We start from the raw sequence: 230686 nt of genomic DNA on the forward strand, positions 1-230686 counted from the left end.
CGTTCAGGCGAGCACCACACCATGCCTTCTGCCCATTCAGCCAGGTCACGTAGCTCGGTTACTTTGGGATGCGATGTTTCTTCTGCATCCGCCAGGGGTAGCCCGCGCGGATTGAAAATACGCGTTTCAGCGCCCATTGCCTGCAACAGGCGTGCGGCCTCTTCCACGGCGAGCCGACTAAAGGAACGTTCACGCAGTGAGCCGTAAAGTAGCAGGAGTCGTGGAGGATGAGCAGCATCAGTCAAGGAATGCAGCGCCTCGGCAGTGGGTGGGTTGAAAAGAGCCTGATCAATATTGGGCAGATCATCAAGGGAAGAAGGGGTAACCATACTGAGCGCTATCCTCGGCTAGAATATCCATGGGAAATTATATCTGCATCATGTGGGTCACAGAACAACTGACAACAACAACCCCCCTAGCGGTCACTTGTTAACAGTCAGTGGGCAAGGGGCGCTGGTTAGGGCTTCAACCTTGCAGCATGCTCTCAATCTTGTGACGATCCGGCACGCTGCCGCTGTGGGCGAGTTTGCCGTCGATGGCGACTGCTGGCGTTGACATGACCTGATAACCCATGATGGCCGCAGGATCGGTCACTTTTGCCACGTCAGCTTCGACGCCAAGCTCTTGCGCGATGGCCTCAATCTGTTCGGCAGTGGTAGTGCATTTTTTGCAGCCTGTGCCTAAAACTTCGATCTTTTTCATCTTGATTCTCCTTGCGTGGATTTTGTTTAGAACCTGCCGCTGAAAAGCCAGGGGGTCAGCAGGTTGATCACCCAGCCAACGACCATGAAGTTGGCCAACAGGATGACAAAAATGATGGCGAGTAAGCGCCACTGCATGACTTGCTTGAGCATGATGAATTCCGGGAAACTGGCGGCGACCGTGCTCATGCAGAAAGCCAGGGTAGTGCCGACAGGGAGTCCTTTCATAATCAGGCTTTCCATGATGGGGATAACGCCAGTGGCATTGGAGTATAGCGGCAGGCCAGCCAGCACCGCCGCTGGCACATTCCACCACTGGCCGCTGCCAAGGTTGTCGGCAAACCAGCCGTCAGGCACAAAACCATGCAGTGCAGCGCCCAGGCCGACACCAATAATTACCCACTTCCAGATGCGTCCGACGATTTCCTTGAGTTCATCGCGAGCAAATTCATGGCGGTTTCTGAAGGTTAGCCGGGGCTGTTCCGGCAATGGCTGTTCGTCGGTGGGGGTTTCTGCCGCCTGCTGGTAGGCCTTGGCAGCGAAATCTTTTAGCCAGCGTTCGCCGCGCACAGCATCCAGCAGCATACCGCCGCCAATGCCCACTGCCATGCCGATGGCGATATACACCAGAGTGAACTCCCAGCCCAGCAGGCTCCACAGCATAATCACCGCGACTTCATTAATGATCGGCGAGGTGAACAGAAAGGCCATGGTAATACCCAGCGGGATGCCTGCGCTGGTAAAACCCAGAAACAATGGAATGCTGGAACAGGAGCAAAACGGTGTGATAGCGCCGAAGCCTGCTCCAAAACCATAGCCCGCCAGGCGGTTTTTCTGCTGGATGTAATGCCGCACACGCTCAAGATTCAGGGAGGCGCGGATCAGCGCAATGATGTAGATCATCAACACGAGAAGGGCAAAAATCTTGGTGGTGTCCTCGACGAAAAAATGCACCGATGTTCCCAACTTGCTGTTGGGGTCGAAACCGCCAAGATCGTAGACCAGCCAGTTGGCGAACCAGGTAAATACGTCCAGCATGGTAGTCAACCTCGTTGAGTGTCTATAGAAGAATGTCTATAGAGAAGACGCACCAGACAGGAAAAGGATACTTCTGCAAGGCTCATCAATTCTCATGCAGGGCACGATGGCAGCAGATACGCCCGTTGGCATCAAAGGTGATCTGGCACTGCTGGATCAAGCGCTCACGGAGGCGCTGGCGGGCACGCCGCAGGCGCGCCTTGGTGGCGGCTAACGTCAGGCCATGGCGACGGGCATAATCGGCCTGCTTTATGCCGTTAAGGTCACATTCGCTCAGAATGTGGGCATCGTCGGCCTCACAGTGGGGCAAGGCTTTGGCAATACAGGCCGCGAGGCTATCTACCGGCATGCCGGCGGCGGGTTCGTCGGCAATGTCAATATCATCAACATCGACCCAGGGTTTGCGGCGACGCTGTTCATCAATCCATTGACGTTTAGCGACGGTATAAAGCCAGGCTCTTGGCGTTGCCAGTTCACAAAACTCGGTTTTATGGGTGAGCGCTTGCATATAGACACGCTGGAGCAGCTCGTCGGCGGCATCCTTGTCACCGCAGTGTTTGACCAGAAAACGGTAGAGTTCCTGATGATGCGACTGCCATGCGGCTTCAATGCAGGAAGCTTTTTTGTGCATGTTAAGGTGGCCTCCGTCAGCGTGGCTCAAGGTGAGGAGATTATCCTTTCGCAGGTGCCGGAAAATGCTGGCGTGTCTTATTGGCAATCCGCACCAGCGCGAGCATCAGCGGGACTTCTACCAATACGCCGACCACGGTGGCCAGCGCCGCACCGGATTGAAGGCCAAACAGGGCAATGGCTGCCGCAACGGCCAGTTCGAAAAAGTTGCTGGCCCCAATCATGGCACCGGGTGCCGCGATGTTATGCGGCACCTGCCAGGCCTTGGCCCAGCCGTAAGCGATAAAGAAGATCAGGAAGGTTTGCAGAATCAGCGGGATGGCAATCAAGACAATATGCAGCGGGTTATTGAGGATCACTTCACCCTGAAAAGCAAACAGTAGTACCAGAGTAATAATCAGAGCGGCGGGCGTAATGGGCCCAACGCGTTTCATAAAGACGTTGTCGTACCATTCGCTGCCGTGTTTCTTGATCAGCGACTGGCGAGTGATATAGCCCGCTGTCAGCGGTATGACGATATACAAAAGCACCGAAAGGGCAACGGTGTTCCAGGGTACCTGAATATTCGAAATGCCCAGCAGAAAGACCACAATTGGCGCAAAGGCAAACAGCATGATGAGGTCATTCAGGGAGACCTGAACCAGAGTATAGGCCGCATCGCCGCGGGTCAGGTAACTCCACACAAAAACCATGGCCGTGCAGGGCGCAGCGCCTAATAAAATGGCACCGGCCAGGTACTGATTAGCCAGTTCAGGGGCAATAAAGGGGCTGAACACCACGGTGAAAAAGAACCAGGCAATGGCGAACATGCTGAAAGGCTTGATCAGCCAGTTCACGGTGGTGGTGATAATCAGCCCCTTGGGCTGGCGCCGAACGCCGAGGATGGCAGTGAAATCTATTTGCGCCATCATGGGGAAGATCATCGCCCAGATCAGTATCGCCACTGGAATGGATACCTGCGCATACTCAAAGCGCGACAGGGTTTCTGGCACAACAGGTGCCCATTGCCCCAGGGCAATGCCGGCGATAATCGCCAAGGCGACCCAGAGGGATAAAAAGCGTTCGAAGAGCCCCATGCCAGAAGACGTGCTGGGGGCGCTATTGTCTTTATCAGTGGTCATGACATTCCCTCGGTTTTGAGCAAAGTGCTAATCATCAGTACTATCATATACGTTATTGCGTATGTTTTTAATGATTGCCACAGAAATGTCATTTTGCCGGTGTAGCGTTAGCAATACATCAATCTGAAGAGTGTTACCGCTATGCCTAAAAGTCGCGTTCTGTTTTTGTGCAACGCTAACTCCGCTCGTTCCTTGATGGGTGAGGTGCTTCTGCGCTCCATGGCGGGTGATCGATTTGAGGCATTCAGTGCGGGTTCCGAGCCGGATCAGCCGCATGCCTTTACGCTGGAAGCGCTTGAAAAGCAGGGCTTGCCGGTGAATCATCTAAAGAGTAAGTCACTGGATCTGTTTGAAGGGGAACACTTTGATTGCGTGATTGTGCTTTGCGATAAAGCACGCCAGGCATGTCGTGAATTTGAAGGGAGAACAGATGAAATTCTGCACTGGGATATCCGCGACCCACGGTTGATCGGTAAGCCTGATGCCTATGAACAGGCGCTGTTGGAAATTCGTCGCCGTTTGCAGCTGTGGATTCCGCTGCACTCAAAATAAGTGTTTTACGCGCCTTGCTCTGATAAGGAGCAAGGCGCTAGGCCTCTAATCGATCAGCTCGATGGCAACCGCTGTGGCTTCGCCGCCGCCAATGCACAGGCTGGCAATGCCGCGTTTGCCCCCCTGGGTACGCAAGGCATGCATCAGGGTAACGATGATCCGCGAGCCGGTAGAGCCAATCGGATGGCCCTGGGCGCAAGCACCGCCATAAACGTTCACTTTCTCATGGGGCAGGCCCAGGTCATCCATCGCCATCAGGGTAACGACTGAAAAGGCTTCATTGATTTCAAACAGATCTACATCGTCAACCGTCCATTCGAGCTTGGCCATCAGCTTTTCAATGGCGCCGACCGGGGCAATGGTGAACTCACTGGGATGGCGCGAATTGGTGCTGTGCCCCAGCATGCGTGCGAGCGGTTGCAGGCCTCTCTGATCTGCCAGGCTCTGGCGCGTCATGATCAGCGCGGAAGCACCGTCCGAGATAGAGCTTGAGTTAGCGGCGGTCAGGGTGCCATCTTTGGCAAATGCCGGGCGCAATTCACGGATCTTGTCCAGCTTGGCCTGAAACGGCTGTTCATCGTGGGAAACCACGCTTTCGCCTTTGCGGCTTTTGACCGTGACAGGGGCCATTTCCGCGTCCAGATGGCCAGCATTGGTAGCCTCCATGGCGCGTTTAAGAGAGGCGATAGCAAAGTCATCCAGGCGCTCGCGAGTGTAACCGCGCTGAGTGGCAACTTCCTGAGCAAAAATACCCATCAGCTTGCCGGTTTCGGCATCTTCCAACCCATCCAGGAACATATGGTCCTTGAGTTCACCGTGGCCCAGACGATAACCGGCACGCGCCTTGGTCATCAGGTGGGGAGCGTTAGACATGGACTCCATGCCGCCCGCCAGAACAAAATCGCCGCTGCCGGCCTTGATAATATCGTGAGCCAGCATGGCCGCTTTCATACCTGAGCCGCACAGCTTGTTGATGGTGGTGGCACCGTTGGTGTCTGGAATGCCCGCCTGCCGCATGGCTTGCCGAGCCGGGCCTTGTTTGACGCCAGCGGGGAGTACGCAGCCCATGATGCCTTCATTGATATCGATGCCCTGAATGCCCGCACGCTCAACGGCAGCGCTGATGGCCACTGCCGCCAGCTCGGGAGCCTTCATGCTGGAAAGGCTGCCCATCATCCCGCCCATTGGCGTGCGTGTGGCGGAAAGAAATACAATATCGTCGCGTTGGCTCATAGGTTTCTCCTGCAATGCAGTGGCTGGTCATGATTGTTCTCATGAGTCGTTGACCCTGGGGCAGTGCTATGGTTTTCTTGACAGTAACCAAGCAAGCGCTAGTGTAAACACTATGAATGTAATGAATGCATCGCCCCGTCGCAAGGAGTTAACTCGCCTGGCTGCCCAGTTGTTCGTCCAGGAAGGCTTTGATCGCACAACGGTGCGTATGCTGGCCCAGGAAATGGGCATCAAGTCGGGAAGCCTCTTTCACCATTTCAAGGATAAACAGGAAATTCTGGCGGCGGTGATCGAAGAAGGAACGCAAAATGCTTTGGCAATCGCCAAGCGTGCTCTGGACGAAAGCCCGCCTTCTCCTGAGGCGCGCCTGCGGGCGATGGCCAGAGCGCATCTGGAAACACTGTTCACCGATCGCAACGCCCACGTGGTGGCATTGTTCGAATGGCGACGTCTGGATGATTCTGCCAAGGCGCACCTGAGCCATTTACGAGATGCCTATGAGGCCCTTTGGGTGCAGGTGATTGAAGAATCGCTGGCGGCCGGGCTGATCCATGGTGACCGCTTTCTGATTACACGATTTATACTGGGCGCTCTTAACTGGACAGTGCGCTGGTACGACCCTGCGGGCCCACGAACACCAGATGATTTAGCTGAAGAGCTGATTGCCATGATCATGCCAGCCCGTTAACTCCACCCACATTTTGACTATTGTCTAGTGATTCCCTCTTTGTGAAAGCTTGCGCTTCGCGCTTATTCCTTTTAGCTTGTGAGTTAGTTTCCGTTAACGTAAACGGATAATTCAGGTTGTTCTACGCTCACCATCATAATCACAACAGAAGAGAGCCATTATGACTGCAACTTCATTGCCAGCTTATCAGGACTATCTTGATGAATTTTCTGTTGATGACGTCATCAACCGTCTCGACGACCATCAGGACGGATGCTTCAACGCCTATGAGTCTTGCTGCGGCCAACATGTACGAGCAGGGCGCGGGGATGTATTAGCCCTGGTGCAGGAAGATATTCAGGGCAATACGAATAGGTTGACGTATACGGAACTTGATCAGGCCAGCGCCCGGCTTGCTGGTTGGTTTCAGTCGCAAGGGCTGGGTGCAGGTGACCGGATTGCCTGCATGTTGCCACGTACACCGGAGCTTTTGATTGCAGTGGTGGCTACCTGGCGTGTCGGGGCGGTGTATCAGCCCTTGTTTACGGCGTTTGGCCCCGATGCGGTAGATTACCGCTTGGGTCGTGCAGACACCAAGCTGGTGATCACCGATCATGCCAATCGCTACAAGTTTGATGGTCTGACCCAGTGCCCACCGGTGCTGGCGCATGGAGGGGCGACTAGCGAGCACTCTGATGATCTTGACTGGCAAGACGCTCTGGGGCATGCCGCGATGACCGACAAACCGCCGCGTTTGGGGGCTGATCAGCCGTTTCTGCAAATGTTTACCTCTGGCACTGTCGGTAAGCCCAAAGGGGTGGCTGTACCCCTGGCGGGGATGACCGCCTTTGCGCTCTATATGGAGCTCGCGATTGATCTGCGCGAAGACGATCGCTTCTGGAATATGGCGGACCCCGGCTGGGCCTATGGCCTTTATTACGCAATTGCGGGGCCACTTCTGTTAGGTGTTACCACGCATTTCTGCGAAGCCGGCTTTAGTGCTGAAGGCGCGCTAGCCTTCATGAAACGTCACCGAATTACCAACTTTGCCGCAGCGCCAACAGCTTACCGTCTGATGAAAGCTTCCAGCCTGTTTGATGATGCGCATAACACCCTCGACCTGCGTGCGGCCAGTTCGGCAGGTGAGCCGCTGAACACAGAAGTCGTTACCTGGGTCGAGAAATCATTAGGTTGCCCGGTGATGGATCACTATGGTCAAACTGAAACAGGCATGACCTGTAACAACCATCATGCCCTTGACCACCCGAAGCATGTCGGTGCCATGGGCGTCCCTATGCCGGGTTATCGACTGGCGATTCTGGATGCGGAATACAAGGAGCTGCCGGCTGGCCAGCCTGGCGTGCTGGCGGTTGATATCAAGAATTCACCGGCGCATTTCTTCCAGGGCTACACCTGGCAGGAAAAACATCCGTTTGCTGAAGGCTATTACCTGACCGGTGATGTAGTCATTCGTAATGAAGATGGTACTTTCCAGTTTGCCGGGCGCGATGATGACATCATTACCACGGCGGGCTACCGGGTGGGGCCTACTGATGTTGAAAACAGTGTGATGACGCATCCCGCTGTTGCTGAATCGGCAGCGGTGGGCCAGCCAGATGATATTCGCGGTGAGGTGATCAAATCCTATATTGTGCTGCGTGATGGCTATGAAGCCAGTGATAACCTGGCGGAAGAAATTCGCCACCAGGTGCGTGAGCGTCTCTCTACCCATGCTTTCCCGCGCGTGATTGAATTTGTTGATGAGCTGCCCAAGACGCCCAGTGGTAAGATTCAGCGTTTTAAACTACGTGCCCAGGCGGCGCAGGAAGCGGCGTCAGATAGCCACTGATGCACTGGTTCAAACGAGGATATGTAAATGCAGCTGACTGATAACACCTTTTTGATTACCGGTGCAGCATCAGGGCTTGGCGCCGCGTCTGCCCGGCGGATTGTCAATGCGGGCGGACGGGTCATTTTATGCGACCTGCAGGAAAGTGTCGCGCATCAGGCAAAGGAATTGGGCGAGACCGCTACCTTTTGCCTGGGGGATATTACCTCCGATACTGATATGCAGCAGGTCATTGATACCTGTGTGGCGCACAGTCAAGGGCGCGGTCTGGCAGGTGTGGTGCACTGTGCAGGCATTGTCAGTGTTGGCAAGCTGGTGGATCGCGAAGGTCATCCAGCCAGCCTGGAAGCCTATAGTAAAACCATCAATATCAACCTGGTGGGCACGTTTAACATCATGCGATTGGCGGCGGCGGCGATGGCAGCCAATACGCCGGGCGAAGACGGTGAGCGGGGCGTTATTATCAATACAGCCTCTGTTGCAGCCTTTGACGGTCAGGTTGGTCAATGTGCCTATAGTGCTTCCAAGGCAGGTGTTGCAGGTATGAGTTTACCCGCTGCCCGGGAGCTCTCGCGTCACGGTATTCGCGTCATGGCCATTGCACCCGGTGTTTTTGAAACGCCCATGATGAGTGATATTCCTGACGATGCCGTTAAAGCACTTTCAGCTGCTGTGCCATTTCCCAAACGCCTGGGCAAGCCGGAGGAGTTTGCACTGATGGTCGAGCAAATCATTATGAACACCATGCTCAATGGCGAGGTGATCCGTCTTGATGGCGGTATTCGCATGCAATAGTCAGCAGGCCCTGGATTTACAGCGGACATTTGGGAGCTGCTTCTGGAGGCTGAGGAATGAGATATAGAGGCAGTCATTTTTCCATAAAGTCCTTGCATCCTGTGCAGCGAAGCCTTAGAGTACGCATCCGCTGCCGGGGACGCACACTGTCACCTGCGGTGGATGAAGGTAAAACCTTCGGTTTGTCAATAAGTTAGCGAGTGGTGGTAATAAAGCACGCTGGCGACGCCGCTGAAATCAGTCGTTGACAAACACACAGGAAGCCGTAGAATATGTCTTCCTCGCTGAGGCAAGCCAATCAGGTCATCGACTGGCAAGGCAGTATCGCCGCCTCGCGAACAGCTCTTTAACAATTTGATCAGGTAATTCATGTGGGTGCTTGCCGATGAGGGTGATAAATCACCAACTATCAAGGCAAGCGGTCATGACAATGTAAATTGAAATGAATTCGTTTGACCCTTGAGCCAAGTTTGATGCGCTTCTGTTGCCCCAGGGTGACAGGTAAGCATCACAATGATTTTAAACTGAAGAGTTTGATCATGGCTCAGATTGAACGCTGGCGGCAGGCCTAACACATGCAAGTCGAGCGGTAACAGATCCAGCTTGCTGGATGCTGACGAGCGGCGGACGGGTGAGTAACGCATAGGAATTTACCCGATAGTGGGGGATAACCTGGGGAAACTCAGGCTAATACCGCATACGTCCTACGGGAGAAAGGGGGCCTTGGCTCCCGCTATCGGATGAGCCTATGCCGGATTAGCTGGTTGGTGAGGTAATGGCTCACCAAGGCGACGATCCGTAGCTGGTCTGAGAGGATGATCAGCCACATCGGGACTGAGACACGGCCCGAACTCCTACGGGAGGCAGCAGTGGGGAATATTGGACAATGGGGGCAACCCTGATCCAGCCATGCCGCGTGTGTGAAGAAGGCCCTCGGGTTGTAAAGCACTTTCAGCGAGGAAGAACGCCTGGCGGTTAATACCCGCCAGGAAAGACATCACTCGCAGAAGAAGCACCGGCTAACTCCGTGCCAGCAGCCGCGGTAATACGGAGGGTGCAAGCGTTAATCGGAATTACTGGGCGTAAAGCGCGCGTAGGTGGCTTGATAAGCCGGTTGTGAAAGCCCCGGGCTCAACCTGGGAACGGCATCCGGAACTGTCAGGCTAGAGTGCAGGAGAGGAAGGTAGAATTCCCGGTGTAGCGGTGAAATGCGTAGAGATCGGGAGGAATACCAGTGGCGAAGGCGGCCTTCTGGACTGACACTGACACTGAGGTGCGAAAGCGTGGGTAGCAAACAGGATTAGATACCCTGGTAGTCCACGCCGTAAACGATGTCGACCAGCCGTTGGGTGCCTAGCGCACTTTGTGGCGAAGTTAACGCGATAAGTCGACCGCCTGGGGAGTACGGCCGCAAGGTTAAAACTCAAATGAATTGACGGGGGCCCGCACAAGCGGTGGAGCATGTGGTTTAATTCGATGCAACGCGAAGAACCTTACCTACTCTTGACATCCTGCGAACTTGGTAGAGATACCTTGGTGCCTTCGGGAGCGCAGAGACAGGTGCTGCATGGCTGTCGTCAGCTCGTGTTGTGAAATGTTGGGTTAAGTCCCGTAACGAGCGCAACCCTTGTCCTTATTTGCCAGCACGTAATGGTGGGAACTCTAAGGAGACTGCCGGTGACAAACCGGAGGAAGGTGGGGACGACGTCAAGTCATCATGGCCCTTACGAGTAGGGCTACACACGTGCTACAATGGCCGGTACAAAGGGTTGCGAACTCGCGAGAGTCAGCGAATCCCTTAAAGCCGGTCTCAGTCCGGATCGGAGTCTGCAACTCGACTCCGTGAAGTCGGAATCGCTAGTAATCGTGCATCAGAATGGCACGGTGAATACGTTCCCGGGCCTTGTACACACCGCCCGTCACACCATGGGAGTGGACTGCACCAGAAGTGGTTAGCCTAACGCAAGAGGGCGATCACCACGGTGTGGTTCATGACTGGGGTGAAGTCGTAACAAGGTAGCCGTAGGGGAACCTGCGGCTGGATCACCTCCTTAAACGATGCATCATCCTCGCGGTAAGCGCTCACAATGAATTACCTGATCAGATCGTCGCTGCCCTTGCGCAGTGATAAATGAACCAGCAAGGTTCCTTTATCACTGCGTCTAGCAGTCGCTCTTTAACAAGATATAGCAAAGCTGATAAACCTTTTGAAGGTCAGCGATTCACAACGCCCCGCGTGGTGAGTCCCTGCCCGACGAAGGTGTACGTAATAGTGTTATGTGATACGTCTCAAGCGTATCCGGCACTCGTTATCATTGTGCGACCAGACTCCTTCGGGTTATAGGGTCAAGCAATGAAGCGCACACGGTGGATGCCTAGGCAGCCAGAGGCGATGAAAGACGTGGAAGCCTGCGATAAGGCTCGGCGAGGTGGCAAACAACCTGTGACCCGGGCATTTCTGAATGGGGAAACCCACTCACCAACAGGTGAGTATCTTGCGCTGAACACATAGGCGCAAGAGGCGAACCAGGGGAACTGAAACATCTAAGTACCCTGAGGAAAAGAAATCAACCGAGATTCCCCCAGTAGCGGCGAGCGAACGGGGAGCAGCCCTTAAGCATGTGACTGATTAGACGAAGGCGCTGGGAAGCGCGGCCATAGCGGGTGATAGCCCCATAGTCGAAAATCTGATCATGTGAAATCGAGTAGGTCGGGGCACGAGAAACCTTGACTGAAGACGGGGGGACCATCCTCCAAGGCTAAATACTCCTGGCTGACCGATAGTGAACCAGTACCGTGAGGGAAAGGCGAAAAGAACCCCGGAGAGGGGAGTGAAATAGACCCTGAAACCGTGTGCGTACAAGCAGTCGGAGCGGACATGTTCCGTGACGGCGTACCTTTTGTATAATGGGTCAGCGACTTATATTCCGTGGCAAGGTTAACCGATTAGGGGAGCCGTAGCGAAAGCGAGTCTTAACTGGGCGAAGCAGTCGCGGGATATAGACCCGAAACCGAGCGATCTATCCATGAGCAGGGTGAAGATTGAGTAACATCAATTGGAGGCCCGAACCAGGATCTGTTGAAAAAGATTTGGATGACTTGTGGATCGGAGTGAAAGGCTAATCAAGCTCGGAGATAGCTGGTTCTCCTCGAAAGCTATTTAGGTAGCGCCTCAGGCAGCACCACCGGGGGTAGAGCACTGTTTCGGCTAGGGGGTCATCCCGACTTACCAACCCGAGGCAAACTCCGAATACCGGTGAGTGACGCGTGGGAGACACACAGCGGGTGCTAACGTCCGTTGTGAAAAGGGAAACAACCCAGACCGTCAGCTAAGGTCCCGAAATCCTGATTAAGTGGGAAACGATGTGGGAAGGCTCAGACAGCTAGGAGGTTGGCTTAGAAGCAGCCATCCTTTAAAGAAAGCGTAATAGCTCACTAGTCGAGTCGGCCTGCGCGGAAGATGTAACGGGGCTAAATCAGGTACCGAAGCTACGGGTTCACACTTAGGTGTGAGCGGTAGAGGAGCGTCGTGTACGCCAATGAAGGTGAGTTGAGAAGCTTGCTGGAGGTATCACGAGTGCGAATGCTGACATGAGTAACGATAAAGGGTGTGAAAAACACCCTCGCCGGAAGACCAAGGGTTTCTGTTCGACGCTAATCGGAGCAGAGTGAGTCGGCCCCTAAGGCGAGGCCGAAAGGCGTAGTCGATGGGAAACGGGTCAATATTCCCGTACCGGACATGATTGCGATGGGGGGACGGAGAAGGCTAGGTGAGCCAGGCGTTGGTTGTCCTGGTGAAAGCATGTAGGCCGAGCGCTCAGGTAAATCCGGGTGCTCAACGCCGAGATGCGAAACGAACTGACCACGGTCAGGAAGTCATCGATGCCACGCTTCCAGGAAAAGCCTCTAAGCTTCAGATCATGTGCGACCGTACCCCAAACCGACACAGGTGGTCAGGGTGAGAATCCCCAGGCGCTTGAGAGAACTCGGGTGAAGGAACTAGGCAAAATGGTGCCGTAACTTCGGGAGAAGGCACGCCGGCCTAGGGTGACAGGACTTGCTCCTCGAGCCCGAACCGGTCGAAGATACCAGGTGGCTGCAACTGTTTAGTAAAAACACAGCACTCTGCCAAGTCGCAAGACGACGTATAGGGTGTGACGCCTGCCCGGTGCCGGAAGGTTAAGTGATGGTGTTATCCTCGGAGAAGCTCCTGATCGAAGCCCCGGTAAACGGCGGCCGTAACTATAACGGTCCTAAGGTAGCGAAATTCCTTGTCGGGTAAGTTCCGACCTGCACGAATGGCGTAATGATGGCCACGCTGTCTCCACCCGAGACTCAGTGAAATTGAAATCGCCGTGAAGATGCGGTGTACCCGCGGCTAGACGGAAAGACCCCGTGAACCTTTACTATAGCTTCACACTGGACGCTGATGTTGCCTGTGTAGGATAGCTGGGAGGCTTGGAACCCCGGACGCCAGTTCGGGGGGAGCCAACCTTGAAATACCAGCCTGGCATCATGGGCGTTCTCACTCAGGTCCGTTATCCGGATCGAGGACAGTGTGTGGTGGGTAGTTTGACTGGGGCGGTCTCCTCCCAAAGCGTAACGGAGGAGCACGAAGGTACCCTCAGCACGGTCGGACATCGTGCAATGAGTGCAAGAGCATAAGGGTGCTTGACTGCGAGACAGACACGTCGAGCAGGTGCGAAAGCAGGTTCTAGTGATCCGGTGGTTCTGTATGGAAGGGCCATCGCTCAACGGATAAAAGGTACTCCGGGGATAACAGGCTGATACCGCCCAAGAGTTCACATCGACGGCGGTGTTTGGCACCTCGATGTCGGCTCATCACATCCTGGGGCTGAAGTCGGTCCCAAGGGTATGGCTGTTCGCCATTTAAAGTGGTACGCGAGCTGGGTTTAGAACGTCGTGAGACAGTTCGGTCCCTATCTGCCGTGGGCGTAGGATGTTTGAGAAGGGCTGCTCCTAGTACGAGAGGACCGGAGTGGACGCACCTCTGGTGTTCCGGTTGTCACGCCAGTGGCATTGCCGGGTAGCTAAGTGCGGACGGGATAACCGCTGAAAGCATCTAAGCGGGAAGCCCCCTTCAAGATGAGACATCCCTGAGGCCTAGAGCCTCCTGAAGGGCCCAGCGAGACCAGCTGGTTGATAGGCACGGTGTGGAAGCGCTGCAAGGCGTTGAGCTAACGTGTACTAATGGCCCGTGAGGCTTGACCCTATAACACCCAAGGGGTCTGGTCGCAGTGATAACGACGCGCGAAAGCGCAGAGCTTGCAACAGCAGAACTTGCAACAGCAAGAAAGCGAAACGCAAGAAAGCCGGATACGAAGAGACGATCACAGACATTACGCAGTGGCCCCAAACGCCGCTGAATCAGCCTGCTATATCACCTGTTACGCCTGACGACCATAGCGAGTGGGAACCACCTGATCCCTTGCCGAACTCAGCAGTGAAACCGCTTAGCGCCGATGGTAGTGTGGGGCCTCCCCATGCGAGAGTAGGTCATCGTCAGGCACTTATTAAGAGAAACCCCGGACAGGTACCTGTTCGGGGTTTTTTGTGTTTACCATTCACGACTCACAATTCACTTTTAAAAGGTGACACAAGTGCCCCAGATTTTTCCGGCAACCTGGCTGGTTTATTGTCGACCTGGTTTTGAAAGGGATGCATTGGCAGAGTTGCTGCATCATGCCCAACGACATGGCGTTTGCTGTGAAGGTGAGCGTGGCGAAGGCTGGGCCAGTGTCACCCGCCTGGATAATGAGCCTATCAATGAGCTTCATCGTCTTGTTCATTTTGACTTGCTGATTTTTGCTCGCCAGACGCTGATAGCATTGCCGCTGCTGAACGTTGGGCGAGAAGACCGTCTGACCTCCTTGGTGGCTCAGGTGATCGCCGCAGGTTGGAGCTTTGAAGACATCTGGCATGAAACGCCAGATACCAATGAAGGTAAAGCGCTTGGCCGTTTGATTAAGGCATTGTCGCGGCCGTTGGAAAGTCTACTGAAAAAAAGAGGTGCCTTGCGACGTAAGGCGGGCGGGAGAAGGCTACACCTGTTATGGGTCAGCGGCTCTTCACTTCAGGTGGGTCTTTCATTTCCGGGTAATCGCAGTGATCTGCCTAACGGGATTCGCAGGTTGCGTGTGCCTTCCCGGGCGCCAAGTCGTTCGACATTAAAACTGGAAGAGGCCTGGCATGAGTTCATTCCTCGATCGCAGTGGGAAGACCGCCTGGAAGGGCATCTGACGGCGGCGGACCTGGGAGCGGCACCGGGTGGTTGGACGTGGCAGTTAGTTCAAAAGGGTATGTATGTCTACGCGATTGATAACGGGCCAATGGCGGCTGACCTGATGGCATCAGGGCAGGTTGAGCACCTGAAAGAAGATGGGTTTACCTGGGAGCCACCTTATCGTCTGGACTGGCTGGTCTGCGATATTGTTGATAAACCATCAAGGGTCATCGCCATGATGGAGCGCTGGCTGGCCGGGCGCTGGTGTAGGGAAGCAGTGTTCAATTTGAAATTACCGATGAAAAAGCGCTGGGAAGAAGTTACCAAGTGCCTGTCAGATCTAGACAACATTTTGCAGGCAGCCGGCGTGAAATACACGTTGCGCTGCCGTCACCTCTACCATGACAGGGAAGAGGTGACGGTGCATATCCGCATGCAATAGATTAGAAGCTGGGTTCATAGATGCGAATGGTTTCTTCCTCGGTAAGTAGAGGCAGAATGCGTTGCATCGCGTTGGATCGGGCTTCACTGGTATACCATTCTTTCCAGGCGCGCAAATCACGCCATTTGGTTATCATCAGGCGTCTGTCAGTGTGACCCATTTCAACCAGTGTCTCTCCGCCGACAAAACCTCTGGCGCCCAGTGAAACACGCATTGCTTCTCGCGCTGCTTGTTCATAATCTTCTTCCAAACCAGGCATAATACGTCGTTCAATGATAATTTTGATCATACCTTACATTTCCTGAATCGAGAATCTGAATGAGTGAAACTTTACCTGACTTTGATGAACAATTGGACACCCGTGGGCTATTTTGTCCAGAGCCGATCATGATGCTTCATAATAAGGTGGCTGAGTTACAGCCAGGGCAGGTAGTACAAGTCATTGCGACAGATCCGGCTACCACGCGTGACGTACCCAAGTTCTGTCAGTTTCTGAGCCACGAATTAGTGACTCAAGAAGCCGTTGACGATGAGTTTTATTACTATATACGGGTTTGTGATTAATTTCAGAGCAGGGGAAACGTGTATGAGGGAAGCAGGTTTTAATTGCTTCCCTTTGCTGCAAAAAACGCATTTCAATGCGCAGGTGGCACTACCATAAGCGCAAGACTTTCCAACGTATCCGGGTCTTCTTCAAGGATCTGGTTGGCGATATGGCGCTGAAAAAAGTACACCTTGGGATGACGCGAACGCGTACTGTACAGACAGGTATCTTTCAGCAGTATGGGTATCATTGTGGCTTTACTCTCATCAGCCACCAGGGCATCAGTGCTGCCATCGCTGTATAGGTTCCAGCCGTAGACAAGCTTCATCTGCCAGGGTTGATGATGAGCCTCCATACACAGGGCATGGGTGCCTTGGTGGTCCGGGATCTGCTGGATAAGGGTAAGTTCCCGGGAAGCTTCGTAATCAAAATACTCAGCGGACGCAGAGAGTTCATGCCACTTGTGGTCGGGAGGGTCAGAGAATATTTCATCTGTTTCTGGATCACGATAACCAATAAAACAGCCCTGTTCCCTGTCATTGAGCAGGTGACAAGGGGTCAGTTTTTCCATCCACGGAATCAGCCCCACCACCTGGCCATCTTCTCGTAGCCCCCAGGCAAGCACAGGCATGCTGTAATAACTGTCAGGGTCGGCATCAAGCTGGTAGACCATTTCCAGCCCATCAAGCTCCGGCGAGAGGCGTACCAGGGATTTTTGCGCTTCATGCCGCTGACGTGCGGTTTCCAGGTCGATAACCTGGGCAGAACGGGGTGACAAGGTGGCGCCCATGGTGTCCCTCCTGGTGCTGCGTGGTTTCGACGATGGCAAAGCAGAAAGTCATGCCTGCCGTACACTTCACCAATAGCACAGCTCAGGCCGAAGGTTAAGCCTGTTGGATGATTTTTTATAGCCGAGTATTCGTTCAGCGCTTTCTTACAGTTAGCCTGAGCAAGCAGTGAACTGGCTTCGAATAGCCTGGTGACGGTTCAAGGCGCTATTAAAAACATGCCATGGCGCCTCATCGTTTGTTAGCGAAAGCCAATTCTGTTGATAGTCTTGCCATGCTTCAGGCGGCTCGATGGGATGGCTGTCGACGAGTTGATTGATGGCTTCTAGCCAGGTATCCGCAACATTTTCCAGCTGTTGCACGTACGCCATGTCCCAATCAGGAAGGCACTCGGCATCGGCCTGTTCGAGCATCAGGCTGGCTTCATCAAGCCGCTGTGAGGCGAGCAGTAAAGCGCGCAGTATCTCTGCGCTGAGTGGACGCCCATTTAACTCCTTAAGGTGGTTTTCCAAACGGCTTGAGTCCTGTTCCCACTGGCGATCAAACTGATGCATTGTCATGCGCTGCAAATAATCCAGTGCTTCCAGCTCTGCACTGATATCTTCCAGCGTTGTGCTCTCAAGAGGCTGGCTCGCCCGGGAAAAGCTTTTTTGCCATTCTGATGACTCGAAAATGGCATTCCAACTGACATAGGGAAGCTGTGCCGTCTTGTTCAGGGTCATGTCGCGTAAGCGTTCTTGATCCTCTTCGGAGAGTTGCTCGGGCGTATCAGTGTTCCAGCAGTTGCTTAACTGTTGCCAGAGCTCGCGTTCGTATAACCATTGCTGGCTGGGCGGCGCAACCTTGCCCAGTTGGTTGTTACGTGCAGCAATAAGCGAGGTAATCTGGCATCCACGCAGTGCATAGATATTGAGCATGCCTTCGCGCATTTCTTTGATTTCGAAAACCAGATCCTGCGTTTCAGGGAATGAGGGAATATTGTCAGGTTGCGTGTTTTCAATTGACGCACTATTGACCGCATCACCCAGTTGTTGGTGATACTGCTGCCAGTAATCATTGTCACCATTGCCACAACCTTGTAATACTATCAAAGGGAATGCCCATAATGCGGCATTCAAAACATGACGTAATCCGGGTACACACTCGGAAACAAACGACATCGCAGCTACTCCGGTTGGCTAATCACATATAATCGCCAGGCTAATAATAGTGCGGCGGTACTAAGGCCTGCAATCAAACCGATCCAATAACCGTGCACCCCAAGCGCGGCAATCTCGCCAAAACCTTGACGACCCAACCAGTGGCCGCCGCCCAGGCCAACACTCCAATAGGACACAACGGTAATCAGCATGACGACCCGGGTATCTTTATAGCCGCGAAGAGCCCCTGCCAGGTTTGCCTGTAATGAATCAGACACCTGAAAAAAGACAGCCAGGGCCAGCAGAGACGCAGCAAGTGCCTGGACGTCCGGGTCCGGCGTATAAAGGGAGATGACCCAGCGACCTGTCAGCCAGAGAAGAGTACTGTTGATCGCCGCTGTTAGCAGACTGATGGCAATGCCGTTCCAGGCAACCTGACGGGCACGTTCCGGGCGTTGTTGACCCAGGGTATTGCCCACCCTCACGGTGAGCGCCATGCTTAGTGACATGGGAAGCATGAACAGTATGGAAGTGAAGCTCAGGGCGATCTGGTGAGCGGCTACCGTGATTTCACCCAGGCTGGCAATCAGCAGGGCGATCAGGGTGAACAGGGTGACTTCAACAAAAATTGCTACCCCGATGGGAACACCAACCACCAGCAGTTCCCGTATGCCACGCCATTGGGGCAGGGCGATTTGTTGCCAAAGGGATACGTCACGGTAGGCTCGGCCTCGTTGGGTGTAGAGCATCATGGCCAGTGCCATTGTCCACATTGAGATGGCGGTGGCGATACCACAGCCCAGCGCGCCCAGTGCAGGTAGCTGCTGCAAGGATATGGGCACCCGAGTGCCGAACAGCTCGACCAGGCCGCCGCCACCGTAAATCAGTAGATAGTTAGCCGGTATATTGACAGCTAGCCCTATCAGGCTGATCCACAGGGCAGGGCGAGTATGATTCATGCCATCAGAAAATGCGCGTAATGCCTGAAACAGGGCAATACCGGGCATTCCGAAAGCCACCGCTGACAGATAGGCGACTGAACTGCGGGCAACATGCTCAGGCACAGCCATGAGCTGAAAGATGGGTGTCACCATGAACCACAACAAGCCCGCTGAAACTGCGCCCAACAGAAGGGCAATCCATAATGCCTGATGCACGGCAGGTCTAATGCCTGCATGTCGTTTACCGCCCAGCATATGAGCGACAATCGGTGTTAACCCCATCAAGGTGCCGGTCATGAACAGCATCAATGGCATCCACAGGCTTGAACCGACGGAGACGGCAGCCAATGCCGTCGGACTTTGGCGTCCGGTCATCATAACGTCGACCACGCTCATGCCGGCCTGTGCCAGTTGAGCACCGCAAATCGGTAGTGCCAAGCGCACCAGCAATCGGGTCTCCGGCCAATAAAGGGTTCTGACTTGTTTGCTCAGGCTTTCCAAGGTGGACTTCCATGATGGAGGATGTTTTTGTTTAAAAGCATGATTCTAGCAGCTATTGCTGTCATCTGATCACACCACATGACGACCCATGGGGTCGGGCTTTATAATCATTATGTGCCATTTTTGGTTATCAATATTCAATCGGACAAAACCATGCATGACGAAACCCGCTGGACGCTTGACGATGTTATTACCCTGTTTGATGGTGTGTTTGCCGAGCGATATCGCACACGGCTGACGCCAGGGGGCGATGAACCTTTATATCAGCCGGCCAGCGGCGATGCTGACTACCATCAGGTGATTTTCGCCCATGGTTTCTATGCCAGCGCATTGCATGAAATCAGCCACTGGTGCATCGCCGGAGAGCGGCGAAGACAACTTGAGGATTACGGCTACTGGTACCTGCCCGATGGCCGTGATGCCCAGCAGCAAAATGCCTTCGAGGCTGCCGAGCTTGCTCCACAGGCACTTGAATCACTGTTCTGTGAGGCCAGCGAGCGCCCCTTTCATGTCAGCGTGGACAATCTTGGGGGCGAGGTAGATGTAGATCGCAAGAATTTTACTGACAAGGTGTTATCACGGGCGCAGCGCTATCGGGATGAAGGCTTGCCACGTCGTGCGGCGGCCTTTCAAGTGACCTTGCAGGATTATTATCAGAAGAAAACTACGCTGGATCAGGCATGCAGGGCCGGGCAGGCGTTGCTGGATCAATCAGTGTCATCACCGGTCAGTCGTTGATGTAATGCCAGCATGGCGCTGACTTCATCTTCAGGGCGCATGGGTTCAAGTCCCAGCTGATCAAATACTTGGCGTCGTTGATGCTGCCATTCTGCGCCATGCAGGTTCGGGTAGAGGCTTTCTGCAGGGGCAAGTTCAACGAAAGGATCAATGCCATAGGTGTCGAACAGGCGCGCCAGGGCGAGCTCATCTTCGCCGCTGCCACTGGTATAAAGCGTTTCGTTGAAATAGTCGGTTTCCAGCTCACGAATAACATCCAGCGGGCTGACGCCAAAGCTCTCCAGTTCCTCTGCGCTATATTCGTTGGTGACATGGTCGGATTCTGCAATCCAGCTGTCGTCTGGCTGGATCAGGGTGTGCTTGATACGCCCATCCGGCAGGGACCAGGCAACCGAAAGTGGCAAACCTTCCTCGTCGCCTGTTTCAATCGCAATAAAGCCGGGTAATTCACTCATCAGGGTTCCTTTCAGGTTAGGGGTGCTTTGCAGCGGCTGACTGTTTGACAAGCGAGGGCAATCGGAAAAAGCGCTGCGCTGTCGCGCTGCTGGCGGTCGCAAGACTGGCCTCACTGACACCATGCCAATGGGCAATTTCACGCACTATCCACGGCAGCAGTGCAGGTTCATGGCGGCGCCCCTTCAACTTGGCCGGTAAATTTCGCGGTAAAAGATAAGGGCAGTCGGTTTCTACCATAAGCCGATCAAGAGGAATATCCTTGATCAGTGGCTGCAGGTGTTGACCGCGTCGCTCGTCGCAAATCCAGCCGGTTAGCCCTATGTGCAAGTCTAGGTCCAGATAGCCGTATAGGGTATCTTTATCGGCAGTAAAGCAATGAACAACGGCATCGCTGATATCTCCGCGCCAGTGCTGCAGCATATCGCGCATGCGCGGGCCTGCATCGCGCTCATGCAAGAAAAGGGGCAAGCCACTGCTGGCGGCAAGGGTCAGCTGAGCTTCGAAGGCATGCTCCTGCTGCTGTGGAGTTGAGAAGTTGCGGTTGAAATCAAGCCCGCATTCGCCTACCGCCACAACGCCTGGGTGTTGGTGCAGTTCAGCGATCTGCCTGCCAAGGTCATCTGTCCACTGGCTGGCGTCGTGGGGATGTATGCCCGCAGTCGCAAAGATACCCGTGTATTGCTCGCTGAGATGAACCGCCTGGCGGGCATGAAGAAGATCCGTGCCGGTCACTATCAGGGTAGTTACATTGGCAGCCTGTGCCCGCTCAATAACCTCTGGAAGGTCACGCTGAAAGCTTTCATGGGTCAGGTTCGCGCCAATGTCCACCAGCGGCGCAGGTGATTGAAAGCGCAAAGTGTCGGGAAGTGGCGCATTGTCACGCAAAGTCGTCACGCAAGGCTCCTTGAGGCACATAGGCACAGCAAATTCTAAACAGGCATTCTACCTTGCCAGGGAAGCGGCCACGAGTCGTCTGTAAGGTAAACATTATCCAGCCTGCTTGGGTTACACTATAGAGATTATTTTATGCGTTTCATGATGATGGAGAACACTGAGTGACCTTGTTACGACTCGAACAGCTGCAACTCGCTTACGGCACCCAAGTATTGCTTGACCACGCTGACCTGACGGTCGAAAAGGGCGAACGGCTGGCGCTGGTCGGGCGCAACGGCACCGGTAAATCAACGTTGTTAAAGCTGGTGGCGGGCGACATCAAACCCGATGATGGCACCATCTGGCGCGCGCCTGGGCTGAAAATTGGTGTTCTGTCTCAGGAGTTGCCGGAGTCTTCCGGTATGACCATCTTTGATATGGTCGCCCAGGGGCTGCCTGAAGCCGGCGACTTGCTTTCCGAGTATCACCATCTGATCAACGACCCTGACCCTGACATGAACCGCATGGCGGTGTTGCAAACCCGGATCGAGGCGATTGATGGCTGGTCGTTTCATCAGCGTATTGATGTGGTGCTTACTCGTCTTGGGTTGCCCCCTGAAGCAGAAATGAGTGCACTTTCTGGCGGTTGGCGGCGGCGCGTTGCACTGGCACGGGCCCTGGTGGCCGAGCCTGACCTGCTGTTGCTGGACGAGCCTACCAACCATCTGGATCTCGACACCATTGCCTGGCTGGAAGAGCAGCTGCTGGCATTTAATGGCGCTGTGCTGCTGATTACCCACGACCGTGCCTTCCTGTCCAAGCTGGCTACCCATATTCTTGAACTGGATCGTGGCAAGCTGGGCCGCTACCCCGGAAAATACGCTGAGTATCAGGAGCGCAAACAGCACGAACTGGAAGTCGAAGCACGCGAACATGCGCTTTTTGATAAAAAGCTTGCCCAGGAGGAAGCCTGGATTCGTCAAGGTGTCAAGGCACGTCGAACCCGCAATGAAGGTCGTGTGCGCGAGCTGGAACAGATGCGCCTGGAGCGTAGCCAGCGTCGTGAGCGACAGGGCACAGCCAACCTGTCGGTGGATAGCGGCGAGCGCACCGGTAAGCGGGTCGTCAAGCTGAAAGGCGTGACGCAGCGTTTTGGTGATGAGGTCATCCTGCGCGATGTCAATCTGGAGGTCATGCGCGGTGACCGGATTGGTTTTCTGGGCCGTAACGGCGCCGGTAAGACAACCTTGCTGAAAGTCCTGCTGGGCGAGCTGACCCCCACAGAAGGCAGCGTACAGCTGGGGACCAACCTGCAGGTAGCTTATTTTGACCAGTTACGTGCCGGGTTGGAGCTGGACAAAACCGTTTATGATAATGTGGCTCAAGGTAGCGACCGCGTCAGCGTAGGGGGCAAGGATCGCCATGTCATGAGTTATCTGCAGGACTTCCTGTTTACGCCTGACCGAGTGCGTCAGCCCGTCAAGGCGCTATCCGGGGGTGAATCCAATCGTCTTCTGTTGGCCAAGCTGTTTACCCAGCCTGCCAATGTTCTGGTGCTTGATGAGCCGACCAACGACCTGGATATGGAAACCCTGGAGCTGCTTGAAGAGCTGCTACTGGATTTCGACGGTACCCTGTTACTGGTTTCTCACGATCGTACCTTCATGGATAATGTGGTCACCAGTATGTTGGCGTTTGAAGGCCAGGGCTGCGTGCGTGAGTATGTGGGTGGTTACAGCGACTGGATTCGTCAGGGGGGAAAACTGCCTCCGGCGCCCTGGGACGGTGCGGCTCGTCAACACACTGAGCCAACCAGCGCGCCAGTAAAGAAAGCCCCGGAAAAATCAACTGTTGAGCCTGCGCGTAAAGCCGTCAAGCTTTCCTATAAGTTACAGCGTGAACTGGATGGATTGCCCGCCGATATCGAGCGTCTTGAAGGAGAAGTGGAAGCCCTGGAGCAGGAAGTGGGGGATCCAGCGTTTTACCAGCAGGAGGCCAGTGTTGTTACCGCCAGGCTCAACGCGTTGGAAAACGTTCAACAGTCGCTTGAAACTGCCATGGAGCGCTGGATGGAGCTGGAAGCCATGGCGGCTGGCGATCAGTAACTAGTCAGCTCAGTAAGAACACCAAGGCACCTTCGTGGGTGCCTTGTCAGACTCGCCAGAATACGTTGAGAATGGGGTCACTCGGCGCTTTCTTCGCCTTTCTGGCCGACGCGAACAGCGAGCACATCGCATTGAGCGCCGTGCAGAACCCCGGTTGATGTAGAGCCAAGCAGCAGCGCGAAGCCATGACGACCATGGGAACCAACAACAATCAGATCCACGTCGTTTTCCTGTGCAAAACGATGAATTTCTGTATCTGGCATGCCCACCAGCACGTGTTGGTCTTCACTGGGAACATGCGTCTCGGCGATTTCTGCCAGACGCTTTTTGGCGTGGTCATCCAACTGGTCCTGAATGCTGGTGAGATCCATCGGAATATCACCACCATAGGCAAACCCCAGGGGTTCCAGAGTATGCATGATGGAGATCTTGGCGCCATTGTTACGCTCGGCAATCGCTACGGCGCGTTCAAGGACCTTATGGGAATCCTTGGTCAAATCAACCGCGACCAGAATATGATGATAGCTCATGAGTGCTCCTCAAATGTAGACAGTCAGTTGAGAAAAATAATGTGTGTACTCCCTACTTTAGGCGGCTATTTGTTAAGTAACAACGACCTGAATCATTATTTTGATGATCGGTCGGGTTGGTGGGCAAGTTACCCATGCCCTCATCCTTATACCCAGAGAGGCAAGTAATGGAATGGTTCCTGATCGTGATCGTAGTGATGTTTGTTATGGCACCGGTGATGTGGTTGAAGCCCAGCCCGCGTCAGCAGCGGCAGGCGTCGCTGCGCAGCAGTGTGCGCAAGCAAGGCGTTGAGGTGAAAATGGCGGTGCCGCCACTGCACTACGTCAAGCAGGTAATGCCGGGCTACCAATGGCGTTACCCACAACAAGCTCCCGGTCCTGACTTTCTGCTTGTTCGCGATAGCGATGCCAGTGACTCCCTGACGCCGTATCATGCAGGATGGCGTTGGCGAATAGCGCCGTTGCGCGCCTGGCCGGAACCGGCAGATAGCGTCCTCAAGGCCTTGCTTGAACGCTTGCCTCAGGATGCTCTGGTTCTGGAGTCCAGCGAATCATCACTGACTCTCTGGTGGTGGGAGTCGCAGAATGCCGAGCGCTTCTCGAGCTATATCGAAGACTTTGTCACACTACGTGATTGCCTGAAAGGTCACGCCGATCGTCCGAAAAAACAGCCCACTGCGGCTGTCCTGAATCAGGATACAGATGACGTTTCTGCTTCCTGATCCCGGGCCTGAATCGCCAGACCGTTGCTCTCGATATGCGCAAGCCAGTCCTCAAGTTGCTGTATTTGCTGGTCACTTAATCCTGCAAGCATTTCCTGACGCGCTTTTGATGCGATCGCATCTATCTCTTCAAGCAGGGGTAATGCTTCATCGGTCAGATAGATACGTTTGGCCCGCCGGTCATTGCCACAGGCCCGGCGTGTGATCAGTCCCTGGGATTCCAGCTGACTCAGAGTGCGTACCAGCGAGGGTGCTTCAACGCCGATATTGCGGGCAAGCTCACATTGAGTTTGTCCATTACCCATGCGCCATAGATGGTACAGGGTGACCCAGCGGGTCTGGGTAAGGCCCAGTGGCGCCAGGCGGCGATCAATGATCGAGCGCCACAAATGTGGGAGCCGGGCAATGCGAAAGCCAATAGTAGACGGCATAAATCAACCTGCAGAAGGTGGCTATGGTTAATACCCATGTTCACTAACAAGTGTCGATAGGCAATGAGTTGAATGCAAGTCCTGGTTTCAAGCGTCAACAGACCCTAAACAGACATCATTCAAGGCTTGACGTCTGAAATAATCTCGACCAAGCTAAGGCAATCAAACGGTCGTATGAATTTATTTCTGACACCAGTTCAACGGAGTAAGGCGGATGATCTATCAAGGTAATGCCATTTCGATGGTGCGCAGCGATGATGATATCGCAACCCTCACTTTTGACCTGCAGGGTGAATCTGTCAACACGCTTTCCAGTGCTGTTGTCAAGGAGCTGGGTGAGGCGGTTCAGGCCCTGAGTGCCGAGCATCGGCTGAATGGCCTGATTATCGCCAGCGGGAAAGAGGTATTTATTGTCGGTGCGGATATTACCGAGTTTCATCAGCTTTTTGATAAAGGCCAGGAATACCTGGTCGAGATGAACCTCAAGGTACATGAGATTTTTAATGCCATCGAAGATCTGCCTTTTCCGACGGTGACGGCCATCAATGGATTAGCCTTGGGGGGTGGCTGTGAAGTACTGCTGACCACCGATTTTCGCGTGATGAGCGAAAAAGCCAAGATCGGTCTGCCGGAGACCAAGCTGGGGATTATTCCCGGCTGGGGTGGCTGTGTGCGCCTGCCTCGTCTGATCGGTGCCGATAATGCCATTGAATGGATCGCCGGAGGAACGGAAAACCGGGCTGATGCCGCCTTGAAAGTCGGTGCCGTTGATGCGGTAGTGCCAGAGGATGATCTGCTGGCTGCAGCTGCGGATATTCTGCACCGCGCCAATGCCGGTGAACTGGATATAGAAGAGCGTCGTAGTGAAAAAAAATCAGCGCTGAAGCTCAACGCCATTGAACAGATGATGGTGTTTGAAACGGCCAAGGGTTATGTAGCAGGTAAGGCAGGGCCGCATTATCCGGCGCCGATTGAAGCCATCAAGGTGATCCAGAAAGGTGCCGGAGAAGCGCGGGAACGAGCTCAACACATTGAAGCCAACACCTTTGCGCGCATGGCCCTGACGGATGTGGCCTTTAATCTTGTTGGTCTGTTCATGAATGACCAGTTGGTCAAGAAGAAAGGCAGCGGCTACGAAAAGCAGTCTCAACCGGTTAAACAGACGGCCGTGCTGGGCGCCGGCATCATGGGGGGCGGTATTGCCTATCAAAGTGCTTCCAAGGGCACTCCCATCCTGATGAAGGATATCAAGGACGATGCCATTGAGCTGGGCCTGAAGGAAGCGCGCAAGCTGTTTGCCAAGCAGGTCGACCGCAACAAACTCAGCGTTGAGCAGATGGCCACCCGGCTTTCCAATATTCGCCCCACGCTGTCCTATGGTGATTTTGGCAACGTTGATCTGGTGGTCGAAGCCGTGGTTGAAAACCCCAAGGTGAAAGACGCTGTGCTGACCGAGGTAGAAGACAAGGTCAGCGACAGCACCATCCTGACCTCCAACACGTCAACGATCTCGATTAACCGCCTGGCGAAAAACCTTAAGCGCCCGGAAAATTTCTGCGGCATGCACTTTTTTAACCCGGTACACCGCATGCCGCTGGTGGAAGTCATCCGCGGTGAAAAGACCTCGGACGCCGCCGTTGCCGCGACCGTTGCCTATGCTCGTGCCATGGGCAAGACGCCGATTGTGGTCAACGATTGCCCAGGTTTTCTGGTCAACCGGGTGCTGTTCCCCTACTTTGGCGGCTTCAGCTTCCTGATGGAGCAGGGCGCTGATTTCAAACGAGTCGATAAGGTCATGGAAAAATTCGGCTGGCCGATGGGGCCTGCCTACCTGTTGGATGTGGTCGGGCTGGATACCGCCGTACATGCCAATGAAGTGATGGCCGAGGGGTTCCCGGATCGAATGGCGCGTGAGACGAAAACGGCCATTCAGGTGATGTTTGAAAATGACCGCCTGGGGCAGAAAAACGCCAAGGGTTTTTACGCTTATGAAGAAGACAAGAAAGGTAAACCCGTCAAGGTAAGCGATGAGCAGGCGCATTCGCTGGTAAGCAGCGTGGTCCAGGAAGCCAAGGAGTTTTCTGATGACGATATTATCGCCCGCATGATGGTGCCGCTATGCCTTGAAACGGTGCGCTGTCTGGAAGATGGCATTGTTGATTCTGCCGCAGAGGCGGATATGGCCCTGATCTATGGGATTGGTTTCCCGCCTTTCCGTGGGGGCGCGCTGCGCTATATCGATGCCATGGGTGTCGCCGAGTTTGTTGCCCAGGCGGATGCGTTGGCTGAAGAACTGGGCGCACTCTATGCCCCGACCCCGAAACTACGTGAAATGGCGCGTGATCATTCACGTTTTTATCCTGCTAGCGCCTGATCAACCACCGCACAAAGGAGACTGAAAATGAGTTTGAACCCGAGAGATATCGTGGTGGTTGATGCAACCCGTACCGCCATGGCCAAAGCCAAACAGGGTGCCTTCCGCCATGTCCGCGCTGAAAACCTGTCAGCCGCTGTTATGCAATCACTGTTTGACCGTAACCCCAACCTTGATCCGTCGGAAGTGGATGATGTGATCTGGGGGTGTGTCAACCAGACCCTGGAACAGGCCATGAACATCGCCCGCAACGCAGCGATCATGACCGGCATTCCCCGCTCTGTGCCTGCGCAGACGGTCAATCGGCTGTGTGGCTCCTCCATGAGCGCCCTGCATATTGCAGCGGCGAACATCAAGGCAGGCATGGGAGATTTCTTTATTATCGGCGGCGTTGAGCACATGGAACATGTGCCCATGACCCACGGCGTGGATGTTAACCCGGCCGCCAGCAAGCATGCGGCCAAAGCCGCCATGATGATGGGCCTGACGGCAGAACTGCTGGGCAAGATGCACGGCATCAGTCGCGAAGATCAGGACAAGTTTGGCGTGCGTTCCCATCAGCGCGCTCAGGCGGCGATGGAAAACGGCTACTTTGCTAACGAAATTGTCGGTGTGGAAGGGCATGATGCCAAGGGCTTCAAGGTGCTGGTGAAAAACGACGAAGTGATTCGCCCGGAAAGCACCCTGGAATCCATGGCGGCTCTGAAACCGGTGTTTGATCCGCGCAGCGGCACCGTCACCGCTGGCACCTCCTCGGCCCTTTCGGTCGGAGCCTCTGCCATGGCGGTAATGAGCAACGAGCGTGCCCAGGCGTTGGGCCTGACACCCATGGCCAGGGTGCTGTCAACCGGTGTAGCTGGTTGCGATGCGTCTATCATGGGCTATGGCCCGGTGCCTGCTTCCAAAAAGGCGCTGAAAGCGGCTGGGCTCAAAGCCGACGATATCGACAGCGTTGAGCTTAATGAAGCCTTCGCTGCGCAAGGCCTACCCGTATTGAAAGATCTTGGCTTCCTCGATGCCATGGATGAAAAGGTCAACCTGCACGGTGGCGCGATTGCCCTGGGGCACCCCTTGGGCTGTTCGGGCTCGCGTATCTGCACCACCTTGCTGAACGTGATGAATCAGCAGGACACGTCACTCGGCCTGGCCACCATGTGTATTGGTATGGGGCAGGGCGTCGCCACGGTGTTTGAACGCCTGAAATAAACGCGCCAGAGCGTTATGCTGGTGCTTTGAATGCAACTTCTGTAAGGCGGTATCTTGATAGGAGATGCCGCCTTGTTTGCGTCTGAAAGATGAAGTACCTGCTAATCAGGCTGTCTGCTCAAGCATATGCACGTAAATATGGCAATCGACGGCATAGCAAAGGCAAGCCGCTGCTTCAAGACCTGAGCGGTCCTGTATGGTGATTCTGCCCCGCTGATAGTCAATCAATCCGCAATTCTGAAGCGCTTTGGCAGCATGGGTAACGCCAGCACGCCGCACTCCCAGCATGCCGGAAAGAAACTCATGGGTGAGGTGCATTTGATTGCCACGGGTTCTGTCATGAGTCATCAGCAGCCAGCGCGCCAGACGCGCCTGTAATTCATGGAAGTGAGCACAGGCCGCTGATTGGGCAAGCTGGTTCATCAAGACGTCAAGATAACGTTTCATCAGTTGCTCAATCACCGGGCTTTTTGCCAAGTGTGCCTGAAAGCGTGCCGATGACATGCAAAGCGCCTGCCCGGCTCCTTGAACCAGCATCTGTAGCGAGCTTGTGTGAGAGCCGAGTATCAAGGAGACGCCCACCATGCCTTCATTACCGGCCATGGAAACTTCCAGGCGGTTACCGCCTTCCAGCGTGGCAATCAGGGAAATAAGGCAGTCAATGGGGAAAAAAGCATACGCGACTTTTTCACCTGGTTCCGTCAGTATTTCGCCAAAAGTCATCTCGACTATTTCGCAGTCAGCAAGAAAGGCGTTTTTTTCTTTATCGGGCAAGCTATCGAGTAGTTGATTGGAATTGAAAAGATAAGGGGTACCCATGTGCTTACTCCTGATGGGAACAATTGGCCATCGGCACATGGAAAACATCATGAAACCCCGATGTCAGCGATGAATAGAAAAAGAAACAATAACTATCAACGACATCAAAGAGGTTACCACTATATTTTTACTCCGTCGGTACGCTGGAATACATCTAGAACGTTATGTTGGGCGGCGATAACTCAACAGCCGTTCATATTCTTTTCTGACAACTGCATAGCACTCGCACACACGTGCCTCCAGGCCTGGCCTATCGAGAATGGTAATGCGTCCGCGATGATAGGAAATCAGCCCGGCTTTTTGCAGCTTGCCCGCTGATTCGGTGACCCCCTCACGGCGAACCCCCAGCATGTTGGCGATCAGCTCTTGAGTCATCAGCAGCTCGTTGGTTGGCAAGCGGTCAAGGCTTAATAGCAGCCAGCGGCACAGCTGCTGATCAAGGCTATGGTGGCGATTGCACACGGCTGTCTGTGCCATCTGGGTGAGCAGGGCCTGGGTATAACGTAGCAACAAGCCCTGCAAAGCTCCCGCCCGGTAGAACTCGTCTTTTAAAAGATGACCCTTCAGCCGATAAGCAGTGCCCGCACTTTGCACGATGGCTCGGCTGGGAGTGGTTTCGCCGCCCATAAACAGCGAAATACCGACAATTCCCTCGGCGCCGACGACGGCAATCTCGGTCGAATCACCATCTTCCATAACGCATAGCAAGGATACAATAGAATCTGTCGGGAAATAGACATGCTGCATCGGTTGACCGGACTCGACCAGCGAAGCGCCCAGTACCAGATCGACCTTTTCCAGGTCAGGTGCCAAGCGCTGGTACTCATCCAGCGGTAACGCCGCTAATAGGTCATTCTGGCGAGGGTCATCATGTAGCAGGATCATGCGTAGAGCCTCTATGTCAAATGATTAGGCGGTGAGCAGAAGTCATCTATAATCAATGTTACAGAAATTGAAAAGATTATTATGTACGCTAGCGTACATAATAATTTTCATCACATCATTATCAATTTTTTGGATGCGACCTGGAATTTAATTCAGATATGTTCGTCTAAATAAATGATGGCGAGATCTGAAAAAATAACAAATATTAGACAGAATGCCAATAATTGCTGTTTCAGTATTTGTTGTATAAATAGTTGATTATATTGTTTGACACTTGCGCCAGCTGCTTTACGCTTCCAGTCAGATTACCTGAAGAGTCATTCGATAATGAATAGATATCCCCTTATATTCTGCGTGAGACTATGAAGATTGCTGACTTGGTGCTTGAAAAGGATCCCTTCTTTACCCTTTCCCTTGATCTATTTGCCTGGGTGGATCGTACTGGAAACTTTCTGCAGCTTAACCCTGCTTTCAAGCGCTTTCTGGGTTACGAACTTGATGAGCTAAAAGGCCAATCCTTCACTTATCTGGTGATCACTGAGGACTGCTACCTGGTGGAAAACGCGCTCCAGTGCCTGGATGCAGAGTCGCCGGTGCAGGATCTGGTGGTTCGGGTTGAGGATTCATGGGGGCACATACACTGGATGGAGGTCAAAGCCGCGCTGTGTGCGCAAGCGCTGATTCATATGGTCGCCCGGGATATCACGCATCGCCGACGCCTGGGGCAGGAGGTTGACCGTCTGGCCGAGCGTCTTACCACCACGCTGGATAGCATTACGGATGGTTTTTTTACGCTGGATCACGAATGGCGCTTCACCTACCTGAATGCCGCTGCCCAGCACCTGTTGAAACATGAGTCGGGCGATCTAGACGGTGTCAGTTTATGGGATGTCTTTCCCGAGGGGCTAGGGACCGAGTTTGAATATAATTATCGTCGCGCTCTTGACGATAATATCAGCGTTTCTTTTGAGGCACGTTATCCAGATCTTGGGCTCTGGCTTGACATTAATGCCTACCCCTCCCGTGAAGGGCTGGCTGTGTATTTTCGTGATATCAGTGCACGCAAGGCTAACGAGCAGCAGCTTCACGTGCTGGAACGCAGCATCGCGGCGAGCATCAATGGGGTGGTGATTACTGATGCCACCCAGAGTGATCATCCGATTATCTATGTCAATCCGGAGTTCGAGCGGCTGACCGGTTATCAATATGAAGAAATACGCGGTCGCAACTGCCGCTTTCTACAGGGACCCGACACCGATCCTCAGGATGTTGCTAAAATACGCGCTGCTGTACTTAACGGACAGACAACCCAAGTCATATTGCGCAACTATCGCAAGGACGGCACTCCATTCTGGAACGAGCTGAACATTTCGCCCGTGGTAGATGACCAGGGGCAGATCACCCACTTTATCGGTGTGCAGCACGATATCACTATCCAGCGCCATAACGAACAGCGTTTGGCTTTTAACGCCACCCATGACCTCTTGACCGGGCTTGCCAATCGTACCCTACTGGAAGAGCAGTTGGCAGATGCGGTCAATAATACACGCGAGGAGCAGGTGTTGGGCGTGCTGTTTGTCGATCTTGATGGTTTTAAACCCATCAACGATACGCTTGGTCACTGGGTCGGTGACAAGCTGCTCAAGCAGGTCGCCGAACGTCTTTTGGCTGAAACCGAGGCTGACATTACCGTTGCCCGCTTTGGTGCCGATGAGTTTGTGGTGGTCATGCCGGCCTGTGTGGATCTGACGAGAGTGCAAACCAAGGCTGAAAGACTGCTTGCCATTATTGCGCAGCCTTACCGTATTGGTGACAACGAATTGCGCATTACGGCAAGCATTGGGGTCGCCATCAAGGAAGAACTTCTGGCGTCGCCAATGATACTGGTACAACAGGCAGACATGGCCATGTATCGTGCCAAGCATCAAGGCCATAACGCCGTTTATTGGTACCGAAAAGAACTCGGCCAGAAGGTTAGCGAAAGTGTTTCACTACGACGAGACCTGCAAAAAGCCATTGATAACGAACAGTTTGAGCTTTATTACCAACCTCAGGTTCACAGCCCAAGCGGGCGAGTGACCGGCTTTGAGGCGTTAATCCGCTGGCAGCATCCTGAACGTGGCCGCGTATCGCCCGTGGATTTTATCAGCTTAGCTGAAAGCACTGGCCAGATTATTCCCATCAGCGATTGGGTGTTGGCTACCGCCTGCCGTGATGGTAAAGCGCTTAACGCCCTTGGCCTGGGCGATTTCAGCATGGCGGTCAATATCTCACCCATGCAGTTTCAGCGTACCTACTTTGTGCGTGATCTTTTCCACGTGCTAAAGAAGAGTGGCCTGCCGCCGCGATTACTTGAACTTGAGTTGACCGAAGGGGTGTTGATGGAAAGTGCCGATTGGGCACTGGATACCTTGAAAGGTCTCAGAGGCGAGGGAATTCAGCTGGCAATTGATGATTTTGGAACTGGTTTTTCCAGTCTTAGCTATCTTAAGCATTTGCCCGTCAGCAAGATCAAGATAGACCGTGAATTTATCAAGGATATTACTAGCGACCATCGCGATGCTGCCATTGTTCGGGGAACTATTGACATGGCGAGGGCCCTTGGATTTGAAGTGTTGGCTGAAGGGGTCGAAACCCATGATCAGCTTGCTTATCTTTCCAACCAACGATGCACACACTATCAAGGCTTTTATTTCGCCAGACCCATGCCGCTGCTTCGCTTGAAAACCTTTCTTGAACGACATCATCGCGAGCGGGAAGCCTTTGAAATCTGAGTTGATGCACCGGCAAGAACGACGCGTTAGCACCTTGATCATGTGGTCAAGCCTTTGTGGGGACCTTCGCATCATTGTCCACAAAAAGACCATGACGCTAATGAGCGGTAGTGTGTTTCTGCCAGGTCAAGGAAAACGACTCGGGCATCGTTCAGGTCAAACTGCCAGGGCATACTGATCTGAAAACAGTCACGGAGGCGATTAATGAAGGGGCAATCTACAAATTTCTGACCAAACCCTGGGATGACAGCGAGTTGCGCCAGGTGGTCAGGAAAACCTTTCAGCAATCAGCCTTGCAGGCGCTCTCCTGAAGGTGTCATACCCAATATTGCAGTGATGCAAGCGGAGAGCCTAGAGCATCGAGTACTGTTGATCACATCAATCACCTGGTTTATGCAGTTTGGGCTTGCTCGGCTTAAGTTGCCGCCAAGCATTGGGACCAATTTGTGTGATCCCAGGGCTTAAGGCGACTGCGTAAAAAGCCAGACCGGCAAAAGCAAGCAGGATTTGAACGCTAAGCGAACCCTGGAGGGTCAGCATTAAAAGCAGCACGATTGTTCCAATCGTTATCGCAAAAATAGATTTCATAATATGGTGGGAATTAACCTGTGTTGAACTTGCCCGTGGCCATGTCATTCAAGCTAAGAGTTTCAATAGGTTACGGTGTATAATAAGATATTGCTGATAGGTTGAATGACAATGCTTGATCCAGCTGTAAAGTCCAGCTGGGAAAGTTGTCTGTATGCAAGATATTTCAATCGATATAGGCAGCATTTACATTCATGTAATTTAATTGAAGCTGGGCCTTTTTATGCCAGAATTTCAAAACATCAGCATCAAGTGCAGGTGATAGAGGCTTTTTGAGTGCGCTGGTTTTCAGGTAGGCAGTTTTCATGGAGATTACTCTTTAAAAGGATGTATAACTACGCTTTTAGCGCATAGCGCAACATCCTTGTTTAGGCATTTCCCTTGCCACGCTCAACCTGAGTATGACGCTTATAATGTTCAGTCACCGTGCGCTAGCGAACGCAGGGCTGAAAAGAACAATTAATGTGATTTATAGCTGCTTGCGTGCGTTAGCGCACAGATCAAGCACCGCCTGTGGCCTGTACTGGGTGTAGATGCCGCAAGGGAGGGAGGGAACAAGCTTTACATGGAATGTTGCATCGTACGTCGCAAGGACTGCGACGTCATCAATGCGAACCTATCAAAGCAACGCCATCAAGGCTATTCGCTAACGTGGCAGTATCAGACCTGGCCAGACGCTCTCATGAAAACATTTTGTATTGTATTTAATTCGATATGAAATACTATTAAGCCATGAAGGATATGGCAATCACGGAGACGTTTCATGCCTCGCCCCGGTATCACTTATGAACAGGTGGCCCAAGCGGCCAAAAAATTAGTCGAGCAAGGCACTAACCCCACCATACAGCGCATCAGAGACGACTTGGGAACTGGAAGTCCAAATACCATTCATCGTCACCTGCGCGACTGGAAAGCCACTCAGGCGCCTGCAGAACGTAAAGCCATCCAGCTACCTGACGCCCTGATCTGCGCAATAGCCGATGAAATAGAGCGCCAGGTATCAATAGTGCGTGCTGACATGGAAATGCAGGCCCAGGAGTCACAACATACTGCTGATACGCTGGCAGAAATAGGCGAAGAACTTGAATCTCAGACAGAGCTGTTACTTTCTCAGGTGAATCGTTTGGAAGGCGAGCGTGATGATGTTGTGAATGAGCGTGACACCTTGCGTGCAGAGTTCGAGCGCTTACGTAAGGCGCTGGACGAAGAGCGCGAGGACGCTGAAAAAATGCGTCAGGCCTTAACTCAAGCGCAAGCGCGTCTCAAGCTGTTTAGCGAACAGCGCGATGAATATTATCAATCCAGCATGGAAGCCCAGCGCAAACTTCAGGTAACCGAGCGCCTGCAGCGTTCCACTGAGCGTGCCAAGGCGGCTGCTGAAGCCAAACAGGCAGCAGCAGAGCACAATGCGAGCGATCAGCGCGAAGCCCTGAAAGCAGAGCGACAAGCCCGCAAGCAAGATGCCGATGCCGTGCGTAAGGATATCGCCCAGATGCGCAATGAATGGAAAGAGCGTTTGACGGTTCTGGAGCAAAGCGTTCACAGCGCTGAGCAGCGCGCCGTCGCCGCTGAACGGGCACGTTCCAAAGTGGAGATACAGTTAAAGGCGCTCAAGAGTCAGGATGGTGTCAGGCCGCCAGGTAAACGGCGTTTGAGCAAGGACGGTTAGAGACTGCCCCCTTGTTGCCACTGTTCGAAGCGTTCATGTAAATGGTCTCGCACCCGTGCGTACCAGCCAACATCTTTGGTGATGGACGTCTGGCTGTTGTAGGGATGCGTAGGTATGTGTGGGCGAATGTCAAAGCCATCAGGGTGTTTATGAAGCAGAGCCGAGGCAGAGTGGCGGGCAGGGCCATAGGCAATGCGTTCCGCTACCGCTGCAAGCCGTTGGGTGCGGGTGGCAAAGCGAATAAATTGCCGGGCGGCCGCCTGATTGTTGGCTGAGGTGGGAATGGCCCAGGTCTGATGTTCCTGTATCTGACTGTCCCAGATAATCTGAATCGGGCTGCCCTCGGCAATGGCGGCAAAAAAACGTCCATTATAGCCAGATGCCATGACCACCTCGCCGCTTTCCAGCAGTTCTACAGGTTCGCTCCCTGCCTGCCACCACAAGGTGTGTGGCCTGAGCGCATCAAGGCGCTCAAATACCAATGTCATGCCCCGCGGCGTGCTCAACAGTGGGTAAAGGGATTCGCGGGGGACATCAAACGAACGTAAGGCCCACTCAATATTGCCGTCGGGGATGTCCTGGAGGGCACGTTTGCCAGGAAAATCCTGCAGATTGAACAGGTCATGAACGCGAGAGGGAATAAAGCCTTTGAACGCCCGAGTATCGTAGGCAATCACGGTGGCATACAGAAGATGGGTCAGCGCACACTCATTGAATGCGCTGTCAATAAAGTCCCGCCTGGCGGGAGTGCCATCGGCGCCGTCAGGCAGGTCGTCAAACGTCAGACGCAGAAGCTGCCCTTGTTGGCATGCAGTCATGGCAGCGTTTTTGGTCATATCGATCAGATCGGGCGGCGTTGATTCAAGAATTTCCAGTCCACCGCTATACGGCACTGTTTCTACTTGAATGCCGGTAGCGGCCGTAAAGGGTTCAAACAATACTTCCTCAAGCACTGCCTGATAGGCGCCACCCCATGAAGCGACCACCAGAGGTGCTGGCTGGTGAACCGGAGAAGCAGCTGCCAGCACAGGCAAACAGGTTGAAACACATACCAGCCAAATATTAACCAGGCGCATATTCCTCCCGACGCATATCAGCCAGAATATCCAGGTAGGCGCGAATCACATCCGATTCAGCAACAGCTCCAATCAGACGATGCTGCCTGTCGACAACCGGTACCCGCTCGCCCACAAATTCACGCAGGGCCTGCATGCTTTCCCATAGAGGGGTATCGCTATACAGGCATAGGTCGTCCGGTGGGGTGTATTGGCGGGCTTCATCCTGCGGCGCTGCGCTGATCAGCGCATGCAGGTGCACGGTGCCAAGGTAGCGGCCAGCGGCGTCTACCAGATAGGCTTCTGCCGCCTGCGCCTGGCTCATTGCCAGCATGGCGTCACTGACGCTGGCGCGGGGGCTGAGTTGCAGACAGTGCGGGTTGATCAGTGCTTGCAGCGTATGGGCTGTCAATAGCGCTTTACTGCGCCCGCCGGAAAGGTCTATGCCGCGCTGGTGGAGCTGACGATCAAATAGAGAGCGCCCAAACAGCCGTGATGTGGTCAGGCTGGCGAGTGCCACGCTGCTCAATGCGGCAATGGTCAAGGGGTAATGGCCGGTCATCTCGAATACGATAACCACTGTGGTCATGGGGGCGCCAATTACCGGTGCAGTTACCGCTACCATGCCGCAGACGGCATACACCACCACGGCTGAACTGGTGGCTCCGCTAAAGGTGGCGACCAGGCTGCCGAACAAGGCCCCGAACAGGCTGCCGATCAGCAGGGCGGGGCTGAATACGCCGCCAGCAAAGCCCATGCCGAGGCACCAGGCGGTGGCCAGTATTTTCAGAATCAGCAATATTGCCAGTTCCCAGCGGCTGAAAGCTTCATCAATCAACGCAAAGCGCAGATTTTCACCACCCGCGCCGAGGATTTCAGGAAACCATAGCGCCACAACTCCCAGCGCTGCGCCAGCAAAAGCCGGCTGGGTGATGGCTGGGATTGGCACGGCGCTGGCGCAGCGCCCAACCCAGAGGATGGATTGCATATAAGCCACGGCCACCAGCGCGCTGGCCATGCCAAGTAACAGAAAAAGCCCGAATTCCCAGAAGTGGAGTATTTCGGCAGATTCGATCTGCAAAAGAGGCGGTTGGGGCAGAATGGTATTGGCAGCCACATAGCCAACAATCGAAGCAACGGCGATAGGGGCCAGGGCGCGCAGCGAAAAATGGCGCAGGATAACTTCCTGAGCAAACAGGATGCCGGCAATCGGGGCATGGAAAATGCTCGAGATAGCGGCGGCAACGCCGCAGGAAACCGCGACATTGCCCATGGAAATGTCCATGCGGAAAAGCCGTGACCATAGTGAGCCCAGCAAGCCACCAAGATGCACCAACGGGCCATATTGGCCTACTGAGGCGCCACTACCCAGAGAGAGCAGGCTGGCAATGCCCGATAAAAGCCCCGTCCGTGCAGCGGGCTCCCCCTGGCGGGTCTGTACGGTGGCAATGATATCCGGCGGGCCGTGAAAGCGTTGGCCTTCAATAAAATGCCGGATAATACCTACGGCTAACCCTCCTGAAGCGGGCACCATCACGGTGGCTATCAACAGCAGCCATTCGCTACTTGCCATCAATCGGCTGCGTGGTGAGATCAATAGACTATCGTTCATCCACGTGATGCCGGCCACAAAGAAGTTGGCAATAACCGCCGCAGACAAGCCAATCAGGATACCCAGCCCGGCGATATAGCTGGTTCGCAGCAGGGTGTTCAGCGTTGCCTTCATCCGCATTCCCGGACGCTTTTTTGAGAAGTTATTTTTGTTTGCATTACTATAAGTGTAGTCAGAATATCCTTGTGTCTGAATGATTAAATAACAACCTAGCTTAATATCTGGAGAAATCGCAGACGATGAAAACGCTTGGCCTTTTGGGTGGCATGAGCTGGGAATCTACCCAGACCTATTATCGACTGCTTAATCAGCAGGTTGCACAGCGACTGGGCGGCCTGCATTCGGCAAAGGTAATTCTTGATAGCCTGGATTTTGCCGACGTTGAAGTGTTGCAGCGGGAAGAGCAGTGGGAGGCGTTGGCTGATCTGTTGGTCAAGCATGCCCTAAGGGTTGAAGCCGCTGGCGCTGACGGCCTGATAATTGCCACCAACACCATGCACCGTGTTGCGTCACAGGTAGAAGCCGCGCTGTCCATTCCGCTTTTGCATATTGCCGATGCCACGGCACAGGCGTTGCGGGAGGATGGCGTTCAAACCGTTGGGCTTTTAGGCACCCGATTTACCATGGAACAGGCATTTTACCGCGAGCGCCTGGAAACCCAGGGGATTACCGTGCTGGTGCCGAATGATACTCAGCGTGAGGAGGTTCACCAGATTATTTATCAGGAACTGTGCCGGGGTGTGCTGGATAAGAACTCCCGCGCGGCGTATCTGGACGTTGTGGAAGATCTGCATCGACGTGGTGCGACCGGGGTCATACTGGGCTGTACGGAAATCGGTTTATTGATCAAACAGCATGACACCACTGTTGCACTGTATGACACCACCTTGTTGCATGCGAAGAGAGGTGTTGAGTGGGCATTAGCATGAAAAAGTCAGAAGCTTAGAAAAAATAGTCAGATTAAGTGTCATTATCGGCGTCGGCGGGCTCTTGCCACGCCGACGTTTAGTATTTTGCCCGTTAACGCTTTACAGGCGCTCAAAAATGGTTGCAATTCCCTGGCCGCCGCCAATACACATGGTGACCAGCGCATAGCGTCCACCGGTACGCTCAAGCTCATGGAGTGCTTTGGTGGCGATAAAGGCCCCGGAACAACCCACCGGGTGGCCCAATGCGATGGCACCGCCATTCGGATTGGTTTTCTGCATGTCCAGCCCCAGGCCCTTGGCGACGGCCAGTGCCTGGGCGGCAAAAGCTTCATTGGATTCAATCACATCCATATCGTCAAGTGACAAACCAGCTTTCTCCAGCGCCAGACGCGAGGCGGGGATGGGCCCTTCACCCATGATCTCATTCGGCACCCCGGCCACCGCGTAAGACACCACGCGGGCAATCGGCTTGTGTCCGGCACTGTCGGCCGCCTCTGCAGAAGCCAGCACCATAAAGGCGGCGCCATCGTTAATGCCCGAGGCATTACCGGCTGTGACGGTGCCGTCTTTCTTGAAGGCCGGGCGCATTTTACCCAGGCTTTCCATACTGGTGCCCGGCTTGACGTGCTCATCGGTATCGACAACGACGGTGCCCTTACGGGTCTCAAAAGTGATCGGGACGATCTGAGACTTGAAGCGTCCTTCCTCGATGGCGCGCGCTGCACGGGCATGGGATTCCACTGCAAAGGCGTCCTGTTCCTCGCGGCTGATATCCCACTTTTCGGCCAGATTCTCAGCGGTTATGCCCATGTGCCCAACCCCGAAAGGATCATTCAGGGTGGCCACCATCATGTCGACCATGCTGGTATCGCCCATTCGTGCACCCGAGCGCATGGCAGGTGACAGGTAACCGCCCCGCGACATCACTTCAACGCCGCCCCCAACGCCATAATCACAATCACCCAGCATGATGTTCTGGGCAGTGGTCACAATGGCCTGCAAACCAGAGCTGCACAGGCGGTTCACCGCCATGGCGACGGAATCCATCGGCAACCCGGCCTGAATGGAGGCAACGCGTGCGACATAGGCGAAACGCGCATCCGTGGGGATGCAGTTGCCCACGGTAACGTAGTTGATCAAGGCGGCATCCACCTGGGAGCGGTTGACCGCCTCTTTCATGACCTGGCCCGCCAGTTCATGGGGTTCTATGGAGCTTAATCCGCCACCAAAGGCGCCAATGGCAGAACGTACGGCACTTAATACGACGACTTCTCGACTCATTACGGGCGATCCTATTGTTGTCTGTTGTTGTCTACTACTGAGAAACTTACAAATATGTAACAAACTCAATTATCAGGGTAGCACATGGCCGTGTTTTCACATGATCAAAATGGTCTTGGATGCGTGGTTCCGCGCTTTAGCGGGCCAGTTGGCTCATCGCCGCATCCAGGCCCTCCAACGTCATCGGGTACATGCGGTCGTCAATCAGTTCACGAATCAACTGGGTCGAGTAGGTCATTTCCCAGGCGTGTGGTGGCATGGGGTTGAGCCACGCCAGGCGAGGGAATGCAGCGGTCAAACGCTTTAACCAGATGCCACCGGCCTCATCGTTGAAGTGTTCGACGCTGCCACCCGGGTGAGTGATTTCATAGGGCGACATCGCAGCGTCGCCGACCACCACGACCTGATAGTCATCCCCGTAGGTATGCAAAACGTCCATGGTCGGAAGTCGTTCACTGCCACGGCGGCGATTGTTTTGCCAGACGCCTTCATACAGGCAGTTATGAAAATAATAGTGCTCAAGATGTTTGAACTCCGAGCGCGCGGCGGAAAACAGCTCCTCGCAGACGCGGATATGGTCATCCATGGAACCGCCGACATCGAGAAACAGCAGAATCTTGACAGCGTTGTGGCGTTGCGGGCGCATCTGGATATTCAGCAGGCCCGCATCCCGGGCGGTTTCACGGATGGTTCTGTCGATATCAAACTCTTCAAGCGCCCCTTGACGGGCAAACTTGCGCAAGCGGCGCAGTGCCATCTTGATATTGCGAGTACCCAGTTCTAGAGAATCATCATAATCGCGAAAGCGGCGCTCATCCCACACCTTGACGGCGTGTCGGTGGCGGGAGCCCTCCTGGCCGATACGGATACCTTCCGGGTTGTAGCCATAGGCGCCAAACGGACTGGTGCCGCCGGTACCAATCCATTTGTTGCCGCCCGCATGGCGCTCTTTCTGCTCTTCAAGACGTTTTTTGAAGGTGTCGATCAACTGTTCGAGCCCGCCCAGGGATTCGATCCTGGCCTTTTCTTCATCACTGAGCTGTTTTTTGAACTCACGGCGCAGCCATTCATCGGGGATCAGGGCGTCAATGGCGGCATTCATATCCTCAATGCCCTTGAACCAGGCCGCAAAGGCGCGATCAAAACGGTCGAAATGACGCTCATCCTTGACCATGACGGTGCGTGCCACCTGATAGAAAGCTTCCATATCGGCAAACACCACGCCACGTTCGACGACAGCATGTAAGTCCAGCAGCTCGCGCAGCGACACCGGCACGCCAGCACGTTTCAGCGTTTCAAACAGGCCGATAAACATGGCTTAGCGCCCCGTGTTCTTCTGGCGACGCAGCATGAAGGCCAGCCGTTCAAGCAGTTGCGTATCCTGCTCGTTCTTGACCAGCGCACCTGCCATCGGCGGTAGGGCCTTGACCGGGTCGCGGTGATAAAGGGCTTCCTGGGCCAGCTCGTCGGCCATCAGCAGTTTCAGCCAATCCACCAGTTCGGAGGTCGAAGGTTTTTTCTTGAGCCCGGGTGCGCCGCGTAAATCAAAGAACACTTCCAGCGCTTCGCTGACCAGACGGGGTGCAATATCGGGGAAGTGAACGTCGACAATCGCCTGCATGGTCTCGCGGTCGGGGAATTCGATGTAATGGAAAAAGCAGCGGCGCAAAAAGGCATCCGGCAGCTCTTTTTCGTTATTCGAGGTGATCACGATGATCGGACGCTGCTCGGCACGAATGGTTTCACCGGTCTCATAGACGTGAAACTCCATACGGTCGAGCTCTTGCAGCAGGTCGTTGGGGAACTCGATGTCCGCCTTGTCGATTTCATCAATCAGCAACACCACGCGCTCACCGGCGCTGAAGGCTTCCCACAGCTTGCCGGGCTTGATGTAGTTGCCGACATTTTCCACCCCTTCCACCCCAAGCTGCGAATCGCGCAGGCGGCTGACGGCGTCATATTCATAAAGCCCCTGGGCCGCCTTGGTGCTGGACTTGATATGCCAGGTGATCAGGCGTGTACCCAAGGATCCGGCCAACTCCTCGGCCAGCAGGGTCTTACCGGTGCCTGGCTCACCCTTGATCAAAAGCGGCCGCTCCAGCACAACGGCAGCATTGACGGCTTGCTTGAGGGCATCGGTAGCAATGTAGGAGGACGTGGATTCAAACGCCATGACGGTTCCTTAACAAGTGAGAACTGAATTCAAGCAAGTGTACGTGCTGCGGTTGAGGATGTCTTGGCGGAAGCCCTGCACTGTCATGTGGCAACGCAGCAAATTTGTGCGCTACCACAGTGCGTATTGCAGTGCGTCAACACCCAGTGGCTAGCTTGAAGAAATAGATTTTATTTTTTAAATATATGAAAATAAGAAGATAATTATTTTTTGGCACGTAAGTCGCAATAGGCAAGATACAAGGCGGAAAAGTTGCCGCCTACATCGCTGCCACGCAACATACAGCGTCATTTCAGACTAACCTGTATGGCTCTGGCAACGATACACCGAGTGAGCTGGCGTGCTCCACCTGGTCCCCTTCGGGGGGCCTTTTTTATGTGCGCCTTTTATGCTTCATGGGCAGTATGAGGAAGGATCAGGGCGTCAGATTCTCGTAGCCGTTTTCTGTAATCACAATATTGTCTTCAATGCGAATACCGCCGCAGGGCGTAAGTTGCTCGACCAGAATCCAGTTGATGGGCAGTGATTGTTGACGCAAGGGCGCCAGCAGCATGGGAATGAAGTAAAGCCCCGGCTCGATGGTGATGACCATGCCCACTTCCAGTTCACGGGTCAGGCGCAGGGCCGGGTGTTCAGACGGTGCGGGAGCCGGCCCGCCGGCCGGGGTGCGTAACCCGGCCACATCGTGAACCTGAATGCCCAGCAGATGCCCCAAGCCGTGAGGGCAGAAGGCGCGGGTGACGCCTTCACTGACCGCTGATTCGGCGCTGCCACGATACAGATCGTGGTGAATAAGAATGTCCGCCAGCGCCTGATGCATTTCTTCCTGGAGGGCAGTGAATTGTTGGCCGGGCCTGGCTTTTGCAATCAGCTGGTCCTTCAGGCCATGCAGGGCGTCAATCAGGGCTTCAAACAGCGCAGGGGCATCCGGGCCCAGATGGGTGCGGGTGATATCGGCACTGTAACCGCGATAGCGACTCCCTGCATCCACCAGCAGGCTGAACCGCTGATGGGTCGTCTGGGCGTTGTAGTGTTGGTAATGCAGAATGCCGGCATGATCATTCATGCCCACGATACTGGCATAAGGCAGCTGGGATTCACGCTGACGGCTGGCCGCCAGATAAGCGAGCTGGATATCCAGCTCGCTGGCTGCCCCGGCAAAGGCTGTATGGGCTGCCTGGTGACCGGCCATGGCCAGTCGGTTGGCTTCACGGATGCAGCTGATTTCGTAGTTGCTCTTGATCACCCTCAGCTCATCCAGGGCCAGCAGCAGGGTGGGCGGGTTGGCATCCCCCTCTGGCACTGCTAAGCCAGCATGTTCAAGCGCTGCCGCGTCGCCGATCCAGGCGCTGTTCTGGCTCAGCTGAGGTGCCTGAATGTCGTTGCACAACACCACCTCAAACTCACCGACCCAGCGTTCCTCCGGCAGGGTTGTGGGCTGATGCCAGAAATCAGCCGGTGCGTGCAGGTGGAGGGTGGGCCTTGCTTCCGGGTGAATCACCAGCCAGCTGTGCGCGGCATCCACCAGCGGCACCCAGTGCACGAAATGGCCGTAGGCCTTGAAACTGGCCAGCTGGTCATCCGCGTAGTGCGCACTGGGGTGTCCGCTATAGATGGCAATGGCATCCAGGTTGAACTGGCTCATCAATGAGCGGTAGGCCACCAGGAGTTGATGGATATGAGCTTCTTGTTGGCGCTGCAGTGCTTCTGTGGACATGGCTATCCTGATCCCGGTGTTTTCAGAGTCGACCTTCTTCAACGGCGTGACAGGCCACCTGAGTGCCGCCGGTACTGGCAATCAACCCAGGTATTTCACGCTGGCAGCGTTCAAACGCATGCGGGCAGCGCGGGTGGAAAGCACAGCCGGAAGGCGGATGCACCGGGTTAGGCACTTCGCCTTCAATCATGCTGCGCTGTTTGCCTGAACCATCCAGCGAGGGAACCGCATCCAGCAGCATACGGGAATAAGGGTGGCGCGGCTGGCTGAAAAGCTGGTCCGCCGGGGCGATCTCGGCAATGCGCCCAAGGTACATGACGGCAATACGGTCGGCCATATGCTTGACCACCGCCATATCGTGGCTGATAAACAGATAGGTCAGCCCGTATTCCTGCTGCAAGTCCTTCATCAGGTTGAGAATCTGCGCCTGTACTGACACATCAAGCGCCGAGGTGGGCTCATCGCAGACCATGAATTCCGGTTCGTTGGCCAGGGCTCGGGCAATCGAGATCCGTTGGCGCTGCCCGCCGGAGAATTCGTGGGGGTAGCGGTAGCCGTCTGCCGCTGACATGCCGACCTGTTCCAGCAACTCACCCACGCGGCGATGGCGGTCAGCGGAAGACATTTGCGGGCGAAACAGGCGCAGGGGTTCGCCGATGATGGTATTAACCCGCCACAAAGGGTTCAGACTGGCAAACGGGTCCTGGAAGATCATCTGGAAGCGCTGACGGATCGCTGCGACCTGCTTGCCACTTTTTCCTGCCAGCTGGCTGATATCCTGGCCGTCAAAGGTGATCTGCCCACGGGTCAATCCATAAAGCCCGACAATAAGGCGGGCAACGGTAGACTTACCACAGCCTGACTCACCCACAAGGGCCAGGGTTTCTCCGCGCCTGATCGAAAAACTGACACCATCAACGGCTTTCAGGGTCTGCCTGTCTGCCCGTTCAATCAGGCGGTTCAGCCAGGGTCTGGAAACATCGAAATGGCGGGCCAGATCGTCAACTGCCAGCAGAATGTCATCGCTTGAATGCGGCAGTGGGGCTTGAGATTGGGTCACGATGATGTCTCCTGAAGGGGGCGTCTTGCCACCGGGTTGACAGGGTCATGTAGCCAGCAGGCGGCTTGCCCCTGTGAAGTTGCCAGCAAAGACGGGCGCTCCTGGCGGCAACGATCAGCGGCATGCGGGCATCGGGGGTTGAAGGCACAGCCTGAGGGAATGGCCGCCAGGCGTGGCATGGCTCCCTCAATCTGATAAAGCCGTTCACGCCGTGCGCCCAGGCCGGGAATGGACGCCATCAGGCCTTCCGTGTAGGGGTGTTGCGGGCGTCGGATGACATCGTCAACCGGGCCGATCTCGATCAGGCGACCGGCATACATGACCGCGACCCGATTGGCGGTTTCCGCGATGACCCCCATGTCATGGGTGACCAGCATGACAGCAGCACCACGTTCGGCGCAGACCTTCTTGAGCAAAGCAAGGATCTGGGCCTGAACCGATACGTCTAGCGCCGTGGTCGGCTCATCGGCAATGATCAGTTCCGGCTCTGCTGCCAGCGCCAAGGCAATCACCACACGTTGGCGCATTCCCCCCGAAAACTGGTGTGGGTAGCTGTCCAGGCGGGTTTCGGGGGCGGGGATGCCCACTTCACGAAGCAGATCCAGTGCCTTTGCTCTGGCCTTTTTTTCGTTAAGTGGCAGGTGAGCGCGGATGGTTTCCACCAGTTGATCGCCGATCGAAAACAGCGGATTCAGGCTGGTCAACGGATCCTGGAAAATCATCCCGATACGCCTGCCGCGCAGGAGGACGAAATCTTCTTCGCTAAGATTGTCTATCCGCTCACCGGAAAGGCGGATTTCCCCAGCGGCGATATGGCCAGGAGGCTCCAGCAGTTGAATGACCGCATTGCCGGTCATGGATTTACCCGCCCCTGACTCGCCCACAACGCCGAGAATTTCACCCGGGGCAATATCAAAGGAAATATCGTCAAGGGCCACCAGGGTGCCGTGGCGATTGGGAAATTCCACCCTCAGGTTGCGTACGCTGAGAACGGCCGTAGTGTCTTCACGCTGTGAGGCCGTGTCTGGCCGTTCAGCGGAGTTTTGGGTTAAGGACATCACGTAACCAGTCTCCCAGCAGATTAACGGAAAGTGCCAGTATCAACAGGGCGACACCGGGGAAAAACAGGATCCACCACTCGCCTGAGAACATGTAATCCTGGCCCACCCGAATAAGGGTGCCCAGGCTGGGCTGGGTGGCCGGCATGCCCACGCCCAGAAATGACAGGGTGGCTTCAGCAATAATGGCAAGCGCCAGGCCAATGGTGCCGATCACCAGTACGGGACGCATGACGTTGGGGAGAATATGCTGGAAAAGGATCTTGATGTCCGGCAGGCCAATGACGCGGGCGGCCTGAACGTATTCCTTACTCTTTTCCACCATGGTAGCGCCACGCACGGCGCGGGCATATTGCACCCAGTCAGACAGCCCTATGGCAATGATCAGCACGATGATGGCCACTTCGGCATGCATGGAGCCGGGCATGAAGCCGCGAATGACGCCAAAAATAAGCAGTGCCAGCAGAATGGAGGGAAATGTCAGCTGAACATCGGCAATCCGCATGATGATCGCATCGCGCCAACCGCCGCGGAAACCGGCTACCAGGCCAAGTGCCGTGCCCAGTGCCAATGCGAAAAACACCGCAGCAAAACCGACCAGTAGCGATATGCGTGAACCATACAGGATGGCAGAAAATACATCCCGACCCTGGCTATCACTGCCCAGTAAATAAAAATTACCGGTGAAATCCGAGGTGGTAAGCGGAGGTGTAAAAGCGTCAATCAGCTCCAGTTGACCGGGGTCAAAGGGGTTCTGGGGGGCGATCCAGGGGGCAAAAAGGGCACCCATGAACATCAGCAGCGTCATCAAGGTAGCCATGATGACAACAGGCTGCTGTTTCCAGGAATGCACAATGTCGCTGTCGAGAAAGCCTTGCCATTTGCTTGGCTTGGGCGATGCCATGACATCATCCTTGTTGTGCTGTGTGGCTGGCTGGCTCATTTGCCACCTCCCTGTACGCGAAGGCGCGGATCAACGGCGTAATAAAGCAGATCGACCACCAGATTGATCACCACAAAGACCAGGGCAATCATCATCAGATAGGCTGCCATCACGGGAATATCGACAAAGCGTACGGCGGTGATAAACAGCGCGCCGACCCCGGGCCACTGGAAGACCGTTTCAGTAATGATCGCAAAGGCGATAATGGTGCCCAGCTGCAAACCGATAATGGTAATCACCGGAACCATAGTGTTCTTGAGGGCATGACGCAGGTTGACGACCCGTCTGGACAGCCCGCGTGCCCGGGCAAACTTGATGTAGTCAGTGCGTAAGACTTCAAGCATTTCCGCGCGTACCAGGCGCATGATCAGGGTCAATTGAAAAAGTCCCAGGGTGATGGCAGGTAATATGATCGACCTCAGGCCACTGGTCGTCAGCAACCCTGTGTCCCACCAGCTGGTAAGCTCGACTACCTGGCCGCGCCCGAAGGCCGGTAGCCAGCCCAGTTCGACGGCAAACAGATAGATCAGCAGGATACCGATCAGGAAAGTTGGCAGCGATACACCGATCAGCGATGCTGTCATGATAAAACGTGAAAGCCAGTTACCGCGCTGAATGGCGGTATAGATGCCCAGCACTATACCCATGACCACGGCAAAAATGGCCGATACGATGGCCAGCTCCAGGGTGGCAGGCAGGCGTTCCAGAATCAGCTCGGAAACGGGGCGGGCGGAACGGTATGAAATGCCGAACTCAAACTGGACGGCGCTGACCATGAACTGCCAGAACTGAACGAGAATGGTCTGGTCCAGCCCCAGCTGGGTGCGCAGGGCCGCTCTGTCGGCATCAGTGGCTTCCTGACCGAGCATGTTGAGTACTGGGTCGCCTACATAGTGAAACAGTGAGAACGCGATCAAGGCGACCACCAGCATCACAAAAGCCGCCTGCATAAGGCGTTGAATAAAGAAGGCAAGCATGGGATCTCCATGTCAAGACGCCTCAACCGCGGGTAGCGGCTGAGACGTCGCACTGACGATGCTTATTGGTTGAAACGCAGGTATTTGAAGTGCGGGGTATTTTCACTCTGTACCTTGAAATCGATATCATCTCGCATCGACCAGGTCAGCATCTGATGGTGGATCGGAATATAGACAATGTCGTCATGCACGATCTGGCGGGCTTCCTCGATCATGGCGTTACGGGTTTCTTCATCGGTCTCGCTTGCCATGGCCACGGTCAACTCGTCGATGCGTTCATTCGAGTAGCCGGTGAAATTCCAGGTGCCCAGATCAGATTCCTTGGAGTGGTACAGATAGTTGAATACGTACTCGATATCCATGGTGGGAACTCCCCAGCCGAGCATATAGAAGTCGTATTCACCGTTTGCCAGTTCGGCAAAATGCAGGGAGCGTGTCTGGGCATCAAGGTCTACCGAGATACCGATACGCGCCAGCATGCTGACAACTGCCTGACAGATCTGCTCATCGTTCATGTAGCGGTCGTTGGGGCACTGCAGGGTCACACTGAAACCGTCGCCATAGCCTGCTTCGGCCATCAGCGCCTGGGCACGCTCGGTGTCAGCCGGCACCACTTCGTCAAGCTCGCTGGAATAGCCGTTGACAAAAGGCGGGACGATAATACCGGCAGGTTCAGAGTTGCCGCGCATGACTGCCCGCTGGATAGTCGTTGCATCAACGGCAATGTTGATCGCCTCGCGCACCCTGAGATCTGCAAAAGGATTGTCATCGGTATCAGCCGTGCTCAGCTCCATCGAGCCTAAATCCATCCCCAGGAAAATGGTACGGTTTTCCGCGCCCTGTTCATTACGAATGCCTTCGGCATTTGCCAGGCGTTCAATATCCTGTACAGGGGTTTCCTGGAGCAGATCAACCTCACCGGATAGCAGGGCCGCAACCCGGGTGGCGGCGGATTCAATCGGGGTGAAAATCAGCTCAGACACTTCCATGGGGTACTCATCAATGCCCCAGTAATCATCGTTACGCACCATGACGGTTCGTGTGTCCGGCTCACGGCTCTCAACCCGGAAAGGCCCTGTGCCGTTGGCATTACGCACCGCATGGGTTTCTTCCCCGGCGGCATAGTTCTGCGGGGTTTCCACATCATGCTCTTCCGCCCAGGCCTTGCTCATTATGAACAGATTGGTGAGGTTGTTGGGCAGCAAAGGGTTCGGGTCATGGGTTTCAACATGCACGGTGTAGTCGTCTTCAGCGCGCACTTCCTTGATGGAGGTCAGCAGGCCACGCATGTCGGCGTATTCGTGACGCGCGCGATCAAGGGAAAACACCACATCTTCCGAGGTCAGTGCTTGGCCTTCATGAAAGGTGACGCCTTCGCGGATTTCAAACACCCAGACGCTGGGATCGTCAGGATGAATATACCAGTCGGTGGCCAGGCCCGGCTGATAGTTGATATCCATGTCCTGATAGATCAGCGTATCAAATATCTGATGGTTCAGAGCATGTGTAGGGCCTTCATTCTGAGAATGAGGGTCAAGCGTCAGGCCATCAGATGAACGTGTCCAGCGCAGCGTTTCGGCGCTGGCACTGGTCGCCAGCATGGTGGCCGCCACGGCGCTTGCGATTAGTGTTTTGCGAAGCATTTTGTTGTTCCTTTGCAAGTGTTGAATATCAGACGTTCATCACCTTTCTGTTCCAGAAGATAAATGAAATAACACACGCTAACGATTGCCAAGTCTGATTTACCGACACATTATCTCATTGCCGGGCATTGTCCAATTTGGTATTTAACGTTTTGGCAATTTTCCCTAACGGTCGTTTGAACCAAATCGTTGCTGCAGGTAGGCGTTGATATCATCGGATTCATACAGCCACTCCACCGTGCCGTTATCCTTCTGGATCTGCAGGCAGGGTACCTTGACCTTGCCACCCCCCTCTAGCAGATCCTGCTTGTGCTGAGGATCAAGCTGCGAGTCACGTACCTCAACGTTCAGCCCCAGGCGCGCCATCTGCTTGCGTACCTTGATGCAGAAAGGGCAGGTGCGAAACTGATAGAGCGCCAACTGCTCACAGGCCTTGTCCACTTCGGCCTGGGCTTCAGGGCTGCGCTCAACGGATTTCGGGGTCGACAGTTTTTCAGCCACGATCATGAAAGGGGCCAGCAGAATACGCAGAGTACGAAAAAAATAGCGCAAGACGATACGCATGATTTAACTCCAGGGTTGGTGTTCGGGGGATACATGATCAGGGGTGAATAAATGCACCAGACGCATCCTGCATCAATCCTTGCGTGTTGTCACATTCATGCGCCTAATCCAGGTGAGCCTGGCCTGCTTCCATGCTAGGCTGAGTGCTGTTACATGGTTGCCTTACAGGTATTGGCAGACGTTACTTTTTTGGCTACACAACCAGTCATTCGTGCAATCACCATCCGGTTATCTTACCAGAGCCATCATCAGAGGAAACAAGGCGCGATGCATCTGCATATTATAGGGATTTGCGGGACTTTCATGGGTAGCCTGGCGCTGCTGGCGCGAGAGCTCGGCTACACAGTGAGTGGATCGGATGCCAATGTGTACCCGCCCATGAGTACACAGCTGGAAACTGCAGGAATTGCATTAAAGCAGGGCTACAGTGCAGAGAACCTGCCACTTGCGCCTGATGTCGTGGTGGTAGGCAACGCACTTTCACGCGGCAATGCCGAGGTGGAGGCTCTGCTGGACAGCGGATTGCCCTATACATCAGGCGCCCAGTGGCTGGCTGAGCACGTGCTGCAGGGGCGTCAGGTGATTGGCGTGGCGGGTACCCACGGCAAGACCACAACTGCCAGCCTGCTGGCCTGGCTGCTTGAAAGCAGTGGACTCAAGCCCGGCTTTTTGATCGGTGGCGTTCCGCGTAACTTTGGCGTTTCCGCTCGACTGGGTGAACCTGATGCGCCTTTTGTGGTGGAAGCGGACGAGTACGATACGGCGTTTTTCGACAAGCGCTCCAAGTTTGTCCATTATCGTCCGCACATTGCTTTGCTGAATAATCTTGAATTTGATCATGCTGATATTTTTCCTGATCTGGGTGCGATTGAGCGGCAGTTTCATCATCTGGTAAGAACTGTGCCAGCTAAGGGAATGCTTCTGGTAGCCGATGACCAGCCCGCCCTGCAGCGCGTTCTGGAGCAGGGAGCCTGGACGCCGGTGGAGCATTTCGGCGCTCGAGCGGATAGTGACTGGCAACTGGTGCTGGAGCGTGACGATGCCAGCCGTTTTCAGGTAATCCATCGTACTCCACAGGGAGAAGAAGACAGCGTGGTGGACTGGTCCCTGAATGGTGACTACAACGCGCGCAATGCGTTGGGAGCCCTGGCAGCGGCCCATGCCTGCGGCGCTGACCTGGCGCGCAGTTGTGCCGCACTGTCGCGTTTTGAAAGCCCTAAACGTCGTCAGGAGGTGCGTGGTGAGGTCAATGGCATTCAGGTGATTGACGATTTCGCCCATCACCCGACGGCCATTGCGGCAACGCTTGGCGGGCTGCGTGCGGCGACTCCTAAAGGCCGGCTTCTTGCCGTGATTGAACCGCGTTCAAATACGATGAGGCTGGGCGCTTTGAAAACGCGGTTAAATGACAGCGTTGCTGATGCAGACCACATCTTCTGGTATCAACCGGCCGGTATTGACTGGTCCATGCAGGCATTGATTGAACCCCAGGGTGAGCGGGCGAGCCTTTGCGATCAGATGGATGAACTGGTTAAGGCGGTGGTGTCTGAGGCAGCCCCACTGGACCGCGTCGTGGTGATGTCCAACGGTGGTTTTAACGGTATTCATGAACGCTTGCTGGAAGCCTTGAAGGTCCGTTGGTTAACCTGAAACCGTCACAGCGCAAATTCCATTGCTTACTGGAGAATTTTCTTGAATCAGGCAACAACATTTAAACCGCCGGTAACGGTGGCGCTGACCGGTGCGTCGGGTGCCCAGTATGGTCTGCGGCTGATTGACGTGCTTGCCGCAGCTGGACACGAAGTCTGGGTGATGATTTCCAAGGCGGCACATATGGTGATTGCTACCGAAACGGAGATTTCATTACCGGCTCAACCCCAGCGTCTGGCAGCGGCACTGGTCGAACGCAGCGGTGCCCAGACGGGTCAGATTCGTTGTTTTGGCCGTGAGGACTGGATGGCACCGGTGGCATCAGGGTCGGGTTCGCCATCGGCTATGGTAATCTGCCCTTGCTCAACGGGAACGCTCTCCTCGGTGGCTACCGGGGCCAGCAATAATCTGATTGAGCGGGCCGCGGATGTGGCGATCAAGGAGCGCCGCACATTGGTCATGGTGCCACGCGAATCGCCGTTTTCCCCGATCCACCTGGAGCATATGCTGACCCTGAGCCGCATGGGTGTGGTGATACTGCCGGCTGCCCCCGGCTTTTATCATCAGCCAAGCTGTATTGAGGACCTGATTGACTTTATCGTTGCGCGGATTCTTAACCAGCTGCAGATCAGCCATAATCTGATGCCACGCTGGGGTGAAGCGTCGTCCTGACCGCCTGCAGTCCATTCGCTATTGACGCAAGGAAATCCACTCATGCTCTCATGGGCAACGTTGTCTGTGTTTGTGCCGACCTTTCTGTTTGTCTCGTTAACGCCAGGCATGTGTATGACCCTTGCCATGGTGCTGGGGATGACTCAGGGAGTGAGACGAACCTTATGGATGATGGCAGGAGAACTGCTGGGCGTTGGCCTGGTGGCGATGGCGGCGGGCGCTGGAGTGGCGGCGCTGATGCTCAAACACCCTGAGATGTTTACCGTATTTAAATGGTTGGGTGGCGCTTACCTGGGCTATCTGGGGTTGATGATGTGGCGCTCTCGTGGGCGTATGGCGATCCCCACCGAGCTGGAGGCTGGCCCGGGAGCAGGCCGACTCCAGCTAGCCCTTCAGGGGTTCTTGACGGCGGTGGCGAATCCCAAGGGGTGGGCCTTTTTCATGGTCCTGCTGCCTCCTTTTCTGGATAGTAGCCGCTCCCTGGTAGCTCAATTAAGTGTCTTGATCAGCGTCATACTAACCATTGAACTTGCCAGTATGCTGGTCTACGCCACCGGCGGTAAAACCCTGCGCAGAATGCTGGGTCAGAGTGGCAATGTGCGCTTGATGAACCGTATTGCGGGCACCTTGATGGTGGGCGTAGGACTATGGCTTGCCCTAGGCTGACCCTCAGACAACAGGCAACCAGGCCATGCGTGCTATCAGCATTACGCCAGAGGCAAGAATAAGCCACTGCCAGGGCAGCCAGACGTCAGCATGCGAACGCTGCTGCCAACTGAGTCTTATCAGCGCGCATACCATCAGACCCAGCAAGGCGCCGCCAACCAGGTCTGTGAACCAATGAACGCCCAGCACCAGATCTGCCAGGGCTATAGGTAATACCGTTGCTATGGCTGCCCAATAAACCCACACCCGCTGGGCGCGTTCTAGCCTGGCGGCAACAAACCCCGCTGTCAGTCCCACCACCACTACAACGCTGGATATATGGGCGCTGGGGTAAGCCATTGAATCCGCCAGTTGCTGTGTACCAAGCGGCCGCTCACGCCCAATCAATACCGTGCCCAGGCTATTGAGTAGCCCAATGCCCGACAGGGCAATCAGCCAGTGGCCAAGCAATGCCCAGTAACCCTGGGTCAGTATCCAGATACCCCAAGGCGCCAGTAGGGCGCATAAGCCATATGGATCGCTGATGCTTGCCAAGGTAGATGATAGATGCATCAGAATATCGTTGCGCAGCCAGTCGAAAAGTTGCTGTATCGACGCATCCAGCGGGGTTGAGGCTTGCTGACCCATGACCCAAAGCGTGCAGGCGGATAGCCCTCCGACGCTTAATACCAGCAGCAACAGGGTGGCAACCGGCACATCGCCATGCTGGCTCATGGCCAGCCAGGGGCGCCTAAGCAGCGGAAGGCGTTTTACGGCAAGTAATGACCAGCGATACACCGTCCCTTGTCGGCTTGTCTGCAGGCGACCCCAAGAGAAAAGTACGGCAAGCAGAACAATGCAGGCTGCCAGAGTGACGAGCGCTATTTCCAGCCCAGCAGGCAAGGCAAGGCGTTGTTGCCAGGTTTGGCCCAGCCAGTAACCAGGCAGCGTATAGGCAGGTGCCCACAGCAGTGCAGAACCAATATTGGCGCCCAGAAATGTGACGGGAGACATGCGCATCATGCCTGCCACCAGAGGGATAATGGGCCTGACGGGGCCGATGAAGCGGCCAATAAAAACAGAATAGGCGCCATAGCGGTCAAAAAACCGCTGGCCACGTATTACCCAGCCTGAGTATTGGGAAAGCGGCCATCGCCTTAACACACGGCCGTTTTCCCAGTAACCGAGCCTGAAACTGAGCAGGTCCCCGCTGATGGCACCCAAAAAGGCAGCTGCCAACATCCATGAAACGGCAATTTCCTGGTGGCCTGCCAGAGAGCTTGCAGCGGTAATCAGTACAACACCGGGTACCAATAGGCCAACCAGGGCCAGGGACTCCAGCAGTGCAATAATACCGATCAATAACAACAGCATGAAAGGTGTTGGATTTAACTGCTGTAGAAAATCCATGTCTGGATAGCTCCTCAACCATAGCGGTGGAGGATGATAACGTTAACATCGGTAAAAAAGGAGAGTTACTGCGTCTGACTTATGCGCTTGTCTGGAGCAGTGAATGGGCAGGGGCATGGCTGCTTTCTTCAAGTCGCTGTACAAACAGGTGGAAAAGCTCCTGGCGTCTGGGCTGGTAAGCGACAATATCGGTAACCAGTTGGCCTGTTTCAACCAGTACACAGCGGGAAAGGCTGCGTTTTAAACGCTCCCGCACCAACAAGGCACCACTTTCTGAGGTGTCAGGCAGCACCAGCCAGAACGTCGCCTGGCTGGCACGTCCCAGCAGATCATGGTCGCGGCAGCTTGCCATTACCTCATCACACAAGTTTTCCAGCAAAGCAAGCTGGGCTTGACGTCCAAACTGCTCTCCTGCCATATCAAACTGCGGAAGATGTATCACCAATACGGCCAGGCGCTTACCGAGAACGCTGGACCTTTGGTGTTCATCGCGTAGGCGATCTTTTAGAGCATCACGCTGGTAAGCGTTACACTCACTGTCATTAGGGTCTGTGGCATACAGCAATGCTTGACGGCGCAGATGCTCCCAGCGCGGTAATGCAAGTAACAGCAGCAGTGTGATAATACTTTTCCAGATTTCCTCATCACCCGATTGTGCCAGTAGCCACCACCAGGCTGGCAGCACGAGTATATTCAGTCCTAGTGCTGGAATAAGCGGCAAGAGAATCATTGATGCCGCAATGGGAAGCCCGAACCATAGAGGTGAAGTGCTGCCAGACGTTTCCAGGACCGCTTGGCTGACCATCAGATAAAGACAGCACAGCAATATAAGGCGAGGTAGGTAGGCATTGACCCCTCGACCGACATGCATTAGAAGGGCCGATAGCGCCAGTAGTGTTGAGAAGGCCGACGTGAAAAAAAAGGCATGATGATCAATTAAATATAGCCATGTAGTATATGTCATCAGCAATAGCAGGCTGGTAACGTAGGCAATCGTCATCAAGCGACGCGAGATATCAGTGTCAATCACAAAGACTCCAGCATGTATAAAGCTCGCTTATCCATAAGGAGCTTATTCAGATTAAGCTGTTTAACGTCCAGGTCTGATACCGCAATCGAATGAGAAACACGTGAGTCAGGCACTGTCTGAACCAGGTGCTGGCGTCTTTCAATGCCTTCACTGACACTGCGAGACAGGGTTATTGCCGCGATGCTCCTGCTGTCAAGACGATAGACATTTTCAAAAGGGTAGATTAGCTGACAAAGTTGATGTGCGGTCTGCCAGAGCTGATGGCGCTTGACCCGAAAAATAATCAGCTCAGCGTGAATGCCTTCACGCTCACAGCGTGTCTGTTCGCGAAGCAAGTCACGTGAAAACTGCTCACTGGACCAGATATTCATTCCAGGTATCAGGCGGGCACGCTGGCGAATGGTGCTGTTTATGATATTTAATTGATGGGCATGGGCGATCGACAATATGCACATCATCAATAGTGCCGCAAACATTAACCATTGGTCTGGGAAAGCCAGGTAGGGCGAGAGTAAAAACAGGCTGGTGGCGGCCAGTAATGCGTTCAGCATGACTACCCAGCTGCTTTGTGGCAGCATGAAGATGGAAACCCATACCCAGATCAACATGCTGTTGTTTTCAGGGGTTGTCGCCAGCAGGGCGGCTACCAATATACCGGGAATTAACTGCCAGGGAATGTTTGTGGTTCGCCTGTGAGTGAAGTCAAGCAGCAGAGCCGTAAAGAATAGCCAACCGATGGCCACCCAGACGACCAGCAATGAATCAAGGGTATACGCAGGCGTCAGAAGTGCCAGGCTGACAGCCGCAGCCAGCAGGTTTGCGCGCAAAATGTTGACTTTGTATTTGTTTTGCATGGGGCCTAGATATTCATGCATGAGATGACTACGCACCTTAGCAAACAAAATCGGTTAACGTCAGGCTTACGTTACATTGGAGGTTGGCGCCACGACTGGGTAGTTCGTCATTGTTACACATCAATATATCTGGTTCGCTTTATAAGTATTTTTACGTCGTTGCGTGCTAAGGCGGATAGTCACAGGGTGTTCCTGCGATAGAAGAGATTGGATTAGAACGTTTCAAATAGTTAATAGCGGAGAAAATATGAAGGATACGACCCTCAGCCCGGCAACTACGTCAGCTACAGGCGGGGACATAAACGCATATATGCAGGCGATTGGCGCCGCTGCGCGTGATGCCGCCAGTAAAACGCGTCAGGCTGATACGCTGAAGAAAAATAATGCGTTGCTGGCAATGGCCCAGCACCTTGAAAGTAACCGGCGTCTTGTTCTTGAAGCTAATGCTGAGGATCTGCGACGTGGCCAGCAAAACGGTCTGGACACTGCCTTGCTCGATCGTCTGGCGCTCAACGATGCGCGTGTCGACGCCATGATAGAAGGCTTGCACCAGGTGGCTGCACTGCCTGATCCCGTTGGGGAAATCGACGGTCTACGTGCGCGGCCCAGTGGTATTCAGGTAGGCAAGATGCGTGTCCCGCTGGGTGTGATCGGAATCATTTATGAGTCGCGTCCCAATGTCACTCTGGAAGCGGCCAGTCTGTGCCTTAAGTCAGGTAACGCCTGTATCTTGCGCGGCGGTTCGGAAGCCAGTGCATCTAACGCTGCCCTGAATAAGTGTATTCAGGCGGGTCTGCGAGATGCCGATTTACCTTCTGGTAGCGTGCAGGTTGTCGCCACCACTGATCGTGAAGCGGTTGGCGAGTTGATCAGTATGCCTGAATTTGTCGATGTGATTATTCCGCGTGGCGGCAAGTCATTGATAGACCGAATCTCTCGGGAAGCACGTGTGCCTGTTATCAAGCATCTGGATGGCATTTGCCATGTTTATATCGATGCCAGTGCTGATCTTGAAAAAGCACTGTCAATCGCTGTTAACGCTAAAACCCATCGCTACGGCACCTGCAACACCATGGAAACCTTGCTGCTGGATGCGCTGATTGCGGACGCCTTGCTACCCCATCTGGCCAGTGCCTATGGTGAGCATCAGGTTGAACTGCGCGGTTGTGAACTGACTTGCAAGCTTTTGCCCGACGTTTTGGCAGCATGCGAAGATGACTGGTCAACCGAGTACCTGGCGCCTGTACTGTCTATCAGGGTCGTGGACGGCATTGACGAGGCGATTAACCACATCGAACGTTTTGGCTCTCATCACACGGATGCCATCGTGACGGAAAACTATCACCTTGCGCGCCATTTCATGGCCAGTGTGGATTCAAGTTCGGTAATCGTGAATGCGTCCACGCGATTTGCTGATGGCTTTGAATATGGTCTGGGTGCGGAAATCGGTATTTCCACCGACAAGCTTCATGTGCGTGGGCCGGTAGGGCTTGAAGGCCTGACAACCCAGAAATATATAGTGCTGGGCGATGGTCAGGTGCGTCAATGAGTGAGACGGCGCTTCGGGTGGGAATGTTTGGCGGTACCTTTGATCCTGTTCATCTGGGGCATTTGCGTAGCGCCGTTGAAGTGTCGGAGTGTTTGCAACTCGACAAGCTGCATATGATTCCTGCCCCCCGGCCCCCTTTACGTGGCCACCCGCAGGTGTCGGCGCGAGACAGGCTGGCGCTGTTGGAAGCTGGCATAAAAGACACGCCTGGTCTGATTGCCGATGGCCGTGAGCTACGCAGGCAAGGCCCTTCCTATTCGACCTTGACGCTAGCAGAACTGCGCGAGGAATACGGTGAGGCCGCGCGCCTTGTTATGCTGCTGGGGCAAGATGCGTTCTTGCGCCTGGCAGATTGGCACCAGCCAGAGCAACTGTTTGCGCTTGCGCATGTGGTGGTCGTTGCCCGACCTGGTTACCAATCCGACCGTCCAGCGCCACTCAAGGAACTGATTGGCGAACGTGAAGTCGATAGTGTGTCGTCATTGATGGCTGAACCCAAAGGCAAGCTTCTGACCCAGACATTACCGACATCGATGGCTATTTCGGCCACTTTGATACGTCAGCGTCTTGCTGATCACCGAAGCGTTCGTTATCTGCTGCCTGAAACCGTTGAACAACAGATTCATGCCCGGCAGCTATATACGTTTTAAATTGTGTGACGGGTTTCAATAAGCGCTGGCAGTCATAAGAATAGCCGTTACAATGGCCTTTGTGTGTTCCTGATTAAATAGTTTTATCATCGCGACCAAAGGGGTTGGCAACTAGACGTCATGCAAATCGAAACACTGAAAACACTCGCTGTCGATGCACTTGAAGAACTGAAAGCCCGTGATATTACTTACCTGGACGTAGCGCCACTGACGGATGTAACGGATCTGATGATCATCGCCAGCGGTACATCTTCCCGTCATGTATCGGCCCTGGCGCAAAACCTGGTAGAAAAAGCCAAGGAACAAGGCCTGCAGCCACGGGGTGTTGAAGGGGGAACCAATGCCGACTGGGTGCTGGTTGATCTTGGCGATGTTGTCATTCATGTCATGTTGCCTGAAGCGCGTGCCTTGTATGACCTGGAACGTCTGTGGGCAGATCTGCCGGCTGATAGTGCGCTGGCTCATGATATGTTGCGTGAACGTATGGATGAACAGGTCACCGACTCATGAAACTACGCATGCTGGCGGTAGGCAGCAAGATGCCAGCCTGGGTAGATGAAGGAGTCGAAACGTATCGTAAACGTTTACCACGGGATTTCAGCCTGGTCATTGAAGAAATTGCCCTGGGCCAGCGAGGTAAAAATACCGATGTTAGCAAGGCTCGTCTGCAGGAAGCTGAGCGTATCAATGCCAAGCTCAAAGGTGACGAATACCTGGTCGCGCTGGAAGTAAAAGGTAACGCCTGGTCAACGCCGCAACTGGCCAGTGAAGCTGACCAGTGGCGAATGCTGGGTAAGGATGTCGTACTTCTGGTGGGTGGCCCCGACGGACTTGACCCGGCATTGTCAGCCAGGGCGGATGTTACCTGGTCGCTTTCACCTCTTACTCTCCCTCATCCGCTGGTTCGCATCATGCTCGCTGAACAACTTTACCGTGCCTGGACGCTACTTGTTGGCCACCCTTATCATCGTTAAATACTTAATCATTAAATACAACAGTCAGTGGCGTTAAGGAAATGGCGTTTGGATAAAGCTCCATTGTTGATCGCCGCTGCCGGTTAAGTGAGAAACTGGTTGCCTAATGCCGCAGCGCCCCGAGACATTGAAAAATAGTGAGACTGAGCTACAGATTTTCCGGGTACGCGCCTTCCTTGCTATCTTGGTGGTCACCTTGCTGACAGGGCTCTTGATGGGCCGTCTGGGCTATCTTCAGGTTGTCCAGCATGATCTCTACACCACCCGATCAGAAAATAACCGCGTGCGCGTTGAGCCGCTGCCACCCACCCGTGGGCTGATATTTGACCGCAATGGTGAAATGCTGGCTGAAAACCGTCCTACCTATAACCTCACCCTTGTGCGTGAACGCGTCGATGACCTGGATGAAACGCTGAACTTTCTGATTGAGCTGCTGGCCCTGCCGGATGAAGAGATTGAGGCATTCAAGCAGCGCTCGCGCCAGCGTCAGCGACCTTATCAGCCAGCGCTATTGATGAGTGATCTGACCGAGACCCAAATTGCCAGGCTTTCAGTCAATCGCCACCGTTTGCCGGGGGTCGAAGTTGAAGCTCAGCTGTTGCGCTATTATCCCGACGCCGACATCATGGCTCATGCGCTGGGTTATGTTGGGCGCATCAATGCTGACGAACTTAAATCCCTTGACCCTGGTAGCTATGCAGGCACGCACTTTATCGGCAAGACCGGGGTGGAGCGCTTTTACGAAACTGAACTGCATGGTGAAGCGGGCTTACGCAAAGTGGAAACCAATGCTCGAGGGCGCGTCTTGCGTGAGCTAGGTAAGAACGACCCTGTTCCTGGAAAAAACCTGACGCTGACGATTGATAAAGAGCTACAGATGTTGGCTTATGAACTGCTGGACGGTCGACGAGGCGCTATCGTGGCGATTGAACCGGCCAGCGGCGATATTCTGGCGATGGTGTCTGTGCCGGGGTTTGACAGCAATCAGTTTGTCACCGGCATCAGCGTCGAGAACTACCGTGGTCTTCAGCAGGATCTGGATTTGCCGCTATTTAACCGCGCCATTCGCGGGCATTATCCGCCTGGTTCGACCATCAAGCCTTTTCTTGCCCTGGCCGGGTTGCGTGAAGAAGTGCGTACCCCCAGCACGACCATTAACGACCCGGGCTATTATCAATTACCCAACGATTCTCGACGCTACCGTAACTGGCTGCGCTGGGGGCACGGGCGGGTTGATCTTGAGCGCTCGATTGCGGTCTCGAACAATACCTACTATTACTCGCTGGCCCATGAACTGGGTATTGACCGCTTGCATGAGCAGATGAGCGCCTTCGGGTTTGGTCAGCGTATTGCTCATGATGTGCAGAGTGAAAGTGCTGCCTTGATGCCTTCCCGTGAGTGGAAGCAGGCACGCTACAACCAGCCCTGGTACCCGGGCGAAACCCTCTCGGTTGGTATAGGACAAGGCTATTGGCAGATCACCCCACTACAGCTTGCTGCCGCAACAGCAACCCTGGCCAATCGCGGTAAATGGGTCAAGCCACACCTGGCGCGCAAAATTGGCGATACACCCTTGCCTGATAAGCTGCCGGAGACGCCCGCTGATATTGCGCTAAGTAATGATGGCTGGTGGGACGATGTCTTTCAGGGTATGGAAAAGGTGATGACAGGCGAAGAAGGGACAGCACGTCATACGGGCGAGGGGCTTGACTATCGTATGGGGGGGAAATCTGGCACGGCTCAGGTGTTCTCGCTCGGCCAGGATCAGCGTTATGACGCTGAAGAACTGGAAGAGCGCTTACGTGACCATGCTTTGTTCATGGCTTTTGCCCCCTTGGAAAATCCCCAGATTGCCGTGTCGGTAATTGTCGAAAATGCGGGCGGTGGCAGCACCCACGCCGCTCATCTCGCCCGTGCCATGACCGATGCCTGGCTGCTGGAAGATGAGACGCCTGATGTTGAGGAAGTACGCGAAACTCTGGAACAGGATGATGCCAACCTTGATGGATAAAGGATACTGACCCATGCCTTGGCAACAGCTGACACGTTCTATGCGAGGTTATCCCGTCAGGCCGCCCGACAGTGGCATCGCGCGGCGCAAAAGCGTCTGGGAGAAAATCCATATTGATCCGGTACTCGTTGGGTTGTTGCTGGTATTGATGATCTCCGGTCTGGTGGTGCTTTATAGCGCCTCCGGACAACGTATTGATGTTGTTTATGCCCAGAGTATCCGTTTTGTGGTGGCGCTGGTCGGGATGCTGGTGATTGCCCAGTTTTCACCAACGACCTTTTTACGCTGGGCGCCTGCAGCCTATCTGGTGGGGGTAATGATGCTGCTGGCCGTGGAGTTTTTCGGTGATATGGGGATGGGCGCGCAGCGGTGGCTGGTGATTCCCGGAGTGATACGCTTTCAACCCTCAGAAATGATGAAACTGGCGGTTCCCCTGATGGTGGCTACCTATCTGAACCGATGTCAGTTGCCTCCCCGGCTGCGAGACATTGTGGTCTGCGCTATCATTATTGGTATCCCGGTAGTATTGATTGCCACCCAGCCGGATCTGGGGACCTCCTTGTTGGTTGCCAGTGCTGCCGTGATTGTGGTTCTTCTGGCAGGGCTTTCCTGGCGCTTGATTGCTTTCGCTGCGGCCTTGCTTGCGTCGGCCCTACCTTTTTTGTGGATGAACCTGCATGATTATCAACGTCAGCGGGTATTGACCTTTCTGAATCCGGACTTCGACCCTTTAGGATCAGGCTGGAATATCATCCAGTCGACGACCGCAATTGGCAGCGGTGGCGTTTGGGGTAAAGGCTGGTTACAGGGGACCCAGTCTCAGCTTGAGTTTCTGCCAGAGCGTCACACGGACTTCATCATTGCCGTGTTGGGGGAAGAGTTTGGCCTGGTAGGGATGCTGCTGACCCTGATGCTGTACTTTCTGATTGTCTCCCGTGGCCTATGGCTGGCGGGAGCTTCCCAGGATACTTTCGGGCGCCTGGTAGCAGGCAGTATCATTCTGACCTTTTTTATCTATGTCTTTGTTAATGTTGGTATGGTCAGCGGCCTTCTTCCAGTAGTGGGAGTACCTTTGCCGCTGGTCAGTTATGGCGGCACATCCAGCGTTACCCTGCTGGCGGGGTTTGGTATCTTGATGTCCATTCATGCGCATCGCAGGCTTCTGCCGCGTTAATGCATACAACGATAATCCATAAGGAGTCTTATTGATGACAAAGGCAAGGGAGGGCTTTCGGTGTTTCTGTATACTGATGTACCTGATGGCAGGAGGGGGGGTATCCAGTGCAGCAGTCAGTGCATCCGAGGTAGCGAGTTTTCATCCTGACGATCATCCTGATACTGCTGCTCTCGTGGCGGAGCTGTCAGCAGAGGGTCTGCCCCAGCATTGGCTACATGATGTTCTGGCAAGAACGTCCTACCGTCAAGAGGTGCTGGATGCCATGGATGGTGCCGCCGAACGCCGCCTGGTATGGCACGAGTATCGCAATATATTCCTGAAAGAAGAGCGTATCGAACAGGGCGCTGATTTTATGCGCCTGCACTTGCCAACCCTGGAGCGTGCCTCTCAGCAATTCGGGGTGCCTGCAGAAATCATTACCGCCATTATTGGTGTGGAAACCTACTACGGTCGCTTCAAAGGCAAGCACCCGGTACTTGATTCGCTTGCTACACTGGGTTTTCACCACCCGACACGTGGCGCTTTCTTTCGTGGTGAATTGGCCGCCATGCTTGAAATCGCCTTTGAACAAGGGGTTGATCCGACCGAGTTGAGAGGTTCCTATGCCGGTGCGATGGGATACCCTCAATTCATACCTACCAGTTATCAGGCCTATGCGATTGATTTCGACAAGGATGGTATCCGGGATCTGTGGAACAACCCGGTTGATGCCATTGGCAGTGTTGCCAATTACTTTGCAGAACACAACTGGAAAGCAGGAGAGCCGATCTATCAACAGGCAGAGGGCCCGCAAAGCCCACCTGACACCATTGAGTTCAACCAGTCCAGTACGCCGACATTGACGCTGAACGATGTAATGGAGGTGGGTATAACGCCGCAAGGTCAGGGGGCTGAAGCCTTCATGTCCGATCCTGAACGACGGGTGGTTCCTCTGTATCTGCATATAAGCGATGTTGAACAGGATTATCGCCTGGGTGGCTTTAATTTCTACGTCATTATGCGCTATAACCATAGCCATCTTTATGCCATGGCGGTGACCGAATTGGCACAGGCCATTGCGGAAAAGGCAGCAGTGAAGGATGCCGGCATTCTGAAGGCGATAAATGGGGACGACATGGTAAGCGAAAGGGATGTCCAATGATCAAGCAAGTTACCCGTGTTGGCTGTCAGGCGAATCTTCCAACCTGGTTAGTGCCTGGGTCTCTGACCTTTGCCCTGATAATGACCGGTTGTGCCAGTCAGGAGCCGGCGTCAGCACCGGCGGAACCAGCCGAACTCACCAGCGATGGGCGCTATGCCATCAGTGCGGATGCCTATCCGCTTGACCCGCCGGATGTGTCTCAGGTGCCGAATGCTGAACCGAGAGTAGAGCCGCTTTCCCGCGCTGGCAATCGTTCAACCTATGAAGTGTGGGGCAAGGTCTATCAGGTGTTACCCGATGCCAGTGGTTACGTGCAGGAAGGGACAGCGTCCTGGTATGGCGAAAAATTTCATGGCTATGCCACGTCCAACGGTGAAATCTACGACATGTACAAGATGTCGGCAGCCCACCGCTCGCTGCCTCTACCCACTTTTGCCAGGGTCACCAGCCTGGATAGCGGCAACTCTGTGATTGTTCGCATCAATGACAGAGGGCCTTTTCACAGTGAACGTGAAATTGACCTTTCCTATGCAGCCGCCTACCAGTTGGGCTTTATCGAGGCGGGGACAGGACGGGTAAGAGTCGAGGCAATTGACCCTCAGGACCTGTCAGGCAAGGCTGCAGTCAACTCAGCCCAGACCCCGGAAAACGATATTAGCCGCACCCGTGATGATTCAGAATATCTGCAAGTGGCCGCCCTGAGTGATCACAGCAGGGCTATACAGCTGAAGCGCCAGTTGGAAAATCGTCTTGACCAGAGCGTCAGGATAAGTGATGAAGACGGCGTCTATCGTGTTCAGGTAGGCCCGGTACGTCATGAGCGCGAAGCGCTGGCGCTGCGTGAAATACTACGTCAGGCGGGCTATCCACAGGTATTTATCGTAAAGTAAATAAAAGTATACAGTACCCTCTTCTGCCTCTGGTGAGGCCTATGATTTTAATGAGACATTTCTGGTTATGAAGATGATTTCAACGCTGTTTAAAAAGGTACCACTACCGGATCTATCAGGCCTGGGCCACAGGTTTTCGCGCTCACTGAGACTAAGACGTGCATGTTTTGGTGTTGGCGCAGGCGTGATGACCACAGTAATGGCAGTAACCGCCGGAGCCCAGGCGCTTCCTCAGCCCCAGACGATCATTCCTTCACCGCCCCAGTTGGCTGCCAAGTCCTGGATTCTGATGGACGCCAACAGCGGCCACGTACTGGCTGCTCACAAGCCTGACGAGCAGCTGCCCCCCGCCAGCCTGACAAAGCTGATGACGGCCTATCTGGTTGAGCGGGAACTGGATCGCGGAACCATCATGCCCGATGATATGGTCAACATCAGCGAAAAGGCCTGGCGTACCGGTGGCTCCAAGATGTTTATTGAGGTGGGTACCCAGGTGTCGGTAGATGATCTGTTGCGCGGCATCATCATTGTCTCGGGTAACGATGCCAGTGTGGCCATGGCAGAACACCTGGCCGGAGGAGAAGTGCCGTTCGCAGACCTGATGAACCAGCATGCCAGCCGCCTGGGTATGTATAACACCAATTTTGAAAACCCGACTGGGCTTCCGGGTGAAAATCATTATTCAACTGCCCGGGATATGGCGTTGCTCGCACAGTACATTATCAACGACTATCCGGAACACTATGCCATTTATTCTCAGCGAGCCTTTTCATTTGGAGGCATTGATCAGCCTAACCGTAATCGGCTGCTGTGGCGTGATCCGACAGTGGATGGCCTGAAAACCGGTTGGACCTCTGATGCAGGTTATGGGCTGGTAGCCTCAGCGGAACGTGATGGCATGCGCCTGGTGTCGGTGGTGATGGGCACTGACTCCGAGGAAGCCAGGGCTCAGGAAACCCAGAAACTCCTCAGCTACGGTTATCGGTTTTACGAAACAGTGCCTGTTTATGAGCAGGATGAAGTGCTGGTTTCGCCCCGTATTTGGGGAGGAAACACTAATGAGGTCAGTGCGGGGGTCGGTGATGAAGTCTATGTTACCCTGCCACGTAATCGGAACGAGGAATTACGTGCCCGGCTGAACTTGAATCGTGATTTGATGGCCCCGATATCAGAAGGCGATCAGGTCGGACAATTAGAGATTGTGCTTGGCGAAGAAGTGGTTGGGGCGCATGACCTTAAAGCCCTTGAAGATGTTGAAGAGGGTGGTTTTTTCAAGCGCCTTCTGGATCAGGTACGGCGTTTCTTTAGCGGTATGATCAGCAAGTTTCTGGGTTAGCCACTCGTCGTTCTCTATTGAGTCTATGTCAATGTAAAATTTCCTGATGGCTAAGCGGCCCGGCGTCTCCAGGCCGCTTCTGTTACGGAAACCTTGGATGTCCCAATGAAATCAAGCGGTAAGAAAGTCTTTCAAGATATGCGTCAGCCGGTATCCAATGATCCATCAGCGGTAAAAATTACCTTTCCTTGTGATTACCCTATCAAGGTAGTGGGTGATGCGGCTGACGATTTTGCAGCAGCCGTGTGTCAGGTGGTGGTCATGCATTCGCCAGAATTTGATCCCAATACGGTGGTGGTGGTGAATAGTCGCAACGGTCGTTTTCAATCCGTGCGACTGACCATTCAGGCCACCAGCGAAGAGCAGCTCAAGCGGTTATTTATTGATCTCAAGGCAACCGGTCGTGTGCATATGGTGCTGTGATGGATAGAGTTCCCATTGAGTTACACTATTGGGGAGTGTATCCCTATCAGGCCGTATGGGAAGCCATGCGTTCATTAACCGATACCCGTGGCGCTGAAACGCCTGATCAGTTCTGGCTGGTAGAGCATGAGCCTGTTTTCACCCAGGGACGCGCAGGTAAGCCAGAACATCTTTTGATGCCGGGAAATATTCCGGTGGTACATACCGATCGAGGCGGGCAGGTGACCTACCATGGCCCCGGACAGGTTGTGCTTTATCCGCTACTGGATGTCCGCAGGGCAGGGCTGGGTGTGAGAGATCTGGTGAGCGCAATTGAAAATGCTGTGATTGATGTTCTGGAAGGTTATGGGGTCAATGCCAGAGCCAGGCCGGATGCGCCAGGCGTCTATGTGACGACTGCGACGGGTGAGGCCAAGATTGCCTCATTGGGTCTGCGTATTCGTAGGGGAGGAAGCTTTCACGGCGTCGCACTGAATGTAAATGCTGACCTGTCACCGTTTGAACGGATAAATCCTTGTGGCTATGCAGGCATGCAGATGATCAACCTGGCGGATCTGTTGACCTGTCCGGTCAATAGTCATCATGTGGGCAGGCAGTTGGCCGAGGCGCTGGCAGGACGGCTTCAGCGTTCATTGACGCTAGGGCCTGTTGACGTTTCATCACGAACCGCGTTGCTGTGCCAAAGAGCGTCAGGCAAGGCGCGACACGACGGCAATGGTGGTGCCCTTACCGAGTGACGCAACGCAGGATGGCGTTCTTTGGCGCGCAACCCGAAGGGACAGGGTCCTTTTGGCACAGCCCTGCGTTGTTCGTCGCTGATTGAGAGCTACCCAACCACGCTCCTCACGCCTTGTTCTGCATCAAAAGGGCCTCTGTCGCGGCCGTGATGAAACGTCAACAGGCCCTAAAGCCGTCACACGTCAGCTAGCCAACGTTTAAAGCCGGAATAAGATTGCTGTCTTCTTCCGTCTGCCCGGGCACTTCAGCAGGTGATGCCAGACCAAGGTTATTTTTCTCGAAGACACGATCAGCGCGATAACTGGAACGGACAAGCGGGCCGGAGGGCACTTCCATAAAGCCTTTTTCAAGCCCAAGCTGGCGAAGCTCTTCAAACTCTTCGGGTGTCACGTAACGCTCAACCGGCAAGTGGTTCTTGGTGGGGCGCAAGTACTGGCCAAGCGTCACGATATCGACGCCAATGTCACGCAGGTCATCAAAGGTCTTGAGGATTTCATCCTTGGTTTCCCCTAATCCGAGCATAAGACTGGTCTTGGTAATGATATCAGGGCGATAGCGTTTGGCGTGAGATAAGACATCCAGCGTCTTACGATAGCCAGCACGAGGATCGCGAACCCTCCGGGTCAGACGCTCAACGGTTTCAACGTTCTGTGCAAATACCTGCAACCCAGAATCAACCACCTGCTCGATGGCCTTGGGCGCTGCGTCAAAATCCGGTGTCAATGCTTCCACGACTACATCAGGCGTGTGATGCTTGATGGCCTGTATACAGGCTGCGTAATGGGAGGCACCGCCATCGTCCAGGTCATCTCTGTCCACCGAGGTAAGCACTACATAACGAAGTCCCATCAGTTCAACCGACCTGGCCGTATTCTCTGGCTCATCATTATCCAGCCAGCCTTTTGGATTACCTGTGTCAACGGCACAGAAGCGGCATGCCCGAGTACACACGGACCCCATCAGCATGATGGTTGCCGTGCCGTTGCTCCAGCATTCGCCCATATTGGGGCAATGCGATTCAGCGCATACAGTGCTTAATCCATGCGACTTGACGTTTTTCTTGACGGCTTCAAAGCGCTCGCCGCCTGGCATCCTGGCTCGTAACCAGGCAGGCTTGCGTTCAGGCAGGTTAGACGGCGCCTCTGATGGTTGCTTGCTTTGTTTGATGCCGTCCTTGATAACGGCCATGCCATGTTCGTTACGAAATTTTTCGCCGCTTGAAATACGCTGCGAGGGATGATTGCTCATAATAAAGCGCCTCTGCTATGGCGAGAGCGGTAAAATCTGGACGCGTTAACCGCTCAGGAATATGGGTCAATGTCGACAGAAGTCTATAATGCTTAATGTAACATATTTGGCAGAAAGCAGGATATCGCTACGTCATTGTAAGGTAGCGTGATAAGCGATGATGAACAACAGGCGCGGAACTGCCCTGACAGCATGCTGTTTATACGTCTGGCACCTTGTTTTCGTGGCCGAAACAGCGTTAAAAGTGAATTATCACACCATTGACACCAATAAAGTAGCATTCTTCATCGACGTCGAAGGCTGTGTAGATTACACTATATTGCGTTGCAGCATAAAATGATTCAGGGCCTTGGCACTCATGCTGGCCCAAGGGAGAATCCATGAACTTTCTCGCCAACCCTTTTATGCCATCAGCGCCAACTGGCAATGATGGCCCTATCGCTGACTTTCCGCTTAATGCTGGAACCCAGGCGATGATGACACTGTGTGATCCCTTTGGTTTTGGCCGCGCTGCGTTTGACTACTGGCGTGATAGCGTGGAACGCAGCATCCTCTACTGGGATGTGATGCGCCAACGGGGTAATCAATACCTTGAGCACATGAAGCAAACCAAGCCTAGCGTGCTGGGTTTCAAAACCGAAGTTGTCATGGATGGCCGCGAGCTTGCGCATCCTACCAACTACGAATTATTGCGCGTTTTGCCACCGGAAGGCGTTGAGATTGACGAGCTCAAGCGCCCCTTTGTGGTCGTCGATCCGCGCGCCGGACATGGCCCTGGCATTGGCGGTTTCAAGCCTGATAGCGAGCTGGGGGTCGCCATGCGCGCCGGGCACCCTTGTTATTTTATCGGTTTTCTGCCTTTCCCGGAGCCCGAGCAGACGGTTGAAGACGTTGTCGAAGCAGAAATTGCCTTTGTGCGCCACATCAGTTCCTTGCACCCGGATACCTGTGAAAAGCCGATGGTGGTCGGTAACTGTCAGGCGGGCTGGCAGATCATGATGGCAGCTGCGCTCGAACCTGACGTGTTTGGCCCCATCCTGATAGCGGGTGCACCGCTTTCCTATTGGGCAGGTGAGCGAGGCAAGGCACCCATGCGCTATACCGGTGGGATTACCGGTGGTAGCTGGATCACTGCCTTGACCAGTGACATTGGAAATGGGCTGTTTGACGGTGCCTGGCTGGTGCAGAACTTTGAGCGTCTGAATCCAGCCAATACTTATTGGAAAAAGCAGTATCACCTGTTTGACAACATTGACAAGGAAGCCGAACGCTACCTGGAATTTGAACGCTGGTGGGGCGGTCATGTGGTTTTGGGTGGCGAAGAAATCCAGTACATTGTAGATAATCTGTTTGTCGGGAACCGCCTGTCGACCGCTCAACTGGTTACCCGTGATGGGCGTCGCGTTGATTTACGCAATGTACGTTCACCGGTCGTGGTGTTCTGTTCGCGCGGTGATGACATTACGCCTCCGCCTCAGGCGCTTGGATGGATTCGTGATCTGTATGAAGGCGAGGAAGATATCATCGCCAATGATCAGACCATTGTCTATTGTCTGCACGACACCACAGGGCATCTGGGTATCTTTGTATCTGGCAGTGTCTCCCGTAAGGAACACTCCGAGTTCACGGCCAACATGGATTACATTGATGTAATGCCGCCGGGACTCTATGAAACCAAGATAAGTCGCGCCTCTGACAGATCGGATGCTGAGCTGATCGAGCGCGACTACCTGCTTGAATTCGAGGCGCGCAATTTTGACGAGCTTGATCAGGAAGTCAAGCCTGTTGCTGAAGACGACCGCCGTTTCGCCACTGTTGCGCGCATATCGGAAATTAATCTGGGTATTTACCGCTTAGCGGTTCAACCCTGGATTCGAGCGGTTAACACACCGGAAATGGCACGCTGGATTCGCCGTATGCATCCTATCCGCCTGGGTTACCGTTTAATGTCTGATCGAAATCCTCTAACGGTGCCCTTGCCTGTTATGGCTGATGCGGTGCGCGCTAATCGTCATCAGGTAGGCCAGGATAATCTGTACAAATCGGTCGAAGGTATTGTGTCCGAACAGATCGTCTCAACCCTGAACGCCGTGCGTGATCTGCGTGACAGCTCACTGGAACGGATTTTTCTTGACGTTTATGGCCAGCCCCTTCTGCAGGCTGCTGTGGGGCTTTACGGTGATGCCCATGTTCACCGTCGTCGTCCTGGCGCTGAACCTGAGCACCGTCGCTTTATTCAGCAACGTCGTGAAGAATTGCGTGAACGCATTGCCCATGGTGGCGAACATGAAGCGGTAATGCGCGCGGTTATTTACGTATTGGGTGGGTCGCCGGCGACCGATGAACGTAACTTCAAACGTTTGCGGGCGTCACGTGCCGAACTCGAGCCTGCCAGTTCGCTGGATGAGTTCAAAAAGCTGGTGCGTGAGCAATTCTTCATTCTCAAGCTGGACCGTGAGGAAGCCCTCGCTACTCTGCCACAATTACTGGCGGGGCAGACCAATGCCCAGATAGATGGTCATATTGATCACCTTGACCACGTATTGGCAGCCAGTGGCGATCTGTCGGAACATTCAGCGCAGCGTTTTGAGCAGGTCAAGGCGTTATTTGATCAGGCACGTCCAGAAACGCTGGTTGAAGTGCCGACCGAGTCAACACCGGTTAAACCCGCGCCTATGGTAGAAGAAAAGGTAGAGCAATTGCCTGCTTCGCCTGTGGCGGACAACGCTGACGCAACGTCGGCTGCCACGCCGGAGCCAAAAGAAACTGAACCCACTGAAGAAACACAGGCCAAGAAAGCTCCGGCGAGTAATAAAACCACTCCTCGGAGGCAATCGCGCAAGCGCTGATTGAGTGTCTACGCCAACGCCCCGACTGAATGCTCGGGGCGTTTTTGTATGCATGAAATTTTCCGGAGGTTGCCGTTTCGAGTCTGGCAGTCTAGTGTCTAGCTGAAGTTGTCAGGCAAGCATACGCTGGTTTAACGTTGTTCAAGGCTGGCGCTTCTGCATGGCCTGGGGTAGGGTAAGCGCATTTTTCAGGCGTGCAGCAGTCAATCAGTTTACGCACGTTTTTGCATTCATCCGCCGCCTCACATCAGCCGGCACAATATTTAAGTGGAGCACTATGGGCAAGTCACTGGTCATCGTCGAGTCGCCAGCCAAGGCGAAGACGATCAACAAGTATCTCGGCAACGATTTTATCGTGAAGTCGAGCGTGGGTCATATTCGTGACCTGCCGACCAGCGGCTCGGGCAAAACGGCCTCTGACCCCAAGGAACGTGCCCGTCAGGCGGCGCTAACGCGTAAAATGTCGCCCGAAGAGAAGGCCGTTTATAAAAAGCACAAAGCGCATGATCAACTGATCCGTCGCATGGGAATAGACCCTGATAACGGTTGGCAGGCCCATTACGAAATCCTGCCAGGCAAGGAAAAAGTGGTTGCCGAGCTAAAAAAACTGGCTGAGAAAGCCGATGCGGTATATCTGGCCACGGATTTGGACCGCGAAGGCGAAGCGATAGCCTGGCACCTGCGAGAAACCATCGGTGGTGCTAATGAGCGCTACAAGCGCGTGGTCTTTAACGAGATTACCAAGAATGCGATTCAGGATGCATTCAAGGCCCCTGGCACACTTAATATTCCCAGGGTGGAGGCACAGCAAGCCAGGCGCTTTCTGGATCGAGTGGTCGGTTTCATGCTGTCGCCGTTGCTATGGGCCAAGATCGCGCGAGGGTTATCGGCGGGTCGGGTGCAATCGGTGGCCGTGCGCCTGATTGTTGAGCGCGAACGCGAGATTCGCGCCTTTGTGCCAGAAGAGTTCTGGGACGTGCATGCGGATCTGGTGTCGCCAGACGGTGAGGCGATACGGTTTGAGTTGGCACGGTATAAGGGAAAAGCATTTCGGCCTGCCAGCGAAGCGCAAACCATGGATCAGATTGCCGCCCTGCGTCATACTCAACTGGCGATCACCTCGCGGGAGGACAAGCCGACCCGTTCAAAGCCTAACGCCCCTTTCATAACCTCGACGCTCCAGCAGGCAGCGAGTAGTCGTCTTGGTTTTTCGGTCAAGAAAACCATGACAATGGCCCAGCGCCTCTATGAGGCAGGCTACATTACCTATATGCGTACCGATTCAACCAATCTTTCCAAGGATGCGGTTGAAAGTGCGCGTGCCTATATTGGTGATGTTTATGGCGCGCAATATCTTCCAGAAGCGCCCATTCGCTACTCCAGCAAGGAAAGCGCCCAGGAAGCTCACGAGGCCATTCGTCCTTCCAGCGTAGAGCGTAAAGCCACGGAGCTAGCCAGCATGGAAAGGGATGCCGAGCGACTGTATGAGCTGATCTGGCGGCAATTCGTGGCTTGCCAGATGACACCTGCCGAATACCTTTCCACCACCCTGAACGTTGAGGTTGACGGCTATGAGCTACGTGCCAAGGGGCGCGTGCTTAAGTTTGATGGTTACACCCGGGTGATGAAACCAGCGGGTAAAAACGAAGACCAGCAGTTGCCGGACTTGGCAAAAGGCACCCTGATGCAGTTGGATAAGCTCGACCCTCAGCAGCACTTCACCAAGCCGACAGCGCGATATTCTGAAGCGGCACTAGTGAAAGAGCTGGAGAAACAGGGAATCGGTCGACCGTCCACCTATGCGTCGATTATTTCAACGATTCAGGATCGCGGTTATGTCAAGCTTGAAAATCGTCGTTTTTATGCCGAGAAGCTTGGCGATATTGTGACCGAGCGGCTTAAGGAGTCTTTCCCCGACCTGATGGATTTCTCATTTACGGCGCGTATGGAAGACAGCCTTGATGAGGTAGCTGAAGGTGAGCGCAATTGGCGTGCCTTGCTGGATGCCTTCTATCACGAATTTCGTGATGAACTGGCAAAAGCCGAAAGCGAAGACGGTATGCGTCCCAACCAGCCGGTGCCAACGGATATCGACTGCCCGAGCTGCGGACGCAAGATGCAGATTCGTACCGCATCGACTGGCGTCTTTCTGGGTTGCAGTGGTTATAATCTGCCTCCCAAGGAGCGTTGCAAGACCACCATCGACCTTATCCCGGGAGAGGAAGCGGTGGCCGCTGATGCCGGAGACGAAGCTGAAGCTGATGCATTGCGAGCTAAACGCCGCTGTCCCAAGTGTGGCACGGCTATGGATAATTACCTGATAGATGAAACCCGCAAGCTACATATCTGCGGTGAGAGCCCTGATTGCGATGGCTATGAAGTGGAAACTGGCAAATTCAAGATAAAAGGCTATGAAGGGCCTGTTATTGAATGTGATAAGTGCGGCAGTGAGATGCAGCTCAAGTCGGGCCGGTTTGGCAAGTATTTTGGTTGTACCAATAGCGAGTGTAAGAATACCCGCAAGTTACTGAAAAGCGGCGAAGTAGCACCACCGAAGATGGATCCGATCGAGATGCCGGAATTGGCCTGCCAGAAAGTAGAGGATCATTACGTGCTGCGGGATGGTGCCAGTGGTCTGTTCCTGGCGGCCAGTAAGTTCCCGAAAAATCGCGAAACCCGTCCGCCTCTGGTCAAGGAGCTGAAAGCTCATGCAGACGAGCTTCCAGAGAAATATCATTTTATTCTCAAGGCACCGACTGAAGACCCGGAGGGACGTCCCGCACAGATTCGTTTCTCACGTAAGAACAAGGAGCAATATGTGATGACCGATGAAGACGGTAAAGCCACAGGGTGGAAAGCGACGTTTGCTAATGGTCAATGGCAGGTTGAGGACAAGCGTAAATGACCCCGAAATCGCGCACTAATCAGCTTTTCTATCATGCCCAGCTGATGGGAGACATGCCTGCTGGCGATGACGAACATACGACGGCCCGCAAGATGGCCATCGAGGAGAGCGCCCTGGCGCTTCTGGAACTGGCCCTGGAGTCGATGCTCAAGGAGCTTACCGAGCATGCGCGCCTGGACACTCACCGCTGGCAAACACTACTGGCTGTCGATGGGCCTGATGTGGCAGAACTTCAACGGTTAAGGGACATTGCCGCTGACGGCGAGTCGTGGCTCGGTTGGCTGGTATTTCAGCTGGAAAGGCTGCATAGCGATCAGGGGGCTGCCCGTCGACCGGTCGCCAACCCTGGAATGATAGCGCTTGGTAGTGAAACCGAATTTGCTGATCAACTACTGCAGTGCATTCAATCGGCTAAAGCCGAGATGGCAGAATTGCGTGAAACCAGTCAGGAATGGTAGCCGTCAACAAGAATGATCAAGGTGAAAGGGTGAGCTGCCAGGTATCCACTAAAAAAGCATGCCGTCAGCGGGTAAACCTTGTTAACTTGTAATTTGTACAGATGACGTAAACCATTGACCACAAGTGGATGAGGAGACAATGATGCGCTATCACCAGGTAAAGGATCTGGTTGTCTGGGCGGCTGACTTTCATCAACGCATGGCTCAACAGTTTGAAGAGGCAGTGCGCAAGTCGGAATCAGAGCGCTCCCGTATGGTTCTGGATTATCTTGCCGGGCGTGAAAGACGAATGGCTCGGGGGCTTGAAAGCGTATTCGACGATGGTTCTGATCATACCGATGTGCTGGAAACCTGGTTCGATGACCCCACTGATTTTCCGCAGCCTCCGGTGCTTGTCCAGATGGTTGAACAAGCGGTCGCCCATGACGATATTGATGCGGCCATGAAAACGGCCCTGAACGCAAATGATACGCTCAAAGCAATGTACGAGTACCGAGCAGAAAAAGCGGTTATCGAACCTGAACAGGCATTCTTTGTTTCTCTGGCCGAAGGGCATGAGAGTGAAGCGCGCCAGATTGTCACTCACCTTGAAGAATTTTCTGACCTTTGAGCATACGGCGACAAGGTTAGTGTTTTGAGACATGTCCAATGCCCATCAATCGTCGTCAGTTTCTTGTTTATGCGCTGTCTCTTCCTGCATCATCTTCGATGGCGAACATGCCCGCTCAAGAAGAGCCGGACCTGATTGCCACACTCATATCACGTGCTCATGTGCCGCGTTTCACTGACGAAGTCTGGGTATTGGTTGATGATCAGGAAGCTACATTAAGCGTTTATCAGGGCAGCAAGCGATTGGCGCATTATGCGCCAGTATCCCTGGGTCGATCTGGAGCAGAAACTCAAAGGGTACGAGGCAGTAATGTAACACCCAAGGGCGAGTTTCGTATCAACCGGTTTAATTATGAAAGCCGTTGGCATATTTTTGTTGGCATCGATTACCCCACACCTGCACATGCGCGAATGGCCTTGAGAACTGGCGTTTACACCGATCAGGACTATGAGGAATATTTTGCATATTACCGTCAGCACGGCTCCCCACCGCAGGACACAGTGCTGGGTGGTGCCATTGGCATTCATGGCCTTGGAGGCGCAGATCCTGATATCCATGAACAATTTCACTGGACTCAAGGGTGTGTGGCATTAACAAACGCTCAGATTGAGCGTTTTAGCCAGTTAATCGATATTGGCACTCGCGTCGTTATCCGTTAGGCTGAATCTGCCAAAATAAGTATTTATTTTAGAAAAGCGGCTATAGACAAATGTTGTGGACTATAATACAACAACTTCTGTCGATTGTGCCCAAGCGCACATGTCGCTGAAATGAACCTGCATCGCAGGTAGGTAGTGTTCGTCAGCATTAGCTGCAACGCTATCTTGCCTTTAACGTAGCACCAAGGAAGACTCAAGGAGAACTATATGACTCTGAAGACTACTCTCAAGCTGTCTGTCGCCGCAGCTTCTCTGGCCGTTCTGGCAGGTTGTGCTTCTACCAGCGCTCTGGAAGAAGTTCGCATGACGGCAGAATCTGCACAGGCAGACGCTGCAGAAGCGCGCAGCATGGCTTCTCAGGCAATGAATACTGCCAATCAGGCACAGCGTGACGCGCAAGCGGCCATGCAGATGTCTGAACAGAACCGCGAAGAAATGAATCGCATGTTTGAGCGCTCCATGCAAAAGTAAGATATTTTCATTACTCACCTGAAAGCCTGCTTTCAGGTAAATAGTTCTAAAACCATGATCACCTGGCGGTAATGAAACCTTTGGTTCTTGTGTTTCAGGCCTGTCGGTAGTTCTAACAGGCTCTTATCAACCAGCGTGAATTAAAAAGCCCTGCTTCGGCAGGGCTTTTTATTTTCAGGCATCAGGTGATGGACTGAACGTATTACTCAATTCGATTTCATCTAGCAGTCCTTTGTTCAATTGCTCAGATCCAGATCCAGATCCAGATCCAGATCCGGTTTCAGGCTCAGGCTCAGCAGGCAGTTGTGGGCCATACACCGCAATCATCTGTGCGTTAGGTTGCTCGATGACTTTCTTGATCTGAGCATAATCGACGCTGATGTCATCGGGCGCTTTTTCTGCCACACGCCTAAGTGCTTCAAGCAAGGGTTCGAAGTTGCCCATGTTTTCTTCGAGCTGCGGAAAGGATTGCACGAAGAGGGTGCCGTCTCCAGCCCAGCCTGCTTTGAAGGGAATATCGACCAGGTTCACTTTGGTGCCGCTTGGCAGGCGCTCATACATCGACTCAATATCTTCAGGGTACATGCGGATGCAGCCTCGGCTGACGCGCATGCCCACACCGTCGGGGCGGTTGGTGCCGTGAATCAGATAGCTCGGCATGTCTAACAGAATGGCATGCTCCCCCAGCGGGTTTTGTGGCCCCGGCGGCACGATTTCGGGCGGGGGGTCGCCGCGCTCGGCGGCTTCCCGCCGCATGGAGGCTGGCGGTGCCCATGCAGGGTTTTCCACCTTGATGGTGGTGCGGGTGACGCCAACCGGGGTTGCAAACTCCTCGCGGCCTACGCTGACAGGGTAGGTTTCGACAATCTCCTGATTATCGTCCGGATAATAATAAAGGCGCAGTTCTGAGAGGTTGATCACAACGCCTTCACGCGGAACGGGGGGAAGAATGTACTGGGCAGGGATAACCACCTCGGTGCCTTTTCCAGGCACCCAAAGACTGACATCCGGGTTAGCCATGCGGATTTCTTCATAACCAATATTATGGCGGCGTGCAATATCAATCAGCGTCTCGGCGTGATCGCTAACCGTGATGGAATAGTGTTTGCCAATAATGTCGCCTTCTTCAGGCATAATGAATTGACCGCGAGGCAGCTCATTGGGGAGAGCGTTATGCGACCTCGCCAACTGGTCAGAAATGCCAACAGCGGGCGCTGCCTCCCTGGTCGTTTGAGCAAGACTCGGGGTGGAGACCCAAGCAGCGGCCACCAGTAAGACGGCAGGCAAGCTGACGGTGAACAGCTTTTTCGACCGAAGCATTGGGTGAGTGGTCATGCAGTATCCCTCAGGTTTTTTTAGGTTCTGTTTGTGCCATCGGTACATAAATGCTAGAACGCGCACAGTTAGACTTCCATAAGAATCAGGCTGGGCAACCGGGTATTTCGGTACAGTTTGTAGCGTAACATCAAGCGACGGCTACTTTCTGATTCAGCTGGTCAAGCAGGGTTTCCAGTTGTTTGAAACGTGCATCGACGGATGCCATCGGCAGTTCAAAGCGCAATGTGTCTGAGCCCTCGAGGCGAAACTGCTGGGATGAGCGCTGGATCAGGTTGACCAGCGTCATGGGGTCCACAGGCGTCTCGCTTTCGAAAATGACCCTGCCGCGTGCTTCACCGGCTTCCAGTCTTTCAATGCCCAGTTGTTCCGCCCGCTGACGTAACCGGGTCTGACGAATCAGGTTCTTTAACGGCGCTGGCAGCAATCCGAAACGATCTATCAATTCGACCTGTAATTCCTTGAGCTGTTCACTGTTTTGGGTATTGGCGATTCGTTTGTACATGACCAGGCGCTGCTGGACATCCTGTATATAGTCAGCAGGTATCAGGGCCGGAAGGTTCAGGCTGATTTCCACACCCGTATTGAAGGGGGCGTTGATATTGGGTGTTTTACCTGAACGGATGGCCTTGACGGCGCGGTCGAGCATTTCCATGTACAGCGTATAGCCAATGGTTTCCATCTGACCGCTTTGTTCATCGCCAAGCAGTTCGCCGGCGCCGCGAATTTCCATATCGTGGCTGGCGAGCGTAAAGCCTGCGCCGAGGTCATCGGAAGCACTGATTGCTTCCAGGCGTTTTACGGCGTCCCGCGTCATGACTTTGGGAGGTGGGGTCATCAGATAGGCGTAAGCCTGATGATGGCTGCGGCCAACCCGTCCTCGTAACTGATGTAGCTGGGCAAGCCCGAACTTGTCTGCGCGTTCAATAATGATGGTATTGGCATTAGGCACATCGATGCCGGTTTCAATAATGGTCGAACAGACAAGTACATTGAAGCGACGATGGTAAAAGTCTGACATGACGCGCTCAAGACTGCGTTCTGGTAGCTGGCCATGGGCCACGGCAACCCGGGCGTCAGGCACCAACTCGCGTATTTTTTCTGCCGTGTTTTCAATCGTCTTGACTTCGTTATGCAGAAAGTAGACCTGCCCCCCGCGCAGGATTTCGCGAAGCAGGGCTTCCTTTATAGTGCCGTCTTCATGGCGCTGGACAAAGGTTTTGACAGATAGACGCCGGGCGGGCGGTGTAGCAATGATCGACAGGTCCCGAATGCCGCTCATGGCCATATTCAGGGTACGCGGAATAGGCGTGGCGGTCAGGGTCAGAATATCAACCTCAGCGCGTAGGGTCTTGAGCTTTTCTTTCTGGGCGACGCCAAAACGGTGTTCCTCGTCAATAATCAGCAAGCCCATCCTGGGTAACTCTACGCTTTTGGAAAGCAGTTTGTGGGTGCCAATCACGATATCGGTTTGACCCTCGCGAATACGTGACAGGGTTTCATTCATGGTCTTGCCCTGAGTGAAACGTGATATCAGGCTGATATTCACTGCCGTATCGGCAAACCGGTCGCGGAAATTCTCATAGTGTTGACGAGCCAGCAGAGTAGTGGGCACCAGTACCACTACCTGACGATTGGATTGAGCTGCCAGGAAGGCTGCACGCATGGCAACTTCTGTCTTGCCAAACCCTACGTCCCCACAAACGACTCTATCCATCGGCTGGGGTGAGGTCATGTCCTTGATCACCGCTTCAATGGCGGCTTGCTGATCAGGCGTTTCCTCAAAGGGGAAGCTGGCTGCAAAGCGTTGATATTCATCGTCTGGAGCGGCATAAACCACGCCTTCCTGGGCTTCGCGACGAGCATAGATATCCAGTAGTTCGGCGGCAGTGTCGCGGATTTTTTCAGCGGCTTTCTTGCGCGCCCTCTCCCACTGATCCGAGCCGAGTTTATGCAGCGGCGCCAATTCATCTGCGCTGCCACTATAGCGTGATATAAGGTGCAGACTGTCGACCGGCACATAAAGCCTGGCGCTATTGGCATACTCTAGGGCAAGGAATTCATTGGCCTGGCCGCCTGCCTCAAGGGTTTCAAGCCCCAGGTAGCGCCCAACACCATGGGCTTGATGAACGATGGGGGCGCCTTCTTTCAATTCGGAAAGATGGCGAACGGCAAACTCATTGTCGTCAGTCACTTTTTCGCGTCGACGACTTTGGCGTACCACTTCACCAAACAGCTCAGATTCGGTAACCACGGCCAGATCAGGATTTTCAAGCCACAGACCCTGAGTTATCAGGCCTTCACTGATCGCATAAGGTAGTTGGCTGTCAAGAAAGTCGGCAAAGCGTGTGACATAGGGTAGCTTGAGCGACAGTGGGGCGAGTAGATCTTCAAGGGCTTCACGGCGACCACGGGATTCAACAACAAAGAGTACGCGTGTTTGGGGATAAGTGGCCAGGAAGTGTTCAAGTGCTGCCAAAGGCGTCTTGCTGCGGGCATTGATGGTGACCTCAGGCAGGGTGCGCGCCTGCGGTACCTGAGCATGCCGATTGTCCTGATCCCTGGTTAACTCAACCCGTGGGTGTTGGTTGATAGCGGCAAAAATATCGTTACTGGCAATAAAAGCGCGATGGGGTGGCAACAAGGGGCGTGTCGGGTCAACGCCCAGATTGGCATAGCGCGCCTCGATAGATGCCCAATGTTGCTCGGCGGCATCGCGAATCCCGGGCATCAGGGCAACCTGGGTGGCATCACTCAGATGTTCAAACAGGGAGGCGGTCTGTTCAAAAAATAGGGGTAGATACTGTTCAAGACCTGGTGATGGTATGGCTTTCAGGGCATCGTTATATAAAGGACACTGACGTGGATCAACATCGAAAAGCGTTTCAAAGTTTTCCCGAAAGCAGGCAATGGCGCTGCGGCTGAGCGAATATTCGTGGGCAGGCAAAAGCTCAATATCATTGATCTTTTCAGTCGTGCGCTGTGAGCCCGGATCAAACAGACGCAGGGTTTCGATCTCGTCGTCAAACAGGTCAATACGGATGGGTGCATCGACGCCCATGGGGTAGAGGTCGATCAAGGCGCCACGCAGAGCGTACTCGCCCGGCTCATACACAGTTTCTACAGCACGGTAACCTGCTCGGGAAAGCGCCTCGCGGAATGCTTCGCGATCCAGTCTGTCGCCCGCTTTGAGTGACATCACGCGCCCGGCAATATACGCCACCGGTGGAAGGCGCTGCATCAGGGTATTGATCGGAACCAGCACAATGCCGTGAAGGCCGTCCTGCAGCTGGCGCAAGGTACGCAGGCGCGCCGAGACGATATCCTGATGAGGAGAGAAGCTGTCATAAGGCAGTGTTTCCCAGTCAGGAAAAGGTAGCACTGGTGTCTCGGTGTAAAAGCTGAGCGCCTGTTCCAGGGTCTGCGCATCCGCCGTGCTTGGCGTAATCACCATTAAAGGTGCCTTGCGCGCCAGGCGGGCCAGCCCCAGTGCGACCGCGCTACCTGGTGGATTTTCCCAGTAAAGCGTTTCACGCGCCCCTTTCGGCGCAGGCGGTTCCAGTAAAGAGAAAGTCGGCATAATGGAAATATCGGCTGCACAAAAAATGAAAACCCCGATGATACACGACGATGACGGCTGGCGGCTTGGACCGGCGTATTTTTGTAGTCGAAAACGTGTTTGTGTAATCTCCTTACACGTAGTGCGACTAACCAGTGATTGCAGCCCTGATGCCAGGTCGGGATAATCATCCTTCTTTTTCCTACATTTCCACCACGATGAGGTCGCCCGTGAGCCAGCAAACGCTCGATAACATATTTCAGGAATGGCAAAGTAATGAAGCACTCGCCGAGCAGATGATACCTCTCGTCGGCCGTCTTTATCGCCAGAATAACGTTGTCGCCACTATGTTCGGGCGTTCGCTGATCAAGCGCTCTGTCATCCGCATCCTGAAAGACCACCGTTTTGTACGCAAAATTGAAGGCACTGAGCTGTCTGTTCAGGATACTTTTCCGATTGTCAAAGCCATGTGTGATCTGAACCTGGGACCGGCTCATGTGGATATTGGCAAACTTGGCGTGATGCTGAAAAAGCAGGGCGGTGGCGACGTCGAGGCCTTCCTGCGCAAAGAGCTGCATGAAATTGTTGATGGTTACCAGCCCGGTGCAAGCATAGGTGAACCTAAAGACGTTGTTCTCTATGGCTTTGGTCGCATTGGTCGCCTGCTGGCACGCATCCTGGTCGAGAAAGCCGGTGGCGGCAACCTGTTGCGCCTGCGTGCTATCGTAGTGCGTGGGCGTGGTGACGTTGCCAAGGACCTGGAAAAGCGCGCCAGTCTGCTGCGTCGCGATTCTGTTCATGGTCCTTTTGAGGGCACGATCAGTATTGATGTAGAGGCACGGACTCTGACGGTAAACGGTAACGTCGTGCAGGTCATCTATGCCGACTCGCCAGAAGAGATCGACTATACCCATTACGCTATTGATAATGCGGTTGTGGTTGACAATACCGGTATCTGGCGGGACGAGGCCGGCCTTGGCCAGCACCTGGCCTGCAAGGGCGTTTCAAAAGCCCTGTTAACAGCGCCTGGAAAGGGTTCAATCAAGAACATCGTTTATGGTATCAATCATGATGATGTGACAGAGGACGACAAGATCCTATCTGCAGCATCCTGCACCACTAATGCTATCGTGCCGGTCCTCAAAGCACTGAATGACCAGTATGGTGTGGTCACTGGTCATGTGGAAACGGTGCATGCTTATACCAACGACCAGAACCTTATCGACAATTACCATAAAGGCGACCGTCGTGGCCGCAGTGCGGCGCTGAATATGGTCTTGACTGAAACCGGTGCGGCCAAGGCGGTGGCCAAGGCGCTTCCCGAGCTCGAGGGCAAGCTCACGGGTAATGCCATCCGCGTGCCAACGCCTAATGTTTCCATGGCGATCCTGAACCTGACTCTGGAGAAGGGTACTGACGCGGAAGCCCTGAATGACTATCTTCGCGATGTATCCATCAATTCTTCCTATCAGAAGCAGATCGATTTTGTTGATTCGCCTGAAGTGGTGTCATCTGATTTCGTGGGCAATCGGCATGCCGGTATCGTGGATGCCAAGGCGACCATTGCCAACGATAATCATGCTGTCGTCTATGTGTGGTACGACAATGAATTCGGTTACAGCTGCCAGGTAGTAAGGATTCTTCAGCAAATGTCCAACGTCACTTTTCTGAAGCTACCGCATGCCTGATCGAGCTTCATCATCAGCCCATATCAACGCCACCTACGGGTGGCGTTTTGGTTTCTGTGAGATCCTGAAACGGGTGACCATTGGGTCCATGGCACTTTAGGCCTATAGCACTTTTGGCGAGCGTCAGGGATGTGGTCATTGGACGCGGATATCTTTATAATGGGATAGATCTTTGGGGTGGTTTGAGTTTGCTTCAAGCTTCAAGCCTGACTGGTAACAATCTGAGAAACTAATAAGAATTCGAATCCATTCGAACCCCTTATCTTCGTTTATCCGATCCATCAACTGGGCGAGACTATGATCGAAGTCAAGAAAGGCCTGGATCTCCCCATCACGGGAGCGCCCGAGCAACGCATTGAAGATGCCAAGCACGTGCGTCACGTGGCAATCCTGGGCACTGACTATGTTGGTATGAAACCGACTATGGAAGTCAAGGAAGGGGATAAGGTCAAACTGGGCCAATTGCTCTTCACTGATAAGAAAATTGCTGGCGTGCGTTTTACGTCGCCAGCATCAGGTGAGGTCGTTGCCATTAATCGTGGCGAGAAGCGTCGCTTACTGTCTGTGGTTATCAAGGTTGACGAGAGTGAAGAAGCGGTCCCGTTTGCTTCCCACGAGCGTGCAAACCTCGAAAGCCTTGAACGGCAGGGCATTGTTGATCAACTGGTTGAGTCGGGCATGTGGACGGCATTGCGCACGCGTCCGTTTTCCCGTACGCCTGAAACCGACAGTGTGCCCGCAGATATATTTGTCACTGCCATTGATACGCATCCCTTAAGCCCTGATCCTGCTCTGATCATCAATGAGCAGCCCCAGGCATTTGAGGATGGCCTGAAGGTGTTGGCAAGGTTGACCGAAGGTAAGGTTTTCCTGTGTAGCGGCCCGGACAGCAATATCCCGGGTGGCGACATTAGCGGCGTCCAGGAAGAGACTTTCTCAGGACCGCATCCTGCCGGCCTTGTGGGTACGCACATCCATCACCTTTCTCCGGTTGCACTGCACAAAAAAGTCTGGCACATCGGCTACCAGGATGTGATTGCCTATGGCAAGCTGTTTACTGAAGGTAAGATTGATACGCAGCGAACTATTGCCATTGGTGGCCCCAGAGCTGACAAGCCGCGTCTTGTGCGCACCCGGATAGGTGCCAGCACTGAGGAACTATTGAAGGGTGAAGTGATCCAACCCGATGACACACGAGTTATCTCTGGTTCTGTCTTTTCTGGTATGACCGCAGAGGGAAACGTCAGTTTCCTGGGGCGCTTCCATCAGCAGATCAGTCTGTTGGAAGAAGGAAACAAGCGTACTTTCATGGGTTGGCTATCCCCAGGTGCTAACAAGCACTCGGTATTAGGAATCTATATTTCCAAAATCAAGGGGCTCAGCAACTATGCGCCGACGACATCCACCAATGGTTCGGAAAGGGCCATGGTACCGGTCGGTGCCTATGAGAAGATCATGCCGTTAGACGTCATGCCAACTCAGCTGTTGCGTTCACTGATCGTGGGTGACATTGAAGTTGCCATGCAACTGGGGTGTCTGGAGCTGGATGAAGAGGATTTGGCCCTGTGTACCTATGTTTGCCCAGGCAAATATGAGTACGGCCCGATCCTTCGTGATAATCTCACCATGATCGAGAAAGAGGCCTGATGATGGGTATTAGACAAACACTCGACAACCTCGAACCCAACTTCCACAAAGGTGGTAAGTACGAAAAGTTCTATCCCCTTTATGAAGCGGTCGATACGATTTTCTACTCGCCACCCACCGTGGCAAAGACCACTGCTCACGTGCGTGACGGTATAGACCTGAAACGCATCATGATCACGGTTTGGATGTGTACTTTCCCAGCCATGTTCTTTGGTATGTGGAATGCCGGCTGGCAGGCCAATACCGCTATTGATGCAGGCTATGCTTCCATGGCGGGCTGGCGTGAAGCCATCATGATGACCCTGGCCGGCGGACATGATCCGAGCAGCCTGTGGGCAAACTTTGTGCTGGGTGCTACCTATTTCCTGCCGATCTATCTGGTCACTTTTGTGGTGGGTGGTTTCTGGGAGGTAATGTTCGCTATCAAGCGCGGCCATGAAGTCAACGAAGGGTTCTTTGTGACGTCTGTGCTGTTTGCGCTGATCCTGCCTGCTACCATCCCGCTCTGGCAGGTGGCACTGGGGATTACCTTTGGTGTTGTTATTGGTAAGGAAATTTTCGGGGGTACCGGAAAGAACTTCCTCAACCCTGCGCTGACAGGTCGTGCATTCCTGTACTTTGCCTATCCGGCACAGATTTCAGGTGATGCTGTCTGGGTCGCTGCGGACGGCTATACGGGGGCTACGGCCTTGTCGATGGCTTTCCAGGACGGCATGTCTGCGCTGTCTTCCACATTCAGCTGGACAGATGCTTTCCTTGGCTTTGTTCCAGGTTCAGTGGGTGAAGTATCAACGCTGGCCATCTTCATTGGTGCGGCAGTTCTGCTCTGGACGCGAATTGCTTCCTGGCGGATCATGCTGGGGGTTTTCCTTGGCATGGTGATCACCAGCACTCTGTTTAACCTGATCGGCTCAGAATCCAACCCGATGTTTGCAATGCCCTGGTACTGGCACCTGGTGATAGGTGGTTTTGCCTTCGGCATGGTGTTCATGGCGACAGACCCCGTTTCGTCATCCATGACAAATCAAGGGCGTCTGGTATTCGGTGCGCTGATTGGTGTCATGACTGTACTGATCCGCGTTGTCAATCCAGCCTTCCCGGAAGGCATCATGTTGGCGATTCTTTTTGCTAACCTGTTTGCACCGTTGATCGACCACTTCTTTGTCCAGGCCAACATCAAGCGTCGCGAGAAGCGCGTGGGTGCTCCGGCCGAGGAGATTGCCTGATGGCTCAAGGTAATAATTCGATCAAGAAGATCCTGACCGTGGCGCTTGCCCTGTGTGTCGTCTGCTCGATTATCGTATCGACAGCCGCCGTTGCACTGCGCCCCATGCAGCAGACCAATCAGGAACTTGATCGTAAATCCAATATTCTCAATGTGGCCAAGCTCTATGAGCCAGGCATGAATATTGAAGCGACTTTCCAAGACAAGATTACTGCTCGCGTGGTTGATCTGCGCTCGGGTGAATATACCGATCAGTTTGATCCGGAGACCTTCAACCAGTTTGAAGCAGCGCGTGACCCTGCAACAGGCCGGACACTGTCCGGTGATCAGGATATCGCAGGGCTGTCGCGGGTTGAAAACTTCGCTACCATCTACCTTGTCGGCGACGTCGACGACCCCGACCAGATTGTCCTGCCCATTCGTGGGCAGGGCCTTTGGGGAAGCATGATGGGCTTTTTGTCTGTGGAAGGTGATGGCAATACCATTGTCAGTATTACCTACTATGATCACAGTGAAACGCCTGGCCTAGGGGCTGAAGTGAACAACCCACGTTGGCAGGCGCAGTGGGAAGGCAAAAAGATCTATGAAGAAGAGGGTGATCTTTCGCCGGAAATCCATCTGACCAAAGGCGGTGCAAGTTCCGAGTACGAAGTTGACGCTCTGTCAGGTGCCACCCTCACCAGCAATGGTGTGACTGACATGCTGCAGTTCTGGATGAGCCCTGAGGGCTTTGGTGAGTATCTGGCGAAATTCCGCAGTGGAGTCACCCAGGATGAAGCTCAGCAAGCCGATGTCGAACTCGAATCGGAAGGAGCCTAAAACATGGCAGACGATACGCCTAAAAGTGTCCTGACGGCACCTATTTTCAAGAACAATCCCATTGCACTACAGATTCTGGGAATATGTTCAGCGCTTGCCGTCACCACAAGCATGAGCGTTTCGCTGGTAATGGCACTTGCCGTTATCTTCGTGACCGCTTTCTCTAACCTGTTTGTTTCATTGATTCGTAACCACATCCCTTCGTCGATCAGGATCATCGTTCAGATGACGATAATCGCGTCATTGGTCATCGTGGTGGATCAGATTCTTAAAGCCTATGCCTACGAGATGTCCAAGCAACTCTCGGTATTCGTTGGATTGATTATTACCAACTGTATCGTGATGGGGCGGGCTGAAGGTTTTGCCATGTCGAATACGCCGGGCATGTCTTTTCTGGACGGTGTTGGTAACGGCATTGGTTACGGTTTTGTCCTCATGGTTGTCGGTTTTTTCCGCGAGCTCTTGGGGGCGGGCAGTGTATTTGGTGTCACCATTCTGGAAACTGTCCAGAACGGTGGCTGGTACGTGCCTAACGGTATGATGCTGCTGCCACCTTCAGCCTTCTTTATTATTGGGCTCTTGATCTGGGTACTGCGTGCAGTCAACCCGGAACAGGTAGAATCCAACGAGTTCAAGATGAAAGAAAATACCCAGCCGAAGGAGGCCGTGTAACATGGAACATTATCTGAGCCTTTTCGTTGCTTCGGTATTTGTCGAGAACCTGGCGCTGGCCTTCTTCCTGGGCATGTGTACCTTTCTGGCTGTTTCCAAAAAGGTGTCATCAGCTTTTGGTCTGGGCATTGCGGTCATCGTTGTACTGACAATTTCCGTCCCGGTGAACAACCTCGTTTTCGGCTTTTTGCTGGCGGAAGGCGCCTTGTCCTGGACGGGGATCAGCGGTGCTGAAAATATTGACCTGTCCTTCCTGGGGCTGCTGAGCTATATCGGCGTTATTGCCGCTCTGGTTCAGATCCTGGAAATGTTCCTGGATAAGTACGTGCCGGCACTTTATAACGCCCTGGGTGTTTTCCTGCCGTTGATTACGGTCAACTGTGCAATCCTCGGTGGCGTTCTGTTCATGGTGGAGCGTAACTATAATTTCGGTGAATCCGTTATGTATGGTTTTGGCTCCGGTGTTGGCTGGGCGCTCGCAATCACGGCACTGGCCGGTATTCGTGAAAAGCTGAAGTACAGCGATGTGCCTGCCGGGTTGCAGGGTCTGGGCATCACCTTTATCACTGTGGGCCTGATGTCACTGGGCTTTATGTCATTCTCAGGCATACAGCTTTAATGGGAGATGGTTTTTCTGGCAGCGCCTCAAGGCGCTGCCTGTTCACTGAAAACCCTCAGCAATAGGAAACCGATATGGTTGATACAACTGTCATCTTGCTCGGTGTCGTCATGTTTACCATCATCGTCATCAGTTTGACGGCGATTATTCTGGCGGCCCGCAGTAAATTAGTAAGTAGCGGGGATGTAACCATTGAAGTGAATGGTGATCCTGAACATACCCTGTCTACCCAGGCCGGTGGCAAGCTTCTGAATACGCTTGCAGCCAATGGCATCTTCCTTTCATCCGCCTGCGGCGGTGGCGGCTCCTGTGCACAGTGCAAGTGTCGGGTAGAAGAAGGCGGCGGCTCTATTCTACCGACCGAAGAATCGCACTTCACCATGCGTGAGAAGAAGGAGGGCTGGCGTCTTTCCTGTCAGGTGCCTGTCAAGCAGGACATGAAAGTTGAAGTGCCGGAAGAGGTCTTTGGCGTCAAGAAGTGGGAAACTGAAGTGACCGCCAATCCTAACGTGGCCACCTTTATCAAGGAGCTGAACCTTAAACTGCCGGAAGGTGAAGAAGTTGCTTTCCGAGCCGGTGGTTATGTGCAGCTGGTCGCGCCGCCCTACGATATCAAATTCTCCGATTTCGATATCGAAGAAGAATATCGTGGCGATTGGGAAAAGTTTGGCCTGTTCGACATTTCTCACAAGAATGATGAAGAAATCATTCGTGCCTATTCGATGGCTAACTATCCGGACGAGAAAGGGCTTCTCAAGTTCAATATCCGCATCGCGACGCCGCCCCCCGGCACCAGTCATCCGCCTGGGCTGATGTCTACCTATGTGTTCAGCCTGAAACCGGGTGACAAGGTAACCGTCATGGGGCCCTTTGGTGAGTTCTTCGCCAGGGACACTGATGCTGAAATGGTGTTTATTGGCGGTGGTGCGGGAATGGCACCGATGCGCAGCCATATTTTTGATCAGCTCAAGCGTCTGAAATCAAGCCGCAAGATCTCGTTCTGGTACGGTGCGCGCTCCTGGCGTGAAACCTTCTACAACGAAGAATATGACAAGCTGGCTGAAGAGTTCCCCAATTTTGAGTGGCACCTGGCACTGTCCGATCCCCAGCCGGAAGACAACTGGGATGGGCCGACCGGCTTTATTCACAATGTTCTGTATGAGAACTACCTGAAGGACCACCCGGCGCCTGAAGATTGCGAGTATTACATGTGCGGGCCGCCGATGATGAATGCTTCCTGCATCAAGCTATTGCTTGATCTGGGCGTGGAGCCTGAAAATATCCTGCTGGATGACTTTGGCGGGTAACTTCTACTCCGATCAGTGCAGCGGGGCGAGCCATTTGGCTGGCCCCGTTTTTGTATCTGCCATGATTGGTCGAAAAGGGCACTATGAGCGTATAATGTTGTCAATCAGGGCAGGGCAGACGTGAAGCCTGTTTATTGTTGTATTGGCTGCCACGCACGTCGAGTCTACTCTCACTGTTCAACGAGGTATTCAGCAATGGCAATCTGGTTATTGGTATTTGGTTTCATGCTTCTGGTGATGGGCGCTATGGCGGTCGGTGTGATTCTGGGCCGCAAGCCTATTGCGGGCTCATGCGGTGGTCTGAATCAGATCGGGATGAAAAATGGCTGTGATATCTGTGGCGGCAAGGACGCCGTTTGCGAAGAAGAAAATCGCAAACGGCGTGGCGTTTCCGTTCGCCGTACCAGCGATGAAAGTCGCGGTGCCGATCTCGGCTACAATGCCAGTCGCCGCTGATGGATAGAACGCTAATGCAGCCGGTAGGTCCAGGCTGATTCTGCAAGCAGACCACGGCCACCGGCCAGGGTAAAAGCAAGGTCATGCAATCCTGGCCAAAGTGGTACTGGTGATGCGCCTTTGACAGCCAGATCCAGTCGCTGGGCCATCAGCAGAAGCTTGTGCAGGCGCTTCATGGGCAAGCGCTGAATGGCTTGCTGGTAAATCGGGCGACGTTTATCAAAAATCATTGGCTTTTGCGCCTTGCAGGCATGTTCAAGGCTCTGTCCCTGATCGATATGCTGATGAATGGATAGCAGGGTGCGCAATTCACGGCTCAATGCCCAAAGCACAATCGGTGCCTCAACGCCTTCGCTTTGCAAACCGTGGACGATACGAGACACCCTGGAGGCTTCTCCTTTCAGACAGGCATCCGCCAGGTTGAAAACATCAAAGCGTGAATTATCTTCCACACCCTGAGCAATGGTATCAGCGCCGATGCGTGCATTCGGCGGGAGCATCAGCGCCAGTTTCTGCAATTCCTGATCAGCCGCCAGCAGGTTGCCTTCGGTACGTTCACCCAGCAGGCGGGCCGCATCCATATCCAGTTGTAACCCATGCAAGCCAGCACGGTCGCGTAGCCAATAGCCCAGACGGGAGGCATCCACTGGCCAGACTGGCACAAACAGGCCGTGTTTATCCAGCGCCTTGAACCAGGCGCTTTTTTGTTGCTTGGCATCCAGCTTACCCATACTGAGTAGCAGGATATCGTCGCTGCTGTCCATCTGTTCAGCATAATAGCTCAGCATCTTGCTGCCTTCTTGTCCCAGCTTCTGGTTGCCCAGGCGCACATCAATCAGCTTGCGCGAGGCAAACAGGGACAGGTTGCCGGCAATATCCAGCAAACGGCCCCAGGCAAAGTTGGGTTCAACGTCAATTACTTCTCTTTCTTCAACGCCTGCCTGTCGGGCAGCGGCGCGTACGGCATCGCAGGCATCACGATGCTGAAGGGGCTCATCCCCGGCGACGATCACGACCTTGGGAAGACGCTTTTCAAGCGCGGCTGGCAACTTGTCAGCAAATACCTTCACTCAAACGCCTCCAAAGCACTGATGCGTTCGACGACACGCTGTGCCAGGCGTCTGGATAGCGTTAAACGCGTTTCTTCGATCAGGCTTTCACGGTTCAGCAGGTCATCATCATTAAGTCGCTGGCGGCTGATAACGGTAAGGGTCTGGTTGTTCAGCGCATAGCCGTCGCTTGAACGCTCTTGTACGGAGACGTCGACTTTCAGGGTGAATTCATGCTCCTGGCTGCCCGAATCCTCCCCGCCCAGGCGCCGCTGTTCAAGTGTCGGTGATGACAGGGTCAGCCGCCAGGGCGCCTCTTCGTCCATACCATTGCCAAGGTTGTTGAGCTCCACGGTCAGGTTGCGAGCCACAAGGCTGCGGGTATCGCCATCCAGTGCCATGGGAGGAATCTTGCCCTGGCGCTGGATGCCACGCAGCTGAAAACCACAACCGCCTAGCATGACAGCCGAAGCGGTTATACCTGCCATCAATGTAAGGCGCAGAAAGTGACGGCGCGTCATCCACTCACCACAATGTTGATCAGTTTGCCGGGCACGACGATGACCTTACGCACCGTCTTGCCGTCGATATGCCGCTGGACATTGTCATCGGCCATGGCCAGCGCTTCCACCGTGGCTTTGTCAGCATTGGCATCGACGTCAAGTCGGGCGCGCAGCTTGCCGTTGACCTGTACCACCAGTTCAATGGTGTCTCGGGTCAGGGCCTGTTCGTCCACCTGAGGCCAGCGAGCGTCAATCACAGGGTCAGCATGGTCCAGCCGCTCCCAGAGGATATGGCTGACGTGGGGCACGATGGGAGCCAGCAGCAGAACGCTGGCTTCCACAGCTTCACGGGCCACGGCCAAACCTTGTGGGCGAGTATCCTCGAATCTGGCGAGACTGTTGGAAAGCTCCATCACCGCCGCAATGGCGGTATTGAAGGTGATACGACGACCGATATCATCGCTGGCTTTCTTGATGGTTTCATGGGTCTTGCGGCGCATGGCTTTCTGGTCATCGTCCAGGCAGGCGATCTCCAGCGCAGGCGGCTGGCCGGCCGCGAGATGTTCCTGCACCTGTCGCCACAGGCGCTTGATAAAGCGATGCGCGCCTTCCACGCCAGATTCTGACCACTCCAGCGACTGCTCCGGCGGAGCGGCAAACATCATGAACAGGCGAACGGTATCAGCGCCGAACTTGTCAATCATCGATTGCGGGTCAACGCCATTGTTCTTGGACTTGGACATTTTCTCGATGCCACCCATCTCAACCGGCTGACCATCGCTGATCAGCAGGGCGCTGACCGGACGTCCCTTTTCATCACGCTTGACCTCGACATCTGCCGGGTTGAACCATTGCTTGCCGCCGTTGGAAGTGGTGCGATAATAGGTTTCAGCAATCACCATGCCCTGAGTGAGCAGGCGTTGGAAGGGTTCGCTGGTCTCGACCAGCCCGAAATCACGCATCAGCTTGGTGAAGAAGCGGGCATATAACAGGTGAAGAATAGCATGCTCGATGCCACCCACATAAAGATCAACCGGCAGCCAGTAGTTGACCCTGTCGTCGAGCATGGCGTCATGGTTATCCGCACAGCAGAAGCGCGCAAAATACCAGGAAGATTCCATAAAGGTGTCAAAGGTATCGGTTTCGCGCAGCCAACCATCGCCTAGCTCGGAGAATTCAGGCATTTTTTTCAACGGCGAGCCGGAGGCATCGACGGTGACTTCCATCGGCAGCTCAACCGGTAACTCCTCGTCAGTGAGCGGCACGGTTTCACCGGCGGGGCCGTATTTTACCGGAATCGGCGCCCCCCAGTAGCGCTGGCGGGCAACGCCCCAGTCGCGCAGGCGATAGTTGGTCTTGACCTCGCCACGGCCCAACTCTGCCAGCCTGGCGGCAATAGCCTCAAAGGCTGCGTTGAAATCCAGACCGTCAAACTCGCCGGAATTGATCAGCGTACCGTGGTCGGTATAGGCCCCATCAGAAAGGTCAGGGGTACTGCCATCTTCATTGGCAATCACCGGGAGAATCTCGATGGCGTACTTGGTGGCAAATTCCCAGTCGCGCTGGTCATGGGCAGGCACCGCCATCACCGCGCCAGTGCCGAATTCCATCAGTACAAAGTTGGCCACATAGACAGGCAGTTTCTTGCCAGTCAGTGGATGAATGGCAACATGCCCGGTGGGCAGGCCTTTCTTTTCGCGCTTGGCCATCTCGGCTTCAGAAGTGCCGCCCTTGGCGCATTCCTCACGGAAGTTGGCAATCTCAGCGCTGGTTTCAGCCGCCTGTTTGGCCAGCGGGTGGTCGGCGGCCACCGCCATGTAGCTGACTCCCATCAACGTATCCGGGCGGGTGGTGTAGACCGACAGCGGCTCGGCAGGCTGACCCGCTGCGGTTTCGATATCAAAGCTCAGTTCGACGCCACGTGATTTACCAATCCAGTTGCGCTGCATGGTCTTGACCTGTTCTGGCCAATCGATATGGTCCAGATCCGCCAGCAGTTCATCGGCGTAATCGGTAATCTTCAAAAACCACAGAGGGATTTCCTTACGCTCGACCAGGGCGCCGGAGCGCCAGCCACGACCTTCTATCACCTGCTCATTAGCCAGTACGGTCTGGTCGACCGGATCCCAGTTGACCGTCGACATCTTTTTGTACACCAGGCCTTTATCCACCAACCGGGTAAAAAACCACTGTTCCCAGCGGTAATAGCTGGTATCACAGGTGGCAAATTCGCGGCCCCAGTCATAGGCGAACCCCAGCGCTTTCAGCTGGTGACGCATATAGTCGATATTCTGGTAGGTCCACTTGGCGGGCGGCACCTGATTCTGGATCGCCGCGTTCTCAGCCGGCATGCCAAACGCATCCCACCCCATCGGCTGCATGACGTTCTTGCCCTGCATGCGCTGGAAGCGGGAGACCACATCGCCGATGGTGTAGTTACGCACGTGGCCCATATGCAGTTTGCCGCTTGGGTAAGGGAACATCGAGAGGCAGTAGAACTTCTCTTTTGAAGCATCCTCTACGGCTTTGAAGCACTGGTTCCTTTCCCAATACTGCTGTACCTGGTGTTCGAGTTCACGTGGGCTGTAATGTGCGTCCATCGGTTTGTTCAATGCCTTGGCGTGGGCGCCCGTAAAAATCGGGCAGGGTGAATGGTGAAAATCCAATGTATGTTGTCGCATGTGATTGTATCCTATGCGAGAGAAACCTTGAACGGTAACGCGACATGCGTGCAATGCGAGTAAGGAGAAGTTTATGCAACAGCATCAAGATAAACGCCTGCGAGAAGGCTATGAACGCCTGCTGGAGCGGTTGCAGAAAGGCGCCAACGAGCTCACCTGGGAAGCTCTGCAGAAAGACCTGGATGACGCGGTTGAATTTGAAGGCGAGCTGGAAGAATTCACCAAGGATGAGTTGGCCCTGCTGCGCGCCTGGGTAGAGCGCGACCTGAAAGACATGCGCTTCTTTCTGGCCGATACCGGTAAGCAGGTGGCGCAATGGCTGGACATTGATATCGATGCGCTATCACGCCGAGTGGCGGAATCGCTATTATCCATAGCCGACCGCAGTGTGGTCGAGCGTGAACGTTTTGAAGACGATCTGGAAGCGGCACGCGCTGATTACTGCGAAGGCGAGATGGCCGTCCCCGGCAAGATGGCCTGCGTGCACTGTGATGCCGTCGTCACCCTGGAGGAAGTCGCCCGCCTGGAGCCTTGCCACCAGTGTGGCCACCGTTACTTCTACCGCCTGTCGCAATCGTCCTAGATTTTCAACCGGGCGCCTGAAAGGCCGCATTATCACCATGCCGCTGCTTGATGCAGGGGCATGGGCCAGGCCGTGATGAGTGATATGGTCGCCACTCACTCAGAAACAGTTGGCCATGACAGAAAATGTGGGTGCAGCAATCATGCCGACAGGCTTGTCATGATCTTGATGGGATTTGTGTTAAAAACACGTAAAGGAACTTGAAATGTTGAAATTCAAAAAACTGATAGTGCCGTTAATTCTGGTGGTCGGTGCCTTCTTTCTGCAGGACGGTGCCCTAGACAGTTTTACACAGTCATCCTCATCCGAGTCTTCGTCTACTTCTACGTCTCTATCCCAGCAGGAGCAGAATCTTCACCAGACGCTGACGCTGATACAGCAGGGGGGGCCGTACCCTTATAGCCGAGATGGAATCACGTTTGAAAACCGCGAGGGTCGTCTGCCGCAAAAGCCGCGTGGGTATTATCGTGAATTTACCGTGGATACACCCGGGCTGAATCACCGTGGACCCAGGCGCGTGGTGACAGGTGGAAACCCTCCAGAAGTTTACTATTACACTGAGGATCATTATGGGTCCTTCATCAGGATTACACCGCCATGAGTGACCTGCTTGTGTCGGGGGTTTATTCAGCTGAACAGATGACATCCATTCAGCCTGACATCACGGTTCAGCTGGATGATCAGGGTGAGGTAAGCAAGGAGTCAGTGTTGAACGCATTATCAACGGCCTTTGGTTTTCCCGATTACTTTGGCCATAACTGGGATGCTGCGTTCGACTGCTTGTGTGATGTCATGGATACATATGACCAACTGGATGTGCTGTTCAAGAGCTCATCCACTGCGGCACGCGATCAAGCGTCGCTGGTTGAACTTTTAAACATTCTGCAAGACGTGATCGATCAGCAACCACAGGAAAAAACACTGCGGTTTTTCCTGGCGGGCATTACTCCCTTAGAACGGAGGGTAGTCGTCTAGACGTTTAACCAGGCGCCCAACAGGCTGATCATGATTACTACGCCGCTGCTCAGCGCAGCGGCATAGATCAGGTTGTTCTTCATCATATGGTAGCCACTCACCCCATAGCGGCCCTGCAATGACAGGTTAATGCCGGATAGCGGGCCAACGCTGGTGCCCACCGCCCAGGCAGACAGGGCCACAAAGGCAAACAGGGTCTGCTCAGCGCCTTCCAGGGGCAGCATGGAAGCCAGCACCGAGACGCCGATAATCGGATGCAGCCCGAGCAGGGCGCTCAGGGAAATGGTCGCAAAGCTGATCAAGGCCTGAGGGATGCCGAACTCGGCAAACAGCGACCAGCTATCGCCGGTGGCGGCCTCCAGCAGCGTTGACAGCCCCAGGGTCAATAAACCCGCGGCCAGGAATAGCGAAATCTCGCCGCGCATGGCTGGCAAGCGGTTAAGGGTATGCTGGGTGACCCGACGCCGAGTCCATTTCAGACCTTCTGGCAGGTTGCTGGCGATGGCCACCAGCGGCAGCAGAAAGGTAATAATGCTGACAATGGAAAGCGCTGGTGTAAGCACAAAATGAAACAGCATCACCAGGGCAGCCAAGCCAACCGGCATCAGCAGGCTGCGCGGTGAAAGCGAAAAGCCGACGGTATCGCTCAGGTCAAAGCGCTGGCGAAGCTCCAGCGCCGTGAACAGCCCGGCCAGCATGGCCAGTGGAAAGCCCACCATCGCCAAGGTCAGGTAATTCATTCCCGGCACCAAGGCCATCACCACCCCCATGGAAGCAAAAAACGGCGACCACAGCGCCGCGCTGGAAAGCCCCCGGTTCAGAGCCAGAAACTGTGGCGTACTCAGCGGCTTATGGCGGGCCAGGCGGTCTCCGACCATGAAGACCGTGGAAAGGTTGAGAATCGTGCCGAGAAAATGCACCCCCAACCAGGTGCGCAGGATACCGCCGGCACCCGTCACCGACTGCCCCGGCACGCCCTTGCGGCCCTGCTGTTTGCCAATCAATGAGATAAAGCTCACTCCCACCAGCATGGCAACCACAAAGGTGTTGCCGGTCAGCATGCCAGGCCAATCAATATCCGCACCATACACAAAGCGCGCTATCAGCAGCATACCCAGGCCAACAGCTATCAAGGCCGCTGCCTGCAGGCGTGAACGACGCGGAATGTCCCGCCACAGCAGCGCCACCCCCAGCCACAGTAAATAACTCACTGCCAGTACGGTGGAAACCCAGCCGGTAAAACCGACTATCTGTAACAGCAGTGCTAAAGCGATCAATACCCCCGCTAACCGCTGCCTGATGGTTGTCTCTTGCATCTTATTCCCTTGGGGAGTGAGGAGGGCAGGCTAATCGGGATTGTACTGATTTACCAGCCACCCGGTACAAGCTACTGGGTATTTACGTGACACCATAAAAGAACAGCGCGCTTTGCAAGGCTAACGTGAGGTAGGTAAAGTAAAAACACGTAGATAAGGAAATGCTCAATCAGCATGGGCGCAAATGGCCTGATTTTCATTTCCTGCTAGTGTGTCTTGGCGGTAGCGTGGCTGAGAAAGCTAGTTGGCGACGATATTAGCAGGTTGAAATTTTTCATACGATTGCCCTGATACTTCTCGCTTGCTTAGTTTTGTGCCGCAAGGAAGCCGTTGAATCGCTTAGAAAAAGTTGGAACTGAGCAAAAGTTGCAAGTAGGTCTATCCTTTCTTACGGGGAAATGTGCTTTATGCTGATGGAGATAAGTCATGGCCAGCAATATGTATGAATATACTCATATATTGTAATTATGAACAAAATAACTCATAGTTGAGATCAATGTATATTAAGGTTCATAGTAATGCTGGCTACCGTTGTACTGTGCGATATCAGGGATTCTCGCAAGATCTCAGATCGACAAGCGTTTGCCGCTCAGGTATCCCAGTGTCTGGATGCGCTTAATGAGCAGCCAGATGATCTGATTGCAAAATTTGCCGTACAGGCCGGAATTGATGAATTCGCCGGTATTGTGACCACTCCAGCCAGTGGTCGAATCATGCAAAAACTCTGGTTTGGGCTTTATCCCCAAGCAGTCAGATGCTCAGTGGTGGTTGGCGATCTGGATATTCAGGCTATTGCCAATGATGTTGATCAGCCGCCTGCTGTGTACCACTTTGATGGTCCAGCTTTTCATCAGGCCGCAGATCAACTGGCCGCAATGCAACAGACCGGGCAACTTTTTTGTTATCACCACGCTAATCTGGAGACCTGGCAAAGCGAGCTGATCAGCGCACTGGGTGATCAGCTATATGCGCAGATGCTGGGCTGGACACGCCGCCAACACGAGATCGTTCGCGAGTATACGCAGCGTGACTCACAATCTGCAGCGGCCAGGCATCTCGGTATCGACCAGTCGGCCATCAGTCACAGCCTGACTGCCATGGACTACTCACGCTTCAGAAGAAATCTTGGCCTTTGGCAGGCATGTTTCGATGAAATATAGCGGCGTTTTCCTCAACTCAATAGCCAGCAATAGACGCTTGGGGCAAGTATGGAAATTATTCTCTCAAATATGGAAATTTTCGTTTGGCTGTTCGCCTACTTACTCACTATTGCGTTAAGCGGGAAGGTCGTAAGAGGATGTTTTGACAAGGCCGGTGTACCCGATGTCAACGATGAAAGAGAGAGCGTTGGTGGAGTGATCGGCAAACTTGAAAACGTACTGGTTCTCACGATCGTGATGGTCGAAGCCTACACAAAGATATTGCCAGTTAGCAGGCTAATATTGTCTGCGATGCTTTACCAGCCGACAAGTGCCAGCATCTCGTCAGTGAAGTGAATTGATAAAACTCTGAATTCAATAAGCCGTGTCAGACAGATCCTCGCTAGACGACCTTGTATTGGGGAAAAAGGGTGCCCACAATCAGTGTCATCTGCTAAATTAGTATCCGTAGATAGAGAGTATCTACAGGTATCAATATCAACGATAGCGACAGGAGATGATTTATGGCTGAGTGGCGTAAGGTAGCAAAAGGCTTTGCCTTGGGTGACGGGCACGTTAGCACTAAAGAAGTGGACTTGTTGCGCGAGCTGATTCTGAAGGATGATCATGTGAGCCAGAGCGAACTGAATTTCCTGAAAGAAATCAAAGCAGAAGCAAAGACGTCAGTTCAAGTGCTGGATGATTTGATCGCTGAATGTGAAAACATGGTCAACGGCCAGTAAAAGCCGTCATGAACCCAGGCGCGGTTGCGCATACCCGCGTGCTGCGCCTGTTAATATTGGTACAGAGGGCGTAACCGCCAGCAGTATACACATATACCTCCTGTTCATTTTTCCTCCCCATTTAACAGGCCCCAGCGTTTTGACGCTGACTTGAGCTGCAGCGTCTCACGCGTGATGCCGTCTTCAGGTAAACACGCAATCACTGCTTTAGCACTTACAACCGCGCTTGCCGCATACGAACAATAAAGTGTTAAACTCTGTTGCTACATTCATTTAGCCATGTGTTTCAAGGTCGGGAGTTTGTTTGCTTTATCTCAAAGCATTCATTGCTATTATTTTTTTGCTGCCTGAGGGAGCCAGTGCACTTTCGTTGGACGAGGCGCTGACTACAGCCAGAAATCAGGCGACCCAGTTGCAAACCCTGAAGCGTGAGACCCAGGAAGCAGAAGCCGTCTATCAGCAGTCTTCGCAGGCTTTTCTGCCCAAGGTTACCACGGATGCGGCATGGCTGCGGGCGGATTCCTCGCTGATTACCGGTGTGCCGGTACCGGTGCTGGGGATACCGCCGCGTATCGAGAATACGGATTTGGGACCATTGGAAGGAAGCGTGGTAGGTGTTCAGGTCACACAGCCCATATTCAATGCTGATGCGCTGCAACAGCGTGAGGCAGCCCGCCTGAATGTGAGTGCGCGCCAAAAAGCGCAACAGTGGGGTCAGCAGGCCTTGCGCCTCGAAGTGGCGCGCCGTTACTTCAACATCCTGCGATTAGAGCGGCAGGAAAGCGCCGCCCGCCTGTCTTACACGGCGGCTCAAGAGGCTTACCGGCTGGCCAAGGCAAGCTATCGGCAGGGCATGGTGGGGCGCCTTGACATGGAACAGGCCAAAGCTCAGCGAGCGGCAGCCGATGCGCGTGCTGCTCAGGCGCAAAGTGACTTGATGGAGGCGAAATACCAGCTAAAAAATCTGCTGGGCATGGCACCACAGGCATCGCTGAACGTCAACGGTAAGATGCCGCGCCCCCATCCGCCGGTTACCGAGGACGATGCGAGGCCGCGCAGAGACCTGCAAGCCCGACAATTGGCCGTTGATGCGGCTGAGGCCAAAACCAGTGCCTCACAGGCAGAGTGGATTCCGCGCGTGAACCTGTTGGCCAGGCAACAGTGGGCGCAAGGTAATCAGCCGCTGGAAGATAATGCTGATGGCTGGTTGGTGGCGGTCAATCTGCAGTGGACACTGTTTGATGGTTTTGGCCGTGAGGGACGGATTGCGGAATCACGCGCCCAGGCCAGAAAAGCTCAGGTTGAAATGGAAGACACCCGTCGGCGGATTCATCAGGAACAGGCAATGGCTGTCCACCAGTGGCAGACAGGATACACCGCCTGGCAGGCCGCTGAAGCTGCCGAGAAAGCCGCTGAAAGCGCCGCTCGGCTGGCCCTAAGGCGCTACGAAGAGGGCCTTGGTTCAATGACGGAGTTGCTGGCTGCTCAGGCGCGTTTTGATCAGCAGCAGGCGGCCTTGATTGATGCCCGCTACCGGGCTCTGCTTGCCGGTATGAATTACCACTTGCAGAATGGCCGTGATCCCTTACTTGCGCTTGATCAACCGTCACCATGAAGATACTTTTCTTAACCTTTATATTGGCAGCGCTGCTGTTGCTGACCGCTTGCTTCAGTGATGCGCCGTCCTCAAAAGAAACGGACAGTGACACACCCAACGTCACGGTTGCCGTTCTCAAGGGCTGGCGAGGGGAGGTCAGCCAGAAGCTGCCCGGCGTAGTGCGCCCTGGCAAGCGAGCCGCCCTGAGTACCCGTTTTGCAGGTACCCTGCTGACAGTCGAGGTCGAACCGGGTGACAGGGTCACATCCGGCGATCTGTTGGCCAGCGTGGATGCCAGGGAAGTCACTGCTGCCATTGCCGCGACGCGCAGCAAAATCAATGCGACTCAAGCCAGCGTTGAACAGGCCCGGTTGGAAAGCCAGCGGCTGGAACGGCTGTACGCTGAAGACCTGATAGCCCGTGTTCGAATGGAGCGTGCACAGGTCAAGTACGAGGAACTGCAAGCCCAGCTCCAGGCCGCCGAATCCGAATTGGAGACCCAACAGGCAAATCTTAGCTATACCCGTTTAACGGCACCTTTCAACGGCAGAGTGACGGAAACCCCGGTAGATGCCGGCAGTTTTGTCGGGCCAGGCCAGCCATTAGTCATCATGGAATCCCGGGGGCAATTACGCGTGGACGTCCCGGTATCCAGCCAGGTGGCTTCACGTCTGAAATCCGGTGAGCCGCTTTCTGTGATCATCGGGCCTGAGGATAAACGTCTACCGGCCACTTTGACCAGTGTGGTGCCCGCGCTGGGGGAAGAGGCCACCGGACAGCGCCTCAGGTTGCGCCTGGAAGCCGCCGATGACTTGCTGTCGCCAGGTCAGGTCGTCTCTGTGTTGGTGCCGGATAGGGCGCAGCAGACGCAGTCCAGCCAATGGGTGGGGCTCCCCCGGGCGGCGCTGTTGCGCAGAGGCCAGCTGACCGGAACCCTGGTGGTGGAGCAGGCCAGCAGTGGCCCAGCATTGCGGCTTGAATGGATAAGGATTGCCAACCCGCCAGCCAATAACAGTGAGCTGATTCCCGTGACCCAGGGCTTAGCGGTGGGCGACAGGGTGGTATTGAACCCTTCCCCAAGACTTGAGGACGGGCAAGCGGTTACGATCAAGCCGTCAGGGTCGCAACATGCAGGAGAGTAGGCTGGGTCTGGCGGGCCGGATTGCCAATCGGCTGCTCGATTCGCCCATCGTGCCGCTGTTTGTGTTGGCCTGCCTGCTGTTGGGCAGCTATGCCCTGGTGGTCACCCCCCGGGAAGATCGACCGGATATTGATGTACCCACTGCCACGATACTCATCCCTTGGCCGGGGGCGGGTGTTGAGCGCGTTGATAATCAGCTGGCACGTAAAGCGGTCAGCTGGGTGCGGGAGCTCCCCGACGTCAACGATGTGCGCAGCAGCAGTGCGAACCATGCGGCGTTACTATCGGTGGAGTTTGCCGCCGGAACGGCCAAGGAAAAGGCGTTCTCGCAGCTGAGTGAACTGTTCGGCGCCCGCAGTGATGAGCTGCCCAGTAACGCCGGCCCGGCCACTATTGAAACCTTTGGGGCGTCGCGCCTGGTAGTGCTGACGGCGACGCTCAACAGCAAGACCCTGGGCCCCGATGGGCTCGAAGAGGTGGCGGCTGAGCTGACGTCAGACGTCCTGCGTATTCCCGGTGTGCGCGACGTGAAGCGCTTCGGTGGCAACCGTGCTGCGGTTGAAATCCTGCCGGACCCCAGCCAATTGGCGGCCCGCAAGATTCCCCTGAATCAGTTGGCCGATGCGGTAGCGGGGGCCAATCTGCAGCTACCCATCGGTCGGCTGGAAAGTCCACCGGTCACCCATCTTCAAGCGGGAATGACGCTGGATCAGCTTGAGCAACTGGGGCGTATCCCCGTCGGGAGAGACGGCGGCGGCCCGGTCTACCTGGAGCAGGTAGCGGATATCCGCCATGGCCGTGTGCAAAACAATCAGGCCGTGCTGCATTGGCAGGCAGGCCATTCAGCACCTTTCCCGGCTGTAACGCTGGCAGTGACCACGCTGGAAGGCAGGAATGTCAGCAATGTGACGGAGGCCGTCATCTCTCGGCTGGAGCAGTTCGAGAACGAGGTCCTGCCGGCGGACGTCCACCTGGATATCACCCTGGATGCGGGGGAGGATGCCACGGCCAGGGTCTATAGCGTGCTGTCGCAGCTATTAACCGGCACTCTGGTCGTCGTGGGGATTATCTGGCTGGGTCTCGGCTGGCGGGCCGCCGTGGTGATCGCCATCATGATGCCGTCTTCGCTGGCGATTGTGCCCTACCTGTACCATCACCTGGGGTTCACCCTGAACCCGGTATCGATTGCCGCCATGATTCTGGCCATCGGCATTCTCTCGGATGATGCCGTGGTCATACTGGAAAACGTCGCACGACATTTTCAGCGCGCGGGCGAAAAAAGTCGTGAGCTTACTGTCAAGGCGGTCAATGAGGTGGGTAACCCGACCATACTGGCAGATCTGCTGGTAGTCGCGACTCTGTTGCCCACCGCCTATATTACCGGCGAAATGGGCCAGTATATCCGTGCCATTCCACTGGGCGCCTCGGCTGCCGTACTGTTTTCCCTCTTGGTCGCCCTGACGATAACGCCTTACTTCGGCTATCGCCTATTAAAAGTCAAGCAATCCGAAAGCGATGAGGAAGCAGGGCAGCAAAGCCAGAAAAAGTGTGGAGAAGACAGCCCCTTTGTGGCGCGCTATCGCGGCCTGCTGGCGCCCTTTATCCGCTTTGCCAAGCTTCGCTGGCTTTTCTATCTGGGCCTTGTGGTCCTGTTGCTGCTAAGCCTTGCGTTGCTGGCAACACGCACTGTGCAGATTGGCCTGACGCCCTTGCTGGACCGGAATCTGTTTGCGGTCAAGGTTGAGCTGCCTGCCACAGCCACTTTGACCGAGTCGCTTGGCGTGGCTTCTGATCTGAACCGACAGCTGCGTCAATTGCCGGAAGTCAGGGCGGTCACCGTGTATGCCGGCCTGGATCCGCCGATGATCTATCCGCCGGAAACGCTCACGGCCCCTAATGAGAAAGCCCCTCGGAATCTGACCCTGCATGTAAGCCTGGTGCCTGAGAACCAGCGTGACCGCCAGAGCTATCAGGTCAGCCGAGAGGTGGCTCAACAGCTCGGCAGCTGGCTGGCGCCTCACCAGGCCACTGGCCATATAGCCCGGATCCCTTCCGGCCCTGCCAGTGACCGGGCCATTACCGCCGAGATCTACGGGCCAAGCCCGCAGGCGCGTCAGGTCGTGGCCGACGCGCTTGAACAATGGCTAGGCAAGCAAGAAGGAGTGATCACCACCAGCCAGAGCCCCATGACGGCCCTGCCTTCTTTGAACCTGAATGTTAACCCGCAGCAGGCAGCGACCTATGGGGTCATCCCGGCTGAGGTGACGCGCACCCTGTCGCTTGCCATTGCGGGCAAAACCCTCGGCGACTGGTCCGGCAGTCACTATGCCTGGGATTCAGTGCCCATCATCCTGCGCCTGGCCAAGCAGGACCGGGGGTCCGAACAGGCCATCCGTAGCCTTTATACCCTGAGTGCCAGCGGCCAGCCGGTGCCGCTGGAGTCGCTGCTGGAGTTCAGCCATGCCGACGGCGAGCCTGCCAGGTATCGGCGTAACCTGATGCCGGTGACTACCGTCTTTGCCGACCTTGATCGTTCGATGGCGCAGCCGCTGAGCGTGCAGCTGGAGGCGCTCGTTAGTGAACAATGGCCAGGCACGGAGATCCGCTGGCGCCAGCCGCCGGATGAAGCCGCGACACCTTTACTCTACTGGTCAGGTGAATGGGAAATGACCCGAGGCGTCTACAGAGACCTGGCCGTTGCCGGGCTGGTGGTGATGGTACTGATCTATGTGCTGCTGGCCGGCTGGTTCGGCTCCTACACGCTCCCTTTGCTGATCATGCTGCCCATTCCGCTGATCTTCATCGGGGTGATACCCGCCCACTGGCTATGGGGAATCAATATTGCCGGCACAGGGGTATTGGGAGTGATTGCTCTTGGCGGCATAGTGACCCGCAACGCCATCCTGCTGGTGGATTTTATCGAACAGCGGCTTAACGAGGGGATGGCGCTTAAAGAGGCAGTCGTCCAGGCGGGCGCTCAGCGCACCCGCCCAATCCTGTTGACTGCGGCGACGGTAATGTTCGGCAGTGGTGTGCTGATTTTTGAGCCAGCCCTGGAGCCACTGGGCCTGACACTCGCCAGCGGTGTGCTGGTATCCACCCTGCTGACTCTGGTGCTGATCCCGATCCTGTATTATCACGCTTTTAGCCCTGGAGATAACCATCAGGCCAAAGAGTGAAGAAGCTCAGGGTGATGTTGGCGCGGTGTGGATGGCTGGTGCTTCATTGTCCGCTGCCCCCCGCCTGGTTGACAGCAAACATGATCACTATCCATAACACCACCAGCAAGGGAAGGTACCTGCCGACCAGGTAGATGCGCCATTCCCACCAGCGGTTGGTGGTGCCCAGAACGGTGCGAATGCGCTCAGGGGGAATGAACCAGCATAGTAATGCCGCCCCGGTCACGCCAGAAAAAATGATAACGTCACCGCCCGCCACGCGGTCAATCACATCGAGCACCGGCTCGCCTGCGATACGCCATTCCAGCGGTGTGAAGCTGAGTGCAGAAGCGCTGCCCAGTATCAGCATCACGCCGGTTACCAGGCCTACCGCCGCCAGATTGGATAAGCGGAACTCTTCAGCAATGGCGGCCACAACAACCTTCAGGCCCGCCAGTGAAGAGGTGAAAGCGGCGGCGAAAAAGAGGCCGAAAAACAGTATAGCCAGCCAGCCACCGCCGGGTAGCTGCTCGAACACCCGTGGCAGCGTCTCGAACGCAAGCGCAGACCCCTGGTCGGGCTCCATGCCAAAACTGAAGACAAAGGGAAAAATCATCCACCCGGCAAGCAGGGCAATACCGGTTTCGACTCCCGCTACGGTAATACAGGCGCGTGGCAGGTGAGTTTTGCGCGGAATAAAGCTGCCATAGGTGGCCAGATACCCCTGGCCAATGGCGAGGGTATAAAACGCCTGGCCAAAGGCAAACCCCCAGAGCTGCGCGCTCCACAGGCGCGCCCAGTCAACCTGAAAGAAAAAATCCTTGGCTTCCCCCCAACCGGGGGTCTGGGACGCCTCATAGACAAGGAACACCACGATCACCACCAGGGCGGGCATCAGGATTTTGGAGAGTTTCTCGATGGCCGAGACATCCCGCGCCAATACAAGCGCTGCAAGCAGGGTGGTGACAATAAAAAACCACAGCGAGTTGTAGCCGCCGCTGAAATCTTCAAAGACGCGTAACTGGCCTCGCATTGCATCGAGGGTATAGCCCAGTGTCCATCCGGTGATAACCAGGTAGTAGCTGGTGATGGCCACTGTTACCAGAACCACCAACCAGCCGTAGACAGCACCAAACCCGCCTACCTGGCGATAGGTGCCGACGGTGCTGCCTTTGGAAAGTCGGCCAGCGGCCACTTCCAGGATCATGATGGGCAGCACAACCACCACGAGTGCCACCAGATAGGCCACAACAAAGGCCCCACCGCCGTTTTCACCCATGATATAGGGAAAACGCCAGAGGTTGCCCAGGCCCACTGCTGCGGCTGCCATGGAGGCGATAAAGGCGGGTTCGGAGCTCCATTGCTTGCGTGATTTTTCGACTACTTCGTGTTGTCGGTTCATAGATTATCAGTTTGCTGGCAGGATGATACTAAGCGGTCGAACCAACCCTCAGTTCTGCATTGGTATATCGTCTTTCCAGCGAAAGCCGATTCCGCCGGCTTGCCATATGCCGTCGTGGTTAAAAGGGTGAGGCCCGCCAAGATTGATATGCTGGGGCAGGCCAAAATGCGGCGCCAGGTTCTGCTTGGCCTTGACCGTGACGCGGTCCATGATGCGCAGGCCCTGCTGCTCAGCCGACATATGCGCCTCCGGGGCTGCGCGGTGGGCCAGCGCCCAGTTATCTACATAGAGCAGGTCGCCAGTGTCGTAGTGGTAACGAATGCCATAGCCCTTGTCGAAGGAAGCGTTCAGCAAATCGTTGTAATCATTGAACAACTGCTTAATCTCATCGGCGTTGAGCAGGCGCATCCGGGCAACATCCGCCGGCTGTTGCTGCAGCTCCTCGATGGGCACGTCGTCTTCTGGTAAGCGCTCAATCACTGCTCCCGTCATGCCCAGATGCAACCAGACACTTTTGCGCCCCGAGAGGGGGTGGGTATGCACGACTGGGTGGCTGACACCCGAGGCGGAGTTGACCGATACCAGGCGCTCCCAGTAAGCCTGTTTGTCCTCGGGCAGAGCATCAAAGGCAGCGCCCTGGTGGGCAAAGTGGGTACCGCCGCCGTGCTCCGGCGCGCGGGCCATGTAATAGGCCGAGTGGGAGAAAATCGCCGCCTCGAAGCTGCCGTCGTTGTGCCACTGTGGACCAACGCCAAGAATGCCGTAGCGGTCATCGTTGGAGCAGCGGAAAATGTCCCGGTTCATATCCGGAGTGGCGGGATGAACGCCGTGGGTCGAGTGGATTTCTCCGGCGCCCCACCATTTGCTGGCCTCCACCAGCTCGTTGGAGGAGAGTTCTGTCTGGTGCTTGAAAACAATAAACCCCCGTTGGGCCATTTCAACTTCCAGCGCCCTGATCACCTTCTCAGGCAGGGCTGAACGCACATCGGCGCCGCGGATTTCTATGCCCAGTGGTTCAAGCTCGGTAGCCTCCAGGCCGTGCTGCTCCAGCAGTGCAAGATGTGCCGGGTCAATGGCAGGAATGGTCGAGGACGTATCGTCCAGGCGTGTCTGTAGGTTACCCATGATAAAATCGCCCCTATGGGTGAATGCACTTTCAGCCTAACCGACTGTATAAAAGTGACAAGCCCGATTTTACAGGCCCGTTCGTAAACAAGGAGAGAAAGATGCCAACCTCCCAAGAGGTGCTCAGCTGTCTGCGCCGTGTGCGCACACTGCATTTTAACGCACACAGTCAGGCAGAGACCGGCTGGGAAGGAAGGGGGCAGGGGCGCGTCGAAGTATCAACACCGCTGGAGAACAGCCTGGTATTTCACGAAACAGGCAGCTGGCAGCCGAATCACAAAAGCGCAGAGCATCCGTCTGCGTTTGCCTTTACCAACATCTTCCGCTGGACAGCAATAGGGCAGCAACTGCGTCTGGAGCATTTGCGCTTTGGTGTGGATAAGCCGGTGTTGCTGTTTGATATGGCCCCGGATGAGGCAGGGCAGTGGCGGGAAGTCGACCCGCATCTGTGCGGCCAGGATGTGTATGCCGCCTCGCTCACGATTGAAGGTCATCAGGTCCGGGTGGCCTGGTCGATCCAGGGTCCACGCAAGCAGGAATCGATTGTATATACCTACCAGACTGTCTAGGGTCTGTTGACCCTAGCGACCCTCTTCCAGCGCCTCGATCATCTTGCGGGCAGCATTGGAAAGGGTGCGATTGCCATGGGTGAGATAACCCAACGGACGGTAAAAAGGGGGGGTATCGACGGGCAGTTCGACCAGATCCTTATCCACCATCTTCTCCGGCAGCAGGCTCCAGCCCAGCCCGACGCTGCACATCATCTTCAGCGTTTCGAGATAGTTGGTTGACATGCTCACCGACAGCGCCAGTCCTTGAGCGGCGAAGCGCTCTTCAATCAGGCTGCGCGTAAAGGTCTGGGCGCCGGGTAAGACGCTGGGGTGTTCGCAGAGCGTGTTCAGCGCCAACGGCCTTGGCCTGCGGCTGAGCTGACTGGCCAGCGGGTGGTCGTGGGCGCTGACAAAGCACATGCGGTCGCGCCAATGCTCGGAGACGCTGAGCTGCTCAACCGGGTGTGGCGCCAGGGTGACCACCGCCAGTTCGTAGCGACCATTGAGAACACCCTGATAGGCCAGCTCTGAATCGACAAAGCGCAGGTCCAGATCCACCTCGGGATGTTGCTGGGTATAGGCCTTGAGAATGGGTGGCAAGCGGTGCAAGCCAATATGATGGCTGGTGGCCATGGTCAGGCGTCCGCCAACCTGGCCGGACAGGTTGGCCAGCGCCCGGCGGCTGTCTTCGACGCTCAGCAGGATATCGCGTGCCTGAGGCAGCAACAACTCACCGGCTTCGGTCAGGGCGATACGCCGCCCGATACGATCAAACAGCCGGGTATCAAGTTGCTGTTCAAGCATGGCAATGCGTTTGCTGACCGCGGGCTGGGTCAGAAACAGTTGATCAGCGGCTCTGGAGAAACTTTGTGTATCGGCCACGGCCAAAAAGGCTTGTAGATGTTGAGTATCCATCAGTATTCCTATTTGGAATTTAATATATAAATAACATGAATTGATTTTATCTGCGAGCGGGTTACCATGTTTTCATCACCCTGCAGCACGCCTTTACTATCAGGTTCACGTCCAGGGTCATCTAATCGCTGAAAATCACAGGGCTCTGGCCCGGGAGAGCATATGTCAGCCAAGACACTTTACGACAAGTTGTGGGATCAGCATCTGGTCAAGCAGCGTGATGACGGCACCGCCCTGATCTACATTGACCGCCACATGCTTCACGAAGTTACCTCACCCCAGGCCTTTGAAGGTCTGCGCCTGGCCAACCGTAAGCCCTGGCGCCTGGATACCAACCTCGCAACCACCGACCATAACGTGCCCACCACTTTGATTGAGCGCGCTGAGGGCAACAAGGGCATCAAGGACCCGGTGTCGCTGATCCAGGTGCAGACCCTTGATGACAACTGCCGCGAGTACGGCATTACCGAATTCGGTATCAACGACCCGCGCCAGGGCATTGTTCACGTCATTGGCCCGGAGCAGGGCGCGACCCTGCCGGGTATGACGGTGGTCTGCGGCGATTCCCACACCGCCACTCACGGCGCCTTCGGGGCACTGGCTCACGGCATTGGCACCTCGGAAGTCGAGCACGTGCTGGCGACTCAGTGCCTGCTGACCCAGAAAATGAAGAACATGCAGGTGCGGGTTGAAGGTGAGCTCGGTCTGGGCGTGACTGCAAAGGATGTAGTGCTGGCGATTATCGGCAAGATTGGCACCGCAGGCGGTACCGGTTATGCCATCGAGTTCGCCGGCAGCGCGATTGAATCACTGTCGATGGAAGGTCGCATGACGGTGTGCAACATGGCGATTGAAGCCGGTGCACGGGTCGGCATGATTGCCGTGGATGACACCACGATTGATTACATTGCCAACCGCCCCTACGCGCCCACGGGCGAGCAGTGGGAAGCCGCGGTGGCTGACTGGCGCAACCTGGTATCGGACCCGGAAGCCGAATTTGATAATGTCGTGACCCTGGATGCTGCCGAGATCGAGCCGCAGGTCAGCTGGGGTACCAGCCCTGAAATGGTCACCGGCATTTCCGGCCAGGTGCCGGATCCGGAAGCCGCCCTGGATGAAACGATCAAACGAAGCCATGTGCGCGCTCTGGAATATATGGGCCTGCAGCCCAACCAGAAAATCACCGATATTCAGCTGGACAAGGTCTTCATTGGCTCCTGTACCAACTCGCGCATTGAAGACCTGCGGGAAGCAGCGAAAGTGGCCAAGGGCAAGAAGGTTGCCAGCAATATCCAGCTGGCCATGGTCGTGCCGGGTTCTGGTCTTGTGAAGCGTCAGGCCGAAGAAGAAGGGCTCGACAAGATCTTTATCGAAGCAGGCTTTGAATGGCGCGAGCCAGGGTGCTCCATGTGCCTGGCCATGAATGCCGACAAGCTGGGTGCCGGTGAGCACTGTGCCTCAACCTCCAACCGCAACTTTGAAGGTCGTCAGGGCTATGGCGGTCGCACGCACCTGGTCAGCCCGGCAATGGCCGCTGCAGCGGCGATTGCCGGCCACTTTGTGGATGTCCGCGGCCTGCCTGCCAACGATGCCAACCACGCCCAGGAGGCTTGAGTAATGAAAAAGTTTGAACGTTTTGAAGGGGTGGTGGCACCGCTGGATCGTGCTAACGTCGATACCGACCTGATCATCCCCAAGCAGTTCCTCAAGTCCATCAAGCGTACCGGTTTCGGGGTCAACCTGTTTGATGAACTGCGCTACCTGGACGAAGGCCAGCCGGGCCAGGACTGCTCTAGCCGCCCGCTGAATCCTGATTTTGTGCTTAATCAGCCGCGCTATGCCAACGCCGAGATCTTGTTGACCCGGCGCAACTTTGGCTGTGGCAGCTCGCGGGAACATGCCCCCTGGGCGCTGGAAGATTTCGGCTTCAAGGTGGTTATCGCACCGAGTTTTGCCGATATTTTCTATAACAACGCCTTCAAGAACGGCCTCTTGCTGGTACGCCTGGAAGAAGACGAGATTGAGCGTCTGTTCCAGGAAACCGAAGAGCGTGAAGGTTATGCCCTGGAGGTGGATCTGGAAAACCAGCGCATCATAACGCCCAGAGGTGAGATCCTTGAGTTTGACGTGGACGAGTTCCGCAAGCATTGCCTGCTGGAAGGCCTGGATGATATTGGCATTACCTTGCAGGATGACGCCGTGATTCATCAGTTCGAGCAGCAGCACCGTGAACAGCGCCCCTGGCTGTTCCGCTAGGTGGTTGATTGTCTTCCTGGCCGAGCAACTGTGTCCAGCCTGATTTATGATTGAAGGATCCTGTAATGACCCACAACGTTCTACTGCTGCCGGGTGACGGCATCGGCCCCGAGATTGCCGCCCAGGCCAAACGCCTGCTTAACGCCTGCCAGGACGCAGGGCTGGATATCCAGCTGGAAGAAGGTCTGGTAGGTGGTAGTGGCTATGATGCGCACGGTGAACCGCTACCGGAAGTGACTCTGGCCAAGGCCAACGCAGCCGATGCCATTCTGCTGGGCGCTGTGGGTGGCCCCCAGTGGGATACCCTGGAAGATTTGTCCAAACGCCCGGAAAAGGGGTTACTGGGGCTACGCAAGAATCTCGGCCTGTTTGGCAACCTGCGCCCGGCCATGCTGTATCCCCAGTTGGCCAGTGCTTCCAGCCTCAAGCCTGAGCTGGTGGCGGGTCTGGATATCATGATTGTGCGCGAACTGACCGGCGGCATCTACTTTGGTCAGCCTCGGGGTATTGAAGAGCGCAACGGCGAACGCGTCGGCTTTAATACCTATGTATATTCAGAAAGTGAGATCGAGCGTATTGGCCGAGTTGCCTTTGAAATGGCACAGAAACGCGGCAAGAAACTGTGCTCCGTGGACAAGGCCAATGTGCTTGAAGTGACCATTCTGTGGCGCGAGGTGATGAACCGTCTCGCCCCGGAATACCCGGATGTCGAACTTTCTCATATGTATGTGGATAACGCCGCCATGCAGTTGGTACGCGCGCCCAAGCAGTTTGATGTTGTGGTCACCGGCAACATGTTTGGCGATATCCTTTCCGATGCGGCGGCCATGCTGACCGGATCGATTGGCATGTTGCCATCGGCGTCGCTGAACGAGAGCGGTCAGGGCATGTACGAACCCTGCCATGGCAGCGCGCCGGATATCGCCGGGCAGAACATGGCCAATCCTCTGGCAATGATGCTGTCAGTGGCCATGATGATGCGTTATTCACTCGGCGAATCAGCCATGGCCGAGCGTATTGAAGCCGCGGTCGGCCAGGTACTGGATAATGGACTGCGCACTGCTGATATTGCCGCTGAAGGCATGCAGGCGGTGGGTACCGATGCCATGGGCGATGCCGTGCTGGCCGCTTTTGCCAAACAACAGTAGTGCAGCAGGATTGGCATCCAGAGCCATTGGCCCCGAACCAATGGTCGGAAAAAATTATTTTTAATAGTTGTGTATAATGGGCTGTTCATTCTTTATTGGAGGACTTCACGATGTTGAAAGTCGGTTTCGTAGGTTGGCGCGGTATGGTCGGTTCTGTGCTGATGCAGCGCATGCAGGAAGAGGGGGATTTCAACGGCATCGAGCCGATTTTCTTCACCACTTCCCAGGTTGGCCAGCCGGGTCCCGATATCAGCGCTGACGTACCTCCGCTCAAGGACGCCCATTCACTCGACGAACTCAAGCCATTGGATGTGATTGTCACCTGCCAGGGGGGCGACTACACCAAGGCTGTCTACAGTGATCTGCGTAATAGCGGCTGGAAAGGCTACTGGATCGATGCGGCCAGTTCGCTACGTATGGAAGACGATGCCACCATCGTGCTGGACCCGGTCAACCGCAAGGTCATTGATGCCCAGTTGGCCAAGGGTGCCAAGACATTCGTTGGTGGAAACTGCACCGTCAGCCTGATGCTGATGGGCCTGGGGGGGTTATTTGAAGCCGATATGATCGAGTGGATGACCTCAATGACCTATCAGGCTGCTTCCGGCTCCGGTGCCAAGCACATGCGTGAGTTGCTCAACCAGATGGGCACCCTGCATGACTGTGTCGGCGAAGAGCTGAAAGATACTTCCAGCGCGATTCTGGATATCGACCGCAAGGTGACGGCGGCCATGCGTTCGGGGGATTTTCCCACCGATAACTTCGGCGCCCCCCTGGCAGGCAGCCTGCTGCCGTGGATCGACACCAAGCTGGATAACGGCCAGAGCCGTGAAGAGTGGAAGGGGACGGTCGAGACCAACAAGATTCTGGGTCTAGACGACAACCCGATTCCGATTGACGGTCTTTGCGTGCGTATCGGTGCCATGCGTTCGCACAGCCAGGCGTTCACCATCAAGCTCAAGCAGGACGTGCCGATGGATGAAATCGAAGAGCGTATTGCCAGGCACAATGAGTGGGTCAAGGTGATTCCCAATGACAAGGACGCCACCATTGACGGCCTGACGCCGACCGCCGCCACCGGCACTCTCGACGTACCGGTAGGGCGCTTGCGCAAACTGGCCATGGGCGGTGAATACCTCTCAGCCTTCAGCGTGGGTGACCAGCTGCTATGGGGCGCCGCAGAGCCGCTCAAGCGTATGCTGACAATCCTGCGTGAGCAGTAATAACGCATTAACGGTGAGTTGAAGCACAATGATTCAATGAGGGGCTATCTGCATAGCCCCTTTTTTTGTCAGTTTCTCACAGAGTCTAAGTATCAATAAGCACTCATGGTAGCGCGTCAGGTTTCTAGGGATATTAAGCCGCCAAAAGTTAATTTACATTAAAAATAAGCTAGCATTGTAGATCGGATCAGCCATTGATCGTTATGGGTCATGGGTTGCCAGCCACGATGACGCAAGGCAAAAGGGGGTTCAGTGAAGCAATTGATATTATTAGCGGTGCTGGCAGCATTGGGAACCGTGAGCCCTTTGACAATGGCGCTTGATATCGGTAATCCAAAGGTCGATTCATTTCTTGATGCGCCGCTGCAAGCGACGGCACCCCTGACCGATACCGACGGCCTGAGTGCAGAGGATATTCGTGTCGGGCTCGCCGAACCTTCCGCTTTTCGTACCCTTGGGCTTGACTGGACGTCCTTGACAGAGAGTGTGTCAATTTCCCTGGAGGGCGGCTCGCAGCCCTATTTGCAACTGACGTCGTCAACGCCTGTGAACGCGCCCTGGCTGGATCTGCTGTTAACCCTGGAAACGCCGGATGGCCGTCAGACTCAGGTGCTGACATTATTGTTTGATCCGTCCGACACGTCATCGGTGCCATCTTCTGAAACCGGTTCATCCAGGGAGGTCGCTCGCGCCCCGCTTCCCGCGTCGTCAGGTTCAGAAAGCCCCGAAAGCGCTCGTGAAACTGCCTACATCGAGAGTGGCGATACCCTATGGAATGTGGCTATGCGAATGAAGCCTTCCAGGGCCAGCGTTCAGCAGATGATGCTGGCACTGTTTGAAGCTAATGAACGTCTTTTTCCTTCTGGTAACATCAATGATCTGCGGGCAGGCTCTGCCATGCAAATGCCCAGTGACGCACAGATTTTCAATCAGTCGCCTGCCAATGCGGCACGGATAATAGAGACCATGAATACGGCCTGGCGTAATCGGAGTAATCAGCCAGAGTCGCCAGCCTCTACGTCAGCTGACGCGTCATCCTCAGCGCTTTCTGGTGAATCAGCGACGCGCTCCCCGGCGGCAGCCTCTATAGATCCGGCGCTTGGTGAAGCAATAAGTGCTGCCGATAATCTGAATGTATCAGAGGGCGGCATTGCCGCTCGGGCAGTGCAGGCTGCCCAGAACCTTGACAGCCAGTTACGTGACGTGCGTCTGGATGATCAGCGTCAGCAGCTTGCTCAAATGCAGGCTGAAATAGAGGCCTTACGTCAAGAGATAGTCAGCCTTAATCAAGCATTGACGGCTGCCCAGGTCATGGCGCTGCAAGGCATATCAGCCAGCCAGTCTGATGAACAGCGCGCGGTAACGGAGACCCCGACCACTGATCAGCCTGATGCCATGACCCAGGCAATGGCTTGGGGGGAGGACCTGTATTCTTCATTACTGCGCGATAGCCGCTGGCCACTGGCCGCTGCTGCGCTCCTCCTGCTGCTATTGTTGCTGCTGATGATCCGCCGTCGTCGGGCTAGGGAATGGCAGGAGCTCAATTCCATGGCGTCAGACGCTGAGCCCTTCGACGCCACTCAGGTTATTCAGCCTTCATCAGAACCCAGGCAGCCCCATGTGCCAACAGCAACATTTCGGCCTGGAGCCTCGGCTACCCCCGCCAGCTTTCAGGCTAGCGAAGCCGACTCTGGCCAGACACATCCCCGCGCTGATGGTATTGAAGATGCGCAGGAAAGCGCCCCGGTCAAGACGCCTACCCCAGACGCCCCGGAAGAAGCCACCGCCAGCCTCGCATCAGCATCTGACGTGCTCGAAAGCAGCCAGGCTTCCGAGCTGGACGACAGATTCTTAAAGGCTTCGCAAGCACTTGATGAAGACACAGCGGCGGGCCATGAACCCGAGAGGACAGACGTAGCGAAGGGAACGGCTGTTGACCCACTCGTTGAGCCAGAACAAAAGGATCAAGGCAACGTTGACCATCAGCACGTTATCGATTATCAGCCGCCGTCACTCAGTGCAGAGTCGCCAAGAGACGATGATGCAGAAGCGCTGATGCAACCAAGCGTGGAATTCGAATCGCTCGATCAAGGCAATGACCCGACGGACAATAATCCGTCTGCTGATCAGGCGCCAGAAGATACGCCATCGGCAAGTCAGGAAGCTGTCCCGGATGATGACTGGGAGATAGAAGAGGTGGCATTCCAGCGCCCAGGTCGGGATAATACCCGGTCTTCCTAACCTGATAATTATGTGAACTGATGTCGCTGTTTGATCGCTTTGATGAAAAAACGCCGCTGACAGGCCGTCTGGCCATGGGGGTCGAATATGATGGCACCCACTACTGTGGTTTTCAGCGCCTGAGCCATGCGGCTTCTGTTCAGGCCAGCCTGGAGCAGGGGCTTTCAAGAGTCGCCAGCGAGCCGGTGAGGGTGCATGCCAGCGGGCGGACTGATTCTGGAGTGCATGCGACCCGTCAGGTCATCCATTTCGATGCACCGGTCAAGCGTAGTGAAAAAGCCTGGATCTTTGGTGCCAACACCCACCTGCCCAAGGATATTGCCATTCGTTGGGTGAAACAGGTGCCGGATTTTTTTCACTCCCGCCTGCATGCCCTGGCCCGTCGTTATCGCTACCTGTTGATCAACCAGATGAACCGGCCCGTGTTGGAGCGAGCGAACCTTACCTGGTGCCGTGACCCTCTGGATACCGATGCCATGCACCGGGCCGCCCAGGCGCTGGTGGGGGAGCACGATTTCTCCAGCTTCCGTGCGGCGGGCTGTCGTTCCAGAACGCCGCAGCGTTTCATGCATTTTATTGATGTCAAGCGTTTTGGCCCTCTGGTGATGGTCGATGTGCAGGGCAATGCCTTTTTACACCATATGATCCGCAATATCGTCGGGGCGCTGGTCAGCGTTGGGCGGGGGGCTCAGGATGAAGACTATATGGCGCGTTTGTTGGCGCTGCGTGACCGCAAACAGGGCGATGTGACCGCGCCTGCCTGTGGTCTCCATTTCGTTGATTCCTGTTATGATGATGCCTTTGGCCTGCCCAAAGAGCCACTTGGCCCTAACCTGCTGGCTTTTACAGGGGAGTGGACCGGTGAGCGGGCCATTCCTGACAACGCCATGGTGCGGCTGCGTCGAGAACAAGTCGGTGATCTGCTTAATGCACCCACTGCGGAGAAACCAGAATCGTGATGTCTGTTCAGCGAGCGCGAATCAAGTTCTGCGGGCTAACCCGCCGTCAGGATGTGGCAGTGGCAGTCGCGATGGGCGTTGATGCGATTGGCTTTGTGATGTGGCCAGACAGCAAGCGTGCGATCAGCGTTGAACAACTTGCTGACCTGGCCGCTGATGTGCCGGCATTCGTGACCCGAGTGGGTCTCTTTGTCAATCAGTCGGAAGATACCATAAAGGCATGTTTGCCCTACCTGGACCTGCTCCAGTTTCATGGCGACGAACCCCCAGCGGCTTGCGAACGCCATGACCGCCCCTGGATCAAAGCCCTGCGCATGCGCGATGGTCTTGATCTGGCCGCTGCTGCCAACCGCTACAACAAGGCCAGCGGGCTTTTGTTGGATGCGTATCGCCCCGGCGTGCCTGGCGGAACCGGAGACACGTTCGACTGGTCGAGAATTCCCGCAAAGCTGTCAAAACCTGTTATCCTCGCAGGTGGTCTAGTGCCAGAAAATGCAGGCACTGCGGTGCGTCAGGTAGCTCCCTATGCGCTTGATGTATCAGGTGGAATTGAAAGCGCACCGGGTATAAAGGATGCGGCCAGAATGCAAGCCTTTGTGAATGCCGTGCATGCGGCGAACCAAATGCCGTCCTGACTGCCAGATAGAATATATTTCAACTACTTTTGCCTGTTCGGGCAATCTTGAGAGGTATCTTCGTGACTGTCTCTGCAATCGTCCCCAATACTGCTTCCCAGGCTGGTTCCAAGACCAGGTTCAGCGACCTGACACAAATGCCGGATGCCCGTGGCCATTTTGGCCCCTACGGTGGGCGTTTTGTGTCAGAGACGCTGAGTTTCGCGCTGGAAGACCTGGAAAACACTTACGCCAGCATGCGCAACGACCCTGCCTTCCAGGCAGAGTTTGATCGTGACCTTGCCTATTTCGTCGGTCGCCCGTCACCGCTTTATCATGCCGAGCGTTGGTCGCAAAAGCTGGGTGGTGCCCAGATCTGGCTTAAGCGTGAAGACCTTAATCATACCGGCGCCCACAAGGTAAACAACACCATCGGTCAGGCGTTATTGGCCAAGAAAACCGGCAAACCCCGGGTGATTGCCGAAACCGGTGCCGGTCAGCACGGTGTGGCATCCGCCACGGTCGCCGCCCGCCTGGGGCTTGAGTGCGATGTCTACATGGGGGCGGCTGACGTGCAGCGCCAGAAGCTGAATGTCTACCGCATGCGTCTGCTCGGTGCCCGGGTCATTCCGGTCGAGTCCGGCACACGTACCCTGAAGGATGCCATGAATGAGGCCCTGCGCGACTGGGTCACCAACGTGGACAACACCTTCTATATCATTGGCACAGTGGCAGGCCCACATCCATACCCGCAGCTGGTCCGCGACTTCAACAGCGTGGTTGGTCGTGAAGCGCGTATTCAGTCCATGGAACAGATGGGTCGCCTGCCGGACGCCCTGATTGCCTGCGTGGGAGGCGGCTCCAATGCGCTAGGGCTTTTCTATCCATTCCTTGAGGATGAAGAGGTTGCCATGTATGGCGTTGAGGCCGGTGGCGACGGCGTTGAGACCGGCCGTCACGCCGCACCGCTGTCATCCAACGCACCGCGCGGCGTGTTGCACGGTAACCGCACCTACCTGATGTCAGACGAGGCAGGCCAGGTGTCTGACACTCATTCGATTTCAGCCGGCCTGGACTATCCCGGTGTTGGTCCTGAGCATGCGCTGTGGAAAGACGTGGGGCGGGTCAACTATGTCGCCGCCAATGACGATGCCGTGCTGGAGGCTTTCCGCGAACTGACGCGGATGGAAGGCATCATGCCGGCCCTTGAAACGGCTCACGCCCTTGCGCATGCCAAGGTGTTGGCACCCACCATGCGTCCTGACCAGAATATTGTGGTGAACCTTTCAGGCCGTGGTGATAAAGATATCATGACGGTGGCCAAGCTTGACGGTATCGAAATCTAAGGGATAGTAATGAGCCGTATCAAACAACGTTTCAGTGAACTTAAGCAGCAGGATCGTAAGGCCTTGATCCCTTATATCACCGCCGGTGATCCGGCGCCTGAGCACACCGTCGGCTTCATGCATGCCCTGGTAGACGCCGGGGCTGACATTATTGAATTGGGCGTGCCCTTTTCCGACCCTATGGCGGATGGGCCAGTGATACAGAAAGCCTGTGAGCGGGCACTCAAGCAAGGCACCCGTCTGGTGGATCTGTTTGACATGATCACTACCTTCCGTCAGACCGATACCACTACACCGATTGTCCTGATGGGCTATCTGAACCCGATCGAGCGTATCGGTTATCAGTCATTTGCCGAGCAGGCTGCCCGCGCCGGGGTTGATGGTGTGCTTATTGTGGATATGCCACCCGAAGAAGCGGAAGATATTGGGCCACTGCTCAAATCCCATCAGCTTGACGCTATCTTTCTGGTGGCCCCTACCACTTCTCATGAACGTGCCGCTACAATATGCGCGCATGGAGAAGGCTACCTCTATTATGTCTCCCTGAAAGGCGTAACCGGGGCGGCAACCCTGAATGCGGACGATGTGGCCGAGCACCTGGCGCCGCTACGTGAAATGACGGATTTGCCGTTATGCGTCGGGTTCGGCATCCGTGATGGCGTCACCGCCGCTGAGGTATCCAGGGTAGCCGATGGCGTGATTGTCGGGAGTGCACTGGTGTCTCGTATAGCCGCCAGTACTGAGATGCCTGAAACGATTGCCGGACAGCTGAAAACCGTGCTCAGCGAGATGCGCACGGCCATGGATGCCTAGTGCAGGCATGATGACCTGATGCGCTGCAGTTGACAGTTAATCCTGAGCGTTATGTTACTTTACCCGTGTAGGCATGTTCAGGTGGCCAATCACCGTGTATTAACACCTGAAAACCTATCAGCGCCTGGCCATGCCGGGCATAGACGTATAATGGAAGCTTTTTTGATATGAGCTGGCTAGACAAGATTGTTCCCTCCATGGGGCGTATCCAGCGCAAGGACCGCCGTGCCAGCGTGCCTGATGGCCTGTGGCGCAAGTGTCCGAAATGCGAGGGAGTGCTCTATCTTCCCGAACTGGATAAACATCACAGCGTCTGCCCCAAGTGCGACCACCACCTGCGCCTGACAGCGCGAAAGCGCCTTGACTGGTTCCTCGACAAGGAAGGTCGTGAAGAAGTCGCCAAGGACATTGCGCCTAACGACCGTCTCAAGTTTCGCGACTCAAAGAAATACAAGGACCGCCTGGCAGCAGCACAGAAAGAGACCGGTGAAAATGATGCCCTGGTTGCCTTCAAGGGTCAGCTGGATGGCCTGCCGATAGTGGCCGTTGCCTTTGAGTTCACCTTTATGGGCGGCTCCATGGGGGCCGTTGTCGGCGAGAAATTTGTACAGGCGGCCAGTCTGGCATTGAAAGAGCAGATACCCTTGGTGTGCTTCTCGGCGTCGGGGGGAGCGCGTATGCAGGAAGCTCTGTTCTCGCTGATGCAGATGGCCAAGACCTCAGCGGCACTGGAAAAACTTAAGTTGGCAGGGGTGCCGTATATTTCGGTACTGACTGACCCGGTGTTCGGGGGTGTTTCTGCGTCACTGGCGATGCTGGGTGATCTGAATGTTGCCGAACCGAATGCCCTGATCGGCTTTGCGGGTCCCAGGGTGATTGAGCAGACCGTGCGTGAGACGCTGCCCGATGGCTTTCAGCGCAGCGAGTTCCTGCTTGAACATGGCACCGTCGACATGATCGTGCATCGTCATGACATGCGTGACCGCCTGGGCGGTATTCTGCGTAAGCTGACCCACCATCAGGCCTTGAGCGAGGCACCGGCTGAGGCACCCTCACCCATCGCTGATATCAGCGAACCTGTTGTGGATGAAGCGGCTGTTGCCGCAGCATCGCACGGCGCGTCAGCGGAGGAGAGCCAAAAACCGGCCGCTCAGGATTCCGAGGCTGGACAGGCAGCAGGACCCAATGCCTCCGGTCATGGAGATGATACTTCCCGCCATGGCTAGTGCTCTTGCCGCTTGGCTCGACTACCTTGAGCAACTTCACCCCGTGGGCATTGATATGGGGCTGGAAAGGGTAGCGAATGTCGCCCGGCGTATGCAGCTGCTCGAACGCCCCATTGCTCCCAGGGTGGTCACTGTTGCCGGCACCAACGGCAAGGGCTCCACGCTTGCGGTGATGGCAGCCGTCGCTGCCGCCCATGGTAGCCGGGTAGGCACCTATACCTCACCCCACCTGGTGCGTTATAACGAGAGAGTGACGCTGCTTGGCCATGAGATCAGCGATACTCAGCTGGTGGCGGGATTTGAGCAGGTCGAAGCGGCGCGCTGCCGATCTCCTGAAATCAGCCTGACCTATTTTGAAGCGGGTACCCTCTGTGCGCTCTGGTGCCTGGCCCAGGCCAGGCTTGATATCGTCTTCCTTGAAATTGGGCTTGGGGGACGTCTGGATGCGGTCAATATTATCGATGCCGATGTCGCCATCGTTACCACTATTGCCCTGGATCATGCCAGTTTCCTGGGGACTGATCTGGCCCAGATAGGCCGCGAGAAAGCGGGTGTTTTCCGCGCTGACCGACCCGCAGTACTGGGCAGCAAGTGTTTGCCGGACAGCGTTGCCGACACCGCTCGCAAGCTTGGCGCGCCGCTATATTCGCTGGGTGACAGCTTTGAAAGTTGCCCGGTTGAAGGCGGTCTATGGCGTTGGCAGGCCCGGCGAGCCGATGGCCTGCCATTAACCCTGGACAGACTGCCTGATCCCGGGTTGCCGCTGGATAACGCCGCCACAGCACTCCAGGCACTGGCGCTGGCAGGTTGTGACCTTGCCGTTGAAGCTACCCGACAGGCATTGGCTGATGTTGAGCTTTCCGGGCGAATGCAATGGATCGGCCAATGGTGTCTGGATGTCGGTCATAACCCCCATGCGGCAGCCTATCTGGCCAAGCGTCTGGGAACACGGCCAAATGCCAGGCTATGGTGCGTGATAGGCATGCTGGATGACAAGGATGTCGAAGGCGTTGTGGCGCACTTGGTACCCGTGGTGACGGACTGGGTCTGTGTTGGCCTGTCAGGGCCAAGAGGGCGCTCGGCGCAATCACTGGCCGCAGCAATCGAGCGCCAGGGAGGTGTCGTGCATGGATGTGCGGCTACGCCGACACTGGGGGCCGAATCACTGAAGGATAAGCTGATGCCGGAAGACAGGGTGCTTGCGACCGGCTCGTTTTTCACTGTAGGGGAACTGTTGGCAACTGATCTGCCGCAGGCGACGTGCGCTACCCGTCGTGAGTAAACCATGCGCGGGCGCATGCTGAGAGGAGGGAGTAAAACATGAAATACGGCAAAACAGAACGCATCAGCGGCATTGTCATCCTGGTGTCCCTGGCCATTATTCTGCTGCCCTGGTTAATGAGCGAGCCGGCACCCAGGGCAGAGCGTCAACAACCTTCTTTTACCATTGAGCGCCCGATTGATGTGCCGCGCCGAGAGGTGGTGGCGCCTGAACAACCGGAAAGCATTCAGCTGGCCAATGAGCCTGCGCCCGTTTCAACCGATGCCGAGACCCCAAGGGTGACACCCTCAAACCCTGAACCCGCTGACATTGCACGGCCCGATGACTCGGAAAACGCAGATGCAGACGACCGTGATGGGAGCGCAGATGACACCAGCAATAATGATGCCATGCCAGCCGCCAGTTCTGAAGGCGAATGGGGGGTGCAGATTGGCAGTTTTGGCAACCCTGAAAACGTTGAGCGTTTGAGAGCTGAACTGGAAGAGCAGGGCTTCAGTGTCTTTACCCGTGAACGCAACGATGAGCTGACAGCGGTTCTGGTCGGGCCTTTTGAATCGACAGCACAAGGTGAGCGCGCCGTGGCACTGATTAAAGAACAGGTCAATTACCAGGGGCTGCTGGTGCGAGTGAGAGACTGATCTATGGCGTTAACCTGGATTGATGCATTGTTTCTTGCGGTGCTGGCGCTTTCCACGCTGGCGGGCTTCGCGCGTGGCCTGATTCGCGAAGCCCTGGGCCTGGCGGCCTGGGTGGTGGCGCTTCTGGTCGCGCGGGTGTTGGCAGAGCCGGTCGCAGATCTGTTGGCGGACTTTATCGACAACGCTGATGCGCGTCTGGTACTAGCCTTTGTACTGGTGATTTTTGCAGTGATTTTGCTGTGTGGTATTGTCATTCGCCTCGTGCATGCCGCTATTGTCTGGGTCGGCATGGGGTTTCTGAACCGGCTGGCAGGCGCTGCCTTCGGTGCTGCAAGAGGCGCTGCGATTCTGGTGGTGGTAACGGTGATGATCACCCTGACCCCACTGGTCGAACTTGACGCCTGGCAGGAAGCCACCTTGAGGCCAACGTTTGAACAGCTACGCGAATGGGCATTGAGCCAGCTCGATCAGTGGGAAGGTCGTCTACCGCAGGCGCCGGAGTCATTGAAGGATATTCCCTTGCCCCAGCTGCCTCAGCGCAATGCGGGGTAAGCGTCTGACAGCAAGAATTAACAACCGGCTGATGGCCATTGTCTGATTGTCTGTATAACCAGGGTGCCGGATCAATGTGCTTCAGGCCACCCGTGTTATCGTATCGAGTGAGGTATAACGTATGTGCGGTATAGTGGGCCTTCTGGCCAAGCAAACGGTGAATCAGGCAATTTACGACGCCTTGACCGTACTTCAGCACCGAGGCCAGGACGCTGCGGGAATGATGACCTGGAGCGAAGGACGCTTTCTACTGCGCAAGAGTAATGGCCTGGTACGCGATGTATTCCATACCCGTCATATGGCGCGCCTGAAAGGTAACCTGGGTATTGGCCACGTTCGCTACCCGACGGCCGGCTCGTCCAGTGAGGCCGAATCGCAGCCTTTCTATGTGAACTCGCCCTATGGCATTGCCCTGGCGCACAATGGCAATCTGACCAACTCAGACCAGCTCAAGCAGGAGCTGTTCTCAACCGACCTGCGTCATATCAATACCAGTTCAGACTCAGAAGTATTGCTCAATGTATTTGCCCATGAATTGGGCAAGCAGGGCCTGCACCTGGAAGCGGAAGATATCTTTGACTCAGTACGCCGCGTTCATCGGCGCTGCCAGGGCGGCTATGCAGCGGTAGCGATCATCAACGGCTTCGGCATGGTAGCCTTCCGGGACCCCTCTGGCATTCGTCCTGTGGTGTTTGGCACCCGTCAGGTAGACGGACAGCAGGAAGTGATGATTGCCTCTGAATCGGTGGCGCTGGATGTGGGTGGCTTCGAGCTGGAAAGAGACCTGGCGCCTGGCGAGGCAATTTTTGTGGATATGCAGGGCAGGATTCATACGCAGGTATGTGCCGACCGTCCTGTCTTGCGTTCATGCATTTTTGAACACGTATACCTGGCACGCCCCGATTCGATACTGGATGGCGCCTACGTGTATGGGACACGCATGCAGATGGGCCGCAAGCTGGGTGACCGGGTGTTGAGTGAGTGGCCTGACCACGATATCGACGTGGTGATCCCGATTCCTGATACGTCACGTACGTCAGCGCTGGAAATGGCGCAGCATCTGGGCGTCACCTACCGTGAAGGCTTCATGAAGAACCGCTACATTGGGCGTACCTTTATCATGCCGGGGCAGACACAGCGCAAAAAATCCGTCCGCCAGAAGCTGAATGCCATTGATGTAGAGTTCAAGGATAAGAATGTTCTGCTGGTGGACGACTCCATCGTCAGAGGGACGACCTGCAAGCAGATCATCCAGATGGCCCGGGATGCCGGCGCGCGAAACGTCTATTTTGCCTCAGCGGCTCCGCCGGTCCGTTATCCGAATGTTTACGGTATCGATATGCCTGCGGCCTCTGAGCTGATTGCCCATGGTCGCAGCGAAGAGGAAGTCGGTCAGCTGATTGGCGCCGACCGCATGTTCTATCAGGATCTTGAAGACCTGAAAGAAGCCTGCCGTGAGGTCAATCCCGCCTTTGACGGATTTGACTGCTCGGTATTTGATGGCAATTACGTTACCGGGGATATCGATAGCGCCTATCTTCAGGCGCTGGAGGAAAGCCGCAGTGATTCCGCCAAGGATCATAGTGCCGGCGATCATGCCCTGGTTGATATGCATAACCAGGATGACGATCTGGATGACTGATGATCGAGCAAGAGGAGCTTCCCATGCACGATGATTCTATTCACAAAGATCCTGTTCACAAGGCATCTATCCACGAAAACGCGAGCCATGAGCCTTCCGGCCAGGATGAAGCGCTGCCTATGGCAATGCATGACAGCGTGTTGGAGGAAGCGTCGCTGGCGGACATGTCGCTTGAAACCCTGGCGGTGCGTGCCGGGCATGATCGCACGGCTGAGCAGGAACATTCCGAGCCTATCTTCCCAACATCCAGCTTTGTGTATTCCAGTGCCGCCGAGGCGGCACGCAAGTTCAATGGTGAAGAAGCCGGTAATGTCTACTCGCGCTTTACCAATCCGACAGTACGTACCTTTGAGCAGCGTCTGGCAGCCATGGAAGGTGGCGAGCGCTGTGTGGCGACCAGTTCCGGCATGTCGGCGATTCTTGCGACTGCCATGGCACTGCTGAACGCCGGTGATGAAATTGTGGCGTCGCGCTCGCTGTTTGGCTCAACGGTCAGCCTGTTCGACAAGTACCTGGGCAAGTTCGGCATTGTTACCCGTTACGTGGAACTCTCGGACCTCGACGCCTGGGAGGCTGCCATCACCCCGGCGACCAGAATGCTGTTTGCCGAAACGCCCTCCAACCCACTGTCTGAAGTGGCTGATGTGCCTGCTCTGGCGACATTGGCCAGGCAGCATGGTGTTCTGCTGGCGATCGATAACTGCTTTCTGACGCCGGCGTTACAGCAACCTCTGGCGCTGGGGGCGGATCTGATTATCCATTCAGCCACCAAATACCTTGATGGCCAGGGGCGTGCCGTGGGCGGCGCGGTAGTCGGTAGCCACGCGCTGATGGAAGAGGTTTTCGGCGTAGTGCGAACCTGTGGGCCCTGCATGAGCCCCTTCAATGCCTGGGTATTTACCAAGGGGCTGGAGACGTTGTCGCTGCGCATGAAGGCACACTGTGAACAGGCACTTAGTCTGGCCAGATGGTTGCAACAGCATCCAGCTGTCAGTCGTGTCTACTATAGTGGCCTTGAGGATCATCCTCAGCATGCATTGGCCCGCCGGCAGCAGAAGGGCTATGGTGCTGTCCTGGGGTTCGAAGTCATCAATGGCCAACAGGGCGCCTGGCAGGTAATTGATGCGACCCGCATGCTGTCGATTACCGGCAATCTTGGCGATGTCAAAACAACCATCACCCATCCTGCCACGACCACTCATGGTCGACTCTCCGAGGCGCAGCGGGAATCGGCCGGCATTACTCCGGGGCTCGTCCGCGTGGCGGTAGGGCTGGAGCATCTGGATGATATTCGGCGTGACCTGGCCCGCGGCCTGGATGCCTTGGCAGGGTAATCACGCAACCATCCTCAAAGACACCACAACCGGGCATTATTGCCCGGTTTTATTTCCACCCTATTATTTCGGCGATCGGTATTTTTTCCGAATGAAGTGTTCAGCTTTTTTCAGCAGTTAAATGTTCCTTTAAAGACTACAATAATTATATGGGCTTTTAAGATTGCATTTTCTCTCTTAAGCATGCCTCCATAAAAAAAGTGGTTTTTCAAACGTATCAAGAGATTATTTCAAGGGCATCACCATGTGGAAAAACAGTCAGGCAGGCTGGGGAATAATTGCCATTTTCATGCACTGGGTAAGTGCTGTTGTGGTTGTGGGCCTGTTTATCCTTGGATGGTGGATGACTGACCTGGGGTATTATGATCCATGGTATAATCAGGCACCCTGGATCCATCGTTCACTGGGTGTCCTCTTGTTGGGTTTTATAGTGCTCAGGCTCATGTGGCGCCTGGTACAGCCCACTCCGTTAGCTCAGGGTAAACGCTGGGAAAACATTGCGGCCCATGCAGGTCATTCACTGCTCTATGTTCTATTAATAACGGTCTTTGTCAGTGGTTATCTGATGTCAACGGCCAAAGGCAGCCCGATTGATGTGTTTGGATGGTTTGCTCTTCCTGCCACTCTGCATGGCTTACCCAACCAGGCCAGCCTGGCAGGGGATATTCACTGGTATAGCGCTCTGGCGCTCATCATTCTGGCATCAGGTCATATGCTGGCGGCCTTCAAGCACCATTGGATAGACCGTCATACCACCTTGAAACGTATGCTCGACCCGCGTTACTCAGTGCGCGATAAATAACTGTTACTTGAATAATGATTCTATAAAACTGCGAAAGGAAATGTATTATGTTGAATAAAACTGCCATTGCTGGCGCCATTGCCGCTGTTAGCCTGGTACCGCTCAGTCAGGCGCATGCCGATACTTATGCTGTTGATATTGAAGGTCAGCATGCGTTTATTCAGTTCAAGATCAGTCATCTGGGGTTCTCATATATTCTGGGTAGCTTTGAAGATTTTGATGGTGAATTCTTTTACGATCCGGACGACCTGGAAGCGTCTTCAATTGATATGGAAGTACAGGTTAATAGCCTGAATTCCAATCATGCTGAACGTGATCGTCATATTCTTGATGAAGATTTCCTGCATGCCAGTGAATATCCGACCGCCACCTTCACATCGACCGACTTTGAGCCAACGGACGATAATTCCGGTGTGCTCAGCGGTGAGCTGACCCTGCGTGGTGAAACCCAGCGCTTTGAAATGCCGGTGACCCTGATGGGAGAGGGCGAAGACCCCTGGGGTGATTATCGCGCGGGTTTTGAAGGCAGCACGGAATTGACCCTGGCCGATTACGGCATTGATATGAGCAGCTTCCCGGAAGTTATGCATACCCTGGAACTTTACGTGACGTTTGAAGGCGTTCGTCAGTAAGCTTTCTGGCATTTTTTAAAACGGTCATGATGATAGCCACCCCAGTTAAATGGGGTGGCTTTTGTGGCTTTATCTATCAACGTCTGGAGGTCGTGCCATCAAGATTGCGTCGCAGCATGGTTTGGGTAAAACCCTTTGGCAACAGACATGGCCAATGGCGATCGGGGTACTGGCCCTGCTGGGCTTCCAACTGGTTGACAGTGCCTTTATTGCTCGCCTCGGCACAGCCCCCCTGGCCGCACAATCCTTTACCTTCCCGCTGTCATTTCTGATTATTGGTGTCCAGGTCGGGATGGGAATTGCCATTGCGGCACTTATTTCGCGGACACTCGGCGCCGGTGAGAACGAGCGTGCCAAACGCCTGGGCAGTCTGGTATTGATGATGGGAAGCGGCGTGATCGCTCTGCTGGCGCTTCTACTGGGGCTTTTCCAGAACGTTATCTTTACCCAGCTTGGGGCCGATGAGACAACCCTGGGGTATATCAACCGTTATTGGTGGCCCCAGCTGTTGGCTGCCTGGCTGGGGGCCTTGTTGTATTTTGTATATAGCGTCTTTCGTGCCAATGGTGACACTCAGTTGCCCGGCAAGATGATGGTACTCAGTAGTGCTGTTAATCTGGCGCTGGACCCGTTGCTGATTTTCGGATGGGGTCCCTGGGAGGGGCTGGGTCTGCCGGGTGCTGCCTGGGCGACAACGATTGCCTTCTCAACCGGCCTGGCAATTACCGGGCGTCGACTGATCCTGCGCCAATGGCTCAGGGTGTCGGGGCTGTATCAGGAGGCACGGGTCTCGTCGCGGCCCTTCATGCACATCGCCGGCCCGGCAATGATTGGCCAGTTAATGCCTCCTCTGGCTGCGATGCTGGCGATTGCGGTAGTGGCTTCCCAGGGGGAAATCCACGTAGCGGCCTGGGGGCTGGCAAGTCGCCTGGAAACGGTCTCGCTGATGGTGATTCTGGCCATGACCATGTCGTTGCCCCCCTGGCTCGGGCGATGCTATGGAGCGGGTGATTGGGGGCAGATACACCGTCTGATGCGGTTGGCTCTGAAAGTTGCTGTGGTCTGGCAGCTCATGCTGGGTATCCTGCTGGCACTGGCTGCGCCCTGGGTGGCTGGAGCCCTGACCAGCGAAAAAGCGGTGCAGGACGCCTTGATCCTGTTGATCCGCTTTCTGTTACCCAGTTATGCGGCCTTGGGTATCTGCATGCTGGTGGTATCAGCCGGCAATGCGCTGGGTTGGCCTCTACGTGCCATGCTGCTGTCGGCCGCACGGTTATTTATCTGCTATCTTCCCTGCATCTGGCTAGGGTCAGTGCTGGGCGGCTGGTCGGGCATTGCCATGGGCGCCGCGGTGGGGAATGTGTTGGCCGGATTAACCGCCTGGTGGGTTTTGCGCAGCATTCTATCCAGGCCAAAGCGTAAGCCTGGCCCGACGTCGTCAGGCGAGTACCCTGCCGGCGAACCTGGCTCGCCGGGTTAAACGGTATGTTCAGGCGCTGGGCGAAGTGACAGATTGCTTACTGGCTTCGGTGTTGCTGCCACTCGAAATAGACCAGCATGGCGGCCATGATCAGATAGCCAATTACAAAATCCGGAGCGGCATTCAGAGTCAGCTCGGGCGCATGCATCAGGCCGACAAATGAAAAGCCGGCCGCGGTCAACGCGAACACGGCGGCACGCCGGAACTGATGATCAATCACTGAAACGGTAATGGCACCCAGAAAAATTGCCATGAACATGGCGCCCTGGCCCATCAGTACAATAGCGTTGGAGATATCGCTGACGACCTCTTCCGCACCACGGTTGAAGCGGGTCATCACGTAGTTGGCGAAATAGGGCAGCATGGCCAGGGCAACGGCGGGATAGTAGCGCGTGTCGTTGGCCTGGAAAGCGGTGGCAATCATTGAAATGCCCACAAATACCAGAATGGGGGCGACCACCGAAACCGGAATGATGGCGGCCAAGGCTGCAATCAGGCCAAACATGGTAGCAACGGCGTAGACAGCCCCGTTCAACAGGCTGTAGCCACGTCCGGCGCCCATCCACTTGGCACCCACAGTGGCAATATACACCGTGGTCGGAAATACGCCGCCAAACAGGGCACCCAGCATGGTACCGGCACCATCCACGGCCTGACACTCCCTGACATCATAGCCATCGCCGGCCGCTTCCATGGCTTCCACGTTGTTGATGGTTTCAATGGCGTTATAAAGGGTAATCGGCAATACCACCGTCAACACCGCCAACATACTGGTAAACAGCAGGCCCAAGCCTTCGTACCAGTCCATACCCGGTATGAGTGGATAGAAGCCCAGATGGGTGAAGGCATCGCTGAACCGTTCACTCCCTGAATCGCCAATCAGGTAGGCCATCAGGGTGCCGACAATAATCGCAAACAGGGAGGTCGGGATGCGAAAGGGCATGCTGACCCGGGCGACAAGGCCGATAATAATCAGGGTTAGCACAACCAGGCCGATAATGGGCATTTCCAGGGTCTTGAACAGCATTTCACCGGCAATAAAGGTCAGGGCGACACCGGCCACTGCGCCCAACATGGCCGCACGGGGAAGGTGGTACTGCACCCAGCGACCAATAAAACTGATGGATGTCTCGATGGCCCCACTGATAAAGCAGGCAGCAACGGCAATCTTCCAGGCCATTTCTGCATCGCCGGTCAGCTGCTTGGCAGGCAAGAGCACGCCAAACAGGAACACAAACATGACAGGAGTGGAAATACCGTAGGAGAGAGCGGTGACATCATTGCGGTTTTCCCTGCGCGCCAGTCGCGCCGCGCTCCATGCATAGTAGAAGTTGCCTGCCATGACAGCGATTGCCGCCCCGGGCAGCACCTGCCCATAGACAATGTCGGCGGGAAAACCCATCCCCAGCATGGTGATGGCAATAATCACAAAGTTAGCGATATTGTTCTGAAAAAGTGCAAAGAAGGCGTCCGTATCTTCTTTTTTATACCAGGGGTAGGGGGTATTGCTCACTGCCATCGTCAGCCTCGCTGTCTGGATGATTACAAAGGCGGTGATTCTACGCAAAAAAACGCCCGGGAGTATCCCCCCGGGCGTTTTTAAGCCTTAAAACGGGCGTCTAGTCGTTAACGGCCGCAATGGCCTTGGCAAGATAGGGCAGATTGGCATGTGAGAAGCCGGCCACATTGGCGCGTCCAGAGCGTACCATATAGATGCCGAACTCATCGCGCAGGCGGTCAACCTGTTCCGGGGTCAGCCCGGTATACGAGAACATGCCCTGCTGCTCGGCAACGCAGGCATATTTTTCAGCCAGGCCATACGGCTTCAGTGCCTCCACAAAATCACGCCGCAGGGTATTGATGCGATCGCGCATCTCCGTCAGCTCTTCACGCCACATGGCGGTCAGTTCAGGATCATGGAGAATCTCGCTGACAATTGATCCCCCATGAGCCGGCGGGTTGGAGTAGTTCTCACGGGCCACAATGGCCACCTGTGAACGCACATTCTCCATCTGTTCGGCGTCTTTGGCGACCATGATCAGGCAGCCGGTTCGCTCGCAATAGATCCCGAAGTTCTTGGAGCATGAGCTGGTAATAATGACTTCATCCAGCTGTTCCGCCATCAGCCGAACGCCATAGGCATCCTCGTCCAGGCCGGTGCCAAATCCCTGGTAGGCGAAATCAATCAGGGGTAACAGCTGACGCTCGCGAACGACGTCCAGGACGGTCTGCCACTGCTGCTGGGAGAGGTCAAAGCCGGTCGGGTTATGGCAACAGGCGTGCAACACCACGACATCACCGTGCGGTATCTGCTGGATGGCTGCCAGCATGCCATCAAAGTCCAGTCGGTTATCCGCATCGACATAAGGATATTTCTTAAGCTTGATACCTGCTGCCGAAAAAATGCCCAGATGGTTTGGCCAGGTAGGATCGCTCACCCAGATACCTTTGTCAGGCAGCTGAGCGGCAATGAAGTCTGCTGCCAGGCGCAAGGCACCTGTGCCACCAGGTGACTGGGTGGCACTGGCACGATTGGCTTCCAGTACTGGCGAGCTGGCGCCCAGCACCATGGGCAGAAGGGCCTTGCCGTACTCCGGGGCACCGTGAGAACCAATGTAGGTCTTGGTGGTTTCATTCTTGAGCAGGCGAGCTTCCGCTTCCTTGACAGCGCGCATTACCGGCGTAGTGCCGTTTTCATCGCGATAAACCCCGACGCCAAGGTCGACCTTCTGGGGGTTGGTATCTTTCTTGAAAGCTTCGATCAGCCCGAGAATAGCATCTCCAGGGACTCGCTCAATATGCTCAAACATTTATTCGGCTACCTCGTCAGTTCTGGCGGCAAGAGTGAAATCATCGTGACACAAGCCACCTTTATCATGGGACCACCAGGTGACCCTTGTTTCGCCCCACTGAGTGGTAATTTTGGGATGATGATTGGCCTCTTCGGCCAGATCTCCCACCCGCTGGGTAAATGCCAGGGCCTGGGCGAAGTCGCTAAAGGTAAAACGGCGTGTCAGCTTCATGATGCCATCGCGGTCGATAATCTGCCACTCCGGAAGTGCTTCAGCCTCTTTCAGGCAAGCGTCCAACGTCATGGCTGCTGACTGGCTGGATGATGTTTCATGGTTGGCCATGATGCTTCTCCTCGCGTTGATGGATATCATATATACTATAAAAGAATATAAATCATATTATATATTCTTTTTTATTCTTTCAAATATTGGCTATCGTTACACTCACCTTTTCATGTGTTTGTGAGGTATCGGCTGTTGTTTCCTTATCGTACGTTTGTGGACTCTACCTTTCCAGACCGTATTCCTGAGCAGTGCCCGGGGAGCGTCAGTCTTGTGGGTGCCGGTCCGGGAGACCCTGAACTACTTACTCTGAAAGCCTATCGGCGGATAATCGACGCCGATGTTGTGCTTTATGACCGACTGGTAAGCACAGAAATCCTGACGCTGATACCGGCTGGGGCGCAAAGATATTATGTCGGTAAAGCCTGTTCCAACCACAGCGTAGCACAAGAGGATATCAATCAGTCGTTGGTGGATTGGGCGCAGACTGGCAAGAAAGTTGTTCGCCTGAAAGGCGGTGATCCATTTATTTTCGGGCGCGGTGGTGAGGAAATGGAAACGCTGGTCGCCAACAATGTCAACGTCGAAGTGATTCCCGGCATTACGGCTGCGTCCGGCTGTGCTGCCTATGCCGGTATTCCGTTGACTCACCGTGATCATGCCCAGTCAGTGCGTTTTATCACCGGCCACCTCAAACAAGGCGGCGAAATGGACTGGTCGTGCCTGGCGCAGGCGGGCCAGACCCTGGTGTTCTACATGGGGCTTGGGAACCTGCAGTATATCTGCTCGTCGCTGATGGATCATGGCCTGGCGTCACACACGCCGGTCGCCTTGATTGCTCAGGGAACTACTCGCCATCAGCAGGTTCATACGGGGACCCTTACCTCATTACCATCAGGCTTTTATAACGGTGATATCGGCTCACCTTCCCTGATTGTGATTGGTGATGTGGTAGCGCTGAGTGCCAGGCTCGACTGGTTTGACTCTGAAAAAAAGGGCTGCTGCGGCTTCGTTAACGAGGATGTCAAGAACGTTAGCGTGTCATTAGCGTGAGCCAATTTGACGTTGCGTTCACGTAGGTGACTGGCCAGATGCGCACAGCTGTGTATGCTGTAGGGTGTAACGTTTTTTTTCGCTTGCCAATCACCGACCGCTGTTACGCATGATTGCAATAGGCAACAGCGCTTTCGAGAGAGAGAAGCATCCATGTCAGATACCAACAAGCCATCCGATGACAGCAGCTCAGCCGAGAATTCGCCATCAACGTCTCATGGCGCTGCTGCCAAGCCTGATATGAAAACCCTGATGCAGGATAACCGAGTGAGAGGCATTGCCGGTATTGCGGCGATTGCGGTTATCTGGGCTGTTATCGCTCAATCCAGCGCCGGGTCCAGGGCAGATCGAATTGATATGATTGAAGGACAGCTGGCCGAGTCGGAGCAGTCTCGCCAGGCACTGAGTGCCGAGATTTCCGAGCTGGAAGAAGCCGAAATGAACCTCACTGCCATGCAGGATGAAATGGCGGCGATTGAGGAGCAACAGGCGGCAGGTCAGGCCGAGCTGGAATCCACTCGAACGGCTATCAGCGAGGCAGAAGACACCCTGGCCTCACTGGATGAGCAACGCGAATCCATGGAGCAGGAAATTGAGTCGCTGGCCGGTGAGATTGAAACCCATGAAGCTCAGCTGGAGGAGCTCAACAATGAGCTTGCCCAGGCAGAGCAAGCACGTGATGACGCGCAAGCAGCCCGTCAGGAGGCTGAAGAAGCCCTCGAAGCAGCGCAGTCTGATCGTCAGCAAGCCGAAGATGCGAGCCAGCAGGCTGAGCAGGAGCGCGCAGCTGCGGAAGAGGCGCGAGAGCAGGCTGAAGCTGATATCGAAAACCTCGAGGGTCAGATTGAAGAGGCCAACAGCGAATTGACGGCTGTTCAGGAAGACATTGCAGCGACCCGGGAGGAACGTGACGCCCTGGTGGAAGAACGTGATAACCTGGCCAATGAGCGCAATGCGCTGGAGGAAGAGGTAGAAGGGTTGACGGCGCAGCGTGAAGACGAGCAGGCCAGCCTAGAAGAGGTGCGCACCGAGTTTGGTGATCTGGAGGTGGCCCTTGAGATTGGCCGCGAAGAGCTGACGTCGGTCAATGACAATATCGACCAGCGTGAAACACAGCTGGAGCGTCTTGAAACACAGCTCAACAACTGGCGGGATGAGCTGGGCTCCCTGGAGTCGCGCATGGAAGAAGTCGATGATACGACAGATGCTGAAGCCACCGACGGCGAAGCAGCTGAAGATGCCAGTGAAAACGTGTCAGACGAAGCTGAAGAGACAGACCAGCAGGACGCTGAAGAAGCGTAAGCATAGACGTCTTGATGTTACCGCCTGATTAGCAACCGAATGATGCGCTGCTGGTGGCGGTTTGGGGTATACCCTCGAGCGGGCACCTGCATTGCGCAGTTGCCCGCTTTGTGTTTATGGTGCTTTATTTCCACAAGTGACTACGCATGGATTTCAGCCAGGCAATCAACATTATCAGCGCAATAGCCCCCAGTAACCTGGTTTTTGCAGTGCTGGGGCTTACGCTGGCCGCCTTTATCTGGGGGCGTTTTCGCTACGATCTGGTGGCGCTGTCGGCATTGCTTGGCTCGGTCATGCTTGGGCTGGTGCCGGCAGAGGATGCGTTCAGTGGTTTTGGTCACCCGGCGGTGATCACCGTGGCGGCAGTGCTGGTATTGAGCCGTGGTTTTGAACGCTCTGGTGTGGTCGATGTCATTGCCGGACAAGTTCTTAAAGTGGGTGAGCGCCTGATCCTGCAGCTGGCGGTACTGGTCGGTACAGTGGTGGTGCTTTCCGGCATCATGAATAATGTAGGGGCGCTGGCCTTGCTGTTACCTGTTGCCCTGCGTCTGGCCAGAGAACATGACACCTCGCCATCGCTGTTACTGATGCCCCTGGCCTTTGGTTCCCTGCTGGGCGGGCTGACCACCCTGATTGGAACGCCCCCCAATATCATCATTTCCAGTTATCGCGGCAGTATTACCGGCGAGACCTTCAGCATGTTCAGCTTTTTTCCGGTGGGTGCCGTCGTGGCGCTGGCCGGCTTTGTATTTATCATTCTGATCGGTTGGCGGCTGACGCCCAGTCGTGCGGGTAATGCTTCGATGGAAGGTATGTTTGATACTGCGCATTACCTGGTTGAGCTCAAGGTGGATGAAGACGCCAGGGCAAACGGCATGACCCTGCAGCAGCTTCGCCACGAACTGGAAGAAACGCTGCCAATTCTGGGGGTGGTACGCGATGATCAGCGGCGAACCGGAAATGCCTTCTATGCAGCCCTGCAGACAGGCGACATTCTGTTGCTGGAAGCCGGGCCTGATGAGCTCAAACAGCTGGAAGACAAGCTGGGGCTGAGCGTCATCAGTGCTGATCAGGATGATGATGCTGCAGACGCCGATTCTCAGGTGGATACGGAAGGCCTGCAGCTGGTGGAAGCCGTGGTACGTAATGACTCGATAATGATTAATCGCAGCATTCGCCAGCTCCGGTTGCACCATCAGTTTGATATGCATCTGGTCGCCGTCGCCAGGGATGGCGAACGCCTCAGGCAGCGCCTGCGGGATATCCGTTTTCAGCCAGGCGATGTGTTGCTCTTACAGGGCGACGACGACATGCATGAAGGGCTGGCCGCTCTGGGCTGCCTGCCATTAGCCAGCCGTGAACTCCAGCTGGGCCAACCGCGCAAGCTGCTGCTTTCGTTGGCTATCTTTGCCCTGGCGATTGCGGCAATGCTGTTGAACCTGCTGCCAGCAGCCGTGGCGTTAAGCACAGCAGCGCTGGTTTCCCTGCTGATTGGCGTCCTGCCTCTGCGCGAAGCCTATCAGGCGATTGACGGACCCGTGATTGTGCTTTTGGGTGCCATGATTCCTGTCGGGCAAGCACTGGAAACCAGCGGCGGTGCGGCACTGATTGCCGATGCCTTGCTTGAGCTGGGCAGTAGTTGGCCCATACCGGCAACACTGGTAGGACTTTTCATGCTCAGCTTACTGCTTTCCAACGTAATCAATAATGCCGCGGCGGCCTTATTGATGGCACCCATTGCAGCCAGCCTGGCTAAAGGGTTTGAGGTGTCGCTTGACCCGTTTTTGATGGTCGTGGCCGTTAGCGCTTCCAGTGCGTTTCTGACGCCAATCGGTCATCAGTCCAATACGTTGGTATTGGGTCCGGGAGGCTATCGGTTCAGCGACTATTGGAAAATGGGGTTGCCACTTTCCCTTTTGGTCATGTTGGTGGGGATTCCTATGATACTTTGGCGATGGCCGCTATAAATGTATGAAAATTTTGCTAGGCTTGAAGTCATTAAAAGCGAAAATTATCAACGGGCCAGGCCATGAACCAACATTACCGACAGGACGCGATTGTAGAACTGGTACGCCAGAACGGTTACGTCAGCATTGAGCAATTGACCGAACACTTTGCGGTAACGCCTCAAACCATCCGGCGTGACCTGAATACGCTGGCAGAAGAAGGCCGTATCCGCCGGGTTCACGGTGGAGCGGGGATAGAGTCAAGCACGGTCAATACCGCCTACAGCACTCGCAAGACGCTGCACCTGCAAGAAAAGGAACGCATTGCCCGCACGCTGGCCGCCCATATCCCCGATCATGCCTCGCTGTTTATCAACATCGGCACCAGCAATGAGATCATTGCCAAGGCATTGCTGGATCATCGTGGGCTGGAAATTATCACCAATAACCTGAGTGTTGCCGCCATCCTGCAGCATAAGGAAGACTTCACGGTGATTGTCGCCGGTGGCCAGGTGCGCTCCCGTGACGGCGGCATCATTGGTGAGGCCACCATCGATTTTATCAGCCAATTCAAGGTGGATTACGGCATTATCGGGATCAGTGGCATCGATGAGGATGGCTCGCTGCTGGAGTTTGACTACCAGGAAGTGAGAGTGGCGCAGGCCATAATTGCCAATTCACGACGCGTCTACCTGGCTGCCGACTATTCCAAGTTTCACCGCAATCCCGTGGTGCGTCAGGGCAATATCGCCCAGCTGGATGCACTGTTCACCGATCGCCACCCCCCTGAGGCGATTATGCGTCTGCTCACCCAGCATGATGTCGCCCTGCATATTGCCAGAGCAGATGATCAGGTACGCTCAGTCGACACCTTTCATGCTAATCCTTAACTAAAATTCATGATTACACGTATAATGTCGATCCGAAATATTTTCGTACTTGAGCCTTCTGGGGCAGTAAAGTAGCCTTACAATGTCTTAAAACGAAAACCAACAAAACAAAGCGAAACTTCCCATGCCATCTTACATACTCGCTATTGATCAAGGCACCACCAGCTCAAGGGCCATCCTGTTTGACCGCCAGGGGCAGGTTGTCAGCGTTGCCCAACAGGAATTTCCTCAGCATTTTCCCAGTGACGGCTGGATAGAACACGACCCGGAAAATATCTGGGACACCGTCATTGAAACCTGCCGGGAGGTGATTGCCAAAACGGGAGTTGATATCCAGGATATTGCCGGTGTCGGGATCACCAACCAGCGTGAAACCACCGTCGTCTGGGATCGTCAGACCGGCAAGCCGCTCTATAATGCGATTGTCTGGCAGGACCGTCGCACATCGCAATTGTGTGAAAACCTGCGTGAACAAGGCCATACAGCGGCCGTTCAAGCCAGCACGGGGCTGTTGATAGACCCGTATTTTTCCGCGACCAAGATTGCCTGGATTCTGGATAACGTCGACGGCGCCCGTGAGCGGGCAGAGCGCGGTGAGCTGGCCTTTGGCACCATCGACAGCTTTCTTATCTGGCGCCTGTCTGATGGTCAGCACCACGTCACGGATGCCACCAACGCCTCACGCACGGCGCTGTTCAACATTCATGAGCAACAGTGGGATGAAGCGCTGCTGGCGCTGTTCCGTATTCCTGAAAGCCTGTTGCCTGAAGTGAAGGATTCCAGCGACGATTTTGGCAGCATTGCCAAGCACTGGCTGGGCGCGGAACTCCCTATTGCCGGGGTCGCCGGCGACCAGCAGGCCGCCCTGTTCGGGCAGGCATGCTTCACACCCGGCATGGGTAAGAGCACCTACGGTACCGGGTGTTTCATGATCGTCAACACGGGCGATGAACCGGCTACATCGCGAAACCGCCTGCTGACCACCATTGGCTATCGCCTGAACGGAAAGCCGACCTATGCCATGGAAGGCAGTATTTTTGTGGCCGGGGCGACCGTACAGTGGCTCAGGGATGGTCTCAACCTGTTTGCCGATGCGGCGGAAACCGAGGCGTTGGCCCGGGAAACCCGCAGCGGCCACAGCGTCTACCTGGTACCTGCCTTTACCGGCCTTGGGGCCCCGCATTGGGACCCGAAAGCCCGCGGTGCCATCTTCGGCCTGACCCGCGATACCGGGATTGCCGAGATCGTTGCCGCAGGCTTGCAGGCCGTCTGCTATCAGACCCGAGACCTGCAGCACTGCATGAACGACGATATGGCGGCCACGCCCGGTAAATTGCGGGTTGATGGCGGTATGGTCAAGAACAGCTGGGTAATGCAGTTTCTCGCCGATATGCTGGGCGTTGAAGTTGACCGGCCCGCCGTGTTGGAAACCACAGCGCTGGGCGTTGCCTACCTGGCGGGGCTGCGCCTGGGTTGGTATGCCAACCTGGAAGAGATCCAGGGGCTGTGGCTCTGCGAGTCCAGCTTTACTCCCAAAATGGATGAAGCCACCCGGGAAGACCTGTATCAGGGTTGGCTGGATGCGGTAGCGCGGGTCAAATCTCACTAATGGGCCTGAGGCCTATCGTGTAGTGGCCCGGGTTGCCGTAAGACCTCAACAGGCCCGGGTCCAATAACAGTAAAACCCCACTGGCAGCTATTGCCGGTGGGGTTTTTTTATGGTGCAGCAGGCGTGTGGGATTCAGGCCAAGGGGGGTGTCAAGGCACCGTCGTCAAGCGCTGACCCGGCTCTGGTCGCTTTCTGTAAAGCGTGCGGTGTCAGGTATCTTGTCGAAATACTCATTGAAGCGCTCGTCTGCCTGGTCACCGAACAACATCCGACAGGCCTCCTTCAACCCTTCGGAATGCCGCAGGTCATCATGAGGCACTACCAGGGATACCTTGGCACGCCGACGCAGGAAGTCGTCAAGTTTGGTGACCATTTCACTGCGGTGCGTCTGGCGCAGTTCGCAGCGGATATACTCGGTGCCCTCGATCAGCAGTTCAGCTTCTCGCGGGTCCTGGCGAATCTGCTCAAGCATGTCCAGCGACTGGGCCGCATAACGCCGCCACAAGCGCTTGCTGAGCGGCTCAGACGAGGTTTCAGGGGTCATCTCGTCAAGCCCCATGCGCTCGGCCTGCTGCATGAACTCGCGCTTGACGTCCTCGGAAGGTTCGCCGTACCACTTATAGTCCGGGAAAGGGATATCAACGCCCAGCTTGCTTACTTCATCGCTGATTTCATCACCCACATTCAGGCAGTCGGTCAGCTTGCCGCCAAAAATGCTGATGTGAGCGCTGTCGGCATTGGTGTCCACCACGTGCTTACGCGATAACTGCTGGAAATCCCGGTCTTTGCCTTTGCTGGATTTGATGGCCAGCGGGCGAACGCCGCAGCGGGTAGAAATGATATCCGCGGTGGTAATGGGTTTTTCCAGCGTTAGCCGCGTATTGATATTTTCCAGCACGAAATCGATATCTTCCTGAGTGACATCGACTTCCGGTTGTTCCATATGGGTATCCGTGGTGCCGATGCAGGTACGGTTTCCCATGGGAATGACGAAGAACAGACGGCCATCGTTGGCAAAAAATGCCAGTACCCGCTTGGAGTCCGTCAGCTGGGGGACGATCAGGTGGATACCCTTGGAATACAGGTGCTGATGCTGGGTCTGCTGGCCGGTGAGCTTGTTGTGATGATCCACCCAGGGGCCTGCCGCATTGACCAGTACCTTGGCGCGGATCGGGAAGGTGGAGCCGTCAATCACGTTACGCGCCTGGACTACCCAGCGGCCATCTTCATAGGACGCTCCGTTGGATTCCACATAGTTGGCAATGCTGGCGCCATAGTCGATGGCGTGACGGATAAAATTGAAAACAAAGCGCGCATCGTTGTCGTGCAGGATGGCATCAGAATACTCAAAACCACCCACGGCATCGGACGTGTTCACGATCGGCTCGGCATTCTTGATGCCTTTGGGGGTAAACAGCTTGGGAATTCGGGTAAACGCATTACCCATCAGCCAGTAAAGCCAGGTGCCCGCGTAAAGATAGCTGGGATGATGGCGAAACCCTTTGCTGATGGTGGTCAGAAATCGGATCTCTTCCACGGTGGAAGGATAGTTCTTGATCAGGTGATTACGGCTTTTGCATAATTTACGCACCAGGCCGAAATCCTTACTCTCCATATATTTGATGCCGCCCCAAACCAGGTTGGAGGAGTGCATGCTGGTACTGCCGGCAAAATCGCCACGGTCGATCAGTCCGACTCTGGCCCCTTTGCCCGCCAGCGCTGCCGCCGCTGAGGCACCGTTGATTCCACCGCCGATAATCAGGACGTCGAAATCATCGTTAGCCAGCTTATCAAGATTGCTATTGCGAAGTTTCATAAGTGACCTATTACAGATAAGAAGCCTCGTTTGTTCTGCCCAACGAGGGCAAGGTGTTTTGCGAGCAAATCAGAGCTGAAAAGGCGACTTTCGGGCATCAAGTAGCCACCTTGAACAGCAGTGCAATTCAAGTCAGTTCATATTCCCTTCAATGTAGGCAAGCAAACTGGCGAACCCCGCAGGGTTCGCCATCCAGGAATCAGCGCGTACCGGCTGACATCCAGGCTTCCATCATGTCGTCATAGGGAACGGTCTCGCCCTGTGGCATTTCATTATCAAGCTTCGCCTTGGGCGAGCCTTCCATATTCAGCCAGTATTCAGGGTCGCGCTCGTCGTTGAGGTTTGGTGCATAGGTATCAAAGACGTTGGCGCGCGCCAGGCGAGACATGGTTTTATCCATATCCGCCGCCAGGTTATCCAGACCTTCCTGGGCACTCACTTCACCGCTCATGACCGGTGCCAGGTTCTGCCACCACAGCGGTGCAAGACGCGGATAATCAGGCACGTTGGTACCCGTTGGCGTCCAGTTGGACTCGTTGGGGCTGCGGTAGAACTCCACCAGGCCACCCAGTTTAGGCGCCATTTCAGTCATCTGATCAGAGAAGATGTCAGATTCACGAATAGGCGTCAGGCCAGTCATCAGTTTCTCGAGAGACGTGCTCTTGGCGACTGTGAACTGGGCAAACAGCCAGGCAGCGGTTCGGTTCTCTTCAGGCGTGGAGTCAAAGAAGGTCCAGCCACCCACGTCCTGATAGCCGACTTTCATGCCTTCCTCCCAGTACGGGCCAGTGGGCGAAGGTGCCATGCGCCACAGCGGGTTACCCTCGTCATCAGTGACTGGCAGGGAGGGCTCGGTCATATCCGCAGTGAAGGCGGTGTACCAGAAGATCTGCTGGGCAATATGGCCCTGCGACGGTACCGGACCGGCTTCGCCAAAGGTCATGCCCTGGGCTTCCGACGGTGCGTAATCGCCCAGCCAGTCAACCGCTTTCTGCATGGCAAACACAGAGGCCGGGGAGTTGGTGGCGCCGCCACGGCTGACGCTGGCGCCGACCGGCTGGCTGTCCTCATTGACGCGGATACCCCAGTCATCCACCGGGTTGCCTGAGGGTACACCCGGGCTACCCATGCCGGCCATGGAGAGCCAGGAGTCATGGAAGCGCCAGCCCAGTGACGGGTCACGGCGGCCATAATCCATGTGGCCATACACCTTGGTGCCATCGATTTCGTCAACGTGGACGCTGAAGAATTCGGCGATATCCTCATAGGCTGTCCAGTTGGTGGGGACACCCAGGTCGTAACCGTAGATTTCACGGAACTGTTCCTGGAAATCTTCACGCTGGAACCAGTCATAGCGGAACCAGTACAGGTTGGCGAACTGCTGGGTTGGCAGTTGATAGAGACTGCCATCCGGGCCGGTGCCGTACTGCAGGCCGATAAAGTCATCCAGGTCGAGCGATGGCAGGGTGTAGTCTGCCCACTCGTTTTCCATGGCATCGCTGAGGTTGATGGTGGTGCCATAGCGGATGTGCGTGCCGATGGCATCGGTATCGTTAACAAAACCATCATAGATGCTGTTACCCGACTGCATCTGGTTCTGCATGGTATCAACCACATCGCCTTCGCCGATGATGTTGTGGGTCAGGTCGATACCGGTCAGCTCGCTAAATGCCTCAGCCAGCACTTCACTTTCATAGACGTGAGTGGTCAGACCTTCAGCGACGGTCTGAATCTCCATGTCGCGGAATGGTTCGGCCGCTTCAGCAAACCAGACAAGCTCCTCGATCTGCTCTTCACGGGTGAGGGTCGAGTTCTGGAAGTGCTCGTCGACCAGACGCTCGGCGATAGCACGGGCATCGTGGTCGTCAGCGGAAAGGGAACCGGAAGCCAGCATCAGACTTGCCGCCAGTGTGGTGAGTTTGAACGGGCTGATGTTGACGTGCTTGTTGAAATTATTGTGTTGCATGATGACCTCGTTTTACGTTGAGGAGTTATCAACCAGGCCTTGATCAAGACCGGCGTTGGTACTGCTTTCAATAACAACTTCCTATAGCTACCTGGCATCCTTGCCGTTTGGGTCTTTCCTGAACTTTAAGGCTGTCTATCCCGGATGCGCAGTGCCAGTTGGCCCAAGGGCCTAGCCCCAGCGCATCAGTATCAGCAGCCATAAAACCGAAAGGGCGGATGCCACCAGCAGCGGGAAGGTGGTAAACCCGATGATACCCAGGTGAATAAACGCCGCCGACAGCAAGCTGACAAACAGGCGGTCACCCCGGGTGGTTGAAATGGGCAGAAAGCCTTTTCTTTCGACCGTTGGCGAGCGCAGCTCCCAGATCGTCATGCCCGCCAGCATGGCCGCAATCGAAGAAAAGAAAATAGCCGTGGGTAGAGTCCATACCATCCAGGTCATGAGACTTTCTCCTCTTAGGTGCGGCCCAGGGCAAAGCCCTTGGCGATATGGTTGCGGACGAAGTACACCACCAGGATACCGGGCAGTATGGTCAGCATGCCGGCAGCGGCCAGCGTGCCCCAGTCAATCCCTGATGCTGTTGACGTACGCGTCATGATCATCCCGATAGGCTGGGCGTCAGTTGATGTCAGCGTACGGGCCAGCAGCAGTTCCACCCAGGAGAACATGAACAGGAAGAACAGGACGACGCCAATACCCGAACTGATCATGGGGATAAAGATCTTGACGAAAAACTTGGGAAAGCTGTAGCCGTCGATATAGGCGGTTTCGTCAATTTCCTTGGGCACGCTGCTCATGAAGCCTTCCAGAATCCAGATCGCCAGCGGAATATTGAACAGGCAGTGGGCCAGGGCCACGGCGATATGGGTGTCAAACAGTCCAACCGAGTAATAAAGCTGGAAGTAGGGCAGCAGGAAGACGGCGGGCGGTGCCATCAGGTTGGTCAGCAGCCAGAAGAACAGGTGCTTGTCACCGATGAACTTGTAGCGGCTGAACGCATAAGCCGCGGGTAACGCCACCAGCATGGTGATGATCATGTTCATCACTACGTAGAGGATGGAGTTGACGTACCCCATGTACCAGCTTGAATCGGTAAAGATGCCGATGTAGTTGTCAAACGTCAGGTTCTGCGGCCATAGCGTCATGGAACCCAGAATCTCGCTGTTGGTCTGCAGCGACATATTGAGCAGCCAGTAGATCGGCAGCATCAGCAGCACAATATAGGTGCCCAGCAGAACCCGCTTCCTCAGCCGGGAGCGGGCGCTACGTTTGCGCCGCTCGGCGGCCGGCACCTTGCTGAAAATGGTGTTGTACTTCTCACCCTGCTGGGTGTTTTCAATCTGGTAAGCCATCTTACGCGCCTCCCTGTGGATTCTTGTCTTTCTGCATATGCATGATGGTGGTGTAGAACACCCAGCTCACCAGCAGGATGACCAGGAAGTAGATGATCGAGAAGGCAGCCGAAGGCCCAAGATCCTGTTGGCCAATCGCCATGGTGGTCAGCGACTGACTCAGGAAGGTCGTTGAACTGCCCGGGCCACCGCCTGTCAGCACGAAGGGCTCGGCATAGATCATGAAGGAGTGCATGAAGCGCAGCAGTACCGCTATGACCAGGACGTTGGTCAGCTTGGGCAGCTGGATATAGCGGAACACCGCCCACTTGGAGGCGCGGTCAATGCGCGCTGCCTGGTAGTACGCCTCGGGAATGGAGCGCAAACCGCTATAGCACAGCATCGCGACCAGAGGCGTCCAGTGCCACACATCCATCAGGATGATGGTGAACCAGGCATCACTGGCATTGCGGGTCAGGTTATAGTCAAGGCCGAGCTCGCTCAGGCTCCATCCCATCAGGCCAATATCGTTACGCGTGAAGATCTGCCAGATACTGCCCACCACGTTCCATGGAATCAGCAGGGGCAGGGTAATCAGGATCAGGACGGCAGAGGCCTGCCAGCCCTTCTTCGGCATCAATAGCGCAATACCGATGCCCAGCGGTACCTGAATGGCCAGAATGATCAGTGAAAACGCGACCTGACGACCAAAGGCTGCATGCAGCGCCGGGTCGTTGAGCATGGTGCGAAACCACTCGGTACCGGTAAAGAAGCGGGCGTGAGGGCCCAGCACATCCTGCACGGAATAGTTCACCACCGTCATCAAGGGAATAATCGCGGAAAATGCTACCAGCACCAGCATTGGCAGTACCAGTAGCCAGGCGCGGTTGTTTTGGACTTTATTATTCATGAGGAAACCTCCACCCGGTATTCGTCAACAAACAGCCCCAACTGGTCGGGGTCAAAGGTGAGATAGATATCTTCCCCGAACTCAGGGTGACCCTCTGTCAGGCGCGCCTTGTACGTCTGGCCGCCCAGCTCGAAGGTGACGATGGAGTAGGTGCCCAGATCCTGTACCTGACGCATGCGCGCAGGCAGGGCACCATCACGTTTGGCCGCATGCACGGAGACAAACTCGGGGCGAATACCGATTTTCACATTCGAACTTTCAGTATTGGCAACGGCATCAACAAACTTCTGCGGTAGCGGCAGCGCCATATCCGCAAAGATGACTTCGCCAGCGCGATAGGTGACATCCATGAAGTTCATGCCGGGGCTGCCGATAAAATAGCCAACAAAGGTGTGGGCAGGGACTTCAAACAGCTCCTGTGGCGTACCGAACTGGACCACCTGGCCTTCATACATCACCGCAATCTTGTCGGCAAAGGTGGAGGCTTCGAGCTGATCGTGAGTGACGTAGATCATGGTGATATTGAAGCGCTGGTGGATCTCCTTCAGCTTGCGGCGCAGCTTCCACTTGAGCTGAGGGTCAATCACCGTCAGCGGCTCATCGAACAGAATCGCTGAGACATCGTCACGCACCAGGCCACGCCCCATGGACACTTTCTGTTTCTCATCCGCCGTCAGCCCTTTGGCCTTGCGCTTGAGCAGCGGGGTCAATTCCAGGATATCCGCAACTTCCTCGACCTTGGGGGTAATGCGGTGGTCAGGAATATTGATGTTGCGCAGCGGAAACGCCAGGTTGTCGAACACCGTCATGGTGTCGTAGATCACCGGGAACTGGAAAACCTGCGCAATGTTGCGCTCTTCCGGTGGCAGTTCGTTAACCCGCTGGCCGTCAAACAGTACGTCTCCTTCGGAAGGTTCCAGCAGGCCGGAAATAATGTTCAGCAGGGTGGACTTGCCACACCCGGACGGCCCCAGCAGCGCATAGGCGCCGCCCTGGTGCCAGACGTGTTCCATCTTGCGAATGGCATAATCTTCAGGTGACTGAGGATTGGCGCTATAGGTGTGCGCAAGGGTCTTGAGTACGATCTCAGACATGCTGGTTGCCTCCCCGTGTTTCCGGCGTGTGAACGATATTGCCCTGCTGATCAAACACAAACAGCTTATGGGTGGGGAAGTAGACCTTGATGCGCTGATTCACCTCAGGTGTATGAATGCCGAGCAGGTGAAGGACCAAAGGGAACAGGCTGTGACGCACGTGAAGAAAAGTTTCAGACCCGCTGATCTCGGCCACTTCAACTTCCACTTCCAGTTCCAGGTCATCCGCTGCGTTAGGCGTCAGGCTGACGTGGGAGGCACGCACGCCAAAACGGTATTGACCGGCCGGCAGGTTGCGCAGGGCGTCATCGCAGGGAAAGTGGATATCCTGATCAAAAGTGATCTCATCGGCGGTGAGGTGGCCCGGCACGATATTGATCGGTGGCTCCGAAAACATTTCAGCACTGAGAATGCCGTTGGGTTCACGATAAATCTGCTCGGTAGGGCCGTACTGCAGCAGTTTGCCTTCATGCAGGACGGCCGTGTTACCGCCCAGGGCCAGCGCTTCATTAGGCTCAGTGGTCGCGTAGACCGCAATGCAGTTACGCGCCTTGAACAGCTCGCGCAGCTCATCGCGCAGGTCTTCACGCAGCTTATAGTCCAGGTTGACCAAAGGCTCGTCAAACAGGATCAGATCGGCATCCTTGACCAGGGCACGCCCCATGGCGGTGCGCTGCTGCTGGCCGCCGGAAAGCTCCAGTGGCACGCGATCCAGCAGGTGGTCGATGCCCAGCATGGCCGCTGTTTCGCGCACCCGCTTGTCGATTTCCTGCTTGGAGGCCTTGGCCAGCTTGAGCGGCGAAGCAATATTGTCGTAGACGCTGAGGCTCGGGTAATTGATGAACTGCTGATAGACCATGGAAACGTTGCGATGACGCACCGACACCCCGGTCACATCCTTGCCATCCATCTTGATCCGCCCACGAGTAGGGGGTTCAAGCCCCGCCATCAGGCGCATCAGAGTTGTTTTACCCGCCAGTGTTCGCCCTAGCAGAACATTGAATGAGCCGGGTTCGAGCTCAAGATCAATACCGCTTATATGGGTTTCCGCACCGACGATATGATCGATGTGTTGCAGGTGTAATGACATGCAAATCTCGCTGACGTCGTTGTTGTTCGTTATCCGGTTGTAGGGTATTTCCGGCTATTAGATTTTATGATTGTTAACCAGAATGGCGTTTTATGTTTCGGTTGGGCTTATTTCGAAGCTCAAAATGATTGTTGTGATCGATTTTTTTCATAAACGAAAGCCTAGTTGATCGTAATTGAACCTGCAACACGTTTTTACGCCAGGCTGTCACTTTATGAAAATCTGTATCGTGGTGCTTGCTAATGTGTTCAAGACCCTGTTTTTGATGGAAAATATGCATGAATAACGGAAAGAATAAAGGCTGTAATAAAGCGCTTTTAGACTATTGTCTTAAGACAAATGTTCGAAATCTGACGCTTTGCATTAGCGTTATTTGATTAAGCTGGTGGCGCATAAAAAAAGCCCCGGATTTCTCCGGGGCCAGGCATCAATCTTGCAATTTAGACGCTAGCGCTATGGTGCGCTGGTTTCTGCCTGTGGCGTGGCGGCTGGGCTGTTGGCCGTTTTAGCATTGTGATCAATCAGGGTGGATTTGTCGTTGGCAAAGGCATCATAGGCAAAGTCATCGACCGTCAGCATTTCCAGCACCTCCGCTTCAAAAGTACGCATGAACCGGGCATCCTCTTCACTGACCAGGCCCTTTTTCAGCCCGGCTTCAATGCGCTGCTCAGGATGAAGTGCGGTTGGCGGAATCTCCCCTTTGGCATAGGCCTTGTTGACAGTCCGATACAGGGCTTCAGCGCGCTCATAGTCTTCCAGCAAGGCGTTGTAGCGCGCCAGTGGGTTGCGCACCTCGCCATCCTGATCCCAGGTGTTCTCGATCAGTTTGCTGCGTAGCGCGCTATGGGTGGAGACCCGTTGAGCAATCGCACGCGCCAGATCGTCGTGGGGCTTGTGCCAGCGACGGCCGGTGGGCATGACCATGACCTTGAGCGCCTTGCCCAGCGCACGATTGGGCAGGTTGTCGAAAATCTCCACGAAGGCCTGCTCGGCACGCTGCAACAGAAAACGGCAGCTGTAATGCAACAGTGCCTCTTCTCCGTCTACCTTGTCGCTGCTTTGCCACTGCTTGAGCACCATGGACGCCAGGTAGAGGTTGGACAACACATCTCCCAGGCGCGCCGAGATCATCTCGCGCTTCTTCAGGGCCGACCCCAGGCTGGCCATGGCAGCATCGGCACACAGGCTGAAACCAGCCGACAGCCGGGTAATATCCGCGGCATAGGCCTTGGCCGGGCCCTCAAAAGGAACGGCCGGTTTGCCCAGCCCCAGCCCTTGGGTGAAGGCGCGGGCCGCATTACCAAAGATCATGCCGGCATGGCCGAAGAAGGCGCTGTCAAAGGCCTTGACGTCATCATTGTCTTTGGCTGCCAGCTCCGCAAGCACATAAGGGTGGCAGCGAATCGCCCCCTGACCAAAGATCATCAGGTTACGGGTCATGATATTGGCGCCTTCCACGGTAATCGCCACCGGGTTGGCACTGTAGCCGATGCCGATATAGTTACGTGGCCCCAGGGTGACAGCCTTGCCACCATGCACATCCATGGCATCACTGAGCAGCACGCGTTGAAACTCGGTCAGCTGGCTTTTCAGTATCGCCGAGGGGACCGCCGGCTTTTCGCCATGATCGATCAGGTTAGCGGTCTGATACACGGTGGCCGCCGAGATGTAGGCCAGCGAGGCAATCCGCGCCAGAGGTTCCTGCACGCCTTCCATTTCCGCCACCGGCACGTTGAACTGACGACGAATGCGGGTAAAGCCACCGCTCCAGCCCAGCGCATAGCGGCCAATGCCGGTCGCGCCAGAGGGCAGGGTCACGCAGCGCCCGATGGAAAGACACTCCACCAGCATGCGCCAGCCTTCACCGATCATTTCCTTGCCCCCGATAATGGTATCCAGGGGAATAAAGACATCCTTGCCCTTGATCGGGCCGTTCATGAAGGGGCTACCGATGGGGTGGTGACGGCGGCCAATTTCCATGCCTTGCGTGTCACGCGGAATCAGTGCCAGGGTAATACCACGATCTTCTTCCTCACTGATCAGCTTGTCCGGGTCAAACAGGCGAAATGCCAGGCCCACCACGGTGGCAATCGGCGCCAGAGTGATCCAGCGCTTTTCAAAATTCAGGCGCACGCCCAACACTTCCTGGCCATTCACCGTTTGTTTGCAGACGATGCCGGTATCCGGCAGGGCCGTGGCATCCGACCCTGCCCGCGGGCCGGTCAGGCCAAAGCAGGGGATCTCGCGTCCATCGGCCAGGCGTGGCAGGTAATGGTTTTTCTGCGCTTCAGTGCCGTATTTGACCAGCAGTTCCCCCGGGCCGAGGGAGTTGGGCACCCCCACGGTCACCATCAGGGTTTCATTGAAGGAAAGCTTTTGCAGCACCATGGACTGCGCCTTGGCCGAGAAGCCAAGGCCACCGTATTCCTTGGGAATGATCATCCCGAAGAAACCTTCCTTCTTCAGATAATCCCAGACCGGCTGAGGAAGGTCAGCGCGTTCACGGGCAATGTCCCAGGCGTTGCACATGCCTGACACCTGAGTGCACTGGTTGTCGAGAAACGCCTGTTCATCATCGCGCAGGCCGTCATCCTGAAAGGCCAGCAGGCTTTCCCACTGGGGCTTACCGGAAAACAGCTCGCCATCCCAGGAAACGCTGCCGGCTTCCAGCGCGGTGCGTTCGGTATCCGAGACCTTGGGGGCCACCTTTTTGAAAATCGCAAAGAGTCGTGGTGTCAGCCATAGACGGCGCAGAGCGGGTAAGCCGGCAATGGCCGTGGCGCCGGCGCCGATCAGCAGGACGGTGCCGATGACGGCCGCCCCCAGCACCAGGCCGGCAGCACCGAGCACCACCAGCACCGCGATGGCGGCCTTGGCGCCTGCTTCGCGGCGCATGACCACCAAAAGGCCGATCACCGCCAATAGGGTGAGTAGTAAAGTGAACATAGCGCACTCCTGTTATTTGAGTTGGTTCGCGTCAGGGTCATTGTGAAATGAGTAATTTAAACGCGTGTTTGAATATTGGCAGAGGCCAGGCGTTGAGTGCAAGTCCTTTGATGTTTTGCCGGCAATAAAAACATCAGCACGGTCGCCGTTGCCTCCAATGAATGCCAGCGAATACGCCTGCGCGATGAGCCAACTGGATCACTGCGGCTTATGGCGGCCTCACGTCGTCTACACCTCCATAGCCTGCATGGGGCTGGGTCCCGCCTGGTCCAGAGGGTAAATATTCTTACTGTGCAAGGCTTGCCTTTCACTTATCAAGCATGCATAATCTGCACCCGCTGTGAGGGAAAAGGCTACGTAGCTCAGCTGGTTAGAGCACATCACTCATAATGATGGGGTCCCCTGTTCAAATCAGGGCGTAGCCACCACAGCGTAGGCGCACTCTTCTACACAGCGCCGTCATGGTGGCCCCTTAGGTCCTCCCGCAACGCTAAACTGCAAACCCCGCCAGGCCCGGAAGGGAGCAACGGTAGTGGTGGCTGCGTGTGCCGGGATGTGGCTTTTGGGGCCGCCTCCATTTCTACTCCTCGAATTATCCCCCTTTATACGCTATCTATATGCCATCTGCTTTTTGAGCGGTCGGCAGCCCCTATCCCGTCAAGCAAATTGCCTTTTAGTGCTGCGATCAGGACAATAACGATTCTATTAGCCCAAGTGCTGCGGCCAAGCGGGCGTACACGCCAGATCCGGAGGTAAGCATGTTCATAAAACGGCAGGAATGGGCGTCATTGCTGGGTATCTATGCGCTGGGGGCGTTCATGTATACGCTCCTGCTTACCCCCGGGTTCACTTTTAGCGGCCTGCAGGCCGGGATGAGCTTCATGTTCATTGGCCTGGTGCTGGGGCTTTGCGGGGGAATTATCGGCCGGCGCAGTGGCCGTACCATCACCGGCATCATCGGCGGTTATTTTCTGTTTATTCTGATGCTTGCCTACAATTACTGGACGGCGGCCTAAGGCCTTATGGTCGCATGTAACCGAGTACCTCTCGTGACGGCATCATTTTCCTACAACTCCGACCTTATCGGTGGCAACCTGATGGTGCGGGAAAGCCGCTTTATTGCCGCCTTGCTGTTGGAAAAGACAGATGATGCGGGCTGGCAGCAGGCCATCATGGTGGACAACTGCCTGCAAAAAAATCGCCCGGCCACCGCCAAACGCATGGCCCAGTCCGCCGCCAGTCAAACATTCGGCGCTGCACAAACCTCAACCGAGCAAGCAGGGGAGAAAGCAGGGCAGCCGCGCCCATCCGCACACGGGGCCGCCAACAGAGGCAGCCAGACCGCCCCACAAGGTATTCAGGAAGCGCCACCGGTCAGCGCCCCGCGCCCGGTCGCCAGAGTGAGCGTCAGTGAGGTACTTAACCGCGTGCACGAAGGTGTCTATCTGGAAAGCCAGGCAGACGTGGATGCCTTCCTCACCGCCCTGAAAGACGAACTGGATGACGCCGTGCAGGCAGGTAAGCGGGTGCAGGTGCGGTAATGTCCGGCGTTTTTGGTGGGTAGCGGCGTATCCAGTTTCACCCAGGGTGACCGCCATTAGGTCAACAGGCCCCAAGTATCTCAGTTGACAGGGTATCTCAGTTGGCAGGGTATCGGCGAGCAGGTTACACTTTAAAAATAACCCGCTCAGTTGCGTCGGGTCTGAGCGATACCGCAGAGGTGTTTTTAGACACAACACAGAGGTGCGTCGTCATGCATGCCAACGTTAAGCAGCTGCGCTTGCAAACCAAAGCCTTGATTGCTGCCACCCAGCGTGGCGAGACCGTAGAAATCACCTTTCACGGCAAGCCCTGTGCCCGCCTGGTAGGGGTCGCGCCTGCCACGTCGGAAAAGCGCTCAGCCCCCAACCCGGCATTCGGCCTCTGGGCGGATCAAGGCGAGGCAAGCGCCCAGGAGATCGACACCCAGGTCCGCGGCTTGCGTGCGCCGCGCACCTTCAGGGAAGCTGACTGATGCTGGTGGACACCGATGTGTTGATCTGGAATCTGCGCGGCAACGCCGCCGCCGCGCAGCGCCTGGATGACGCGCCGGGTTTCTGGCTCTCCGCCGTCACATACATGGAGCTTGTGCAGGGCATGCGCAACAAGCAGGAACAAAGGCAGTTACGCCAGGCGCTGATCTACTGGCAGGCCAGCATCCGCCATCTGGAAGAAGGGATATCCTCGCGGGCCATGTTTCTGGTCGAAAGCTATGCGCTCAGCCACAACATGCAGATGGCCGATGCCCTGATTGCCGCCACCGCGATGGAGGCAGGCGTGCCTTTGCTCACCGCCAACGACCGCCATTACCGCCATATCGACGGCCTGGAGATCGAGGTGTTCCGCCCCGCGTAAATCGCCGCCTGGCGCAGCCTTGCCTGCAATAGTCGCTACCTTCTCCACCATCCTGCACATCCCGCCCGCCGGCACCCCGATAAGGAATTCACCATGAACACCGCCAACATCAAGAAATACGCCCCCAAGTTGCCGCAAGACCATCCAGCCTGCCCAGCGCTTGGACTACGATGTTTTTAAAAACTCTCAGAATGATGAGCCGAACCGCCGAGCAGAACGATCTGATCACGCCGTGACTGGTCTGATATACGGCAAGAACCCGCCTGACAGCGCGGCTTGCTCGTTCATAAGCTTTTTTTTAGGTTTTCAGCGGTTGATAAAATGATCGTCTGTTGGCAGTTTGCTGTTTTTAAAGGGGGACGCACCTGAAGCAGAACAAATTATCAGTTAGTATTGCGGTTGCGCTGGAAAATACTTGGGCCGATCTATAGTTACAACAAATTCATCAGGGGACAAGGCAGATCTGCGGAGGGAGTGGCATGCTCAAGCTGGAAGAGGTTAAACAGGATGCTCAGGTTCGTGGCATTAAACCTGATGAAGTGGTTCGTGTTGTGGCTGTGGTACCAGCAGGTACGGATGCGCTGACTGTCTATTTCAAGGATAGCCAAGGCGCCGTTCACGAGCAGATGTTATTTCGTGACGATGAGCCTAACCTTGCACTAGCTCAAGCGGGTCGTCCCTGGGCCTTTGATGCCTCAGGTGCTGATTTCAAGCTGGGCCTGGAAGCCTATCGGATCAGTCAGGCCGCGTTGTTTGACCCCATGATGGCAGTGCATACCTCCAACGTAGAGCCGCTTCCCCATCAGATCTCTGCCGTCTATGAAGCGATGTTGCCCCGCCAGCCGCTACGCTTCGTGCTGGCGGATGACCCTGGGGCGGGCAAGACCATTATGGCTGGCCTATTGATCCGTGAACTGCTGATGCGCGCTGATGCTAAGCGCATACTGATCGTCTCGCCGGGCGGATTGACTGACCAGTGGCAGGATGAACTGCTGGAGAAGTTCGGCGTGCAGTTTGAGATTTTCAGCCGCGAGAAGCAGGAGCAGTGCGCCTCCGGCAATTATTTTGACGAGCAGAACCAGCTGATCTGTCGCCTGGACCAGCTTTCTCGTAACGAGCTCTATCAGGAAAAGCTAGCGAACACTGAGTGGGATCTGATTATTGTTGATGAGGCCCACAAGCTATCTGCCAACTACTTTGGCAATAAGATCAACAAGACCAAACGCTTTCAGCTCGGGGAATTACTGGGGTCGGTGACTCGCCATTTCTTGTTAATGACAGCTACCCCTCATAACGGCAAGGAAGAGGATTTTCAGATCTGGCTGTCGCTGATCGACAGCGACCGCTTCTATGGCAAGTTCCGCGAAGGAGCCCATAAAGTGGATGTCTCCGATATGATGCGGCGCATGGTCAAGGAAGAGCTGCTCAAATTTGACGGAACCCCGTTGTTTCCTGAACGTCGCGCTTACACCGCTAACTACGACCTGTCTGACGGTGAAGCGTCGCTCTACGAACAGGTCACGGATTACGTGCGCAACGAGATGAATCGTGCGGACGCGCTTTCTGGCAAGCGTAAAGGAACGGTCGGTTTCGCGCTTACTCAGTTACAGCGCCGCCTGGCCTCCAGCCCCGAAGCGATTTACCAGTCTCTCAAACGCCGCCGTCGTAAGCTGGAGGATCGCCTCAATGAGATGAAGGTGATGGCTCGCGGTCAGGCGGTTCAGGAGGGCAAAGTCTCGTCTACCCTGGGCACTTACGCCGTTCAGAAGCAGATTGAACTGCCGGAAAATCTGGACGAGCTGGATGAGGAGCTGAGCGCCGAGGAATATGAACTCTATGCCGAGCAGGTGGTGGATCAAGCAACTGCTGCAGAAACAGTGCCTGATCTTGAAGCTGAAATACTGATCCTGAAAGATCTCGAAGAACAGGCCTCACAATTGGTGGCCTCAGGTAACGACCGAAAATGGGAAGAGTTATCGTATTTACTGCAGGATAGTCCAGAGATGTACACGGCCAGTGGCAGTCGTCGTAAGCTGATCATCTTTACTGAGCACAAGGACACTCTGAACTACCTGGTTGACCGTATTCGCAGTCTTCTCGGTCGCCCCGAAGCCGTGATCACCATTCATGGGGGGACTAACCGGGACGACCGTCGTAAAGCCCAAGAACAGTTCCGTAATGATCCCGATGTGTTGGTCTTGGTGGCTACCGATGCTGCTGGTGAGGGTGTTAACCTGCAAAACGCCAACCTGATGGCGAACTATGACCTGCCTTGGAATCCCAACCGCCTAGAACAGCGTTTTGGTCGCATTCACCGTATCGGCCAGACCGAGGTTTGCCATTTATGGAACCTGGTAGCGAACGAAACGCGTGAAGGCGCAGTCTTCCAGAAGCTATTCGATAAGCTAGAGGTGGAAAAAACCGCCCTGGGTGGGAAGGTCTTTGATATTCTCGGTGAAGCGTTTGAGAACACCTCGCTTAAAGACCTTTTGGTAGAGGCGATTCGCTATGGCGAGTCCGATGAGGTGAAATCGCGGCTTGAGCAGGTGATTGAGGGAACCTTAGATACCGATCATCTGCGCGAGATCATACGTCGTAACGCCTTGGTCGAGCAGCATATGGGGCTCGAAGACCTCTACTCAGTAAAAGAAGAAATGGAAAAGGCCGAAGCCCGCAAGCTGCAGCCTTACTTTATTCGCGCCTTTTTCACTGAAGCATTTCAAGGGCTGCGCGGCGAAATGCGGCCAAGAGAGCAAGGACGCTATGAAGTACGCCATGTGCCTGCCGCCATACGTGAGCGGGACCGAATCATTGGGGAAAGTAGAACGCCGGTGCTGAGGAAATATGAGCGTATCTGCTTTGAGAAAGAGCATGTACGCCTGCCTGGCAAGCCAATGGCTGATCTGATTCATCCCATGCATCCGCTGATGCACGCTACTACCGATCTGGTGCTGCAAGCACACCGTAGCAAACTCAAGCAGGGCGCGGTAATGGTCGACCCGAATGACGATGGCACCGCGCCAAAAGTGCTTTTCATGGTCGATCACTCGGTTCGCGAAGTAGAGAAACAGAACAACGGATCGCCCAGAGTGGTATCACGCCGTTTGCAGTTTGTGGAGATCGATGAGCAGGGTAGGGCCACCCATGCTGGCTGGGCACCGCATTTGGATATGCAGCCTATCGATGATCACGATCTGAGCCTGGTTCAGGATGTGCTTAAAGCGCCTTGGATCACAGGTGACCTGGAGACTATGGCCCTTAACCACGCCGTACAGGCGCTGGTACCTGAGCACTTCCGCGAGGTGAAAGGTCGCCGCGAGCGCCATGCAGATAAAGTGCTGAATGCTGTTAACGAGCGACTGGTGAAAGAGATCAATTACTGGTCGGATCGTTATATCAAACTCACTGACGACATGAAGGCGGGTAAGCAGCCGCGCATGCAGCCAGAGATGGCGCGTCGGCGGGTCGATGAGCTGACCGAACGGCTCAATCAGCGTCGTCGCGAGCTAGATGCCATGAAACAGGTGGTCTCCAGCACGCCGGTGGTGATCGGCGGTGCCCTGGTGATTCCCCAAGGCTTGCTGGCCGAGCGAAAGGGTGAAACTCAGTTCAGTGTGGATGCTCAGGCCCGTGCCCGCATTGAACAACTCGCCATGCAAGCGGTAATGGACGCCGAGCGCGCTATGGGCCATCAGGTGTTTGATGTCTCTGATCAGAAATGTGGATGGGATGTGACGGCACGCCCACCGGCCAACCCGGATGGCTCAATTCTGCCCGATAGGCATATTGAGGTGAAGGGTCGGGCCAAGGGGCAGAACACCATCACTGTTTCGCGTAACGAGATTATCTATGGCCTTAACCAAGCTGACAAATTTTGGCTGGCTATCGCCATTGTGGAGGGTGATAGCGTAGAAGGGCCTTATTACGTGCAGAAGCCCTTTACTAGCGAGCCAGATTTTGGCGTAGCTAGCATCAACTATGACCTGGATGAGTTGCTTTTAAAAGCCACGCCAGTGGGTGTCCTCGAATGAAACTCTCAAAACTACGCATTAAGAATTTCCGCTGTTTTCCAGATGTAGAGGTAGACCTCAATGAAAAACTGACCGTGTTTATAGCAGAAAATGGTCAGGGTAAGTCGACAGTGCTGGATGCCATCCGGATTGGCCTTTGGCCCTTTGTAAGTAGTTTTGATCTTGCTCGATCAGCTTTTAATCCGCCAGGCAATGCTATTGCTATTAGTGATGTGCGCCTGGTTCGCTTGTCAGATGGGGATATGGCTAGGCAGTTGCCCACCGAAGTGGCGCTCACTGGTGATTTCGGTATGGGAAGTTCTGATACCTGGATACGCTATCGTGATAGTGAAGCCAAAGCGACCAAGACGAAAGACGATGGCGATACCAGTAAGATGAAAAACTGGAGCGCTGCCGTTCAAACCCAGATTAGGAACCCTGATAAACCGACACTGGATCTGCCAGTTTTTGGTTACTACGGTACAGGAAGACTCTGGGCGCAAAAGCGTCTGATCGAGAAGCAAAAAGGGAAAGACGATACGCAAGACCCTGATTTTTATATTCGAACCTTTGGCTATGTGAACTGTCTTGACCCAGCTTCTTCTTACAAGCACTTCAAAGAGTGGTTTATCTGGGCCTACGAGAGCCTGCGTGAACAGCAGATAAACAAGCTAGAGGGGCGTGCCAACGAAGAGGAACTGAGCGCTGCGCAAGGTCGTGTCCGTGTGGTGCAGCAGGCTATCGATATATTCCTTAAGCCCATCACCGGCTGGCATACGCTGGAATACAGCATAAGCCGCGAGAAATCGCTGATTCTGCATCATGAGGATCAAGGCACTCTCGATGTCGAACAGCTCAGCGACGGCATTCGCAGCGTATTGGCCATGGTGGGGGACATTGCTTACCGCTGCATCAAACTTAACCCACACATGGGCGTCAATGCCGCACGAGAAACGATAGGCGTCGTGATGATTGATGAAGTAGATATGCACCTACACCCACGCTGGCAGCAGGTGGTGCTGGGGCAACTGCAGGAGGCCTTTCCCCAGATACAGTTCATCGTGACGACCCACAGCCCCCAGGTGCTGACCACAGTAGCACGTGGATTCATCAGGGTGCTGAAAGCAAGCGAGAATGGTATTTCCGTCGAAGTGCCCAGCTTCAGTCCCTTGGCGCACGAATCTGGCGATGCGCTCGCGCAGATCATGGGGACCCAAAGGGAGCCTGAGCTACCTCTGCAGGAGGACGTCAGGGCTTTCGAGCAGTGGGTGAGAGCAGGTGAGGAAACATCGAGCGAGGCTCAGGAAATTCGAGGTCGGCTTGAGCAAGCTGGCTACCAATTTCATGCCAGCGACCTCAGTGCTTGGCGCTTCCTGGCGGAACGTCAGAAGAGTAGGGAGCGTTAATCGTGGTGGAGCTTCAGCATAGTGCAGGAGGCATACCTGCACTGACCGCATTTGTGTCGAGTCATCCGGGCGCAGGAGCGACGGATTGGGACAGTCAGACCTTTCAGCCCGTGAAGCGGCAGATCAAAAAGGCACTCAACCGCGATCAACAGGGCCTTTGTGTTTACTGCGAGCGTGAGCTGAGCGCTGCGGACGGGCAGATTGATCATATCAAGCCAAAGTCTGGACCCAATGCCCATCCGCAACTCTGCTTTATCTATACCAATCATGCGCATAGCTGTATCCATAACAAGACCTGCGGCCAGAAGAAAAAGCACGGTTTGCTTCCGATAGAGCCTGGTCCTGGTTGTAACCGCGAGTGGGCACTCTCCACGGATGGCACTATAGAGCCCGTGGCGGGACTCACTCGCCGTCAAAGGCATGATGTGACGCAAACGCGGGATATGCTGGGTCTGAATGCCGACCCCAGCCTGGTGGATGACCGCCAGAAGTGGTTCAAGAGCACCCTGGCAGTGCTTGCGGCTTCTCCGAATGATGTCGATGACTTTTTACAGAATACCCCCTTTCGCTACATCCTGGCGACGGGGCTTTGAGATTGGATACTGCGATGACCGCCATTAAATCCCCCAAGAAGCTGATCGAAGTGGCACTACCGCTGGACGATATTAACGTCGCGGCCGCTCGTGAGAAGTCGATCCGCCATGGCCACCCCAGCACCCTGCATCTGTGGTGGGCGCGTCGGCCGTTGGCCGCTGCGCGGGCGGTGCTGTTTGCGCAGCTGGTGAATGACCCCGGCTACCAGCGTGAACTAGGCTACGGAGTGAATAAGCAAGAAGCCGAGCTTAAACGCGAGAAGCTGTTCGATATCATCCGCGACTTAGTGAAGTGGGAGAATACTAACAACGAGGAGGTGTTGAATCGTGCCCGGGAGGCGATCTGGGAGAGCTGGCGGGAGACCTGTCACCTGAATCGCAACCACCCAGAGGCAGCCGAGTTATTCAATCCTGAGAAGCTTCCGGCCTTTCATGACCCCTTCGCCGGCGGTGGCGCGATACCACTAGAAGCCCAGCGCCTGGGGCTAGAGAGCTACGCCTCGGATCTCAACCCAGTAGCAGTGATGATCAACAAGGCGATGATCGAGATACCGCCCAAGTTTGCTGGCCAGCCACCGGTAGGGCCAATTCCTGAGGGAGAGAAGCAGCAGAAGATGCATGAGGACTGGTCGGGCGCCAAGGGCCTGGCCGAAGACGTGCGCCGCTATGGCCACTGGATGCGCGAAGAAGCTTTCAAGCGGATTGGGCACCTTTATCCTAAAGTAGAGATCACTTCGGAAATGGTCGCTGAACGACTTGATTTGAAGCAGTATGAAGGTGAAAAGCTGACGGTGATTGCCTGGCTGTGGGCCAGAACGGTGAAAAGCCCTAACCCGGCGTTCAATGATGTAGATGTTCCCTTGGTGCGTTCGTTTGTTCTTTCCTCCAAAAAGGGCAAAGAAGTTTGGGTCGAGCCTGTTATTGAGGGTGACAACTATCGCTTTGAAGTCAGAATGGGGCAGCAACCCGACGAAGCAATTGAAGGGACGGTAAAGCGCACCGGTGCTACTTGCATCATGTCGCAAACCGCTATGCCATTTAAGTACGTCAGGGCAGAGGGTAAAGCTGGTCGTATGGGCGAACGACTGATGGCAGTTGTTGCAGAGGGAGCCCGAGGTAGAGTTTACCTCTCACCGACTGAAGAAATGGTGCAGATGGCTCGAATAGCTCAACCTGAGTGGAAGCCAGAACATGCTTTGCCAGTGAACCCACGAGATTTCAAAACACCTAACTATGGGCTTAACACTTTTGGAGACCTGTTTACTTCTCGCCAATTAGTAGCATTAAACACCTTTTCTGACTTGGCACAGGAAGCCCGAATAAAAGCTATTGCCGATGCCAGAGAAGCCGGAATTTCGGATGACAATCAGGGGCTTGCAAAAGGAGGTCCAGGGTCGACTGCTTATGGGGATGCAGTAGGAGTATATTTAGGTTTTGGTGTCAGTAGACTAGCAGACATACTTAACGCACTTTGTAGTTGGGAGTCTTCCAAGACCCAAGTGCGTCACTTGTTTACGAAACAAGCTATACCTATGCTTTGGGATTTCGGTGAAAATAACCCTTTTGGAAAAGCTGCAGGTGGCTTTTTAGTAAGCCTAAGCAGTCTTCTAAAAGTAGTTTATAAGCTGCCTGCTTTTATCGGAAGTAGTGCGCAACAACTAGATGCAGCTTCGCAAAACTTGAGTGTCAATAAGGTTATTTCGACTGATCCTCCTTATTACGACAACATTGGCTATGCCGACTTATCAGATTTTTTCTATGTATGGATGCGCCGCTCCTTGCGAAGTATTTATCCTTCGCTGTTTGGAACGATGGCTGTCCCCAAGGCAGAGGAGCTGGTTGCCACGCCTTATCGGCATGGGAACAAAGAAAAAGCCGACGCCTTCTTTATGGATGGCATGACACGAGCTATTCATAACCTGGCAGAGCAGGCTCATCCAGCTTTTCCAGTTTCTATTTACTATGCTTTCAAGCAGTCTGAAACCAAAGACGGCAGCACCACCAGTACCGGCTGGGTCACCTTTCTTGAGGCAGTTATACAAGCCGGCTTTTCAATTGACGGCACCTGGCCCATGCGCACTGAAATGGCTAACCGGATGATCGGTTCAGGCACCAACGCCCTTGCGTCCTCAATCGTGCTTGTCTGCCGCAAACGCTTAATTACCGCTGAGACTATTTCTCGCCGCGACTTCCAGCGTCAGCTCCGCGAAGAAATGCCGGAAGCGCTGGAAACAATGATTGGTGGTGTTACCGGCCAGGCACCCATCGCGCCAGTGGACCTGGCTCAGGCGGCGATTGGGCCGGGTATGGCTATCTACTCCAAGTACGAAGCAGTGCTGAACCAGGACGGCTCCAAAATGAGCGTCCATGATGCCCTGGTGCTAATTAACCGCGCCATTACCGAGTTCTTGAATCCTGATTCTGGCAACTTTGATGCCGATACCCAATTCTGTGCCAGCTGGTTTGACCAGTACGCCTGGAGCGCAGGGCCGTTTGGTGAGGCCCAGGTGCTTGCACAGGCCAAGGGCACCACAGCAGATGGTGTCAGGGAAGCCGGTGTAGTCGAGTCTGGTAGCGGCAAGGTGCGCTTGCTTAAATGGGGCGAGTATCAATCTGAGTGGGACCCGACCACCGACAAGCGCACGCCGGTGTGGGAGGCCTGCCACCAGATGATTCGACGCCTGCAAAATCACGGCGAATCCGCCGCCGGTGAGCTGCTGGCCAAGATGCCGGAGAAGGGCGAGGCGATCCGTCAACTGTCCTACCACCTCTATACCCTGTGTGAGCGCAAGAAATGGGCCGAGGAAGCGCGTGCCTATAACGAGCTGATCGGTTCCTGGCATGCTATTGTCGCAGCATCCCATGAAACAGGGCATGTAGGCGAACAGGGCGGTTTTGATATTTAGGAGGCGGCATGCTGAAGCGGTTGGAACTGGATAACTTCACGCTTTTTCCTCAGGCGCGGCTGGATTTCGCGCCGGGGCTAAACGTCATTGTGGGCGAAAATGGCACCGGTAAATCGCATCTGCTCAAGGTGGCTTACAGCGTCATCGCTAACGCCTACGAGCAAGCTAACGAGCCAAGCGTCGCCGACCCTACCAAGGCGCTGCTACAGAAGGGCATCGCCGACAAGCTGATCAAAGTGTTTCGGCCGGAATCTCTGGGGCGGTTGGCTAGCCGCCGCCAGGGGGCGCAGATCTGTAAGGTGTCTGTGGCCTTTGAACAAGCCGCCCTGAATACTGCCTTTAGCTTCAGTACCCGCTCCCAGACCGAGGTCAAAATCGATAGGTTACCCGGCGCCTGGCAGGAAAAGGCGCCGGTCTTTATGCCGACGCGGGAACTGCTGAGCCAATACCACTGGCTGCCATCAATTTATAGAAATCATCATATTGAGATCGAAGAGCACCATATCGACCTCTGCACACTCCTGGGTGCCCCGGCCGTCAAGGGCAATCGGGAAAAAACGGTTGCTGAGCTAGTGGCACCCCTGGAAGAGGCGATGGGCGGCAAGGTGGTGCTGGATAAGAATGGGCGCTTTTACCTGCGTATTCCTGGGCAAGGCAACTTGGAAATGCCGTTGGTGGCGGAAGGGCTGCGTAAGCTGGCGATGGTCGCTCGCTTGATCACCACCGGCTCGTTGCTAGATAAGGGTTACTTGTTCTGGGATGAACCCGAGGCCAATCTCAACCCCAAGCTGATCAAGCTGGTGGCTCTGGCAGCCGTAACACTCAGCCAGCAGGGAATTCAGGTAGTGATTGGCACGCATAGCTATTTCCTCCTCAAAGAAATTGATCTCTTAACTCGCCAAGAGGCAGTGGCGCCGCGTTACTTTGCGCTGGTTCGCGGTGAAGGGTTAGTTGAGCGTATCGAGGTGGCTGACCATCTCAGCGGACTGGAGCATTTGGTCAGTCTGGATGAAGAACTGGCCCAATATGATCGCGAGATGGAGCTGGTCAATGCCTGAAGTAACAGAGGGCCAACTGACCTTCCGCTTTCCCGAGGGCTGGCAGCTGGCTAAATACGATGACAGTTCCTGGTATCGCCAGCGGATGAAGAGTCGCCTTAAGGGAGTGGATATACTGGCCCACAATGGTGGCCTCACCCACTGGTGGGTCGAAGTCAAAGATTGCGAAGGCTATGAGCCAGAAAACCGTCCGCGGCTCTCAGGGGCGGACCCAGGTGAGGTTATTCAGGCCAGGCAGTGGATTGAGCAACAAGGGCTCAAGCCCACGGTTCAAGTGGCACGCCGCAAGCCATTTATCGTTGATGAAGTCGAGGCAAAGCTCCGCGATACCCTGGCGGCGCTCACTGTCGCCCAGCGAGAAGGTGATCCTGAGCTAGCCAGCTTTCACATCGTTTGGCCACAAGCGCCAACGCTGAAGGTTGTTTTGCTGCTGACCTGGAATCAACGAGACTTCAAACGTTTGGCGACTCGTTTGCGGTCAAAAATGGAGACTGCTCTGGCGCCCTATGGAGTCCAAGGGGTTGTCGTGAACGAGCAGAACCCGGTAGACGCTGGGTTACATTGTCAGGTGACAAGGAACCAAGCATGAGTATTGAGCAGGCCATTCAGCAGCTTACGCGCACCGATGTGATCCGCACCATCGATGCAAGCACTCAGCCAATACCGCCTGGTGAACGTTTCTCATGCATTTATAAGGGGCGCCGCTTCGACCCTAAGCATTTAATTGCAGAGGCATTGGCCACTACTAAACAGTATCGGGTTGATTCTGAAGAGCTAGAACAGGCGCTTTATGAACCCTTTGTGGAAGCGCTTAAGGAACGTGAGTTTGCGGTGGTTAGTAACCCGCGTCAGCTCGGTGATACCAACCTGACGGTGATGGTGTATGAGGTGAAGAAACCACCTTTGGTACAGGAAAACTTCAAGCGTCTGTTCTCAGCCAACCAGAACCGTTTTTACTGGAACCGGGATAAGTTTTCTCGACTACGCCAGGGAGCACCAGTATTTGTCGTTAATAATAGCGCTTCTCGAGTGCTATTCGGCTACCTTCAGGACACTCTGATCCGTGCTGATTTCGATGAGGAAAGCAATGTCAGTCGTTTTACCCATCAGGGTGAAACATTTGAGGTTGGGGGCGAGTATTCCGAGTTTGTTTGTATCGAGGTAAGGTCGGCGCAACATCCACCCTCAGGCTGGCAATGGAAAACCTTTGGTAGCGATGAACACTCCTATATCTCTGGACCTGAGGTTGGCGTTAATGCTGCCAAGAATAACTTGGAGCGGGTTAATCTACTGCTCGAGGTCTTTGCGCGAGAGGAAGAGGTCGCTTTGCAGTTGCAGACCTGCTACCAAGCGTTATTAGCTCATGTAGATAATCATGAAGCGCCTGAACAGCAACATGAACCTCGTATCTGGTATGTAATGCAGGGAAAAACGTTTAATCCTCTACAGGGCTTGGCCTACCTTTGGGCGCCACTTGAGGGTAAAAGCGGACGCGTTTTTAACCATTGGAAAGCTGTAGGCGACCTTAGGCCTGGAGATTTCGTTGTTCACCACGCGGCAGGTGAAGTGCAAGCAATTTCACTCGCGGAGTCAATGCCTTTTGTTACGCCACAGCCCGACGACGTCGATAACGAGTGGCGTGGTGATGGGAATCGTGTCGATCTAAAGGTTTTGGTGCGGCTTGAGCCGCCGGTGACTTTATACGCAATTAGGCAGAAGCAAGCTCCACTGCAAAAAGCGCTAGCCGATGTTCGCGGCCCCTTCAATCGTGATGGTACTGGAAATCAAGGCTATCTATTCGAGTTTACCTGGGAGGCGCTGGCGATTCTTCTGGACGGCCACTCTGTTGCATTGCCCGAAGAGATTCAGCGCTGGATGCCGGCCCTCGACGACCTGATCGAAGATGTAGACGAAGCGACCGTCGAAGATAACCCTCCTCAAGAAGCCGAGGAGCGCCGCCTCCCTGTTGCGGTTACCCAGACGTCGGCCAAAGAGTGGCTGCCTCGTGTTAAAGCCTTTATGGCTAGCCAGGGTTTTCATTATTCGTTGGCAGAAGTTGCTAACTTTTACCTCAGTATGCGTACCAAACCACTAGCGATGCTGGCCGGTATTTCGGGTACCGGCAAGACACAGCTAGTTCGCCAGTTTGCTAAAGCCATCGGCTACGGCGACTCCGATCACTGCGTATTAATCGCTGTGCGCCCGGATTGGGCTGATAGTTCCGACCTTATTGGTTATGCCAATATTCAGGGTAAGTTCGAGTCTAAGCCACTTCTGGATGTGATGGCACGTGCCATTGAACATCCGGATGAACTTTACTTCGTCATTTTGGATGAGATGAATCTGGCCCGCGTTGAGCACTATTTTTCAGAATTTTTGAGCTTTATAGAAACGCGGGAGCGTGATGGCGATGGCGTTATTATCACTGAATCATTGATCAGTCGTGCTGATGTCAATGGTGGCCGTTCAGTCTATCTACCCCAGAACCTGATGGTGGTGGGCACAGTGAATATGGATGAAACCACCCATGCTTTTAGCCGCAAAGTGTTAGACCGCGCTAATGCCATCGAGATGAACGATATAGACCTCACATGGGTCGACCCTGATCGTGATGTGCTGCCGGTCTCTGGCATCTATGCCGATGCCCTTAAAGCACCGTTTCTTAATTCGAATGACTTGAGCGATGCAGATAAGCAGGCACTTACTAGCGCAATGCAGATGCTTATGAAAGTCAACAGTATCCTTGAGCCCGCCGGGCTGCATTTTGGCTACCGGGTACGTGATGAGGTCGCTTTCTACCTGACCCTGCATCGAGTTGAGACTCTTGAGAGCCTGAAGGGCTTTGATACTGACGCGGCTATAGATTTCCAGCTGATGCAGAAAGTGCTGCCACGTATCCAAGGCAGCTCGTTGAGCGTGCTCAAAGTGCTAATACACCTGCTTGGCCTATTAGCTAACACGTCATTCGAGGATGATGCGGAGTACGATGTAATCGAGAAAGAGATCAACGCCCAGGAAACTCGCTACCCTCGAAGCGTCAAGAAACTGCTGTTTATGTTGCAGCGTTTCCACGATGACGGCTTCACATCGTTCTGGCTGTAAGCAGATATGACAGCGCTTTGTTTTGACCACTCTGATGGTACCATTTGCCAGCTTGCTGTTAGCGAAGTGGCGTTGCCACGTTCAATTGAAGCCCAACGGCACATTGAAACGCGCGCGCGCTTCAAGGTTCACGGCTTGAGGCTGAACCTTGAAGAATCAGAGTTGGAACAGTCGCTAAACTCGCCGCTGTTCTTCGAGTGGCAGCAGTTGGAGTGGTTGTTCGAGCCAGGAGCCGGTTGCCGCTGTGAGCCTCCGTTGGCGCTTTTTATCAATGGGGTACATCAGAAGCGCGTGAAGTCGCGAACGTTGCATGGCCAGGTACGCTTGACAGGGACGACCAACCTGGAGAATAGCGTCGGCCTGACACGCTTTGAGATTCGTGATGCTAACGGAAAATTGCTCTTTGCACTGGACGGTGAAGTCTTTCCACAAAAGCTGGATTACAAAGATGATTTCCCGGCTATGCTGGATGAGATCACTGAGATTCTCTATTCGTTAGCCTTCGATGCGTTTACTAAAACGTTTGCCTCGACGCGTCCACGTTCTACCTACCACCAACTCACATCAGAATGGCTCAATCTGTTCAAGGCGCTTTATCACAGTTTAGAGCAGAGCCTGGATACGTTACTTCGCTCGCCCAAATCGGAGCTGAGCAAGGAGTCCCGGGTCAAGCCTATTCACCGAGTCAAGCGGGCGACACCAAGGGCCATCAAGTCAGCGGCTCAGCGCCCCGATCGCTTCTGTCGCGGCGGTGGACTACACGTGGCTCCGGGTGTGCAACTTTCGCACCTGACCGAGCAACACAAGCGTATTAGTTACGATACCCAGGAGAATCGCTTCATTGCCTGGGCGATCAGCGATATCCTGCGCCAGATTCAGCGTGCCGTTCGTCACTTGAACAAAGGCCGTAATCTGGATAACCAGCGTGTTAAGCTGGAGATAGAAGCGTTGGAACGCAGCAAATCCCACTTGCGGCGGCGGCTCAGAAGCCCCGTATTGGCAGAAGTGAGTACGTTCAATCATCAGATGTTCTTCTCGACGACCTTGACGATGGCACCAGGGTACAAAGAGTTCTATCACCGCTTTCTGTTGCTGCGTAAAGGGCTGACCATGGCCGAGCACCCGTTGTTCAAGATGGATTACAAGGATATTGCGACCATTTACGAGTATTGGTGCTTCCTTAAGACTGTGAAGTTATTGCGGGAAAACCCCAAGTACGACCTGGCTGGCAACGATATTGTCAAACTTGAGCATCATCGATTTAAGGTAAACCTGAAAAAGGGCAAAAAATCGGCTGTCAATTTTGTGCAGCGAAGCACTGGCGACGGCATCGCCATCTACTTCAATCGCAGTTTTCCCAGAAAAGATTACACCTACACCTTCGACCAGAAGCCGGATCAGTTTATCGAGTTCTCACGCAGTGGATTTGGCAGCAGTCGTGATAAAAAGTCGTTTAAGGTGATCATGGATGCCAAGTATCGTTTTGATCGTGGATCGAAGGAGTATCCTGGCGGCGCAGGAAGCACTCCATATGGGCCGCCTTTGGATACTATCGCTCAGCTGCATCGTTACCGTGATGCCATCCTTTGGGAAGACAAGAAAGAACAGCAGAAAACTGTCAAGATGGCCAACAAGAGCATTGGCGGGGTAATCCTGTTTCCCTATCCAGAGGACGAGCAAGATTTCGTAGCACACCCCTTCTACCAGAGTATCGAGAAGGTCAATATTGGCGCGATACCGCTACAGCCAGGCAGAGTGCGTAAAAACAGGCTCTTTCAGGCGTATCTGGACAGCCTTTTTGAGCAGCCGGGCGAGGTTATCACTGAGTCGTTTTATCATTACGATGATAGAGCCTATCAGCAGCGCCGCCAATCTAACCAAGATCTAGTGATGGTGGGCTTGGTCCCCCAAAAACAGCGAGATGCTCGGCTTAAGTACCATTTTGAACAACAAATCTTTTATACCCAGCGCCATAAATCATCGAATTACCCACTGCATGAGGTCAAATCGGTGGCACTTTATGATCAGCAAGAACGCAGGATTATTGGCTGGGCTAACGTGTTAAACACCGAGATTTTGCTGGGTAATGAGCTTGAGCAGACGGGCACGCACTGGAAGCCTAGCAAGCCAAATCAGCCTTACTATGTCTATCATCTGGAGCCAATAAAGAGCGCCAACCTTAGGGCGGGTGGCCAGATGAAGGGCAATCGGACAGGCCGTTACTTTATTACCCGGTTGGGTTTGCAGGTAGCCCTTCAGGAGCAGGTGCCAGAGCTGCAGTTTTTAAGCAGTTGGGAACAGTTTATCGAATGGAAAACCCTGAAAACGCGTCATTCAGCTGTGCGTGTTGAACGGCAACGCCGCATAGATGCATCCAATGGACAACCAGTGGATGACCTTGAATTCATTGTAGAAAAGGACGTGGAGTCGTCATAATGTCACTGAAAGCTTGGAGAGATATCGCTACGCCCCACAAGGACGTGCGCGAAGGTTTATTTAAACAAGCAGAGTTCGCTGCAGATATCACTCAGGTGGCAACCGGCACGGCCCCCGAGGAGTACCAGGACGCAGAGAAGTTTTTCTCGCGTACCTATATTACCGAAGGTATGCGTTTACTGCTGATCTCGGTAGCCCAGCGTCTATCCGGTAATGGTGGTGACCCCGTTATACAACTGCAGACCGCCTTTGGCGGCGGTAAAACGCACACCATGTTGGCGGTCTATCACCTGGCATCACGCAAAACCAGCACCGATAAACTACATGGTATTCCTCCTATTCTAGATGCAGCGGGTATTCATGAGCTTCCCTATGCCCGAGTAGCGGTCATTGACGGCATCAACATGGCGCCAAGCCAGAAGTCGGTTAAGAAGGAAGGTCAGAAAGTCACAACCTTATGGGGTGAGCTGGCGTGGCAGTTGTTAGGTGATGAAGGCCTGGCACTGGTAAAAGAATCTCATGAGCAGGGCACATCGCCTGGTAAGCAAGTGCTGGTTGATTTACTGCAAAAAGCTGCGCCCTGTGTTGTGCTGGTAGATGAGCTGTTGGCTTATATTCGCCAGTTTGAGCTGGGAAAATCATATTCTGCAGGCACTTATGACAGTAATATCAGTTTTATCCAGGCGCTAACTGAAGCAATGAAAGCGGTACCCAATGCCATCTTGCTTGCCTCACTGCCGGAGTCCGAGCTTGAAGTAGGCGGCACAATGGGCCAGCAAACGTTGACGGCTCTTGAGAAGTATTTCGGGCGGTTAGAGTCAGTGTGGAAGCCGGTGGCTACTGAAGAGGCATTCGAGATTGTCCGTCGTCGTTTGTTTGAGAATGCCGGTGAGCGTGCAGAAATAGAAGGCATCAGCCGTCAGTTTTCTGACTTCTATCGTCAGCATGCTGGGCAGTTTCCCACCGAGACACAATCCAACGAGTATTTTGAGCGACTTTGCCGCTCTTACCCGATCCATCCTGAAGTATTCGACCGCCTTTATGAAGATTGGTCGACACTGGACAAATTCCAGCGTACTCGTGGTGTACTTCAGTACATGGCGTTTGTGATCCATAAACTTTGGGTGTCCGGTAATCATGATGCTTTGATCATGCCAGGATCACTCCCCCTGGAAGATAGTAATGTGCGGGATAAGAGCATTCACTACCTGCCCGGAGGCTGGCAGCCGGTAATTGAGAGAGAAATAGATGGGCCTCGTTCTGCAGCCCAAACACTCGACAACGAGGTTGCTCTATTCGGAGGCGTGCATGCTGGCCGTCGGGCAGCACGCACTATTTTTCTGGGTAGCGCTGCTGGAGGCAGCACCCAGGCGGCTCGCGGAATTAAGCAGGAACGCATTATGCTCGGTACCGTTCAGCCGGGGCAATCTATTGGCATCTTTGAAGACGTGCTCAAACGCTTGCGTGACCGGCTGCACTATCTTTATTCCGAACAGGATCGTTTCTGGTTCGATACAAAGCCCAATTTGCGCAAAGAGATGGAAAGCCGCAAACAAAACATCAATGACCGTGATGCATTGATACCGCTGCTCAAAGATCGAACGACTCGCCTAATGGGACGTCAACATCATTTTGCGGGTATTCATGTCTTTACTGCGTCTGGAGATGTGCCAGATGAATATGGTGTCGGGCCGCGATTGGTAGTGCTGCCAACGAACGCTGCTTATAGCCGCACAGAAAGCAATCAGGCGTTTCAGGTGGCGCAAGAAATCCTACGCAATCGTGGGGAACAGCCACGCCAGAAGCAGAACCGGTTAATTTTTCTGGCCGCTGATTTCGATGTAGTCAGCCGCTTGAAGGACCAAGGGCGTACCTTTCTGGCTTGGAAATCAATTGTAGAGGACATTGATAGCGGTGCGCTTAATCACGATATGACGCACCTACGACAAGCCAAACAAAGCCGTGACTCAGCGGATTCTTCACTGTCCCAGTTAATCCGTGAGACCTACAAATGGTTAATGGCGCCCGTAGAGGAGTTTGTAAAAGGCAAGCCAACGCTTGAATGGGAAGTGGTTCAGATCTCTACCACGTCGCCTAATTTAGTAGAGACGATTGAAAACAAACTACGTGAAGAAGAATGGTTAATCTACGAATGGTCACCAATATTTTTACGCAATATCCTCAACCAATGGTATTTCAAGGAAGGGGTGACTGACGTTCATGCCGTCAAAGTATGGCAAGATAGTTGCCACTACCTCTACTTGCCGCGGCTAGTCAACGACAGTGTATTCAAAAATGCCATGATTCAAGGTGCGTCATCGGAGGATTTCTTTGGCTACGCTTCGGGCAAAGAAGGTAACACCTATCTAGGCTTCACCTTTGGACAGGGAGGTATCGGTGCGTTAGACGGTGAGGCTCTTATCATTGAGCGCGAGGCAGCTAGGGCATACCGAGACAAACTAGACGCAGATGCTGCCCAGCGTTCTAGAGAACTAGCTGATCGTAATGCTGCTGACGTGATCCAGGGTGGTAGGAATAATGAAGTAGGTGAGGGCGATGAACGGTCGGGAAACAGTGCTGCTCCGCCTATGGGAGCTGGAAACAATGGCAGTAGCCCCGCTGGACCAGTAGCGGCACCTACAAGCATTGCCAAGAAGCAATTCTACGGCACAGTGAGCCTTGACCCGTTAAAGGCGAAAATGGATTTTGCCACCGTTGTCGATGAAATTGTCGAGCAGTTCACCTTACGTACAGGCGTGGAAGTAAAAATATCAGTAGAAATTGACGCTACCAGTGTTGATGGTTTTGATGAAGCGCTACAGCGAACGATAAAAGAAAACTGTAACGTGTTGAAATTTAGCAGTTCAGAGTTTGAGGAAGACTAAGTTTAACCTGCTATGCCCCAGGCAACGCGTCGTCGTTCCCATATTATCATTTGTTGTGCGTTGTTTGGGGATCAAAGAGAAGGAGTAGGGAGTGAACATCATTGATGATGCATTGATGGTTTGCAGTGACTGCTTGATGATTATCGCCAATGATGATGCGACAGGGCTAGATTACTATTTAAGTGATAGAGATGCTGCTGCGCGAGAACAAGAAATTCGCGCAGCAATCCTTGAGCTTGGAAGTAACGAAAGGTACATAGCAGTGGGGAATAGTCAATTCGATGACGAGTTTTCCTCTTCCCCCTGCGCCTGCTGTGGTGTGAGGCTAGCTGGTCCAAGGTATCATTGCGTCTTGGTAGATGCTGGTTGATGCGTTGATTCTAAGCCCAATTAGCCAATTATTTACTTGTCATGTTCTTAGCTGTTTCGTACTCAGCGTCCAGGCCTGACTGGGTATCTAGCGAAGGATCAATCTGCTTCAAGCCAACATGCATCATCGAAAGCAGCTGCATACCTGAGAAGTCACCATCGAGGCTATTGAGTGTGTATCGCTCGTCTGGATCATTGATTGAGAGGCCTTTCTCGCCAAGTTTAGCGATCTCAAATACTACTTTTGCGAGCTCTTGCTGCTCCATTTTTGCAAATGTCTCGAAAGCACCACTCATGTACATGACAGCATCCATGCGCAGCCCTCCGTCCACTTTTTCCTTCATGGACTCTTGAGCTAGACGGCTTACAGATTTTTTTACCTCAGCCGCTATAGAAGACTCAGGCTCAAGTTCAATGATGCGCTGGTAGAGCGAGATTGCCTGACCATGCATTTCAGGCCCAAGTTCTTCTAAATTGAGTGCCGATCCATATAAAATACCAGTATCGTCAGGGTTAGCTTCTTGGGCACGCTTGAAGAATGGCAAGGCTTTATCGTGTTTGCCCAGTTTTGCTAACAAGCCTGCCAGGTTGCGATTAATCCAAGGGTCCTCTGGCAAATTTTTGGCAGCATTACCCAGAGTTTCTTCGGCTTTTTCGAGCTCCCCAAGCTTTATGTAAGAAAAACCGAGAGCTGCATGAGCATGGGCATAATCAGGCTCGATCTCTGTACAGGCTTGCAAGGGGGGAACTGATTCTTCAACACGCCCCATCTCTGAGAGACAAACGCCGTAGTTGTATAGAATTTCAGGATCGTTGGTCATTTCTGCCATGATTTCCAACGCAGGGAGGGCGTCTTCAAGGAAACCGTGCTCGAGTAGTCCCAAAAGGTACTGCTTAGGTTCAATTCCCTCTTGTGGGACTGCAACCCCCAATACATACCGTCTTGAATGACAATGGCTGCGGTGCAACCTTTGGCCGCGTACTGCAATGTGATGTTCTGAAGGACTGCATCTTCGAAACCCGGGGCATCTCGCGGTGGTAGCCCGTCGATCTTGATGTTATCAAGGCTGTGTTTGAAGATCTCAGGGGCCTGGGGCGTTGCATCACCTATGAATCGGAGCTTGGATATTAGCCACAATGATACCAAAAAATGTCATGATTTAGTGAGTTAGGTAATTGATGGGTGGCTAAAAACTAAGAGCTAGAAACCCTGCTCCAGTGCGATACCCTCAAAGAGCTGATCAGCTACGCCATTGGTTGCATGATGGGCCGCTACTCACTGGACAAGTCCGACCTGATTCTCGCCAGCCAGGGCGACACCGTCCGCGACTATCTCGCCCAGACACCCGAACTCAGCTTCGCCCCGGATGACAACGCCATCATCCCGCTCACCGATCAGGAATGGTTCCCCGACGACGCCACCCACCGCTTCCGCAATTTCGTGCGCACCGTCTGGGGCGAAGAGCACCTGCAGGAAAACCTCGACTTCGTCGCCGAAAGCCTCTGTCTCCACGCCATTAAGCCCAAGAAGGGCGAGACTGCCCTGGACACCATTCGCCGCTACCTCAGCACCCAGTTCTTCAAAGACCACCTGCGCACCTACAAAAAACGCCCCATCTACTGGCTGTTCTCCTCTGGCAAGCAGAAAGCCTGGGGATGAAGCTGCAGCTGGAGCTTGATGACCCCGAGACGCCGACGCTTTTGTACTTCCCCCACCCAGAGCCAGCGCCGGAGCGCGATTGGCTGCTGGATATCAAGCTGTATTCCGGGCGCTTCTACGCTGACCGTATCTCGATGATCTTCAACGAGCTGGGCCTGACCCGCCATGTGATGCGCGAGCACTTGGCCCGGCGTGAGGCGTTTCTGGCTAGCCGTAAGCGTATTGAGGCGCTTAAGCGGCTGGTCACGCCAGCGATGGATGAGGACGCCATCGACCTGGCCATGCTGGCCGCCGTGGTGGGGGCGTCGTCTACCGAGGTGGCGACCTTGCTGTTCCACCTGGCGGCGCAGGCGGCAGACGGCGACCTTGGCCTGGAAACCAACCCGCCGGGCCTGGTCGACGCTGAGAAATACGCCCTGGTGCCGGCCCTGGTGCGGGCTTTGCAGGCTGAGGTAGGTTACCCCGCGCGGCGAGACGAGCTGGAAGGCGAGGTGCCGCTGAACTTTGGTCAGCTGATGCTGCGCCTGTTGATTACCGGCTATTGCGAGAGTATTTCCGAGATTCCCGATTGGGCGGGGCAGGTGGCCATGTCCTCGGTGAATGCCCGGGCGACCTCGCGGGCACTGCTGACCCGCTGGCGGGATAGCTCGCGGTTCTACCCGGCCTTTGATGTGATCTCTGCCTGGGTGGCCGAGGCCCAGTGCATTGAGGACAAGATCCACGACCTGCCTCTTACGCAGCTAGCCAATGTCGCCACCTTTGAGGCGGTCGAGAAGCAGATCATCGTCGACCTGTGTCAGGCCATTCCCACTGCAGATGCCCGGGATCTGCGCCAGTTTGCCAGCCTGATTGCCGAGCGCCTGGACGGCTTCTGGGCGTCGCGCCATAAAAACGATCCGCGCCGTGAACGCTACCGCCAGCTTTACGCGGCCCTGACCGCCGCTATCGAGCTGTTTGCCCTGCGTCATGAGCATGCCGCGGGCTTTCACTTTGAGACGGTCGCGGCGCTGTATCAGGCGTATGAGCAGGACCTGTACCGCTTTGATCGCGCTTATCGTCATTACGCGGTGGCCTCGGATGCGCTCAACGTCGAGCTGTTGAAAACCCTGGATGAGGCGGTTGAGCGCTGCTATGACGAATGGTTCCTGGGCCAGTTGACCCGCAACTGGAGCGAGCGTATCGAGGCGGAAAATCGCCTGGCCGACTGGACGTTGCCTGGCGTTCCCGCCCAGCAGAATTTCTTCCGTGAAAAGGTGCGCCCGCAGTTGGAAGCGCACCGCCAGAAGCGCCTGGTGGTGATTATCAGCGATGCTTTCCGCTATGAGGCCGCCCAGGAGTTGGGCGAGCGTATCAATACCAAGCGCTATAGCCAGGCCAGCCTGAGCAGCCAGCTGGGGGTGGTGCCCAGCTACACCACCCTGGGCATGGCGGCGCTGCTGCCTCATCGTGAACTGGCCTATCAGCCGGGTAGCGATAGCGTGCTGGTCAATGGGCAACCCAGCCAGGGCACCGCCAACCGGAGCAAGCTACTGGCGGAAGCGCTGGGGGGACAGGCCTTGGCGGTGACCGCCGACGAGGTAAGGGGCTGGTCGCGGGAGCAGGGCCGCGAGAAGATCAAGGGCGTTCAGCTGATGTATATCTATCACAACGTGGTAGATGCAAGAGGGGATTCCGCCAGCACCGAAAGCGAGACCTTCGCTGCCGTGGAGGATGCCATTGAAGAGCTGGATCAGCTGACCCGCAAGGTCTTGATGCACATGAACACCAGCACGGTACTGGTAACGGCGGACCACGGCTTTCTGTTTCAGCGCAGCGCCCTGGACGCCACCGACAAGACGGCGCTGGGCGATAAACCTGCCGCTGCCTTCAAGACCAAGAAGCGCTACGTCCTGGGTAACTCGCTGCCGGATAGCCCCAGCGTCTGGCATGGCCACACCCGAAACACCGCGGGCACTGCCTGTGATACCGAGTTCTGGATTCCCAAGGGCGCTCACCGCTTCCACTTTGTGGGTGGGGCGCGCTTTGTCCACGGCGGCATCATGCCTCAGGAAATCGTGGTGCCGGTGCTCACCGTTCAACAGTTGCGCGGTGAAAAGGCCGAAGAGCGCACCCGTCATCGGGTCGAGGTGATCTCGCCCAAGGCAGCACTGAAGATGGTCAACAATATCCAGCGCTTTGACCTGCTGCAGACCGAAGCCGTGAGCGACACCCGCTTGCCGCGCACCTTGTCGGTGGCGATCTTTCAGGCAGGCGACGCCAACGAGGGGGAAACCCTTGTGTCCAGCGAAGAGGTGGTGACCTTTGACAGTGCCAGCGACAACATGAACGAGCGCATGAAAGCCGTGCGGCTGTCGCTGTCCGGCACCGACTTCGACCGCAAACGCGACTACTTCCTGATCTTGCGCGACCGGGATCTAGGCACCGAGCTGGAACGCTACCGGGTGGTCATCGACCTGGCGTTTACGGATGACTTCTTTTGAGCCATGCCAATGAATGGCGCGCGGATATTTTTTAGGCAGGAGTGAGCCACCATGGATTTAGATGCTTCTTACGCCCAGCAGGGCAGCGGCGCGATTCAGGAAGCCGACCTGGACACCTTGCTCAATACCCACTTTGCCGGCCGGGTGGTGCGCAAGGATCTGACTCAGCGGGTCAAGGAAGGCGCCAATGTGCCTGTCTACGTGCTGGAGTATCTGCTGGGCATGTACTGCGCCTCGGATGATGCGGAGGTGATTGATACCGGCCTGGAAAACGTCAAGACGATTCTGGCCGATAACTATGTGCGCCCGGATGAAGCGGAAAAGGTGAAATCCGTGGTTCGCGAGCGGGGCAGTTTCAAGGTAATTGACCGGGTGACGGTGCGCCTAAACGAGAAAAAAGACCGCTACGAGGCGGCGTTCAGTAACCTGGGGATCAAGGACGCCGAGATTTCCGCCGGTATCGTCAAGGAGCACGAGAAACTGCTGGTCGGTGGCATCTGGGTGATTGCTACCCTGCGTTATTTCCATGAGGAAGGCCAATCCGCATCGCCGTTTGGCGTCAGCCTGCTCAAGCCTATTCAGATGCCCCACATGAAGATGGATGAGCTGTTTGAAGGGCGGCGCAGCTTTACCACGGCCCAGTGGCGCGAGGTGCTGATCCGCTCGATTGGCATGGAACCCGCTGAGCTGGACGAAAGCGTGCAATGGCACCTGCTGGCCCGGATGATTCCCTTTGTCGAGAACAACTATAACGTCTGCGAACTGGGCCCGAGGGGTACCGGTAAGAGCCATATTTACAAGGAATGCTCGCCCAACAGCATTCTGGTCTCCGGCGGGCAGACCACGGTGGCCAACCTTTTTTACAACATGAGTTCTCGGCGGATCGGCCTGGTCGGCATGTGGGATCTGGTGGCCTTCGACGAAGTGGCGGGTATTTCCTTCAAGGATAAGGACGGCGTCCAGATCATGAAGGACTTCATGGCGTCTGGCTCCTTTGCCCGTGGGCGTGAGCAGATGGAAGCCTCAGCCTCCATGGTGTTTATCGGCAATATCAACCAGAGCGTGGAATCCCTGGTCAAAACCAGCCACCTGTTGACGCCGTTTCCGGAGGCCATGATTGATGCGGCTTTCTTTGATCTTTCCATGCCTATATCCCCGGCTGGGAAATTCCCAAGATGCGGCCGTCCTTTTTCACCCAGCGCTACGGCTTTATTGTCGACTACCTGGCGGAGTTCTACCGCGAGATGCGTAAGCGAAGCTTCGCCGATGCCATCGACCGTTTTTACTCGCTGGGCGATAACCTCAACCAGCGTGACGTGATTGCCGTGCGCAAGACGGTCTCAGGCCTGCTCAAGCTACTGTTTCCGCATGGTGAGTACGAGAAGGATGATGTGCGTCAATGCCTGGAATACGCCATGCAGGTTCGCCGCCGGGTGAAAGAGCAGCTCGAGAAAATCGGCGGGATGGAGTTCTACGATGTCCATTTCAGCTATATCGACAAGGAGACGCTGGAAGAGCATTTTGTGTCGGTGAAAGAGCAGGGCGGCGGTGGCCTGATTCCCGAGGGGCAGGGTAAACCGGGCGTGGTGCATACCATTGGCCTGAGCGACAAGGGCATGCCTGGCGTCTACCGCATTGAGCTCCAGGTGACCGCCGGCAGTGGCAAGCTGGCCATGTCCGGGCTTTGGAACGCCACCGCCGCCAAGGAACAGGTCAAGATGGCGTTTGACTACTTCAAGGCCAATGCCGAGCGCATCAGCGCGGCGCGCAAGGTGATGGCGCAGGATTTTCACCTGCACGTGGTCGATCTGCAAAATACCGGTGTGCTGCGTGACCTGTCGCTGGCCAGCCTGGTGGCGTTCTCCTCTGGCCTCTTGGCCAAGCCCACCCAGAGCCAGATGGTGGTGTTAGGCGATATGAGCCTGGGCGGCAGCCTGAAGCCCGTTGAAAACCTCGCCGAGTGCCTGCAGGTGGCCTTTGATGCCGGTGGCAAGCGCGTCACCCTGCCGATGAGCAGCGCCGTGGACATCCCGACCATTCCCGGTGAGCTGTTCACCAAGTTCCAGACCAGCTTCTACTCGGAACCTGTGGATGCCGTGGTGAAGGCGCTGGGGGTAGAGTAAGTGCCATCACTCTCTTGGCGTGATACGTTCAAGGGAAAAGGCAGACCCTAGGTTGCCTACAACTACTCCACGGCGGCCTAAGGCCTTATGGTCGCATGCAACCGGGAATCTGATGATATCGGTCATCCGGGCAAATAATGCCTTGAGGGTTTACAAGGCTTTCTGCTAGCGTGTTTTGACGATTACCTGCAACAGGGCCTTGTGATGATCCTGTTCGCACAAATGGCCGCAGCATGGCGAACTACCGTCAACCGTCCTCATGGGAAGTGTTCGAACGATGGTTAAGTCTCAATCCAGTATCCTGATTCGCTGTTCGGTGCCTGATATCTTTCACTTCGTGGTGACCGATTTTGTCCGCAACTACCCGCGGTGGTCGCCTGAAGTTCAGTCGCTGACACCTTTGAGCAGCGGGCCGCTGACCGTCGGGTGGACGGCGCGGCAGGTGAGAATAGATCAAGGCCGCCGTTCCGAAGCCGATTTCAAGGTCATTGCACTCGAGCCTGAGCGTCGGGTGTGTTTCAAAGGCATCAAAGACCCATTTGAGATCAACTACTTTTTCGAACCGCACTTTGATTACACCCGGCTCACCTTCAGTTTTGAATTGGCGCGCTTGAGCCTTGGGTTGCGGCCGTTCGAAAAACTTATCCGAGTTGCCGTCAAGGATGGTACGGATCGCGTCGTTCGCGATCTGAAAACACTGGCCGAACGAGAACTTGGTCAACAGAAAACAGACTAATAGGTTTGATAACGCACCCCTCGGCTGGAGAAACCATGCTATTTATCCCTGATAAAGATACTGGCGTTATTCCACACGTACTGACACAGATTCTGAATACCTGCGTCAATGGCGTTACGCTCTCCGACCCGGATCAGCCGGATACCCCGATCATTTATGCCAACAGCATTTTCGAGCGGCTGACCGGCTACAGCCAGGAAGAAATTCTGGGGCGTAACTGTCGCTTCCTGCAGGGTGAGGATCGTGATCAACCCGAGCTTGATAAGATCCGTGCTGCCCTTAAAGTGCATGAGCCCGTTGAGGTGACGCTGCGTAACTACCGCAAGGATGGCACCCTGTTCTACAACCGGCTGATGATTCAGCCGCTGTATGATAACGAGGGTCAATTAATCTACTATCTGGGCGTGCAATATGATGCCAGCGAACTCATCAATGCGCAGGCCGAGATCGAACGGCTTGAAAAAGTCCTCAAGAACACACCTGCCGATTAGAGCCCGCTGAATGAACATGGCCGTTGACTGCTTTAGATGACGAAGCGCCAACGGCCATGGCATTGACGCCAGCAGCGTCAGCGCCGGTTCGGTTCAGCGTGGTTCAACAACGTCAACCACCCAGTAAGTGTCACGGGCCTGGGCATAGGCTTCATCCGGCAGCATATCGCTGTCGCGTATGTTGGCCTCCGCTTCTTCATTAATCGCTTTATGCAGCGCAGCCATGGCGGCCTCTGGGGTATCGAAGATATCGCCATGCGGGCCATTACGCAGGTCTGCAAGTTGGTATCTCATTGGAAAGCCTCTATTTGTCATGGGCAGCGCCAACCAAGGCACCGCCATTGGTTCAACAGCCTGTTGACCTGTTTTTTGAGGAAACATCATCACTTTTGCATGGCCTTGAAGATGAATGATAACAAGCCTACCAAACGTGTCACTCAGGTGTACTTGCCAGGTGTACTTGCAATGATCAGTGGCGTATCTGTTTTCGTTTTGAAGATGGTGACGCATATGACGCCGAAGTGTGTGACTATCACTGAGTGTGGTGATGATCTGGCTATTCTTAATACTACCGGTATGCAGTGTAAACCCACTCATCCAGACGAAATGCTGAGGGAAGGTTTTCTTCCGGGTTATGAGCTGACGGTTTCGGGGTTGGCCGAATCTTTGGGCGTCCCTCGTCAGTCAGTTAATGAGCTGTAGCGACAGAACCCTAACGGCAAGGTGGATTGCTTCGCGAATCCACCCTACAGGTTCTGGTGGCCTAAGCCACCTCTATGGCTCTTAGGTCTTTGCTATTGGTAAATATAGTTAACAATACACTGCGTGTATGCCCTGGATATTATCCGGGGTTTTTTTGTTAAGCTGCTTTGTCCCTTACCGTCATCGCTTGTCTTCGAGTAACCTGTGTTGGCGCGTTGCTTTTGCAAGATGATTGGTTAGGCGGTTGCCTGTCAGAGCTCGTGGTTCGCGAGTACTGCGTCAGTCATCATCATGATATAGGGAACAGGGGAGTCAAATTGATGAAAAAAGCACTTTTGAGAGCCTTTGGTGGGCTCGATAGGTCATATCTTTTCAAGCAGTATCTGGTGGGCATCGCGATTTTTGCGATCTGTGCGTTTATCGTTAACAGGTACAGCGATGGTTTGGGTCTTTACACGCTTTTAACGTTCAGCGTTAACACCTTGCTGTATCCGTATTCACGCTACCTGTTTCAATCCATGCTCAAGGCTGTATTTGGCAATACCGTGTTTGATAAGGGGGCAGCTATCTTAACCGTACTGAGAGTGGCCAGTATTATTGTGTGTTGGATAGCGGCCTGGTTGATAGCGCCATTTGGTCTGGTCTATCTGTATTTTCGGGGTGGGCAGAAATCCGTTCGGTGATGTGTGCCTGAAGCGGGCGCTGTCAGTAAGCCTGCTGCCATCATAGGGTGTTCCGGAGTGATTCTTTCAGGGTGTTCGGCTGTATTTTTCCATAGGCGTCAGCCGACAGACACCTCAGTCTCCGCGGTGTTTGCTACCGGCGGCAAGCGCATCACCTTGCCAATGAGCAGCGCCGTGCATATCCCAGTTATTCCCCGCAAGCTGTTCACCGGGTTGCAGACCCGCTTCTACCCGCAACCCGTGGATGCCGGAGTGAAGGCTCTTGGGGGTGGCGTAAGCCTATTTTGCCTCCCGCGGGAAGCGTATCAAGACAGTGGCCGCAATGGTCAGCAGGACGATGGCAGCGGCCTCGAACACGATGTTCTGCGGGTCCATTTCCTTGCCCTGCAGTACGATCAGGCGGGCAATGGCGGTGATGGCAATGAAGATCGGGTAGACAAACGGCGAGCCGCGTCCGGTGTAGGAGACCAGCACCATGGCAATCACTTCGGTGTACAGAAACAGCAGCAGGATATCGGCCAGTTCGACATTGCCACGCTGGTAAACCCCGAACAGCTCGTTGGCAGCGGCGCTCAGGGTTAAGAGCCCGGTAATGACCAGCAGCAGTTTCTGAAGCAGGGTGAAGCCGCCGACAATAAAAAACTGCTCTGCCGAGCTGATCCTATTCGTTTCAGGCTGTTTCGACGCCTGACGCTTGGTGAGCTGTTGTTGGGTCGAATCTGAATCGTCCATGGTGGCTCCTGCTTGGCGAGTAAGGGGGTTCTGATCAACCCGTACATGACTTATACAAAGTCATGTACGGGTAAAACTCTGTCATATCCTTCAAGCTATCACGCCATTCGGCCAATGCACACCGCAAGCCTGGCCTGACAATGCCTTTCATCAATCAGTTTACGTGCTGAAACGCCCTTCAAAAGGCCACATACAGGGCGATCGCCTATCTTACAGGCAGGTGATGGCCAGAACGTTCACCTTGTAGAAGTAAAACGGCTTGTACTTAAAGGCTGTCGGTCTATACTGTATATATAATCAGTATATGAGCGAGCCGTTTCATGTCTTTATCTGTCTCTTTTATTGGCCGGGCCGAACCGGCCCCGGCACCTTGCCCGTTGCCGCTGCTATCCAGTGCGGTGCGCGCCGGGTTTCCCAGCCCGGCTGATGACCATCTGGATAATGACCTTGATCTGCACCGCCATGTAGTCAGGCGCCCTGCTGCCACCTATTTCGTGCGCGCAGAAGGCGACTCCATGACCGGTGATGGCATCCATCATGGCGATCTGCTGGTGGTGGACCGCAGCCTGGAAGCCTTGCCCGGGCGGGTGATCGTGATTGCCGTCGACGGCGATCTGACCGTCAAGCGGCTTGAACGGGTAGGCCAGCGTGCCTACCTGAGAGCCAGCAACCCGGCGTATCGGCCCATCCCGCTGGAAGGGCGCGAGTCCCACGTCTGGGGCGTGGTGACCCATGTGTTACACAGCCTGCCGGGTGCCATGCCGCTATGATGGCGTTGGTAGATTGCAACAACTTCTATGTTTCCTGTGAGCGGGTCTTCAATCCGGCACTGGAAGGGCGCCCGGTGGGCGTGCTGTCCAATAATGACGGCTGTATTGTCGCTCGTTCCAATGAGTTGAAGGCGCTGGGCGTCGAGATGGGTACTGCCCGGCACCTGCTGTCGCCGGCCCTGCGCCGCCAGGTGATCCTGCTGTCGAGCAACTACGCGCTGTATGGGGATATGTCTCACCGGGTGACGGAAGTACTGGCCAGGTTCTCGCCGCATATTGAGGTGTACTCGATTGATGAAAGCTTTGTGGGGTTTCAGGGGTTCGACCCTGATACTCTTGAAAACCGCGGGCGCCAATTACGGATGACGGTCAGGCAATGGACGGGTATTCCTGTGTCGGTGGGGTTTGCGCCAACCCGGGTGCTGGCCAAGATTGCCAACCATCTGGCCAAGAAACACCCTCATTTCAAAGAGGCCGGCGTCTGCCTGCTGGACGCCGATAGCCTGATGACGCAAAGGGTGCTTGAGCAGTGGCCGGTGACTGAGCTATGGGGCATTGCCTGGCGAACCGGCGAACGCCTGAAGAAACTGGGCATTGAAACCGCCTGGCAGCTGCGCCAGGCCGACCCCAAGCATGTTCGTCGCCATTTCAGTGTGGTACAGGAGCGCATCGTCTGGGAGCTGCGTGGCCAGCCTGCCATTACGCTGGATGACATGGCTCAGCCCAAACAGCAGATCATGGTGTCGCGCTCTTTTGGCCGGCTGACCAGTGACCCGCACGATGTGCGTGAGGCCCTGCGCCATCACACCGCCAGAGCCGGTGAAAAATTACGCCGGCAGGGCAGTGTGACCAGTGCCGTCATGGTATTTGTGCGCACCAACCCCTTTCGCAGTGATCTGCCTCAGTACCGCCACCGGGTGGTCGTGTCACTTTCAAGGCCCAGCGACGACACCCGGGACCTTGTCGCGGCCACCATGCAGGGGCTAGGGAATCTGTGGCGCAATGGTTACCACTATCACAAGGCCGGCGTGATGCTGCTGGATTTGTCTCCAAAAGCCCATCGCCAGCTGAGCCTGACGGAAACTCCTCAAACCGAAGCAGACGCCCGGCGCAGTGAACGTCTGATGGCCACGATGGACCAACTCAACCGTGAGCTGGGCAAGGGAACTGTACAGCTGGGCCTGCCACGCCAGAATAACGCCTGGACACTACGCTCTGAGCATCGCACCCCCCGTTATACGACCTGCTGGAGGGAGCTGATCCGCGTCAAGGCGTAATTCAGAGTGCTTGAATTCAAAAGCCTCGTCTGGCCTATATCACTCTGAGGGGTATATATTCTTTAGAGGGAGTGCTTCTTTGGAAAATTCCTGGAAAGCGTTCAATAACCATGCTGGTGTCTAAAGGCCCTAGCCTCGGGATGATGGAAATTCCTGATCAGGACATTTTTCAACCTTTTAACGACTTCTCAATAGGTGATAAATGGCATTTCGATTTCAGCGACGTATCAAACTGGCACCGGGCGTTCGGCTTAACCTCAGTAAACGGGGGCTGGGGTTGTCAGTGGGGCCGCGAGGTGCCAGTCTCAGCATCGGGCCAAGCGGCGCTCACGCCCATGCCGGTCTTCCGGGAACAGGGCTCGCCTACCGGACAAAACTGAACAGGAAAACATCCCAAGGTTCTTCAACCCATGAGGCGTCTCCCGCTTCCAGCACTGAGAACGTCGAATCACGCCTGGCTGAAGCGGAGAAGGTCAACTTCCAGCTGGTGGTCGATGAGTCAGGAGACGTCGATTACCAATGGCCGGATGGCCAGTCACTTTCAGATGAGGAGGCCCGGGCCGTCAGGCGCGAGGGCGAAGAGACAATACGCGAGCATCTTCAGGCTATCTGTGATCAGCGCAATGAGGCTATCGATGTGCTGGGCCATCTGCATTGGAGTACGCCTTGTCCGAAGATGCCTGGGTATACTCCGCAACCCTTTGAAGAAAAAGCGCCTCAAGCACCTGCACCGCTGAAAATGAAATGGTGGCAACGCCTGTTGCCGGCCACATCCTCACGTCTGGAAGCAGAGCATGCGCAGCGTCAGCGGGCCTTTGACAGTGCCTACCGCCAGTGGGAGAAACGTAAGGCAGACTTTGATGCCGCTGAGTTTGCTCGGCAAAAACGCGAGCAAGAGGACGTTTATGCCGATATGAATGCCATGCAGCAGGCATTGCAAGAGCGGCTGGAAGACATTGAATGGCCGAGAGAGACCCTGATCGACTTTGACCTGGGCCGTGATGAAAGCACGATTGCGGTGGATATCGATCTGCCCAATGAAGACGAGATGCCGGAGCACTACTGGCAGATGCCCGCCAAGGCCTTGAAGCTTACTCCCAGGAAACTCAGTGCTACCCGTCAACGCAAGCTTTACCGTGATCTTGTGCATGGCATAGCATTTCGAGTGATCGGAGCCGTGTTTGCGCGTCTGCCCAACGTTGAAGAGGCCCGCGTTTCCGGGTACCGGCAGGTCATTGACGCGGCAACCGGGGGTGAACACGACGAATACCTGTTCAGCATCAAGGTCAGCCGAGCGCAATGGCAGCGTATCCACTTTGATCGGCTGGAGCAGGTTGATCCTGTGACCGCTGTGGAAGGCTTCAGCCTGCGTCGCAATATGACCAAGACCGGTATTTTCCGGGATATTGATCCGTTCAGTTTGGATTAACCGTCATTGGGGTGCTTTATTCTGGCCAATGCCAGGCTTCCTGCGTAAAATCCTGATCAGCCGGACCGGAACCCGGCAGCCAGCCACGCTGGCGTCTCGCTTTGTACAAATTCTCCGACAATGAGCACCCCTGATGTCACAACCTTCCCAACACCAACCCGCTGTGGTGGTGTATTCCGGCGGCATGGATTCCTTTACCCTGCTGCATCGCGCCCGTCACCAGCATACTGATGTACATGCGCTTTCCTTTGATTACGGCCAGCGTCATTCCCGTGAACTGGGAATGGCCCGCCAGGTCTGCCAGGCCCTTGGCATTGCCCACCAGGTGGTCGATATTCGCGCTATTCATGGCCTGATTGATAACTCGGCGCTGACCGATCCCCGCCAGGCCATTCCCAGTGGCCGCTACGCTGCGAGCAATATGCAGGCAACGGTGGTGCCTAATCGCAACATGATGCTGTTATCGATGAGCATCGCCAAGGCGATCAATATCGGTGCCCGGGATGTCTATTATGGCGCTCATGCGGGCGATCATCTGATCTATCCGGATTGTCGCCCTGCGTTTGTGGAGGCAATGAACGAAGCTGCTGGCCTGGCGGACTTTAATCCGCTGACCATTCACGCGCCTTACCTGCAGGCTAGCAAAGCCGATATTCTGGCCGACGGAATCAGGATGGGGCTGGACTACCGCCACACCTGGACCTGCTACCAGGGCGAGGAACTGGCCTGCGGTGAGTGCGGCAGCTGCATTGACCGCCTGGAAGCCTTTGCCGCCAACGGTATGGAAGACCCCATCGCCTATCGGCCGTCCTGATCTCCCAAGAGGCAACACCATGTACCATATCAAGGAAGCCTTCTACACCTTGCAGGGTGAAGGGGCGCAGAGCGGCCGCGCGAGTGTTTTCTGCCGCTTCAGTGGCTGCAACCTGTGGTCCGGTCGCGAGAAGGATCGCAGCACGGCCGTCTGCCAGTTCTGTGATACCGATTTTGTCGGCACGGACGGCATCAACGGCGGGCGCTTTTCCACGGCAAGGGCCCTGGTGGACCATATTGTCTCACTGTGGCCGGCCATTTCCAGCGCCACGCCTTATGTGGTGATGACCGGGGGCGAGCCGCTTCTGCAGGTGGATGACACCCTGATTGACGCCCTGCATGAACAGGGCTTTGAAATCGCGGTGGAAACCAACGGCACCTTGCCGGTGCCTGAGGGTATTGACTGGGTCTGTGTCAGCCCCAAAAGCCAGGCAAGGCTGATGGTGACCCAGGGCGATGAACTCAAGCTGGTATACCCCCAGCAGGACGCCTTGCCGGAACGCTTTAGCTGCCTGGATTTCGCGCATTTCTATCTGCAGCCCATGGATCAGAGTGCCTTGCAGAACCCCAGCGGCAATACTGTGCAGCAGACGGTGGATTACTGTCTCAATCACCCGCAGTGGCGTTTGTCCATGCAACTTCACAAACTGGCAGGCTTTGAATAATGGCGCTTTTTGTTAACCACCTGACCCATCTGGACGTTTCCATCTGGAGCCCCGTTCACGGCCTGACTGGCATGAGCTGGTTGGTCAACGCCACGCTGGAAGGCGAGTTGGGCGACGACGGCATGCTGCTGGATTTTGGCGAGGTCAAACCCTGGATCAAGCGGGTGCTGGATGCGGGGCCGGATCATACCTTGCTGGTGCCGCAACACGCAGACGGTGTGGCCGTGAAATTTGATGACAAGCATTGCACGGTGGAGACCCAGCATCCCTATGCGATACGTCTGGAAACACCGCCTGAGGCAGTGACAGCGCTGCCGACCGCAGAGGTGAGCGAGGCGGATATCCTGGTTCATTGCGAAGCGCTGTTGAATGCCCAGCGGCCGCCCAACGTCTCTCGGGTCACCTTGACCCTGAGTGCCGAAACCATTGACGGTGCGGCGTTTGGCTACAGCCACGGCCTGAAACGCCACCTTGGCAACTGTCAGCGCATTGCCCATGGTCATCGTTCTCGGCTGGAGATTTATCAGCACGGCCAGCGTGTGTTTCAGCTTGAACAGCAGTGGCGTGACTGGCTCAACCATCGCTACCTGATTGAAGCCGAGGATATTGCCGAAACGTCACAAGAAGGGCAAATTTTATACCGTTATCATTCAACGCAGGGAAGCTTCAGCCTGGCCCTCCCAGAGTCACGCACGGCGGTACTCAAGGTACCCACCACGATTGAAAACATTGCCCAATGGCTGGCGGACAAGGTCGCGACGCAAACCGGCGAGCCCACACGTACCGTGGTGTTCGAAGGGATCAGCAAAGGGGCGACGGCGGAGGCCTCAGGCGCGTGAATATGTCAGAGCCATTATTGCTGCTAATGGCCGATGTCGTGCTGGTGCTGCATGTCATCTTCGTGGCCTTTGTCGTACTCGGTCTCTTGGTGATCTATCTGGGATATTTTTGCCAATGGCAATGGGTGCGTCATAAGGTCTGGCGTATAGCGCACCTGGCTGCTGTGGGTTATGTCGTCGTGCAGTCCTGGCTGGGGTTGGTATGCCCGCTGACCGTCTGGGAAAGGGCGTTACGGGAAAAGGCAGGCGAAGTGACCTATGCAGGCTCCTTTATCCAGCACTGGTTACATCGTCTACTGTTTTTTGAAGCACCAGACTGGGCCTTTGTGCTGGTTTACAGTGTATTCGGCTCTCTCGTGCTGGCCAGCTGGTTTGTTGTGCGACCCCATAAGCACATGCGGCAGTAATGCCCGATTCCTGTCCCGGATTGTCGGGACAGGAATCCGGGTCAGAACAGTGGGCGTTGCGCAGCCGCGTTATCAGTCATTAGCCGACCATTCTTCTACCAGCAATTTGACCAGTGCCTGTGCTGGCATTTCCCGCGCCAAGGGCGCGCCCTGGCCGGCCCAATGGGCATCAAATCCGTGTTCACCCTGGCGGGCCGCAGCGCTGGCCAGTGCCTTGCCAGCCGCATAGGTAAAAGGGTAATCCGGCGGTGATAGTGTGCTCGGGCGGTTGGCCGAGCCTGCATCAATATCGCGGTGAAAGCGATTGACAATGCCTCGCGCGGCGCGACCGGAAATGCTCCGAGTGACTTCGGTATATTGGCTCTGTGGGCTTTTCAATACCTGGCGATAGGCGTCATCTGCCGCTGATTCCGGGCATAGCACAAAGGCCGTGCCCAGCTGAACGCCTGATGCTCCCAGCGCCATCGCCGACCTTATTCCCTGGCCATCCATAATGCCCCCGGCGGCGATAACCGGTATGCCACACTGCTGACTGAGCAAGCGTACCAGCGCCAGGGTGCCGATCCTGGCATCGCCCTTGGCCGGGTCAAACACGCCTCTGTGGCCTCCCGCTTCATAGCCCTGGGCGACGATGACATCCACCCCGGCGGCCTCGATTTCACGCGCTTCGTCCAGGGTGGTTGCACAGCCCAGGGTCACGATACCTGCCGCTGTGAGCGTCTCGACCCAGGCCGCTTGCGGCACGCCAAAGTGAAAGCTGACAATGGCCGGTTTTTCTTCCACCAACATATTCAGCGCCACGTCGTCTTCAACAAAACTGGTGTAGATTTTATCCAGCTGATTGGGCGGTGTTGTGCCGAATTCAGCAAACAGGGGCGCCAGTTGGTTCAGCCAGGCAGCTTCCCGGGCGGCGTCGTATCTCGGTGCCTGATGGCAGAACACATTGACGTTAAACGGCTTTGACGTCAGCTCTCGGGTTTGAACGATCAGTTCACGGGCCTTTTCTACTGAGCTGGCGCCAATAGCAATTGACCCAAGCCCCCCGGCATTACTTACCGCTGCCGCCAGCGCAGGCGTTGAGACACCTGCCATCGGCGCCTGAATAATCGGATAGTCAACGCCGAGCTGCTGCGTAAGGCTGGCCTGTTCTAACATGATCGTCTCCCAGGGAAGGGGGTTATCAAGGGGTATTTTGTGCGCTTTGCCCCTGTGGAGGCCGTTTTTTCCTGTTCCCAGTGGGTTTGCGTTTTGTATAGCCCTTGTTTGATTTAGCGCCACGTCTGGCAGGCGCCGCAGCTTCACCCTGGGCGGTTTGCAGGCTGTGACGCAGTTTACCAGCATCGCTCTGGCCCAGCAGCGCATCAAGATCCTCAACCAGGGCATGCTGGAAGGCATTTGCGTCATCCTGGCGTTCGGCAATGGCGCTTAAACGCTGCTCCCAAAGGGCGGTACGTTCCGGTGTGCTGACCGCCTCGGGCAGGGCGGCAATCAGGGCGCTGCCCAGGCGGGTGGCGCGTAATGCTTTCTGTCTGCGGACGATATAACCGCGTTGCACCAACGTTTCAAGAATCCCGGCGCGGGTGGCTTCAGTGCCCAGGCCATCGGTGTCGCGCAGGGTGCGGCGCACTTCCGGGTCGTCCACATAGCGGCTGATATTCATCATCGCCTTAATGATGCTGGCATCGGTAAAGTGCTCTGGCGGGCGGGTCTCGCGTTCCTCTACTCCCGCGGCCAGCGCCTGGCAGGCTTCTCCTTGCGTAAGTGGCGGAAGCGGCGGAGATTCCTCCCGGGTGGTGAACAGGGGCTTCCAGCCGAGGTCAAGTACCTGCTGGCCACGAGCGCGAAAGCATTCTTCCAGCAGGGTGAATTCGGCTTTTACTTCAAAGGTGCGCAGTGGTGGGTAGAACTGGGCCAGCACATTCCGGCTGATCAGCTGAAACAGCTTGGCATCGATATCGCTGACTGCGCTGGCATCAAACGGCTTGCCGGTTGGGGCAAGGGCATGGTGAGCCCCAACCTGTTTATCGTTCCAGGCCTTGGAGCGACGGCTGAAGTCGGCGCCTGACAGCCAGCCGTTCAGGGTGGTGTCGTTCTGGCAGGCGCTGCTGAGCACCTTGCGCATTCCGGCAAAATGCTCTTCCGGCAGGTAACGGCAGTCTGAGCGGGGGTAGGTGATCAGCTTATGCTGCTCATACAGACGCTGGCAGCCATCCAGCACTGCCTGGGCGGAAAGCCCAAAACGCCGCGCCGCATCTACCTGCAGGGCAGAAAGTGAGTAGGGTAGCGGGGCATTCTGGCGTTTTTCCTGCTGTTCCAGCTGGCTAAGCTGGCCTTGAGCACCGGGCAAACGGGCGGCCAGGGCATCCGCCGGGGTCCGGTCAATCAGGCGGCCCTGTTCATCCAGTGGCTGATTGGGCTTGGGTGCCCACCAGGCGCGCAGCTGACCGTGTTGCACCTCTAGATCCACCCATAGCGGGTAGAAGGGGTAAGGCACAAAGTCACGGATTGTGTTATCACGGCGCACAATCAGCCCCAGCACCGGCGTTTGCACGCGTCCCACCGAGAGCACGCCATCGTGACCGGCCTGGCGCCCGGTCAGCGTCCAGGCGCGGGTCAGGTTGATGCCATACAGCCAGTCTGCCCGGGCGCGCGCTTCAGCGGCGCGATACAGCGGCTGAAAGGTCTGGTTATCCTCCAGTCTGCCCAGTGCCCGCACCACGGCAGGGCGGTTGAGATCACTGACCAGCAGCCGCTGCACCGGGCCACGGTAATTCATGTGCTCAATCACTTCCTGCACCAGCAGCTGGCCTTCGCGATCCGGGTCACCGGCATGCACCACCAGGCTTGCCTGTTTGAGCAGCTTGCGTATCACGCTGAGCTGCCCGCGCGTCTTGGGCCTGGGCGCCAGCTGCCAGCGGCTGGGTACAATCGGCAGACGGTCAAGGCGCCACTGTTTATCGGCCGGGTCGTAGGCTTCCGGTGGTGCCTGTTCCAGCAGGTGCCCCAGGCACCAGGTCACGGTGGTATCCCCACATTGGATCAGCCCCTCCTGACGCTGCATGCGGCCGGGTAGCGCTTCGGCTATCGCCCTGGCCAGGCTGGGCTTTTCAGCAATAATCACACGCATGGTAGCGCTTTGTGTTTAGTCTCAGAGTTAAGCATTGTCGTGACCTCTGCTGGCACTGGAAAAGCGTGATCTTTTTTCACCAAATCACGGCCTATTGGCTGACTTTGGCTGAAATACGGGTGTTTTTGTAAATATCTTGTATAGATATTTTGTACAAGGTAGCGCTGTTCTGTAAACTTATCACATCTTGGCAATTAACCAGTAGAGGCGAGCGCTATGCGTGAGCGCGGTAGAACGCGGCGATTGATGGGGCTGGGTGCCCGAACCGGCGGCGCCTTGTTGAAAACCCGTATGGGAGGGCAGGCGGATTGGCGCGCCTTGGGTGAAGCCCTGTTTGAGGGGCTTTCCGAGCTGAAAGGGCCGGCCATGAAGCTGGCGCAGATCATGTCACAGTGGGATGACCTGCTGCCCCAGGATCTGGCCGATGAATTGGCAAGGCTGCAGCGCCAGGCCGAGCCGATGCCCTGGCCGCGCATTCGTGAGGCTCTGGTGCTGCAGTATGGTGATATTGATGCGCACTTCAAAGAGATTGAAGAGCGGCCTTTCGCCAGTGCTTCCATGGGGCAGGTTCACCGGGCGGTGACCCAGGCAGGCGATACCGTGGTACTCAAGATCCAGTACCCCGGCCTGGCGGAGGTGTTGGAAAGCGATCTCAAGCAGGTCAAGCGCCTGATGCGCCTGGGGCGCTGGTTCAAGGTGCCTCAGGCGCGCCTTGACGCTCTGTTTGAAGAGCTGGCGGCGGGGCTGCGTGAGGAGCTGGATTATCTGGCTGAGGCCAAGGCGCTTTCCCGCTATCGCGAACGCTATCAGCATGACCCGCGTCTGGTGATTCCGGAACCCCTGTTTGAACTTTCCGGCCAGCATGTATTGGCCATGCGCTTTGTTGACGGCACGCCGTTGCGTGAGCTGGAAAATATTGATGATGAGCGGCGCCAGAAAGTGGCCGAGGTGCTGGCTGACTGGATTACGGAAGAACTGTTTACCTATGGCGAGTTGCACGCCGACCCCCATGCGGGCAACTTTGCAGCCGATGACGATGGGCGCCTGGTAATTTATGATTTTGGCGCTGTCATTCCGGTACCCAAAGCGCGCTTGAAGGCCATGATGCAGCTGCTGGATGCCACTATAAAGCATGACCCTATGGCCATGGATGAGGCGTTGCTCAAGATGGGTGGTCGCCAGGGGCAGGGCGCACCGCTTTCTCTGTACCGTGAATCTGCCGAGTGCGTGTCGCCGCTGTTTGCGCCGGGTCAGCAGGACTTCAGTGATGTACGCGTTCACCGCCGGCTACGCGAGTTGACGCCCAAGGTCTGGGCAGCGATGGATCGCCTGCAGCCGCCCGCCGATACACTGCTGTTGTCACGGGCACTGAATGGCCATTACTGGAACCTGGTGCGCCTGCAGGCTCGCCTGGACATGTATGCGCGCACCGCGCCGCTATTGGCGTGGGCCAGAAATCCCTGACCCGACGGGGTGTTTATCCGTTCAGGTTTTTCAGCCAGAACACCATTGGCTTTTCCGTTTCAGCGGATTCGTTGATGTCCTGCCAGCGGAAGGTCGTGGCCAACTCAGGGTGGTGCTGATAACCCTGCGCCTGCCAGAAGCCATGCAATGGTTGGTAATCAGCCGGTTTGAGTGGATGATCGGCGGGCCGTTCGACAGCACAAAATGCAGTGGTAGTGAATCCCTGTTGGCGCGCATGCTGCTCACGTTCAGCCATAAAGCGTTTGCCGATACCTTGCCCTCGGTAGTCAGGCAGCAGAACAGATTCGCCGTAATAGAATATCTGGCTGACAGGAAACCCCTGATGCTCAAAGGGGCGGCGGAAATCATCCACTTCGTCCTGAAGCGGTTGGCCAGTCGCCGCCCCGATCAGTTGGTTACCCTGAAAGGCAAGCACAAAGAAGCTCCGGGGGTTGGCAGCATAGCGGCCCAGATAATCGGCTTCATAACTCAGGTCTCCGGCATAGAGATACGGGTAATCCCGAAAGACGTCGATGCGCAGTTGAGCAAGCGCGTCTATGTAGGTGCCCACGTGCGTTCCCTGGCAAGTGGTGACGGTCACGTCTCTCATCAGTCTGACTCCCATGGTGAACTGGCGCTCAGGTTTGAAAAAGGATAGCAGGCCTGTTTTTTGCAACCAATCCTGTCTGCGACAGCCTTCCCGGTCATGCTAGACTAGGGCGCTTTTCATTACTGTAGTGGAGACGCCAATGCTGGCGGTATGGGTAGAGCAATTGCTGGGATTTGCCTCTGGGGCACTCTCGGCTATCAGGCAAAATGAACATTATCCCGATTTCATGACCTGGGTACGCGCACACGGCGGTCAGTACTTTGGCGGTGATGCCACCCAGGCCCAGGCGTTGGCCCCAATCTTGTGGTCGCAGACGCCTCTGGAACGCCTGGATTTCTCTTCCCAGCCCTTGGCTACGCCGGAAAGGGATGAGCCGTGCTGGTGCGATTCAGGTCGAAAGTTCAAGCAGTGCTGCGCTCAGGTAGAGTTCCCCACCGATGTTCCGCCCCAGATGATGTGGATGCTGTCATTGCGCGAATGGAAAGGCGCTACCCTTAAGGCGGCGTTGCTCAGTGGAAAGGCACCGGCTCAGTCACTTCTTGAAGCCGGCTTGATTGCCGCCGAAAGTGGCCAGAGTGGGCGCGCCATGCAGATTCTGGAATCCCTGTTTGACGGCAGTGACTGGTCACGACTGCCTGAGCAGGCAGAGCCTGCCTTTGAAATCCTGCTGGATATTTACCAGGAACGCGGCTTCAATCGCAAACGTGCGGACTTGCTGGATGAGGTGATGGAACGCGGTCCCATGTTTCTCCGCGGTGTCGCTCTGGAGCGACTTTGCCTAACGCATTTGGACGGCGATGATCTGGATAGCGCCCGTGCGGCTTTCGTGCGCGCTCAGCAGGCGCTGCCGGACTCACCGACGCTGGCCTATATAGAAGCTATGCTGCTGCTGCATGAAGGCCACGAAGAAGAAGCCAGGGCGCGCGCGGATTTCTGGTACCGGCGTCTGGTACGTAAGGGGGAGCTGGATGATGACCAGCTGGATTTTCTGGCCGCGCTGGCGGACAACCCTGGGGCGACCTTGGCAGATCAGTTGCTGAGTGCCGAAGCAGATCTGGCGACCCCACTTATGGCCCTGCAGTCGCTGTTGGCGGCGTTAACGACTGCCCCCAAACTGGATTTTCGTCAGCGCGGTGAGCAGCGTCTTGAATACCATGTGAGTGCCCGTGAGGCGACCTTGTTTGCGGCCTGGCACGCGGAATTCCAGGTAATGGTCGATACGGATATCGCGCTTGGGTTTATTGACGATCCCTGGGATAACGCCGTGAGCTGGATGTCGGCATTATGTGCTCACCCGGAGTGGCTGGACTCTCCCCAGGTGTTGCAGGATCTGGCGCTTGCTCTGACCAGCCGCTTTGGCAGCTTGCCGTGGATGGCGCCCAGCCTGCTGGAGCCTCTGGCACAGCGTCTTGACCGTTGGCTGGATCAGGCGCGCGCCGTTGGTGAGGGCAACCTGTGTTGGGATGATGCGGACAATGCGATTCTATTGCGTACTGGCCTGGCGCTGGTGGTAGGTATGGAGCGTGGGGCACGTCAGCACTCGCGTCACCTGGCTGAAAAAATGCTGCTGGTGAACCGCGAAGATAGCCTGGGGCTGCTCGAACTGGTGCTGGATCAGCTGCTGCGTGATGAGCGTAATGCCGATGCCTTACGACTTCTGGAAGACCATCGCGAAGACGGCTCCATGGCGTTGAATATCCTGTTTGGACGCGCCCTGGCGCATTTCCGTCTGGAACACTACGACCAGGCAGCCGAGGTGCTGGAAGACATTCAGCGCTATAATCGTCATGCCATTGAGTTGCTGAGCGCAGACAACCCGCGCCCTGTAAAGCCTGGCCGGGAGGGTGACGTCGACCCGGGCAGCCGGGGAGAGGCCTGGCAGTATCGTGCCCTGATGCGTGACCAGTGGCGCGCTACGCCCGGTGCGCTGGCGTGGCTGTCAGCATACCGTTAGGTGCTTACACCCTTAGGGGCGGGTACCAACTGTTTGTCGCGACTGACCCAGACAGCCAGGGCAACGGCGGGTAACCCCAGCAGAGCTGCCGCCACAAAAAAGCTGGCATAGCCCTGTGAGGTCACCATGATACCGCCAAAGCCACTGATGAACTTGCCGGGCAGTGTCATCAAGGATGAAAACAGCGCGTACTGGGTGGCGGTATAAGCTCTTGATGTCAGGCTGGAGAGAAACGCAATGAAGACAGCGCTGGCCAGACCATTGGCCAGGTTGTCGCCGATAATCGTTATGACCAGCATGGGCAGCTGGTTTCCCATCAGGGCCAGCACGGCAAACAGCAGATTCGTCAGCATGACCATCACGGATCCAAGGATCAGCAGGGGGCCAATACCGTAGCGTGCTACCAGCAGTCCTCCCAGAATCCCCCCAGTAATACTCATGGCAATGCCAAAGATATTGGTGACGTTGGCAATGGTGGCCAGGGAAAATCCCAGATCGATATACAAGGGGTTGGCCATGGAAGCCATGGCCAGGTCGCTGATCCGGAAGACAGCGATAAACACCAGTACCCAAAGAGCCTTGATGCCGTAGCGGCGGAAAAAGTCGCTGAACGGGCAGATGATAGCACCAATGCTCCAGGCCCCCAGGCGCCGCAGCCAACGGGGTTTGCCTTTGCTGGCTCGCAGGAAGGCGCGGACCTTGGGTTCGTGGGCGAGCTGAATGGTCAATGAATTGCGCGGCGGTTCAGGGCGCACCAGTACCGTGATGACCCCTACGCCTATTAACGCCGCCATGCATAGATAGGCAATATTCCATGAGGTGGCGGCCGCCACAAAGAGTGCCCCGGCGCCGGCCGCGAGTAAGCCGGCCCGATAACCGATAATGTAGGTTGACGCCATGGCGGCCTGGACATCGTTATCGGCAGACTCGATCCGGAACGCATCAATAGCAATATCCTGTGTGGCGGAACCAAAGGCGACCAGCAGCGCAAAGATGGCAACCCACCCCAGGTTGCCCTGGGGTTCCAGGCTGGCTAGCCCCACCAGCCCCGTGACCATCAGTGCCTGGGCCAACAGCATCCAGCCGCGCCGCTGGCCAAAAGTGTGAGTGAGTACCGGCAGCGCCAGGCGGTCAACAATCGGCGCCCAGAAAAACTTGATGGAATAGAGCATGCCTACCCAGGCAAAAAAACCAATGGCGGCGACCTCAACGCCATCGCTGCGCAGCCAGGCGGAAAGAGTGGAAAATACCAGCAGAAAAGGTAAACCGGCAGAGAACCCCAGAAACAGCATGGTGATAACCGGTGCATGCCAGTAAACAGCAAAGGCATCCCGCCAGCTGCGTTGCGGCTTAGGGGTGGGCATAGGGTGTAGCTCCTGAAAGACGACAGCCAAGGGCGGATGGTACACTAGGGTTGTTAGACGATTCATCACGATTCGTGATGAAACGTCAAAAGGCCCTACGCCCGATGCTTTGAAGCCAACAGCTTACCGGAGAGGAGATTTGCATGTCGATTGCCGCGCATCAGGTTGTCACCCTGCACTATGTGCTAAGCGATGTTCTGGATGACGGAGAAAAGCAGGTGCTCGATGATTCCGAGGCTCGCCAGCAGCCTCTGGAATATTTGCATGGCCACAATAATATCGTGCCAGGTCTGGAACAGGCACTGGAAGGGCAGGCAGCCGGTAGTGAGTTGAGTGTTACCCTGATGCCAGCGGATGCCTACGGCATTCGCAATGAAGCGCTGGTACAAGAGGTTAACCGCAATGCCTTTGGCAATGCAGAGCTAGAAATTGGCAGCCGGTTTCAGACTGAAGGCGAGGCCGGGCCGCAGATTGTCACCGTGGTAGCACTGAATGGTGACCAGGTAACGGTGGATACCAATCATCCATTGGCGGGCCGGACGCTGCGCTACAAGGTCAGGGTTCTGGATGTGCGCGAAGCAACCCGTGCAGAGCTGGCCAAGGGGCATCCTTTGCCACCTGGAACCGATCACAGCAAGGTGGAAGATCGCAAAGTGCTTTGAAAAACTGATCTGGGTCAAACACAGTGCCACCCAGCGTGATGTTGCAACGTAAAATTGACCCATGTCAGTTTCTGCTCTGCCTCTCCCGGCTATAGTTGGTTCATTACTTCACGGCGGGAGAGCTGCTATGTACTGGGACGATACTATTATCTTTGGTTTGGTGACTGTGGCACTCATGATTGTGTTCATGATTGGATGGGTTGCCTTCATCGTTCGTGATCACCGTCGTAAGAAGAACGGCCACAACAATGTTTCTGCTCATTCACAGCCGCATGGCATCAGTCACTAGCGCATACTTTTAGGTTGTTACTAACTGAAGGGGCCTTAGCTCACAGCACGTTTGACACGCACCAGTTGTCAGGGGAGGGGGTGTACTGTCTGGTAAGCCCCCAGTCGCCGGCCCTTTTGGGCCGGCTTTTTTTATATAGCGAAGGCGGCAGGACGAGATAGCTGGCGTGTCGTTGAATAGAGTGCGAATTAACGCCAGTGTTGTTGCCAGGCGTGCATCACGCGTTCCGGGTACCAGGTCTTGCCGAGGCTGCCGTTATAGCGTGCCAGTGCGCGGGTGAAGTCGCCGTTTTCGACCGCCAGATAATGGGCAAGAATCGTACAGCCGTAGCGCAGGTTTCTGGCCGGATCCTTAAGGTTGTCGGCCGCCAGGCCCAGCTCTTCAAGCCAGAACGGCATGATCTGCATCAACCCTATAGCCCCTGCTGACGATACCGCATCAGCCTCAAAAGCACTCTCGACCTCAATCAGTGCCAATATCAATGATGGGGGAAGCCCCGCCAGGGAGGCTTCCTGATAGACACGTTGAAGAATCAAGGCGTGTAAATCTGCTGATGGGACAAAGTGGGCAAGCTTAGGACCCATTTGCCTTTCCCAGCGTTTTTGCTGTGCACTGGCCTGTGGTGCCTGAGACGCTGCCTCAAAGGTAGGCATCAGTGCCTGCTCAGCGTTGACCGGGTCCAAAGGGCTGAAAAGCCAGCCGATTACCAGCCACGTCGCAAGCCGTGGCATCCTTAAAGCTGATCGCGGGTCTGTCCTGAAGGCGCGCCTAATAAAGGCTGTGCATTGCGCAGCCGTCTGCCAGAGGCGGCTGCACCAACAGGGAGCGCGATAATTAAGTGATTCCGGCTTTTTCACGCAGAAAATCAACCACGCTGTCGGCCGAGATCATGGTGATATCGCTATCGCGGCGTCCCTTGTATTCCAGCTCACCCTTGTCCAGGCCGCGGTCACCAATCACCAGGCGATGGGGAATGCCCATCAGCTCCAGGTCAGCAAATTTGACGCCTGGGCGGGTGTCGCGGTCATCCAAGAGAACATCCAGCCCGGCGGCGCTGAGCGTTTGGTAAAGACGCTCGGACTCTTCCCTCACCCGCTGGGATTTGTGGGCGTTCATGGGGACCAATGCTACCTGGAAAGGAGCAATCGCATTAGGCCAGATAATGCCGGAGGCATCGTGGCTCTGTTCGATGGCAGCAGCCACTACCCGGGTAATGCCGATACCGTAGCAGCCCATCCAGGGGTGGCTGGTCTTGCCGTTATCGCCGAGCACGCTGGCATTCATGGCCTGGGAGTACTTCTGGCCCAGTTGGAAAACATGGCCGACTTCGATGCCACGCTTGATCGCCAGAGTGCCCTGACCGTCTGGCGAGGGGTCACCTTCCACCACGTTACGCAGGTCGGCGACTTCCGGCAGAGGCGCATCGCGCTCCCAGTTAATCCCGAAGTAGTGTTTGCCATCAACATTGGCACCGGCGCCGAAATCGCTCATCAATGCCACGCTGCGGTCGATGATAATGGGCATTTCCAGCCCGACCGGGCCCAGTGAGCCCGGGCCCGCACCGACAAGGGCACGAATCTCTTCTTCACTGGCCATGGTCAACGGCGTAGCCACCTGGGGGAGGTTCTCCGCCTTGACTTCATTGAGTTCATGGTCGCCGCGCACCAGCAAGGCAATCAGGCCACCTTCCGCGGCGTGAACCATCAGGGTCTTGATGGTTTTTTCGACAGGCAGGTTGTGTTGCTCGACCAGGGTGGCAATGGTCTTGGCATTCGGGGTGTCAACCAGCGTCATTGTCTGACTAGGGGCCGGGCGTTCCTGCGGGCTGTTGAGGGGCGCGGGCAGGGCTTCGGCTTTTTCCATATTGGCAGCGTAGTCAGACCCGTTGGAGAAGACGATGTCATCCTCGCCAGATTCTGCCAGCACATGGAATTCATGCGAACCCGTGCCGCCAATCGAGCCGTTATCCGCAATGACGGGGCGGAAATCCAGCCCCAGGCGAGTGAAGATACGTGTGTAGGCGTCGTACATAGCCTGGTAGGTATCCTGCAGTGATGTTTCATCCAAGTGGAAGGAGTAAGCATCCTTCATGATGAATTCTCGCGAGCGCATCACGCCAAAACGCGGACGGATTTCATCTCGGAATTTGGTCTGGATCTGGTAAAAGTTGATCGGCAGTTGCTTGTAGCTGGCGATTTCTCTGCGTACCAGGTCGGTGATGACTTCCTCATGGGTCGGGCCAACGCAATAGTCACGTTCGTGACGGTCTTTCAGGCGCAACAGTTCCGGGCCATATTGCTCCCAGCGGCCAGATTCCTGCCAAAGCTCTGCCGGCTGAACCGCCGGCATCAGCACCTCCTGAGCGCCTGCACGGTTCATTTCTTCACGAACGATGGTTTCAACCTTGCGCAGGGTACGCAGTCCCATCGGCAGCCAGGTGTACAGTCCAGATGTCAGGCGGCGAATCATCCCGGCCCGCAGCATTAATTGGTGGCTGATAACTTCGGCATCGGCGGGTGTTTCTTTGAGCGTGGCAATCAGTAGTTGGCTGGCGCGCATGAGGTGGGTGTTCCCTTGATATTGAGTGGGTTATATAAAGAGCAACCGCATAGCAGTCGCTTGAGTCTGTTGCCTTACCGCCAGGAAATGTTGCAAATTAAGCAGCAGGTCATATCTCGATAACAGCATTGTACGGTGAAGCGTTGGCAGCGGCAAAACGTCAGCGGCGTATAAACGCTGCTGTCTCGGGTTTTGGTTGTTCCAAAGGTTAACGCGCATGCTAATATCCGTAATGGATGGCTTTTTTTGACCTTGCTGTCGTATTCAATTCTTATTTTTTCTGGGGTAGCCAGTCATGCAACTAACCGCTGTTAACAAGCACAGAGTAGGGCATTTTGCGCAGGGTGAGCGATTGAATCGTTGGCTTAAAAGCGCCGTGGTGGCCGCCTGTGTCGTATCCCTGGCGGGTTGTGGCACTATTTTCTATCCTGAGCGCAAAGGTCAGATCAGCGGCGAGATAGATATCAAGGTGGCCGCTGCCAATGGTGTTGGCCTGCTATTTTTCCTGGTGCCCGGTGTGATCGCTTATGCGGTGGATTTTTCCAATGGCACCATTTACTTGCCGGGTACTCATTCGTCCAGCCTGGATGTTCAGCGCCTTGACGACGCCACTGACACTCAGGCGCTGGAAAACCTGCTGTCGCAGAAAACAGGTCAACCGGTATCACTCAGCAATGAGCTGCTCATGGTCGAGGAAGTGGAAAGCCTGGATGAAGCACTGGCACTGGTGCGCATGTCAGGGGTCAATGACGCGCAGAAGCTTGATACTCTTTAGTCGCCACTTTCTGGACAGTCAGTTGGCGTGATTATCCAGATAGCGCTGAAACGCGGCAGGTTGATCGGTAATGGCGCTATCAACTCCCCACTGCCAGTAAGGGGTGAAAGCGCTAGGATCATTGACGGTATAACAGAGTAATGCATAGCCTGCCTGTTTAATCGCTTCAGCCTGGGCGCGTTTAAGACGATACCAGGATGGATGAAGGCTGAACGATTCCAGTCGTTGGCATTGCGCTAGCCAGTCAGGGGGCAGGGTGTCGCAGAGAAGACCCAGTGCCAGTGTCTGGGCATCTGCTTGTTCCCGGCAGGTTTGCAGCGCCAGTTGACTGAACGATGAAATAATCAGTCGTTCGCAGGGCAATTCGGCCAGCATAGGCGGTAGGCAGGTTTCGGCCAGCAGGCGCGGGTCATGCCCTTTGTTGACCTTGAGCTCCATGTTGACGCCCATTTCCAGCTCGTTCAGCAATTCAAGCATGGCCGCAAGGCTGGCCATACATTCACCTGCAAAGTCGTCATTGAACCATCCTCCCACGTCCAGCTTTTGGGCTTGTGTCCAACTTAGGTGTTTTAGGTCACCTCGCCCATCAGAGCAGCGAGCGACATCGGCATCGTGCCAGATCACGGCTTTACCATCGCCCAGTAGCTGAACATCCAGTTCGACCCAGCGAGCACCCGCCTTATGTGCAGCACGCACTGCTGCCAGCGTATTCTCAGGCGCGGCTGCAGAGTAACCCCGGTGGGCAATCAGGCGAGGAAGCTGTATGTCAGGATGGTGAAAGTCAGCGCTTGTGGAAGTGGGTGTCATGACAGGCTCTATAATCCGTGAGGTAAATATACTTGAGCCTAGCACAGCAAGATGACCGCCAGAAGAAAGAGTACCTTCAGTTCGCTTTACCTCAGTACGACGTTTTCTTGGCTGATTTCTGGTAAATTGATACACCAGAATCGTCATAAACAGAGAGGTATCAATGAGCCAGCGAATCGAGTTTGCTGAAACAGGTGGCGCCGAGGTGTTACAGATGGTTGAGGTATCACCCAAGGCGCCTGGGCCGGGTGAAGTGCGGGTCTGTAATAAGGCGGTGGGTCTTAATTTTATTGATATCTACTTTCGCACTGGCCTGTATCCGGCCCCTTCACTGCCTTCAGGGCTAGGCACGGAAGGGGCCGGGGTTGTTGAGGCGGTGGGTGAGGGCGTCACTCATCTCAAGGAAGGTGATCGCGTTGCCTATGCCCAGGGTCCTCTGGGTGCCTATGCCGAGCAGCATACGCTGCCAGCCGACAAGGTGGTCATTCTGCCGGACGGAGTGGATTTTGAAACCGCAGCGGCCAGTATGCTGAAAGGCTTGACGGTGCAGTATCTGTTGCGCCAGACCTACCCATTGAAAGGCGGTGAGACCATCCTGTTTCATGCGGCTGCCGGTGGGGTAGGCTCGATTGCCTGCCAGTGGGCGCGTGCCCTCGGCGTCAAGCTGATTGGTACCGTCAGCACAGCGGAAAAAGCGGCTCTGGCGGAAAAGAATGGTGCCTGGGCTACCATCAACTACAGCACGGAAGATGTGGTTGAGCGTGTGCGTGAGCTGACTGACGGGGCCATGTGTGATGTGGTCTATGATTCGATTGGCAAAGACACCTGGGAAACCTCGCTGGACTGCCTGAAACCACGTGGCCTGATGGTCAGCTTCGGCAATGCGTCAGGCCCCGTGGAGGGGGTCAATATCGGTATTCTGAATCAGAAAGGTGCGCTGTTTGTGACCCGCCCCAGCCTGAACGGCTATGCCGACACCCGTGAACGCCTGGAAATGATGTGTGAGGATTTCTTTGCCATGCTTGATAGTGGCCAAGTCAGTATCGATATTGCCCAGCATTACCCGCTCAGCGAGGCCGGCAAGGCGCAGGAGGCATTGCAGTCGCGCCAGACGACCGGTTCCACGATCCTGCTGCCCTGATTAATGAAAAGCCTGCCATCCTCAATGTAGCGATGGCAGGCACTGGTGCGAGGGTTATTCAGGGCGAGATGGTTTTAGCCGTAGGCGAGGTTAGGCAGCCAGGTGACCAGCGCCGGGAAAAGTATCACCAGGGCAAGGCCCAGTGCTTGAATTCCCAGAAAAGGAAATGACGAGCGGAATATCTGTGCCATCGTGATGTGCGGTGGACAAACCCCTTTGATGTAAAAAAGAGCGTAGCCAAACGGTGGACTCAAGAAAGACATCTGCATGTTGACCAGATAGATGACCCCGAACCACAGTGAAACGTCAGTCGCATCAACGCCGGGCAATCCGAAGAGTCCATCAAAGGTCATTCCCTTGATCAAGGGCACGAAAATCGGCACTGCCAAGAGCAGGATGCCTACCCAGTCAAGGAACATGCCCAGCGCCACCAGCAGCACCATCATCAGCAGCAGCACGGCGTAAGGGCTCAGCCCGGCGCCCGATATCAGCTCCTGCACGAAGGTCTGGCCACCCTGCAGAATATAGAAGCCCACAAAGATGCTGGCACCAAAGATGATCCACATCACCATGGCGGAGGCAACCAGGGTGCTCATGCAGGCGGCGTGCAGGTTTGGCCATGTCAGACGTTTGTGCAGGGCGGCCACGATCAAGGCCCCGAATGTACCAATACCGGCTGCCTCCACCGGTGTTGCAATGCCTGAGAAGATAATACCCAGCACCAGAATGACCAAGAGGATGGGGGCCAGCATCTTGCGCAACAGGCTAAGCTTTTCTTTCATGTCAACGCGGTCATCAACCGGCATGGGCGGGGCCATCTTGATATTGATGGTGCCACGCATCCAGCAATAGAAGCCGTACATGAAAGCCAGCAACAAGCCCGGAAGCAAAGAACCAAGATACAGCTCTCCCACCGATTGCTGCGCGATGACGCCATAAATGATGGCAAGAATCGAAGGCGGTATCAGAATCCCCAGGGTGCCTCCGGCCATGATGGAACCGATGGCGATCTCAGGGTCGTAATGACGTTTGAGCATGGCTGGTAATGCGATCAAACCCATGGTGACAACCGCGGCGCCGATCACACCGACCATGGCTGCCAGAAGAGTGGAGGCAATAATGGTAGCAATCGCAAGACCTGCCTTGAGACCTCCCATCCATTTGTAGACCACATCAAACAGCTCTTCTATGATACCGGCCTTTTCCAGAACGGACGCCATGAAGATGAAGAGTGGAATTGCCGATAGTTGATAGTTGGTCATCATCGGAAATATTCGCGAAGGCATCAGGTTGAGCATATTCTGATCGCCCACCATATAAAGAAATACCACGCCCAGGCCACCTGTAACGAAGGCGAGAGGTAAACCTGCGACCAATACCACCATCAGAGAACCGAACATCACTAGCGTCAACGCGCCAATGCCAACCGACCCGAGGCTATTTTCGAGGCTGCCGGGCAGGCTGTCGTAATCGGTCACAGCAATATTGATGAACTCGAAGCTGAGCCAGGCTGCCAGCAAACCCGCAATAATCAGTAAGGTTCGTGCAAATATCTGGCTGCCCTCGTGAGAAGGCCAGTGATGGCGAAAGGCCTGCGCATCACGTATCAATTGGCCGATACCTTGAAGCAGCAGCAACACCGCCCCCAGGAACATCATGAACTTTACCGGATAGAATTGTATGGCCCACTCGGTAAAAGAGGTTTCGTTGGCGTAACTTGAGCCGATAATGTAGGCATCGCTGACAGACTGGGAAAAGAAATTCCAGCCTGTGGAAAGCAGGGCAATGGTGAAAATAAAGAAAAAGACTGAAGTGACAAGATCCAGCGCTGCCCGGTTCAAGGGTTTGGCGCGACTGTAGAGAATGTCGACACGTACGTGGCCACACTCACGCAGTGCATAGGCCCCAGCCACCAGGTACTGCATGCCGAACATCAGGGTCATGGATTCATGAGCCCAGTTGGTTGGCGAGTTGAAGGCGTAGCGTACCAGCACTTCATAGGTAAAGATGAAAGGCGCAATCAAGGCCCAATAGGCAACATAACGACCGGAAAAACCGGAAACCTTATCGACCGCAGTGGTGAATAGATTGCCCGGCGGTTTGAAGGCAGCCATCACTTCCTGGCCGGCAGGGACCTCGACGGTATCGCTACCTGAAACGGTCTCGCCGCGCCGAAAGCTTCGGTTAACGAAAAACATGACCACCAAGGGCAATAGCAACAACACCGACCAATAAAGCCAGTGCGGTAGCACAAATTCAATATCAAGGTTCATGAAGGCTCCTCCGTGAAACCATCTTTACAGGCGATGGTGACGGATCAAAGAGTCAAGAGGGCAGGCGCACCCGGCGACGTTCCAAGTTAAAACGGGTGCTGTGGCATGTTCACAGCACCCGGCTTGACGTTTCAGATGCTTCAGGCGTTAAGTTCAAAGCCCTGAATATCTTCCTCGGTAATCACACCGACAGCTGGGTCCAGCATGGCGCCAAGATGGGCTTTGAAAAGGCGCGCTGCGTCGGCGTCCTTGTTGGCCCACTTATACCACAGAGGAATCGCTGCTTCTCTGAAGCGACTGCCGTCTTCCTCGCTCAGTCGAATAACCTCGATACCTTTCTCGCGATATTTCGGCCAGGCTTCAGCATTTGCTTGCTGGATGGCGCCGTAGTGCTCCCGCGAATAGGCCGCCACAAGATCGTGCATGATGTCCTGGGTCTGCGGTGACATGCGCTCGAACGTGCGCCGGTTGACGGATATGTCCATCAGGTCAACAGCCTGGTGGAGGCATGGCGTAGAAGGTGGCCCCATAATGATGTAATCAGCTACCTGCCAGAAACCAAGCTCGTAGTTTACGGCGGCCCCCACGTAGTCGGCAGCGTCAATGGTGCCTTTCTCAAGCGCAGGATAAACCTCTGAGCCTGGAAGCAGAGTGGTCTGGGCGCCGATTGAAGCAAACGTCTCTGCAACAATGCCACCTGGCATGCGCAGCTTGATGCCTTTGAAGTCATCAAAGCTGCGCAACGGCTTCTTGGAGTGGATAAGGTTCATGTCGTGGTGAACATAGCCGAGAAGTTCCTGGCCCTGTTTACGGTAAAGATCTTTGGCAATGCCAAAACCGCCGTAGGCACTAAACATGATGTCCCAATGGTGAGGTACCGACAGACCCATCGGGTATGCAGTCAAGAATACACCGGCAGGCATTTTACCGGGCCAGTAAACGGTAAACCAGTTCTGTCCATCCAGTACGCCGTTTCTAACGGCATCAGCGACTTCAAAAGCGCCGGCAACTGCACCTGCTGGATAGGGTTCGATGCGAACTTCGCCGCTGGTTGCTTCGGCAACACCGGCGGCCCATTCTTCAAAGATCCTGTAACCTGTAGTGCCAGGCTGCCAGGAGGATTGCATGCGGATTCGAATACCTTCCTGCGCCTGAACGTTGCCGATCCAGGGAGCCGCCACGGCAGCAGCCGATCCCACCGCAGCTGTTTTCAGAAAGTTTCGACGTGTGCTGGTAGCGTTTGAAAACGTGGTGGATGTGTTGTCAGGGTGAGTAAGAAGCTGTTTATCGTGCTTGTTATCTGGCATATCTCTACTCCGGAAATGGCCTGATAATGGCCGGTTTGTTGTTGTTTTATCCCTCCTGGAATCTATCAAAACCACTGTTATTTCCCTGCGGTTTTTGCAAAGTATACACAATGAGCATTATATAAATATTGTACATTTGTGCTTTCTGTATAAGCTTTGCATTCTCTGAATGTAGCGAAACCGAACGCGTTAGCCAACTAAAATTTTCAACGGCAGTTTTGCAACAACAGTCTATTGGACTAATCAACCTCAACATAGGCCCCCATCAGGCGCATGCGTTGTTCGAATTGAGAAACGTTATTTACTAGCTGATCAGGGCCATAGGCAACACATTCGGCGAGGATGGCTTCTATGAGGGTGATTGCTGAAAGAATGGAGGGAAAAAAATGCGGGGTGGCATTGGCAAGATTGAAGATGATCTGCGCGCCGGGTACCAGGGGTGAACGCATGGTGTCGGTCACCACAATCGCTCTGACGCCGTTGAGACGTGTAACCTCGAGAGCCTTGACCGTCTCGGCGCAATAGGGCTCGAAGCCAAAGGCCACTACAATATCCTGTTCACCGAAGGGATCCAGCTCGGTGAGCAACCCTCCTTCCAGGCCACGAATCAGATGCAGATCGGGCATGGCAATGCGTCCGACGTAAGCGAAATGATAAGCGCAGGCGAAGGTGTCACGAAAGCCGACCACGGCGACTTTTCGTGCCCCTAATAGCATCTGCGCCGCTTCGCGCACGCGCTGCTGATTCTCGGCAGTAAACAGGCGGCCAATATTATCGAAGGCCGCATCGCCCACATCCAGAAATACTTGATCATCCGTCTGGCTGGCCAGGCTGCGCAGCTGGCTGGCCTTGCCGGAAAGCTCGACCGGCCCGGCCTGAACGGCGGACTGGAAGACTTCCCTGAACAGGTCGTAACTCTCAAATCCCAGCCGCTTGGCCAGGCGCACAAGGGTGGAAGGGGTGACCTGAGCCGCTGCTGCCGATTTGCGAATGGACTGAAAGGCAATATCCAGCGGATGCTCCAGCACATAACCTGCGGCGAGTTTAAGCTGTGGGCTGAGCTCTGCATAAATGGCAGCCAGCTGCTGTTGAGTGCTCTTCAAACGGCTGGCGGCGGAGCTGGAGGCGTCATCCGTGCTTGATGTGAGGCCGGGTAGGGGCGGGTGTTGGGATGGCATGCCGTTTCCTCGCTATACATCGTGCTTCAAGAAAAACATTTGTATCATTTTTTGGTATTAAAAGATACACATGTGTTGACAAGCGTTGATACCTTGATCTAGGATCGTCTTGGAACATACGTACTTAAATAAAATGCTTTTTGAAACGTATGTTTCTTTCTTGCCTGCCGATTCCACACCGAGCCTGACAATGCCCAACAGTGATTCCCGTTCTCCAATCAGTTCCACGCTGCCTTCCAGCCTTGATGCCGAAAACCTGCCTTGCTTTGAAACCTTACAGGTTTTCCTGCAGGGCCAGGTGCTTGAGGTGCGCTTCAATCGGCCACACCGCCTGAACGCCGTAATTGAGAGCCTGTATCTTGAGCTGCTGGATGCTCTGGCGCTGGCTGGTCAAGCCGAGAATGTTCGCGCCATTGTGCTGACCGGCGAGGGGCGGGCTTTCTGCGTGGGTGCCGACATGAAGGAGCACGGCGGCGCGGCGCGTACCCTGTATCAGCGCCGACAGTATCTGCAGCTGGGTAACGATGTCTGTGAGGCCATCTATCGGTTGAAAAAGCCGGTGGTAGCGGCCGTTAATGGCTATGCATTGGGCGCAGGTGCGGAAATGGCCGTGGCCTGCGATTTTATCCTGATGGCAGATGAGGCTCAGATTGGCTTTCCGGAAACCAGTATCGGCACATGCGTGGGCGGCGGTGTGTCAAAAATCCTTCCGCAGTTGGTGGGACTTACTCAGGCGCGCCGCTTGTTGTATCTCGGTGACAAGGTCAAGGCTGAGGAAGCACAACGCATCGGCCTGGCGCTAGCCGCCTATCCGGTTGGTGACCTGCTTGAGCAGGCTCACACATTGGGTGCTCGGTTGGCCTGCCAGGCGCCGGTTTCCATTGCCATGCTCAAGCGTCTGGTCAATCAGGGCAGTGCCCATGATCTTGATAGCCAGCTCCAGCAGGAACTGGACGCTGTGTTTACCTGTTCGACCACGGAAGACTGGCAGGAAGGGGTCGATGCCTTTGCGCAAAAGCGCCAACCGCAGTTCAACGGCCGTTGATAGCTGCCAAGCCGCGTTTGTGTCATCTGCCTTTTTGCACGTTTTTTAGAGGTTATCCTTGTGAACCCAATTGAAGGTCATCTCAGCACGCGCAGCTCGCTGCATAATATTCTGGCGCCGACGGGCATCGCCATAGTCGGCGCATCGGCCGACCCCACCAAGCGTGGTTACAAAGCCATGGTCGGGCTGATCAAGGACGGATATCGCGGCAATATTTACCCTGTCAACCCCAAGGCCGGGATGATTCTCGGGGTAAGGGCCTGGCCGTCTATTGCGGCGATTCCTGGTAACCCTGAGCTGGCGCTTCTGTGTACGCCAGCGCCCAGCGTGCCGGGGCTTGTGGCCGAATGTGGTCGTCGTGGTATCAAGGGCGCAATTATCCTGGCCAGTGGCTTTGCCGAAATGGGTAAAGAAGGTGCCCGGCTTGAGCGCGAGATGATGGCCAAGGCAGCTGCTCATGGCGTACGCGTCATAGGGCCCAATACCTCGGGCGTCTTCAATCTTCATCATCACCTTAACCTGCTGGCGCTTGACGGCCTAAAAGCCGGAGACATCGGGATTATTTCCCAGTCAGGCAATATGCTGCTGGCGTTGGCCCTGGAAGCCCAGCATAACGGTCAGGTGGGTTTCAGTACCTATGTTGGCCCCGGCAACCAGAGTGATATCGGCTTCAATGATTACCTGCGCTACCTGGGAGAAGACGAGCACACCCGGGTAGCAACCCTGTATGTGGAGGGTTTCCGGGATGGTCGGCGTTTTCTTGAGGTGGCCCGCGACGTGACGGCGGTCAAGCCTGTCGTGGTCTACAAGTCCGGCTCCACCGAACAGGGCCAGAAAGCCGCCAGTTCACACACCGGGGCGCTGGCAGGCAGCTATCAGATGACGGTTGACGTCTTGCGTCAGTCGGGTGTCAGCGTGGTGCAGTATTCCGATGAAATTCTACCGGTGGCGGAAGGCCTGGGTCTTTTGCAGAAAGCGCGAGGCAAGCGGGTGGCGGTGATTGCCGACGGCGGCGGGCAGGCCACGATTGCCGCTGACCGTCTGGCAGAAGCGGGATTGACCCTGGCGAAATTGAGTGAAGAGACCCGCTCTCAGCTGAGGGCCATTCTGTTTCCCCAGGCGTCCACCCTTAACCCGGTGGATGTGGCCGGTTCGTCAGACGCTAATCCCTCGCTACTGGCCAGGTGCATGGAAATCGTTGCAGCAGATGATAACGTTGACAGCGTTTTTCTGGTGGGCATGTTCGGCGGTTATAGCCTGCGTTTTGCCGAGTCTCTACTGGGTGATGAAATGCGTGGCGCGGAAGCCATGGTTGATCTTTCCAATGTCACGACCAAGCCGCTGGTTGTGTACAGTCTCTATGCCCCTATCAAGCCACCTGCGCTGCGCCGTATGCATGAAGCTGGCCTGCCTATCTATGCGTCAATTGAACACGCTGTCCGCGTTCTGGCGGCACTCGGCGAGCGCGGCCAGTACCTTGCCGAACGTAAGCGGCAAGCGCCTTTTGCAGCGGTGACACCTGTTCCAAGCGTTCAGGCAATGTTGGCCAGTGCTCGGCAAGCCGGGCGCGATCTGCTCGAATATGAGGCCAAGGCGCTGCTGGGTGACCACGGCATAACGGTACCTGAGGAGCGCGTGGTGCGCGGTGCCGATGAACTGGCGCAGGTGGCCGCTGAGCTAGGCGATCAACCACTGGCCATGAAGGTGGTATCCAAGGATATTCTGCATAAATCCGATGCGGGCGGGGTCAGGCTCAACCTGAGAGGCACGGCCGCGCTGAAGGAGGCCTACCAGCAGATAATGACTTCCGCCCGGGTCTACGATGCCAATGCCCGGATTGAAGGCGTGCTGGTAACGCCCATGGCGGACAAAGGCGTTGAAGTGATCATTGGCATGATGCGCGATCCGGTCTTCGGCCCGGTGCTGATGTTCGGCCTGGGCGGTGTTTTTGTGGAAATTCTTGAAGATGTGGCCTTCCGAGCCTTGCCGCTGAGCCGTTTTGATGCGACTTGCATGATTGACCAGATCAAGGCTAAAAAGGTCTTTGAAGGCGTGCGGGGGGCGGCTGCGATTGATAAGAAGGCGCTGACCGAGTTGCTGTTGAACGTCGCGCATATTGTTGAGGCCTATCCAGAGATACAAGAACTTGATCTGAATCCGGTGATTGCCTATCCCGACGGGTATGCCGTGGTGGATGCCAGGGTGATTGTTGAACGCGCTGCCGACGGATTTTTTTCCCACTGAGCCTATCAAAAAGGAGCCAGCATGACGCTGCCCGAGTTGAAAGATGCCCGCCTAACCCTTGATAACCGCGTGGCCGTGTTAACCTTCCAACGCCATGATGTGCGTAATGCCCTGACCGGCACGGCGCTGGTCGACGACCTCGTAGCGGTGGCGAAATGGGTGAACCGCAGTGAGGATGTGTCGGTGCTGGTGATCACCGGCGATGGCTCGGCGTTTTCCGCCGGGGGCAATGTCAAGGACATGGCCAGCCGGGAAGGTGACTTTGCCGGTGACGTGGCCGAGGTGGCTGAGCGCTATCGGCGCGGCATCCAGCGTATGCCGCTGGCATTGCAGGCCGTTGAGGTGCCGATTATTGCCGCTGTGAACGGCCCCGCGATAGGTGCCGGTTTTGACCTGGCCAATATGGCCGATATGCGCATTGCCTCGCGGCGTGCCAAGTTTGGGGAGACCTTTCTTAATCTGGGCATAATACCCGGTGACGGCGGTGCCTGGTTCATGCAGCGGCAGATCGGCTATCAGCGTGCCTTTGAGCTGACGCTTTCTGGCCGAGTGATTGATGCTGAAGAAGCGCTGGCCTACGGCATTGTGCTGGAGGTGGCCGAGCCGGAGGACCTGATGGAAGTGGCCATGACCCATGCCCGACGCATCGCCGCCCAGCCGCCCAAGGCCACTCGGCTGACCAAGCGGCTGATGAAGATGGCCCCGGATATGCAGTTAAAAGCCTTCCTGGATGTGTGTGCCACGTTTCAGGGCATGTGCCATAACGAGCCTGAGCACCTGGAGGCCGTTAACCGGATGCTGGATAGCATGGCCAGGAAATAGCCGCGCCTGAGAGGATTGGATTGGCAATCAGCCTCTTCGGTTTATGATTGCGCTACTTGCGGGTATGATCAATACCGACAGCCTATCAGACTGAGGAGTGACGCTAGATGGAAGGTGTTAAACATATTGTTGCCGTTGCCTCAGGTAAAGGGGGCGTGGGGAAATCCACCGTGACCGTCAACTTGGCGCTGGCGCTTTCAGCCCAAGGGTATCGGGTTGGCGTGCTGGACGCGGATATCTATGGCCCAAGCCAGGCGCAGATGTTGGGCGTCAAGGAAGGCACCCGGCCCCAGGCGGCAGGCGAAGACAAGTTCCTGCCGCTTGAGGCGCATGGTATCAAAGCCATGTCGATGGCATTTCTGGTTAACACCAAAGAGCCCATGGTATGGCGGGGGCCCATGGTGGTTGGAGCGTTTCAGCAATTGTTGAACCAGACCCAATGGGGTGAGCTGGATTTTCTGCTGATTGATATGCCGCCGGGTACCGGTGATATCCAGCTGACGCTGTCTCAGCGTGTCCCGGTTGCCGGTGCCGTGATTGTTACCACGCCCCAGGACATTGCTTTGCTGGATGCACGTAAAGGCATCGAGATGTTCCGCAAAGTCAACGTGCCAGTACTGGGTATTGTGGAAAACATGAGTGTTTACCACTGTGAGAAATGTGGCCATGAGGCGGCGATTTTTGGTACCGGCGGTGGTGACCGGATTGCAGCAGAATACGACACCCAGGTGCTGGGGCGTCTGCCGTTAAGCCTTTCCATTCGTGAGCTGGCGGATTCCGGTAATCCGAGCGTTGTCTCGGAACCTGAAGGCTCGGCAAGCCAGGCATTTGCTCAGATTGCCCGCCAGATGGCGTCCCAGCTCAGCGGGACTGATGACCAGCAGGGCCCGACGATTTCTTTCAGCGAGTGACACGGCAACATGAGTATCAAATCGGATAAATGGATTCGCCGCATGGCTGAAAAGCAGGCCATGATCGAACCCTTCGAAGCAGAACAGGTACGTTACATTGATGGCGAAAGGGTGATTTCCTATGGCACATCAAGCTATGGCTATGATGTGCGCTGTGCTGATGAGTTCAAGGTTTTTACCAATATCCATTCAGCGGTTGTTGACCCGAAAAATTTTGATGAAAAGAGTTTTGTGGATATCAAGGGCGATATGTGCATTATTCCACCCAACTCCTTTGCGCTGGCGCGCACCGTGGAGTATTTCCGCATTCCGCGCAGTGTGCTGACGATCTGCCTGGGCAAGTCCACTTATGCCCGCTGCGGTATCATTGTCAATGTCACGCCCTTGGAGCCAGAATGGGAAGGCCATGTGACCCTGGAATTTTCCAACACCACCAATCTCCCAGCCAAAATCTATGCCAATGAAGGTGTCGCTCAGATGCTTTTCCTGGAATCCGATGAGGTTTGCGAGATGTCTTACAAGGATAGAGGCGGCAAATACATGGGTCAGCGCGGAGTGACTCTGCCGCGTACCTGAGTGCAGGCCTTGACAGAGTCCCCTGTGGCTACAACGCCCAGCCCTGGTTCAAGGGCTGGGCGTTGTTGTTTTTCACAATGCTTTGTTTTTCACAATGCTTTGTTTTTCACAATGCCTTGTTGTGCATAACGCTGAGCGCCCATCAAGATGTCAGCTTCAGGCTTCGTCGAGCTCGTCCGCTGCATCTTCATGCGTCAGCCGCAGCCCTTCAGGGGGCAGGGCAATGCCATCCAGGGTGGCCCCTGTGCCGCTGTATTGCAGCCGGCCATCGAGGAACCAGTTCACGGCGATGGGTAAAATCAGATGCTCGCGGGCATGGATTTTCTCTTTCAGTGAAGTTTGTGTGTCGTCGGCGGCAATGTTCAAGGCCGCCTGAATCACCACCGGGCCACCATCCAGCTCCTCAGTGACAAAGTGAACGCTGCAACCGTGTTCGCTGGCACCGTCTGCCAAGACCCGGGCGTGGGTATTGAGCCCCTGGTAAGCGGGAAGCAATGACGGATGGATATTAAGCATCCTGCCGAGAAAGCGCTGTACGAAACGCGGCGTCAGGATACGCATGAAGCCTGCCAACACGATAATATCCGGCTGGTGGCGTTCAATCACCTTGATCAAGGCACCATCATAGGCTTCCCGGCTGTCATATTCCCGATGTGGAAGCACCACAGCGTCAATGCCGGCGTCATGGGCGCGGGTCAGTCCATAGGCATCCGGTTCGTTGGAGATGACCGCCACAATCTTGCCGCTCAGCTGGTTATGGGCCTGCGCATCAATCAGCGCCTGAAGATTGCTGCCGCTGCCCGAGATCAGTACGACGATGCTGGGGGTATCGGCAGGCATGGCGGGCAGTTCGCTGGTGATCGCATCAGGGGTAACATTGCTGCTCATACGCCAGGCTTCTCCAACGTCACGGCGTCAGCGGTGCGTGTGATAATATTGCCCAGGGTATAGACGCTTTCACCCTGAGCCTGTAAGTGTTGGCGTGCCAGTTCAGCCTGGGCGGCGGGCACGACGACCACCATGCCGATGCCACAATTGAGTACCCGGTGCATTTCGGCTTCATCAACGTTGCCATTGGCCTGAAGCCAGTCGAACACGGCGGGTCGCTTCCAGCTGTCCAGGTTGATATGTGCGGCAAGATGATCGGGTAGAACCCGGGGAATATTTTCCAACAGGCCGCCACCGGTAATATGTGACAGGGCATGTACGGGAATATCAGTATCACGCATCAGCGAGAGCAGCGATTTTACATAGATGCGGGTGGGTGCCATCAGGGCGTTGCCAAGCGGCATGCCATCGACCGGAGTGTCGAGTGATGCATCACTGACCTCGAGAATCTTGCGAATCAGCGAATAGCCGTTGGAATGCGGACCGGATGAGGCAAGTCCCAGCAGTACGTCTCCAGCATCGACGCGGCCGCCATCGAGAACCTCGGATTTTTCGACGACGCCCACACAGAAGCCGGCCAGATCATAATCATCACCGTCGTACATGCCTGGCATTTCAGCGGTTTCGCCGCCTACCAGGGCACATCCGGCCTGTTCGCAGCCGGTGCCAATACCATTGACCACATCGGCGGCGATATCGACATTGAGCTTGCCCGTGGCATAGTAGTCAAGAAAGAGGAGCGGCTCGGCGCCTGCCACGATCAGATCGTTGACGCACATGGCGACCAGATCAATGCCAATGGTGTCGTGTTTGCCAAGGTCCATGGCCAGGCGTAATTTTGTGCCCACACCATCAGTGCCAGAGACCAGTACCGGCTCACGGTAGTTCTTGGGTAGCTCACACAGGGCACCGAAACCGCCGAGTCCACCCATCACTTCAGGGCGAGAAGTGCGCTTGGCAACATGCTTGATACGTTCGACAAGGGCATTGCCTGCGTCAATATCAACGCCAGCATCTTTGTAGCTAAGCGAGGGTTGAGGAGTTGATGAAGGCGTCTGGGTCATGGCGAGTCCTGATATAAACTGGGCGATAAATCGAGACACGGATTGTAACACCGACAATAGCATCACGCACCGCTCAAGCAGCCGACGAGGGCGCTTTGTCAGCGTAGCGGATGGCTGAAACCAGCCATGTTCAAACGATTTCAAGGGGGGTCGACAATGCGCCATTCGTGGTGGGGAGTGGGATTTCTGGTGGTGCTGGTAGGGGGGATCTTCCTGCTGGATGCCGTACTGATGCCCTTTGTGGCCGGCATGATATTGGCGTATCTGGCGGATCCTCTGGCGGACCGGTTGGAGCATTGGGGAATGGGACGTGTGCTGGCCGTCACCAGCGTTTTTTTCATTATGGCGCTGGTGCTGGTGATCAGCCTGTTGATTGTCGTGCCCTTGATTATTCAGCAGGCCAAGCAGTTCGGAGAGTCATTGCCGGTCATGTTCGAATGGGTCAAGAATGTATTGGCGCCAAAACTCGAAGAGTGGGCGGGTTATGATCTACAAACCGAGATGGACAACATCCAGCAGGTACTGACCAAACATTGGCGCGATGCCGGTGGCTATCTGGCCCAGGCGTTAGGGCAGATTGGGCGTTCCGGCATGGCGCTGGTGTCATGGGTGACCTTTTTGGCTCTGGTGCCGGTCGTCACTTTCTATCTGCTGCTCGATTGGGATCATCTGATGCAGCGTTTGGCCGACCTGGTGCCCAGGCGCTGGCTGGCGGATACCCTAAGGCTGGCAGGGCGCTGTGATGAAGTGCTCTCGGCTTTTTTGCGCGGCCAGCTTTTGGTCATGCTGTGTCTTGGTGTCTTGTATGCGCTGGGTTTGAGCCTGCTCGGGCTTAATTTTGGTCTCTTGATCGGGTTTGTGTCGGGTCTGGCCAGCATCGTGCCTTTTCTGGGCTTTATCGTCGGCCTGACCATTGCCTTGCTGGTGGCTGTGTTCCAGATGGGCACCATCTGGGCGATTTTAGGGGTTATTGCGATTTTTGCTGCCGGGCAGATGATCGAAAGCGTCGTGCTACAGCCCAAACTGTTGGGCAACAAGATAGGCCTTCATCCGGTTGCGGTTATTTTTGCTGTTCTGGTAGGCGGTGAGCTGTTTGGATTCATCGGAGTCTTGCTGGCATTGCCCGCTGCAGCTGTCATCATGGTACTCTTGCGTGAAGCTCACGATCGCTACAAAAACAGTAGTTTATATGATGATGGCAACACATTGACACAGGATGCCAACGTAAAGAGGCAGCTGGAAAACCGTGGGTCTCCTGACACAAGGGATTCATCATGAGCCGAACACCGGCACAATTACCCCTCGGGGTTGGGCTAGGCGATGACGCTACCTTCGATAACTTCTATGTCAGCCGACGCAATGCGGCGCTGGTGAGTCAGCTTCAGAGTCAGCTGAACGCAGAAGGCGAGCCCTATCTGTTTATCTGGGGCAGCGATGGTACTGGCCGCAGTCATCTGTTACAGGCTGCCTGTCATGCCGCGTCGGATGCTGGTAAGCGCGCACTGTATCTTCCCTTGGGGGATATCGGTCATTTTCCGCCCTTGATTCTGGAAGATATTGAACGTCTGGATCTGGTGGCGCTGGATGACCTTGACTGCGTGCTGGGACGAAAGCGCTGGGAAGAGGGGCTTTTCCATGCCTTCAACCGACTGCGCGATGGGGGCAAGCGAATAGTGATTGCCGCCAAGGGAGCGCCGCGACACCTGGATGTTAGCCTGGCAGATCTGGCATCGCGGCTTGCCTGGGGGATGACCTTTCATCTGCAGCCGCTTGATGATGAAGAGCGGCTTGCCGCTCTCAAGTTGCGTGCCAAGGTCAGAGGTATGCAGCTGCCAGACGACGTCGGACGTTATATTCTGCACCGAGGCCCAAGAGAGTTGGGTGCACTGTGTGAGTCACTTGAACAGCTGGATAAAGCCTCCCTGTCTGCCCAGCGCAGGCTGACCATTCCCTTTATCAAGCAGGCGCTCGGCTGGTAGCGCGTACATAGTGCTATGGCACCCCACACAAAAAAATACCGCCAGGCGAGCTGGCGGTATTTCAGAAGGCTGTCACTGAGACCCAGTGTCGGCCTTGGTGCTAGCTAACACTTAGCTGGCGGAACAGACCATTAAGCAGTTTTGCTCATCTTGGTAGCTGTTTCCTGGGCTTGCTTGACGTTTTCTTCAGTCAGCTTCTGGCTCTGCTGCATGAAATCCTGCTGCAGGGCAACAACCTTGTCAGCATCGCCTTTTACACGCTCAGCCAGTTCTTTGGCTACTTTCTGCTGGCTTTCCATGTAAGAACGCAGACCTTCCGCATCTTTAACGTCCATCAGGGTGCGAGCCTGGGCCATGCTGGTGTCAACGTAGGCTTTGCTGGCGTCCAGCTGGGCATTGAACATCTTTTCTGCGAAATCCACATTCAGGGCGGCGAAAGCGCGTACCGGTGCCATGAACATGTTGTCAAATTGCTGAGTCATTTCGTTTGTGTTGATAGTGCGCATGTTAAACCCTCCCGGGGCATTGGTTTTACATTAAGTCGTGAAGACAAATGAGCAATGGATGCGTTTTGCTGCATGTTGCGTTGCAGTATAGAGGGTCTTTTTGTGCATTGCAACATTATTTGTGTGGTAGCGCAGCGACGGGTGAAAAATGACTTTTCTCATCCCATGCTTCAGCGCTTGTTGTTGTGCGCACTTGCCTTCAGGTTGGATCATCGTACAGGATGATTTTTAATGAAAAATAACACTGATCGAGAGCGTAAATGAGCGATAAAACCAGGAGGTAGACATGACGATGCGTACCGAACGAGACAGCATGGGAGCACTGGAAGTCCCGGAAGAGGCGCTTTATGGCGCACAGACCCAGCGGGCCATTAATAATTTCCAGGTCTCGAATACGCCCATGCCCTGCGCGTTTATTCACGCTGTAGCACGTATAAAGCTGGCGGCGGCGCGCACTAACGGCCAGCTGGGTCTGCTGGATCAACCCAGGGCCCAGGCGATTGAAAAGGCGGCCCTGGCGGTTATCGATGGTCAGCATGATGACCACTTTCCTGTTGATGTCTTTCAGACCGGCTCGGGCACGTCAACCAATATGAACGTTAATGAAGTGTTGGCCCGGTTGGCCAGCCGCGAGGGTATCGAGGTAACGCCCAATGACCATGTCAACATGGGGCAGTCAAGCAATGACGTGATTCCTACCGCCATTCATCTATCAGCGGCGATTGCCGTCTCACAATCACTGCGGCCTGCGCTGGTGGGTTTGCAGGCCACCATTGACCGTCGAGCAGAAGAACTTGCGCAGGTGGTGAAAACCGGGCGCACGCACCTGATGGATGCCATGCCGCTGCGTATGGATCAGGAGCTTGGCGCCTGGTCGAGCCAGGTAGGGCAGGCCATTGAGCGTTTTGACAGTGCCATGCAGCGTTTATGCCGGCTGGCTCAAGGCGGTACCGCAGTGGGCACGGGAATCAACGCCCCTGAAGGCTTTGCCGACTTGATGGCCAAGGATCTGAGCCAGCAGACGGGGCTTACGCTGGTGCCTAATGACAGCTTTTTTGCCAGCCTGTCTTCCCAGGATGCGGCAGTGGAACTTTCCGGACAGCTGAAAGGCTTTGCCTGTGTGGTGATGAAGATCGCCAACGACTTGCGCTGGATGAATTCCGGCCCGCTGGCAGGCCTTGGGGAAATTGAGCTGGAGGCACTGCAGCCCGGCAGCTCGATCATGCCTGGCAAGGTCAACCCTGTGATTCCCGAGTCTGCCGCGCAGTCAGCGGCTCAGGTAATCGGCCTGGATACGGCTATCAGCGTGGCGGGGCAAAGTGGCAATTTTCAGCTGAATGTCATGCTTCCACTGGTTGCCTACAACCTGTTGACCTCGATCACCCTGATGGCTAACACCGCTGGACTTTTGGGCGAGCGGGCAATTGCCACTTTCAAGGTGCGTGAAGATAACCTGCAAGCCCCTTTAGCACGTAATCCGATTCTGGTGACCGCTTTGAATGGTGTTATTGGTTATAACGCAGCGGCAAGCGTTGCCAAGCAGGCCTATCAGGCCGGGCGGCCGATCATTGATGTGGCCGAAGAGGAAACTGACCTTGATCGAGCCACCCTTGAACGCCTGCTCGATCCGGTTGGATTGACACATGGTGGCATACCAGAATGAAGTACGCTGTGGGGCCTCAAGATTTGCGCGCGCAAATTGCTTGCATTTCAGTAATAAAGCCGTAGAATACGCTTCCGTTGCTTAGCAGCAGGACCATAGCTCAGTTGGTTAGAGCGCCACGTTGACATCGTGGAGGTCGGCGGTTCAAATCCGCCTGGTCCTACCAGATTCGCTGTTTGTGCAACAGGCGGCGACACATATTCGCTTGTCATAGGACCATAGCTCAGTTGGTTAGAGCGCCACGTTGACATCGTGGAGGTCGGCGGTTCAAATCCGCCTGGTCCTACCAGGTCATGCCGCTCAAATAGATCGTTACAGCTTCTGAAAAAAGCCCCGGGCATCGTGCCAGGGGCTTTTTTATTGCCAGCGTACTTACTGGTGCTCGAATAACAGGGGTATATCCGTTTGGCGGAGAAAGGTGGCAACCAAGCGCTCAATGCCTTCCTGGTCTACGTCGCTGAAACGCCCTGGGATGGGGCTGTCCAGGTCAAGCACGCCCCACAGCTCGCCTTCCATCACCACAGGGATAACGAGCTCAGAGCGTGAGTCAGCGTCACAGGCGATGTGATCTGCAATGGCGTGAACATCATCAACACGTTGGGTGGTTTTTTGACGCGCCGCCGCCCCGCAAACACCTTTGCTGAAAGGGATGGGGTGACAGGCAGGTTTGCCTTGAAAAGGCCCCAGACCGAGCATCTCTGATGTACGCTGCACATAAAAGCCTACCCAGTTAAGGTCGGGCACTTCATGAAAGACAAAGGCACAGACCTGGGCGCTGTTGGTCAGCCAGTCGCGGGTATCGAGCAGGGTTTCCAGCTGTCGATTGAGCAGGGCATAGTCAATCTGAGGCATACAGGCAATTATCCTTGGTGAAAAAAGCTCGCCAGGCCCGTAATAAGCTGACCTGACGGCGCTGTGAGGCGCTGAGTTTGGATCTGGTTGAGGTTTATTCAACCCAACCCGGTACAGCAGCACCCTTGAACAGCTCATCGGCTTTGTCGATCACTTCTTCACGCTGATAGGCATCCACCAGTTGACGAATGTCTTCACGCTCTTCGTCACCAGCACGTACAGCAATGAGGTTGACGTAGGGAGACTCAGGGCCTTCCTTGATCAGGGCATCGTCCAGGGTAAGCCCGGCAGGCTGGGCAAAGGTATTGTTGATAAACGCCATATCGACATCGGGCAGCACCCGGGGAAGCTGGGCAGCTTCAATTTCGCGGAAGCGGAAGTCGCGCGGGTTTTCGGCAATATCCAGCGGAGTAGCTTCCAGAAAGCTCGGGTCTTCAAGGGTGATCAGGCCTTCATTGTGCATCAGGATCAGGGCACGCCCTTCATTGGAAGGGTCATTGGGCAGGGCAATTTGTGCACCGTCAGGCAAGTTGGCAATATCCGAATACTGCTCGGAATAGGCGCCAATCGGATAAACGAAGGTGCGGCCAGCAATAGCCAGCTCATAACCGCGATCATCGATCATCGATTGCAGGTAGGGCTCGTGCTGAAAGGCATTGGCATCCAGGCTGCCATCGGCCAGTGCCGCATTGGGTGTTACGTAGTCAGTAAATTCGATTATCTCGATATCAAGGCCGTATTCTTCCTCGGCAATGCGCACGGCCACTTCCATGACGTCTGTCTCGGGCCCGGCGACGGTGCCGACCTTGAGGCTGTGGTTATCGGCGGCTGCGATGTTAATGGACAGCGCCAATGCAGTTAAGCTGCTGATTGCAAATGTTTTCATGATGGGTTTCCTCGTGGATATTGTTTAAGGGGATTAATATTAAAGCATAAGAAATTATTTTTAATAACTATGGGCTATAGAGAAGTTGCTCAATACGCATGCCAGTTACTTACGATCGCTCTTGCGCACCAGGTAGTCGCCCAGGCTTTGAAAGCCCTGCACCATCACGACCAGTATGATGACGGTAACCAGCATGATCTCTGGCATGAAACGGTTATAGCCATAGCGGATTCCCAGATCACCGAGGCCGCCGCCCCCTACGGCACCCGCCATGGCCGAGTAGCTGACCAGCGTCACCAGGGTAACGGTCAGTGCTGTGATGATGCCGCCACGGGCTTCAGGCAATAAAACCTTGCAGATGATCTGCCAGGGGGTTGCGCCCATGGCCTGAGCGGCTTCCACCAGGCCGGGTGAAAGCTCATTCAATGCCCCTTCCACCAGGCGGGCAACGAATGGAATGGCAGCAATAGTGAGTGGCACGGCGGCCGCATTGATGCCTATGGAAGTGCCTACCAGCATACGGGTGAAGGGCGTAATGGCCACCATCAGAATGATGAACGGAATTGAACGACCGATGTTGGTGATGATGCCCAACACCTGATTCAGCACCGGCCGAGCAAGAATCTGACGTGGCCGGGTAACATACAGCATGATGCCCAGCGGCACGCCTAGCAGTGTTGCTATCAGCCCTGAGATGGCCACCATATAAAGGGTGTCCAGCGTGGCATGGAAAATCAGGTCAATCATTGCGCTGGACATGGCCAAGCACCTCCACGTCAAGTTGGTGAGATTCAAGATAGGTGATTGCCTGGTGAGTTTGCTGCTTGTCGCCCACCAGTTCCGCTATCATCAGCCCAAGCGTTCGTTCCTGAATCGACTCCACCTTGGCCTGCAGAATACTGACATCTACGCTGCATTCCCTGGCCAGGCGGGAAATCAGTGGTGTTGAGACTGCATCACCGGAAAACGTCAGGCGCACCACCGGGTGAGTATGCGCGTCGGGGGAGGGTTGCAGACGTTCGACCAGCTCCTTGGGCGGGGTTAGCTCAAGAAAGTCATTCAGGAAGTCTCGTCCCAGTTGCGTGCGCGGTGAAGTAAAGAAATCACCGACTTCGGCGTCTTCCACCAGCTCACCCGCGGAAATCAGACTGACGCGATGGCAGATCGATTTGACAACTTCCATCTCGTGAGTGATCAGTAAAATGGTAATACCCAGCGTCTGGTTAATGTCCCGCAACAGCTCCAGAATGGAGGTTGTCGTCTGCGGGTCCAGTGCGGAGGTCGCTTCATCACAGAGCAGAACGGCTGGCTCATTGGCCAGGGCACGAGCAATCGCCACCCGCTGTTTCTGCCCGCCTGAAAGCTGGGCGGGGAACTGGCGGGCCTTGTCAGCAAGACCGACCAGTTTCAGCAAGGGTTCAACGCGTGACTTGATGGCCTGTCTGGATAGCCCTGTCAGCTCCAGAGGGAAGGCAACGTTATCGAAAACGTTGCGTGTCGTCAGCAGATTGAAATGCTGGAAGATCATACCGATGCGATGACGTGCCTTATTCAGCTGGTCGTCCTTCAGGTGGGTTATATCCTGCCCATCAACCACCACACTTCCTTCCGTAGGACGCTCCAACAGGTTGACACAGCGTATCAGGGTGGATTTACCCGCACCGGATAGGCCAATGACCCCGTGGATGGCGCCTCTTGGGACATGCAGGTTAGCGTTTTTCAGCGCTTGAGTGACCTGGCTGCCATTGGTGTAAGTTTTGCTGACATTAATGAGTTCGATCATGGCGTTACCTTGGAGTTGGCCGCATATGAAAGGTGCAGGCCAGATTCAGTAAGCCGGTATGGAAACGTGCGGGGGTGATAAGCGCTGAGTGGTGCTAAAAAAGGCCACCCTGATGGGTGGCCATCAACGCTGGACACACCCTTTTAGCTGCACTTCACCATAAGGTCTTACGGTGGACGCCCGCAATCCGGGTACAAATCGGCGTCTTTCAGATTGGATAAAAGTCTAAGGTGAAGCGGTTTACTTGTCAAATGCCACGGTGGGAATTTTTGCGTTACATGGCTTATCTGATATTAAATATTGAAAGAGTGCTATTAAAGCAGGTTTTTTTCCGCTAAATACGCCAGAGCAGGGTGTTTTAAGCGGTTCATGCCTGCGCGTGTTGCCTTGGCCTGAGAGTGATAAAAGGCATCGGCGCGTCGACCATAGTTGTGCTGATGTTATACAGCGTACATCTTTTTGAGTGCCTGACCGTTAAAAATGGCACAATAATGCCGTTATCATGACGTCTTCCTTTCATTGTGGATATTTATCCGACCGTACTTTAATGAGGTCTCTATGTTTACCGGTATCGTTCAGGGTACAGCTGAAGTGGTCGCCATCAAGGAGCTGGAGCAGTTCCGGACACATGTTCTCAGGATGCCGGCCGAAATGCGCGAGGGGCTGAAGACGGGTGCTTCCGTTGCACATAATGGTGTTTGCTTGACGGCGACCGCCATCGACGGTGAATGCGTGAGTTTTGATCTGATGCGTGAAACCTTGCGCTTGACCAATCTTGGTGCAGTCACTGAAGGTAGCCGAGTCAATATTGAGCGTGCTGCGCGTTTCGGTGACGAGATCGGTGGGCATTCCATGTCAGGCCACGTGATCTGTATGGCAACACTGAGCGAGATTGAAGAAGCGCCGAATAATCGTCGCCTGTGGTTTACCCTGTCACCAGAAATAGGCCGTTTTGTGTTTGAAAAAGGCTATATCGGCGTAGATGGCATCAGCCTGACGGTAGGCGAGGTGGGACGTAACGAGCAAAGCGACGCTGTGGCATTTTGCGTCAACCTGATACCGGAAACATTGGCACGTACCAGTCTGGGCGATCGTCAGGTAGGAGATAACGTGAATATCGAAATTGACCCGCAGACTCAGGTGATCGTTGAAACCGTTGAACGTATGTTGAGTTCACGTGGCCTCGATATTGCAAACTAGATGTTCTGAAAAGCGTAGCCTTGTGCTGCGTATTCAAATGGGCTGCTCATTTGCTTAAGGCTCGCATGAATGCTGGCCTTTAGGTAATATGTGCGGCTTTTCTTGCACTCTGACGCCGCAGCGTTTGCACTAAGGGTAATCATACTCATGAACATTCTGGATAAGCACTTCAAGCTGACAGAACACAAGACAAATATAAGAACCGAGGTTATTGCCGGAATCACCACATTCCTGACCATGGCCTACATTATTTTTGTCAACCCCAGTATTCTGTCTGAAGCAGGAATGGATTACGGAGCCGTCTTTGTCGCCACCTGTCTGGCAGCGGCCATTGGCTGTCTGATAATGGGAATCTGGGCCAACTATCCGATTGCCCAAGCGCCTGGTATGGGCCTGAATGCCTTCTTCACCTACGGTGTTGTGCTCGGAATGGGCTACACCTGGGAGGCGGCGCTGGGCGCCGTATTCCTTTCCGGTTTCTGCTTTTTCCTGTTAAGTATCTTCAAGATACGTGAGTGGATCATTAATTCGATTCCACTTTCTTTACGCCTTGGCATCGCGGCGGGTATTGGCCTCTTCCTGGCCATGATCGCACTGAAAAACGCCGGTATCGTAGTGTCTGACCAGGCGACCTATGTGGCCTTGGGGGATATGAGTGAACCGGCCGCCATTTATGCGCTGGTTGGCTTTTTTGTGATCACTGCGCTGGCCTACCTGAAGGTGACGGGTGCGGTGATGATCGGTATTCTGGGTGTGACTGTTGTGGCCATATTGCTGGGCCACAATGAATACGGTGGTCTGATGTCCATGCCGCCCTCCATTGCGCCGACCCTTGTGCAGATGGACATCCTGGGCGCGCTGGACGTGGCCATGCTCAGCGTCATTTTTGCCTTCCTGTTTGTTGACCTGTTTGATACATCTGGCACTTTGGTAGGTGTGGCACAGCGCGGTAACCTTCTCGACGCAAATGGCAAGCTGCCCCGCATCGGGCGAGCCATGATGGCTGACAGCACCGCCTCCATGGCAGGTGCTGCCCTGGGTACCTCGACCACCACCAGCTATATTGAATCCACCGCCGGGATTGCTTCAGGCGGGCGCACCGGTCTCACAGCGGTCGTGGTCGCGATTCTGTTTCTGGTCAGCCTGTTTTTTGCGCCATTGGCGGGCTCTATCCCTGCCTATGCCACCGCAGGTGCACTGCTGTACGTCGCGGTGTTGATGGCAGGCAGCCTGGCACACGCTAACTGGGATGACCCGACCGAAGCTGCCCCTGTGCTGATTGCCGCACTGGCGATGCCGCTTACGTTTTCAATTGCCGAAGGCATTGCGTTGGGCTTTATCAGTTTTGTGGCGATCAAGACTCTGTCTGGCCGTTTCAAGGATCTCAACCCGGCGGTTGTCCTGCTGGCACTTCTGTTTGTAGCCAAGTTCCTGTTCCTGGATTAACCCTCCATCTTCGATGACCCAATGAGAGACGCAATGAGCATCTACGGCGATTATATCAAGTCCGTTATCCGCACGGTTCCTGACTGGCCCGAGCAAGGGGTGAATTTCCGCGATATTACGCCGTTGTTGCAGAACAGCGCGGCATTTCGCAAGCTGATTGATAGTTTTGTACACCGCTATCAGGAAATGAACCTTGATGCGATTGCGTCTATTGATGCACGTGGCTTTATTATCGGCGCACCGCTGGCCTACGAGTTGGGCTGCAGTTTTGTGCCTGTACGTAAAAAGGGCAAACTGCCGTTCAGGACCATCAGTGAAACCTATACGCTGGAGTACGGCCACTCAGAAGTGGAATTGCATGCAGATGCTTTTCACCAGAATGACCGTATCCTGCTGATGGATGACCTGATTGCCACGGGCGGCACCATGCTGGCTGCTGCCAACCTCATTCAGCGCAGCGGTGGGCAGGTGGTTGAAACGGCAACCATTATCGATCTGCCTGAGCTGGGAGGTTCCCAGAAAATTCGCGATGCCGGTTTTGGTGTATTCGCGGTATGTTCCTTTAATGAAAGCGAGTAACACCTTTTATGAGCAGTCATCGTTATCGGCAGCATTTTACGGTCTCATGGGATCAGCTGCACCGTGATGTGCGCGAACTTTGCCATCAACTGGTGGCACGGGATTTCAAAGGGATCATTGCCATTACGCGCGGCGGGCTCATTCCTGCGGCGCTGATAGCCCGTGAGTTGAACGTGCGGCTGATCGATACGGTATGTATTAAAAGCTACGATCATATGGAGCAAAACCAGCTTGACATCCTTAAAGGTGTTGATCATGACGGTGAGGGCTGGCTTCTTGTGGATGATCTGGTCGATACCGGCAAAACCGCCCGCGCCGTCAGGGAAATGTTACCCAAGGCACACTTTGTGACCATTTATGCCAAACCGGAAGGCAAACCGCTGGTTGATCAGTACCTGACTGAAGTAGGTCAGCAGTGCTGGATCCAGTTCCCCTGGGATATGGGCGTCGCCTATGTCGAGCCGCTGGTGGATCAGGTCAAGAAGTAATCGGGCTCAACCAGCGTGAGCGCAGCTGCAAGCGGCTGCTACTTGAAGGGTATGAGCGAGGGCAGGTATGGCAAATCCATTATCGGGTGAGTGGGCAGAAGCATTGGACGCCGAATTCCAGGCTGATTACATGCACTCACTCAAGCAGTTTCTTGCGGCTGAAAAAGCCGCCAGAAAAGTGGTTTACCCACATTCCTCCGTGTGGTTTCGTGCCTTCGAGCTGACGCCATTGAGCAACGTCAAGGTGGTGATTCTGGGCCAGGACCCTTATCACGGCCCAAATCAGGCGCATGGGCTGTGCTTTTCTGTTCAGCCGGGTGTGCCGGTGCCGCCATCACTTGCCAACATCTACAAGGAATTGGCCAGCGATATCGGGTTTCAGCCGGTGCGCCATGGTTGTCTGGAGAGCTGGGCCCGCCAGGGCGTGCTGTTACTGAATACCGCCTTGACTGTCGAGCAGGGTAATGCGGCTTCTCACCGTGGCAAAGGGTGGGAGGCATTCACTGATCGGGCTATTGAGACGGTCAGTCAGCAAGCACCACCTTGTGTCTTTATGCTGTGGGGCAGTCATGCCCGGCAGAAAAAGACCTTGATTGACCAACAGCGTCATCTGATTCTCGAAGCACCCCACCCTTCGCCGCTGTCAGCTCACCGTGGTTTTTTTGGCACTCGGCACTTTTCCCAGGCCAATGCTTTCCTGGTCGCTCAGGGGCGTGACCCGATTGAATGGCAATTGCCCGCGGCCCCTTAACCTGAGCGTTTGTTGAGAGTAGAATACGTGCCAATTTTATACGTTTGTCGAGTCGACAAACGTCGTCATCACGTCTGATCGCCGCGAGGAAGTTCCATGAGCGTACACGCCATAAATCACCCACTGGTCCAGCATAAGCTGGGTCTTATGCGCGAGATGGATCTCAGCACCAAAAGTTTTCGGGAACTGGCGGGTGAAGTGGCCAAGCTACTGACCTATGAAGCGACCCAGGGGCTGGAACTGGAAGACCATGAAATTCAGGGCTGGAATGATCAAGCCATCATGACGCGACGCCTTAAAGGCAAGAAAGTCACCGTTGTGCCTATTCTGCGAGCCGGACTGGGCATGCTGGAAGGCGTAACCGACCTGATTCCCAGTGCCCGGGTGAGTGTGGTTGGTCTTTATCGCGATGAAGAGACGCTTCAGCCTGTGCCTTACTTTGCCAAGTTTGCCAACGATATCGAAGAGCGCATGGCCATTGTCATTGACCCGATGTTGGCCACGGGGGGGTCCATGGTGGCCACCCTTGATATGCTGCGTGAGCGTGGTTGCGAGCAGATGAAGGTGATTGTCCTGGTGGCGGCCCCGGAAGGCATTGCGCGTGTTCAGGAGGCCTATCCGGATATCGAGATCTACACGGCCAGTGTCGATGAACGGCTCGATGAAAACGGCTATATCGTCCCCGGACTCGGAGATGCCGGTGACAAGATCTTCGGGACGCGCTAAGTAATTCCCTATTTTCTGCCCCTTACGCTACAGGCGTTGGGGGCATTTTTTTGAATGACTGTCGTGAGACCGCCAGCGGCTCAAGGACGTCAGACATCGATTCCTTCTATGGAGGCAGCGTGTGAGCGATACAACCACAGCCGTGCAAAACGACTCATGGCCCAAGATGATACTGACAGGCGCACAGATGTTATTTGTGGCCTTCGGTGCTCTGGTACTGGTCCCCCTGCTGACAGGGCTTGACCCAAGTGTTGCCTTGTTTACAGCGGGGGCAGGTACACTTGTATTCCATGCGGTGACCCGTCAGAGCGTACCGGTATTCCTGGCGTCATCATTTGCATTTATCGCGCCTATTCAAGGCTCAATTGCCAGTTTTGGTGTCTCGGCCACTCTGGGTGGTTTGATGGCGGCTGGACTGGTCTATGTGGTGATTTCACAGGTTGTACGCTTTAAGGGCACCGCCTGGCTACATCGCTTGTTGCCACCGGTCGTGGTGGGGCCTGTGATCATGGTGATAGGTCTGGCGTTGGCGCCGGTGGCTGTCAGTATGGCTACCGGTGAAAACAGCGATAATATCGATTATGGTTCGGCCATTTTCCTATCCATGACCAGCCTCCTGATTACGCTTGTACTGGCGGTGTTTGGTCGTGGGTTGTTGCGTCTGGTGCCGATCATGGGCGGTATCATCAGTGGCTATGTGCTGGCGCTGATCATGGGGCTCGTGGATTTTTCGCCGGTTACCTCTTCAAGCTGGCTTTCCTTGCCCGGCTTTACAGCTCCAAGCTTTCATTGGGCGGCTATTCTGTTCATGATCCCGGTGGCCATCGCACCTGCCGTTGAGCATATCGGCGACATGGTCGCGATAGGCTCTGTCACACGTAAGAATTACCTGGAAAAACCCGGTTTGCATCGGACATTGCTTGGGGACGGCCTGGCCACGACTTTGGCTGCCCTGTTTGGCGGCCCGCCCAATACCACTTATTCAGAAGTGACGGGGGCAGTAACGCTGACACGCGCCTTCAATCCAATGTATATGATAATTGCCGCCATCATCGCCATTCTGCTGGCCTTTATTGGTAAACTGGGGGCGCTGCTGCAGACCATTCCCGGTCCTGTCATGGGCGGTATCATGACGTTGCTTTTTGGCTCCATCGCTGTGGTGGGGATGAACACCCTGGTCAGGGCAGGGCAGTCATTGACGGCTCCGCGTAACCTGGTCGTCGTGTCACTGATTCTGGTATTTGGCATTGGCGGGATGCAGTTTGGGGGTGGTCAATTCACTCTGCAGGGCGTGAGCCTGGCCGCGATTGTAGGGATTGTCCTGAACCTGGCCTTGCCGCGTGCCCAGGAAGATGAATAAAGCTTGTCACCGGTTTGAAAAAGGATCGCTATGAGTACCTCTGAGATTGCCCCCCTGGTGGCCACCGGGTTTCCTGTTCTGGGTGTGGCGGCCTGGAGCGGTACCGGCAAAACGACCCTGCTTGAGGCTCTGCTCCCAATCCTGCAGGAGCGAGGTCTGAAGGTAGGGGTGATCAAACATGCCCACCATACCTTTGAGGTGGATACACCTGGCAAGGATAGTTACCAATTGCGTAAGGCGGGCGCTTCTCCGATGTTGGTGGCGTCTCATCAACGTTACGCATTGATGCAGGAAACACCGGGGCAACAAGAGCCTGACCTGAATCATCTGCTGGCCTTGATGGCACCGCACGCGCCTGATCTGGTCATCGTCGAAGGGTTCAAGGCCTGGCCCCTTCCCAAGCTGGTAGTCTATCGTCAGGAAGTGGGCGATCCCGCTATTTTGGATGATAACGGGGTGTGTGCAGCGGCGCTCAAACGAACGGATATCCGACCGTTGAGTAAGACGGTAGCGCGCCTTGATATAGACGACGTGCCAGGTATTGCTGAATGGGTTCATGGCTTTATGCGGCGCCAAGAATATCTGTAATGTCTGGCCGGTGCATTTGGCAATCTTAATTTACGGTCTGGATTGACACTGGGGTGATTTGATATGCAACTGACGCATCTGAACGCTAACGGTGAAGCACATATGGTGGATGTGGGGGCAAAAAAGCCAACCCAGCGTCAGGCAGTGGCCTCGGGGCGCATCACGATGCAGTCGCAGACTCTACAGTTGCTGGCGGACGGGGGGCTGCCCAAGGGAGACGTTATCGCCACCGCGCGGATTGCCGGTATTCAGGCGGCCAAGCGCACCCATGAACTGATTCCGCTCTGCCATGCGTTGGCGCTATCCAAGGTGACGGTAGATTTCGAACTCGATATGCAAAACAACTGTGTGCATGTATCCGCCCTGTGCCGCCTGACAGGACAGACCGGGGTCGAAATGGAAGCACTGACGGCCGTGTCTGTCGCCTGTTTGACGCTTTATGACATGTGCAAGGCTGTTGACAAGTCGATGCGTATTGAAGGCATGCAACTGGATACCAAGGTGGGTGGCAAAAGCGGTGACTACCAGCGTGGGTCTGACGATAGACAGGTCGCGCCATGGGTGGCCGGTGAGAGCGCGACAGGCGAAGTACATCTGGGTGACCGCTGTGTAGGCGAGTGCGTACGCGTCAAGTTTCTGGCTGAATTGCGCGAGCGCCTGGGGCATAGTGATCTCAGTATTTCCCTGGATGCGTTGGATACCAAAGATATCGCCGGGTTGAAATCACTGCTCGGCGCTCGGGACAGCTGTTTTGACATCCTGCGTGATCAGCGCACCTTGTGTGCAGTCAACCAGGTAATGGTGAATGACAGTGCTCGCCTGACAGACAATGATGAAGTGGCATTTTTCCCACCTGTAACCGGCGGCTAACCATGAATATTGACGTGTGTATTCAGACGCAGGCCTTTGATATGGCTTATGCCTATAAGGACCTTCTGGAGAACCGCAGCGATGTCGGCGCTGTGGTCAGTTTTACAGGCCTGGTGCGTGATTTCAATGAATCCCCTGACGTGACAGGGCTGACTCTTGAACATTATCCGGGCATGACAGAGCGCACCCTCGAGGACATCGGCAAGCAGGCATGGCATCGCTGGTCGCTGCAGGGAGTCAGAATCATTCATCGAATTGGTTATATGGCGCCGGGCGACCCTATTGTTCGTGTATCGGTGGCCAGCGCGCACCGGCGTGATGCCTTCGAAGCCTGTGACTTCATCATGGATTTTCTGAAAACCCGAGCGCCATTCTGGAAAAAGGAGCACGCCCGGGATGGCGATTACTGGGTGAAGGAACGCGAATCAGACCAGCAGGATGCGACCCGCTGGCAAGGAGGATAACCTTTCTCAGCTTTCCTGATCCGGTTTGGTCCATTCGGGCATTTCTGCCGCCATGATCTGCAGGTGCACATCTGGCAAGTGCTGCATATGTTCTGCCAGCCAGTTGATCAGGCGTGGCTGCAATGCCTGACGTAGCTCTGCCAGGGTGTCAGCATGAATGTCGCTCAATTGTTCGTCCAACCAGTCGCTGAAGCTGTCTTCATCCAGCGCGCCTGCTCCAGCGTTGTCCAGCATCAGCCGGCCGATACGCCACCAGCCAACATCGCTGGCAGTGACAGGTAAAGCCAGATACAGACTGCCACGGCGTTTGTTTTGAGTAGATGTTTCCAGGCCAGGGTGAGGCACAACGCTGTTCTGGCTGACAATGCAGGGCGGCTGG

Annotated in this window: 202 protein-coding genes, 3 tRNA genes, 3 rRNA genes, 1 other RNA gene and 1 pseudogene (2 of these 210 cut by a window edge); 136 read left to right on the top strand and 74 right to left on the bottom strand. The window is 55.1% G+C overall.

Annotation, left to right across the window (positions count from 1 at the left end; translation table 11 throughout):
- The 5 genes from arsH to arsB form a co-directional block, all read right to left on the bottom strand.
- A protein-coding gene (arsH, locus tag LL947_RS04880; protein ID WP_499834114.1) for an arsenical resistance protein ArsH crosses the window boundary here: on the bottom strand, window positions 1-329 show its 5' portion. 400 nt of this gene lie to the left of the window's left edge; 329 of the gene's 729 nt are visible here — the first part of the coding sequence; its start codon is at window positions 327-329; its stop codon lies off the left edge, out of view.
- A 136-nt stretch (window positions 330-465) separates the two neighbouring features.
- Entirely contained in the window at window positions 466-702 is a 237-nt protein-coding gene (locus LL947_RS04885; protein WP_290820797.1) for a thioredoxin family protein, read from the bottom strand.
- A 26-nt stretch (window positions 703-728) separates the two neighbouring features.
- Window positions 729-1739 (bottom strand): permease, encoded by a 1011-nt coding sequence (locus LL947_RS04890; protein ID WP_499834115.1) that lies wholly within the window; start codon window positions 1737-1739, stop codon window positions 729-731.
- 85 nt (window positions 1740-1824) lie between these two features.
- Window positions 1825-2370 carry an RNA polymerase sigma factor gene (locus tag LL947_RS04895; protein WP_499834116.1) on the bottom strand — a complete coding sequence of 182 codons (546 nt, stop codon included), beginning with the start codon at window positions 2368-2370 and terminating at the stop codon, window positions 1825-1827.
- 40 nt (window positions 2371-2410) lie between these two features.
- A complete protein-coding gene (arsB, locus tag LL947_RS04900) occupies window positions 2411-3490 on the bottom strand; it encodes an ACR3 family arsenite efflux transporter (RefSeq protein WP_404416962.1) in 1080 nt (359 codons plus the stop codon).
- Between the two features lie 141 nt (window positions 3491-3631).
- On the opposite strand from arsB, the gene LL947_RS04905 reads away from it, so the two are divergent.
- The gene (locus LL947_RS04905) at window positions 3632-4042 is read left to right on the top strand and encodes an arsenate reductase ArsC (RefSeq protein ID WP_499834117.1); all 411 of its coding nucleotides are present in this window, start codon (window positions 3632-3634) and stop codon (window positions 4040-4042) included.
- Window positions 4043-4087: 45 nt separating this feature from the next.
- On the opposite strand, the gene LL947_RS04910 is transcribed toward LL947_RS04905, so the two are convergent.
- Window positions 4088-5275, bottom strand: a complete 1188-nt coding sequence (locus LL947_RS04910) for an acetyl-CoA C-acyltransferase (protein WP_290820790.1) — start codon at window positions 5273-5275, stop codon at window positions 4088-4090.
- Window positions 5276-5396: 121 nt separating this feature from the next.
- Here LL947_RS04910 and LL947_RS04915 point away from each other — a divergent pair, with 121 nt between their 5' ends.
- The 7 genes from LL947_RS04915 to rlmM all read left to right on the top strand — a co-directional run bounded on the left by LL947_RS04915 (window position 5397) and on the right by rlmM (window position 15272).
- The gene (locus tag LL947_RS04915; protein WP_290820788.1) at window positions 5397-5963 is read left to right on the top strand and encodes a TetR/AcrR family transcriptional regulator; all 567 of its coding nucleotides are present in this window, start codon (window positions 5397-5399) and stop codon (window positions 5961-5963) included.
- Window positions 5964-6123: 160 nt separating this feature from the next.
- Window positions 6124-7791, top strand: a complete 1668-nt coding sequence (locus LL947_RS04920; protein ID WP_290820786.1) for an AMP-binding protein — start codon at window positions 6124-6126, stop codon at window positions 7789-7791.
- A 27-nt stretch (window positions 7792-7818) separates the two neighbouring features.
- Window positions 7819-8586, top strand: a complete 768-nt coding sequence (locus LL947_RS04925; RefSeq protein WP_499834118.1) for an SDR family NAD(P)-dependent oxidoreductase — start codon at window positions 7819-7821, stop codon at window positions 8584-8586.
- Window positions 8587-9107: 521 nt separating this feature from the next.
- Window positions 9108-10640, top strand: a 16S ribosomal RNA gene (locus tag LL947_RS04930).
- A gap of 290 nt (window positions 10641-10930) precedes the next feature.
- A 23S ribosomal RNA gene (locus LL947_RS04935) occupies window positions 10931-13819 on the top strand.
- A gap of 180 nt (window positions 13820-13999) precedes the next feature.
- Window positions 14000-14115, top strand: a 5S ribosomal RNA gene (gene rrf / locus LL947_RS04940).
- The 16S, 23S and 5S rRNA genes sit together here, the layout of an rRNA operon.
- A 92-nt stretch (window positions 14116-14207) precedes the next feature.
- Window positions 14208-15272 (top strand): 23S rRNA (cytidine(2498)-2'-O)-methyltransferase RlmM, encoded by a 1065-nt coding sequence (rlmM, locus tag LL947_RS04945; protein WP_499834119.1) that lies wholly within the window; start codon window positions 14208-14210, stop codon window positions 15270-15272.
- Between the two features lies 1 nt (window position 15273).
- On the opposite strand, the gene LL947_RS04950 is transcribed toward rlmM, so the two are convergent.
- Window positions 15274-15561, bottom strand: coding sequence for an antibiotic biosynthesis monooxygenase family protein (locus tag LL947_RS04950; protein WP_290823507.1), 288 nt, complete (start codon window positions 15559-15561; stop codon window positions 15274-15276).
- Between the two features lie 29 nt (window positions 15562-15590).
- On the opposite strand from LL947_RS04950, the gene tusA reads away from it, so the two are divergent.
- A complete protein-coding gene (gene tusA, locus LL947_RS04955) occupies window positions 15591-15836 on the top strand; it encodes a sulfurtransferase TusA (protein WP_290823509.1) in 246 nt (81 codons plus the stop codon).
- 71 nt (window positions 15837-15907) lie between these two features.
- Here tusA and LL947_RS04960 read toward each other — a convergent pair whose 3' ends face one another.
- From LL947_RS04960 to LL947_RS04970, 3 genes are all read right to left on the bottom strand, one after another.
- On the bottom strand, window positions 15908-16606 hold the full coding sequence (locus LL947_RS04960; RefSeq protein ID WP_499834120.1) for a hypothetical protein: 699 nt from the start codon (window positions 16604-16606) through the stop codon (window positions 15908-15910).
- 150 nt (window positions 16607-16756) lie between these two features.
- A complete protein-coding gene (locus tag LL947_RS04965; protein WP_290823512.1) occupies window positions 16757-17764 on the bottom strand; it encodes a DUF3080 family protein in 1008 nt (335 codons plus the stop codon).
- Between the two features lie 5 nt (window positions 17765-17769).
- Window positions 17770-19185 (bottom strand): MATE family efflux transporter, encoded by a 1416-nt coding sequence (locus tag LL947_RS04970; protein ID WP_290823514.1) that lies wholly within the window; start codon window positions 19183-19185, stop codon window positions 17770-17772.
- A gap of 153 nt (window positions 19186-19338) precedes the next feature.
- On the opposite strand from LL947_RS04970, the gene LL947_RS04975 reads away from it, so the two are divergent.
- Entirely contained in the window at window positions 19339-19923 is a 585-nt protein-coding gene (locus LL947_RS04975) for an elongation factor P hydroxylase (RefSeq protein ID WP_499834121.1), read from the top strand.
- On the opposite strand, the gene LL947_RS04980 is transcribed toward LL947_RS04975, so the two are convergent.
- Window positions 19893-20378, bottom strand: coding sequence for a hypothetical protein (locus tag LL947_RS04980; RefSeq protein ID WP_290823518.1), 486 nt, complete (start codon window positions 20376-20378; stop codon window positions 19893-19895). The two genes, LL947_RS04975 and LL947_RS04980, sit on opposite strands and share 31 nt — an antisense overlap.
- A gap of 16 nt (window positions 20379-20394) precedes the next feature.
- Window positions 20395-21273 carry a TatD family hydrolase gene (locus LL947_RS04985; protein WP_499834122.1) on the bottom strand — a complete coding sequence of 293 codons (879 nt, stop codon included), beginning with the start codon at window positions 21271-21273 and terminating at the stop codon, window positions 20395-20397.
- Between the two features lie 161 nt (window positions 21274-21434).
- On the opposite strand from LL947_RS04985, the gene LL947_RS04990 reads away from it, so the two are divergent.
- Window positions 21435-23357: an ATP-binding cassette domain-containing protein gene (locus LL947_RS04990; protein ID WP_404416994.1), complete on the top strand. Its 1923-nt coding sequence runs from the start codon at window positions 21435-21437 to the stop codon at window positions 23355-23357.
- A 77-nt stretch (window positions 23358-23434) separates the two neighbouring features.
- On the opposite strand, the gene LL947_RS04995 is transcribed toward LL947_RS04990, so the two are convergent.
- Window positions 23435-23887 carry a universal stress protein gene (locus tag LL947_RS04995; RefSeq protein WP_290823524.1) on the bottom strand — a complete coding sequence of 151 codons (453 nt, stop codon included), beginning with the start codon at window positions 23885-23887 and terminating at the stop codon, window positions 23435-23437.
- Between the two features lie 167 nt (window positions 23888-24054).
- Between LL947_RS04995 and LL947_RS05000 the strand changes: the two genes are divergently transcribed.
- Window positions 24055-24609: a preprotein translocase subunit YajC gene (locus LL947_RS05000; protein WP_290823525.1), complete on the top strand. Its 555-nt coding sequence runs from the start codon at window positions 24055-24057 to the stop codon at window positions 24607-24609.
- On the opposite strand, the gene slyA is transcribed toward LL947_RS05000, so the two are convergent.
- Window positions 24579-25040, bottom strand: coding sequence for a transcriptional regulator SlyA (slyA, locus tag LL947_RS05005; RefSeq protein ID WP_290823527.1), 462 nt, complete (start codon window positions 25038-25040; stop codon window positions 24579-24581). The genes LL947_RS05000 and slyA overlap by 31 nt on opposite strands.
- A 214-nt stretch (window positions 25041-25254) precedes the next feature.
- Here slyA and fadB point away from each other — a divergent pair, with 214 nt between their 5' ends.
- A complete protein-coding gene (gene fadB / locus LL947_RS05010) occupies window positions 25255-27414 on the top strand; it encodes a fatty acid oxidation complex subunit alpha FadB (protein ID WP_499834123.1) in 2160 nt (719 codons plus the stop codon).
- Between the two features lie 27 nt (window positions 27415-27441).
- Complete coding sequence (gene fadA, locus LL947_RS05015) at window positions 27442-28620, top strand: acetyl-CoA C-acyltransferase FadA (protein ID WP_499834124.1); 1179 nt, start codon at window positions 27442-27444, stop codon at window positions 28618-28620.
- Window positions 28621-28725: 105 nt separating this feature from the next.
- On the opposite strand, the gene LL947_RS05020 is transcribed toward fadA, so the two are convergent.
- Both LL947_RS05020 and LL947_RS05025 read right to left on the bottom strand, forming a co-directional pair.
- Window positions 28726-29439 (bottom strand): Crp/Fnr family transcriptional regulator, encoded by a 714-nt coding sequence (locus LL947_RS05020; protein WP_499834125.1) that lies wholly within the window; start codon window positions 29437-29439, stop codon window positions 28726-28728.
- Window positions 29440-29601: 162 nt separating this feature from the next.
- Window positions 29602-30324 carry a Crp/Fnr family transcriptional regulator gene (locus LL947_RS05025; RefSeq protein ID WP_499834126.1) on the bottom strand — a complete coding sequence of 241 codons (723 nt, stop codon included), beginning with the start codon at window positions 30322-30324 and terminating at the stop codon, window positions 29602-29604.
- A gap of 362 nt (window positions 30325-30686) precedes the next feature.
- Here LL947_RS05025 and LL947_RS05030 point away from each other — a divergent pair, with 362 nt between their 5' ends.
- Window positions 30687-33098 carry a putative bifunctional diguanylate cyclase/phosphodiesterase gene (locus tag LL947_RS05030; RefSeq protein WP_499834127.1) on the top strand — a complete coding sequence of 804 codons (2412 nt, stop codon included), beginning with the start codon at window positions 30687-30689 and terminating at the stop codon, window positions 33096-33098.
- Between the two features lie 110 nt (window positions 33099-33208).
- Window positions 33209-33409 (top strand): response regulator, encoded by a 201-nt coding sequence (locus LL947_RS05035; protein ID WP_404417013.1) that lies wholly within the window; start codon window positions 33209-33211, stop codon window positions 33407-33409.
- A gap of 443 nt (window positions 33410-33852) precedes the next feature.
- On the opposite strand, the gene LL947_RS05040 is transcribed toward LL947_RS05035, so the two are convergent.
- Window positions 33853-33993 (bottom strand): hypothetical protein, encoded by a 141-nt coding sequence (locus tag LL947_RS05040; RefSeq protein ID WP_499834128.1) that lies wholly within the window; start codon window positions 33991-33993, stop codon window positions 33853-33855.
- A 456-nt stretch (window positions 33994-34449) separates the two neighbouring features.
- Here LL947_RS05040 and LL947_RS05045 point away from each other — a divergent pair, with 456 nt between their 5' ends.
- Window positions 34450-35355 carry a DNA-binding protein gene (locus tag LL947_RS05045; protein WP_499834129.1) on the top strand — a complete coding sequence of 302 codons (906 nt, stop codon included), beginning with the start codon at window positions 34450-34452 and terminating at the stop codon, window positions 35353-35355.
- Here the strand turns inward: LL947_RS05045 and LL947_RS05050 are convergent.
- Window positions 35352-36431: an extracellular solute-binding protein gene (locus tag LL947_RS05050; RefSeq protein ID WP_499834130.1), complete on the bottom strand. Its 1080-nt coding sequence runs from the start codon at window positions 36429-36431 to the stop codon at window positions 35352-35354. The two genes, LL947_RS05045 and LL947_RS05050, sit on opposite strands and share 4 nt — an antisense overlap.
- The gene (locus LL947_RS05055; RefSeq protein WP_499834131.1) at window positions 36418-38136 is read right to left on the bottom strand and encodes a chloride channel protein; all 1719 of its coding nucleotides are present in this window, start codon (window positions 38134-38136) and stop codon (window positions 36418-36420) included. The genes LL947_RS05050 and LL947_RS05055 overlap by 14 nt, the downstream gene beginning before the upstream one ends.
- Before the next feature lie 125 nt (window positions 38137-38261).
- Between LL947_RS05055 and LL947_RS05060 the strand changes: the two genes are divergently transcribed.
- Window positions 38262-38951, top strand: coding sequence for an aspartate/glutamate racemase family protein (locus tag LL947_RS05060; protein WP_404417025.1), 690 nt, complete (start codon window positions 38262-38264; stop codon window positions 38949-38951).
- Between the two features lie 99 nt (window positions 38952-39050).
- On the opposite strand, the gene LL947_RS05065 is transcribed toward LL947_RS05060, so the two are convergent.
- The 10 genes from LL947_RS05065 to LL947_RS05110 all read right to left on the bottom strand — a co-directional run bounded on the left by LL947_RS05065 (window position 39051) and on the right by LL947_RS05110 (window position 50367).
- Window positions 39051-40232 carry an acetyl-CoA C-acyltransferase family protein gene (locus LL947_RS05065; protein ID WP_499834132.1) on the bottom strand — a complete coding sequence of 394 codons (1182 nt, stop codon included), beginning with the start codon at window positions 40230-40232 and terminating at the stop codon, window positions 39051-39053.
- Between the two features lie 136 nt (window positions 40233-40368).
- Window positions 40369-41547: a vWA domain-containing protein gene (locus LL947_RS05070; protein ID WP_499834133.1), complete on the bottom strand. Its 1179-nt coding sequence runs from the start codon at window positions 41545-41547 to the stop codon at window positions 40369-40371.
- Window positions 41548-41550: 3 nt separating this feature from the next.
- On the bottom strand, window positions 41551-42405 hold the full coding sequence (locus tag LL947_RS05075; protein WP_499834134.1) for an AAA family ATPase: 855 nt from the start codon (window positions 42403-42405) through the stop codon (window positions 41551-41553).
- Window positions 42406-42820: 415 nt separating this feature from the next.
- On the bottom strand, window positions 42821-44122 hold the full coding sequence (gene pepQ / locus LL947_RS05080) for a Xaa-Pro dipeptidase (protein ID WP_499834135.1): 1302 nt from the start codon (window positions 44120-44122) through the stop codon (window positions 42821-42823).
- 22 nt (window positions 44123-44144) lie between these two features.
- On the bottom strand, window positions 44145-45182 hold the full coding sequence (locus tag LL947_RS05085) for an ABC transporter ATP-binding protein (protein WP_499834136.1): 1038 nt from the start codon (window positions 45180-45182) through the stop codon (window positions 44145-44147).
- Complete coding sequence (locus tag LL947_RS05090) at window positions 45179-46240, bottom strand: ABC transporter ATP-binding protein (protein ID WP_499834137.1); 1062 nt, start codon at window positions 46238-46240, stop codon at window positions 45179-45181. Before LL947_RS05090 ends, LL947_RS05085 begins: the two co-directional genes overlap by 4 nt.
- On the bottom strand, window positions 46215-47183 hold the full coding sequence (locus LL947_RS05095) for an ABC transporter permease (RefSeq protein WP_290823070.1): 969 nt from the start codon (window positions 47181-47183) through the stop codon (window positions 46215-46217). The genes LL947_RS05090 and LL947_RS05095 overlap by 26 nt, the downstream gene beginning before the upstream one ends.
- Window positions 47180-48160, bottom strand: coding sequence for an ABC transporter permease (locus tag LL947_RS05100; protein ID WP_290823071.1), 981 nt, complete (start codon window positions 48158-48160; stop codon window positions 47180-47182). The genes LL947_RS05095 and LL947_RS05100 overlap by 4 nt, the downstream gene beginning before the upstream one ends.
- Before the next feature lie 62 nt (window positions 48161-48222).
- On the bottom strand, window positions 48223-49803 hold the full coding sequence (locus tag LL947_RS05105; protein WP_404417049.1) for an ABC transporter substrate-binding protein: 1581 nt from the start codon (window positions 49801-49803) through the stop codon (window positions 48223-48225).
- A 165-nt stretch (window positions 49804-49968) separates the two neighbouring features.
- Window positions 49969-50367, bottom strand: a complete 399-nt coding sequence (locus LL947_RS05110; protein WP_499834138.1) for a glutaredoxin family protein — start codon at window positions 50365-50367, stop codon at window positions 49969-49971.
- A gap of 267 nt (window positions 50368-50634) precedes the next feature.
- On the opposite strand from LL947_RS05110, the gene mpl reads away from it, so the two are divergent.
- The 3 genes from mpl to LL947_RS05125 are packed head-to-tail and all read left to right on the top strand — an operon-like array spanning window position 50635 to window position 53355.
- Window positions 50635-52017 carry a UDP-N-acetylmuramate:L-alanyl-gamma-D-glutamyl-meso-diaminopimelate ligase gene (gene mpl, locus LL947_RS05115; RefSeq protein WP_290823074.1) on the top strand — a complete coding sequence of 461 codons (1383 nt, stop codon included), beginning with the start codon at window positions 50635-50637 and terminating at the stop codon, window positions 52015-52017.
- Window positions 52018-52059: 42 nt separating this feature from the next.
- Window positions 52060-52689: a flavin prenyltransferase UbiX gene (locus LL947_RS05120; protein WP_290823075.1), complete on the top strand. Its 630-nt coding sequence runs from the start codon at window positions 52060-52062 to the stop codon at window positions 52687-52689.
- Between the two features lie 42 nt (window positions 52690-52731).
- Window positions 52732-53355 carry a LysE family translocator gene (locus LL947_RS05125; protein ID WP_290823076.1) on the top strand — a complete coding sequence of 208 codons (624 nt, stop codon included), beginning with the start codon at window positions 52732-52734 and terminating at the stop codon, window positions 53353-53355.
- 3 nt (window positions 53356-53358) lie between these two features.
- Here the strand turns inward: LL947_RS05125 and LL947_RS05130 are convergent, their stop codons facing one another.
- From LL947_RS05130 to LL947_RS05140, 3 genes are all read right to left on the bottom strand, one after another.
- On the bottom strand, window positions 53359-54744 hold the full coding sequence (locus LL947_RS05130; protein WP_499834139.1) for a VTT domain-containing protein: 1386 nt from the start codon (window positions 54742-54744) through the stop codon (window positions 53359-53361).
- A 79-nt stretch (window positions 54745-54823) separates the two neighbouring features.
- Window positions 54824-55774 carry a GGDEF domain-containing protein gene (locus LL947_RS05135; protein WP_290823078.1) on the bottom strand — a complete coding sequence of 317 codons (951 nt, stop codon included), beginning with the start codon at window positions 55772-55774 and terminating at the stop codon, window positions 54824-54826.
- On the bottom strand, window positions 55771-56628 hold the full coding sequence (locus LL947_RS05140; protein ID WP_499834140.1) for a hypothetical protein: 858 nt from the start codon (window positions 56626-56628) through the stop codon (window positions 55771-55773). The genes LL947_RS05135 and LL947_RS05140 overlap by 4 nt, the downstream gene beginning before the upstream one ends.
- 247 nt (window positions 56629-56875) lie before the next feature.
- On the opposite strand from LL947_RS05140, the gene LL947_RS05145 reads away from it, so the two are divergent.
- The 11 genes from LL947_RS05145 (at window position 56876) to lipB (ending at window position 67516) form a co-directional block, all read left to right on the top strand.
- A complete protein-coding gene (locus LL947_RS05145; RefSeq protein ID WP_499834141.1) occupies window positions 56876-58177 on the top strand; it encodes a glutamate-5-semialdehyde dehydrogenase in 1302 nt (433 codons plus the stop codon).
- Window positions 58174-58827, top strand: a complete 654-nt coding sequence (nadD, locus tag LL947_RS05150; RefSeq protein ID WP_404417069.1) for a nicotinate-nucleotide adenylyltransferase — start codon at window positions 58174-58176, stop codon at window positions 58825-58827. Before LL947_RS05145 ends, nadD begins: the two co-directional genes overlap by 4 nt.
- A gap of 120 nt (window positions 58828-58947) precedes the next feature.
- On the top strand, window positions 58948-59337 hold the full coding sequence (rsfS, locus tag LL947_RS05155; protein ID WP_290823082.1) for a ribosome silencing factor: 390 nt from the start codon (window positions 58948-58950) through the stop codon (window positions 59335-59337).
- A complete protein-coding gene (gene rlmH / locus LL947_RS05160; RefSeq protein WP_404417073.1) occupies window positions 59334-59801 on the top strand; it encodes a 23S rRNA (pseudouridine(1915)-N(3))-methyltransferase RlmH in 468 nt (155 codons plus the stop codon). Before rsfS ends, rlmH begins: the two co-directional genes overlap by 4 nt.
- Before the next feature lie 106 nt (window positions 59802-59907).
- Window positions 59908-61812: a penicillin-binding protein 2 gene (gene mrdA / locus LL947_RS05165; RefSeq protein ID WP_499834142.1), complete on the top strand. Its 1905-nt coding sequence runs from the start codon at window positions 59908-59910 to the stop codon at window positions 61810-61812.
- A 13-nt stretch (window positions 61813-61825) separates the two neighbouring features.
- A complete protein-coding gene (gene rodA / locus LL947_RS05170) occupies window positions 61826-62986 on the top strand; it encodes a rod shape-determining protein RodA (protein ID WP_499834143.1) in 1161 nt (386 codons plus the stop codon).
- Window positions 62987-63020: 34 nt separating this feature from the next.
- On the top strand, window positions 63021-64130 hold the full coding sequence (gene mltB, locus LL947_RS05175) for a lytic murein transglycosylase B (RefSeq protein WP_404417080.1): 1110 nt from the start codon (window positions 63021-63023) through the stop codon (window positions 64128-64130).
- Window positions 64127-65020, top strand: coding sequence for a septal ring lytic transglycosylase RlpA family protein (locus LL947_RS05180; RefSeq protein WP_499834144.1), 894 nt, complete (start codon window positions 64127-64129; stop codon window positions 65018-65020). Before mltB ends, LL947_RS05180 begins: the two co-directional genes overlap by 4 nt.
- Window positions 65021-65219: 199 nt before the next feature.
- On the top strand, window positions 65220-66356 hold the full coding sequence (locus LL947_RS05185; RefSeq protein ID WP_499834145.1) for a D-alanyl-D-alanine carboxypeptidase family protein: 1137 nt from the start codon (window positions 65220-65222) through the stop codon (window positions 66354-66356).
- A 105-nt stretch (window positions 66357-66461) separates the two neighbouring features.
- Window positions 66462-66779 (top strand): HP0495 family protein, encoded by a 318-nt coding sequence (locus LL947_RS05190; RefSeq protein WP_499834146.1) that lies wholly within the window; start codon window positions 66462-66464, stop codon window positions 66777-66779.
- Window positions 66779-67516, top strand: a complete 738-nt coding sequence (gene lipB / locus LL947_RS05195) for a lipoyl(octanoyl) transferase LipB (protein ID WP_499834147.1) — start codon at window positions 66779-66781, stop codon at window positions 67514-67516. Before LL947_RS05190 ends, lipB begins: the two co-directional genes overlap by 1 nt.
- Before the next feature lie 187 nt (window positions 67517-67703).
- Here lipB and lipA read toward each other — a convergent pair whose 3' ends face one another.
- Window positions 67704-68765, bottom strand: coding sequence for a lipoyl synthase (lipA, locus tag LL947_RS05200; RefSeq protein ID WP_499834148.1), 1062 nt, complete (start codon window positions 68763-68765; stop codon window positions 67704-67706).
- Window positions 68766-69238: 473 nt separating this feature from the next.
- Here lipA and LL947_RS05205 point away from each other — a divergent pair, with 473 nt between their 5' ends.
- The 6 genes from LL947_RS05205 to LL947_RS05230 all read left to right on the top strand — a co-directional run bounded on the left by LL947_RS05205 (window position 69239) and on the right by LL947_RS05230 (window position 76717).
- The gene (locus LL947_RS05205; protein ID WP_499834376.1) at window positions 69239-71614 is read left to right on the top strand and encodes a DUF3141 domain-containing protein; all 2376 of its coding nucleotides are present in this window, start codon (window positions 69239-69241) and stop codon (window positions 71612-71614) included.
- A 277-nt stretch (window positions 71615-71891) separates the two neighbouring features.
- Complete coding sequence (topA, locus tag LL947_RS05210; RefSeq protein ID WP_499834149.1) at window positions 71892-74519, top strand: type I DNA topoisomerase; 2628 nt, start codon at window positions 71892-71894, stop codon at window positions 74517-74519.
- On the top strand, window positions 74516-74977 hold the full coding sequence (locus LL947_RS05215) for a DUF6586 family protein (protein WP_404417097.1): 462 nt from the start codon (window positions 74516-74518) through the stop codon (window positions 74975-74977). The genes topA and LL947_RS05215 overlap by 4 nt, the downstream gene beginning before the upstream one ends.
- Window positions 74978-75116: 139 nt before the next feature.
- Window positions 75117-75587, top strand: coding sequence for a 2-hydroxyacyl-CoA dehydratase (locus LL947_RS05220; protein ID WP_499834150.1), 471 nt, complete (start codon window positions 75117-75119; stop codon window positions 75585-75587).
- Between the two features lie 38 nt (window positions 75588-75625).
- Window positions 75626-76246 carry a L,D-transpeptidase family protein gene (locus tag LL947_RS05225; RefSeq protein WP_499834151.1) on the top strand — a complete coding sequence of 207 codons (621 nt, stop codon included), beginning with the start codon at window positions 75626-75628 and terminating at the stop codon, window positions 76244-76246.
- 207 nt (window positions 76247-76453) lie between these two features.
- Window positions 76454-76717 (top strand): Lpp/OprI family alanine-zipper lipoprotein, encoded by a 264-nt coding sequence (locus LL947_RS05230; protein ID WP_404417106.1) that lies wholly within the window; start codon window positions 76454-76456, stop codon window positions 76715-76717.
- Between the two features lie 174 nt (window positions 76718-76891).
- Here the strand turns inward: LL947_RS05230 and LL947_RS05235 are convergent, their stop codons facing one another.
- Complete coding sequence (locus LL947_RS05235; RefSeq protein ID WP_499834152.1) at window positions 76892-78052, bottom strand: L,D-transpeptidase family protein; 1161 nt, start codon at window positions 78050-78052, stop codon at window positions 76892-76894.
- A 130-nt stretch (window positions 78053-78182) separates the two neighbouring features.
- Window positions 78183-81632, bottom strand: coding sequence for a transcription-repair coupling factor (mfd, locus tag LL947_RS05240; RefSeq protein ID WP_499834153.1), 3450 nt, complete (start codon window positions 81630-81632; stop codon window positions 78183-78185).
- Between the two features lie 209 nt (window positions 81633-81841).
- On the opposite strand from mfd, the gene LL947_RS05245 reads away from it, so the two are divergent.
- The 8 genes from LL947_RS05245 to nqrM all read left to right on the top strand — a co-directional run bounded on the left by LL947_RS05245 (window position 81842) and on the right by nqrM (window position 90044).
- On the top strand, window positions 81842-83299 hold the full coding sequence (locus LL947_RS05245) for a glyceraldehyde-3-phosphate dehydrogenase (RefSeq protein WP_404417115.1): 1458 nt from the start codon (window positions 81842-81844) through the stop codon (window positions 83297-83299).
- 297 nt (window positions 83300-83596) lie between these two features.
- Entirely contained in the window at window positions 83597-84946 is a 1350-nt protein-coding gene (locus LL947_RS05250; RefSeq protein ID WP_499834154.1) for a Na(+)-translocating NADH-quinone reductase subunit A, read from the top strand.
- The gene (locus LL947_RS05255) at window positions 84946-86172 is read left to right on the top strand and encodes an NADH:ubiquinone reductase (Na(+)-transporting) subunit B (protein WP_404417120.1); all 1227 of its coding nucleotides are present in this window, start codon (window positions 84946-84948) and stop codon (window positions 86170-86172) included. The genes LL947_RS05250 and LL947_RS05255 overlap by 1 nt, the downstream gene beginning before the upstream one ends.
- Window positions 86172-86990 carry a Na(+)-translocating NADH-quinone reductase subunit C gene (locus tag LL947_RS05260; RefSeq protein WP_499834155.1) on the top strand — a complete coding sequence of 273 codons (819 nt, stop codon included), beginning with the start codon at window positions 86172-86174 and terminating at the stop codon, window positions 86988-86990. The genes LL947_RS05255 and LL947_RS05260 overlap by 1 nt, the downstream gene beginning before the upstream one ends.
- 3 nt (window positions 86991-86993) lie before the next feature.
- Window positions 86994-87662 carry an NADH:ubiquinone reductase (Na(+)-transporting) subunit D gene (locus tag LL947_RS05265; protein WP_499834156.1) on the top strand — a complete coding sequence of 223 codons (669 nt, stop codon included), beginning with the start codon at window positions 86994-86996 and terminating at the stop codon, window positions 87660-87662.
- A gap of 1 nt (window position 87663) precedes the next feature.
- Window positions 87664-88281 carry an NADH:ubiquinone reductase (Na(+)-transporting) subunit E gene (gene nqrE, locus LL947_RS05270; RefSeq protein WP_290823390.1) on the top strand — a complete coding sequence of 206 codons (618 nt, stop codon included), beginning with the start codon at window positions 87664-87666 and terminating at the stop codon, window positions 88279-88281.
- 74 nt (window positions 88282-88355) lie between these two features.
- Window positions 88356-89588, top strand: a complete 1233-nt coding sequence (gene nqrF / locus LL947_RS05275; RefSeq protein WP_290823391.1) for an NADH:ubiquinone reductase (Na(+)-transporting) subunit F — start codon at window positions 88356-88358, stop codon at window positions 89586-89588.
- 195 nt (window positions 89589-89783) lie between these two features.
- Window positions 89784-90044: a (Na+)-NQR maturation NqrM gene (gene nqrM, locus LL947_RS05280; RefSeq protein ID WP_499834157.1), complete on the top strand. Its 261-nt coding sequence runs from the start codon at window positions 89784-89786 to the stop codon at window positions 90042-90044.
- 11 nt (window positions 90045-90055) lie between these two features.
- On the opposite strand, the gene holA is transcribed toward nqrM, so the two are convergent.
- The 3 genes from holA to leuS are packed head-to-tail and all read right to left on the bottom strand — an operon-like array spanning window position 90056 to window position 94196.
- Window positions 90056-91114: a DNA polymerase III subunit delta gene (gene holA / locus LL947_RS05285; protein WP_499834158.1), complete on the bottom strand. Its 1059-nt coding sequence runs from the start codon at window positions 91112-91114 to the stop codon at window positions 90056-90058.
- Window positions 91111-91614: an LPS-assembly lipoprotein LptE gene (locus LL947_RS05290; RefSeq protein ID WP_499834159.1), complete on the bottom strand. Its 504-nt coding sequence runs from the start codon at window positions 91612-91614 to the stop codon at window positions 91111-91113. Before LL947_RS05290 ends, holA begins: the two co-directional genes overlap by 4 nt.
- A complete protein-coding gene (leuS, locus tag LL947_RS05295) occupies window positions 91611-94196 on the bottom strand; it encodes a leucine--tRNA ligase (RefSeq protein WP_290823395.1) in 2586 nt (861 codons plus the stop codon). The genes LL947_RS05290 and leuS overlap by 4 nt, the downstream gene beginning before the upstream one ends.
- A gap of 154 nt (window positions 94197-94350) precedes the next feature.
- Between leuS and LL947_RS05300 the strand changes: the two genes are divergently transcribed.
- The 3 genes from LL947_RS05300 (at window position 94351) to LL947_RS05310 (ending at window position 95835) form a co-directional block, all read left to right on the top strand.
- On the top strand, window positions 94351-94860 hold the full coding sequence (locus tag LL947_RS05300) for a zinc ribbon-containing protein (RefSeq protein ID WP_499834160.1): 510 nt from the start codon (window positions 94351-94353) through the stop codon (window positions 94858-94860).
- A 205-nt stretch (window positions 94861-95065) separates the two neighbouring features.
- Window positions 95066-95461, top strand: coding sequence for a guanyl-specific ribonuclease (locus LL947_RS05305; RefSeq protein WP_499834161.1), 396 nt, complete (start codon window positions 95066-95068; stop codon window positions 95459-95461).
- Window positions 95458-95835: a barstar family protein gene (locus LL947_RS05310; protein ID WP_499834162.1), complete on the top strand. Its 378-nt coding sequence runs from the start codon at window positions 95458-95460 to the stop codon at window positions 95833-95835. The genes LL947_RS05305 and LL947_RS05310 overlap by 4 nt, the downstream gene beginning before the upstream one ends.
- Here LL947_RS05310 and LL947_RS05315 read toward each other — a convergent pair.
- Window positions 95832-97151, bottom strand: coding sequence for a hypothetical protein (locus tag LL947_RS05315; RefSeq protein WP_499834163.1), 1320 nt, complete (start codon window positions 97149-97151; stop codon window positions 95832-95834). The genes LL947_RS05310 and LL947_RS05315 overlap by 4 nt on opposite strands.
- A gap of 518 nt (window positions 97152-97669) precedes the next feature.
- On the opposite strand from LL947_RS05315, the gene LL947_RS05320 reads away from it, so the two are divergent.
- The 6 genes from LL947_RS05320 to LL947_RS05345 all read left to right on the top strand — a co-directional run bounded on the left by LL947_RS05320 (window position 97670) and on the right by LL947_RS05345 (window position 104950).
- Entirely contained in the window at window positions 97670-98311 is a 642-nt protein-coding gene (locus LL947_RS05320) for a SatD family protein (RefSeq protein WP_499834164.1), read from the top strand.
- 48 nt (window positions 98312-98359) lie between these two features.
- The gene (locus LL947_RS05325; RefSeq protein ID WP_499834165.1) at window positions 98360-98647 is read left to right on the top strand and encodes a hypothetical protein; all 288 of its coding nucleotides are present in this window, start codon (window positions 98360-98362) and stop codon (window positions 98645-98647) included.
- 167 nt (window positions 98648-98814) lie between these two features.
- A complete protein-coding gene (locus LL947_RS05330) occupies window positions 98815-99033 on the top strand; it encodes a hypothetical protein (RefSeq protein ID WP_499834166.1) in 219 nt (72 codons plus the stop codon).
- A gap of 304 nt (window positions 99034-99337) precedes the next feature.
- Window positions 99338-100648, top strand: a complete 1311-nt coding sequence (locus LL947_RS05335; protein ID WP_499834167.1) for a TolC family protein — start codon at window positions 99338-99340, stop codon at window positions 100646-100648.
- Complete coding sequence (locus LL947_RS05340) at window positions 100645-101772, top strand: efflux RND transporter periplasmic adaptor subunit (RefSeq protein WP_499834168.1); 1128 nt, start codon at window positions 100645-100647, stop codon at window positions 101770-101772. The genes LL947_RS05335 and LL947_RS05340 overlap by 4 nt, the downstream gene beginning before the upstream one ends.
- Window positions 101759-104950, top strand: a complete 3192-nt coding sequence (locus LL947_RS05345) for an efflux RND transporter permease subunit (RefSeq protein WP_499834169.1) — start codon at window positions 101759-101761, stop codon at window positions 104948-104950. The genes LL947_RS05340 and LL947_RS05345 overlap by 14 nt, the downstream gene beginning before the upstream one ends.
- A gap of 43 nt (window positions 104951-104993) precedes the next feature.
- Here the strand turns inward: LL947_RS05345 and LL947_RS05350 are convergent, their stop codons facing one another.
- Window positions 104994-106331: a sodium-dependent transporter gene (locus LL947_RS05350; protein ID WP_499834170.1), complete on the bottom strand. Its 1338-nt coding sequence runs from the start codon at window positions 106329-106331 to the stop codon at window positions 104994-104996.
- 48 nt (window positions 106332-106379) lie between these two features.
- On the bottom strand, window positions 106380-107456 hold the full coding sequence (locus tag LL947_RS05355; protein WP_499834171.1) for a TauD/TfdA dioxygenase family protein: 1077 nt from the start codon (window positions 107454-107456) through the stop codon (window positions 106380-106382).
- Window positions 107457-107557: 101 nt separating this feature from the next.
- Here LL947_RS05355 and LL947_RS05360 point away from each other — a divergent pair, with 101 nt between their 5' ends.
- Window positions 107558-108025, top strand: a complete 468-nt coding sequence (locus LL947_RS05360) for a DUF6314 family protein (protein WP_499834172.1) — start codon at window positions 107558-107560, stop codon at window positions 108023-108025.
- Window positions 108026-108037: 12 nt separating this feature from the next.
- Here LL947_RS05360 and LL947_RS05365 read toward each other — a convergent pair whose 3' ends face one another.
- A complete protein-coding gene (locus LL947_RS05365) occupies window positions 108038-108922 on the bottom strand; it encodes a LysR family transcriptional regulator (RefSeq protein WP_499834173.1) in 885 nt (294 codons plus the stop codon).
- Window positions 108923-109084: 162 nt separating this feature from the next.
- Here LL947_RS05365 and leuC point away from each other — a divergent pair, with 162 nt between their 5' ends.
- The 18 genes from leuC (at window position 109085) to LL947_RS05455 (ending at window position 129110) form a co-directional block, all read left to right on the top strand.
- Window positions 109085-110536: a 3-isopropylmalate dehydratase large subunit gene (gene leuC / locus LL947_RS05370; protein ID WP_499834174.1), complete on the top strand. Its 1452-nt coding sequence runs from the start codon at window positions 109085-109087 to the stop codon at window positions 110534-110536.
- A gap of 3 nt (window positions 110537-110539) precedes the next feature.
- Window positions 110540-111178 carry a 3-isopropylmalate dehydratase small subunit gene (leuD, locus tag LL947_RS05375; protein WP_290823608.1) on the top strand — a complete coding sequence of 213 codons (639 nt, stop codon included), beginning with the start codon at window positions 110540-110542 and terminating at the stop codon, window positions 111176-111178.
- A gap of 65 nt (window positions 111179-111243) precedes the next feature.
- Window positions 111244-112326: a 3-isopropylmalate dehydrogenase gene (gene leuB / locus LL947_RS05380; protein ID WP_499834175.1), complete on the top strand. Its 1083-nt coding sequence runs from the start codon at window positions 111244-111246 to the stop codon at window positions 112324-112326.
- A gap of 110 nt (window positions 112327-112436) precedes the next feature.
- Window positions 112437-113549: an aspartate-semialdehyde dehydrogenase gene (asd, locus tag LL947_RS05385; RefSeq protein WP_499834176.1), complete on the top strand. Its 1113-nt coding sequence runs from the start codon at window positions 112437-112439 to the stop codon at window positions 113547-113549.
- 252 nt (window positions 113550-113801) lie between these two features.
- Complete coding sequence (locus LL947_RS05390) at window positions 113802-115790, top strand: type IV pilus assembly protein FimV (RefSeq protein WP_499834177.1); 1989 nt, start codon at window positions 113802-113804, stop codon at window positions 115788-115790.
- A gap of 20 nt (window positions 115791-115810) precedes the next feature.
- Window positions 115811-116749 carry a tRNA pseudouridine(38-40) synthase TruA gene (truA, locus tag LL947_RS05395; RefSeq protein ID WP_290822356.1) on the top strand — a complete coding sequence of 313 codons (939 nt, stop codon included), beginning with the start codon at window positions 115811-115813 and terminating at the stop codon, window positions 116747-116749.
- Window positions 116749-117384, top strand: a complete 636-nt coding sequence (locus tag LL947_RS05400; RefSeq protein ID WP_290822355.1) for a phosphoribosylanthranilate isomerase — start codon at window positions 116749-116751, stop codon at window positions 117382-117384. The genes truA and LL947_RS05400 overlap by 1 nt, the downstream gene beginning before the upstream one ends.
- A gap of 137 nt (window positions 117385-117521) precedes the next feature.
- Window positions 117522-118709 (top strand): tryptophan synthase subunit beta, encoded by a 1188-nt coding sequence (trpB, locus tag LL947_RS05405; protein WP_290822368.1) that lies wholly within the window; start codon window positions 117522-117524, stop codon window positions 118707-118709.
- 9 nt (window positions 118710-118718) lie between these two features.
- A complete protein-coding gene (gene trpA, locus LL947_RS05410; protein WP_499834178.1) occupies window positions 118719-119522 on the top strand; it encodes a tryptophan synthase subunit alpha in 804 nt (267 codons plus the stop codon).
- Between the two features lie 167 nt (window positions 119523-119689).
- Window positions 119690-120748 (top strand): acetyl-CoA carboxylase, carboxyltransferase subunit beta, encoded by a 1059-nt coding sequence (gene accD, locus LL947_RS05415; RefSeq protein WP_290822351.1) that lies wholly within the window; start codon window positions 119690-119692, stop codon window positions 120746-120748.
- Window positions 120708-122030: a bifunctional tetrahydrofolate synthase/dihydrofolate synthase gene (gene folC, locus LL947_RS05420; protein ID WP_499834179.1), complete on the top strand. Its 1323-nt coding sequence runs from the start codon at window positions 120708-120710 to the stop codon at window positions 122028-122030. Before accD ends, folC begins: the two co-directional genes overlap by 41 nt.
- A 38-nt stretch (window positions 122031-122068) precedes the next feature.
- Window positions 122069-122668, top strand: coding sequence for an SPOR domain-containing protein (locus LL947_RS05425; RefSeq protein ID WP_290822347.1), 600 nt, complete (start codon window positions 122069-122071; stop codon window positions 122666-122668).
- 3 nt (window positions 122669-122671) lie between these two features.
- On the top strand, window positions 122672-123220 hold the full coding sequence (locus LL947_RS05430) for a CvpA family protein (protein WP_290822345.1): 549 nt from the start codon (window positions 122672-122674) through the stop codon (window positions 123218-123220).
- A 121-nt stretch (window positions 123221-123341) separates the two neighbouring features.
- Window positions 123342-124862, top strand: a complete 1521-nt coding sequence (purF, locus tag LL947_RS05435) for an amidophosphoribosyltransferase (RefSeq protein WP_499834180.1) — start codon at window positions 123342-123344, stop codon at window positions 124860-124862.
- Window positions 124863-124987: 125 nt separating this feature from the next.
- Window positions 124988-126196 (top strand): O-succinylhomoserine sulfhydrylase, encoded by a 1209-nt coding sequence (locus LL947_RS05440; RefSeq protein ID WP_499834377.1) that lies wholly within the window; start codon window positions 124988-124990, stop codon window positions 126194-126196.
- Window positions 126197-126440: 244 nt separating this feature from the next.
- The gene (locus tag LL947_RS05445) at window positions 126441-126998 is read left to right on the top strand and encodes a cytochrome b (RefSeq protein ID WP_290822340.1); all 558 of its coding nucleotides are present in this window, start codon (window positions 126441-126443) and stop codon (window positions 126996-126998) included.
- 47 nt (window positions 126999-127045) lie between these two features.
- Window positions 127046-127630, top strand: a complete 585-nt coding sequence (locus LL947_RS05450; protein ID WP_404417190.1) for a YceI family protein — start codon at window positions 127046-127048, stop codon at window positions 127628-127630.
- Window positions 127631-127784: 154 nt separating this feature from the next.
- A complete protein-coding gene (locus LL947_RS05455; protein WP_499834378.1) occupies window positions 127785-129110 on the top strand; it encodes an MATE family efflux transporter in 1326 nt (441 codons plus the stop codon).
- A gap of 37 nt (window positions 129111-129147) precedes the next feature.
- Here the strand turns inward: LL947_RS05455 and LL947_RS05460 are convergent, their stop codons facing one another.
- From LL947_RS05460 to LL947_RS05470, 3 genes are all read right to left on the bottom strand, one after another.
- On the bottom strand, window positions 129148-130629 hold the full coding sequence (locus tag LL947_RS05460) for a SulP family inorganic anion transporter (RefSeq protein WP_404417193.1): 1482 nt from the start codon (window positions 130627-130629) through the stop codon (window positions 129148-129150).
- A 100-nt stretch (window positions 130630-130729) separates the two neighbouring features.
- On the bottom strand, window positions 130730-131920 hold the full coding sequence (locus tag LL947_RS05465) for an amino acid aminotransferase (protein WP_290822331.1): 1191 nt from the start codon (window positions 131918-131920) through the stop codon (window positions 130730-130732).
- Window positions 131921-132205 (bottom strand): 4a-hydroxytetrahydrobiopterin dehydratase, encoded by a 285-nt coding sequence (locus LL947_RS05470; protein WP_404417898.1) that lies wholly within the window; start codon window positions 132203-132205, stop codon window positions 131921-131923.
- 219 nt (window positions 132206-132424) lie between these two features.
- Here LL947_RS05470 and cobA point away from each other — a divergent pair, with 219 nt between their 5' ends.
- The 5 genes from cobA to glpK all read left to right on the top strand — a co-directional run bounded on the left by cobA (window position 132425) and on the right by glpK (window position 138984).
- The gene (gene cobA, locus LL947_RS05475) at window positions 132425-133237 is read left to right on the top strand and encodes a uroporphyrinogen-III C-methyltransferase (protein ID WP_499834379.1); all 813 of its coding nucleotides are present in this window, start codon (window positions 132425-132427) and stop codon (window positions 133235-133237) included.
- A 153-nt stretch (window positions 133238-133390) separates the two neighbouring features.
- The gene (locus LL947_RS05480) at window positions 133391-134539 is read left to right on the top strand and encodes a coiled-coil domain-containing protein (protein WP_290822329.1); all 1149 of its coding nucleotides are present in this window, start codon (window positions 133391-133393) and stop codon (window positions 134537-134539) included.
- A gap of 146 nt (window positions 134540-134685) precedes the next feature.
- The gene (locus LL947_RS05485) at window positions 134686-136506 is read left to right on the top strand and encodes an SLC13 family permease (protein ID WP_404417202.1); all 1821 of its coding nucleotides are present in this window, start codon (window positions 134686-134688) and stop codon (window positions 136504-136506) included.
- A 62-nt stretch (window positions 136507-136568) separates the two neighbouring features.
- Window positions 136569-137375, top strand: a complete 807-nt coding sequence (locus tag LL947_RS05490) for a DeoR/GlpR family transcriptional regulator (RefSeq protein ID WP_499834181.1) — start codon at window positions 136569-136571, stop codon at window positions 137373-137375.
- Window positions 137376-137499: 124 nt separating this feature from the next.
- The gene (gene glpK / locus LL947_RS05495; RefSeq protein WP_499834182.1) at window positions 137500-138984 is read left to right on the top strand and encodes a glycerol kinase GlpK; all 1485 of its coding nucleotides are present in this window, start codon (window positions 137500-137502) and stop codon (window positions 138982-138984) included.
- 163 nt (window positions 138985-139147) lie between these two features.
- Here the strand turns inward: glpK and LL947_RS05500 are convergent, their stop codons facing one another.
- From LL947_RS05500 to LL947_RS05535, 8 genes are all read right to left on the bottom strand, one after another.
- Window positions 139148-140800 carry a glycerol-3-phosphate dehydrogenase/oxidase gene (locus tag LL947_RS05500; RefSeq protein ID WP_499834183.1) on the bottom strand — a complete coding sequence of 551 codons (1653 nt, stop codon included), beginning with the start codon at window positions 140798-140800 and terminating at the stop codon, window positions 139148-139150.
- Window positions 140801-140999: 199 nt separating this feature from the next.
- Complete coding sequence (locus LL947_RS05505) at window positions 141000-142766, bottom strand: ABC transporter substrate-binding protein (protein ID WP_499834184.1); 1767 nt, start codon at window positions 142764-142766, stop codon at window positions 141000-141002.
- A gap of 171 nt (window positions 142767-142937) precedes the next feature.
- Window positions 142938-143210 (bottom strand): DUF2160 domain-containing protein, encoded by a 273-nt coding sequence (locus tag LL947_RS05510; RefSeq protein ID WP_290822316.1) that lies wholly within the window; start codon window positions 143208-143210, stop codon window positions 142938-142940.
- Window positions 143211-143224: 14 nt separating this feature from the next.
- On the bottom strand, window positions 143225-144121 hold the full coding sequence (locus tag LL947_RS05515; RefSeq protein WP_290822314.1) for a carbohydrate ABC transporter permease: 897 nt from the start codon (window positions 144119-144121) through the stop codon (window positions 143225-143227).
- A 1-nt stretch (window position 144122) separates the two neighbouring features.
- Entirely contained in the window at window positions 144123-145010 is an 888-nt protein-coding gene (locus LL947_RS05520; protein ID WP_499834185.1) for a carbohydrate ABC transporter permease, read from the bottom strand.
- Entirely contained in the window at window positions 145007-146104 is a 1098-nt protein-coding gene (locus LL947_RS05525) for an ABC transporter ATP-binding protein (protein WP_499834186.1), read from the bottom strand. The genes LL947_RS05520 and LL947_RS05525 overlap by 4 nt, the downstream gene beginning before the upstream one ends.
- A complete protein-coding gene (locus LL947_RS05530; protein WP_499834187.1) occupies window positions 146097-147194 on the bottom strand; it encodes an ABC transporter ATP-binding protein in 1098 nt (365 codons plus the stop codon). The genes LL947_RS05525 and LL947_RS05530 overlap by 8 nt, the downstream gene beginning before the upstream one ends.
- A 453-nt stretch (window positions 147195-147647) precedes the next feature.
- A complete protein-coding gene (locus LL947_RS05535; protein WP_499834188.1) occupies window positions 147648-150140 on the bottom strand; it encodes an acyl-CoA dehydrogenase in 2493 nt (830 codons plus the stop codon).
- Between the two features lie 351 nt (window positions 150141-150491).
- Here LL947_RS05535 and LL947_RS05540 point away from each other — a divergent pair.
- The 16 genes from LL947_RS05540 (at window position 150492) to LL947_RS05615 (ending at window position 171300) form a co-directional block, all read left to right on the top strand.
- A tRNA-Met gene (locus LL947_RS05540) sits at window positions 150492-150568 on the top strand.
- Window positions 150569-150611: 43 nt separating this feature from the next.
- Window positions 150612-150708: signal recognition particle sRNA small type (ffs, locus tag LL947_RS05545), an RNA gene on the top strand.
- Between the two features lie 190 nt (window positions 150709-150898).
- Window positions 150899-151156, top strand: a complete 258-nt coding sequence (locus LL947_RS05550; RefSeq protein ID WP_499834189.1) for a hypothetical protein — start codon at window positions 150899-150901, stop codon at window positions 151154-151156.
- 33 nt (window positions 151157-151189) lie between these two features.
- Window positions 151190-151681: a BrxA family protein gene (locus tag LL947_RS05555; protein WP_499834190.1), complete on the top strand. Its 492-nt coding sequence runs from the start codon at window positions 151190-151192 to the stop codon at window positions 151679-151681.
- Between the two features lie 212 nt (window positions 151682-151893).
- Window positions 151894-152154 carry a type II toxin-antitoxin system Phd/YefM family antitoxin gene (locus LL947_RS05560; RefSeq protein WP_499834191.1) on the top strand — a complete coding sequence of 87 codons (261 nt, stop codon included), beginning with the start codon at window positions 151894-151896 and terminating at the stop codon, window positions 152152-152154.
- On the top strand, window positions 152154-152534 hold the full coding sequence (locus LL947_RS05565; protein ID WP_499834192.1) for a type II toxin-antitoxin system VapC family toxin: 381 nt from the start codon (window positions 152154-152156) through the stop codon (window positions 152532-152534). The genes LL947_RS05560 and LL947_RS05565 overlap by 1 nt, the downstream gene beginning before the upstream one ends.
- A gap of 479 nt (window positions 152535-153013) precedes the next feature.
- Window positions 153014-156565 carry a helicase-related protein gene (locus tag LL947_RS05570; RefSeq protein ID WP_499834193.1) on the top strand — a complete coding sequence of 1184 codons (3552 nt, stop codon included), beginning with the start codon at window positions 153014-153016 and terminating at the stop codon, window positions 156563-156565.
- Window positions 156562-157950: an AAA family ATPase gene (locus tag LL947_RS05575; protein ID WP_499834194.1), complete on the top strand. Its 1389-nt coding sequence runs from the start codon at window positions 156562-156564 to the stop codon at window positions 157948-157950. The genes LL947_RS05570 and LL947_RS05575 overlap by 4 nt, the downstream gene beginning before the upstream one ends.
- A 2-nt stretch (window positions 157951-157952) precedes the next feature.
- On the top strand, window positions 157953-158543 hold the full coding sequence (locus LL947_RS05580; RefSeq protein WP_499834195.1) for a retron system putative HNH endonuclease: 591 nt from the start codon (window positions 157953-157955) through the stop codon (window positions 158541-158543).
- A 14-nt stretch (window positions 158544-158557) separates the two neighbouring features.
- A complete protein-coding gene (locus tag LL947_RS05585; protein ID WP_499834196.1) occupies window positions 158558-161449 on the top strand; it encodes a DUF1156 domain-containing protein in 2892 nt (963 codons plus the stop codon).
- 8 nt (window positions 161450-161457) lie between these two features.
- On the top strand, window positions 161458-162507 hold the full coding sequence (locus LL947_RS05590; protein WP_499834197.1) for an AAA family ATPase: 1050 nt from the start codon (window positions 161458-161460) through the stop codon (window positions 162505-162507).
- Complete coding sequence (locus LL947_RS05595) at window positions 162500-163096, top strand: hypothetical protein (protein ID WP_499834198.1); 597 nt, start codon at window positions 162500-162502, stop codon at window positions 163094-163096. Before LL947_RS05590 ends, LL947_RS05595 begins: the two co-directional genes overlap by 8 nt.
- Entirely contained in the window at window positions 163093-165609 is a 2517-nt protein-coding gene (locus LL947_RS05600) for an McrB family protein (RefSeq protein ID WP_499834199.1), read from the top strand. The genes LL947_RS05595 and LL947_RS05600 overlap by 4 nt, the downstream gene beginning before the upstream one ends.
- 6 nt (window positions 165610-165615) lie before the next feature.
- The gene (locus LL947_RS05605; RefSeq protein WP_499834200.1) at window positions 165616-168045 is read left to right on the top strand and encodes a DUF2357 domain-containing protein; all 2430 of its coding nucleotides are present in this window, start codon (window positions 165616-165618) and stop codon (window positions 168043-168045) included.
- Entirely contained in the window at window positions 168045-170930 is a 2886-nt protein-coding gene (locus LL947_RS05610) for an ATP-binding protein (protein WP_499834201.1), read from the top strand. Before LL947_RS05605 ends, LL947_RS05610 begins: the two co-directional genes overlap by 1 nt.
- Window positions 170931-171021: 91 nt before the next feature.
- Window positions 171022-171300: a hypothetical protein gene (locus tag LL947_RS05615; protein ID WP_499834202.1), complete on the top strand. Its 279-nt coding sequence runs from the start codon at window positions 171022-171024 to the stop codon at window positions 171298-171300.
- A 28-nt stretch (window positions 171301-171328) separates the two neighbouring features.
- Here LL947_RS05615 and LL947_RS05620 read toward each other — a convergent pair whose 3' ends face one another.
- Complete coding sequence (locus LL947_RS05620) at window positions 171329-172183, bottom strand: tetratricopeptide repeat protein (RefSeq protein ID WP_499834203.1); 855 nt, start codon at window positions 172181-172183, stop codon at window positions 171329-171331.
- 377 nt (window positions 172184-172560) lie between these two features.
- On the opposite strand from LL947_RS05620, the gene LL947_RS05625 reads away from it, so the two are divergent.
- From LL947_RS05625 to LL947_RS05650, 6 genes and pseudogenes are all read left to right on the top strand, one after another.
- Window positions 172561-172959: a hypothetical protein gene (locus tag LL947_RS05625; protein ID WP_499834204.1), complete on the top strand. Its 399-nt coding sequence runs from the start codon at window positions 172561-172563 to the stop codon at window positions 172957-172959.
- On the top strand, window positions 172956-175439 hold the full coding sequence (gene pglZ / locus LL947_RS05630; RefSeq protein WP_499834205.1) for a BREX-1 system phosphatase PglZ type A: 2484 nt from the start codon (window positions 172956-172958) through the stop codon (window positions 175437-175439). The genes LL947_RS05625 and pglZ overlap by 4 nt, the downstream gene beginning before the upstream one ends.
- A gap of 51 nt (window positions 175440-175490) precedes the next feature.
- Window positions 175491-176869 (top strand): annotated as a pseudogene (brxL, locus tag LL947_RS05635) (protease Lon-related BREX system protein BrxL); the annotation flags it as partial.
- Between the two features lie 186 nt (window positions 176870-177055).
- Complete coding sequence (locus LL947_RS05640) at window positions 177056-177562, top strand: S16 family serine protease (protein ID WP_499834380.1); 507 nt, start codon at window positions 177056-177058, stop codon at window positions 177560-177562.
- A gap of 277 nt (window positions 177563-177839) precedes the next feature.
- Window positions 177840-178298 (top strand): SRPBCC family protein, encoded by a 459-nt coding sequence (locus LL947_RS05645; RefSeq protein WP_404417259.1) that lies wholly within the window; start codon window positions 177840-177842, stop codon window positions 178296-178298.
- Window positions 178299-178333: 35 nt separating this feature from the next.
- A complete protein-coding gene (locus LL947_RS05650) occupies window positions 178334-178789 on the top strand; it encodes a PAS domain-containing protein (RefSeq protein ID WP_404417262.1) in 456 nt (151 codons plus the stop codon).
- Window positions 178790-178882: 93 nt separating this feature from the next.
- Here LL947_RS05650 and LL947_RS05655 read toward each other — a convergent pair whose 3' ends face one another.
- A complete protein-coding gene (locus LL947_RS05655) occupies window positions 178883-179083 on the bottom strand; it encodes a hypothetical protein (RefSeq protein WP_499834206.1) in 201 nt (66 codons plus the stop codon).
- A 111-nt stretch (window positions 179084-179194) separates the two neighbouring features.
- On the opposite strand from LL947_RS05655, the gene LL947_RS05660 reads away from it, so the two are divergent.
- On the top strand, window positions 179195-179491 hold the full coding sequence (locus LL947_RS05660) for a helix-turn-helix transcriptional regulator (protein ID WP_499834207.1): 297 nt from the start codon (window positions 179195-179197) through the stop codon (window positions 179489-179491).
- Between the two features lie 320 nt (window positions 179492-179811).
- On the top strand, window positions 179812-180174 hold the full coding sequence (locus tag LL947_RS05665) for a hypothetical protein (protein ID WP_404417268.1): 363 nt from the start codon (window positions 179812-179814) through the stop codon (window positions 180172-180174).
- 279 nt (window positions 180175-180453) lie between these two features.
- Here the strand turns inward: LL947_RS05665 and LL947_RS05670 are convergent, their stop codons facing one another.
- Entirely contained in the window at window positions 180454-180906 is a 453-nt protein-coding gene (locus tag LL947_RS05670) for a phosphate-starvation-inducible protein PsiE (protein ID WP_499834208.1), read from the bottom strand.
- A 320-nt stretch (window positions 180907-181226) separates the two neighbouring features.
- On the opposite strand from LL947_RS05670, the gene LL947_RS05675 reads away from it, so the two are divergent.
- The 7 genes from LL947_RS05675 (at window position 181227) to LL947_RS05705 (ending at window position 187106) form a co-directional block, all read left to right on the top strand.
- The gene (locus LL947_RS05675; protein ID WP_290824224.1) at window positions 181227-181676 is read left to right on the top strand and encodes a LexA family protein; all 450 of its coding nucleotides are present in this window, start codon (window positions 181227-181229) and stop codon (window positions 181674-181676) included.
- Window positions 181673-182953: a Y-family DNA polymerase gene (locus tag LL947_RS05680; RefSeq protein WP_499834209.1), complete on the top strand. Its 1281-nt coding sequence runs from the start codon at window positions 181673-181675 to the stop codon at window positions 182951-182953. The genes LL947_RS05675 and LL947_RS05680 overlap by 4 nt, the downstream gene beginning before the upstream one ends.
- 202 nt (window positions 182954-183155) lie before the next feature.
- Window positions 183156-184382, top strand: a complete 1227-nt coding sequence (locus LL947_RS05685; RefSeq protein ID WP_499834210.1) for a DUF4236 domain-containing protein — start codon at window positions 183156-183158, stop codon at window positions 184380-184382.
- A 133-nt stretch (window positions 184383-184515) separates the two neighbouring features.
- A complete protein-coding gene (gene queC / locus LL947_RS05690; protein ID WP_404417283.1) occupies window positions 184516-185196 on the top strand; it encodes a 7-cyano-7-deazaguanine synthase QueC in 681 nt (226 codons plus the stop codon).
- A gap of 19 nt (window positions 185197-185215) precedes the next feature.
- The gene (gene queE, locus LL947_RS05695) at window positions 185216-185860 is read left to right on the top strand and encodes a 7-carboxy-7-deazaguanine synthase (protein WP_499834211.1); all 645 of its coding nucleotides are present in this window, start codon (window positions 185216-185218) and stop codon (window positions 185858-185860) included.
- The gene (locus tag LL947_RS05700) at window positions 185860-186699 is read left to right on the top strand and encodes a 6-carboxytetrahydropterin synthase (RefSeq protein WP_404417289.1); all 840 of its coding nucleotides are present in this window, start codon (window positions 185860-185862) and stop codon (window positions 186697-186699) included. The genes queE and LL947_RS05700 overlap by 1 nt, the downstream gene beginning before the upstream one ends.
- A 2-nt stretch (window positions 186700-186701) precedes the next feature.
- Entirely contained in the window at window positions 186702-187106 is a 405-nt protein-coding gene (locus tag LL947_RS05705; RefSeq protein ID WP_404417291.1) for a DUF2784 domain-containing protein, read from the top strand.
- A 72-nt stretch (window positions 187107-187178) separates the two neighbouring features.
- Here the strand turns inward: LL947_RS05705 and LL947_RS05710 are convergent, their stop codons facing one another.
- Both LL947_RS05710 and LL947_RS05715 read right to left on the bottom strand, forming a co-directional pair.
- Window positions 187179-188261, bottom strand: coding sequence for an NAD(P)H-dependent flavin oxidoreductase (locus LL947_RS05710; RefSeq protein ID WP_499834212.1), 1083 nt, complete (start codon window positions 188259-188261; stop codon window positions 187179-187181).
- Window positions 188262-188286: 25 nt separating this feature from the next.
- Window positions 188287-190233 (bottom strand): DNA topoisomerase III, encoded by a 1947-nt coding sequence (locus LL947_RS05715; protein ID WP_499834213.1) that lies wholly within the window; start codon window positions 190231-190233, stop codon window positions 188287-188289.
- Between the two features lie 216 nt (window positions 190234-190449).
- On the opposite strand from LL947_RS05715, the gene LL947_RS05720 reads away from it, so the two are divergent.
- The gene (locus LL947_RS05720; protein ID WP_499834214.1) at window positions 190450-191697 is read left to right on the top strand and encodes an ABC1 kinase family protein; all 1248 of its coding nucleotides are present in this window, start codon (window positions 190450-190452) and stop codon (window positions 191695-191697) included.
- Window positions 191698-191710: 13 nt separating this feature from the next.
- Here the strand turns inward: LL947_RS05720 and LL947_RS05725 are convergent, their stop codons facing one another.
- Window positions 191711-192307 carry a GNAT family N-acetyltransferase gene (locus LL947_RS05725; RefSeq protein ID WP_499834215.1) on the bottom strand — a complete coding sequence of 199 codons (597 nt, stop codon included), beginning with the start codon at window positions 192305-192307 and terminating at the stop codon, window positions 191711-191713.
- A gap of 139 nt (window positions 192308-192446) precedes the next feature.
- Between LL947_RS05725 and LL947_RS05730 the strand changes: the two genes are divergently transcribed.
- Window positions 192447-194261, top strand: coding sequence for an SEC-C metal-binding domain-containing protein (locus LL947_RS05730; RefSeq protein WP_404417303.1), 1815 nt, complete (start codon window positions 192447-192449; stop codon window positions 194259-194261).
- Here LL947_RS05730 and LL947_RS05735 read toward each other — a convergent pair.
- Window positions 194258-195625 carry an AmpG family muropeptide MFS transporter gene (locus LL947_RS05735; protein WP_290821345.1) on the bottom strand — a complete coding sequence of 456 codons (1368 nt, stop codon included), beginning with the start codon at window positions 195623-195625 and terminating at the stop codon, window positions 194258-194260. The genes LL947_RS05730 and LL947_RS05735 overlap by 4 nt on opposite strands.
- A gap of 143 nt (window positions 195626-195768) precedes the next feature.
- Here LL947_RS05735 and LL947_RS05740 point away from each other — a divergent pair, with 143 nt between their 5' ends.
- Both LL947_RS05740 and ccoM read left to right on the top strand, forming a co-directional pair.
- Window positions 195769-196287, top strand: a complete 519-nt coding sequence (locus LL947_RS05740) for an FKBP-type peptidyl-prolyl cis-trans isomerase (RefSeq protein WP_290821347.1) — start codon at window positions 195769-195771, stop codon at window positions 196285-196287.
- 127 nt (window positions 196288-196414) lie between these two features.
- Entirely contained in the window at window positions 196415-196576 is a 162-nt protein-coding gene (gene ccoM / locus LL947_RS05745) for a cytochrome c oxidase subunit CcoM (protein WP_404417307.1), read from the top strand.
- A 188-nt stretch (window positions 196577-196764) separates the two neighbouring features.
- Here ccoM and LL947_RS05750 read toward each other — a convergent pair whose 3' ends face one another.
- Both LL947_RS05750 and LL947_RS05755 read right to left on the bottom strand, forming a co-directional pair.
- Window positions 196765-197307 (bottom strand): lytic transglycosylase domain-containing protein, encoded by a 543-nt coding sequence (locus LL947_RS05750; protein ID WP_499834216.1) that lies wholly within the window; start codon window positions 197305-197307, stop codon window positions 196765-196767.
- Between the two features lie 103 nt (window positions 197308-197410).
- A complete protein-coding gene (locus tag LL947_RS05755; RefSeq protein ID WP_499834217.1) occupies window positions 197411-199135 on the bottom strand; it encodes a proline--tRNA ligase in 1725 nt (574 codons plus the stop codon).
- A 295-nt stretch (window positions 199136-199430) separates the two neighbouring features.
- Between LL947_RS05755 and LL947_RS05760 the strand changes: the two genes are divergently transcribed.
- The gene (locus LL947_RS05760; RefSeq protein ID WP_499834218.1) at window positions 199431-199910 is read left to right on the top strand and encodes a hypothetical protein; all 480 of its coding nucleotides are present in this window, start codon (window positions 199431-199433) and stop codon (window positions 199908-199910) included.
- A gap of 18 nt (window positions 199911-199928) precedes the next feature.
- On the opposite strand, the gene LL947_RS05765 is transcribed toward LL947_RS05760, so the two are convergent.
- Window positions 199929-200717, bottom strand: coding sequence for a glycerophosphodiester phosphodiesterase family protein (locus tag LL947_RS05765; protein ID WP_499834219.1), 789 nt, complete (start codon window positions 200715-200717; stop codon window positions 199929-199931).
- A 163-nt stretch (window positions 200718-200880) separates the two neighbouring features.
- On the opposite strand from LL947_RS05765, the gene LL947_RS05770 reads away from it, so the two are divergent.
- Entirely contained in the window at window positions 200881-201858 is a 978-nt protein-coding gene (locus tag LL947_RS05770; RefSeq protein ID WP_290821355.1) for an NADPH:quinone reductase, read from the top strand.
- Between the two features lie 74 nt (window positions 201859-201932).
- On the opposite strand, the gene LL947_RS05775 is transcribed toward LL947_RS05770, so the two are convergent.
- The 3 genes from LL947_RS05775 to LL947_RS05785 form a co-directional block, all read right to left on the bottom strand.
- Window positions 201933-204131: a TRAP transporter large permease subunit gene (locus LL947_RS05775; protein ID WP_499834220.1), complete on the bottom strand. Its 2199-nt coding sequence runs from the start codon at window positions 204129-204131 to the stop codon at window positions 201933-201935.
- Window positions 204132-204271: 140 nt separating this feature from the next.
- The gene (dctP, locus tag LL947_RS05780; protein WP_404417323.1) at window positions 204272-205438 is read right to left on the bottom strand and encodes a TRAP transporter substrate-binding protein DctP; all 1167 of its coding nucleotides are present in this window, start codon (window positions 205436-205438) and stop codon (window positions 204272-204274) included.
- A 239-nt stretch (window positions 205439-205677) separates the two neighbouring features.
- Window positions 205678-206616, bottom strand: coding sequence for a MurR/RpiR family transcriptional regulator (locus tag LL947_RS05785; RefSeq protein WP_290821363.1), 939 nt, complete (start codon window positions 206614-206616; stop codon window positions 205678-205680).
- Between the two features lie 190 nt (window positions 206617-206806).
- On the opposite strand from LL947_RS05785, the gene LL947_RS05790 reads away from it, so the two are divergent.
- The 5 genes from LL947_RS05790 to dcd all read left to right on the top strand — a co-directional run bounded on the left by LL947_RS05790 (window position 206807) and on the right by dcd (window position 212214).
- Complete coding sequence (locus LL947_RS05790) at window positions 206807-207661, top strand: enoyl-CoA hydratase/isomerase family protein (RefSeq protein ID WP_499834221.1); 855 nt, start codon at window positions 206807-206809, stop codon at window positions 207659-207661.
- A gap of 60 nt (window positions 207662-207721) precedes the next feature.
- Window positions 207722-209905: an acetate--CoA ligase family protein gene (locus LL947_RS05795; RefSeq protein ID WP_499834222.1), complete on the top strand. Its 2184-nt coding sequence runs from the start codon at window positions 207722-207724 to the stop codon at window positions 209903-209905.
- 21 nt (window positions 209906-209926) lie between these two features.
- A complete protein-coding gene (locus LL947_RS05800) occupies window positions 209927-210727 on the top strand; it encodes an enoyl-CoA hydratase-related protein (protein ID WP_290821369.1) in 801 nt (266 codons plus the stop codon).
- A gap of 107 nt (window positions 210728-210834) precedes the next feature.
- Window positions 210835-211638, top strand: coding sequence for an iron-sulfur cluster carrier protein ApbC (gene apbC, locus LL947_RS05805; protein ID WP_290821370.1), 804 nt, complete (start codon window positions 210835-210837; stop codon window positions 211636-211638).
- 9 nt (window positions 211639-211647) lie between these two features.
- Window positions 211648-212214 carry a dCTP deaminase gene (dcd, locus tag LL947_RS05810; protein WP_290821371.1) on the top strand — a complete coding sequence of 189 codons (567 nt, stop codon included), beginning with the start codon at window positions 211648-211650 and terminating at the stop codon, window positions 212212-212214.
- 156 nt (window positions 212215-212370) lie between these two features.
- On the opposite strand, the gene purN is transcribed toward dcd, so the two are convergent.
- Window positions 212371-213054 (bottom strand): phosphoribosylglycinamide formyltransferase, encoded by a 684-nt coding sequence (gene purN / locus LL947_RS05815; RefSeq protein ID WP_404417904.1) that lies wholly within the window; start codon window positions 213052-213054, stop codon window positions 212371-212373.
- 44 nt (window positions 213055-213098) lie between these two features.
- The gene (purM, locus tag LL947_RS05820; RefSeq protein ID WP_290821373.1) at window positions 213099-214166 is read right to left on the bottom strand and encodes a phosphoribosylformylglycinamidine cyclo-ligase; all 1068 of its coding nucleotides are present in this window, start codon (window positions 214164-214166) and stop codon (window positions 213099-213101) included.
- 156 nt (window positions 214167-214322) lie between these two features.
- On the opposite strand from purM, the gene LL947_RS05825 reads away from it, so the two are divergent.
- Both LL947_RS05825 and hda read left to right on the top strand, forming a co-directional pair.
- Window positions 214323-215444: an AI-2E family transporter gene (locus LL947_RS05825; RefSeq protein WP_404417339.1), complete on the top strand. Its 1122-nt coding sequence runs from the start codon at window positions 214323-214325 to the stop codon at window positions 215442-215444.
- Entirely contained in the window at window positions 215441-216145 is a 705-nt protein-coding gene (gene hda / locus LL947_RS05830; protein ID WP_404417342.1) for a DnaA regulatory inactivator Hda, read from the top strand. The genes LL947_RS05825 and hda overlap by 4 nt, the downstream gene beginning before the upstream one ends.
- A gap of 131 nt (window positions 216146-216276) precedes the next feature.
- Here the strand turns inward: hda and LL947_RS05835 are convergent, their stop codons facing one another.
- On the bottom strand, window positions 216277-216651 hold the full coding sequence (locus LL947_RS05835) for a phasin family protein (RefSeq protein ID WP_404417345.1): 375 nt from the start codon (window positions 216649-216651) through the stop codon (window positions 216277-216279).
- Between the two features lie 286 nt (window positions 216652-216937).
- On the opposite strand from LL947_RS05835, the gene LL947_RS05840 reads away from it, so the two are divergent.
- The 3 genes from LL947_RS05840 to LL947_RS05850 all read left to right on the top strand — a co-directional run bounded on the left by LL947_RS05840 (window position 216938) and on the right by LL947_RS05850 (window position 218603).
- Window positions 216938-218314 (top strand): class II fumarate hydratase, encoded by a 1377-nt coding sequence (locus tag LL947_RS05840; protein WP_404417348.1) that lies wholly within the window; start codon window positions 216938-216940, stop codon window positions 218312-218314.
- A gap of 89 nt (window positions 218315-218403) precedes the next feature.
- Window positions 218404-218480, top strand: a tRNA-Val gene (locus tag LL947_RS05845).
- Between the two features lie 46 nt (window positions 218481-218526).
- Window positions 218527-218603: transfer RNA gene (locus LL947_RS05850), tRNA-Val, on the top strand.
- A gap of 83 nt (window positions 218604-218686) precedes the next feature.
- Here the strand turns inward: LL947_RS05850 and LL947_RS05855 are convergent.
- From LL947_RS05855 to LL947_RS05870, 4 genes are all read right to left on the bottom strand, one after another.
- Complete coding sequence (locus LL947_RS05855; protein ID WP_404417351.1) at window positions 218687-219166, bottom strand: free L-methionine (R)-S-oxide reductase MsrC; 480 nt, start codon at window positions 219164-219166, stop codon at window positions 218687-218689.
- Between the two features lie 94 nt (window positions 219167-219260).
- On the bottom strand, window positions 219261-220052 hold the full coding sequence (locus tag LL947_RS05860; protein WP_404417354.1) for a MetQ/NlpA family ABC transporter substrate-binding protein: 792 nt from the start codon (window positions 220050-220052) through the stop codon (window positions 219261-219263).
- 105 nt (window positions 220053-220157) lie between these two features.
- Window positions 220158-220811 carry a methionine ABC transporter permease gene (locus tag LL947_RS05865; protein WP_290821386.1) on the bottom strand — a complete coding sequence of 218 codons (654 nt, stop codon included), beginning with the start codon at window positions 220809-220811 and terminating at the stop codon, window positions 220158-220160.
- Window positions 220792-221835 carry a methionine ABC transporter ATP-binding protein gene (locus LL947_RS05870; protein ID WP_499834223.1) on the bottom strand — a complete coding sequence of 348 codons (1044 nt, stop codon included), beginning with the start codon at window positions 221833-221835 and terminating at the stop codon, window positions 220792-220794. Before LL947_RS05870 ends, LL947_RS05865 begins: the two co-directional genes overlap by 20 nt.
- Before the next feature lie 558 nt (window positions 221836-222393).
- Between LL947_RS05870 and LL947_RS05875 the strand changes: the two genes are divergently transcribed.
- The 10 genes from LL947_RS05875 (at window position 222394) to moaE (ending at window position 230307) form a co-directional block, all read left to right on the top strand.
- Window positions 222394-223035, top strand: a complete 642-nt coding sequence (locus tag LL947_RS05875; RefSeq protein ID WP_290821389.1) for a riboflavin synthase subunit alpha — start codon at window positions 222394-222396, stop codon at window positions 223033-223035.
- A 147-nt stretch (window positions 223036-223182) separates the two neighbouring features.
- Window positions 223183-224481: an NCS2 family permease gene (locus LL947_RS05880; protein ID WP_290821391.1), complete on the top strand. Its 1299-nt coding sequence runs from the start codon at window positions 223183-223185 to the stop codon at window positions 224479-224481.
- Window positions 224482-224514: 33 nt separating this feature from the next.
- Window positions 224515-225060 (top strand): adenine phosphoribosyltransferase, encoded by a 546-nt coding sequence (locus tag LL947_RS05885; RefSeq protein WP_290821392.1) that lies wholly within the window; start codon window positions 224515-224517, stop codon window positions 225058-225060.
- A gap of 8 nt (window positions 225061-225068) precedes the next feature.
- Window positions 225069-225548, top strand: a complete 480-nt coding sequence (gene gpt / locus LL947_RS05890) for a xanthine phosphoribosyltransferase (protein ID WP_404417366.1) — start codon at window positions 225069-225071, stop codon at window positions 225546-225548.
- 67 nt (window positions 225549-225615) lie between these two features.
- Entirely contained in the window at window positions 225616-226299 is a 684-nt protein-coding gene (gene ung, locus LL947_RS05895) for a uracil-DNA glycosylase (protein ID WP_499834224.1), read from the top strand.
- 96 nt (window positions 226300-226395) lie between these two features.
- A complete protein-coding gene (upp, locus tag LL947_RS05900) occupies window positions 226396-227025 on the top strand; it encodes a uracil phosphoribosyltransferase (RefSeq protein WP_290821396.1) in 630 nt (209 codons plus the stop codon).
- 166 nt (window positions 227026-227191) lie between these two features.
- Window positions 227192-228385: a uracil-xanthine permease family protein gene (locus tag LL947_RS05905; protein WP_404417907.1), complete on the top strand. Its 1194-nt coding sequence runs from the start codon at window positions 227192-227194 to the stop codon at window positions 228383-228385.
- A 30-nt stretch (window positions 228386-228415) separates the two neighbouring features.
- Window positions 228416-228973, top strand: a complete 558-nt coding sequence (mobB, locus tag LL947_RS05910) for a molybdopterin-guanine dinucleotide biosynthesis protein B (protein ID WP_404417372.1) — start codon at window positions 228416-228418, stop codon at window positions 228971-228973.
- Between the two features lie 63 nt (window positions 228974-229036).
- Window positions 229037-229843 carry a cyclic pyranopterin monophosphate synthase MoaC gene (gene moaC, locus LL947_RS05915; RefSeq protein WP_404417375.1) on the top strand — a complete coding sequence of 269 codons (807 nt, stop codon included), beginning with the start codon at window positions 229037-229039 and terminating at the stop codon, window positions 229841-229843.
- 2 nt (window positions 229844-229845) lie between these two features.
- Window positions 229846-230307 carry a molybdopterin synthase catalytic subunit MoaE gene (moaE, locus tag LL947_RS05920; protein ID WP_290821404.1) on the top strand — a complete coding sequence of 154 codons (462 nt, stop codon included), beginning with the start codon at window positions 229846-229848 and terminating at the stop codon, window positions 230305-230307.
- A gap of 6 nt (window positions 230308-230313) precedes the next feature.
- Here moaE and LL947_RS05925 read toward each other — a convergent pair whose 3' ends face one another.
- A protein-coding gene (locus tag LL947_RS05925) for a ribonuclease J (protein WP_404417909.1) crosses the window boundary here: on the bottom strand, window positions 230314-230686 show its 3' portion. It continues 1229 nt past the right edge of the window; the window shows 373 of its 1602 coding nt (coding positions 1230-1602); its start codon lies off the right edge, out of view; it ends in the stop codon at window positions 230314-230316.

This window comes from Halomonas sp. BLK-85 (assembly GCF_044792155.1).
Classification (GTDB): Bacteria; Pseudomonadota; Gammaproteobacteria; order Pseudomonadales; family Halomonadaceae; genus Vreelandella.

Excerpts from the sequence above, each read along its gene's own strand:
- LL947_RS04885 (WP_290820797.1), bottom strand. The coding sequence starts at position 702 with ATGAAAAAGATCGAAGTTTTAGGCACAGGCTGCAAAAAATGCACTACC.
- LL947_RS04890 (WP_499834115.1), bottom strand. The coding sequence starts at position 1,739 with ATGCTGGACGTATTTACCTGGTTCGCCAACTGGCTGGTCTACGATCTT.
- LL947_RS04895 (WP_499834116.1), bottom strand. The coding sequence starts at position 2,370 with ATGCACAAAAAAGCTTCCTGCATTGAAGCCGCATGGCAGTCGCATCAT.
- arsB (WP_404416962.1), bottom strand. The coding sequence starts at position 3,490 with ATGACCACTGATAAAGACAATAGCGCCCCCAGCACGTCTTCTGGCATG.
- LL947_RS04905 (WP_499834117.1), top strand. The coding sequence starts at position 3,632 with ATGCCTAAAAGTCGCGTTCTGTTTTTGTGCAACGCTAACTCCGCTCGT.
- LL947_RS04910 (WP_290820790.1), bottom strand. The coding sequence starts at position 5,275 with ATGAGCCAACGCGACGATATTGTATTTCTTTCCGCCACACGCACGCCA.
- LL947_RS04915 (WP_290820788.1), top strand. The coding sequence starts at position 5,397 with ATGAATGCATCGCCCCGTCGCAAGGAGTTAACTCGCCTGGCTGCCCAG.
- LL947_RS04920 (WP_290820786.1), top strand. The coding sequence starts at position 6,124 with ATGACTGCAACTTCATTGCCAGCTTATCAGGACTATCTTGATGAATTT.
- LL947_RS04925 (WP_499834118.1), top strand. The coding sequence starts at position 7,819 with ATGCAGCTGACTGATAACACCTTTTTGATTACCGGTGCAGCATCAGGG.
- LL947_RS04950 (WP_290823507.1), bottom strand. The coding sequence starts at position 15,561 with ATGATCAAAATTATCATTGAACGACGTATTATGCCTGGTTTGGAAGAA.
- tusA (WP_290823509.1), top strand. The coding sequence starts at position 15,591 with ATGAGTGAAACTTTACCTGACTTTGATGAACAATTGGACACCCGTGGG.
- LL947_RS04960 (WP_499834120.1), bottom strand. The coding sequence starts at position 16,606 with ATGGGCGCCACCTTGTCACCCCGTTCTGCCCAGGTTATCGACCTGGAA.
- LL947_RS04965 (WP_290823512.1), bottom strand. The coding sequence starts at position 17,764 with ATGTCGTTTGTTTCCGAGTGTGTACCCGGATTACGTCATGTTTTGAAT.
- LL947_RS04975 (WP_499834121.1), top strand. The coding sequence starts at position 19,339 with ATGCATGACGAAACCCGCTGGACGCTTGACGATGTTATTACCCTGTTT.
- LL947_RS04980 (WP_290823518.1), bottom strand. The coding sequence starts at position 20,378 with ATGAGTGAATTACCCGGCTTTATTGCGATTGAAACAGGCGACGAGGAA.
- LL947_RS04995 (WP_290823524.1), bottom strand. The coding sequence starts at position 23,887 with ATGAGCTATCATCATATTCTGGTCGCGGTTGATTTGACCAAGGATTCC.
- LL947_RS05000 (WP_290823525.1), top strand. The coding sequence starts at position 24,055 with ATGGAATGGTTCCTGATCGTGATCGTAGTGATGTTTGTTATGGCACCG.
- slyA (WP_290823527.1), bottom strand. The coding sequence starts at position 25,040 with ATGCCGTCTACTATTGGCTTTCGCATTGCCCGGCTCCCACATTTGTGG.
- fadB (WP_499834123.1), top strand. The coding sequence starts at position 25,255 with ATGATCTATCAAGGTAATGCCATTTCGATGGTGCGCAGCGATGATGAT.
- fadA (WP_499834124.1), top strand. The coding sequence starts at position 27,442 with ATGAGTTTGAACCCGAGAGATATCGTGGTGGTTGATGCAACCCGTACC.
- LL947_RS05020 (WP_499834125.1), bottom strand. The coding sequence starts at position 29,439 with ATGGGTACCCCTTATCTTTTCAATTCCAATCAACTACTCGATAGCTTG.
- LL947_RS05025 (WP_499834126.1), bottom strand. The coding sequence starts at position 30,324 with ATGATCCTGCTACATGATGACCCTCGCCAGAATGACCTATTAGCGGCG.
- LL947_RS05030 (WP_499834127.1), top strand. The coding sequence starts at position 30,687 with ATGAAGATTGCTGACTTGGTGCTTGAAAAGGATCCCTTCTTTACCCTT.
- LL947_RS05040 (WP_499834128.1), bottom strand. The coding sequence starts at position 33,993 with ATGAAAACTGCCTACCTGAAAACCAGCGCACTCAAAAAGCCTCTATCA.
- LL947_RS05045 (WP_499834129.1), top strand. The coding sequence starts at position 34,450 with ATGCCTCGCCCCGGTATCACTTATGAACAGGTGGCCCAAGCGGCCAAA.
- LL947_RS05050 (WP_499834130.1), bottom strand. The coding sequence starts at position 36,431 with ATGCGCCTGGTTAATATTTGGCTGGTATGTGTTTCAACCTGTTTGCCT.
- LL947_RS05055 (WP_499834131.1), bottom strand. The coding sequence starts at position 38,136 with ATGAAGGCAACGCTGAACACCCTGCTGCGAACCAGCTATATCGCCGGG.
- LL947_RS05060 (WP_404417025.1), top strand. The coding sequence starts at position 38,262 with ATGAAAACGCTTGGCCTTTTGGGTGGCATGAGCTGGGAATCTACCCAG.
- LL947_RS05065 (WP_499834132.1), bottom strand. The coding sequence starts at position 40,232 with ATGAGTCGAGAAGTCGTCGTATTAAGTGCCGTACGTTCTGCCATTGGC.
- LL947_RS05070 (WP_499834133.1), bottom strand. The coding sequence starts at position 41,547 with ATGTTTATCGGCCTGTTTGAAACGCTGAAACGTGCTGGCGTGCCGGTG.
- LL947_RS05075 (WP_499834134.1), bottom strand. The coding sequence starts at position 42,405 with ATGGCGTTTGAATCCACGTCCTCCTACATTGCTACCGATGCCCTCAAG.
- pepQ (WP_499834135.1), bottom strand. The coding sequence starts at position 44,122 with ATGTCCACAGAAGCACTGCAGCGCCAACAAGAAGCTCATATCCATCAA.
- LL947_RS05090 (WP_499834137.1), bottom strand. The coding sequence starts at position 46,240 with ATGTCCTTAACCCAAAACTCCGCTGAACGGCCAGACACGGCCTCACAG.
- LL947_RS05095 (WP_290823070.1), bottom strand. The coding sequence starts at position 47,183 with ATGAGCCAGCCAGCCACACAGCACAACAAGGATGATGTCATGGCATCG.
- LL947_RS05100 (WP_290823071.1), bottom strand. The coding sequence starts at position 48,160 with ATGCTTGCCTTCTTTATTCAACGCCTTATGCAGGCGGCTTTTGTGATG.
- LL947_RS05105 (WP_404417049.1), bottom strand. The coding sequence starts at position 49,803 with ATGCTTCGCAAAACACTAATCGCAAGCGCCGTGGCGGCCACCATGCTG.
- LL947_RS05110 (WP_499834138.1), bottom strand. The coding sequence starts at position 50,367 with ATGCGTATCGTCTTGCGCTATTTTTTTCGTACTCTGCGTATTCTGCTG.
- mpl (WP_290823074.1), top strand. The coding sequence starts at position 50,635 with ATGCATCTGCATATTATAGGGATTTGCGGGACTTTCATGGGTAGCCTG.
- LL947_RS05125 (WP_290823076.1), top strand. The coding sequence starts at position 52,732 with ATGCTCTCATGGGCAACGTTGTCTGTGTTTGTGCCGACCTTTCTGTTT.
- LL947_RS05130 (WP_499834139.1), bottom strand. The coding sequence starts at position 54,744 with ATGGATTTTCTACAGCAGTTAAATCCAACACCTTTCATGCTGTTGTTA.
- LL947_RS05140 (WP_499834140.1), bottom strand. The coding sequence starts at position 56,628 with ATGCAAAACAAATACAAAGTCAACATTTTGCGCGCAAACCTGCTGGCT.
- LL947_RS05145 (WP_499834141.1), top strand. The coding sequence starts at position 56,876 with ATGAAGGATACGACCCTCAGCCCGGCAACTACGTCAGCTACAGGCGGG.
- nadD (WP_404417069.1), top strand. The coding sequence starts at position 58,174 with ATGAGTGAGACGGCGCTTCGGGTGGGAATGTTTGGCGGTACCTTTGAT.
- rsfS (WP_290823082.1), top strand. The coding sequence starts at position 58,948 with ATGCAAATCGAAACACTGAAAACACTCGCTGTCGATGCACTTGAAGAA.
- rlmH (WP_404417073.1), top strand. The coding sequence starts at position 59,334 with ATGAAACTACGCATGCTGGCGGTAGGCAGCAAGATGCCAGCCTGGGTA.
- mrdA (WP_499834142.1), top strand. The coding sequence starts at position 59,908 with ATGCCGCAGCGCCCCGAGACATTGAAAAATAGTGAGACTGAGCTACAG.
- rodA (WP_499834143.1), top strand. The coding sequence starts at position 61,826 with ATGCCTTGGCAACAGCTGACACGTTCTATGCGAGGTTATCCCGTCAGG.
- mltB (WP_404417080.1), top strand. The coding sequence starts at position 63,021 with ATGACAAAGGCAAGGGAGGGCTTTCGGTGTTTCTGTATACTGATGTAC.
- LL947_RS05180 (WP_499834144.1), top strand. The coding sequence starts at position 64,127 with ATGATCAAGCAAGTTACCCGTGTTGGCTGTCAGGCGAATCTTCCAACC.
- LL947_RS05185 (WP_499834145.1), top strand. The coding sequence starts at position 65,220 with ATGGCAGTAACCGCCGGAGCCCAGGCGCTTCCTCAGCCCCAGACGATC.
- LL947_RS05190 (WP_499834146.1), top strand. The coding sequence starts at position 66,462 with ATGAAATCAAGCGGTAAGAAAGTCTTTCAAGATATGCGTCAGCCGGTA.
- lipB (WP_499834147.1), top strand. The coding sequence starts at position 66,779 with ATGGATAGAGTTCCCATTGAGTTACACTATTGGGGAGTGTATCCCTAT.
- lipA (WP_499834148.1), bottom strand. The coding sequence starts at position 68,765 with ATGAGCAATCATCCCTCGCAGCGTATTTCAAGCGGCGAAAAATTTCGT.
- LL947_RS05205 (WP_499834376.1), top strand. The coding sequence starts at position 69,239 with ATGATGACACTGTGTGATCCCTTTGGTTTTGGCCGCGCTGCGTTTGAC.
- topA (WP_499834149.1), top strand. The coding sequence starts at position 71,892 with ATGGGCAAGTCACTGGTCATCGTCGAGTCGCCAGCCAAGGCGAAGACG.
- LL947_RS05215 (WP_404417097.1), top strand. The coding sequence starts at position 74,516 with ATGACCCCGAAATCGCGCACTAATCAGCTTTTCTATCATGCCCAGCTG.
- LL947_RS05220 (WP_499834150.1), top strand. The coding sequence starts at position 75,117 with ATGATGCGCTATCACCAGGTAAAGGATCTGGTTGTCTGGGCGGCTGAC.
- LL947_RS05225 (WP_499834151.1), top strand. The coding sequence starts at position 75,626 with ATGCCCATCAATCGTCGTCAGTTTCTTGTTTATGCGCTGTCTCTTCCT.
- LL947_RS05230 (WP_404417106.1), top strand. The coding sequence starts at position 76,454 with ATGACTCTGAAGACTACTCTCAAGCTGTCTGTCGCCGCAGCTTCTCTG.
- LL947_RS05235 (WP_499834152.1), bottom strand. The coding sequence starts at position 78,052 with ATGACCACTCACCCAATGCTTCGGTCGAAAAAGCTGTTCACCGTCAGC.
- mfd (WP_499834153.1), bottom strand. The coding sequence starts at position 81,632 with ATGCCGACTTTCTCTTTACTGGAACCGCCTGCGCCGAAAGGGGCGCGT.
- LL947_RS05250 (WP_499834154.1), top strand. The coding sequence starts at position 83,597 with ATGATCGAAGTCAAGAAAGGCCTGGATCTCCCCATCACGGGAGCGCCC.
- LL947_RS05255 (WP_404417120.1), top strand. The coding sequence starts at position 84,946 with ATGATGGGTATTAGACAAACACTCGACAACCTCGAACCCAACTTCCAC.
- LL947_RS05260 (WP_499834155.1), top strand. The coding sequence starts at position 86,172 with ATGGCTCAAGGTAATAATTCGATCAAGAAGATCCTGACCGTGGCGCTT.
- LL947_RS05265 (WP_499834156.1), top strand. The coding sequence starts at position 86,994 with ATGGCAGACGATACGCCTAAAAGTGTCCTGACGGCACCTATTTTCAAG.
- nqrE (WP_290823390.1), top strand. The coding sequence starts at position 87,664 with ATGGAACATTATCTGAGCCTTTTCGTTGCTTCGGTATTTGTCGAGAAC.
- nqrF (WP_290823391.1), top strand. The coding sequence starts at position 88,356 with ATGGTTGATACAACTGTCATCTTGCTCGGTGTCGTCATGTTTACCATC.
- nqrM (WP_499834157.1), top strand. The coding sequence starts at position 89,784 with ATGGCAATCTGGTTATTGGTATTTGGTTTCATGCTTCTGGTGATGGGC.
- LL947_RS05290 (WP_499834159.1), bottom strand. The coding sequence starts at position 91,614 with ATGACGCGCCGTCACTTTCTGCGCCTTACATTGATGGCAGGTATAACC.
- leuS (WP_290823395.1), bottom strand. The coding sequence starts at position 94,196 with ATGGACGCACATTACAGCCCACGTGAACTCGAACACCAGGTACAGCAG.
- LL947_RS05300 (WP_499834160.1), top strand. The coding sequence starts at position 94,351 with ATGCAACAGCATCAAGATAAACGCCTGCGAGAAGGCTATGAACGCCTG.
- LL947_RS05305 (WP_499834161.1), top strand. The coding sequence starts at position 95,066 with ATGTTGAAATTCAAAAAACTGATAGTGCCGTTAATTCTGGTGGTCGGT.
- LL947_RS05310 (WP_499834162.1), top strand. The coding sequence starts at position 95,458 with ATGAGTGACCTGCTTGTGTCGGGGGTTTATTCAGCTGAACAGATGACA.
- LL947_RS05315 (WP_499834163.1), bottom strand. The coding sequence starts at position 97,151 with ATGCAAGAGACAACCATCAGGCAGCGGTTAGCGGGGGTATTGATCGCT.
- LL947_RS05320 (WP_499834164.1), top strand. The coding sequence starts at position 97,670 with ATGCTGGCTACCGTTGTACTGTGCGATATCAGGGATTCTCGCAAGATC.
- LL947_RS05325 (WP_499834165.1), top strand. The coding sequence starts at position 98,360 with ATGGAAATTATTCTCTCAAATATGGAAATTTTCGTTTGGCTGTTCGCC.
- LL947_RS05330 (WP_499834166.1), top strand. The coding sequence starts at position 98,815 with ATGGCTGAGTGGCGTAAGGTAGCAAAAGGCTTTGCCTTGGGTGACGGG.
- LL947_RS05340 (WP_499834168.1), top strand. The coding sequence starts at position 100,645 with ATGAAGATACTTTTCTTAACCTTTATATTGGCAGCGCTGCTGTTGCTG.
- LL947_RS05345 (WP_499834169.1), top strand. The coding sequence starts at position 101,759 with ATGCAGGAGAGTAGGCTGGGTCTGGCGGGCCGGATTGCCAATCGGCTG.
- LL947_RS05350 (WP_499834170.1), bottom strand. The coding sequence starts at position 106,331 with ATGAACCGACAACACGAAGTAGTCGAAAAATCACGCAAGCAATGGAGC.
- LL947_RS05355 (WP_499834171.1), bottom strand. The coding sequence starts at position 107,456 with ATGGGTAACCTACAGACACGCCTGGACGATACGTCCTCGACCATTCCT.
- LL947_RS05360 (WP_499834172.1), top strand. The coding sequence starts at position 107,558 with ATGCCAACCTCCCAAGAGGTGCTCAGCTGTCTGCGCCGTGTGCGCACA.
- LL947_RS05365 (WP_499834173.1), bottom strand. The coding sequence starts at position 108,922 with ATGGATACTCAACATCTACAAGCCTTTTTGGCCGTGGCCGATACACAA.
- leuC (WP_499834174.1), top strand. The coding sequence starts at position 109,085 with ATGTCAGCCAAGACACTTTACGACAAGTTGTGGGATCAGCATCTGGTC.
- leuD (WP_290823608.1), top strand. The coding sequence starts at position 110,540 with ATGAAAAAGTTTGAACGTTTTGAAGGGGTGGTGGCACCGCTGGATCGT.
- leuB (WP_499834175.1), top strand. The coding sequence starts at position 111,244 with ATGACCCACAACGTTCTACTGCTGCCGGGTGACGGCATCGGCCCCGAG.
- asd (WP_499834176.1), top strand. The coding sequence starts at position 112,437 with ATGTTGAAAGTCGGTTTCGTAGGTTGGCGCGGTATGGTCGGTTCTGTG.
- truA (WP_290822356.1), top strand. The coding sequence starts at position 115,811 with ATGTCGCTGTTTGATCGCTTTGATGAAAAAACGCCGCTGACAGGCCGT.
- LL947_RS05400 (WP_290822355.1), top strand. The coding sequence starts at position 116,749 with ATGTCTGTTCAGCGAGCGCGAATCAAGTTCTGCGGGCTAACCCGCCGT.
- trpB (WP_290822368.1), top strand. The coding sequence starts at position 117,522 with ATGCCGGATGCCCGTGGCCATTTTGGCCCCTACGGTGGGCGTTTTGTG.
- trpA (WP_499834178.1), top strand. The coding sequence starts at position 118,719 with ATGAGCCGTATCAAACAACGTTTCAGTGAACTTAAGCAGCAGGATCGT.
- accD (WP_290822351.1), top strand. The coding sequence starts at position 119,690 with ATGAGCTGGCTAGACAAGATTGTTCCCTCCATGGGGCGTATCCAGCGC.
- folC (WP_499834179.1), top strand. The coding sequence starts at position 120,708 with ATGCCTCCGGTCATGGAGATGATACTTCCCGCCATGGCTAGTGCTCTT.
- LL947_RS05425 (WP_290822347.1), top strand. The coding sequence starts at position 122,069 with ATGAAATACGGCAAAACAGAACGCATCAGCGGCATTGTCATCCTGGTG.
- LL947_RS05430 (WP_290822345.1), top strand. The coding sequence starts at position 122,672 with ATGGCGTTAACCTGGATTGATGCATTGTTTCTTGCGGTGCTGGCGCTT.
- purF (WP_499834180.1), top strand. The coding sequence starts at position 123,342 with ATGTGCGGTATAGTGGGCCTTCTGGCCAAGCAAACGGTGAATCAGGCA.
- LL947_RS05440 (WP_499834377.1), top strand. The coding sequence starts at position 124,988 with ATGCATGACAGCGTGTTGGAGGAAGCGTCGCTGGCGGACATGTCGCTT.
- LL947_RS05445 (WP_290822340.1), top strand. The coding sequence starts at position 126,441 with ATGTGGAAAAACAGTCAGGCAGGCTGGGGAATAATTGCCATTTTCATG.
- LL947_RS05450 (WP_404417190.1), top strand. The coding sequence starts at position 127,046 with ATGTTGAATAAAACTGCCATTGCTGGCGCCATTGCCGCTGTTAGCCTG.
- LL947_RS05455 (WP_499834378.1), top strand. The coding sequence starts at position 127,785 with ATGGCGATCGGGGTACTGGCCCTGCTGGGCTTCCAACTGGTTGACAGT.
- LL947_RS05460 (WP_404417193.1), bottom strand. The coding sequence starts at position 130,629 with ATGGCAGTGAGCAATACCCCCTACCCCTGGTATAAAAAAGAAGATACG.
- LL947_RS05465 (WP_290822331.1), bottom strand. The coding sequence starts at position 131,920 with ATGTTTGAGCATATTGAGCGAGTCCCTGGAGATGCTATTCTCGGGCTG.
- LL947_RS05470 (WP_404417898.1), bottom strand. The coding sequence starts at position 132,205 with ATGACGTTGGACGCTTGCCTGAAAGAGGCTGAAGCACTTCCGGAGTGG.
- LL947_RS05480 (WP_290822329.1), top strand. The coding sequence starts at position 133,391 with ATGTCAGATACCAACAAGCCATCCGATGACAGCAGCTCAGCCGAGAAT.
- LL947_RS05485 (WP_404417202.1), top strand. The coding sequence starts at position 134,686 with ATGGATTTCAGCCAGGCAATCAACATTATCAGCGCAATAGCCCCCAGT.
- LL947_RS05490 (WP_499834181.1), top strand. The coding sequence starts at position 136,569 with ATGAACCAACATTACCGACAGGACGCGATTGTAGAACTGGTACGCCAG.
- glpK (WP_499834182.1), top strand. The coding sequence starts at position 137,500 with ATGCCATCTTACATACTCGCTATTGATCAAGGCACCACCAGCTCAAGG.
- LL947_RS05500 (WP_499834183.1), bottom strand. The coding sequence starts at position 140,800 with ATGAAACTTCGCAATAGCAATCTTGATAAGCTGGCTAACGATGATTTC.
- LL947_RS05505 (WP_499834184.1), bottom strand. The coding sequence starts at position 142,766 with ATGCAACACAATAATTTCAACAAGCACGTCAACATCAGCCCGTTCAAA.
- LL947_RS05510 (WP_290822316.1), bottom strand. The coding sequence starts at position 143,210 with ATGACCTGGATGGTATGGACTCTACCCACGGCTATTTTCTTTTCTTCG.
- LL947_RS05515 (WP_290822314.1), bottom strand. The coding sequence starts at position 144,121 with ATGGCTTACCAGATTGAAAACACCCAGCAGGGTGAGAAGTACAACACC.
- LL947_RS05520 (WP_499834185.1), bottom strand. The coding sequence starts at position 145,010 with ATGAATAATAAAGTCCAAAACAACCGCGCCTGGCTACTGGTACTGCCA.
- LL947_RS05525 (WP_499834186.1), bottom strand. The coding sequence starts at position 146,104 with ATGTCTGAGATCGTACTCAAGACCCTTGCGCACACCTATAGCGCCAAT.
- LL947_RS05530 (WP_499834187.1), bottom strand. The coding sequence starts at position 147,194 with ATGTCATTACACCTGCAACACATCGATCATATCGTCGGTGCGGAAACC.
- LL947_RS05535 (WP_499834188.1), bottom strand. The coding sequence starts at position 150,140 with ATGTTCACTTTACTACTCACCCTATTGGCGGTGATCGGCCTTTTGGTG.
- LL947_RS05550 (WP_499834189.1), top strand. The coding sequence starts at position 150,899 with ATGTTCATAAAACGGCAGGAATGGGCGTCATTGCTGGGTATCTATGCG.
- LL947_RS05560 (WP_499834191.1), top strand. The coding sequence starts at position 151,894 with ATGCATGCCAACGTTAAGCAGCTGCGCTTGCAAACCAAAGCCTTGATT.
- LL947_RS05565 (WP_499834192.1), top strand. The coding sequence starts at position 152,154 with ATGCTGGTGGACACCGATGTGTTGATCTGGAATCTGCGCGGCAACGCC.
- LL947_RS05570 (WP_499834193.1), top strand. The coding sequence starts at position 153,014 with ATGCTCAAGCTGGAAGAGGTTAAACAGGATGCTCAGGTTCGTGGCATT.
- LL947_RS05575 (WP_499834194.1), top strand. The coding sequence starts at position 156,562 with ATGAAACTCTCAAAACTACGCATTAAGAATTTCCGCTGTTTTCCAGAT.
- LL947_RS05585 (WP_499834196.1), top strand. The coding sequence starts at position 158,558 with ATGACCGCCATTAAATCCCCCAAGAAGCTGATCGAAGTGGCACTACCG.
- LL947_RS05590 (WP_499834197.1), top strand. The coding sequence starts at position 161,458 with ATGCTGAAGCGGTTGGAACTGGATAACTTCACGCTTTTTCCTCAGGCG.
- LL947_RS05595 (WP_499834198.1), top strand. The coding sequence starts at position 162,500 with ATGCCTGAAGTAACAGAGGGCCAACTGACCTTCCGCTTTCCCGAGGGC.
- LL947_RS05600 (WP_499834199.1), top strand. The coding sequence starts at position 163,093 with ATGAGTATTGAGCAGGCCATTCAGCAGCTTACGCGCACCGATGTGATC.
- LL947_RS05605 (WP_499834200.1), top strand. The coding sequence starts at position 165,616 with ATGACAGCGCTTTGTTTTGACCACTCTGATGGTACCATTTGCCAGCTT.
- LL947_RS05610 (WP_499834201.1), top strand. The coding sequence starts at position 168,045 with ATGTCACTGAAAGCTTGGAGAGATATCGCTACGCCCCACAAGGACGTG.
- LL947_RS05625 (WP_499834204.1), top strand. The coding sequence starts at position 172,561 with ATGATGGGCCGCTACTCACTGGACAAGTCCGACCTGATTCTCGCCAGC.
- pglZ (WP_499834205.1), top strand. The coding sequence starts at position 172,956 with ATGAAGCTGCAGCTGGAGCTTGATGACCCCGAGACGCCGACGCTTTTG.
- LL947_RS05640 (WP_499834380.1), top strand. The coding sequence starts at position 177,056 with ATGCCTGGCGTCTACCGCATTGAGCTCCAGGTGACCGCCGGCAGTGGC.
- LL947_RS05645 (WP_404417259.1), top strand. The coding sequence starts at position 177,840 with ATGGTTAAGTCTCAATCCAGTATCCTGATTCGCTGTTCGGTGCCTGAT.
- LL947_RS05650 (WP_404417262.1), top strand. The coding sequence starts at position 178,334 with ATGCTATTTATCCCTGATAAAGATACTGGCGTTATTCCACACGTACTG.
- LL947_RS05655 (WP_499834206.1), bottom strand. The coding sequence starts at position 179,083 with ATGAGATACCAACTTGCAGACCTGCGTAATGGCCCGCATGGCGATATC.
- LL947_RS05660 (WP_499834207.1), top strand. The coding sequence starts at position 179,195 with ATGAATGATAACAAGCCTACCAAACGTGTCACTCAGGTGTACTTGCCA.
- LL947_RS05665 (WP_404417268.1), top strand. The coding sequence starts at position 179,812 with ATGAAAAAAGCACTTTTGAGAGCCTTTGGTGGGCTCGATAGGTCATAT.
- LL947_RS05670 (WP_499834208.1), bottom strand. The coding sequence starts at position 180,906 with ATGGACGATTCAGATTCGACCCAACAACAGCTCACCAAGCGTCAGGCG.
- LL947_RS05675 (WP_290824224.1), top strand. The coding sequence starts at position 181,227 with ATGTCTTTATCTGTCTCTTTTATTGGCCGGGCCGAACCGGCCCCGGCA.
- LL947_RS05680 (WP_499834209.1), top strand. The coding sequence starts at position 181,673 with ATGATGGCGTTGGTAGATTGCAACAACTTCTATGTTTCCTGTGAGCGG.
- LL947_RS05685 (WP_499834210.1), top strand. The coding sequence starts at position 183,156 with ATGGCATTTCGATTTCAGCGACGTATCAAACTGGCACCGGGCGTTCGG.
- queC (WP_404417283.1), top strand. The coding sequence starts at position 184,516 with ATGTCACAACCTTCCCAACACCAACCCGCTGTGGTGGTGTATTCCGGC.
- queE (WP_499834211.1), top strand. The coding sequence starts at position 185,216 with ATGTACCATATCAAGGAAGCCTTCTACACCTTGCAGGGTGAAGGGGCG.
- LL947_RS05700 (WP_404417289.1), top strand. The coding sequence starts at position 185,860 with ATGGCGCTTTTTGTTAACCACCTGACCCATCTGGACGTTTCCATCTGG.
- LL947_RS05705 (WP_404417291.1), top strand. The coding sequence starts at position 186,702 with ATGTCAGAGCCATTATTGCTGCTAATGGCCGATGTCGTGCTGGTGCTG.
- LL947_RS05710 (WP_499834212.1), bottom strand. The coding sequence starts at position 188,261 with ATGTTAGAACAGGCCAGCCTTACGCAGCAGCTCGGCGTTGACTATCCG.
- LL947_RS05715 (WP_499834213.1), bottom strand. The coding sequence starts at position 190,233 with ATGCGTGTGATTATTGCTGAAAAGCCCAGCCTGGCCAGGGCGATAGCC.
- LL947_RS05720 (WP_499834214.1), top strand. The coding sequence starts at position 190,450 with ATGCGTGAGCGCGGTAGAACGCGGCGATTGATGGGGCTGGGTGCCCGA.
- LL947_RS05725 (WP_499834215.1), bottom strand. The coding sequence starts at position 192,307 with ATGAGAGACGTGACCGTCACCACTTGCCAGGGAACGCACGTGGGCACC.
- LL947_RS05730 (WP_404417303.1), top strand. The coding sequence starts at position 192,447 with ATGCTGGCGGTATGGGTAGAGCAATTGCTGGGATTTGCCTCTGGGGCA.
- LL947_RS05735 (WP_290821345.1), bottom strand. The coding sequence starts at position 195,625 with ATGCCCACCCCTAAGCCGCAACGCAGCTGGCGGGATGCCTTTGCTGTT.
- LL947_RS05740 (WP_290821347.1), top strand. The coding sequence starts at position 195,769 with ATGTCGATTGCCGCGCATCAGGTTGTCACCCTGCACTATGTGCTAAGC.
- ccoM (WP_404417307.1), top strand. The coding sequence starts at position 196,415 with ATGTACTGGGACGATACTATTATCTTTGGTTTGGTGACTGTGGCACTC.
- LL947_RS05750 (WP_499834216.1), bottom strand. The coding sequence starts at position 197,307 with ATGCCACGGCTTGCGACGTGGCTGGTAATCGGCTGGCTTTTCAGCCCT.
- LL947_RS05755 (WP_499834217.1), bottom strand. The coding sequence starts at position 199,135 with ATGCGCGCCAGCCAACTACTGATTGCCACGCTCAAAGAAACACCCGCC.
- LL947_RS05760 (WP_499834218.1), top strand. The coding sequence starts at position 199,431 with ATGCAACTAACCGCTGTTAACAAGCACAGAGTAGGGCATTTTGCGCAG.
- LL947_RS05765 (WP_499834219.1), bottom strand. The coding sequence starts at position 200,717 with ATGACACCCACTTCCACAAGCGCTGACTTTCACCATCCTGACATACAG.
- LL947_RS05770 (WP_290821355.1), top strand. The coding sequence starts at position 200,881 with ATGAGCCAGCGAATCGAGTTTGCTGAAACAGGTGGCGCCGAGGTGTTA.
- LL947_RS05775 (WP_499834220.1), bottom strand. The coding sequence starts at position 204,131 with ATGAACCTTGATATTGAATTTGTGCTACCGCACTGGCTTTATTGGTCG.
- dctP (WP_404417323.1), bottom strand. The coding sequence starts at position 205,438 with ATGCCAGATAACAAGCACGATAAACAGCTTCTTACTCACCCTGACAAC.
- LL947_RS05785 (WP_290821363.1), bottom strand. The coding sequence starts at position 206,616 with ATGCCATCCCAACACCCGCCCCTACCCGGCCTCACATCAAGCACGGAT.
- LL947_RS05790 (WP_499834221.1), top strand. The coding sequence starts at position 206,807 with ATGCCCAACAGTGATTCCCGTTCTCCAATCAGTTCCACGCTGCCTTCC.
- LL947_RS05800 (WP_290821369.1), top strand. The coding sequence starts at position 209,927 with ATGACGCTGCCCGAGTTGAAAGATGCCCGCCTAACCCTTGATAACCGC.
- apbC (WP_290821370.1), top strand. The coding sequence starts at position 210,835 with ATGGAAGGTGTTAAACATATTGTTGCCGTTGCCTCAGGTAAAGGGGGC.
- dcd (WP_290821371.1), top strand. The coding sequence starts at position 211,648 with ATGAGTATCAAATCGGATAAATGGATTCGCCGCATGGCTGAAAAGCAG.
- purN (WP_404417904.1), bottom strand. The coding sequence starts at position 213,054 with ATGCCTGCCGATACCCCCAGCATCGTCGTACTGATCTCGGGCAGCGGC.
- purM (WP_290821373.1), bottom strand. The coding sequence starts at position 214,166 with ATGACCCAGACGCCTTCATCAACTCCTCAACCCTCGCTTAGCTACAAA.
- LL947_RS05825 (WP_404417339.1), top strand. The coding sequence starts at position 214,323 with ATGCGCCATTCGTGGTGGGGAGTGGGATTTCTGGTGGTGCTGGTAGGG.
- hda (WP_404417342.1), top strand. The coding sequence starts at position 215,441 with ATGAGCCGAACACCGGCACAATTACCCCTCGGGGTTGGGCTAGGCGAT.
- LL947_RS05835 (WP_404417345.1), bottom strand. The coding sequence starts at position 216,651 with ATGCGCACTATCAACACAAACGAAATGACTCAGCAATTTGACAACATG.
- LL947_RS05840 (WP_404417348.1), top strand. The coding sequence starts at position 216,938 with ATGACGATGCGTACCGAACGAGACAGCATGGGAGCACTGGAAGTCCCG.
- LL947_RS05855 (WP_404417351.1), bottom strand. The coding sequence starts at position 219,166 with ATGCCTCAGATTGACTATGCCCTGCTCAATCGACAGCTGGAAACCCTG.
- LL947_RS05860 (WP_404417354.1), bottom strand. The coding sequence starts at position 220,052 with ATGAAAACATTTGCAATCAGCAGCTTAACTGCATTGGCGCTGTCCATT.
- LL947_RS05865 (WP_290821386.1), bottom strand. The coding sequence starts at position 220,811 with ATGTCCAGCGCAATGATTGACCTGATTTTCCATGCCACGCTGGACACC.
- LL947_RS05870 (WP_499834223.1), bottom strand. The coding sequence starts at position 221,835 with ATGATCGAACTCATTAATGTCAGCAAAACTTACACCAATGGCAGCCAG.
- LL947_RS05875 (WP_290821389.1), top strand. The coding sequence starts at position 222,394 with ATGTTTACCGGTATCGTTCAGGGTACAGCTGAAGTGGTCGCCATCAAG.
- LL947_RS05880 (WP_290821391.1), top strand. The coding sequence starts at position 223,183 with ATGAACATTCTGGATAAGCACTTCAAGCTGACAGAACACAAGACAAAT.
- LL947_RS05885 (WP_290821392.1), top strand. The coding sequence starts at position 224,515 with ATGAGCATCTACGGCGATTATATCAAGTCCGTTATCCGCACGGTTCCT.
- gpt (WP_404417366.1), top strand. The coding sequence starts at position 225,069 with ATGAGCAGTCATCGTTATCGGCAGCATTTTACGGTCTCATGGGATCAG.
- ung (WP_499834224.1), top strand. The coding sequence starts at position 225,616 with ATGGCAAATCCATTATCGGGTGAGTGGGCAGAAGCATTGGACGCCGAA.
- upp (WP_290821396.1), top strand. The coding sequence starts at position 226,396 with ATGAGCGTACACGCCATAAATCACCCACTGGTCCAGCATAAGCTGGGT.
- LL947_RS05905 (WP_404417907.1), top strand. The coding sequence starts at position 227,192 with ATGATACTGACAGGCGCACAGATGTTATTTGTGGCCTTCGGTGCTCTG.
- mobB (WP_404417372.1), top strand. The coding sequence starts at position 228,416 with ATGAGTACCTCTGAGATTGCCCCCCTGGTGGCCACCGGGTTTCCTGTT.
- moaC (WP_404417375.1), top strand. The coding sequence starts at position 229,037 with ATGCAACTGACGCATCTGAACGCTAACGGTGAAGCACATATGGTGGAT.
- moaE (WP_290821404.1), top strand. The coding sequence starts at position 229,846 with ATGAATATTGACGTGTGTATTCAGACGCAGGCCTTTGATATGGCTTAT.